The organism is Arthrobacter sp. SAFR-023 (assembly GCF_051965295.1).
Classification (GTDB): domain Bacteria; phylum Actinomycetota; class Actinomycetes; order Actinomycetales; family Micrococcaceae; genus Arthrobacter.
This window is the reverse complement of the sequence record NZ_JBQCMF010000014.1, coordinates 1-169,132: the sequence shown is the minus strand read 5'-3', so window position 1 is coordinate 169,132 and position 169,132 is coordinate 1. Positions and strand designations below refer to the sequence as shown.

At 67.1% G+C, this 169,132-nt stretch carries 148 protein-coding genes, 5 tRNA genes, 1 pseudogene and 1 riboswitch; of the genes and pseudogenes, 74 read left to right on the top strand and 80 right to left on the bottom strand.

Translation table 11 applies throughout. The annotated features are described in order from the left end of the window. Positions 1-83: 83 nt before the first annotated feature. Genes ACTHQX_RS16000 through ACTHQX_RS15990 form a run of 3 tightly spaced genes read right to left on the bottom strand, consistent with a single transcriptional unit; the run spans position 84 to position 3,188 of the window. A complete protein-coding gene (locus tag ACTHQX_RS16000) occupies positions 84-1,295 on the bottom strand; it encodes a Gfo/Idh/MocA family protein (RefSeq protein ID WP_236806592.1) in 1,212 nt (403 codons plus the stop codon). A 10-nt stretch (positions 1,296-1,305) separates the two neighbouring features. Beyond that, positions 1,306-2,433, bottom strand: coding sequence for a Gfo/Idh/MocA family protein (locus tag ACTHQX_RS15995; protein ID WP_236806593.1), 1,128 nt, complete (start codon positions 2,431-2,433; stop codon positions 1,306-1,308). Further along, on the bottom strand, positions 2,430-3,188 hold the full coding sequence (locus ACTHQX_RS15990; protein ID WP_236806595.1) for a sugar phosphate isomerase/epimerase family protein: 759 nt from the start codon (positions 3,186-3,188) through the stop codon (positions 2,430-2,432). Before ACTHQX_RS15990 ends, ACTHQX_RS15995 begins: the two co-directional genes overlap by 4 nt. Before the next feature lie 158 nt (positions 3,189-3,346). On the opposite strand from ACTHQX_RS15990, the gene ACTHQX_RS15985 reads away from it, so the two are divergent. The 4 genes from ACTHQX_RS15985 to ACTHQX_RS15970 all read left to right on the top strand — a co-directional run bounded on the left by ACTHQX_RS15985 (position 3,347) and on the right by ACTHQX_RS15970 (position 7,779). Continuing rightward, positions 3,347-4,567: an ROK family protein gene (locus ACTHQX_RS15985; protein WP_236806596.1), complete on the top strand. Its 1,221-nt coding sequence runs from the start codon at positions 3,347-3,349 to the stop codon at positions 4,565-4,567. A gap of 35 nt (positions 4,568-4,602) precedes the next feature. Continuing rightward, the gene (locus tag ACTHQX_RS15980) at positions 4,603-5,712 is read left to right on the top strand and encodes a Gfo/Idh/MocA family protein (protein ID WP_236806597.1); all 1,110 of its coding nucleotides are present in this window, start codon (positions 4,603-4,605) and stop codon (positions 5,710-5,712) included. A 1-nt stretch (position 5,713) separates the two neighbouring features. Then, on the top strand, positions 5,714-6,463 hold the full coding sequence (locus ACTHQX_RS15975) for a ThuA domain-containing protein (protein ID WP_236806598.1): 750 nt from the start codon (positions 5,714-5,716) through the stop codon (positions 6,461-6,463). Between the two features lie 122 nt (positions 6,464-6,585). Next, positions 6,586-7,779: an MFS transporter gene (locus tag ACTHQX_RS15970; protein ID WP_236806599.1), complete on the top strand. Its 1,194-nt coding sequence runs from the start codon at positions 6,586-6,588 to the stop codon at positions 7,777-7,779. A 210-nt stretch (positions 7,780-7,989) separates the two neighbouring features. Here ACTHQX_RS15970 and aceB read toward each other — a convergent pair whose 3' ends face one another. Both aceB and aceA read right to left on the bottom strand, forming a co-directional pair. Next, complete coding sequence (aceB, locus tag ACTHQX_RS15965) at positions 7,990-9,660, bottom strand: malate synthase A (protein WP_440158055.1); 1,671 nt, start codon at positions 9,658-9,660, stop codon at positions 7,990-7,992. Positions 9,661-9,708: 48 nt separating this feature from the next. Further along, a complete protein-coding gene (gene aceA, locus ACTHQX_RS15960; protein ID WP_236806603.1) occupies positions 9,709-11,040 on the bottom strand; it encodes an isocitrate lyase in 1,332 nt (443 codons plus the stop codon). A gap of 165 nt (positions 11,041-11,205) precedes the next feature. Here aceA and ACTHQX_RS15955 point away from each other — a divergent pair, with 165 nt between their 5' ends. Then, complete coding sequence (locus ACTHQX_RS15955; RefSeq protein ID WP_236806606.1) at positions 11,206-12,720, top strand: XRE family transcriptional regulator; 1,515 nt, start codon at positions 11,206-11,208, stop codon at positions 12,718-12,720. 90 nt (positions 12,721-12,810) lie between these two features. Here ACTHQX_RS15955 and ACTHQX_RS15950 read toward each other — a convergent pair whose 3' ends face one another. Further along, a complete protein-coding gene (locus tag ACTHQX_RS15950) occupies positions 12,811-13,269 on the bottom strand; it encodes a hypothetical protein (RefSeq protein ID WP_236806613.1) in 459 nt (152 codons plus the stop codon). A gap of 234 nt (positions 13,270-13,503) precedes the next feature. Between ACTHQX_RS15950 and ACTHQX_RS15945 the strand changes: the two genes are divergently transcribed. Next, positions 13,504-15,252 carry a pyruvate dehydrogenase gene (locus ACTHQX_RS15945; RefSeq protein ID WP_440158056.1) on the top strand — a complete coding sequence of 583 codons (1,749 nt, stop codon included), beginning with the start codon at positions 13,504-13,506 and terminating at the stop codon, positions 15,250-15,252. A 19-nt stretch (positions 15,253-15,271) separates the two neighbouring features. Here ACTHQX_RS15945 and ACTHQX_RS15940 read toward each other — a convergent pair whose 3' ends face one another. Next, entirely contained in the window at positions 15,272-15,628 is a 357-nt protein-coding gene (locus tag ACTHQX_RS15940; RefSeq protein WP_440158057.1) for an iron chaperone, read from the bottom strand. A gap of 209 nt (positions 15,629-15,837) precedes the next feature. On the opposite strand from ACTHQX_RS15940, the gene ACTHQX_RS15935 reads away from it, so the two are divergent. After that, on the top strand, positions 15,838-17,115 hold the full coding sequence (locus tag ACTHQX_RS15935) for a serpin family protein (RefSeq protein WP_440158058.1): 1,278 nt from the start codon (positions 15,838-15,840) through the stop codon (positions 17,113-17,115). A gap of 12 nt (positions 17,116-17,127) precedes the next feature. Here the strand turns inward: ACTHQX_RS15935 and ACTHQX_RS15930 are convergent, their stop codons facing one another. Beyond that, positions 17,128-18,009 (bottom strand): hydroxymethylpyrimidine/phosphomethylpyrimidine kinase, encoded by an 882-nt coding sequence (locus ACTHQX_RS15930; RefSeq protein ID WP_440158059.1) that lies wholly within the window; start codon positions 18,007-18,009, stop codon positions 17,128-17,130. A gap of 143 nt (positions 18,010-18,152) precedes the next feature. On the opposite strand from ACTHQX_RS15930, the gene ACTHQX_RS15925 reads away from it, so the two are divergent. Then, positions 18,153-19,544, top strand: a complete 1,392-nt coding sequence (locus ACTHQX_RS15925) for an MFS transporter (RefSeq protein ID WP_440158060.1) — start codon at positions 18,153-18,155, stop codon at positions 19,542-19,544. Positions 19,545-19,820: 276 nt separating this feature from the next. Then, positions 19,821-20,513 (top strand): queuosine precursor transporter, encoded by a 693-nt coding sequence (locus ACTHQX_RS15920; protein ID WP_440158061.1) that lies wholly within the window; start codon positions 19,821-19,823, stop codon positions 20,511-20,513. A gap of 51 nt (positions 20,514-20,564) precedes the next feature. Here ACTHQX_RS15920 and ACTHQX_RS15915 read toward each other — a convergent pair whose 3' ends face one another. The 6 genes from ACTHQX_RS15915 to ACTHQX_RS15890 all read right to left on the bottom strand — a co-directional run bounded on the left by ACTHQX_RS15915 (position 20,565) and on the right by ACTHQX_RS15890 (position 26,447). Next, the gene (locus tag ACTHQX_RS15915) at positions 20,565-21,539 is read right to left on the bottom strand and encodes a type IV toxin-antitoxin system AbiEi family antitoxin domain-containing protein (RefSeq protein WP_440158062.1); all 975 of its coding nucleotides are present in this window, start codon (positions 21,537-21,539) and stop codon (positions 20,565-20,567) included. Between the two features lie 146 nt (positions 21,540-21,685). Then, on the bottom strand, positions 21,686-22,999 hold the full coding sequence (gene tgt, locus ACTHQX_RS15910) for a tRNA guanosine(34) transglycosylase Tgt (RefSeq protein WP_236806623.1): 1,314 nt from the start codon (positions 22,997-22,999) through the stop codon (positions 21,686-21,688). A 34-nt stretch (positions 23,000-23,033) separates the two neighbouring features. Then, positions 23,034-23,759 (bottom strand): SRPBCC domain-containing protein, encoded by a 726-nt coding sequence (locus ACTHQX_RS15905; RefSeq protein ID WP_236806624.1) that lies wholly within the window; start codon positions 23,757-23,759, stop codon positions 23,034-23,036. A 79-nt stretch (positions 23,760-23,838) separates the two neighbouring features. Continuing rightward, positions 23,839-24,957, bottom strand: a complete 1,119-nt coding sequence (locus ACTHQX_RS15900) for a DUF6707 family protein (protein ID WP_440158063.1) — start codon at positions 24,955-24,957, stop codon at positions 23,839-23,841. Between the two features lie 85 nt (positions 24,958-25,042). Continuing rightward, positions 25,043-25,582 carry an NUDIX hydrolase family protein gene (locus tag ACTHQX_RS15895; protein WP_236806627.1) on the bottom strand — a complete coding sequence of 180 codons (540 nt, stop codon included), beginning with the start codon at positions 25,580-25,582 and terminating at the stop codon, positions 25,043-25,045. Between the two features lie 136 nt (positions 25,583-25,718). Beyond that, on the bottom strand, positions 25,719-26,447 hold the full coding sequence (locus tag ACTHQX_RS15890; protein WP_440158064.1) for a VOC family protein: 729 nt from the start codon (positions 26,445-26,447) through the stop codon (positions 25,719-25,721). A 142-nt stretch (positions 26,448-26,589) separates the two neighbouring features. Here ACTHQX_RS15890 and ACTHQX_RS15885 point away from each other — a divergent pair, with 142 nt between their 5' ends. Beyond that, positions 26,590-27,198 (top strand): YdeI/OmpD-associated family protein, encoded by a 609-nt coding sequence (locus tag ACTHQX_RS15885; protein ID WP_440158065.1) that lies wholly within the window; start codon positions 26,590-26,592, stop codon positions 27,196-27,198. Between the two features lie 94 nt (positions 27,199-27,292). Next, the gene (locus ACTHQX_RS15880) at positions 27,293-28,966 is read left to right on the top strand and encodes a glycoside hydrolase family 32 protein (protein WP_440158066.1); all 1,674 of its coding nucleotides are present in this window, start codon (positions 27,293-27,295) and stop codon (positions 28,964-28,966) included. Positions 28,967-29,052: 86 nt separating this feature from the next. On the opposite strand, the gene ACTHQX_RS15875 is transcribed toward ACTHQX_RS15880, so the two are convergent. The 4 genes from ACTHQX_RS15875 to ACTHQX_RS15860 form a co-directional block, all read right to left on the bottom strand. Further along, entirely contained in the window at positions 29,053-30,216 is a 1,164-nt protein-coding gene (locus ACTHQX_RS15875) for an ABC transporter ATP-binding protein (protein WP_236806635.1), read from the bottom strand. Then, the gene (locus ACTHQX_RS15870; protein WP_440158067.1) at positions 30,213-31,805 is read right to left on the bottom strand and encodes an ABC transporter permease; all 1,593 of its coding nucleotides are present in this window, start codon (positions 31,803-31,805) and stop codon (positions 30,213-30,215) included. Before ACTHQX_RS15870 ends, ACTHQX_RS15875 begins: the two co-directional genes overlap by 4 nt. 4 nt (positions 31,806-31,809) lie before the next feature. Then, complete coding sequence (locus ACTHQX_RS15865) at positions 31,810-32,856, bottom strand: iron ABC transporter substrate-binding protein (RefSeq protein ID WP_440158068.1); 1,047 nt, start codon at positions 32,854-32,856, stop codon at positions 31,810-31,812. A 163-nt stretch (positions 32,857-33,019) separates the two neighbouring features. Further along, positions 33,020-34,279: a glycoside hydrolase family 76 protein gene (locus ACTHQX_RS15860; RefSeq protein WP_440158069.1), complete on the bottom strand. Its 1,260-nt coding sequence runs from the start codon at positions 34,277-34,279 to the stop codon at positions 33,020-33,022. 201 nt (positions 34,280-34,480) lie between these two features. Here ACTHQX_RS15860 and ACTHQX_RS15855 point away from each other — a divergent pair, with 201 nt between their 5' ends. Both ACTHQX_RS15855 and ACTHQX_RS15850 read left to right on the top strand, forming a co-directional pair. After that, complete coding sequence (locus tag ACTHQX_RS15855; protein WP_440158070.1) at positions 34,481-35,311, top strand: SDR family NAD(P)-dependent oxidoreductase; 831 nt, start codon at positions 34,481-34,483, stop codon at positions 35,309-35,311. Between the two features lie 62 nt (positions 35,312-35,373). Then, the gene (locus ACTHQX_RS15850) at positions 35,374-36,606 is read left to right on the top strand and encodes an acyl-CoA dehydrogenase family protein (RefSeq protein WP_440158152.1); all 1,233 of its coding nucleotides are present in this window, start codon (positions 35,374-35,376) and stop codon (positions 36,604-36,606) included. A 60-nt stretch (positions 36,607-36,666) separates the two neighbouring features. On the opposite strand, the gene ACTHQX_RS15845 is transcribed toward ACTHQX_RS15850, so the two are convergent. Then, positions 36,667-37,485 (bottom strand): DUF1684 domain-containing protein, encoded by an 819-nt coding sequence (locus ACTHQX_RS15845; protein ID WP_440158071.1) that lies wholly within the window; start codon positions 37,483-37,485, stop codon positions 36,667-36,669. A 76-nt stretch (positions 37,486-37,561) separates the two neighbouring features. On the opposite strand from ACTHQX_RS15845, the gene ACTHQX_RS15840 reads away from it, so the two are divergent. Then, complete coding sequence (locus ACTHQX_RS15840) at positions 37,562-37,894, top strand: hypothetical protein (protein ID WP_440158072.1); 333 nt, start codon at positions 37,562-37,564, stop codon at positions 37,892-37,894. A 115-nt stretch (positions 37,895-38,009) separates the two neighbouring features. Continuing rightward, a complete protein-coding gene (ppc, locus tag ACTHQX_RS15835; RefSeq protein ID WP_440158073.1) occupies positions 38,010-40,820 on the top strand; it encodes a phosphoenolpyruvate carboxylase in 2,811 nt (936 codons plus the stop codon). Positions 40,821-40,957: 137 nt separating this feature from the next. Here ppc and ACTHQX_RS15830 read toward each other — a convergent pair whose 3' ends face one another. The 3 genes from ACTHQX_RS15830 to ACTHQX_RS15820 are packed head-to-tail and all read right to left on the bottom strand — an operon-like array spanning position 40,958 to position 44,022. Further along, the gene (locus ACTHQX_RS15830) at positions 40,958-41,716 is read right to left on the bottom strand and encodes an ABC transporter ATP-binding protein (protein ID WP_440158074.1); all 759 of its coding nucleotides are present in this window, start codon (positions 41,714-41,716) and stop codon (positions 40,958-40,960) included. After that, positions 41,709-42,896, bottom strand: a complete 1,188-nt coding sequence (locus ACTHQX_RS15825; RefSeq protein ID WP_236806647.1) for a FecCD family ABC transporter permease — start codon at positions 42,894-42,896, stop codon at positions 41,709-41,711. Before ACTHQX_RS15825 ends, ACTHQX_RS15830 begins: the two co-directional genes overlap by 8 nt. Next, positions 42,889-44,022: an ABC transporter substrate-binding protein gene (locus ACTHQX_RS15820; RefSeq protein ID WP_440158075.1), complete on the bottom strand. Its 1,134-nt coding sequence runs from the start codon at positions 44,020-44,022 to the stop codon at positions 42,889-42,891. Before ACTHQX_RS15820 ends, ACTHQX_RS15825 begins: the two co-directional genes overlap by 8 nt. 201 nt (positions 44,023-44,223) lie before the next feature. Here ACTHQX_RS15820 and ACTHQX_RS15815 point away from each other — a divergent pair, with 201 nt between their 5' ends. Beyond that, the gene (locus tag ACTHQX_RS15815) at positions 44,224-44,997 is read left to right on the top strand and encodes a DUF6390 family protein (RefSeq protein ID WP_236806651.1); all 774 of its coding nucleotides are present in this window, start codon (positions 44,224-44,226) and stop codon (positions 44,995-44,997) included. A 65-nt stretch (positions 44,998-45,062) separates the two neighbouring features. Here ACTHQX_RS15815 and ACTHQX_RS15810 read toward each other — a convergent pair whose 3' ends face one another. From ACTHQX_RS15810 to ACTHQX_RS15755, 12 genes are all read right to left on the bottom strand, one after another. Then, positions 45,063-45,449, bottom strand: a complete 387-nt coding sequence (locus tag ACTHQX_RS15810; protein WP_440158077.1) for a hypothetical protein — start codon at positions 45,447-45,449, stop codon at positions 45,063-45,065. Then, positions 45,427-45,732: a HypC/HybG/HupF family hydrogenase formation chaperone gene (locus ACTHQX_RS15805; RefSeq protein WP_440158078.1), complete on the bottom strand. Its 306-nt coding sequence runs from the start codon at positions 45,730-45,732 to the stop codon at positions 45,427-45,429. The genes ACTHQX_RS15810 and ACTHQX_RS15805 overlap by 23 nt, the downstream gene beginning before the upstream one ends. Before the next feature lie 14 nt (positions 45,733-45,746). Further along, positions 45,747-46,256, bottom strand: a complete 510-nt coding sequence (locus ACTHQX_RS15800) for a hydrogenase maturation protease (protein ID WP_440158079.1) — start codon at positions 46,254-46,256, stop codon at positions 45,747-45,749. After that, positions 46,253-46,357 (bottom strand): DUF6893 family small protein, encoded by a 105-nt coding sequence (locus ACTHQX_RS15795; protein WP_374754650.1) that lies wholly within the window; start codon positions 46,355-46,357, stop codon positions 46,253-46,255. The genes ACTHQX_RS15800 and ACTHQX_RS15795 overlap by 4 nt, the downstream gene beginning before the upstream one ends. A gap of 11 nt (positions 46,358-46,368) precedes the next feature. After that, a complete protein-coding gene (locus ACTHQX_RS15790; RefSeq protein ID WP_440158080.1) occupies positions 46,369-47,769 on the bottom strand; it encodes a hypothetical protein in 1,401 nt (466 codons plus the stop codon). Beyond that, positions 47,766-48,419: a DUF6084 family protein gene (locus ACTHQX_RS15785; RefSeq protein WP_440158081.1), complete on the bottom strand. Its 654-nt coding sequence runs from the start codon at positions 48,417-48,419 to the stop codon at positions 47,766-47,768. The genes ACTHQX_RS15790 and ACTHQX_RS15785 overlap by 4 nt, the downstream gene beginning before the upstream one ends. Next, positions 48,416-48,997: a DUF5947 family protein gene (locus ACTHQX_RS15780; RefSeq protein ID WP_440158082.1), complete on the bottom strand. Its 582-nt coding sequence runs from the start codon at positions 48,995-48,997 to the stop codon at positions 48,416-48,418. The genes ACTHQX_RS15785 and ACTHQX_RS15780 overlap by 4 nt, the downstream gene beginning before the upstream one ends. Positions 48,998-49,130: 133 nt before the next feature. Continuing rightward, positions 49,131-50,390 (bottom strand): NifU family protein, encoded by a 1,260-nt coding sequence (locus ACTHQX_RS15775; RefSeq protein WP_440158083.1) that lies wholly within the window; start codon positions 50,388-50,390, stop codon positions 49,131-49,133. A gap of 3 nt (positions 50,391-50,393) precedes the next feature. Next, complete coding sequence (locus tag ACTHQX_RS15770) at positions 50,394-52,187, bottom strand: nickel-dependent hydrogenase large subunit (RefSeq protein WP_440158084.1); 1,794 nt, start codon at positions 52,185-52,187, stop codon at positions 50,394-50,396. A gap of 30 nt (positions 52,188-52,217) precedes the next feature. After that, the gene (locus tag ACTHQX_RS15765; RefSeq protein WP_190604541.1) at positions 52,218-53,276 is read right to left on the bottom strand and encodes a hydrogenase expression protein HypE; all 1,059 of its coding nucleotides are present in this window, start codon (positions 53,274-53,276) and stop codon (positions 52,218-52,220) included. Positions 53,277-53,306: 30 nt separating this feature from the next. Further along, positions 53,307-54,203 (bottom strand): hydrogenase nickel incorporation protein HypB, encoded by an 897-nt coding sequence (hypB, locus tag ACTHQX_RS15760; RefSeq protein WP_440158085.1) that lies wholly within the window; start codon positions 54,201-54,203, stop codon positions 53,307-53,309. Positions 54,204-54,206: 3 nt separating this feature from the next. Next, entirely contained in the window at positions 54,207-54,536 is a 330-nt protein-coding gene (locus tag ACTHQX_RS15755) for a hydrogenase maturation nickel metallochaperone HypA/HybF (protein WP_440158086.1), read from the bottom strand. Between the two features lie 174 nt (positions 54,537-54,710). Between ACTHQX_RS15755 and ACTHQX_RS15750 the strand changes: the two genes are divergently transcribed. Next, positions 54,711-55,016 carry a hypothetical protein gene (locus ACTHQX_RS15750; protein ID WP_236806664.1) on the top strand — a complete coding sequence of 102 codons (306 nt, stop codon included), beginning with the start codon at positions 54,711-54,713 and terminating at the stop codon, positions 55,014-55,016. A gap of 18 nt (positions 55,017-55,034) precedes the next feature. On the opposite strand, the gene ACTHQX_RS15745 is transcribed toward ACTHQX_RS15750, so the two are convergent. Then, the gene (locus tag ACTHQX_RS15745; protein ID WP_236806666.1) at positions 55,035-55,679 is read right to left on the bottom strand and encodes a DedA family protein; all 645 of its coding nucleotides are present in this window, start codon (positions 55,677-55,679) and stop codon (positions 55,035-55,037) included. A gap of 147 nt (positions 55,680-55,826) precedes the next feature. Here ACTHQX_RS15745 and ACTHQX_RS15740 point away from each other — a divergent pair, with 147 nt between their 5' ends. Then, on the top strand, positions 55,827-56,366 hold the full coding sequence (locus ACTHQX_RS15740; RefSeq protein WP_440158087.1) for an O-acetyl-ADP-ribose deacetylase: 540 nt from the start codon (positions 55,827-55,829) through the stop codon (positions 56,364-56,366). A 31-nt stretch (positions 56,367-56,397) separates the two neighbouring features. Here ACTHQX_RS15740 and ACTHQX_RS15735 read toward each other — a convergent pair whose 3' ends face one another. After that, positions 56,398-57,351 (bottom strand): RluA family pseudouridine synthase, encoded by a 954-nt coding sequence (locus tag ACTHQX_RS15735; RefSeq protein WP_440158153.1) that lies wholly within the window; start codon positions 57,349-57,351, stop codon positions 56,398-56,400. Positions 57,352-57,521: 170 nt separating this feature from the next. Between ACTHQX_RS15735 and ACTHQX_RS15730 the strand changes: the two genes are divergently transcribed. Together ACTHQX_RS15730 and ACTHQX_RS15725 are read left to right on the top strand one after the other, a co-directional pair. Continuing rightward, on the top strand, positions 57,522-58,151 hold the full coding sequence (locus ACTHQX_RS15730; RefSeq protein ID WP_111902486.1) for a winged helix-turn-helix domain-containing protein: 630 nt from the start codon (positions 57,522-57,524) through the stop codon (positions 58,149-58,151). Beyond that, on the top strand, positions 58,144-58,836 hold the full coding sequence (locus ACTHQX_RS15725; protein WP_440158088.1) for an SRPBCC family protein: 693 nt from the start codon (positions 58,144-58,146) through the stop codon (positions 58,834-58,836). Before ACTHQX_RS15730 ends, ACTHQX_RS15725 begins: the two co-directional genes overlap by 8 nt. A gap of 18 nt (positions 58,837-58,854) precedes the next feature. Here the strand turns inward: ACTHQX_RS15725 and yczR are convergent, their stop codons facing one another. Next, on the bottom strand, positions 58,855-60,336 hold the full coding sequence (gene yczR, locus ACTHQX_RS15720) for a MocR-like transcription factor YczR (RefSeq protein WP_440158089.1): 1,482 nt from the start codon (positions 60,334-60,336) through the stop codon (positions 58,855-58,857). Between the two features lie 60 nt (positions 60,337-60,396). Between yczR and yczE the strand changes: the two genes are divergently transcribed. Further along, positions 60,397-61,059 (top strand): membrane protein YczE, encoded by a 663-nt coding sequence (gene yczE, locus ACTHQX_RS15715; RefSeq protein WP_440158090.1) that lies wholly within the window; start codon positions 60,397-60,399, stop codon positions 61,057-61,059. On the opposite strand, the gene ACTHQX_RS15710 is transcribed toward yczE, so the two are convergent. The 4 genes from ACTHQX_RS15710 to ACTHQX_RS15695 all read right to left on the bottom strand — a co-directional run bounded on the left by ACTHQX_RS15710 (position 61,029) and on the right by ACTHQX_RS15695 (position 69,455). Beyond that, on the bottom strand, positions 61,029-61,961 hold the full coding sequence (locus ACTHQX_RS15710; RefSeq protein WP_440158091.1) for an Fpg/Nei family DNA glycosylase: 933 nt from the start codon (positions 61,959-61,961) through the stop codon (positions 61,029-61,031). The genes yczE and ACTHQX_RS15710 overlap by 31 nt on opposite strands. Further along, the gene (locus ACTHQX_RS15705; RefSeq protein ID WP_440174617.1) at positions 61,954-67,071 is read right to left on the bottom strand and encodes an Lhr family ATP-dependent helicase; all 5,118 of its coding nucleotides are present in this window, start codon (positions 67,069-67,071) and stop codon (positions 61,954-61,956) included. Before ACTHQX_RS15705 ends, ACTHQX_RS15710 begins: the two co-directional genes overlap by 8 nt. Before the next feature lie 51 nt (positions 67,072-67,122). Next, a complete protein-coding gene (locus ACTHQX_RS15700; RefSeq protein WP_236806689.1) occupies positions 67,123-68,613 on the bottom strand; it encodes an FAD-dependent oxidoreductase in 1,491 nt (496 codons plus the stop codon). Positions 68,614-68,771: 158 nt separating this feature from the next. Next, positions 68,772-69,455 (bottom strand): DUF4232 domain-containing protein, encoded by a 684-nt coding sequence (locus tag ACTHQX_RS15695; protein ID WP_440158093.1) that lies wholly within the window; start codon positions 69,453-69,455, stop codon positions 68,772-68,774. A gap of 467 nt (positions 69,456-69,922) precedes the next feature. Here ACTHQX_RS15695 and ACTHQX_RS15690 point away from each other — a divergent pair, with 467 nt between their 5' ends. Genes ACTHQX_RS15690 through ACTHQX_RS15680 form a run of 3 tightly spaced genes read left to right on the top strand, consistent with a single transcriptional unit; the run spans position 69,923 to position 76,684 of the window. Further along, positions 69,923-73,096, top strand: coding sequence for an efflux RND transporter permease subunit (locus ACTHQX_RS15690; protein WP_440174615.1), 3,174 nt, complete (start codon positions 69,923-69,925; stop codon positions 73,094-73,096). Next, positions 73,093-73,545 carry a hypothetical protein gene (locus ACTHQX_RS15685; RefSeq protein ID WP_236806695.1) on the top strand — a complete coding sequence of 151 codons (453 nt, stop codon included), beginning with the start codon at positions 73,093-73,095 and terminating at the stop codon, positions 73,543-73,545. The genes ACTHQX_RS15690 and ACTHQX_RS15685 overlap by 4 nt, the downstream gene beginning before the upstream one ends. 1 nt (position 73,546) lies before the next feature. After that, complete coding sequence (locus ACTHQX_RS15680; protein ID WP_440158095.1) at positions 73,547-76,684, top strand: efflux RND transporter permease subunit; 3,138 nt, start codon at positions 73,547-73,549, stop codon at positions 76,682-76,684. Here the strand turns inward: ACTHQX_RS15680 and ACTHQX_RS15675 are convergent. After that, complete coding sequence (locus tag ACTHQX_RS15675) at positions 76,681-77,262, bottom strand: SRPBCC family protein (RefSeq protein ID WP_440158096.1); 582 nt, start codon at positions 77,260-77,262, stop codon at positions 76,681-76,683. The two genes, ACTHQX_RS15680 and ACTHQX_RS15675, sit on opposite strands and share 4 nt — an antisense overlap. A gap of 105 nt (positions 77,263-77,367) precedes the next feature. Here ACTHQX_RS15675 and ACTHQX_RS15670 point away from each other — a divergent pair, with 105 nt between their 5' ends. Continuing rightward, the gene (locus tag ACTHQX_RS15670) at positions 77,368-77,721 is read left to right on the top strand and encodes a hypothetical protein (RefSeq protein ID WP_236806700.1); all 354 of its coding nucleotides are present in this window, start codon (positions 77,368-77,370) and stop codon (positions 77,719-77,721) included. 259 nt (positions 77,722-77,980) lie between these two features. Next, positions 77,981-78,364, top strand: coding sequence for a hypothetical protein (locus ACTHQX_RS15665; protein WP_440158098.1), 384 nt, complete (start codon positions 77,981-77,983; stop codon positions 78,362-78,364). A gap of 99 nt (positions 78,365-78,463) precedes the next feature. Here the strand turns inward: ACTHQX_RS15665 and ACTHQX_RS15660 are convergent, their stop codons facing one another. Both ACTHQX_RS15660 and ACTHQX_RS15655 read right to left on the bottom strand, forming a co-directional pair. Further along, complete coding sequence (locus ACTHQX_RS15660; protein WP_440158100.1) at positions 78,464-79,069, bottom strand: dihydrofolate reductase family protein; 606 nt, start codon at positions 79,067-79,069, stop codon at positions 78,464-78,466. Between the two features lie 172 nt (positions 79,070-79,241). Beyond that, positions 79,242-79,331, bottom strand: a tRNA-Ser gene (locus ACTHQX_RS15655). A 137-nt stretch (positions 79,332-79,468) separates the two neighbouring features. Here ACTHQX_RS15655 and ACTHQX_RS15650 point away from each other — a divergent pair. From ACTHQX_RS15650 to ACTHQX_RS15635, 4 genes are read left to right on the top strand one after another with little or no spacing between them, the layout of a single operon-like run. Then, the gene (locus ACTHQX_RS15650) at positions 79,469-80,521 is read left to right on the top strand and encodes a zinc-dependent alcohol dehydrogenase (RefSeq protein WP_440158101.1); all 1,053 of its coding nucleotides are present in this window, start codon (positions 79,469-79,471) and stop codon (positions 80,519-80,521) included. A 3-nt stretch (positions 80,522-80,524) separates the two neighbouring features. Continuing rightward, positions 80,525-80,923: a 6-pyruvoyl trahydropterin synthase family protein gene (locus ACTHQX_RS15645; protein WP_440158102.1), complete on the top strand. Its 399-nt coding sequence runs from the start codon at positions 80,525-80,527 to the stop codon at positions 80,921-80,923. A 7-nt stretch (positions 80,924-80,930) separates the two neighbouring features. Then, on the top strand, positions 80,931-82,100 hold the full coding sequence (locus tag ACTHQX_RS15640; protein ID WP_440158103.1) for a glycosyltransferase family 4 protein: 1,170 nt from the start codon (positions 80,931-80,933) through the stop codon (positions 82,098-82,100). 3 nt (positions 82,101-82,103) lie between these two features. After that, positions 82,104-83,327: a DNA glycosylase AlkZ-like family protein gene (locus ACTHQX_RS15635; protein ID WP_236806710.1), complete on the top strand. Its 1,224-nt coding sequence runs from the start codon at positions 82,104-82,106 to the stop codon at positions 83,325-83,327. Positions 83,328-83,354: 27 nt separating this feature from the next. Here the strand turns inward: ACTHQX_RS15635 and ACTHQX_RS15630 are convergent, their stop codons facing one another. Further along, positions 83,355-83,861, bottom strand: a complete 507-nt coding sequence (locus ACTHQX_RS15630; protein ID WP_236806711.1) for a nucleoside deaminase — start codon at positions 83,859-83,861, stop codon at positions 83,355-83,357. A gap of 60 nt (positions 83,862-83,921) precedes the next feature. Here ACTHQX_RS15630 and ACTHQX_RS15625 point away from each other — a divergent pair, with 60 nt between their 5' ends. From ACTHQX_RS15625 to ACTHQX_RS15610, 4 genes are all read left to right on the top strand, one after another. Next, positions 83,922-84,755, top strand: a complete 834-nt coding sequence (locus ACTHQX_RS15625; protein WP_236806713.1) for a phosphatase PAP2 family protein — start codon at positions 83,922-83,924, stop codon at positions 84,753-84,755. Positions 84,756-84,767: 12 nt separating this feature from the next. After that, positions 84,768-85,403, top strand: coding sequence for a uracil phosphoribosyltransferase (gene upp / locus ACTHQX_RS15620; protein WP_236806715.1), 636 nt, complete (start codon positions 84,768-84,770; stop codon positions 85,401-85,403). A gap of 89 nt (positions 85,404-85,492) precedes the next feature. Continuing rightward, entirely contained in the window at positions 85,493-85,870 is a 378-nt protein-coding gene (locus ACTHQX_RS15615) for a VOC family protein (RefSeq protein WP_236806717.1), read from the top strand. A 46-nt stretch (positions 85,871-85,916) separates the two neighbouring features. Continuing rightward, complete coding sequence (locus ACTHQX_RS15610) at positions 85,917-86,597, top strand: HAD-IA family hydrolase (RefSeq protein WP_236806719.1); 681 nt, start codon at positions 85,917-85,919, stop codon at positions 86,595-86,597. 69 nt (positions 86,598-86,666) lie between these two features. Here the strand turns inward: ACTHQX_RS15610 and ACTHQX_RS15605 are convergent, their stop codons facing one another. The 5 genes from ACTHQX_RS15605 to ACTHQX_RS15585 all read right to left on the bottom strand — a co-directional run bounded on the left by ACTHQX_RS15605 (position 86,667) and on the right by ACTHQX_RS15585 (position 93,979). Continuing rightward, positions 86,667-88,721 carry an ArnT family glycosyltransferase gene (locus tag ACTHQX_RS15605; RefSeq protein WP_440158104.1) on the bottom strand — a complete coding sequence of 685 codons (2,055 nt, stop codon included), beginning with the start codon at positions 88,719-88,721 and terminating at the stop codon, positions 86,667-86,669. Continuing rightward, positions 88,718-90,214, bottom strand: a complete 1,497-nt coding sequence (locus ACTHQX_RS15600) for a glycosyltransferase (RefSeq protein WP_440158105.1) — start codon at positions 90,212-90,214, stop codon at positions 88,718-88,720. The genes ACTHQX_RS15605 and ACTHQX_RS15600 overlap by 4 nt, the downstream gene beginning before the upstream one ends. Before the next feature lie 274 nt (positions 90,215-90,488). After that, entirely contained in the window at positions 90,489-91,358 is an 870-nt protein-coding gene (locus tag ACTHQX_RS15595) for a hypothetical protein (RefSeq protein ID WP_236806724.1), read from the bottom strand. Positions 91,359-91,361: 3 nt separating this feature from the next. Then, a riboswitch (cyclic di-AMP (ydaO/yuaA leader) is annotated at positions 91,362-91,517 on the bottom strand. Between the two features lie 104 nt (positions 91,518-91,621). Then, on the bottom strand, positions 91,622-93,235 hold the full coding sequence (locus ACTHQX_RS15590) for a HAMP domain-containing sensor histidine kinase (protein WP_440158106.1): 1,614 nt from the start codon (positions 93,233-93,235) through the stop codon (positions 91,622-91,624). Between the two features lie 3 nt (positions 93,236-93,238). Next, on the bottom strand, positions 93,239-93,979 hold the full coding sequence (locus tag ACTHQX_RS15585) for a response regulator transcription factor (RefSeq protein WP_102972689.1): 741 nt from the start codon (positions 93,977-93,979) through the stop codon (positions 93,239-93,241). Positions 93,980-94,176: 197 nt separating this feature from the next. Between ACTHQX_RS15585 and ACTHQX_RS15580 the strand changes: the two genes are divergently transcribed. The 3 genes from ACTHQX_RS15580 to ACTHQX_RS15570 all read left to right on the top strand — a co-directional run bounded on the left by ACTHQX_RS15580 (position 94,177) and on the right by ACTHQX_RS15570 (position 97,068). Continuing rightward, entirely contained in the window at positions 94,177-95,025 is an 849-nt protein-coding gene (locus tag ACTHQX_RS15580) for a hypothetical protein (RefSeq protein ID WP_440174613.1), read from the top strand. 598 nt (positions 95,026-95,623) lie between these two features. Further along, complete coding sequence (locus tag ACTHQX_RS15575; protein ID WP_236806730.1) at positions 95,624-96,499, top strand: winged helix-turn-helix domain-containing protein; 876 nt, start codon at positions 95,624-95,626, stop codon at positions 96,497-96,499. A 41-nt stretch (positions 96,500-96,540) separates the two neighbouring features. After that, complete coding sequence (locus tag ACTHQX_RS15570; protein WP_236806732.1) at positions 96,541-97,068, top strand: SixA phosphatase family protein; 528 nt, start codon at positions 96,541-96,543, stop codon at positions 97,066-97,068. A gap of 64 nt (positions 97,069-97,132) precedes the next feature. On the opposite strand, the gene ACTHQX_RS15565 is transcribed toward ACTHQX_RS15570, so the two are convergent. From ACTHQX_RS15565 to ACTHQX_RS15545, 5 genes are all read right to left on the bottom strand, one after another. Further along, the gene (locus ACTHQX_RS15565) at positions 97,133-97,786 is read right to left on the bottom strand and encodes a hypothetical protein (protein ID WP_440158108.1); all 654 of its coding nucleotides are present in this window, start codon (positions 97,784-97,786) and stop codon (positions 97,133-97,135) included. Between the two features lie 17 nt (positions 97,787-97,803). Then, positions 97,804-98,454, bottom strand: a complete 651-nt coding sequence (locus ACTHQX_RS15560) for a TetR/AcrR family transcriptional regulator (RefSeq protein ID WP_236806742.1) — start codon at positions 98,452-98,454, stop codon at positions 97,804-97,806. Then, a complete protein-coding gene (locus tag ACTHQX_RS15555) occupies positions 98,451-100,487 on the bottom strand; it encodes a YhgE/Pip family protein (RefSeq protein WP_236806744.1) in 2,037 nt (678 codons plus the stop codon). The genes ACTHQX_RS15560 and ACTHQX_RS15555 overlap by 4 nt, the downstream gene beginning before the upstream one ends. Continuing rightward, positions 100,484-101,230 carry an ABC transporter ATP-binding protein gene (locus ACTHQX_RS15550; RefSeq protein ID WP_440158109.1) on the bottom strand — a complete coding sequence of 249 codons (747 nt, stop codon included), beginning with the start codon at positions 101,228-101,230 and terminating at the stop codon, positions 100,484-100,486. Before ACTHQX_RS15550 ends, ACTHQX_RS15555 begins: the two co-directional genes overlap by 4 nt. A 67-nt stretch (positions 101,231-101,297) precedes the next feature. Then, on the bottom strand, positions 101,298-102,755 hold the full coding sequence (locus tag ACTHQX_RS15545) for a dihydrolipoyl dehydrogenase family protein (RefSeq protein ID WP_440158110.1): 1,458 nt from the start codon (positions 102,753-102,755) through the stop codon (positions 101,298-101,300). Positions 102,756-102,885: 130 nt separating this feature from the next. On the opposite strand from ACTHQX_RS15545, the gene ACTHQX_RS15540 reads away from it, so the two are divergent. Then, positions 102,886-103,614 carry a FadR/GntR family transcriptional regulator gene (locus ACTHQX_RS15540; RefSeq protein WP_440158111.1) on the top strand — a complete coding sequence of 243 codons (729 nt, stop codon included), beginning with the start codon at positions 102,886-102,888 and terminating at the stop codon, positions 103,612-103,614. Between the two features lie 75 nt (positions 103,615-103,689). On the opposite strand, the gene ACTHQX_RS15535 is transcribed toward ACTHQX_RS15540, so the two are convergent. Further along, positions 103,690-103,763: transfer RNA gene (locus ACTHQX_RS15535), tRNA-Arg, on the bottom strand. 278 nt (positions 103,764-104,041) lie between these two features. Between ACTHQX_RS15535 and ACTHQX_RS15530 the strand changes: the two genes are divergently transcribed. Further along, positions 104,042-105,868, top strand: a complete 1,827-nt coding sequence (locus ACTHQX_RS15530; protein WP_440158112.1) for a phosphoenolpyruvate carboxykinase (GTP) — start codon at positions 104,042-104,044, stop codon at positions 105,866-105,868. A 141-nt stretch (positions 105,869-106,009) separates the two neighbouring features. Here the strand turns inward: ACTHQX_RS15530 and ACTHQX_RS15525 are convergent, their stop codons facing one another. The 4 genes from ACTHQX_RS15525 to ACTHQX_RS15510 all read right to left on the bottom strand — a co-directional run bounded on the left by ACTHQX_RS15525 (position 106,010) and on the right by ACTHQX_RS15510 (position 109,803). Beyond that, complete coding sequence (locus ACTHQX_RS15525; protein WP_440158113.1) at positions 106,010-107,170, bottom strand: globin domain-containing protein; 1,161 nt, start codon at positions 107,168-107,170, stop codon at positions 106,010-106,012. Positions 107,171-107,345: 175 nt separating this feature from the next. Beyond that, complete coding sequence (locus tag ACTHQX_RS15520) at positions 107,346-107,795, bottom strand: RrF2 family transcriptional regulator (protein WP_440158114.1); 450 nt, start codon at positions 107,793-107,795, stop codon at positions 107,346-107,348. A gap of 101 nt (positions 107,796-107,896) precedes the next feature. Continuing rightward, on the bottom strand, positions 107,897-108,376 hold the full coding sequence (locus tag ACTHQX_RS15515; RefSeq protein ID WP_236806758.1) for a hypothetical protein: 480 nt from the start codon (positions 108,374-108,376) through the stop codon (positions 107,897-107,899). An 8-nt stretch (positions 108,377-108,384) separates the two neighbouring features. After that, positions 108,385-109,803, bottom strand: a complete 1,419-nt coding sequence (locus ACTHQX_RS15510) for a phosphomannomutase/phosphoglucomutase (protein WP_236806760.1) — start codon at positions 109,801-109,803, stop codon at positions 108,385-108,387. 128 nt (positions 109,804-109,931) lie between these two features. On the opposite strand from ACTHQX_RS15510, the gene ACTHQX_RS15505 reads away from it, so the two are divergent. After that, positions 109,932-112,145 (top strand): RecQ family ATP-dependent DNA helicase, encoded by a 2,214-nt coding sequence (locus ACTHQX_RS15505; RefSeq protein ID WP_440158115.1) that lies wholly within the window; start codon positions 109,932-109,934, stop codon positions 112,143-112,145. Here ACTHQX_RS15505 and ACTHQX_RS15500 read toward each other — a convergent pair. From ACTHQX_RS15500 to ACTHQX_RS15490, 3 genes are all read right to left on the bottom strand, one after another. Continuing rightward, positions 112,090-113,565, bottom strand: a complete 1,476-nt coding sequence (locus ACTHQX_RS15500) for an MFS transporter (RefSeq protein ID WP_440158116.1) — start codon at positions 113,563-113,565, stop codon at positions 112,090-112,092. The genes ACTHQX_RS15505 and ACTHQX_RS15500 overlap by 56 nt on opposite strands. Before the next feature lie 142 nt (positions 113,566-113,707). Continuing rightward, a tRNA-Ser gene (locus tag ACTHQX_RS15495) sits at positions 113,708-113,795 on the bottom strand. 95 nt (positions 113,796-113,890) lie between these two features. Beyond that, positions 113,891-116,158 (bottom strand): prolyl oligopeptidase family serine peptidase, encoded by a 2,268-nt coding sequence (locus tag ACTHQX_RS15490; RefSeq protein WP_440158117.1) that lies wholly within the window; start codon positions 116,156-116,158, stop codon positions 113,891-113,893. 61 nt (positions 116,159-116,219) lie between these two features. On the opposite strand from ACTHQX_RS15490, the gene ACTHQX_RS15485 reads away from it, so the two are divergent. Then, a complete protein-coding gene (locus ACTHQX_RS15485; RefSeq protein WP_440158119.1) occupies positions 116,220-118,211 on the top strand; it encodes an FAD/NAD(P)-binding protein in 1,992 nt (663 codons plus the stop codon). A gap of 174 nt (positions 118,212-118,385) precedes the next feature. Here the strand turns inward: ACTHQX_RS15485 and ACTHQX_RS15480 are convergent, their stop codons facing one another. The 3 genes from ACTHQX_RS15480 to ACTHQX_RS15470 form a co-directional block, all read right to left on the bottom strand. Then, positions 118,386-119,207, bottom strand: coding sequence for a VOC family protein (locus ACTHQX_RS15480; RefSeq protein WP_440158120.1), 822 nt, complete (start codon positions 119,205-119,207; stop codon positions 118,386-118,388). A 115-nt stretch (positions 119,208-119,322) separates the two neighbouring features. Further along, complete coding sequence (locus tag ACTHQX_RS15475) at positions 119,323-119,454, bottom strand: hypothetical protein (protein ID WP_272912741.1); 132 nt, start codon at positions 119,452-119,454, stop codon at positions 119,323-119,325. Between the two features lie 303 nt (positions 119,455-119,757). Then, positions 119,758-119,845 (bottom strand) — tRNA-Ser (locus tag ACTHQX_RS15470). A 113-nt stretch (positions 119,846-119,958) separates the two neighbouring features. Here ACTHQX_RS15470 and ACTHQX_RS15465 point away from each other — a divergent pair. The 9 genes from ACTHQX_RS15465 to ACTHQX_RS15425 all read left to right on the top strand — a co-directional run bounded on the left by ACTHQX_RS15465 (position 119,959) and on the right by ACTHQX_RS15425 (position 130,348). Next, complete coding sequence (locus tag ACTHQX_RS15465; protein ID WP_440158121.1) at positions 119,959-120,942, top strand: NAD(P)H-quinone oxidoreductase; 984 nt, start codon at positions 119,959-119,961, stop codon at positions 120,940-120,942. Between the two features lie 129 nt (positions 120,943-121,071). After that, positions 121,072-121,686, top strand: coding sequence for a PadR family transcriptional regulator (locus tag ACTHQX_RS15460; protein ID WP_440158122.1), 615 nt, complete (start codon positions 121,072-121,074; stop codon positions 121,684-121,686). Next, complete coding sequence (locus ACTHQX_RS15455) at positions 121,683-122,417, top strand: ABC transporter ATP-binding protein (RefSeq protein ID WP_440158123.1); 735 nt, start codon at positions 121,683-121,685, stop codon at positions 122,415-122,417. Before ACTHQX_RS15460 ends, ACTHQX_RS15455 begins: the two co-directional genes overlap by 4 nt. A 64-nt stretch (positions 122,418-122,481) precedes the next feature. Next, positions 122,482-125,286 carry an FtsX-like permease family protein gene (locus tag ACTHQX_RS15450; RefSeq protein WP_440158125.1) on the top strand — a complete coding sequence of 935 codons (2,805 nt, stop codon included), beginning with the start codon at positions 122,482-122,484 and terminating at the stop codon, positions 125,284-125,286. A 228-nt stretch (positions 125,287-125,514) separates the two neighbouring features. Then, complete coding sequence (locus ACTHQX_RS15445) at positions 125,515-127,815, top strand: carbon starvation CstA family protein (protein WP_440158126.1); 2,301 nt, start codon at positions 125,515-125,517, stop codon at positions 127,813-127,815. Next, positions 127,815-128,036 carry a YbdD/YjiX family protein gene (locus tag ACTHQX_RS15440; RefSeq protein WP_236806783.1) on the top strand — a complete coding sequence of 74 codons (222 nt, stop codon included), beginning with the start codon at positions 127,815-127,817 and terminating at the stop codon, positions 128,034-128,036. The genes ACTHQX_RS15445 and ACTHQX_RS15440 overlap by 1 nt, the downstream gene beginning before the upstream one ends. Before the next feature lie 232 nt (positions 128,037-128,268). Continuing rightward, on the top strand, positions 128,269-128,919 hold the full coding sequence (locus ACTHQX_RS15435) for a bacterial proteasome activator family protein (protein ID WP_440158127.1): 651 nt from the start codon (positions 128,269-128,271) through the stop codon (positions 128,917-128,919). A 6-nt stretch (positions 128,920-128,925) separates the two neighbouring features. Continuing rightward, on the top strand, positions 128,926-129,369 hold the full coding sequence (locus ACTHQX_RS15430) for a hypothetical protein (RefSeq protein WP_440158128.1): 444 nt from the start codon (positions 128,926-128,928) through the stop codon (positions 129,367-129,369). Between the two features lie 133 nt (positions 129,370-129,502). Next, positions 129,503-130,348 (top strand): aldo/keto reductase, encoded by an 846-nt coding sequence (locus tag ACTHQX_RS15425; protein ID WP_440158129.1) that lies wholly within the window; start codon positions 129,503-129,505, stop codon positions 130,346-130,348. Between the two features lie 115 nt (positions 130,349-130,463). Here the strand turns inward: ACTHQX_RS15425 and ACTHQX_RS15420 are convergent, their stop codons facing one another. The 3 genes from ACTHQX_RS15420 to ACTHQX_RS15410 form a co-directional block, all read right to left on the bottom strand. Beyond that, a complete protein-coding gene (locus tag ACTHQX_RS15420; protein WP_236806796.1) occupies positions 130,464-130,643 on the bottom strand; it encodes a hypothetical protein in 180 nt (59 codons plus the stop codon). A gap of 39 nt (positions 130,644-130,682) precedes the next feature. After that, complete coding sequence (locus ACTHQX_RS15415) at positions 130,683-131,729, bottom strand: hypothetical protein (protein WP_440158130.1); 1,047 nt, start codon at positions 131,727-131,729, stop codon at positions 130,683-130,685. A 90-nt stretch (positions 131,730-131,819) separates the two neighbouring features. Continuing rightward, complete coding sequence (locus ACTHQX_RS15410) at positions 131,820-132,065, bottom strand: hypothetical protein (RefSeq protein ID WP_236806800.1); 246 nt, start codon at positions 132,063-132,065, stop codon at positions 131,820-131,822. Between the two features lie 434 nt (positions 132,066-132,499). Between ACTHQX_RS15410 and ACTHQX_RS15405 the strand changes: the two genes are divergently transcribed. Then, entirely contained in the window at positions 132,500-132,763 is a 264-nt protein-coding gene (locus tag ACTHQX_RS15405) for a GlsB/YeaQ/YmgE family stress response membrane protein (RefSeq protein WP_003801204.1), read from the top strand. 178 nt (positions 132,764-132,941) lie between these two features. Beyond that, positions 132,942-133,136, top strand: a complete 195-nt coding sequence (locus ACTHQX_RS15400; RefSeq protein ID WP_236806802.1) for a hypothetical protein — start codon at positions 132,942-132,944, stop codon at positions 133,134-133,136. Positions 133,137-133,179: 43 nt separating this feature from the next. Here the strand turns inward: ACTHQX_RS15400 and ACTHQX_RS15395 are convergent, their stop codons facing one another. Beyond that, a complete protein-coding gene (locus ACTHQX_RS15395) occupies positions 133,180-133,500 on the bottom strand; it encodes a hypothetical protein (protein ID WP_440158131.1) in 321 nt (106 codons plus the stop codon). A gap of 16 nt (positions 133,501-133,516) precedes the next feature. Beyond that, positions 133,517-133,909: a nuclear transport factor 2 family protein gene (locus ACTHQX_RS15390; RefSeq protein WP_440158132.1), complete on the bottom strand. Its 393-nt coding sequence runs from the start codon at positions 133,907-133,909 to the stop codon at positions 133,517-133,519. Positions 133,910-134,155: 246 nt separating this feature from the next. Here ACTHQX_RS15390 and ACTHQX_RS15385 point away from each other — a divergent pair, with 246 nt between their 5' ends. From ACTHQX_RS15385 to ACTHQX_RS15370, 4 genes and pseudogenes are all read left to right on the top strand, one after another. Further along, positions 134,156-134,749 carry a hypothetical protein gene (locus tag ACTHQX_RS15385; RefSeq protein ID WP_440174619.1) on the top strand — a complete coding sequence of 198 codons (594 nt, stop codon included), beginning with the start codon at positions 134,156-134,158 and terminating at the stop codon, positions 134,747-134,749. Beyond that, the gene (locus ACTHQX_RS15380) at positions 134,749-134,988 is read left to right on the top strand and encodes a helix-turn-helix domain-containing protein (RefSeq protein WP_440158134.1); all 240 of its coding nucleotides are present in this window, start codon (positions 134,749-134,751) and stop codon (positions 134,986-134,988) included. The genes ACTHQX_RS15385 and ACTHQX_RS15380 overlap by 1 nt, the downstream gene beginning before the upstream one ends. 130 nt (positions 134,989-135,118) lie before the next feature. Further along, positions 135,119-135,592: pseudogene (locus ACTHQX_RS15375) on the top strand (SRPBCC family protein). 14 nt (positions 135,593-135,606) lie between these two features. Then, complete coding sequence (locus ACTHQX_RS15370) at positions 135,607-136,605, top strand: hypothetical protein (RefSeq protein WP_440158136.1); 999 nt, start codon at positions 135,607-135,609, stop codon at positions 136,603-136,605. Between the two features lie 413 nt (positions 136,606-137,018). Here the strand turns inward: ACTHQX_RS15370 and ACTHQX_RS15365 are convergent. After that, positions 137,019-137,091: transfer RNA gene (locus ACTHQX_RS15365), tRNA-Thr, on the bottom strand. A 222-nt stretch (positions 137,092-137,313) separates the two neighbouring features. Between ACTHQX_RS15365 and ACTHQX_RS15360 the strand changes: the two genes are divergently transcribed. Beyond that, positions 137,314-138,081 carry an HAD family hydrolase gene (locus ACTHQX_RS15360; RefSeq protein ID WP_440158137.1) on the top strand — a complete coding sequence of 256 codons (768 nt, stop codon included), beginning with the start codon at positions 137,314-137,316 and terminating at the stop codon, positions 138,079-138,081. An 8-nt stretch (positions 138,082-138,089) separates the two neighbouring features. Here the strand turns inward: ACTHQX_RS15360 and ACTHQX_RS15355 are convergent, their stop codons facing one another. The 3 genes from ACTHQX_RS15355 to tmk all read right to left on the bottom strand — a co-directional run bounded on the left by ACTHQX_RS15355 (position 138,090) and on the right by tmk (position 141,532). Next, positions 138,090-139,664: an alpha/beta hydrolase gene (locus ACTHQX_RS15355; RefSeq protein WP_440158154.1), complete on the bottom strand. Its 1,575-nt coding sequence runs from the start codon at positions 139,662-139,664 to the stop codon at positions 138,090-138,092. 63 nt (positions 139,665-139,727) lie between these two features. Then, positions 139,728-140,870: a DNA polymerase III subunit delta' gene (locus tag ACTHQX_RS15350; RefSeq protein ID WP_440158138.1), complete on the bottom strand. Its 1,143-nt coding sequence runs from the start codon at positions 140,868-140,870 to the stop codon at positions 139,728-139,730. Beyond that, on the bottom strand, positions 140,867-141,532 hold the full coding sequence (tmk, locus tag ACTHQX_RS15345; protein ID WP_440158139.1) for a dTMP kinase: 666 nt from the start codon (positions 141,530-141,532) through the stop codon (positions 140,867-140,869). The genes ACTHQX_RS15350 and tmk overlap by 4 nt, the downstream gene beginning before the upstream one ends. Before the next feature lie 108 nt (positions 141,533-141,640). On the opposite strand from tmk, the gene ACTHQX_RS15340 reads away from it, so the two are divergent. Together ACTHQX_RS15340 and ACTHQX_RS15335 are read left to right on the top strand one after the other, a co-directional pair. After that, entirely contained in the window at positions 141,641-142,825 is a 1,185-nt protein-coding gene (locus ACTHQX_RS15340) for a trans-sulfuration enzyme family protein (protein ID WP_440158140.1), read from the top strand. A gap of 9 nt (positions 142,826-142,834) precedes the next feature. Next, a complete protein-coding gene (locus tag ACTHQX_RS15335) occupies positions 142,835-143,191 on the top strand; it encodes a DUF2516 family protein (RefSeq protein ID WP_102972649.1) in 357 nt (118 codons plus the stop codon). Between the two features lie 3 nt (positions 143,192-143,194). Here the strand turns inward: ACTHQX_RS15335 and ACTHQX_RS15330 are convergent, their stop codons facing one another. Further along, the gene (locus tag ACTHQX_RS15330) at positions 143,195-144,016 is read right to left on the bottom strand and encodes a class I SAM-dependent methyltransferase (RefSeq protein ID WP_440158141.1); all 822 of its coding nucleotides are present in this window, start codon (positions 144,014-144,016) and stop codon (positions 143,195-143,197) included. Between the two features lie 102 nt (positions 144,017-144,118). Between ACTHQX_RS15330 and ACTHQX_RS15325 the strand changes: the two genes are divergently transcribed. After that, positions 144,119-144,865, top strand: a complete 747-nt coding sequence (locus tag ACTHQX_RS15325) for a phosphoglyceromutase (RefSeq protein WP_440158142.1) — start codon at positions 144,119-144,121, stop codon at positions 144,863-144,865. A gap of 100 nt (positions 144,866-144,965) precedes the next feature. On the opposite strand, the gene phoU is transcribed toward ACTHQX_RS15325, so the two are convergent. After that, positions 144,966-145,628, bottom strand: coding sequence for a phosphate signaling complex protein PhoU (gene phoU, locus ACTHQX_RS15320; protein ID WP_236806833.1), 663 nt, complete (start codon positions 145,626-145,628; stop codon positions 144,966-144,968). Between the two features lie 203 nt (positions 145,629-145,831). Between phoU and ACTHQX_RS15315 the strand changes: the two genes are divergently transcribed. Both ACTHQX_RS15315 and ACTHQX_RS15310 read left to right on the top strand, forming a co-directional pair. Continuing rightward, positions 145,832-147,103 (top strand): ATP-binding protein, encoded by a 1,272-nt coding sequence (locus tag ACTHQX_RS15315; protein ID WP_440158155.1) that lies wholly within the window; start codon positions 145,832-145,834, stop codon positions 147,101-147,103. Beyond that, positions 147,100-147,780: a response regulator transcription factor gene (locus ACTHQX_RS15310; protein WP_111901965.1), complete on the top strand. Its 681-nt coding sequence runs from the start codon at positions 147,100-147,102 to the stop codon at positions 147,778-147,780. The genes ACTHQX_RS15315 and ACTHQX_RS15310 overlap by 4 nt, the downstream gene beginning before the upstream one ends. A 173-nt stretch (positions 147,781-147,953) precedes the next feature. Here ACTHQX_RS15310 and ACTHQX_RS15305 read toward each other — a convergent pair whose 3' ends face one another. Further along, on the bottom strand, positions 147,954-148,598 hold the full coding sequence (locus ACTHQX_RS15305; protein WP_440158143.1) for a hypothetical protein: 645 nt from the start codon (positions 148,596-148,598) through the stop codon (positions 147,954-147,956). Positions 148,599-148,922: 324 nt separating this feature from the next. Between ACTHQX_RS15305 and ACTHQX_RS15300 the strand changes: the two genes are divergently transcribed. The 6 genes from ACTHQX_RS15300 (at position 148,923) to rlmB (ending at position 153,903) form a co-directional block, all read left to right on the top strand. Then, positions 148,923-149,405, top strand: a complete 483-nt coding sequence (locus ACTHQX_RS15300; protein ID WP_003801164.1) for a CarD family transcriptional regulator — start codon at positions 148,923-148,925, stop codon at positions 149,403-149,405. A 171-nt stretch (positions 149,406-149,576) separates the two neighbouring features. Further along, positions 149,577-150,359, top strand: coding sequence for a 2-C-methyl-D-erythritol 4-phosphate cytidylyltransferase (gene ispD / locus ACTHQX_RS15295; protein ID WP_236806835.1), 783 nt, complete (start codon positions 149,577-149,579; stop codon positions 150,357-150,359). Between the two features lie 23 nt (positions 150,360-150,382). Next, a complete protein-coding gene (gene ispF, locus ACTHQX_RS15290) occupies positions 150,383-150,895 on the top strand; it encodes a 2-C-methyl-D-erythritol 2,4-cyclodiphosphate synthase (protein ID WP_236806845.1) in 513 nt (170 codons plus the stop codon). Between the two features lie 100 nt (positions 150,896-150,995). Continuing rightward, on the top strand, positions 150,996-151,322 hold the full coding sequence (locus ACTHQX_RS15285) for a hypothetical protein (RefSeq protein WP_111901962.1): 327 nt from the start codon (positions 150,996-150,998) through the stop codon (positions 151,320-151,322). 32 nt (positions 151,323-151,354) lie between these two features. Next, on the top strand, positions 151,355-152,809 hold the full coding sequence (cysS, locus tag ACTHQX_RS15280; protein WP_440158144.1) for a cysteine--tRNA ligase: 1,455 nt from the start codon (positions 151,355-151,357) through the stop codon (positions 152,807-152,809). A gap of 92 nt (positions 152,810-152,901) precedes the next feature. Beyond that, a complete protein-coding gene (gene rlmB / locus ACTHQX_RS15275) occupies positions 152,902-153,903 on the top strand; it encodes a 23S rRNA (guanosine(2251)-2'-O)-methyltransferase RlmB (RefSeq protein WP_111902023.1) in 1,002 nt (333 codons plus the stop codon). Positions 153,904-154,079: 176 nt separating this feature from the next. Here rlmB and ACTHQX_RS15270 read toward each other — a convergent pair whose 3' ends face one another. Continuing rightward, positions 154,080-154,889, bottom strand: a complete 810-nt coding sequence (locus tag ACTHQX_RS15270; protein ID WP_440158145.1) for a carbon-nitrogen hydrolase family protein — start codon at positions 154,887-154,889, stop codon at positions 154,080-154,082. Positions 154,890-155,003: 114 nt separating this feature from the next. On the opposite strand from ACTHQX_RS15270, the gene glgX reads away from it, so the two are divergent. The 3 genes from glgX to ACTHQX_RS15255 are packed head-to-tail and all read left to right on the top strand — an operon-like array spanning position 155,004 to position 158,029. Continuing rightward, a complete protein-coding gene (gene glgX, locus ACTHQX_RS15265; protein ID WP_440158146.1) occupies positions 155,004-157,121 on the top strand; it encodes a glycogen debranching protein GlgX in 2,118 nt (705 codons plus the stop codon). A gap of 16 nt (positions 157,122-157,137) precedes the next feature. Further along, a complete protein-coding gene (locus tag ACTHQX_RS15260) occupies positions 157,138-157,668 on the top strand; it encodes a ribonuclease domain-containing protein (protein WP_440158147.1) in 531 nt (176 codons plus the stop codon). A 4-nt stretch (positions 157,669-157,672) separates the two neighbouring features. Continuing rightward, positions 157,673-158,029, top strand: coding sequence for a barstar family protein (locus ACTHQX_RS15255; protein WP_440158148.1), 357 nt, complete (start codon positions 157,673-157,675; stop codon positions 158,027-158,029). A gap of 172 nt (positions 158,030-158,201) precedes the next feature. Here ACTHQX_RS15255 and glgP read toward each other — a convergent pair whose 3' ends face one another. Then, positions 158,202-160,820 carry an alpha-glucan family phosphorylase gene (gene glgP / locus ACTHQX_RS15250; RefSeq protein WP_440158149.1) on the bottom strand — a complete coding sequence of 873 codons (2,619 nt, stop codon included), beginning with the start codon at positions 160,818-160,820 and terminating at the stop codon, positions 158,202-158,204. Between the two features lie 131 nt (positions 160,821-160,951). Between glgP and ACTHQX_RS15245 the strand changes: the two genes are divergently transcribed. From ACTHQX_RS15245 to ACTHQX_RS15235, 3 genes are read left to right on the top strand one after another with little or no spacing between them, the layout of a single operon-like run. Further along, positions 160,952-163,024 (top strand): alpha-1,4-glucan--maltose-1-phosphate maltosyltransferase, encoded by a 2,073-nt coding sequence (locus ACTHQX_RS15245; protein WP_440158150.1) that lies wholly within the window; start codon positions 160,952-160,954, stop codon positions 163,022-163,024. A 6-nt stretch (positions 163,025-163,030) separates the two neighbouring features. After that, positions 163,031-164,827 carry a maltose alpha-D-glucosyltransferase gene (treS, locus tag ACTHQX_RS15240; RefSeq protein ID WP_236806861.1) on the top strand — a complete coding sequence of 599 codons (1,797 nt, stop codon included), beginning with the start codon at positions 163,031-163,033 and terminating at the stop codon, positions 164,825-164,827. Between the two features lies 1 nt (position 164,828). Continuing rightward, positions 164,829-168,698: a 1,4-alpha-glucan branching enzyme gene (locus ACTHQX_RS15235; RefSeq protein WP_440158151.1), complete on the top strand. Its 3,870-nt coding sequence runs from the start codon at positions 164,829-164,831 to the stop codon at positions 168,696-168,698. Positions 168,699-169,132: the final 434 nt, after the last annotated feature.

Here is a 169,132-nt window from a genome sequence, read left to right as displayed (position 1 = left end):
CCAGCCGGACGCGAGCTTGGCGACTTCCTCGAAGGGCAGGTCGGCCCACTGGCCGGTGAACAGGGTGTACGGGCGGGGCATGGTCAGGCTCCTTCAGTGGCGGGGACGGTGACTGGTGCGGTGAGCTGGATGATGGAGGATTTGGACTTGGCGGATTCTTCGACGGCGGCCAGCACCCGTTGCACGGCAAGGCCCTCTTCGAACGACGGCGAGGGCGCCTCGCCGGTGCTGATGGCAGTGAGGAAGTCGCGGATCTGGTGCGTGAACGTGTGTTCCCACCCGATGATGTGGCCCTGCGGCCACCACGCTTCAAGGTAGGGGTGTTCGGGTTCATTGACTAGAATCCGCCGGAATCCCTGCTCGCGGGCCGGGACGGTGGCGTCCAGGAAACCGAGTTCGTTCAGGTTCTCCAGGTCGAAGAGCAGGGAGCCCTTGTCTCCGTAGATCTCCAGTTTGAGCGAGTTTTTCTGGCCGGTGGCCATGCGGGAGACCTCCACCGAGGCGATGGTCCCGGAGTCCAGGGTCAGCGTCGCCCAGGCGGCGTCGTCGACCGTCACGTCCTCCAGCCCGCCTGCGGGACCACTAGTGCCGGGGCGGCTGCCTACGAAGGTGTGCAGCCGGCCCGTGACTTCGGTGACGGTTCCGCCAAGGAGGGACAGAACCTGATCGATGGCGTGCGAGGCGATGTCTCCCAGCGCTCCGGACCCGGCGGTTTCCTTGCGCAGCCGCCACGACATGGGCGATTCGGGGTCGGAAAGCCAGTCCTGCAAATATGCCGCACGGACGTGCCGCACGGTCCCGAGCCGGCCCTCGGCGATCAGCTCCTTCGCCAGGGCCAAGGCGGGCACGCGGCGGTAGTTGAACCCGATCATGGACTGCAGGCCGCGTGCCCGGGCCGCCGAGGCCGCTGCGGTCATCGCCTCGGCCTCGGCGACGGTGTTGGCCAGCGGCTTTTCGACCAGGACGTGCTTGCCCGCTTCGAGGGCGGCGACAGCGATTTCGGCGTGCATCCACCCCGGGGCGCAGATGTCCACGATGTGAATATCGTCCCGAGCGATCACGGACCGCCAGTCGGTGGCGGACTCGGCCCAGCCATACTTTGCTGCCGCGGCGGCCACCTGGCCGGCGTCCCGGCCCACGAGCACTTTCTGCTCGAAGGCCGGGACATCGAAGTAGGACGCGACGTTCCGCCAGGCGTTTGAGTGGGCCTTGCCCATAAACGCGTAGCCGATCATCGCCACACCCAGTGTCCTGGTGTCCAGGTCGGCGCCGTCCTTGCTGTCTGCGGAGTTCATGGTGTGTTTCCTAGAGCGTGGATGCGGTGGGGTCCCAGTCCTCGGGGAGGGCCGGGGACTCGGACGCGGAGCTTTCGACGTCAACGAACGTGCCGGATTCCATGGATTCGGTGATCGAGACCATGGTGTCCAGGACGTGGTACGCGAGGTAGCCGGTTGCGCGGTGCGGGACGCCGGCCCGGAGGGAGCGGGCCATGTCCAGCACACCCATGCCGCGGCCGTTGGACGGACCGGTGGCGGGGATGACCGTCCAGTCCTCATCGCCCGCGCGCCAGAGCCGCACGTCGCCGTCGAAATAGTTGGGGTCGGGGAGCGAGATGGTGGCCTCGGTGCCGGTGATCTCCACGAAGCCCATCCGCTGCCGGGGTGACTCGAAGGAAAAGACGCTGTGCGAGGACTGGCCACCCTCGAACTGGGCCATGGCAGAGACATGGGTGGGGACTTCCACCGTGAACTCTTCGCCGAGCTTGGGGCCGGAACCGATGACGCGGACTTCCTTGGCCTTGGACCCGACGGCCGCCACCTTGCGGACCGACCCGAAGGTCTGGACCAGGGCCGTGAGGTAGTACGGGCCCATGTCGAACAGTGGTCCGGCTCCGTACTGGAAGAGGAATGCCGGGTTCGGATGCCAGGACTCGGGCCCGGGGGTCTGGAACGTGGTCATGGCGGTGAGTGGCGTCCCGATGTCGCCGCGTTCGATCAGCCTGCGCGCGGTCTGAAGCCCCGCACCGAGGAACGTGTCCGGGGCCGTGCCGAGGCGGATTCCGGCGGCGTCGGCCGTCTTCAGAAGCCCGAGGCCCGATTCGCGGTCCAGCGAGAACGGCTTCTCGGTCCAGACGTGCTTTCCAGCGTTGACGGCGGCGGTGGCCACCTCGACGTGTGCGGCCGGAATGGTCAGGTTGACGATGATCTCGACGTCGGGATAGTTGAGTGCGGCGTCAACGCCGCCCCACTCGGGGACGCCGTACTCCTTGGCCCGTGCCTGGGCCGCGTCTTCGAACAGGTCCGCGATGACGTGCACCTTCAAATCGGGGAAGGCCGTCAGGTTGTCCAGGTATTGCTTGCTGATGTTGCCGGCGCCGATGACGCCGACGCCCACCGGCCCCCGGCGGGAAGACGGCGTGAACGCGCCGCTCATGCCTGGGCCCCTTCGGTGGACTTCGCGGAGGCGGGATTCAGGAAGGCCAGGGACTGGGTGATGCCGTCAAAGATGTCGCCGGAGTAGTCGTCGAACTCCACCACGCCCACTTCCAGGGACTTGGCTGCCCCGATGACATCCCACACCGGGATCTTGCCCTGCCCGGCCGGCTGCTGCGCCTTAGTATCGGTGTTGAGCGGGCCGTCCTTGATGTGGATGAACTTCACCCGGTGACCGAGTTTGGTCAGGATGTCCACCGGGTCCTGGCCGCCGACGGCCACCCAGTAGGTGTCCACCTCCAGGGCCAGTTCGGGGTCCAGCAGCCCTTCGAAGTACTCCAGGGCGGTCTGCCCCTCGATGGTGGAATCGAGCTCCCAGGCGTGGTTGTGGTAGCCGACGCGGATGCCGTACTCGGCGCCCTTCCTGGCGGCGGCGTTGAGCTTGGCGGCGGTGGACTGGATGTCCTCGGCCTTCTGCCAGTGCTCGGCCGTGATGTAGGGCTCGATGACCGTGCCGATCCCCAACTCCCTTGCAGCGGCGAAGATCTCGTCCTGGTTCTGGCTAAGCAGCGGCGCATGGCCGGACGGAGCCGTAAGGCCGTTCTCCTTCAGTGCGGCGCCGAGCTCCTTGGCGGTGGACACGAAGTTGTAAGGCTCAACCTGCGTGAAGCCGATTTCAGCGACCTTTCGGATGGTGCCCGGAAGATCCTCCTGGATGGCGTTGCGGAGGGTGTACAGCTGGAGCGAATACGACATTTGGTTTCCTCACCTCGTTGCTGACCGTCCGGGCATCCACCTTTGGCGCCTCTGCGGAGTAGGCCTTTTTTGAAGCTACGGTTACTTTTGCCGCAAGTCAATCAAAAGTTTCGAAAAGTTCGGGCATAAGTCCCTGACTTTGTGCTATTCCTTTAACCATGCAGACATCCCCCGCCGTGGAGCGGTCCTTCGGGGACACCGGGCTTTTTGCCCGCGCAGGCGACCTCTTCCAGTTGCTTCGCGACGGAAAGGCAAGGACGCGTTCTGAGCTCATTGCGGTCACGGGCCTGGCCCGCACCACGCTGGCGGCAAGGATCGACGCGCTGGCCGCGCTGGGTTACATAGGTCCGGCCGGTGAGGCAGCATCTTCGGGGGGCCGGCCGCCGTCGCGGTTTATTTTCAATGCCAGCAGGAAGGTGGTGCTCGCAGCAGACGTCGGTGCTTCCCATGCCTCGGTTGCCGTCACGGATCTGGACGGAGCCATTCTGGCCCGCAATTCAGGTCCACTGGACATTTCCAACGGTCCCGAGGACGTCCTTGCGTGGGTACTGCGGAACTGCAGATCACTGCTGGAGAGCATCGGGCGGGCGGAGCGGGACGTCGCGGGCGTGGGACTGGGGCTGCCGGGGCCGGTGGAGCACCATACTGGCAAGCCCGTCAAGCCGCCCATCATGCCCGGATGGGACGGGTTCGACGTGGCCGGTTACATCCGCGGCGAGCTCGGATGCGAGGTCCTTGTGGATAACGACGTGAACATCATGGCCGTCGGCGAGCGTCACGCCTTCTGGCAGGACCACCAAAACCTGCTATTCGTTAAGGCCGCCACCGGCATCGGGGCGGGGATCATCAGCAGCGGCCAGCTCCAGCGGGGCGCGGAGGGTGCCTCTGGCGACCTGGGGCATATCCGCGTCCCCAGCGGCGAGGACGTCCTGTGCCGGTGCGGCAACCACGGCTGCCTTGAGGCGCTGGCCTCGGGACCTGCGCTGGCGGCAAAACTGCGTGCGCACGGGATCGACGCCGCCTCGGGTACCGCGGTGGTGGACCTTGCAGCGCTGGGGGACGTTCAGGCCATTCGCATGCTCCGCCAGGCGGGAAGGGACATGGGGGAGGTGTTGGCCATGTGCGTGAACCTCCTGAACCCGTCAGTGATTGTGGTTGGCGGCAGCCTCTCCCGGGCGGGCGACCAGCTCCTGGCCGGTATCCGCGAGACCGTGTACCGCCGGTCGCAGCCGCTCGCCACATCGAAGCTGCGCATCGAGCAATCCAAGGCGCCCGTGGATGCCGCCATCTGGGGTGCGAGCCGGATGGTCATTGACCACGTACTTTCGCCGGAGGCAGTCGAATCAGCCATCCGGGACGCCGCCCTCCAAAATGCCTAGCGTTTCAAGACAACGAGAAACAGAGGAACCATTTCGTGAGTGATCATCAGCCATCAGCCCGGCCGGCCACGCCCCTGAGAGTCGGCGTCGTCGGCATCGGCTGGGCCGGCCAGCAGCACATCGATGCCTACAAGAAGATCGACGGTGTGGAACTCGTCGCGGTCGCCGCGATGGAAGAGGACCTGCTGAGGAAGATCAAGGACGAGCACAGCGTCCCCCACACCTTTGCCCGCTGGGAGGACCTGATCGAACTCGACGGGCTCGACGCCGTCAGCGTGGCAGTACCGACCTTCCTGCACGCCCCGATTGCCATCGCCGCCCTGGAACGCGGGCTGCACGTCCTGAGCGAGAAGCCCCTCGCGCGCAACGGTGAGGAAGGGCTCCAGATGGTGGAGGCCGCACGGAAGGCCGGCCGCGTCCTGGACGTGGCCTTCAACCACCGCCGCCGAGGCGACATCCAGAAGCTGAAAGGCATCATCGACGACGGCGAACTCGGCCGGCCGTACTACGCCAAGGCTTCGTGGCTGCGCCGGCAGGGCATCCCGATGCTGGGCAGCTGGTTCACCAACCCCGCGCTGGCCGGCGGCGGCCCGCTGGCCGACATCGGCGTCCATGTCCTGGATTATGCCCTGCACCTGCTGGGCGAACCGCGGGTTCTCTCCGTCTCGGCGTCGACGCATTCCGAGCTGGGACCCCGCGGACTGGGCGGCAATGCCCGCTATACCGCCATGAAGTCCTCCCACAAGTTTGAGGTGGAGGACTTCGCCTCGGCGTTCATCCGGCTTGAAGGCGGCGGCACGCTGATTCTCGAAGTCGGCTGGGCCGCATACCGGGACGAGGAGGACCTGATGGACTTCACCGTTTACGGCACCGACGGCGGAGCGGAACTCCGCGCCGTCGGGGCATCCAACGTCCCCGTTGCGGATGTCCGGATCTTCAAGGAACAGGACGGCGAGAACGCCGACTACGTGGTGGTGGCGGAGCCGGGCCGCGCGCACCAGGCCGTGGTGGAGGACTTTGTGGACGCCGTCCGCGGCGGCGAGACCGTGTGGGGAGCCCACGACGGCTCACTCGCCCTGACCCGTGCCCTTGTCCTCGATGCCTGCTACCGGTCCGCCCTCGAACAGCGCGAAGTGAGGCTCTGACATGACCGAAAAACTCAACATCCTGGTCTGGAACGAAGGCGTCCACGAGGCGAACAACCAGCCGGAAACCATGGCCGAGATGTACCCCAACGGCATGCACGGCGCCATCGCGGACGGGCTCAGGGGCTTTTACCCGGATTCCGGCATCACCACCGCCACGCTCGCCGACCCGGAGCACGGGCTCTCCGAGGAGACTCTCGCCGCCACGGACGTGCTCCTGTGGTGGGGACACGTTGCCCACGGCGACGTCAGCGACGAGGTGGTGGAGCGGGTGCAGCGGCACGTCCTGGGCGGCATGGGGCTGATCGTGCTCCACTCGGGGCACTTCGCGAAGATCTTCACCAGGCTGCTCGGCACCACGTGCTCGCTGAAGTGGCGGAACGAGGGCGAACGGGAGCTCGTGTGGACCGTGAAGCCGTCGCATCCGATTGCCGCCGGCGTGGAAAGCCCCATCGTGATCCCGAAGCAGGAGATGTACGGCGAACTCTTCGACATTCCCGAGCCGGACGACCTCATCTTCATCAGCTCGTTCGAAGGCGGCGAGGTGTTCCGCTCGGGCGTGACGTTCACGCGCGGGAAGGGCCGGATCTTCTACTTCAGCCCGGGGGACCAGGAGTACCCCGTGTACCACCAGCCGCAGATCCGGCAGGTGATCGCCAACGGCGTGGGCTGGGTGGCGCAGCCGGGCCGGTTCCGCGAAGCGCCGGGCGTCAGCAACGCTCCGCGGAACTGGTTCCTGAACACCGCCTGAGCGCGAGCGGGCACCTGTGGCCCCTGTCGAGCCGTGCTTTTGAGCCGATAGGGTCGCCGCGTGATAGCAATGAGGGTGATGAAACCCTTTGCCCGCTTCCAGCACCCTGACCTCCGCGCCCCATGAGGGACACCATCGGGACGAAGGTTCCCCGCAGCTGGATCCTGCTCGCGTGCATCGGCCTCATCGCGCTCAATATGCGGGGCCCTTTCGTGGCGGTGGCACCGGTGCTGGGGCCGATGCAGCAGGAGCTGGGGTTCTCGCCTGTTGAGCTGGGCCTGCTGACCGGCATCCCCGTGCTCTGCTTCTCGCTAGCGGCGCCCCTTGCTTCATTCGCAGGCCGCCGGCTTGGTGCCGAGCTGGCCATCACCCTCACGCTTGCGGGCGTCCTGGCCGGAGTGGCGGTCCGTTCGGCCGGCGGCGGAGCGATGGTGATGGCGGGTACGGTCATCCTGGGCTTGGCCATCACCGTGGGGAACATTGCGGTACCGCTGATCATTCGGCGGGATTTCTCGCCGCGGCGCCAGGGGACCGCCATGGGCATCTATACGGCTGCCCTGAACATCGGCTCGTTTACCACTTCCGTGGTTACGGCGCCCTTGGCCGAACTGGCCGGCTGGCGGGCCGCCATCGCTGGCTCTGCGGCCTTCGCCATCGCGGCCGTCAGCGTCTGGATTTTCGCGACAGGCCGCGGGGCCTTCCACCCTGCGGCCGACGACGGTACGGGCGGCCCGCCGCCAGCCGGCCGACCGGCATCGCGGTGGATAACGGTGGGACTGACTGTCGGTTTCGCCGGGCAGGCCATCTCCTACTACGGTGTGACCGCCTGGCTGCCCACGCTGCTTGCGGACGAACTCGGCATGACACCGGCCGCCGCAGGAGCAGGCTCCTCCCTGTTCCAGATCATGGCCATCGCGGGCGGCCTGGGAGTGCCGCTTGCGGCCCGGTTCATGAGTACGACGGCGGTTGCGGTCACCTTGGGTGCCATGTGGCTGACCGTTCCGCTGGGGCTGCTGTTCGTTCCCCAGCTGTGGTGGCTGTGGTCCTCGCTCGGGGGAGTGGCACAGGGCGGGGGCATCACCCTCATCTTCATCGCCATCATCAAGCTCGCCCGCGACCAGGCGTCCGCAGGCCGGATGTCGGCGATCGTCCAGGGCGTGGGCTACGGCGTCGCCGCCGCTGCGCCCACTGTTGTTGGCTACGTTCACGACGCCACACGGACCTGGTCCACCCCGCTGCTGGTGATCCTTGGTTCTGTGCTTGCGTTCGTCATTTCAACCACGCTGTCCGTACGGAAGGTGCCCCGCCAGCGCTAAGGCGGGGTCCCGCCGTCGTACTTTCCCTCAACCTCCAAGCGCGAACTGGCAGCTAACGCCCTCAAAACTTGGTTTTGGGGTCATTAGCTGCCGGTTCGCTCCGTGGGTGCTTCCGCTGCCGGGCCGCCTCCCCGGCCTTCGGGGGTGCCTGTTGCGAAGGGCATGGCGGCCCGGCGGGCGGAAATCTGTGCCCTGTTGTGCCGGTGGGGACTACGCGGCGACGAGCTCGTCCTCAATGGCCTCGGCCGTGTCGTCGATGCCCTCGCGCGCCTCGTGCAGGTACCGGGCATAGGCGGGAACCGTGAGAAAGCTGGGGAACTTTTCGCTCAGCGTGACCTCCTCGAAGATGTCGCGGGCATCGGTAAAGCGGTCGCCGTCGAAGCGCTCCAGCCGGGCGAACTCCTCGTCCAGCATCTCCTCCACCCATTCCCGGCTGATGATCTCGCCGTGGTCCGTGATGGCGCGGGAGTAAATCCACTGCCACAGCTGCGAGCGGGAGATCTCCGCGGTGGCGGCGTCCTCCATCAGGTTGTGGATGGCGACCGCACCGTTTCCGCGCAACCAGGACTCGATGTAGCGGATGCCTACCTCGATGTTGTTCCGGATGCCCTGCTCGGTGATGGTGCCCTGCGTCGCAGCCACGTTGATCAGGGCACGGTCGTCCGGGGTGACGTCTTCGCGCAGGCGGTCCAACTGGTTCGGACGGCCGCCGAGAACCCCGTCGAACACCTCGCGGCACACGGGAACCAGGTCGGGGTGCGCCACCCAAGAGCCGTCGAAGCCGTCGGCTGCCTCACGGGTCTTGTCCGCGCGGACCTTCTCGAAGGCGTTGGCGTTGGCGGCCTCATCCTTGCGGTTGGGAACGGCGGCGGCCATGCCCCCAATAGCCATGGCGCCGCGCTTGTGGCACGCGCGCACCAGCTGTTCGGTGTAGGCCCGCATGAACGGGGCGGTCATGGTCACCTGGCCGCGGTCCGGCAGGACGAAGCGCGGGCCGCGGGTGCGGAAGTTCTTGATCAGGGAGAAGATGTAGTCCCAGCGGCCGGCATTCAGCCCCGCGGCGTGGTCCCGCAGCTCGTACAGGATCTCCTCCATTTCGAACGCGGCGGTGATGGTTTCGATCAGCACCGTGGCGCGGATGGTGCCCTGCGGAATGCCGAGCAGGTCCTGGGCGATGATGAAGATATCGTTCCAGAGCCGGGCCTCGAGGTGGTTTTCGATCTTGGGCAGGTAGAAGTACGGGCCCTTGCCCTGGGCCAGGAGGCGGCGGGCGTTGTGGAAGAAGAACAGGCCGAAGTCCACGATGCCGCCGGCGATGGGTTCGCCGTTGATGAGCATGTGCTTTTCGGGCAGGTGCCAGCCGCGGGGACGTACCACGATGGTGGGCAGGTCCTCGGCGGCCCTGAGCTTGTATTCCTTGCCCTCCGGCGACGTGAAGTCGATCCGGCGCTCCAGCGCGTCCGTGAGGTTCAGCTGGCCCTGGATCACATTCCGCCATGACGGCGTGGAGGCGTCCTCCATGTCCGCGAGCCAGACCTTGGCGCCCGAGTTCAGAGCGTTGATGGTCATCTTCTTGTCCACCGGGCCGGTGATCTCCACGCGGCGGTCCTCCAGACCGGGTGCCGGGGGAGCCACGCGCCAGTGCGGATCGTTCCGGACGGACTCGGTTTCCCGCAGGAAGCGCGGATCCTGGCCCCGGGCGATGTCGTCACGCCGTGCCCGCCGGGCCCGGAGCAATTCCTCGCGCCGCCCGGCCGTGGCCCTGTGCAGCTTTGCAATGAAGGCCAGAGCGTCCGGCGTCAGCACCTCGCCCTGCCGGCAAATGGGCTGCGCCGTCAAAGTGATGCCGTTAATCGTGAAGTTATCGGTGAAGCTGTTCATGGGAGTTCTCCTTGAAAGGTCCCTACTGCTACTTACTTGGGGAATTGATTAGTGGAACTGGCCTTCTTCTGTGGATCCCACGAGAGCCAGAGTGGATGCGTTCGGGTTGAGCGCAGTGGAGATGTCGTCGAAGTAGCCGGTGCCGACTTCGCGCTGGTGCTTGGTTGCGGTGTAGCCGCGGGACTCGGAGGCGAATTCCTTTTCCTGGAGTTCGACGTAGGCGCTCATGCCTTCGCGGGCGTAGCCGTGGGCGAGGTCGAACATCGAGTAGTTCAGGGCGTGGAATCCGGCCAGGGTGATGAACTGGAAGGTGAAGCCCATGGCGCCGAGTTCGCGCTGGAACTTGGCGATGGTGGCGTCGTCCAGGTGCTTGCGCCAGTTGAACGACGGCGAGCAGTTGTAGGAGAGCATCTGGTCCGGGAAGTCGGTCTTGACGGCTTCGGCGAACTTGCGGGCCAGCTCCAGGTCCGGGGTGCCGGTTTCCATCCAGATGAGGTCGGAGTACGGGGCGTAGGCCTTGGCGCGGGCGATGCAGGGTTCGATGCCGTTGCGGACCTTGTAGAAGCCCTCCGGCGTGCGGACGGGCTGTCCCCCTTCGCGGAGGATGAATTCCTGGTCGCGCTCGTCGACGTCGGAGGTGATCAGGGTGGCTGCCTCGGCGTCGGTGCGGGCGATGACAACGGACGGGGTGCCGGCGACGTCCGCGGCCAAGCGGGCGGCGTTCAGGGTCCGGACGTGCTGCTGGGTGGGGATCAGGACCTTGCCGCCGAGGTGGCCGCACTTCTTTTCCGAGGCGAGCTGGTCTTCCCAGTGAACGCCCGCGGCGCCGGCCTGGATCATGGACTTCATCAGCTCGTAGGCGTTGAGCGGGCCGCCGAAGCCGGCCTCGGCGTCGGCGACGATCGGGACCAGCCAGTCCTCGACGGTCTGGATGCCTTCGGAGAATTCGATCTGGTCTGCGCGGAGGAGGGCGTTGTTGATGCGCCGGACCACCGTGGGGACAGAGTTGGCCGGGTACAGGGACTGGTCCGGGTAGGTGTGGCCGGAGTTGTTGGCGTCAGCGGCGACCTGCCAGCCGGAAAGGTAGATGGCGCGCAGGCCTGCCTTGACCTGCTGCACGGCCTGGTTTCCGGTCAGGGCGCCCAGGGCGTTGGTGTACTTGCCTTCCTTGTGCTCCTCGGTGAGCTGCTTCCACAGTTTCTCCGAGCCGCGCTTTGCCAGGGTGTGCTCTTCGGAGACCCGGCCGCGGAGGCGGACGACATCCGTTGCCTTGTAGTCACGGGTCACACCTTCCCAGCGCGGGTTGGCAGCCCACTCGAGCTCCAGTGCGGCGGCCTGCTGTTCGGGCGTCTGCTGGGTGGGCTCAAATGCTGCAGTCATCTTTGTCTCCTTGTTAGCTCCCGGGCCATTCCGGGGTTCTTGGTTCCGGCCCGACCTTCGCTGCGCCTTTGCAGCTCCGGCCGGCTTTTCCGGTGGTGTTTCTTTCCGTGACACCTACTTTTCTGCACTTTCCAACACCTTTCTAGGGGAGAATGCTGGAAAGAAATGCACTTCTTCACGTATTCTTCAGAAATGTCGCCTTCAAGCTGGAACAGGGAAGTTTCACAGCCGTCGTCACCACAGCCCACGGCTGAAGTGGACGTTATCTCGCTCGGCCGCCGCGTCCGCCACCTGCGCAAGCAGGCGGGGCTGACGCTGGATGATCTGAGCGTGGCCGTCGGCACCGCACCCAGCCAGTTGAGCCTCATTGAGAATGGCAAGCGGGAACCCAAACTCGGCCTGCTGCAGCACCTGGCAACGGCGCTCAATGTCAGCATCGACCAGTTGCTCGGAGCCGAACCGCCCAGCCGCCGCGCAGGCCTGGAAATCGAGCTCGAACGCTACCAGCGGGGCCCGCTCTACGAGTCGCTGAACCTGCCCAAAATCCGCATCAGTTCGCGGTTGCCGATGGATGTCCTGGAGGCGCAGGTCGGCTTGCTGCACGAGCTCGAACGCAAGATGAACGAGCAGGTGGCGACGCCCGAGGAGGCCCGCCGCGCGAACGGCGAGCTGCGTGCAATGATGCGCGAGCGCGGCAACTATTTCCCGGAGTACGAGGCGGAGGCGCAGAAGGTCCTCAAGGGGGTCGGCTATACCACTGGTCCGCTCAGCCAGCACGTCATTGCCGACATCGCCGAGAACCTCGGTTTCAGCCTTCACCACGTGGGCGACCTGCCGCATTCCACGCGTTCGGTGACTGATTTGAAGAACCGCAAAATTTATCTGACGCAGAGCCAGCGGCAGGACCACGACCCCCGCTCTGTGCTGCTCCAGGCCCTGGGCCACTACGTCCTGGGCCATGAAACGCCCCGCAACTACGGCGATTTCCTCGCGCAGCGGGTGGCCACGAACTATTTCGCCGCAGCCCTCCTGCTGCCGGAGCAGGCCACCGTGGAATTTCTGCAAAAAGCCAAGGCGGCGAAGGAAATCGCGGTCGAGGACATCCGGGACGCCTTCGCCGTGTCCTACGAGACAGCAGCTCACCGTTTCACCAACCTGGCCACCAAGCACCTGGGCATCACCACGCATTTCCAGAAGACGCACCAGAGCGGGATCATCTACAAGGCCTACGAGAACGACGGCGTGAACTTCCCGCAGGACCATACGGGAGCGATCGAGGGGCAGCCGTCCTGCAAGGCCTGGACCTCCCGTGCCGTGTTCGATGTGCCGGACAAGTTCAGTGCCTACAGCCAGTACACGGACACGACGTCGGGCACGTACTGGTGCACCGCCCGCACGGACCGGTCGGCGAGCGGGCAGTTCTCGCTGAGCATCGGGGTCCCGTACCAGCACGTGAAGTGGTTCCGTGGACGGGAAACCACTGCCCGTGCAACGTCCAACTGCCCCGACCCCACCTGCTGCAAACGGCCGCCGGCCGCGCTGACATCGGAGTGGGCGGGCAATGCCTGGCCGTCCGCCCGGGCGCACTCCCACCTGCTCGCGGCGATGCCCCCGGGTGCCTTCCCCGGCGTGGACGAGACCGAGGTATACACGTTCCTTCAGGCTCACTCGGGGAGCTAGGCCCGGCGCTCTCGCCAAGTCATTGGCTTTCCCGGTGCGCTCATGCACTCTTGCGGGCGGACTGACGGCTGCTTCCGGTCGCGGGCGCGGTCACCCTGCCGGGGAAAAATCCTCGTTCAGAATCCCGTGATAAAGCACGTCATGCAATACCTGGTGACATTCCTCGGTGCCGGACCAGCGGCCCGTGTGCCTCAGAAAGTGCATGTATTCAAACAGGACGGCACAGAAAAAGGATGCATAATCGGGATCGCGCTCTTCGAGTAGCTCCACATGTTCAGCGATAAGTCCCGGATCCATTGAGGTCACCGCAGCCCCGCCCGAGAGCTCGGCGTAAAGCGGAAAGAACGCTTGCAGTTGGGCGAGGACGAAAAGAAGGTCTGGCAATACCCCGTGCTCCCGGTGCCAATCCACGAAAGCAAACAGGGAACCCAACTCCTGGTCACGTTGGGTCGAGGCAATGGAAACTGGTCTGGGGGCGGGGTTTCCGGCAGGGTGCCCGCTGCGTGGCTTCCGTTTTTTCTGCCGACGGCGGCGGGATTTGTTGGCCAAGATCGATCCTCACTGTAGTTACTGGAGAGGCTGAATGCCTTTCCAACAACGCTATGAGCGCGGACCCCAGGGCCTCAATGGCGGGCCGGCTGCATGTGGATAAACGGGCCGGTGGCCACCCCCAAACGGCGCCCGCCCGCCGTCGTCGTTTTTACAAGCCTGAGATCCGCGCGGGGGTGGGCGGTCTATATTGGCCCTTGTCAGCCCACCAACCTGATTGCGGAGCGTGCACCCATGGCCAAGGAACTTGCCACCCAGCTCATCGAACAACTGCAGGCTGCAGGTGTGCAGCGGATCTACGGAATCGTCGGTGACAGCCTCAACCCAATCGTGGACGCCGTCCGCCAGACCGGCGGCTCGCAGCAGGGCGGCATTGACTGGATCCATGTCCGGCACGAGGAAGCCGCAGCCTTCGCCGCCGCGGCCGAAGCCCAGCTGACAGGAAAGCTAGCCGTGTGCGCCGGCTCATGCGGCCCCGGCAACCTGCACCTGATCAACGGCCTATACGACGCAAACCGTTCAGGCGCGCCGGTTCTGGCCATCGCCTCGCACATCCCCAGCAAGCAGATCGGCAGCGGTTTCTTCCAGGAAACCCACCCGGACCGGATCTTCAACGAATGCTCCGTCTATTCGGAGCTCATCAGCACCGCGGAACAGGCACCGCGGGTGATGCACAGCGCCATCCAGCACGCCATCGCACTGGAAGGCGTCGCCGTCGTTACCCTTCCCGGGGATATCGCCGGGCTGGAGGCCACCGGCCAAACCCCGCTGCCCGCAAACTTCCGGCCCGCAACCCTGACCCCGGCCGCCGAAAGCGTCCGGGAGCTGGCCGATGCCATCAATGCAGCCGGGAAGGTTGCCATCTTCGCTGGGGCGGGTACGCAGGGAGCCCATGACGAGGTGATCGCGCTCGCGGAACTGATAAGTGCGCCGATCGGGCACACCCTGCGGGGCAAGGACTTTCTGCAGTACGACAACCCGTACGACATCGGCATGACCGGGCTGCTGGGCTATGGCGCCGCGGCGGAGGGGATCGAGGACGCGGACCTGCTGATCCTGCTGGGCACGGACTTCCCGTACGACCAGTTCCTGCCAGGAACCCGAACCGCGCAGATAGACCGTGCCGCCCAGAGGCTGGGCCGGCGGACCGACGTCGACATCGCCGTCCACGGCGACCTGCTGCCTACCCTCGACGCGCTGATGCCCCTGCTGGCTCCGAAGAAGAGCCGCCGCTTCCTCAACCAGATGCTCAAGAAACACGACCGGCTCATGAACAGGGCCGTGGGCGCCTACACACGCAAGGTGGAAAAGAAGCAGCCGATCCACCCGGAGTACGCCGCCTCCCTGCTGGATCAGGTTGCGGCGGAAGACGCCGTTTTCACCGCCGACACCGGCATGTGCAACGTCTGGACCGCCCGCTATATCAACCCGCTCGGCACGCGCCGGCTGATCGGATCATACCTGCACGGCTCGATGGCCAACGCGCTGCCGCACGCGATCGGCGCGCAGGTGGCCTACCCCGGGCGCCAGGTCATTTCGGTGTCGGGCGACGGCGGGCTGTCCATGCTGCTCGGCGAGCTCATCACCGTTGCCGCCCACCGGCTGCCGGTCAACGTGGTGGTCTTCAATAACTCCACCCTGGGCATGGTCAAGCTCGAAATGCTGGTGGACGGCCTGCCGGACTTCGGTGTGGATGTGCCCGACGCCGACTACGCCGCCGTGGCCCGCGCCCTCGGCTTCCATGCCGTGCGCGTCACGGACCCGGCCCGCATTGAGGACGCGTACCGTGAGGCCTTCGCCCATCCGGGGCCGTCGCTGGTGGAGCTCATCACGGATCCGAAGGCACTGTCGATCCCGCCTAAAATCACCGGCTCGCAGGTCCTCGGGTTCGCCACCGCCATGTCCAAGGTGGTCCTGAACCGTGGCGCCGGCGAGGCCGTGAGCATGGCGCGCAGCAACCTCCGGAACATTCCGCGGCGGTAGCAGGAGGTACTTACGGCGGTTATCGTCTTTGGCGCTCGGCGGCGAGAAGCGCCGCCGTCCTTTCGATGAGCCCGTAGGGGATGGGCTTGTCGAGGGGGAACGTGAGCGTGCCCTTGGCAGACCTGAAGGGCGCGATCTCAGCCTGGAACGCGTCGTCGCCAGCCGGCACGGGATACACCGAAATATGGTGCGCCCAGCCCGCGAAATAGACCACATACTTGCCGCCGAGGGTGACCGTGGGGATGCCGTAGCTGATCATTTCGCCGGAACCCGGTACGGCAGCGCGGCATCTGCGTCGGACCTCCTGGAGGACTTCCCGCACGTCGACGGGAAACTGTGCGATGTACTCGTCGACGCTGTCGAAATGCTGGGCCATGCCGTGCTCCTTCGCGCTCCGCGGGATGCCTCGAGAATACGCCAGCGCAGGAATGAGAGCGCGTTGCCGGAAACGTTGCGGAAACTGAGAGCGCGCCGAGGGGTGAGACCAAAGCGACGGCAAACCGTGACCGGGAAGGCATCGTTACTGTCGGACCCCGCTGGTTGACTGATCACATACGGTGTTCTGCGGATGAGCCGAGGACTGCAATGAACAGGATTCGAATGGCCAGGATGATGGCGGCCACGGCCGCAGTGGCGCTTGCAACGGCGTGTTCTGCGCCGGTGCCGGAAATGCTAACGGCCGACGCCGTGGAGCGGGTTTCGGCGGACGGCGCGGCTTACGCCGCCGAACTCCGTGCTTTCCGGGACGCCGCCCTGGGGCTCGGCCAGGCACTGCTCGCAGACGGCGGCGACGGTTCAAGCGGGAACGTGGTGTCCTCGCCCGGAAGCCTGCTGGTTGCGCTCGCTATGCTCCGAGCCGGCGCATCCGGGGAAACAGCCGCCGAGCTGGACAGTGTTGTGGGGTTCCCTGTGGAGAAGCGCGATGAGGCGATGAACGCCCTGCTCGTGTCCCTGGGGACGTTCGACGGCGACCCCGGCGCCGTGGACGAGGACAACCCGCCGCGGCAGCCTGTCATGCATGCCGCAAACGGACTGTTCGTGGACAAGGACGTGCCAACCGGCGAGACATTCCTCAGTACGCTGGCCAGGCACTACGGGACCGGCGTGTATCCGGTGGACTTCAGCGATGAGGGCGCCACCAGGCCCGCGATCGATGCCTGGGTGGACAGGAACACGGGCGGCCGGATCAAGCAAGCGCCGGCGAAGTACGATCCCCGGATCACCTTCAGCCTGCTCAACGCCCTGTACTTCGCGGCGGCCTGGCAGGCCCCGTTTGACCCCGGCTCCACATCGGACTTGCCCTTCACCCCGGGCGGCGGAGAGGAAATCGACGTCCCCGCGATGCACAACCTGCTGGACATGAAGTACGCGGAAGGCATTGGCTGGCGGGCCGTGGACCTGCCGTATGCAGAGGGATTCGTGATGCGTCTGGTCCTGCCGCAAGCCATCGGCTCCGACGCATCATTCGGAGCGCCCCAATTCATGGAGATCGCGGATGCCATGGACGCCGCGCCTCTGCAGACGGTGCAGATCCAGCTGCCCCGCTGGGACCACAAATGCAGCTTCGACCTACGTCAGGTCCTGGAAGCCGCCGGGCTGCACAAGACCCTGACCACCACTGAGGACTTCAACCCGATCCAGCCGGGGATGACCATCACGCAAGCTGCGCAGGCCGCCAACATCACGGTGGCCGAGAAGGGAACCGTGGCCGCCGCGGTCACCCAGATCAACGGCATGGTCACCGGCGCGCCACCCCAGCCCGAGCGCACCATCCATTTCGACCGGCCGTTCCACTACCAGATCGTGCACGTTGAAACCGGGCTGCCACTGTTCATGGGAACAGTGGCCGACCCCCGCTCCTGACCCGACCCACGCTTAGCGCGGGCCGCCCTGCCAGAGGGCTTCGAACGGTGCACCCGAGGCCACGCGGTTGCGGATGCCGGCGGTCACGAACTCCTTGGCCGTGCGCGCTGCCTCCAGCGGCGATGCGCCCTTGGCCAGCTCGGCCGTCACTGCCGCTGCGAGCGAGCAGCCGGCGCCGGAGACGGCCACCTCGCCCACCTTCGGAGCGGTGAGGACCTCGAGGGTTTCGCCGTCGTAGAAGACGTCGACGGCGTCGGGCCCGGACAGTCGCACGCCGCCCTTGGCCAGCACCGCGGCTCCGCTCAGCTCGTGGATCCGGATGGCCGCAGCCTTGAGGGAGTCGACGTCGGTAATCTCCAGGCCGGACAGCGATTCCGCCTCGAAATGGTTGGGCGTGACGAACGTGGCGAGCGGCAGGATCTGCGCCTTGAGTGCCTGGTCCGTGTCCAGCGCGTGGCCCGGTTCCTGGCCCTTGCAGATCAGCACCGGGTCCAGGACAACATTGCTGAACACACCGGCAGCCAGCGCGGAGGCCACGGTCGAAATGGTGGCCGGGCTGCCCAGCATGCCGATCTTCACCGTATCCAGCACGGAAGATGCGCCGGAAGCGGCACCGTAGGCCGCCGTCGTCGCCTCCAGTTGGTGCGCGATGACTTCCTGGTCCACGGGCACGAAGCGGTGGTTCCACTCATTCTTCGGGTCGAACGAGACGATGCACGTGAGGTTGGCGATGCCGAAGACGCCCAGTTCCTGGAAGGTCTTCAGGTCGGCCTGGGCTCCGGCGCCGCCCGTCGCCTCCGAACCGGCGATGGTCAGGACGACGGCAGGAGCGGCGGCGGTGCCCGAAACGTCGTCGGACGCCAGGGCAGAAGAGTCGAACGCGGTAGAAGTCATGCCCCCATCCTGCCACCGGCCACGCAGCGCCCGCATTGTGCTCATGAACAGTATGACCAAAACGGGCGGTGGGCCCTGTCACAGGCCATAGGGTGGCGGGCGGCGTTGCTTTCTTTCCGCGCCGAATCCAGGAAGGTTCACTGATGAGCACCCAACTGTCAGAAGCAGCACAAACCCGCCGGGCGGTCGGCAACATCCTCAAAGGCTCCGCCGGCAACCTCGTGGAGTGGTACGACCTCTACGTCTACACCGTCTTCGCGGCGTACTTCCAGGCACACTTCTTCAATTCCAAGGACGAGCTCCAGGCCGGCCTCGAAGCGATGGCCGTTTTCTCGACGTCGTTCCTCATGCGCCCCATCGGCAGTTGGTTCTTCGGACGGTACGCTGACCGCAACGGTCGCAAGGCGGCCCTGACCCTCAGCGTGACCCTGATGTCCGCGGGGTCCTTCGCGATCGCGATCCTCCCGACGAAGGATGTCATCGGGATCTGGGCCTTGGTCCTGCTGATCCTCATCCGTGTGCTGCAGGGCTTCTCCGTGGGCGGCGAGTACGGCACCAGCGCCACGTACATGTCCGAGGCTGCCACGTCCAAGCGACGCGGCTTCTTCTCCAGCTTCCAGTACGTGACCCTGGTCGGCGGCCAGATGCTGGCCCTGCTGGTTCTGGTGATCCTGCAGAACTCCCTGGGCGACGGCCAGCTGAAGGAATGGGGCTGGCGCATCCCGTTCGCCATCGGCGGCGTTGCGGCCCTGGTGGTCCTGTGGTTGCGGCGTTCAATGGAGGAGACAGTTTCGGCGGAGCAGGTTCAGGCGGCCAAGGCTCCTGCCGCACCCGGACAGGCCCAGCCGGGCACCCTGCGGCTGCTGTTCACCGAGCACTGGAAGCCGCTGCTGATCTGCATCGGCGTGACCCTGGGCGGCACCGTGGCCTTCTACACCTACACCAACTTCATCCTGAAGTTCATGAACGATACGTCCGGCATCGCCAAGACCGACACGTCCGTGATTAACTTCTGGGCGCTGTTCATCTTCATGCTGCTCCAGCCCGTGTACGGCATCATTTCCGACAAGGTGGGCCGCAAGCCGCTGCTCCTCTGGTTCGGCATCACCGGAGTACTCTTCACCTGGCCGTTGCTCTCCACCTTGGCCGGCACCAAGGATCCCTTCACCGCGTTCCTGCTGATGATGGGCGGCCTGGTGATCGTGGGCGGCTACACCTCCATCAACGCCCTCGTGAAGGCCGAGCTCTTCCCGGCATCCATCCGCGCGCTCGGCGTCGGGCTGGGCTACGCCATCGCCAACTCTCTCTTCGGCGGCACCGTCCCGCTGATCGGCGCGGCGCTGCAGAAATCGGACCAGGTGGATCTGTTCTTCACCTACGTCACCGTTGCGATTGGTGTGTCCCTGCTGGTCTACATCTTCGCGCTGAAGAACAAGAAGACCACGCACCTGGACCGCGAACAGGGCCACGCCTGGTCCGGCACGTCTGCGGGGGCGGTGCGCAAGGATGACGACGAGGAATTCGTCAACGCCTGACTTCCGGTAGCACTCAACACAACAACGCACGACGGCGGGTGGCCGGCTACGGGACTTCGGTTCACGAAGCCGGCCGCCCGCCGTCGGCGTTCCCGGGGTTTCCCGTACGTGAATGCGGCCCTCCGGGCCGGCCCTCACGGTGCTGACATTGGTGGGAGAATGGAGGGCGGTTTCGGCGGCCACCCGGCGGGACCCGGCCAGTGCTAATACAGCCGGCTGCCAAACCCCTTCGTCGGGACGCAGGCTGCCGAGCGAACCACTACGAATGGAACTGCCATGACCACCGCCCAGTCCTCCGTGCCGAAAGCAGCGCCGAAATTCGCCTCGGTCGGCTCCCCCTACTTCGGGATCATGCTCGCCGTCATGGCCGTGGTGCTGATCCTGTCCAACATCGGTGCCTCCAAGGGCGTGACATTCGGCCCAATCGTCACGGACGGCGGCTTTTTCCTGTTCCCGCTGGCGTACATCCTCGGCGACGTCATCAGTGAGGTCTACGGCTTCAAGGTGGCCCGGAAAGCCATTGTCACCACGTTCGCCCTGTCCGTCTTCGCCTCGCTTTGCTACTGGGTGATCATTGCGCTGCCCGGTTTCGACGACGATTTCGGCGCCGCCAAGCAGGCCGCCCTCGAAGGTGCCATCGGCCCGGTTCCGCAGATCGTGCTGGCCTCGCTCCTGGCGTTCTTCGCCGGGCAGACCATCAACTCGTGGATCCTCGTCCGGATGAAGGCGCGCACCGGGGAGAAGTCCCTGTGGGCGCGCATCATGAGCTCATCGGTGGCAGGCGAATTCGTGGACACGCTGATCTTCTGCAGCATCGCGGCCTCGGTGATCGGCATCAGTGACTTCGGCATGTTCGTGAACTACGTGCTGGTGGGCTTCCTCTACAAGACCCTCGTGGAGTTCCTCTTCGTTCCCGTGACCACCCTCGCCATCGGCTGGGTCAAGAAGCGCGAACCGAGCTACGGGTAGTCCTGCAGCGCCGTTTCGACGGTTCCGTGCCCACTCGACAACCCGCAACGTCTAGCCCGCAGGGAACCGTCGAGACGGGCCCAGCTGCGGACCCTCCGAACCTTGGGCCAGCGCACGCAGCAGCCGGAACTTGAACTCCTGTTCCCGGAACAAGTCCTTCCATTCGACCCGGACGAAAATCCATCCCTGTTCCATGAGCGCCTTTTCTCGACGGCGCTCCTGAAACACGACCTCGCCTGTGGGCCGGTAGTCGAAGTACTTTGTCTTGCCGTCGAATTCCAGTGCCACCCTTTGAGCGGGCCATGCAAAGTCCAGACGGTGTTCGCCCAGCGGTGTCCGCACCACGTATTGCAGCTCGGGAGCGGGGATCCTAAGTCTGTGGATGAGTTCCCGAGTCAGGCTCTCACCGGCAGATTCGGAGCGGGGATCCACCAACTCCAATGCCCGGCGCAGTGCCACCACTCCATTGCGGCCTACCAATGCGGTGCAGTAGTCCCGCAGCAGGTGTAGGTCGGCACCCTGGCGGGCGGCGTGGTCCACCAGAATCACGGACTGCCGTACGTTGAACATCAGGCAGCAGTCCACAACGGTGCGCTCCAGTGACGTGCAGGGCAGGTCGTCCACGAAAGTAACCTCACGGCTGCTCAGGCGCCGGGTATGGGCCACCACGCCGTGCCCGTGTGAGACTCCTGACGGGTTACCAGCCTGAGTCAGATGGGCCGCATGGTCGACTCCCCACAGGTGGAGGCGCTGCAGGCTGGCGCCAGAGGTGTGGCTGTAGACGAAGCCGCCTGCCGACGTCGTGCGGGTTCCGTGTGCGTGGGCATGGATCAGCTGCCGCCGGCGGGCACCGGCGCTGAGTCCCGTCCACCAGCCGCCGCGCGCATAGCAGCCACGGCGCACGCGGACCAAGGTCCCGTCCCGAACGAGTTGCGCAATGGCCCGGGAGTTCAGCCCGCACTGCAGGAGTTGGTCGGTGCGCCAGAGGTCTTCAGCGACGGGCAGCCCGGGAACGGAGTATCTCATGCGTCCACCATGGCGGCTCCGGAAGGGGAGGCCCAGCGGTCTTCGTGGCTATGTGGAAACCGCCCGGTTCGACGGTTCCGTGCGCGCTCGACGTTCCGCGACGTCTACTGCGCAGGGAACCGTCGAAACGGCGGCCGACGACGCCCCTAGGAGTAGTAGCGCCCCAGGGACTCGGCCTTGAACTCGAAGAAGTCCCCGGACTCGATGGCGAGCCGCGCGTCGTCCACCATCTTCACCACGAAGCGCTCGTTGTGGATCGAGATGAGCGTGGCGGAAAGCATCTCCTTGGCCTTAAACAGGTGGTGGATGTAGGCGCGCGAATAGTTCAGGCACGCGTAGCAGTCGCAGCCCTCCTGCAGCGGGCCAAAGTCGCGTTTGTACTTGGCGCCGGAGAGATTGAACCGGCCGTCGGGGGTGTAGAACGCGGAGTTGCGGGCGACTCGGGTGGGGGAGACGCAGTCGAAGGTGTCGGCGCCGTTCTCGATGGCCGTGAAGATGTCGTCCGGCTCGGAGATGCCCAGCAGGTGCCGTGGCTTGTTCTCCGGCAGTTCCTCGTTGCACCAGCGCACGATGGTGCCCAGGTTCTCCTTCTCGAGGGCGCCGCCGATCCCGTAGCCGTCGAAGGCCATGGCACCGAGGTCGCGGCAGGCCTTGCGGCGCAGGTCCTCGTACTGGGCGCCCTGGATCACGCCGAAGAGGGCCTGGTAGGGCTTCCCCGCCCGGGAAGCAGTGAGCCGGAAGTGCTCCTCGATGCACCGCAAAGCCCAGCGCCGGGTGCGCTCCAGCGATTCCTCCTGGTATCCCCGGGAGTTCTGCAGCGTGGTGAGCTCGTCGAACGCGAACATGATGTCTGCGCCGATCTGATGCTGGACCTGCATGGAGATCTCGGGCGAGAAGCGGTGGCGGTCCCCGTTGAGGTGGCTCTTGAACCACACGCCGTCCTCGTCCACATGGGCCAGCCGCTCTTTGCCCGGCGCCACAGCGTCGTCAGGGAGGGCGGTATCTGCCACCGGCACTGTCTTCATGTCGATAACCTTCTTGAACCCCGACCCGAGGCTCATCACCTGGAAACCACCCGAATCGGTGAAGGTGGGCCCCGGCCAGTTCATGAAGGCGCCCAGGCCGCCGGCTTCGTCCAGGACCTCGGGGCCGGGCTGCAGGTACAGGTGGTAGGCGTTGGCCAGCAGGGCCTGGGCGCCGAGTTCGGCCATGGATTCGGGAAGCACGGACTTCACCGTGGCTTTGGTGCCGACGGCGATGAAGGCCGGCGTCTGGATCTCGCCGTGGGGGGTGGTGATGGTGCCGGTCCGGCCCAGGAACCCGCCGCCGTTGGCGCTCTCCTGCTCGGGAGTGGGGCTGCATGTTTCCGTGAGCCGTTTGCCCACTCGGAAGGAAAACTCGGACTGCGCGGCGGCCGAGGCCGGGGCAGAAGGGGAAGACGGTTCAGGATTGGCTGGCACGGTTTCAAGTGTGCCAGCTAACAGTCGCGGACCCTTACTGGAGGGGTTCTGATGTGGGGTAGTTCTCAGAGCGCCAGTCGTCCCACAGTGAACGGATCGTTTCCATGCTGTTCGCGCCGAGATCGTACAGCGAGAGGATCACCATGGAACCGCCGTCGGGCCGGGCGTCCGGGACCACGGGCTGGTCCGCCACGATCAGCAGGCCGTCGCCGTGCTCCGCGTAGCTTTGCACGGTGAGCCCGACTTGGTGGTTCGTCCTGTACCAGACCCTGCCCGAGACCTCCTCGCCGGTGCCCAGGGTGAGCGAATATTCTTCGCCGGGGGCGGGGACATCGTTGAGCCCCAGCTTCTCGATGGCGGAACCGCCGGTGCCGGGGACGGAGAAGTAGCAGGTCCGCCGTGTGCTATGCGGATGCCGCTCCAGGGCGAACCTCAGCTGCTGCAGGAAAGTGAGCCAGCCCTGGGTGATGTCCTCGTCCCAAGCCGCCCATTCGGAGTTGTGGTCCATCGCGGCGCGCGTGACGCTGACCTCTGTACCGGTGGGCACCGGCTTCAGCGTAAAGATGTCTCCGCCGTTGACCGTCAATGTGGTGTGGTCAGGTCCTTCAACAACGTTGCTGCTGAAGTAGATCTGATTGATTTCCGCCGCCAGTTCGTCGGTTTCCCAGCCATGCCATTGCGCGACTTTCGACGGTTCACGCAGCATGGTCCAAACCTGTGGAGCGTCCGAATTGATCACGACGCTGAGTTTGTTCGTCATGGCCTGAATCTACAACTTAGGGCGCAACCCGGGCTAGAGGAATTTCCAGCGGAAACAGGCCGACGTACCGCAGCGCCGCTTAGCCGCGAACGGACTCCAGTTCGTTCGCGATCCGCCGCTCCAGTTCTGATCCGCTGATGGTCTGCGATCCGCCGTGGGCGCGCAGGAACAGCAGCGATTCCAGACGCAGCAGGCGCCACTCGCGCTCCGCCTCATGGTTGGAGTTGTCGATGGAGCGGAAGATTTCTTTGTCGTACAGGTTCGGCTCGTTGAGTGAGCGCTGGCGCACCCTGGCCTGCATCCGCGCCTTGAACGGATCCGTCTCCTGGTTGTCCGGAGCCCGGAGCAGCTTCTCATATACGGCGGCCCGGTCTTTGTGCCCTGTCTGGCGGCACACGTAGCTGGACAGGGCGAGCGACGCCTCCACCGACCCCCAGCGCCCCGGGTTGCCGTCGAAGGGCAGCACGTTCAGCAGGTCGGCGACCGCCAGTGCTGCCTCGGCGTCCTTGAGCATGACGAACAGCTCATGCGCGAGATCGCTCAGGTCCTTCAGGCAGCTGCCCGACTTGGTGTTGATGCCCTTGACCAGCTTGTCGGCCAGCAGCTGCACCCCGACGGAGTCCGGATGGGCCTCCGCCACGGCTTCCACCACGGATTCAGGGGTTCCGGAGGGCTCGGGGATGAGGGCAAGATCGTCGGCGCTGGGGCCGATCACCACCGGGGTGGTGGCCGGCAGGGGAGGCACGACGACGGCGGCAGGCGCCGTCCGCGCAGGCTCCACAGGTGCCTGGTTTCCCACTGCGGAGTTCCCCACGACGGATAGGGGAGTGCCGGCGTCGGACGCCTGGGCGTCCGGCGCTTGGCCGGCACCGTCCGCCGTTCCGGCACCGTCTGCGGTGGCAGCACCTTCGACGACGGCAGCGGTCTTCACAGCGTCATGGCCGGCGTCTTGCGGGGCGGGGAAACCGTCAACCGCGGGTTCGGGGATCCGCACGGACGAGCCGGCAGCGATGCGCAGCGTGCCGCCGCCGGTGAGGGTAGCAAGGATGATCGCGGGACTGCCGAAATCATCGGTTTCGACTTCCACGGAGTGGATTTCCGCGGACCGCTCCCCATCCGGCAGGAGCAGGTGGTCGCCCGCCCGCAGAGAGCCCGCCTGCTGTTCACGGAAGGTCTTGGCAGCTGCAGGGTGGTTCATCGGGAGTCCTTAAGTTCTCTTGCGGTCCGCCCAACAGTCTACAAAGGAGAGGGTGCGAAGTCGGGGAGGCGCGGGCGCCCGGGCGTCAGCTGCCGACGCCGGCGTAGGCCAGGGCCTGCTTCACCAGGGCGCCGCGGCCGCCGGTGAACTCGAGCTGCACGCCGTCGCTGAGCACTTCCTGGGGTGTCATCCAGGTCAGCTCCAGCGCGTCCTGGCGGGGGTCGCATTCCCCGGTCACGGGGATGATGTAGGCCAGCGATACGGCGTGCTGGCGGTCGTCGGTGAAGCCAGTGTGGGACGGTGCGGGGAAGTATTCTGCCACGGTGAAAGGCACCGGGCTAATGGGAAGCTGGGGGAATGCCAGCGGGCCGAGGTCCTTTTCCATGTGGCGCAGCAGGGCGGCGCGGATGGTCTCGCGGTAGAGCACCCGGCCGGAGACGAGCGACCGGACCATGGTGCCGTCCTCGTCCGCCTGCAGGAGCGTGCCCACCTCATTCACGAACCCGAGTGGATCCAGCCGGACCGGCACCGCCTCCACGTAGACCATCGGAAGCCTGCCTCGGGCTTCGAAGAGATCTTCGTCCGAGAGCCAGCCGGGGTTGGGGTCAGGGGTGCGCACGTTCATGAGTCATTTTTACCCCATCGCCACAGGTCCGGCCGCCGAGGCGTGAGATTTCACCGCTTAGGGGCGGGCAAAGCGGCGAGATATCACTCCTCGATTTGCAGCCGTACGACGGGCGCCGCGGGTAGGGGACCGGGGGCTACGACGGGCGCCGGGCGGAGATCCAGAGCGGTGCCCGCTGGGCTGCCGCACCGTCGTTGTCCGGATGGGGCACATGCAGGGTGCGTCCGAAGGCCTCCTCGGTCAGCGTGACGTCGTGTCCCGCGGCAGTGAGCCGGTCCTGCAGGGCGCTCAGGTCGCCGGTGTACTCGAACCCCAGTCCTGCGTGTGCCGCGCCGGTACCGGGCCGGGCCATCAGGACACCGCCGTTCTTGGCCGTGAAGTCGGCGGTTTCATCGTCGTCCGGGACCGGCCGGAAACGCGCGCCGATGTCCCGCAGCGCCTGGGCGGCGGCGGTCACATCCTTGCTGAACCAGACCTCCACCACGGCCAGCGCCGGATCCGCATCAGCGCAGAGGGCCCCGTGGGCGGCTTTGTCGGCGAAAAAGCTGAAACCGTCCGCGCCCGTGATCCGGCAGGAATCACCGTGGTCCGCGCGGACGAGTTCCGCGGAGGAAGTATCCGATTCCGCGCCGGACTGGTTGGTGCGCCGGGCAAACTCCTCAAGGTCGCCGACCTCCACGCCGAAATGCGTGACGCCGTCCTCCTCCGCGCCCGGCTCGGCCTGATGCAGCGCCAGACGGCCCGCCCCGGCATCGTACTCCCGCCAGGAGCCCTCGTCGGTGGACTTGATCATCCCCAGGTCGGTGAGGAGCCGCTCCCAGGGTTCGACCCGGGACGTGAAGTGGATGGGGCGGACACGCAGCATGCTCTCTCCTCGAACTCGAAACACCAGGATCTTCGAAAACGGCGCCGACATGGCCATGATGCCACGTCTTGAATCGCGTGGCACCGGGTTGAATCCGGAGGCGCCGGGTTGAATCCAGGGGCAGTGAAGGCAGAATAGGCGCATGGCTGTGGAACTCGAGGAACTGCTGGTGCCCGACGCCGCCGCGTGGCGGACGTGGCTGGAATCCCACCACGGCGACAGCCCCGGCGTCTGGCTGGTCCTGCACAAGAAGGGCGGCAACGTCACCGAACTCGACTACGACGCCGCCCTGGACGAGGCGCTGTGCTTCGGCTGGATCGACGGCCAGGTCAAGAAGCGCGACGGCGACAGCTACCTCCAGCGCATGACCCGGCGGGGTGCCAAGAGCCCCTGGTCGGCGCGGAACGTGGGCCACGTGGCCCGCCTTGAGGCGGAAGGGAAGATGACAGATCCGGGCCGTGCCGCCGTCGACGCCGCCAAGGCGGACGGCCGCTGGGAGGCCGCTTATTCCGGACAGGCGACGGCGGAGGTCCCGGCGGATCTGGCCGCCGCCATCGCCGCCGTGCCCGAGGCGCAGGCCATGTTCGATGTGCTGACCTCGGTGAACCGGTACGCGCTGATCTACCGGACCAATTCGGTCAAGCAGGCCTCCACCCGGGAGCGCAAGATCGCCGGATTTGTCGAGATGCTGGCCCGCGGCGAGACGCCGTATCCGCAGAAGAAACGCCCGGTCCAGAATCCCGCTGGGTGAGCCCGCCGAAACCCGGACGGCTTGATCTCGACAAGCTCGATCAGCGGGGCGCCCGCGCTAAAATTGGTGCCAACTCCCAACACGAACGGCGGACATGCAGCGGTATTCCCTACGCACGCTAAGCCCACGCGGACGGTGGATTGCGGCGGCAGTGGTCCTGGCTCTGGTGCTGGCCGCGGCTGCGGTGATCGGCCTGGCGGGGCGTTCGGGCGACGGCGGAACGCAGGGCGGCGCCGGGCCCCAACGCAGCGGGACCCAGCCAGCCCAAAGCGACGCCCCGAAGTCGTTCAGCAGGCCGGAGGGCGCCTCGCAGTTCCGGCCTTCCTACCACCTCACGCCCGCCAAGGAGTGGATGAACGATCCGCAGCGTCCGTTCCTGCTGGACGGGGTGTGGCACTACTACTACCTCTACAACGCGGACCACCCCGAGGGGAACGGCACCGAATGGTTCCACGTCACCAGCACCGACCTGGTGCACTGGAAGGACGAGGGTGTCGCCATCGAGAAGTTCAAGAACGGGCTCGGGGACATTGAGACCGGCAGCGCCGTGGTGGACCAGGACAACACCGCTGGCTTCGGCAAGGGTGCCGTCGTCGCCGTCATGACCCAGCAGGACAAAGGCGTGCAGCGGCAGTCCCTGTTCTACTCCACGGACAAGGGCTACACGTTCAAGGCCGCGGACGGGAACCCGGTCATGGAGAACCCCGGCGTTCAGCACTGGCGCGACCCCAAAATCATCCGTGACGAGGCCCGCGGACAGTGGGTCATGGCGTTGGCCGAGGGGGAGAAGATCGGCCTCTACACCTCACAGGACCTCAAGGACTGGCGCCACGTGTCCGGGTTCGAGCGGAAGGGCCTCGGAATCCTCGAATGCCCCGACCTCTTCCAGTTGGACCTCGACGGCGACCCCGCCGAACGCATCTGGGTCCTGGCCGCCAGCGCGAACGGCACCGCGGAAGGCCGGACCACCGGCGTGACCTACTGGACCGGGACCTTTGACGGAACCCGGTTCATACCGTCCAATGACAAACACCAGTGGCTCGACGCCGGCGCCGACTTCTATGCCGCCGTCACCTGGGACGATCCCCGCCTCCCGGAGAACGATCGCATGGCGTCCCGCCACGCGATCGGCTGGATGAACAACTGGACGTATGCCCGGCAGTTGCCCACTACCGACTGGCAGGGCGGCGCCGACTCGATCGTGCGGGACATCCGGCTGAAGACTGTGCAGGGCCGGCCTACGCTGGTCTCCACCCCCACTCCGGCCCTGTCCGCGCTGGACGGCGAAGCCAAGACGGCAGGCAGCCAGGCGCTCACCCCGGGGGGCGCCGGCGAGCTTCCCGCGCCCGCAGGCGGCGCCTACCGGCTGGATTTGACCCTGGAACGTGCACCGGGCGACGACGGCACGGAAGCCCTGCTGAAACTGGGCAGCGGCGGCGCGGACTACGCCACGGTGGGCTACAACTTCGAGGAAAGCACGGCATGGGTGAGCCGGGCGGCGGTGGTGCCCGGCGCGGAGGCCCTGGGCCCGCTCTTTACCGAGCGGAGGAGCGCCCAGAGTCCGCCCCACAGTGGCAGCGTGAACCTGACCGTCTTCGTGGACTACTCCTCAGTGGAGGTCTTCGTGAACGGCGGCGAGCAGACCCTGACGTCGGTGGTGCTGCCGCGGTCCGGGCAGCCGGCGGTCAGCGCCGCCAGTGCCGGCGGGAAGCTGACGCTGAAGTCGTTCAGGTACACCCCGCTGGCCACGGTGCTGGCGGCCCGCTAGACACGCCGGGACGGACGAATTCAGGCGCGGCGGCGCGCCAGACTGGGCGGCGCGCCAAGTGGCGCAGGTCCAGACTAAGCCCAACGTCAGGCGGACTCGAGCGGGAACGCCACGGCTTCGCCCACCACGCGCAGGCAGAGTTCGGTGCCGGGCTGGGCGATGGACGCGTTCCAGTGCCGGATGGTGATCACCTCACCGCCGCCGGGATAGCGGTGGTCGGGCATGGCGCCGGCCAGCTTGGGCGGCACGGCGAGCTTGAGCCGCACGGTGGTCTCGGGGCCGAAGTAGTCGGTATCCACCACCACGCCGCGGATGGGCCCGTCCTCGGCAATGCGAATCTGCTCCGGACGCAGCATGAGCTGGACGCGGCCCTGCGCCGGCGGTCGGCGGACGGGGATCCCGCCCAGCGAGCAGGTGGCCAGTGAGCCCTCCATCCACGCATCGAGGATCACGGCGTCGCCCAGGAATTCGGCCGTGGCACGGTCCGCCGGCCGGGTGTAGACCACGAACGGGTTGCCGATCTGCGCCAGCTTGCCGCCCCGCATGACGGCCACCTGGTCCGCGAAGGACAGCGCCTCGGCCTGGTCGTGGGTGACCAGGATGGTGGTCACCCCGGCCTCGTTGAGAACCTTGGCCACCGCCCGCCTGGTGGCCACCCGGAGTCCGGCGTCCAGGGCGGAGAACGGCTCGTCCAGCAGCATGAGCTCGGGTTCCCGGGCCAGCGCCCGCGCCAGGGCGACTCGCTGCTGCTGCCCGCCGGAGAGCTGGTGCGGGCGGCGCTTGGCCATGGCCGTGTCCAGCGACACCATCTCGAGGAGTTCGTTGACCCGCGTGTTAACCGCGCGCCGGCCGCCGTCGAGCTTTGCCGCACTGAGCCCGAACGCGATGTTCTGCCCCACGGTCAGGTGCGGGAACAGGGCGCCGTCCTGGGCCACGTAGCCGACGTGGCGCTTGTGCGCCGGCTTCCACACGCCGTCGCCCGCCACCGGGGAACCGTTCAGCGAGATGCTGCCGGTGCCCGGGTGTTCAAAGCCGGCTATCAGCCGGAGCAGGGTGGTCTTGCCCGAACCCGAGGGGCCCACGATCGCGGTGGTTCCGCCCTTGGCGACGGACAGGTTCACGCCCTTGAGGACGGCCTGCGAGCCGAAGTTCTTGGTGACGGCCTCGATCTCCAGGTGGCTGTTGGTGCTTGGCGCCACGGACCGTGAGATCCGCGGTTCCGGAAGCCTGGACGGGGATTGTTCGGTCACTGTCCCGCTACTTTCTTGGACTGCTGGAAGAGCAAATAGGTCATGGGCGCCGAAATCACGATCATGAGCAGGGCGTACGGCGCGGCGCCGGCGTAGTCGATTTCGCTGCTCTTGCTCCAGAACTCGGTGGCCAGGGTCCGGGTCCCGTTGGGGGAGAGCAGCAGCGTGGCGGTCAGCTCGTTCGCGATGCCGAGGAAGACGAGCGCCGCCCCGCCGGCCGCAGCGGGGGCGGTGAGCCGGAGCGTCACGCGGATGAAGGACAGCAGCGGAGGCGTGCCCAGGGCCTGGGCCGCCTCATCCAGCTCCTTGGGTGCCTGGGCCAGGCCGGCGCGGATGTTGACCAGCGCGCGCGGCAGGAACAGGAGGATGTAGGCGGCCACCAGGACGCCGGCCGTCTGGTAGACGCCGGGGACCAGCCGGATGCTGACGGTGACGAAGGCCAGGGCCACCACGATGCCCGGCATGGAGCTGGTGACGTAGTTGGACAGTTCGAGGGCCTTGCTGAACCAGCTGGCATGCCGGACGGCCAGGTACGCCATGGGGAAGGCGACAACGGTGGTGGCCGCGGCGCCGGCCAGCCCGTACAGCAGGGTCTGCCACAGCGCCGGAACGAATTCGTCAGCCGCCCAGATGTCAGCACCGCCGGCGATGATCCAGCGCAGCACGAACAGCAGCGGCAGCCCGAAGGCAAGCAGGGTCAGGCCGAGCAGGGCCAGCTGGGCCGGTACCTGGTAGGTGTGCAGGGGCAGGCGCAGGGCCTTGGCCTGCGCGCCGGAGCCCACGCGGGCGTACCGGGCGGTGCCGCGGCTGCGCACCTCCACCAGCAGCAGGAGGAGGCAAAAGAACACGAGCACGCTGGCCAGCATGGTGCCTGCGGCGCCGTTGAACGTGGACTGGTACTGCACCATGATGGCCGTGGTGAACGTGTCGAAGCGGATCATCGCGAAGGCGCCGTACTCGGCCAGCAGGTGGAGCGCCACCAGCAGCCCGCCGCCAGTCATCGCGATTCGGAGCTGCGGCAGGACCACACGGAAAAACGCCCGCCAGGCCCCCAGGCCGAGGGACGCAGCCGACTGCTCCACGGCGGGATCCAGCCGGCTCAGCGTCGCAGCGGCGGGAATGTAGACCAGCGGGAAGTAGGAGAGCGTGGCGATGAGCACGCCGGAAAACAGCCCGTGCAGGGACGGCACAGCGGAAACCCACGCATAGCTGTTGACGAAGGCAGGGATGGCCAGCGGCGCGGCGAGCAGCACGGCCCACACCTTCTGGCCCCGCAGCGTGGTGCGTTCCACGAGCCACGCACCGCCCACGCCCAGGATGAGGCAGAGCGGCACGGTGAGCACAATCAGGAGCACGGTGTTGAGCAGCAGTTCGCCGACGCGCGGGCGAACGATCAGTTCAAGGGCGGTGTCCCAGCCCGTGGCCACGGTCATTACCGCGACGTAGCCGAGGGGGACGAGTGCGAACAGGGCGATCAGCACCGCCATGACGCCTACCGCGGAAACGCCGAAAGGCGGGCGGGGGCGCTTGCCCCGGCCCGCCGTCGTCGTGCTTCCGGATGTCTCCGGCGCCGATACTTGCGTGGTCACAGAATTAGAGCAGTCCTGCCTTGGTCATCAGCTCCGTGACCTTCTCGGAGTTCAGCTTGGCGGGGTCCACGGTGGGAGCCTGAAGTTCCTTGATGGGAACCAGCTTCTCGCTGGCGGGGACGCCCGAGGCGATGGCGTATTCGAAGGACGTGCCCTTCTGCAGGACTTCCTGGCCCTTCTTGCCAGTGATGAACTTCAGGAAGGCCTGGGCGTTCTCGGCGTTCTTCGAGGACTTCAGCACGCCGCCTCCGGAGACGGACAGGAACGCGCCCGGGTCCTGGTTCTTGAAGTAGTACGGCGTGACGTTCTTGGAGTTCTCACCGGTCTTCGCCTGGTCGCCGTAGTAGTAGTAGTGGTAGATCAGCGCGGCATCAACCTCGCCGGCGTTCACTGCCTTCATGGCGGTGCTGTTGCCCTTGTAGGCGGTGAAGTTTTCCTTCATGCCCTTCAGCCAAGCCTCGGCAGCGGCCTCGCCCTTGAGCTCAACGAGGGCGGAGACGATGGCCTGGAAGTCGGCGCCGCTCGGGGAGGCTGCCCATTTGCCCTTCCACTCCGGCTTTGCCAGGTCCAGCATGGACTTCGGCAGCTTGTCCTCGGAGATCTTGTTCTTGTCGTAAACCAGGACGGTGGAGCGGGCGGCAATGCCGGTCCACTTGTTGGTGCTGGGGCGGAACTCCGCCGGAACCTGGGCAACCGTGTCCTTGGCAACGTCGGCGAACAGGCCGGCGTTCTCCACCTGCGCCATTGCGGGGGAGTTCTCGGTGAGGAAGACGTCCGCCGGCGAGGCTGCGCCTTCCTGGACGATCTGGTTGGACATCTCGGTGTCGTCGCCCTGGCGGAGCGTCACCTTGATGCCGGTTTCCGCGGTGAAAGCGTCCGCCCATTCCTTGGTGAGGCTTTCGTGCTGGGCGTTGTAGACCGTGATCTCGCCCTTGGAGGCGTCAGCCGAGGACGTGGCGGCGGGGGAGGTGCTGGAGCCGCAGGCCGAGAGGCCGAGGGCTGCGGTGGCGGCGATCGCGATGCCGGCCAGCGCGTTAATGCGGATCTTCATCGGGGTGCTTCTTTCTGCAAAAGTCTCGTGGGCCAGGCCCTTTGTGAGCTGGGGAAGTTAGGTGAAGCTCACTCGAAAAACTGTAGGTTAGCCAAACCTAAGCACCAAGCGACAAAGGCCTTAAGTGATGAGGATCACATCAATTACGACACTGTTGCGTGCCCTAATTGGCACCTAACCCGGAGTCCGCTGTTGCTGACGCCGCTGCCACTGACGCCGCCGCCTCCAGGGCCATCCAGGCCTGCAGCTGGGTGGAAAGTTCGACGGCGGCGCCCGGCGGATATGTGTCGCCCGCCGGCCGTCGGGGTTCGAAGGAGAACACCGGTTCACCGGCCCGGCCGTGCCGGGCGAGCCGTTCGCCTGCAGCGATCGGCCGGCGGCCGGCCCAGAGCGCCATGGCAGTGTCGGTGACCATCCCTGCTGCGCTGGTCCGGACGTCCTGCGGCAGCCGCCGATCGTTGGCGGCCAGCGTCAGGTAGCGGGTGAGGATGCCGGTGAACAGTCCGCCATCGCCGGTGCCGTCGCACCCGAGGACCAGGCTTGGCGCGGGACTGCCGGTGGCGTTGCCGGTGGTGCCTGGCAGGGTCAGGTGCGCGGCCACGGCGCGGACCACGGTGGAAGCGCGTTCCAGATTGGCGGCGCCGCCGAGTTCCAGCAGGGCGCCGAGGACGGGCCCCTGGTTGTAGGTGTAGATCGCCTCCTCCAGCGTGGTCTCCCCGGTGCTGCGAATTCGGATGCCGTCCAGGTAGAGCCCGCGCGTGGGGTCGAACAGCCGCGCGTCCAGCCAGTCGAGCAGCGCCTGCGCCTTGGCGGTGTTGCCCGTGCGGGCATAGTAGAGCGCCACCGGTGCCGTGGCCGGGGTGTTCTTGAAGTCCCGCTTGGTGCTCCAGAACGTGCCGCCGCCCAGGTCGTCGGTGGAGGCCGAGTCGAACTGCAGCGTCAGGCTCTTGCGGATCTTTTCCTGCCGCCGGGTGCTGGGCCGGCGGCTCTCCTCGGCGAGCCGCTCCAGGCGGAGTGTGGACAGGGCCAGCCAGGCCATGTCGTCGTAGTAATGGTTGACGAACGTCAGGAAATTCCGCAGCCGGATGCCGGTGACCAGCCGCGAGGCGAGCTGGCCGGCGCTGGGCCGGGTGCCGCCGTCGAACTTTTCCGGCGGCCGCCCTGCCCTCCCGAGTTCGCGAAAACCCGCGTCCACGAGGCAGTCCAAGTAATGCGCCTGCCACCAGTAGTGCCACGGGCGGCGGAGGTTTTCGATGCGGCCGGAGGGGCGGACGGTGGCTGCGATGTGCGTCCCAGGCAGGAAGAACAGCCGCTGGCCGAACAGATGGGTCACCGACCGTGCGGCCTCGTCGGCCCGCTCTGCCCAGGCCATTGCGGGGGCGGGGGTGGCATTCGGGGTGGCGTCGGCATCTGGCTGGATCATTCGGCCAGCCTAGCGAACCGCCCTCCTGGCAATCCGCCAGTGTGGCAATCGGCCAGTGCGGCAAGCTGGGGGGACGAACCGGGCGGCGCGGGGTTGGTGGTGCGGGGTGCATACGGCGCCCATTTCAGTTAACATTCACTAACTAACGTTCGCGGCCGGGATCCGGACCCGCATCGACCGGTTCCGCATCAAGGAGGATGTATGGAAATCGAGGGTTCCGTCGCGCTCATCACGGGCGGTGCATCCGGCCTGGGCGCCGCCACGGCCCGGCGGCTGTTCGACGCCGGCGCCTCTGTGGTTCTCGCCGACCTCGGCACCTCGGCCGGCGCCGCATACGCCGACGAGCTGAATGCTGCCGGCCCGCAGAACCCTGCAGGCACCGTTTCAGGCCGCGACGTGGCAGCCCCCAAAGCGGTTTTCGTTCCGGCGGATGTGACCAGCGAGGACCAGGTGCAGGCCGCTGTGGACGCCGCCGTCGGGCTGGGGCCACTGCGGATCGTGGTGAACTGCGCCGGCATCGCCACGCCGGGCAAGGTCCTGGGGCGCGACGGCGTGCTGCCGCTGGAGACCTTCCACCGTGTCATCCAGATCAACCTGGTGGGGACCTTCAACGTGGTCCGGCTGGCCGCCGCTGCGATGGCCGCCACCGAGCCTGCTGTCACCGAGCTCGGCGGAGAGGAACGCGGCGTGATCATCAACACCGCCTCGGTGGCCGCGTTCGACGGGCAGATCGGCCAGCCTGCCTACGCTGCATCCAAGGGCGGAGTGGCCGCCATGACCCTGCCCCTGGCCCGCGAACTCGCCCGGTCCCTCATCCGCGTGGTGACCATTGCGCCCGGAATTTTCGAGACCCCGATGATGGCCGGACTGCCGCAGGAGGCGCAGGAGTCACTGGGCCGGCAGGTGCCGCACCCGTCCCGGCTGGGGCGGCCCGCCGAGTATGCAAACCTCGCCGCGCACATCGTAGAGAACGCCATGCTCAACGGCGAAACAATCCGCCTCGACGGCGCCATCCGGATGGGCCCGAAGTGACCGGAACTGGACTTCCCTCCACCGAAGTGACCGGAACCAAACCGGGCGGGGCCACCCGGGCGATATCCGCCGTCGACACCCTGCCCACCGCCGACTTTTTCGGCTACGAGTCCCTGCTCAGCGCCTCCGAACAGCGCAAGCTGGGCGAACTGCGGGAGTTCCTGGCCGCGGAGATCGCGCCGTTCGCGGGGGACTGGTGGAACAAGGCCGAATTTCCGGCGCACATCCTGCCCAAGCTGGCCGCCCTGGAGCTGAGCACCCCCGCCCAGCGCGGCTACAGCCACCTGTTCGCCGGGCTGGTGATCGCGGAGATGACGCGCGTGGACACGTCGATCGCCACGTTTTTCCTGGTCCACCACGACCTCTTCGTCGAGTCGCTCTACCGGTTTGGCTCCGAGGACCAGCGGAACCGGTACCTCAACGACGCCTCGAACCTGAGGACCACGGGCGCGTTTGCCCTGACCGAACCGGACCACGGCTCGGACGTCGCCGGCGGCATGGAGACGCGGGCGCGCCGGGTATCGGGCCGTACCGGCGAGGCCGACGGCGGCGGGGACTGTTGGGTGCTCAACGGCGCCAAGCGGTGGATCGGCAACGGGACGTTCTGCGACTACATGCTGGTGTGGGCGCGGGACGAGGCTGACGGCGCGGTCCGTGGCTTCATCGTGGACGCCAGCCTGCCCGGAGTGGGCCGCAGCCGGATTGAGAACAAAATCGCGCTGCGCACCGTGCAGAACGCCGACATCGTTTTCGATAACGTGCGGGTTGCCGAGGCGGACCGATTTGCGGGCATCAGCAGTTTCGACGACACAAACGAACTGCTCCGCGGATCACGCATTATGGTCGCGTGGCAGGCCGTGGGGCAGCAGCTGGCGGCGTTCGACGTCGCCCGGCAATACGCCGTCGAACGCCAGCAGTTCGGCCGGCCGCTGGCGAGGTTCCAGCTCATCCAGCAGCAGCTGGTGTCCATGCTGGGCAATGCCGTGGCGAGTATGGGCATGATGGCCCGGATCGCGCAGCTGCAGGAGGCCGGGCAGCTGCATGAGAGCGGGCAGCTGCATGAGCAGGGCGTCGGCATGGCGCAGGTGGCGCTGGCTAAGTCGTACACCTCGGCGAGGATGCGCGAAACAGTGGCGATGGGACGGTCCATTTTGGGCGGGAACGGCATCGTCACGGACTACGGGATGGCCAAGATCTTCGCCGACGCCGAGGCCATCTACACCTACGAGGGCTCGTACGAGATCAACACGCTGATCGTGGGCCGTGCAGTCACAGGGGTCTCCGCGATCGTCTAGGTGGCTTCATTCCCCGGCGCGCTGGACGGGCGAGTTGAAGGTTCGCGCTAAAGAGGAGCCTCAGGAGGTGGGCTGCTTCTCCCCGGCCTCGATGCGGGCGTCCAGGCTGTTGTTTTTCACCGGCATGGGGCACGTTCCGTAGGGCGTGAAGGCGCTGGGGTAGTTGATGGCGCGGTTGAAGTCCAAAACCACGGAGCCGTCCGGCCGCGGGCGCGCCGTGGACACCTTGCGCCATTCGTCAGTCGTGTCGCCGTTCGTCTCGTCGTGGAACGTGATTGTCAGGGCGCCGAGCTTCTCCTCCTCGGCATGGAGCCGGTACTCGTGGTCCTTGCCCGGCAGCCGGAACACCAGTTCGCCGACGGTGCGGTGCACCCCGTCCACCAGCGGATTGGCCGTGGAAATGGGCACGTCCACAGGTTCCGGGTAGGCCTCGAACCTGGCCTCCACCGCAAGGTCGGGCCGGTAATCGAAGGTGGGCACGCCGTCGAACTCGGTGAACACCGGCGACGCGGAGTCCCGGGTGCGGACCGCATACCTGTCCGCACGCATCGCCAGCTCCACCACAACCTGCCGACCGTCCGCGCCGCCGAACTGCACCCACATGAGCGACTCCTCATTGGCGAGCCGCGCACTGACTGCCCCGTCCACCGGCTTCCCGGTCTCCACGAGCGTCAGCCCGTCGGACGCCGCGGCGGTGAGCGTCGCCGTCGTGCCGTCCGCTGACCACAGCCCGGGGACGAGGTCCACGGCGGCGGGCTGGCTTTCCAGCCACTGGAACGACGTGAGCGTGAGCCAGCCGTGTTCGGCAGCGAGTGCGGTGTTGCGGCCTTTGCGGAAGCGGAGCCAGCGCTCCAGCTGGGCGTCTGCTGCGGTGCTCATGTGTCCTCCAACGGTGTATGCCAATCTGGCCAGCTTAGGGGTCAACCCCGGGCGGCGGCAGGCGTAGCCTTGGGGTATGGCCTTGGACATTGTTCTGACGGTGCTGGTTTGCGTTGCCATCGTGTCGACGCTGACCCTCGCGGGGATGGCCGTACAGAAGCGCGGCGTCGATCCGAAAGGCGCTGCGGGAACGCTGGGAAGCGCCCTGGCGGGGTTCGATCCGGCCACCGGCACCCCGACGCATTCGGAGGCGCTGGCGGCGCGGGAGGAACAGAAACGAAAGCGGCATGAAGCGCCCAGCGCCGGTCCCGGACCGGAGGCGAACGGTCCGTATTCGGGCCGGATCCGGTTGCCCGCGGCCCCTCTACAGGCACCGGCCGTTCCAGTTCAAGGTCCTGACAGCATCTGAGACATATTCCCGGGCTCCGGCCGGCTGCGGGTAACATCCCATAGGAACAGTAACCGGGCTCACAGTATCCAGCGCAGTGTACGAGCCAAAGTCGAACACTCGAAAGATAGTTTCCATGGCTGACACTGCAATGAATTCAGAAACAGATCTCGCCGCCGAACTCCGCGCCGACGTACGCCGGGTCTCCACCCTGCTGGGCGAATCCCTGGTCCGCCAGCACGGCCCCGAGCTCCTCGACCTGGTGGAGCAGGTGCGCCTGCTGACCAAAGAATCCAAGGAGGCCGCCCGGGGCGGGGCGGAGGCCACCGGCCCGTGGAGCGCGCACGACGTCGTTGCCCAGGTCCGTGAGCTGCTCGCCTCCCTGCCGCTCGAGCAGGCGACCGACCTGGTCCGCGCCTTCGCCTTCTACTTCCACCTCGCCAACGCCGCCGAACAGGTCCACCGCGTCCGCGGGCTGCGCACCCGGCAGGAGAAGGACGGCTGGCTGGCCAAGGCCGTCGAGGACATTGCGCGGCAGGCCGGTCCGGCGGTGCTGCAGGAAGTGGTCAACGAGCTGGACGTGCGGCCCATCTTCACCGCGCACCCCACCGAGGCGTCCCGCCGCTCCGTGCTGGACAAGATCCGCAAGCTCTCGGACGTGCTGGCCCAGCCCACCGAGGAGGGCACCAGCGCCCGGCGCCGGCAGGACCGGCAGCTGTCGGAGATGATCGACCAGATGTGGCAGACGGACGAGCTGCGCCAGGTCCGGCCCACGCCGGTGGACGAGGCCCGCAACGCCATCTACTACCTCGACAGCATCCTGACGGATGCGCTGCCGGAGATGCTGACGGATTTCTCGGAACTCCTCGGCGAGCACGGCGTCGCGTTGCCGGCCCAGAACGCCCCGATCCGGTTCGGCTCCTGGATCGGCGGTGACCGTGACGGCAACCCCAACGTCACTGCCGCCGTCACGCACGAGATTTTGCAGCTGCAGAACCAGCATGCGGTCCGGATCAGCATTGCCATGATCGACGAGCTCATCTCCGTCCTGTCCAACTCCACGGCCCTCGCCGGCGCCGACCAGGCGCTCCTCGATTCGATCGACGCCGACCTCGCGAAGCTGCCGGGCCTGGACCGCCGCATCCTGGAACTCAATGCCCAGGAGCCCTACCGGCTGAAACTGACCTGCATCAAGGCCAAGCTCATCAACACCGGCAAGCGGGTGGCTGCGGGGTCCAAGCACCAGCCGGGGCGTAACTACACCTCCACGGAGGAGCTCATCGCCGAACTCGAACTGCTGGAACTGTCCCTGCGCAACCACTCGGCGTCCCTTGCCGCGGACGGCGCGCTGGCACGTGTCCGCCGCGCCATCGCCTCCTTCGGCCTCCACCTGGCCACCCTCGACATCCGCGAGCACGCCGACCACCACCACGACGCGGTCGGCCAGCTCATGGACCGCCTCGGCGGTCCCGGCATCCGGTACGCCGAACTGACCCGGGACGAGCGCCTCGAGGTCCTGAGCGCCGAGCTCGCGTCCCGCCGTCCGCTGTCCGGCCACCCGATCAAGCTCGACGGCGCCGCTGACGGCACGTATGACGTCTTCCGGGAGATCCGCCGCGCCCTGCGCACGTACGGCCCGGACGTGATCGAAACCTACATCATCTCCATGACCCGCGGCGCTGACGATGTCCTGGCTGCCGCGGTGCTGGCGCGCGAGGCCGGCCTGGTCAGTATCTTCGGCGACGCTCCGTACGCCAAGATCGGCTTCGCGCCGCTACTGGAGACCGTCGAGGAGCTGCGCGCCTCGGCGGAGATCGTTGACCAGCTGCTGTCCGACCCGTCCTACCGCGAGCTGGTCCGGCTGCGCGGGGATGTCCAGGAAGTCATGCTCGGCTACTCGGACTCCAACAAGGAATCCGGCGTGATGACGAGCCAGTGGGAAATCCACAAGACGCAGAGGAAGCTTCGCGACATCGCCTCCAAGCATGGCGTCCGCGTGCGGCTGTTCCACGGCCGCGGCGGTTCCGTGGGCCGCGGCGGCGGACCCACCTACGACGCCATCATGGCGCAGCCTAACGGTGTCCTCGAGGGCGAAATCAAGTTCACCGAACAGGGCGAGGTCATCTCGGACAAGTACTCCCTGCCGGAACTTGCCCGGGAAAACCTGGAGCTGTCCCTCGCGGCCGTGCTGCAGGGATCTGCGCTGCACCGCACGCCGCGCACCTCGGACGACCAGCGCGAGCGGTTCGGGCACGTCATGGAGACCATCTCCGACGCCGCCTTCGCCCGCTACCGCAGCCTCATCGACCACCCGGACCTGCCGGCGTACTTCCTGGCCTCGACGCCGGTGGAGCAGCTCGGATCGCTGAACATCGGTTCCCGCCCGTCAAAGCGCCCGGATTCCGGCGCCGGGCTTGGTGGCCTGCGTGCCATCCCGTGGGTGTTCGGCTGGACCCAGTCACGGCAGATCGTTCCCGGCTGGTTCGGCGTCGGCTCCGGGCTGAAGGCGGCACGGGAAGCCGGGAACTCCGCCCAGCTCGTGGAGATGATGCACGGCTGGCACTTCTTCCGCTCCGTGCTGTCCAACGTGGAAATGACCCTCGCCAAGACGGACATGGAGATCGCCGGATACTACGTGGACACCCTGGTCCCGGCGGAACTGCACCATCTTTTCCGCGCCATCCGCGAAGAGTACGAACTCACCGTCTCCGAGATCCAGAACCTCACCGGCGAGAACCTGCTGCTGGACGCACAGCCCACGCTCAAGCGGTCCCTCGAAATCCGCGACCAGTACCTCGACCCGATCAGCTACCTCCAGGTGGAACTGCTCCGCCGCGTGCGGGCAGAAGGTGCCAGCATTTCCGCAGGGGAGATCGACGAGCGCCTGCAGCGGGCCATGCTCATCACCGTCAACGGTGTGGCAGCCGGCCTCCGCAACACCGGGTAGCCCCTACCGCCCCGGACGCTTCCTCACCTTTCGTCGGTTCCTTCCTAACGCGTCCTCACCCGGTGCGGGAGGGTTTGGCCTGAAGCGACGGGAACTGAGGAAGGGTTGATGGAATTGTTGCGAAAGGTGAGGACGCGTCAGTTGCCGTAGTGCACCACGATGGTCCGGCGGGGCGTCGTGCTGGGGACGCCGTCGCCGACGTCGGAGTACGCGACGGTGCTCACGCGCACGCCGTAGAGGGCGGACAGCTCGGCGTCGGTCAGGAGTTCCGCAGCGTGTCCGGTCCGGACGCCCGAGCGGCCCAGCAGGACCACCCGGTCGGCAAGGTGCAGGGCGTGGTCGGGATGGTGCGTGCTGAGGAGCAGTGCCATGCCGTCGGCCATCAGTTCGCGCAGCAGCGTCAGGACGCGTGCCTGGTTCTTCAGGTCCAGGCCGGTGGCGGGCTCGTCCAGCACCAGGATGGGCGAGCCGGCGGCGATCGCCCGGGCGATGAGGATGAGCTGCTGCTCGCCCCCGCTGAGGGTGGGGAAACGCCGGTCCCGCAGCCCGGCCGCGCCCACCCGCTCCATCGCCTCCAGGGCTGCGTTGTGGTCGGATGGCCCGGGTGTCCGGAACACGCCAACGTGCCGCGCCCGCCCCATCAGGACCATGTCCAGCGCCCGGTAGGCGAAGGCGCTGCCGAGGGCCTGCGGGACGTAGCCGGCGCTCTCACTCCGCCGGACCGTTCCCTCCTGCGGGTCCAGCAACCCGGCGGCACAGCGCACCAGCGTGGTCTTGCCGCTGCCGTTGGGACCCAGCACGGCGGTGGCGGTCCCCGGCGGCACGCGGAAGCTGACGCCGCGGAACACCCAGTCCCGGGGCGAGTAGCCGAAGCCCACGGCGTCGAGTTCAAGCACTGTCCCAGACCTTCTCGCGGTTCCGGCGCAGGAGCAGGAAGAACACGGGCGCGCCGATCAGGGCCGTGAGGACGCCGAGTGGGATCTCCCCGGCGGTGGCCGTGCGGGCGATGGTGTCCACCAGAACGATGTAGGCGCCGCCAAGCAGGAAAGAGACGGGCAGGAGGACACGGTGGTCCGGCCCCACCCACATCCGGGCCAGGTGCGGGATCACCAGGCCCACCCAGCTGACGGCCCCGCTGACTGCCACCGCGCCGGCCACGATGAGCGCCACCGCCACGAGCACCACCCAGCGGAGCGGGCGCGGGCGCACGCCCAGGGCGGCCGCGTCCTCGTCGCCGAGGGACAGCACGTTGATCCGCCAGCGCAGGGCCACGAGGACCGCGGCCCCGCCAAGGACGGGGATCAGGGCCACCGCCACTTTGGCAAAGGTTGCCGTGGATACGCTGCCCAGGAGCCAGAAGACGATAGCGGGCAGCGTGGTGTTGGGGTCCGCAATGTAGGTCACCAGGGCCACCAGGGCTGAAAAGAAGGACCCGGTGACCACGCCGCCGAGCACGATCATGAGCATCGGCGTCCCGGCACGGCCCGAGGTGATCAGGAACAGGGTCCCGAGTGCCAGCAGCCCGCACACGAAGGAGCCGCCCACCAGGAGGAGCGGACCCAGCCCGAGCAGCAGCGCCAGGGCTCCGCCGAAGGATGCGCCGGCAGACACACCGATGATCTCGGGGCTGACGAGGGGATTGCGGAAAATGGCCTGCAGCGCTGCGCCGCCAATCGCCAGGCCGCCGCCCACCAGCAAGGCGAGCAGGATCCGCGGCAGCCGGACCAGCAGCACCACGTTCTGTTCGGTGCCGCTGGCCTGAACCGGGACCGGGGCGAGCTGTGCGGCCAGGATCTGGACCACGTGGTCCAGCGGCACGCTGTAGCGACCCACCGCCAGCGCCAGCACCGCCACGGCGATAAGGAAGCAGGCACTGAGGGCAACGGGAACGACGACGGCGGGTTCCCGCCGTCGTTCTCCCGCCTCCCGTTTCCCAAGCCTGTGTTCCAGTGCCTGCCGCTCTTCAGCGCCGCCCGGGCCGGCAGCCGGGCCCGCCCGTGGCAGTGCCGGCTGCGCCGGTGGCAGTGCCGGGCGCAGCCGCCTGCCCAGCCGCGGGGAGCCCGCCTCATCAAGCATTGAACTGCCGGTAGTTGGCGGACTGCCCGTTCTCTGCGGTCCGGAGAATCTTGTCCAGCTCATCGCCGGTGAGTTCGTGGTTGTACAGGAACCTGAAGTATTCGGACGCCTTGCTCCGCACCGCCGACCTTTGCTGCGGGAAGGCGATGTCGCCCAGCCAGTGCCACATCAGCGCCGACTCCTGCCCGGGTGGATCCCAGCGGTAGCCGCCCAGCGGTACCTTGTACACGCGCTTCGAGCGGACCGCAGCAACGTTCTGCCACACCGGGTCCGAGTAGATGTCCTGCGGCATGGCGGCGTCGAAGTTACCCAGCAGGATGACCTCGGGGTCCCAGCGCAGGACCTGCTCGATGTCCACGCCCACCATCCCGGAACCGGTCAGCGGGTCCTTGCCCGTTGGCGGGTTGGAGCCGCCCACCAGCTTGATGTAGAAGTCGTTGTAGCTGTTGGCACCGGCCACCTTGAGCCCGCCGGTGAAGCGGTTGAAGTACAGGATGCTCGGGCCCTTGGACGCGCGCCCGGCGGCGAGGGACTTGACCTCGGCAAGCTCCCGGTCGCTCCGGGTCTTGAGCTCGGCGGCACGCTCCGGCTTGCCGAGCATCGCGGCGAACATGGCAACCCAGGCGTCCACATCCTCCTGCGTGCCGGAGTTCTTCAGCCCCAGAACCTGAAGCCCCGCCTTCTCCAGGGGCTCGATGAGCTGCGCGTCCGACCATTGGACCACCACGTCCGGGTTGAGGGCCCGGATACTTTCAACGTTGGCGGTGAAGTCCTGGGTGGCGATATCGTGCGGGAGGTCCAGGGCGGCGGGAAACATGGAGCTCATGATGCCGTCGTGCATGGCCACCCAGGAGGCGTTGTGCATGGCCGCGAGATGGTCGGCGCTGCGGTCGACGGCGACCAGCAGGGACGCCGAGGGCATCGGGATGGTCACCACCCGGGCCACCGGCCGGTCAAAGGACAGGGTCTTGCCGCGCTGGTCCGTGAGGCTGATGCTGTTGGTGCTGCCGGGAGGGGACGACGGCGGGGCGTTGCCGGATGCGCCGCATCCGGCCAGCAGGGCGGCGGAACCGCCCGCAACAAACACCTGTAGGGCGGCGCGGCGGTTTAGGTCTGCAGCTGTCATCGTTGACTCCCTGCGCGTGGGTCTTCACAGCATCCGCTTCAAGGGCAGGGCTGTCAACGCTTTCTCCTGCGTTCGAGGACGGGCCGGTCCAGCTGCCCGGACCTGCCGGCCCGCGCCGTTCCCTTGTCCGCGCCTCGTTCCCTTGTCGGCGTCAGGGCCCGGTGCTACTTTCAGAGGACCCTTGCAGAAGGTGGCCACGGGATGGTTATCGATGGTGCCCAGTTGTTCGTCCGCTATGCCTATCCGCCCAATTCACGTGGCAGCTGCGGCCCGCCGGACAGCGACGCCCTGCTGCACTACGGGCAGTCCGGCGTCACGGACCAGGGGCTCCGCGAACTTGCCAAGGGCTTTGCCGGCGCCTGGCCCTACCTCGAACTGATCGCCGGATCGCATGGCATCGCCGATCCGCTGGACGCCCGCGTGGTGGAGGCCTACTGGGTGGGCAACAGCCTCCTGGATACCGTCGGCATCACCAACCTCGGCAATTCCATGGAGGACAGGTTCCGGGCGCGCACCGGGCGGCAGTTCCCGCATCTGGTGGAAGGGGTGCTGGCGGGCGGGGTCCCACACCACAGTTTCCACGTGTTCGAAATCTACCCGTGGCTGGGCCTTCTCCGCGACGAACGCCGGCACGCCACCGCGCTGAACGTGCTGGACAGGTGCAGGATCCGCTGGGGGCAGGTGCTCGCGATCTCCGGGGACGACGCCGTCGTGCGGTCCCGGCCCCTGGTGTGGGACGGGACAGCCCTGGACATCGGCGAGCCCGTGGTGGAATCAGCCAAGTTCGCCGTGAACGGGACCGGCTTCGTGGCCGGGCTGGCCGTGGGCGACGTCGTCTCACTGCACTGGGACTGGGTGTGCGACCGACTCTCCACCCACCAGCTGCAGCAGCTCAAGCACTTTACGGCGCGGCACCTCCGGATTGCCAACAGCGGCGTCGCACACCGCGGCGCAGCCATAGCGCTCGAACACTAGCGCCGGGCAGCAGCGCCGGGCAGCAGCGCCCGGCCACAAACACTGCGAACAGCGACGGCGGCCGGTTACGGTGACTGCGGCGCCGCACCGTCGGGATGCTCGGGGGTCTTGACGGCCGTCGCATCGCGGGCGGACGACTCTCCGGTTGGCCGGCTGGCAGGCGAATCATCGGTTCCCGTGTGCTCGCGTCCCGGTTCGGTGCCCTCCTCCTTGATGACGTCCTCGCCCCGGCGGGTGGTGCTGACACCGACGTCAACCGGAGCCGGTGCCGCGTCTTCAGGGGTTTCGTCCGCTCCGGGCTGGGCGGGTTCCTTCAGCGGCGGTTCGCTGCCGAAGGCCCGGGCGGTCCCTGGTGCGGTGCCCTCTGCGGCGCCCGACGCGGTGCCCTGTTCTTCGCCCTTCCCGGCGACCGTTTCCTCGTCGGCGGGGTCAGGCTGGTTCGTGGGTGACATGCTGCTCTCCTTGTGGTGGTTGTGCCGGCTGGGATCCGGGACCGGTGTCCGCAGGGCGGCCCATCAGCTCCAGTCCTTCCATGGCCTGTTCCGCGCCCGCGGCGTCCACGCGTTCCAGCGCGAAGCCCATGTGGATCAGGACCCAGGTGCCGGTTTCCAGGGGCCCCTCATCCAGCAGCCCGATGTTGATCTTCCGCTGCACTCCGGCCACATCGACGAGTGCCAGTTGGCCGCCGTACCCCTCGAGGAGTTCAACGACCCTGCCGGGTATTCCGAGGCACATGTACGGACACCGCCTTACTTTGAAGTGGAAAACCGGCTTGGAGTGGAGGAGGCCCGGCCGAGTAGGGACCCGACGGCGGCGGCGGCCTTGGGCACCGCAGCGGCCACCGCCGGCGAAAGGCCGATGCCTTCGGACAGGTCTGCGGGGACACAGCCCACCACGTACGTGACCGGCAGGCTGCCGCCCATGGACCGAAGCCGGCCCAGCACAGCCGCCGGGTCCATGCCGTGGGGATCGAGCATGGCCCTGCCGTCCAGGTCCGCCGCGCTGACCCGCAGCACGCGGATGCTGCCGGGGGACGAGTTCCCGTCCGCAGGGACCGTGTCCACGAGGACCAGGGTGTCCACGCCGGCCAGGAGATCGTAGGCCAGATGCATGCCGCGGATGCCGTAGTCCACCACGCGGACGCCGGGGGCCAGCGGCTGCGGACGGTCGGCGAGGTGCCGTGCCACCTCGGGGCCGAAGCCGTCGTCGTGCAGGAAGATGTTCCCAACGCCGGCCACGAGGACGCCGCCGGCGGTCACATTCGCCGCACTTTCATGTACCGCCGGATGTCCGGAACTGCGCGGATCCCGACGTAGATGCCCCAAAGGGCCATCGCTGCCAGCACGGAAACAGTGGCCATTCCTATTGCCTTCATTGCGGGTTTTCCTTTCCCTCCAGCGGCTCCAGTTCGTCGGGCGCGTAGTAGAAGGACCGGCCGTAACCCTCGTGGACATCGGCCGCCGGATCCTGTTCGAGGACGAGCCCGACGTGCGTGCTGCCGTCGACGTCGAAATGCACGCTGGTGACCCGCCCGGTCTGTCCGCCGAAGAACAGGTCCTGGGCGTCGGCGCGCCGGTTCGGGTGCACGCGCACCCGGCTGCCGCGGGCCACCGCGACGCCGTTGATCACGACGGCGTCCTGGTCCGGCCGGACACGGGCCTCCGCCTCCGGATTCCACCACGGAACGTCCTGGCTGGCCGTGCTCCACGATTCCGCCGGGGCATAGTCACCGGGATCCGCGGCGAACGCGCGCGGGTTCCGCAGGGCGCCGTGCAGCTGCTGCAGGTCCTCCGGAGACATCGCCTCACAGCGGTCGATGACGGCGGCGGCCCGCGAGTCCGTCGCCCGCGCCTCGGCCTTTTCCTCGTCGGTCAGCGTCAGTACCCGCAGCGTGAGGATCTCGTCGATCTCGGTGGAGTCATACAGCGCCACCGAACTTTCCGGGGCGACCGCGGGATGATCGTAAAGAATGATGGGCGAGATCAGCAGCACGTCGGTCTGGCCTTCGGGGCCGGCCAGCACGGGCCAGCAGCGGTGCTGGGAACACAGCCCGGCTGCAGGCTGTGCCCACCCGGGCGGGTCCAGCAGCGAGACGAAATCCCCGTCCCGCACGCCGAGCAGCACGTGGGCGCCGATGAAGGAGGCCGCGGCCGCGTCCTGCCGGTTCCCGGCCGGCAGGGGACCGGCCGGCAGGGGACCGGCCGTGTTGGCCGCGGTGATGCTGAGCCGCAGCAGCCCGCCGGAATCTTCCGCGGCATGCAGCCGCAGTTCTCCGCGGAGAGCACGACGGCGGCGCACCAGCCGGCCGGCCGGCCTCCCGGCGTCGTCCTTGAGTTCCTCGACGTCGAGTCCCTCCGGTACCTCCACCGGCAGGACTTGTCCGGCCCGGAGCTGGGCCACGGAGAACGGCCCGAACCCTACTTCCTGTTCGACGGCCTCGTCCCAGCTCAGCCAGTTCGCAGCGCCCACGGCGAGGCTGTCCACGGGAGTGAACCTGCCGCCGTCGTCCGCTTTTTCTGCCGTGCGCGTCTGCAGCTGCAGGAAGCGGAAATGGATTTCAAGCCCGGCCTCGGCGCCGGGGGCAAGCAGGCAGTCGGCGGACATGGACGGTTCCTCCCCGCTGCCGTCCTCCGCGGCGCCGGGCGGACCCAGGATCCCGAACTGCCAGCGGACCTGGTTCTTCTGGGCGGAGGCCCGGTAGGGGTAGAGCAGGTAGCCCTCGTAGAGGACGGCGTCCGCGACGGCCCGGGCAAGGGCCAGACTGGTGTTCATGGCCGTTCCCCGGAAACATCCGCGGTGGCCTGCGCGAGGAGTTTCTCCACCGCCGATTCCCACGACGTGAGGCCCTCGGCGGACTTGTACCGGGCGAGTGCTGCCAGGACGTCGCGGTCCAGGCGGATCCATCCGGCGTTCGGGAAGTACTGGTCCATGAGGCTGCGCCAAGCGGCGACGGGCAGTTTGTAGGACGCCTCGAGGTCCCACGGCACCTGTTCCACCGTGAACCCGGTCTGCCCTTTGGTGAACACGGTGCCGGAGAACAGCAGCTCCAGCGGTATCTCGCCGTCGCGCAGCGCATGCAGGTATTTGGCGGCGGCCACGTCGAAATCAAACGTGCAGGGCAGCGGGAGGTCCGCCTCGGTACTGCCCGTGAAACCCTGCACCATGGTGCTGCACTGCAGCCAGACGAACGACTTGAGCGTGCTGGGCCAGCGTCCGCGGTCGCCGAACAGGTCCAGCAGGCCAATCTCCTCCTCGGGCGCGTAGCCACGGCGCTGGGGCAGGATCCGGACCTGGCAGCGCAGCGCCACGGCGTGCACCACGGCCCCGGTGCCTTCCGTCAGCTGCAGCCTGGCCGTCAGCTGCGGGGCGGCGGCGTACGGTTCGGGCCGGATCTCCAGCACGGCGAAGGAAAGCTCGGTCACCGGAAGCCTCCCGTGCCGGCGGAATCTGCCGGCGCCGGAACGCTGCGGCGGTTGATCCGGTCGAAGAAGGAGGCGAGCTCATCGCGTGCCTCCTGGCCGCCGTCGAACCCGCGCCAGAGGCGGCGCAGCCGGCCCACAAGCTCGTAGCAGGCGTCCACCGGAACGAGGTGGCAGTCCGCGGCGGCCCTGCCCGGGCCCGGGCCGCGGATCAGCAGCGCCTCCGTGTCCGGCGCCGCGAGGCCGAGGGCCGGGTTGCGGGCCAGCACGCTGTCCCAGGCGGCGAGCGGCAGTTCCGATTCGGTGGCCCCGGCCGGGCCCGGGTAGAACGCCACCGTGCGGCCGAGCTTGGAACTGCGGAAGAAGAACGCCAGGCCCACTGGAATTTCCAGTTCGTCCCACTGCCCAGGGCCGAGATCGAAGCCGGGGAAGGAGAGGTATCTGTCCGGCACCGAGCGGTAGCGCAGATGGGCGGTCGCATCGGTGAAGAGGAGGTAGCAGGGCCGGCAGGTGCACATCATGGCGTGGCTCCCCAAGTCCACCACGTGCTGGTGTGCCTCGGAAATCGGTTCGCCGCACATTTCGCAGCATTCCCCGGCGGCAGGAGCGGGCCGGTTCGCGGAAATCCGCCGCAGCAAGGCCACCGGCAAGGTGCCGTTAGCCTGACCCGTTCCCGGGCCGCGCCCTGTACCTCCTCCGTTCCCCATGTTCATTTCAGCGGTCCTGTCCGCCGGCTGCCTGCAGTTCCGGGGCAATGCCGGGCGCCGGCGTCGCGATGGGCACGGACACGCCGGCCGCAGGTGCCGGTCCAGGTGCCGCCTGAACGGACACCGCCGCAGACACCGGGGCCGGCTCCGCCCGTTCCGGTCCAGTCGCCGCCGGCACAGTCGCCATCGGCACCGGCACAGGCGCTGCCGGTCCAGTCGCCGCCGGGACGAGTTCCAGCCCGGCCGGTGTCACGAGCGGGATTGCCTGCACCGGCGTCACGGCTGCCGGGGCTGCCGGTACCGGGGCAACCGCCAACGGCGCGGACTGCACGGACACCGTCGGGACCGCCACGGACATCACTCCGCTCCGGACCAGCAGCGGGAGCGGCTCCAGGTGCAGGTCCTTGTCCTCGAGGCAGGTGCCCGCCCGCCGCACATCAAAGTGGCCGCGGCAGGTGGGGCAGGTGAGCAGGCCGCCGCCCACCGGTGCCGCGAGGGCGCGCTGCAGCACGGCGCCGGCCATCGAACCTGTGCAGCGGGGGCAGTAGTCGCGGTACGCGTAGATGTCCTGCCCGGTGCGGCAGGCCAGCACCGCGTAGCCGCCGACCAGGAAGCCTGCCACCTCGCCGGGTTCGAGCCCGGCGATCTCCGGAACCGGTTCCCACGTGCCGCCGGACATGTCGTGCCAGGATTCTGCGGGCGTGCCGCCCGCCGGATTGTTCACCCGGACCAGCAACGAGTCCACCGGAATCAGCGCCGGGGCGCCTGGCTGCTTTTCCGCTTCGACGACGTCGATGGCGGCCACCTCGGGGGCGGCGTTCTGGATGGCCTCCTCGACGGCGTACTTGAGAGTGACGGACGACGACGGGCACCCCTGGCAGGTGCCGAGCAGCTTGAGCCGCACCACGCCGTCGGGACTGATGCCTTCGAGCTCCACGTCGCCGCCGTGGGAGCCAAGGTAGGGCCGGACACTGTCCAGCGCCGCGGCCACCCGTGCCTCCAGTGAATGGGGGTGCAGCCCGTGGATCACCAGGAGGCCGGCCACCAGGCTGTCAGCGGTCAGCGCTTCCAGAGTGACGTCGTCGAGCTTTCCATGGGCCTGCAGGATCTCCATGATCCGCTGCAGTCCGGCGCCGTAAAGGTCTGTCACCTGCCGGACCAGGTCCTCGGCACGGCCGCGGGCCACCGCCCCGCCGGCGCCGAGGGCGTCAAGGAGTGTGCCTATTTGGTCGCCGCTCTGCAGCGCCGGCCGGTCCCCGCCGAGCATGGCCTACTCGCCGGTCAGGGTCTGGGTGGGGGAGTGGAGCATGTCCAGCGTCTGCCCGTTGCCCAGGTACATGTGGACACCGCAGGGCAGGCAGGGATCGAAGCTGCGGACGGTCCGCATGATGTCGATGCCCTTGAAGTGCTCGCGGTCGTTCTCCTCGAAGATCGGCTGCCCCTGGACCGCGTCCTCATAGGGGCCGGCCACGCCGTTGGAGTCGGTGGGGCTGGCATTCCATGGAGTGGGCGGGTAGGGGTGGTAGTTGGCGATCTTGCCGTCGCGGATCACCATGTGGTGGGACAGGACTCCGCGGACCGCCTCGGTGAAGCCGCAGCCGATGCCTTCATCCGGGACCTCGAAGGTTTCCCACGTCTTGGTGCGTCCGGCCCGGATCTCCTCGAGGGCCTTTTCCGCGAAGTGCAGCGCCGCAGCCGCGGCGTAGGCCTGGAAGTAGGTGCGGGCGCGGTTGCGTTCGAGCGTGTTGCTCCACTGCGGGATGTTCCACTCGAACGTGACGGGCCCCTTCAGAGCGGTCTTGGGCAGGTTGATCTGGACGCTCCTGCCGGTGGCCTTGAGGTAGCCGATGTCCACGAGTCCGGCGAGCGCCGTGGCCCAAAGCCGTGCGAGCGGGCCGCCGCCGGTGTCCAGGGCGAGGTTGTCCTGGCCGTCGAACCAGCGCGGGGACATGACCCAGCTGTACTTGTCCGAGAGGTCGCGCTTCTGCGGCCGCGGGTTGGTGTGCTGGTTCCACGGATGCCTGCGGTCCACTGGGTTGCCCAGCGGATCGTGGGTAACGAACATTTCCTGGTCTTCCCAGTCCTCGTAGTACGAAGAGCCGAGCATGATTCGCAGGCCCAGGTTGATGCGCACCAGGTCGGTGGTGACCAGTTTGCCGTCCACCACCACGCCCGGGGTGACGAACATCTTCCGGCCCCACTCGGTCATGTCCTTGTATTCGAAGTTGCAGTAGTCCGGGTCCTGCAGCGACCCCCAGCAGCCCAGCAGCGTCCGCCGCAGCCCCACCTGCTCATAGCCCGGCAGTGCCTCGTAGAAGAAATCGAACAGGTCGTCGTGCATCGGGACGACCTTCTTCATGAACTCCACGTAGCGCATGAGCCGCGTGAGGTAGTCCGTCATCAGCTGGATGGTGGCCACCGTCCCCACGCCGCCCGGATAAAGCGTGGAGGGGTGCACATGGCGGCCCTCCATGAGGCAGAACATCTCGCGGGTGGCGCGGCTGACCTGCAGGGCCTCCCGGTAGAACTCGCCGGTGAAGGGGTTCAGCGAGCGCATGATGTCGGCGATGGTCCGGTAACCGTGGTCCGCCTCATGCGGTGCCCGGGTGCTTTCGGCCTTGGCGAGGACGCCGGGGTTCGTTTCGGAGACCATCTTTTCGCAGTAGTCCACGCCAACGAGGTTTTCCTGGAAGATGTTGTGGTCGAACATGTACTCGGCGGCTTCGCCCAGGTTGACGATCCATTCGCCCAGGTTCGGGGGCTTGACGCCGTAAGCCATGTTTTGCGTATAGCAGGAGCAGGTGGCATGGTTGTCGCCGCAGATCCCGCAGATGCGGCTGGTGATGAAGTGGGCGTCCCTTGGGTCCTTGCCTTTCATGAAGAGGGAGTAGCCGCGGAAGATCGAGGAAGTGCTCTTGCATTCCACGACCTGGTTGTTCTCGAAGTCGATCTTTGTGTAGATGCCGAGGCTGCCGACGATCCTGGTGATGGGATCCCAGTTCATTTCCACCAGGTTGCTGTTGCCCGTTCCGCTTCCGGAACCCGTGGGAATTGTTGACGTCATTGTCTTCTTCGCCTGTCTGGAATGGGGTGGTTACCAGGTGCGCCGGGCCCCGGTCAGGAGCTCGGGTCCGGGCCGGCGCCACTTGGGCTCCTGGTCCAAGGTGTGCGTCGTGATGCCCCTGAGCGTCCGGATGGCGGAGCCGTAGGGCCGGATGGTGCTGGTGGAAAGCTTGCCGCCGGGAGGCTCATCCATGAAGGGCATGAACTTGTCCGGGAAGCCCGGCATGGTGCAGCCGATGCAGATGCCGCCGACGTTGGGGCAGCCGCCGATGCCGTTCATCCACCCGCGCTTAGGCACGTTGCACTTCACCACGGGGCCCCAGCAGCCGAGCTTGACGATGCACTTGGGGGAGCCGTACTCGGTGGCGAAGTCGCCCTGCTCGTAGTAGCCGGCCCGGTCGCAGCCCTCGTGGACCGTCTTGCCGAACAGCCAGGTGGGTCGCAGTGCCTCATCCAGCGGAATCATCGGTGCCTGGCCGGTGGCCTGATAGAGCAGGTACGTCATGGTTTCGGAGAGGTTGTCAGGCTGGATCGGGCATCCGGGCACGCACACGATGGGGATGCCGGCCTTGGACTTCCAGTCGTAGCCGAGGTAGTCCGGCACACCCATGGCGCCGGTTGGGTTGCCGGCCATGGCGTGGATGCCGCCGTAGGTTGCGCAGGTTCCGGCGGCAATGATCGCGGTGGCCTTGGGTGCCAGGCGGTCCAGCCACTCACTGGTGGTGATGGGCTGGCCGGTCTCGAGGTCGTTGCCGAACCCGCACCAGTAGCCGCCGGGGTCATGGAGCTTCTCGTTGGGAATGGATCCCTCGACCACCAGCACGAACGGTTCAAGTTCGCCCCGGTCCGCCTTGCGGAACCATTCCAGGAAGTCGTCGGCCCCTTCCTGCGGGCCGCATTCAAAGTCGATCAGTGGCCAGTGCATGGCGATCTTCGGCAGGCCGGGCAGCGCCCCGAGGGCGATTTCCTCGACGCTCGGCTGGGTGGCCGCGGTCAGGGCCACCGAGTCGCCGTCACAACTGAGCCCTGCGTTGATCCACAGCACGTGGATAAGGGCTTCTTCGGCCTTGAGGGAAGTTTCCGTAGGCATCGTTGCCTCTTTCAGTGCCCCTGCTGGGGTTCAGTGTGCTTGTGTCAGGGTGCCGGTCAAGGGTTCTGACGCGGCTGTCCCGGAGGTTGGCGCCGCCGCTTGGGAGGTGGCGCCGTCGAGCCAGTCGTACCAGGCGGCGAGGCCTTCGCCGGTGGCGGCGGACAGCGTGAGGAATTCGGCCTGCGGATTGATCTGCCGGATGCGGCGCAGGCATTCGTCGACGTCGAAGTCGACGTAGGGGAGCAGGTCCGACTTGTTGACGATCACGAGGTCGGCTGCCATGAACATGTGCGGGTATTTCTGGGGTTTGTCATCACCTTCCGTTACCGAGACGATCACCACCTTGGCCGTTTCGCCGAGGTCAAAAAGAGCGGGGCAGACCAGGTTGCCTACATTTTCAATGAAAACCGTGGAGCCCGGCGCGGGCGACAGCGCGTCGAGGCCGCGCCGCAGCATGTCGGCGTCGAGATGGCAGCCGGCTCCGGTATTGATCTGGATGACGGGGCGCCCGGTGGCGCGGATGCGGTCGGCGTCGAGGGACGTCTCCTGGTCCCCTTCGATGACTCGCGCGTCCAGGCGCTCGCCGAGTTCGGTCAGCGTGCGGACCAGGAGGGTGGTCTTGCCGGCACCGGGTGAACTCATGACGTTCAAAGCCCGCACCCCCCGGCCGGCAAGCCAGCCGCGGTTCGTGGCGGCCAGCAGGTTGTTCTTGGCCAGCAGATTCTGCTCGAGCACGATGGTTTCTGGGCCCGCTGCCGCGTGGTGGTGCGCGTCCGCGTGCCCTTGGGGGGAGTGGTCATGGGTGTACGTGCGCCCGTGCTCATCGGTGTGGCTGTGCGGGTGCCCCTGCCCGGGTGTGTGCAGTTCTCCTGCGAGGTTTGAAATGCGGGTGCCGGCCTCGTCGCCGCAACCGCATGTTGTACACATGCCCTATGCCACCTCCACGGACATCAGCATCAGCTCGCGGCCGCTGAGGACTTCGACGTCCGCGCTTCCGCAAGGGCACAGCAGAATGAGATCGCTCAGGGTGAATTCGTCCTGGCAGCTCCGGCACCGTCCGCGGCCCCGCGGTTCGTCGATCTGCAGCCGCGCGCCAGCCAGCGGGGTGCCGGCCGCTGCCACGTCAAAACAAAAACGCACGGCATCAGCCAGTACGCCGGAAAGGGGACCGATCCTAAGGTTGACCGCAGTGACCGTCCGTTCACCTGTGCGGTCCAGAACGGCGGCGACAAGGCCCTGCGTGATGGAGAGTTCGTGCATGATCGCGCCCCTTTTTGCCAAGATAGGCTCGCGCCAGAGAAAACGCAACCGTCCGGATTTCCGCCCGCCGTTCGCCGGTTCGAACGGACAGCTACGGCCCTGCCGGAGCCGGATTTTGGGGCCACAGGTGTCCGTTCGCGCTGTGTCCTTCCCACCCTTCGCTAGGGTTGGAGGATGCCGTCCTTTCAGACCAGACTCAAGATCACCGGGCTGAAGCCGGGCAACCCTCCCGAAGCCGTAATGGACACCGCCGTGGAGGCGCTGGGGTCGCGGCATCATGTGGAGTCGCACCAGCTGGAACTGGCCGGGGGCGTGCCGCAGCTTAACCTGCGCTTCCTCGTGGAGCCCACCGAATACAACGGTGAGAACAGCGCGGCGCGGGAATCGGCAGCAGTGATGCGCGACGCCGTCGAACGCGTTGCGCTGACAGGCTCGCTTTCGGTGCTCCGCCGCAGCCGCGGCCGCTGGGCGCCCGTCTAACGCCTAGGTGTTGAAAGCTTAGGCGCCCGGGGCCTGGGTGCCCGGCTCGGGCGCACCGCCCGGCTCGTCCACCGGGGAGCGGTCGCCCTGCCGGCGCGTGACGATCAGACCCACGACGGCGCCAATCACCAGGCCAACGGCCACACCGATCAGCGAACTCGCCCAAAAGGGCAGCCCCGTTGCGGAGCCCGTGAAGAAGCCGAGGCCCACGAGCCACGTCGCCCACAGCACCGCTCCCAGCCCGGCGCACAGGCTGAAGCCCCGGGTGGAGACGTCGGCGATGCCTGCGGCGGCCGATGTCGCGAGCCGCCCTCCCGGGATAAACCGGGCCCCGATGATGGTGCCGTAAGCGGAGGACCGGCCCGCCTTGGCGATGGCCTCGTGGATGCCGCGGTGGATCTTCCGGCCCCACGTCCAACGGTCCAGGATGTGGCTCAGCCGGCGCTTGAACAGCTGGAACACCACAACGTCGCCTAGCCACGACGCGGAGGCGGACAGGAAGCCCACCAGGAACAGGTTTGCCCGTCCCTCGGCAGACAGGGCACCGCCCGTGATCAGGACCATCTCGGACGGGATGGGCGGAAAAATGGCATCGCCCAGGACGGCCGGAATGATCCAGAAGTAGATCGCCGTGCTCCACGTGTCCGGATTGCCGAAGTCCATTTGCACAACGTACCGCACACGGAGCGGGAACGCGCCGGGCGGACAGTTGGCGGAACTCCGGCACCTAGCGGAACTCCTACACCCGCCGAACTCCTATGCGTGGCGGAGCCCTACTCCCTGGACGGTTCGCAATGCCACACTGGCTCCATGCGGATAGAGATCGTTGAGGGTGACATCACCGGACGGCCGGTGGATGCGGTGGTAAATGCCGCGAACTCTTCGCTGCTGGGCGGCGGGGGCGTGGACGGGGCGATCCACCGGGCGGCCGGGCCGGAACTGCTGGCGGCCTGCCGCGAGCTGCGGGCAACGACCCTCCAAGACGGTCTGCCGGTGGGCGCTGCCGTGGCCACCCCGGGGTTCGGGCTGCCGGCGCGCTGGGTCATCCACACCGTAGGGCCCAACCGCCACGCCGGGCAGACCAACCCCGCTCTGCTAGCGTCCTGTTTTACCGAGAGCCTGCGGGTTGCCGAGGGCCTGGGTGTCCGGTCGCTGGCCTTTCCTGCGGTAGGCGCGGGAGCCTACGGCTGGGACGCCCGACAGGTGGCGCAGGTGGCGTTTGACGCCGTCCGATCCTATGTCGCACGCTCTGAAGAAGGCGGAGAGCAGGGCGTGGAGTTGGTGGAGTTCGTGCTTTTTGGCCCGGAAACCGTGGCGGACTTTCGGTATGTCCTTGAACGTGCTCCCTAGCGGATTAGGTTCGGCTGGGACGTCGAACCGGCTAGCGGACTTCGCTGAGTTGGAGGCGGCTGCGGTACTCGACGGGTTCCTTCGTGATGGGGTCCACGAACCGGATGCCGCGTGCCAGCAGCTGGAGCGGCTTGGTGTAGTCGTCGGGCGCCTTGTCCAGCAGTTCGGGGTAGAACGAATCGTGCAGGATGCCCAGCCCCAGAGAAGCCATGTGCACGCGTAGCTGGTGGGTTTTCCCGGAGTGCGGTTCGAGCCGGTAGAGGCCGCGGCGTCTTGCCCCGGCTGTCGGATGGCCAGCGCCATCAGCGCCGTCGAACGTCCGCAGCAGGTCAATTCGGGTCTCCGCGTTCGGCTCGCCGTCGATGACCTCCGCCAGAAGGTAGCTGCGGGACTTCGTCATGCGGTTGCGGACCACCACCGGGAAGTCGACGGCGGGATGTCCGGCAGCCGGCTCAGCCGCGGACACGCACTCGTACTCCTTCTGGACCTGGCGCTTCTCGAAGAGAACCTGGTACTTACCCCGTGTCTCAGGGTTGGTGGAGAGCAGGAGGATGCCTGCCGTCATGCGGTCCAGGCGGTGCATCGGGATCAGGTCCGGGAGGTCCAGCTGGTTGCGGAGGCGGACCAGCGCCGATTCCTGGATGTACGTGCCGCCGGGGGTGGTGGGCAGGAAGTGCGGTTTGTCCACCACCAGGATGTGCTCGTCCTGGTGCAGGATGTTCAGCTCCACAGGCAGCCGGGTTTCCGGCGGGAGCGTGCGGTAGTACCAGATGAAGGTGTGGTCCTCGAGCCTGGTGCCGCGGTGCAGGGGAATGCCGCCCTCGCCCACGATCTCGCCGGCGTCGAACCGGTCCTCGATGCCCTGGGGGTCGATGTGCCCCCAGCGGTGCATCATGTAGTCCATTGCGGTGTCCCAAGGGCCCCCGTCCGGGAGGCGCAGGCGGGTCGCGTTCACGCCGTCGCGCACGGGAAGGGGGGATTGCATCACCGCTCCATTCTACTTTGCACGCGGTTCCTGCTCATTGCAGCCCCGTCTCGACGGTTCCCCGCGCACACGACGACCCCCGCCGTCGAACCTGCAGGGAACCGTCGAAACGGCGACGGACGAGAAAAAAGTTCTTGACAAATAAATTTGTCGGTCACGATACTTGAACCATGTTGGACATCGAAGTGATCGAGGACCCGGCGGCGGCGGAGGCTTCGCTGGACCCCATCCGGACCCGCATCCTCCAGGAGCTGGCCGAGCCCGGCTCGGCCACGCAGCTCGCCGCGAAGGTTGGGCTGCCGCGGCAAAAGGTGAACTACCACCTCAAGGCACTCGAGCGGCACGGCCTCGTGGAGCTGGTGGAGGAGCGCCGCAAGGGCAACGTCACCGAGCGCGTACTGCGGGCAACCGCAGCCTCCTACCTCATCTCCCCGGTGGCGCTGCAGTCGGTGGCGCCGGACCCGCGCCGTTTCGCGGACCGGTTCTCGGCCTTCTGGCTGCTGGCGCTCGCCGGCCGCATGGTCCAGGAAATGGGGAAGCTCATTGCCGGTGCTGCCGCCGCGCGGCAGACACTGGCCACGTTCGCTATCGACGGCGAAGTCACCTTCCGCAGCGCGGCCGACCGGGCTGCGTTCGCCGAGGATCTGGGCGTGGCGGTCACCCGGCTCGTGGACAAGTACCACCACGCCGGCGCCGGCGGACGGAAGCACAGGCTCGTCGTCGCACTTCACCCGGCACTCAAGCCGGAAACACAGGACTCAACCAAAACCATTCCAGCTAAGGGGCAGGACAATGACTGACGACCGGAAATTCGAAATTGTTTTTGACACCGAGCTGCCCGGCACCCCGGAGCGGGTCTGGGAAGCCGTCACCAAGGGCACGCCGGGCTGGATGTTCCCGACTGACCAGTGGCCGGACGTGAAGACCGTGGAGGAGTATCCGCACCACCTGGTGTCGCGCATGGACGGTCCGGACGGCTGGTTCAACCAGCTCGAGCATGTACTGGAGCCGGTCGACGGCGGCCGGGCCAGGCTCCACTACGTCCACAGCGGCATCTTCGCGGACGACTGGGACCAGCAGTACGACGGCGCCAGCAAGCACACGGAGTTCTACCTCCACACCCTGGGCCAGTACCTGAAGCACTTCGACGGCCAGCCCGTGGTTTTCACGGATGTCCAGGCGCCCGCCGCTTCGCAGACGCCTGACGGCTTTGCGCAGCTCAAGAAGGCGCTCGGCGTGGACAGTGCGTCGCAGGGCGACAGTTTTGATGTGGAGGTCGACGGCGTTGGGCGGCTCACCGGGCAGGTGGACTTCTCCAACGCGAACTTCCTAGGCCTCCGGACCGGGGACGCTCTCTACCGCTTCTTCGGCCGCAATGCGTTCGGCGCGCCGGTGGGCATGACCGTGCACGACTTCAGCGGCAGCGGCGATTCCGCAGCGACTGCCGAAGCCTGGGGCGGGTTCCTCGGGAAGGTCTACGCGTAGGCCGTTAGCCGCCCGAGGTTAGGCGATGGCGGCGGCGGGGGAGTCCCGGAGTGAGCGCCTCAGCTGCGGGGCGGCCTCGAGCCTGTCCTGGGCCGCACGCAGCGCGAGGACTGCAGTCTCCAGCTGCTCCGGCGGCAGCGTGAACGGAATGCGAAGGAAGTTCTCGAACACCCCGCCCACGCCGAAGCGCGGACCGGCAGCGAGGCGGATGCCGAGTTCCGGGGCGATGACGGTCAGGGCCGTGCTGCTGGGCGACGGCAGCCGGCACCAGACGGCCAGGCCGCCGTCGGGCCTCTCCGCCTCCCACCGCGGCAGGTGGACCTTGAGCAGGTCCAGCAGAGCGGAGCGGTTGTCCCGGAGTGCGGACAGTCGGGCCGGCAGCGGAGCGGCCAGGTTGCGCACCAGATGGGCCGCCGCAAGCTGCTCCACCACCGGGCCGCCCAGATCCATCGTGGTCCGGACGGCCGCGAACCGCTGTATCAGGCTCTCCGATGCGCGGATCCAGCCTGTGCGCATGCCAGCCCAATGCGATTTGCTCAGCGATCCTATCGACACCACGGATGAACTGAAGGAAGCGAGCGGCGCCGTTGTACCGCCGTCGAGATTCAGCTCACGGAGCGTCTCGTCCACCACCAGGACGGTGCCTGAGGCCGCGGCGGCGCGGACCAGCCGCCGGCGCTGTCCGTCGGGCATCAGCCGGCCGGTGGGGTTGTGGAAATCCGGAACCGTGTAGAACATGCGGGGCCGCTGCAGCGTCAGGGCGGACTCGACCGAGTCCAGGTCCCAGCCCCGCTCAGAGGCGGGCGGAAGGGGCACGGGCACGATGCGGCAGCCCGTGGCACGGATGGCGTCGAGCGCGTTCGGGTAGGTCGGCTGCTCCACGAGGACCTTGTCCTGCTTGCCGACCAGCGCCCGCAGCACGATGTTCAGCGCATGCTGCGCCCCGGACGTGACCAGGATCTGCCCGGCCGTGGTGGACACGCCGGCGTCGGCATAGTGGCCGGCAATCGCCTCCCGAAGCGCCGGCACGCCCAAGGCGTCGTAGCCGAAGCCGGGCAGCAGGGCAGGCAGTTCCGTGAGGGCGGCAGCGAAGGCCTGGTGGACCGCCTCGCCGCTGGCCGGGAGCGATGCGTACGCGAGGTCGATGACGCCGTCGGGAACGGCCAGGCCCGGCGCCCCCGACAGGCCCGCGCGGGAGTCCCGCTGCTGCCCTGCCCTGTAGACCGTCGGCGGCAGGCAGGTGCGCCCGCGCGTGCCCTGGCCGCTGCTCAGGAACCCCTGGTCACGCAGGCTCGCGTACGCTGCCGTTACCGTGGTGCGGCTGACGGAAAGGGTGGCGGACAATGTCCGTTCGCTGGGCAGCGCGGTGCCCAGCGGGATGCGGCCGTCCAGGACCAAAAGACGCACGACGTCGGCCAGTTCCCGGTACGCGGGTGCGTTGCCGCGGTGCCACTGGCCCAGGAGACGGGCGAGGGCGGTGGGTGTGAGTGATCCGGACATGAGGCCAGTATTTCAAACTGGCCATGGAAAACAAGGCCAGTTGTGCCTCAGGATGGTTCAATGATGATCCGCAGACTTGTACAGCTCTTCACCGGCCTCGCCATGTACGGCATTTCGCTGGCCCTGTTCATCCGGGCCGGGCTCGGACTGGACCCCTGGGACGTGTTCCACCAGGGCGTTGCCGGCAAAACGGGCCTGAGCATCGGCGTGGTGGTCATCATCGTCAGCTTCCTGGTGCTGCTGCTGTGGATCCCGCTGCGGCAGCGGCCGGGCTTCGGCACGCTCTGCAACGCCGTCCTCGTGGGGGTCTTCGCCGATGTTGGGCTCGCCCTGATCCCGGCGTTCTCCCACCTCGGCGGACAGATCGCGATGCTTGGCGGTGCGGTGGTGCTCAACGGCATCGCCTCCGCGTGCTACATCGGAGCCCGCTTCGGCCCCGGCGCCCGGGACGGGCTCATGACGGGCCTGGCCAAACGCACCGGCTGGTCCGTGCGTTGGTCCCGGACGCTGATCGAGGTGGTGGTGCTCGCCGCGGGCTGGCTTCTCGGCGGCTCGGTCGGAGTGGGCACTGTGGTTTACGCGCTGGCGATCGGCCCGCTGGTGCAGCTCCTGCTGCCGTACTTCCTGGTTCCGGCCTGGGAACCGGCCGACCGCGGCAAACCCATCAAGGCAAAGTCCGGGGACCGCGAAGATCAGCCGGAGGAACCGGTCGCTGCTTCCTGACGCGCGTCGGGGCCGCCCAATAACGGCTGGCACTTGGGGCAGAAGTAGATGTCACGTTCTTCCGTGACGGCCGTGGCAGCGCTGGCGGGACTGCCCGCCACCCCAGTTCCTGAACCACTTCTGCCCGGCACGCTCTTCCCCAGCACGGCGTGGCGGATGGGCGTCCGGCAGCGCAGACACGGCTGGTGCTCACGCCGGTACACCCAGTAGCCGGGCCGGCCGGCGGCACGGCCCACCGGAGTTCCGCGGGCGTTGAGTACGGTGGTCCGGCGGCCCGGCCCGAGGTTGGCCTCGAGCAGCTGCTTGGCGTCGGCAAACATCGCGGGCCAGTCCTTCACCGCGGCCGCCGGTGATGCCGGGTGGATGCCGGCCAGGAAGCACACCTCGCAGCGGTAGATGTTTCCGATGCCCGCGAGGTTGCTCTGGTCAAGCAGCGCCACCCCCACCGGCACGTCGGGCCTGGCCGCCACACGGCGCTCGGCCTCGGCCGGGTCCCAGTCCGGGCCCAGCAGGTCCGGGCCGAGGAAACCCACGGCCTTGTCTTCTTCGCCGGTCTTGATCACCTCAAGCAGGCCCAGGGAAAATCCGACGGCGTCGGCTGCGGCCGTGCGCAGCACGCACCGGGCCGTGAATCCCGGCTTCCGCCACCTGCCCCCGGGCGGGTAGACCTGCCAGCTGCCCTCCATCTTCAGGTGCGAGTGGATGGTCAGCCGCTCCTCGGCCGGTCCCACCAGCCGCATCAGCAGGTGTTTGCCGCGGGGGATAACCTCCTCCATGGTCCAGCCGGCCAGGTTCAGCGTGGCGAAGCGGGGCACCCGGAAGTCGGACGCGAGAAGCTTCTGGCCGGCGAGGGCAGCGTGCAGCTGGTCGGCGGCGCGCCAGACGGAGTCGCCTTCAGGCACGGATCCTCAGTCCCTTCGGTGTGGAATAGGCCCCGGCGGCCGTCAGCGCCGATGCCGCAGGGGTGTCGAGGATACCGTGGCCGTTGACCTTTTCCATGACAAGCTTGTCCACGGCACCGCGTTTCACCACGTCCACGAGGGCGCCGGCGGCGGCTGCGAGGACCGATTCGTCCTCCGTGAACACCAGCAGCGTCTTGCCTCCGCGTTCGACGTACAGCACCAGCGCGCCGTCGACCAGTACGACGAGCGCACCGGCTTTCCGCCCGGGGCGGTGCCCGCTGCCGGCTTCAACGTTGCCGGCAGGCCACGACAGGGCCGCGCCGTAGGGGTTGGCCGGATCTGTTGCCGCCAGGGCCAGTGCCACGGGTTCCGGCTTGGCCAGCTGGGCGTCCTCGGTGTACGAACGCAGCCGGTCGACGGTAGCGGGCACGGCGAATTGGGCGGCCCCCAAATGTTCGATGAAGTACCCCCGCCTGCACCGTCCGGCCTCCTCCAGCCGGGCCAGCACCTTGTACATGAGCCCGAAGCCGCCCAGGATATTCTCGGCCATGACGGATCCACGGGTGACCACGCCGTACCTGTCCAGCAGCAGCTCGGCGGTGGCGCGGGCGTGGACCGTGGGGTCGAGCTCGGGCGTCGGAAGCGCCGACCAGCGCCCGGCCGCGAGCGGCGGGGTGGGGACCGCGCCGCCGGCCGAGCCGTAGCGTCCGCCGGACAGCCCCGGGGCGCCGAGCAGCCCGGTCCCGTGCGACCGTCCAAGCCGGCTGAGGCGGGGCGCCCTGGCCCGCGGTGCGCGCGCAACCTGCCGGTGGGCCGTGTGGCCGCCGGCGATCAGGGACCGGACCGGGGCGAACGTGTCCCCGGTGACCCGGCCGGCCCAGGCGAGATCCCAGATCGCGGACACGACGTCCTGGTCGCCCAGCACAGCATCCATGCCGCCGGCAATGTCCGTGAGCTGCCGGAAAAAGTAGCCGCCTCCGTTGGCCTGCAGGTGGTCCAGCAGCCGCCGCTGGGCGTCGCCCGGTTCAAACTCCAGGGCAGGGTTCAGCGTGAGTTCCACCGAATCCGCGAGGTGCAGGCTGATCCAGCCGTCGTTGCCCGGAAGCGAGCCGGCACCTGACCAGAGGACCTCCCCGGCGGCCATGAGTTCGTCCAGCATGGCGGGCTGGTAGTTGGATACGCGGCTGGCGAGCACCAGCGGTTCCCAGGCGGAGGCCGGTATGGGCACGCCGGAGAGCTGGTCCACCGCGGTGATGATGCCGTCGAGTCCGCGCAGCGCCGGCTGCCCCCGTCCCGTGCCCGGGGTGCGGACGTGCTGCCAGGCCGGCAGGAACCGGCCGTAGGCGGTGATGTCCACTGGCTCCACCTCGGCCCGCAGCGCGGCCAGCGAGCGGCGGCGGAGCTTGCGGAGGACCTCCGCGTCACACCATTCGCTGCCGGCCAGGGCCACGGCGGCAGAGGCAACGGCCGACGCCGCCGCCGCTTCCGCCACCGCGTCAAGGCCGGCGTCGGTATCAGAAGCGGCGGCTGCCGGGCGTTCACTGGCGGGGGCATCGGCGTGCGGCCGGAACTCGCCTTCCACCACGCGGCCGTCGGCGGCCAACCGTTTCAGGGCAGTTCCGACGACGGCGGCACCAAGTCCCAGCCTGGCCGCAGCTTCGGTGGCGGTGAACGGACCGTGGGTGCGGGCATAGCGCGAGACGAGGTCGCCCAGGGGGTCCGCCACCGGCTCGATAAAGGCAAGGGGAACGCCCATGGGCAGCGGGACACCGATGGCGTCGCGAAGCCGGGCCGCGTCTTCCACCGCAGCGAAGCGTTCGACGCCGGCGACAGTCACCTTGATGGCCCGGTTGGCCCGCTGGAGGGCCGCGAGGTGGGCGGCGGCTTCGGCAACTGTGGCTTCCGCGGGTCTGGTTTCGACGGGCTCAACCAGCGGGGCTGTGGTTTCGGCGGGTCTGGTTTCGGCGGGCTCAACCAGCGGGGCTTCGGTTTCGGCCGGCTCAACCGGCGGGGTGAGCCGCGCTGCAACTTCCTCGGGGTTCAGGGGGCCCAGCAGGCGGAGCAGATCGGCCACGCCCTCGACGCCGCGGACTTTGCGGTCGGGGGCAAGACGCTGCAGCTCGCGTTCGGTCTGGTCGATGACCTTGGCGTCCAGGAGCTCGCGCAATTCCACGCGCCCCAGGAGTTCGTTGAGCAGCGTGGAGTCGAGCGCCAGTGCGGCCGCCCGCCGTTCGGCGAGCGGGGAATCGCCCTCGTAGAGGAACTGTGCCACGTAGCCGAACAGCAGGGACTTGGCGAACGGGGACGGCTGCTGGGTGGTGGTCTGGACGATCCGGAGCTCGCGCCGTTCAACGGAGGCGGCGATATCCTTCAGCGCCGGCAGGTCGTACACATCCTGCAGGCATTCGCGGACGGTTTCCAGCACGATCGGGAACGACGGGTATTTCCGGGCGACGTCCAGCAGTTGGGCGGACCGCTGGCGCTGCTGCCACAGCGGCTGCCGCTTCCCGGGTGTCTGCCGGGGCAGCAGCAGGGCACGCGCGGCACACTCGCGGAACCGGGAGGCGAACAGGGCACTGCCGCCCACCTCGGCGGTGACAATCTGTTCCAGCTCCTCGGGGTCAAACAGGAACAGCTCGGCCCCCGGAGGCTCGTCCTCCATCATGGGCACGCGGAGCACGATGCCGTCGTCGGCGGCCATGGCCGACCCGTCCAGGCCGTACCGCTGGTGCAGCCGCTGGCCCACGGCCAGGGCCCACGGGGCATGGACCGGCATGCCGAACGGGCTGTGCAGGATGACCCGCCAGTCGCCGAGTTCGTCGTGGAAGCGTTCCACCACGAGCGTCGTGTCGCTCGGGACCACCTCCGTGGCCAGCTTCTGTTCGGAAAGGTACTGCAGGAGGTTGTTCGCGGCGAAGTCGTCAAGGCCGCTGGCCTTGCAGCGGTCGGTGGCAGGGCCGACGTCGGACGCTGACAGTTCGCGGACGAACGCGCCAAGGGCGCGGCCCAGGTCCACCGGGCGTCCCAGCGAGTCGCCCTTCCAGAAGGGCAGCTTGCCGGGCTGGCCGAAGGCCGGCGAGACGAGCACGCGGTCGTGGGTGATGTCCTCGATCTTCCAGCTGGTGGCGCCCAGTGCAAAGATGTCGCCCACGCGGGATTCGTAGACCATTTCCTCGTCGAGCTCGCCGACCCGCCGGCCTCCCTTGGCCGGGGCCGTGCCCGAGCCCTTGCCGTCACCGGCGCCGGCGGGGGAGGCCGACCCCTCCGTCTCCGTGCCGATGATGTAGACGCCGAACAGCCCGCGGTCCGGGATGGTGCCGCCGGACGTGACGGCCAGCCGCTGGGCTCCCGGCCTGCCCTCGATGGTCCCGGCGTTGCGGTCCCAGACGATGCGGGGCCGGAGCTCGGCGAATTCGTCCGAGGGGTAGCGCCCTGCGAGCAGGTCCAGGGTGGCCTCGAAGGCGGACCGGGGGAGGGTGGCGAACGGCGCCGAGCGGCGGACGGTGGAGAACCATTCCTCCACGTCGATGCTGCCCAGCGCGGTGGCCGCGACGGTCTGCTGGGCCAGGATGTCGAGGGGATTCGCTGGCACGCTCAGCCGCTCGATCTTGCCGTCCAGCATGCGTTCAACGGTGATGGCGGTGTGCACCAGGTCCGCCCGGTGCTTGGGGAACAGGTAGCCCTGGGAGATTTCGCCCACCTGGTGCCCGGCGCGGCCCACGCGCTGCAGCCCGCTGGCCACCGAAGGCGGGGACTCGACCTGCACCACGAGGTCCACGGCACCCATGTCGATGCCGAGCTCCAGTGAGGACGTGGCCACGACGCAGCGCAGCCGGCCTGATTTGAGGTCGTCCTCGATCAGGGCACGCTGGTCCTTGGACACTGAGCCGTGGTGGGCCCGGGCCAGCAGCGGCTCTGCCCCCGCTGTGCTTCCTGCCTGCGCCATCACGTGGGCAGGCGTGGCGGTCGACGCCGGCACGCCTCCGGGTGCGGACGGGGCGGGATCCTCCCAGCCTCCGCCCACTGTCATGAGCTGGCGTTCAGCGTGGATTTCGTTGAGCCGCGCGGTCAGGCGTTCCGCCAGCCGGCGCGAGTTGGCGAAGACGATGGTGGACTGGTTGGCCAGCACCAGGTCCACGATCTTTTCCTCCACATGGGGCCAGATCGAGGCCTGCGGCTGCAGCCCGGAGGCCGGCCCGGAATCGAAGGCTCCCGCCGCGCCCTGCAGATCGGACATGTCCTCGACGGGGACAGACACCGTGAGGTCCCAGTTCTTCCGCGAGGGCGGGGCCACGATCTCCACCGGGGCGGAACCGGCCAGGAACTGGGCCACCAGCTCCCTCGGTTCGACCGTGGCGGACAGCCCGATCCGCTGCGCCGGCGCGGGGAGCAGGGCGTCCAGCCGCTCCAACGACACGGCAAGATGCGCCCCGCGCTTGGTGCCGGCCACGGCGTGGACCTCGTCCACAATGACGGTGTCCACCTCGCTGAGTGTTTCCCGGGCCTTGGACGTGAGCATCAGGAAGAGGGACTCGGGGGTGGTGATCAGAATGTCCGGCGGGGTGCTGAGCAGGGCGCGGCGGTCCGAGGCGGGGGTGTCGCCGGACCGGACCCCGACGGTGATCAGGGGAGCCGGCAGGTCCAGCCGCTTGGCGGTCTGCGTGATGCCGATCAGCGGGGCGCGGAGATTGCGTTCGACGTCGACGCCAAGCGCCTTGAGCGGGGAGATATACAGTACGCGGGTTTTCCGCTTGGGCTTCCGTGCCCTGGACTGCTTGGTCTTGGCGCCGGCTGGCGGTTCTTCGAGTCCCGGCAGCACCGCAGCATCAGGCACGGCAGCATCAGGCACGGCAGCGTCGGGTGCAGCCGGCCCGGACACCAGGAGCCGGTCCAGGGCCCAGAGGAATGCGGCCAAGGTTTTACCTGAGCCGGTGGGCGCAACAACAAGGGCGTGCGAACCGGACGAAATCGCGTTCCAAGCCCCCTGCTGGGCGGGGGTGGGCTCGGAAAACGCGCCGAGGAACCACTCCCTGGTGGGCCGGCTGAACTGGCCCATCGAGTCCCCGGCGGCTGTGCCGGTGGCTGTGCCGGCGGGCTCCTGCGACTGCATGCCTCCATCATGCCTCACGGCACCGACACCAACAGAAGCATCAGGGATGCCCTACCCGGCCGGAGGAAGGTCGCGGGTGGCCGGCCCCTCCAGGACCTGGCCGTCGCTGCTGAACCGGGAGCCGTGCAGCGGGCAGTCCCAGGACTTTTCGTTGTCGTTCCAGTGCAGGATTCCGCCCAGGTGCGTGCAGACCGCGGACAGGCTGCACGTCGTTCCGTTGACGGTGGACGTTGCCACGGGCTTCCGTTCGCGCATCGCCACGGTGCCGGTGCCCTCTTCGGGCACGGTGCCGTTCGAGGGAGGCAGCTTTTGCAGCCTGCCCCAGTCCTTGGCCAGTGTGGCGGCCACCCCCGCGTTGAGGGTCACGGCCGAGGCCGCGCCCGGAGGTGATGTGACCCGGCGGTGGATGGTGTTGGCCCATGGCAGTTGGCCTCCGAGGATGTCCGCGGCGATGCCCAGGGACGCGGCCACCGCGTTGGTCATGCCCCACTTGTTGTAGCCGGTGCCGAAGAAGATGCGCCCGCGGCCGCGGGGGAGCTTGCCGAAGAACGGCATGAGGTTGGTGGCCTGGTAATCCTGCGCGGACCACGTGTGGGTGACAGTGGCACCGGGGAAGTGCTGCTGTGCCCATGACAGGACGTTCTCCAGGTGTTCCTTCTCCGAGCCGGCCTTTCCGACGGGGTGCCCGTTGCCGCCCACCAGCAGAAGATTCTTGCCGTCCGCCGGGTAGTCCCTGATGGAGCGCACGGGCTGTTCCACGGAGATGTACATGCCCTCCGGCGGCGTCGCGTTTCCTGCGAGCTCCAGGGCTGCGGCATAGGAGCGGTTCGGTTTGAGCTTGGCGAAATACAGGCCGCGGTTCAGGATGGGGGTGCCCGTGGCCAGCACCACCGAGTCGGCCTGGACCGATCCGCGGTCAGCATGGACGGTTGACGGCCCCGTGCCGGTGACGTTCCGCACCCGCACACCGGTGACGATCCTGCCGCCGTGGCCCCGGACGTCTTCTGCCAGCGCGGTGAGCACATCCATGGGGTTGATCTGGGCCTGCCCGCGGAGGAGTACGGCTCCCCGGATAGGGAACGGCAGGCCCGCATCCCGGACGTAGTCCACCTCCAGGTCGGCGGCGAGGGCCGCTGTGAGCTCCGCCCGGACTGCTTCCGTGCCCTGCTGGGTGGCGGCGTACGTGTATGCGTCGCGCACCTGGAACGGCACGCCGCGCTGCTCCAGGTACCGCAGCAGCCATGCCTGCCCCTCCCGGTTGCCGGCCACGTAGGCGTCCACCAGTTTCTGGGGGTACTGCTGCCGGAGGGATGAGAGCACGGTGCCCTGCAGCAGCGTGACCTTGGCCGTGGTGTTGCCGGTGGCCACGGCGCCCAGGCCGCGCGCTTCCAGGACAAGCACGTTCTGTCCCGAGCGGGCCAGTAACAGGGCCGTGGTCAGGCCGGTCAGGCCGGCGCCCACCACCACGGTGTCATAGGACTCGCCGGGTGTGAACGGGTCGCCAGTGAAAGTGTCGGTGCGGTCCAACCAGAGTGACGTCACGTGTCTCAACCTGCCTTTGGCCTGCGTCTTTGTCGCGGGGCGTTCCCGGAACAGGTCCGGCGCTAGCAGCGGGGACCCCGACGTATCGTAAGTGTACTTACGAAGTTGGGGCCGGAACAGGCTTGGACCAGGACAGGTTGCTTGGGGCAAACTTTGCCTTAGCGTGCCTGGAATGCACCGATGGTCAGGAGCTCGATGGAGGCGTTACTGCAGGCATCCGAGGGCCGGGCCACGAACAACGATGCCGTGTCCTCCGGCGGGTAGATGCGGAATCCGGCGGCAGGGGTCTTGGTGCAGTCCGGGTAATTCCCCGCCTGCGTGTAGCGGAGCACCGCGGTGCCTGCTTTCCCGGGGGCGAGTAGAACGTCCCCGACAGCGGCGGTGGTGTCGCGTTGGGCCGGGGCCCCGATCGGCTGCCCGTTCGGTCCGGTGGTCAGGGACACGCCCGCGAACCCTTTCAGGTGGCATGAAGCGTTGCCGGTGTTGGTGAGGATCAGCTCCATGTAGACGCTGCCGGCGGCACCCCCGCCCGTGGCATCCGTGGTGGCTTTCAGTCCTGAGACCTTGCACAGCTGGGCGCCGGCGGCGGTGGACTGCGGTGCCTCTGGACTCGAAGAAGTTGCAGTTGGCGAAGCAGGGTGCGATTGGGAGGCCGAAGAAGAGGACGACGGCGGTGCCGACGTTTCGGGGGCTGCCTGCGTGCTAGGGGTGGTTGAGCCGGTTGCCGGTTCCGTGGTGCCCTGGGGGGCGGGCTGGCTTGGTCCGCAGGCGGTGAGCAGCAGCGCCAGTGCGGCAGCCGCCGTCGTGCATATCAGTCCGTTGGTGATTCGCTGAGGCCTCATGGCTCTAACCTTGCGGGCGTACCTGCCGGAGTCAACGAAGGCGCGGCGGGGACTCTGATTTGATGCCCGGATTGTGACATCTTCGGAACAGGCTTCGTTTATTCGGTCCAGGTGGGCTCCCGCCGATGCTGATGCAACGATAAAGCCGCTCGGTAGCGCAAAATAACCTGATTCCGCGGCCGAGGTTGCGTTGATCTGCAGTTTTCGGTGTGCCAAAATGATCTTGGTCTCGCTTGTCTTTTTCCCTTGCAGGAATCCTCCCCCGCAAGGAATGCCGACAAGGAAACACCGCTCGCAGTCTGGCCCCGGTCCATCATCACTCCCGTGCCAGAAGTGTCCCCGGCAACGGGGTTGCGCAGGGTTGCGGGGAGACAGCTCGGCACTCGTCCGCGGCAACGCCGCTACGGACGTTCCTGAAGAGGCGCATCAGTCATTGGTTTCCGGCAAGGCCGCCGAAGCCAATAACGATGGGGGCTGAGGTTATGACCGGTTGGCTTGTCCGCTGGAGTCTTAAGTTTCGATTGATTGTTTTAGCCGCTGCTGCCGGCATTCTGGGGTTCGGATTAACAACCCTGCCGTCAATGCCAGTGGATAATCTTCCAGAATTCTCTCCGCCACATGTGGAGATCCAAACCGAGGCACTGGGCCTGTCCGCCGTGGAGGTCGAACAGCTCATTACCTCGCCCATGGAGGCCGACCTGCTGAACGGGGTGGCCTGGCTCGACGAAATTCGTTCGAAGTCAGTCCCGGGCCTCTCTTCGATTGAGATGGTTTTTGAGCCGGGCACCGATATCCTCCGTGCCCGGCAGCTCGTTGCAGAGCGGCTGACGCAGGCCTTCGCTCTGCCCAACGTGTCAGCTCCGCCGGTGCTGATGCAGCCTCTCTCCTCGACGAGCCGCGTCATGATGGTGCAGATGTCCTCCCAGGATGTGTCGCCAATCGACATGTCCGTTCTGGCCCGCTGGGATATCAAGCCAGCGCTCATGGGTGTCCCGGGCGTGGCGAACGTCTCCATCTACGGCCAGCGCGAACAGCAGCTGCAGGTGCAGGTGGACCCGAAGCAGCTCAGCGCGAAGAACGTTACCCTCAGCCAGGTGGTTGAAACCGCCGGCAATGCGGTGTGGGTGTCCCCGCTGAGCTTCCTGGAAGCATCAACTCCTGGCACAGGAGGCTTCCTCGAGTCCGCCAACCAGCGCATCGGCATCCAGCACGTGCTTCCGATCCGGACACCGGCAGACCTCGGCAAGGTCAGCGTTGAAGGCGCATCGGACAAGACGCTAACTCTGTCCGACGTGACCACCCTGAGCGAAGACCACCAGCCCCTGATCGGCGACGCTGTAACCGGCAAGACACCCGGCCTGCTGCTGGTCATCGAAAAGTTCCCCGACACGAGTGTGGCGGACGTGACGCAGGGCGTTGAAGCGGTGCTGGACGGCCTGCGCCCGGGCCTGTCCGGCATCACCGTCGACTCCACCGTATTCCGCCCGGCGTCCTTCGTTGAGTCCGCTGTTGGCAGCCTGGGTCTGGCCCTGCTGGTCAGCCTCCTGGTGGTTACGGCGCTGATCGGCATCGCATTCAGGTCCTGGCGGTACGCCCTGCTGGCCTTCGTTGCCATTTCCGTGGCGGCCATGGCTGCGGCGCTGGTGCTGCAGTTCCAGGGAGCGGTCCTGAACGTGATGGCGTTCGCGGGCCTGGTCCTTGCCCTCCTCGTCGTCATCGGCGATGTCATCACCGACCTGCACAGCTTCCGGCGGGAATCGGCCAATGATCGGGTGTCCCGCGAAGCCCTGCTGGCCCACGGGCTGCAGCGGTCCCGGGTGCCTGTCCTGTTCGCCGGACTTACCGCTCTGCTTGCCCTCGCGCCGGCACTGTTTGTCCCGGGTGTGGAGGGTGCGTTCCTGAAGCCCCTGGTGCTGTCCTACCTGTTGGCCACAGCTGTGGCGATGCTCGTTGCCCTGACGGTGACGCCGGCACTGGCGAGCCTGCTGCTGCGGGGCCACAGGCGGCCGCGGCGCGGCCTCTCGGTGGTCCGCAAGGCCCGGCTCGGCTACGAGCGCGCGGCGCGGGCCTTTACCGGAGTGGTGGCTACAGTGTTCGCACTCGCGGCGGCTGCACTGGCCATCGCCGCACTGGCCATCGTTCCGGCCGCTACGAAGGATCTTCCTGTTGTGGCCGCTGTTCCGGACCGCACCCTCCTCGTCGAATGGGAGGCGGCGGCGAGTACAGGGGCCGGCGTGATGAACAGGGTGATGACCAACGCCAGTGAAGAGCTGAGCGGAATCCGCGGAGTTTCCTCCGTGGGCGGCCACGTTGGACGTGCCATCACCTCAGATACCTCCTCTGACGTCAATGCCGGCGAGCTCTGGGTGACCATGGAGGACGGCGCTGACATCAGCAGCGTGCGCTCCGACGTGCGCGAGATTGTTGAGGGCTACCCGGGCCTGACGGCGAAGGTGACCACCTACCCGGAACAGCAGGTTGCTGCTGCCAGCGAAATCGACAACCGCCAGTTCAGGGTGCGCGTTTTCGGCGTGGACCTGGACATCCTCCGCCAGAAAGCGGACGAAATCCGCGGGATCCTTTCGCGTACGGACGGCGTGGTTGAGCCGCAGGTGGATGCCACGGTGGACCAGCCTGTTGCCGAAATCGAGGTGGACCTCGCCAAGGCGCAGAAGCAGGGCATCAAGCCCGGCGACGTCCGGCGGGCGGCTGCCACCGTCCTGCAGGGCATCGAGGTGGGGTACCTGTTCGAGCAGCAAAAGGTGTTCCAGGTGATCGTCAAGGGCACGGAATCCACCCGGAGCAGCCTGACAAGCGTTACCGACATGATGGTTGACAAGCCTGAAGGCGGGCAGGTCCGGCTGGGTGACGTGGCCACAGTCACGCTCCGCCCGAACCAGACCGTGATCCATCATGACGACACCTCCAGGCGCATCGACGTCGTGGCCAACATCCAAGGCCGCAGCCTCGGCGACGTCACGCAGGATATCCAGACGGCCATCAAGGGCATGCAGTTCCCCGTGGAGTACCACGCTGAGATCCCGCCGCAGTACGCCGAAAAGCAGGCCGCCGGCGCGTTCATCTGGTGGCTCGCCCTGGCAGCGGCAGCCGGCATCCTGGTCCTGCTGCTGACGGTCCTCGGCAACTGGCGCCTCGCAGGGCTCGTCTTCCTGCTGCTTCCGGTGGCACTGTCCGGCGGAATACTCGCCGCCGACCTGACCGGCGGTTTCGGCTCCGTGTACGTGCTGGTGGCCCTGGCGGCGGTGCTCGCCCTGGCAATCAGGGACGTGGTCATGCTGATGGGAACGTATCAGTCACTGCAGTCCCGTGCCCCGTCGGATTCTCCGGCGCATCTCATGCGGCAGGCGGCCGGGGAGCGGCTGCTGCCAACTGTTCTGACCACCGTGATCACCGGACTGGCGCTGGTGCCGCTGGTGGTGCTCGGCGGACCGGTTGGCGGAGCCATGCTTCTTCCGCTGGCGCTGGTTGTGTGGGGCGGGCTTATCACCACGGCCCTGCTGACCCTATTTATTCTGCCGATCCTCTTCCTCCGCGTTGGTCCACGCACCAACACGGACTGGGGGAGCTCATTGGTGATTAGCAACGGACCGGTTCTGGCAGAGAGGTCGGAATTGTCATGAAAAGCAATAGTGATCTTGGCGGCTGGCGTTCTGTTCTGGTGCTGGTTTGCGCAGCATCGATCGGCCTCTCCGGATGTGCCACAGTGAAAACCGCCGCGGCGCCCGCGGGGCAGGCAGCGTCCACCATGGAGAAGGCCGGCCCGGACCTGAACAAACTGACGCTGACAGACAAGGCAGTGGAAAGGCTGGGAGTGACCACGGTCAAGGTGACCAAAGGTGAAGGCAGTCCGCTGCAGGTGCCCTACGGCGCACTGGTCTATGACGCCAACGGGAAGACCTGGGTCTACACCAATCCCGGGCCGCGGACCTACATCCGGGCCGCAGTGACGGTGGAGAAGATCGCTGACAACAAGGTGCAGCTCCAGTCCGGTCCCCCCGTGGGAACCGATGTTGTCACCGTTGGTGCCGCGGAACTTTTCGGCGCCGAATTCGGCACAAAGGGTCACTGACATGCGCCGGATTGTCGGGTTCAGCCTGAAATTCCGCGCCTTGGTGGTGGCCATCGCGGTGGCAATGATGGCGTTCGGCGGCGTCCAGCTCAGCACGGCCTCTGTGGACGTCTTTCCCGAATTTGCGCCGCCGAAGGTGGAGATTCAGACCATCTGCATCGGCCTGACCGCTGCCGAGGTGGAGCAGTTGGTTTCCGTTCCCCTCGAAGACGCCCTCAACGGCGTTGAGAGCCTGGATGAGATCCGCTCCAAGTCCGTGGAGCAGTTGTCCTCGATCGTGCTGATTTTCGCCCCGGGAGCGGACCTGCTTAAGGCCCGCCAGCTGGTCTCGGAGCGGATCGCCAACGTCATTCCGTCGCTGCCCACCTGGGCGGCGCCGCCGGTGATCCTGCAGCCGCTGTCGTCCACCAGCCGGGTCATGAAGATCGGACTGACTTCGGACCAGCGCTCGCTCATGGAAATGTCCATGATCACGTACTGGAAGATCCGCGCCCACCTGCTGCGGGTCCCGGGCGTGGCCAATGTGGCCATCTGGGGCGAGCGGCTGCAGATGCTGCAGGTGCAAGCGATTCCGGACAAGCTGAAGGCCCATGACGTCAGCCTGAACCAGGTCATGGAAGTCACCGCCAACGCCCTCGACGCCGGCCTGCTGCAGTATTCGCCGGGTTCCGTCATTGGTACCGGCGGCCACATCGAGACGCCCAACCAGCGGGTCGGAATCCAGCACGTGCTGCCAATCACCACTCCGAAGGACCTCGCCGAGATCACCATCGAGGAGAGGAACGGGAAGCCGCTCCGCCTGGGTGATGTGGCCAACGTCGTGGAAGACCACCAGCCGCTCATTGGCGACGCCGTGATCAACCAGGGCCAAGGGCTGATGCTCATCGTCGAGAAACTTCCCTGGGGCAACACCCTGGAAGTCACCCGGGGCGTTGAGGCCGCCCTGCAGCAGATGGAGCCGGGACTCAGCGGCATCACCGTTGATACGGAGATCTTCCGGCCCGCAACGTTCATCGAGGAGTCCCTCAACAACCTCAGCCGCGCGCTGATGCTGGGCTGCATCCTCGTGGTGCTGGTGCTGGGCGCGTTCCTCTTCCAGTGGCGCACCGCGCTGATCAGCCTGATCGCCATCCCGCTGTCACTGGTGACGGCGGCATCCGTCCTCTACCTCACAGGAGCATCGGTTAACACCATGGTCCTGGCGGGGCTGGTGATTGCCGTCGGGGTGGTGGTGGATGATGCGATCATCGACATCGAGAACATCATCCGAAGACTCCGGCAGCACCGGGCGGAGGGCGGGACACGGTCCACCGCCTCGGTGGTCCTGGAGGCCTCACTGGAGGTCCGCGGGCCCATCGTCTACGCCACGCTGATCATCATCGCTGCAGCGGTGCCGATCTTCTTCCTGCAGGGACTGACCGGGGCCTTCTTCAGGCCGCTGGCCATCTCCTACACCCTGGCGGTGCTGGCGTCGATGCTCGTGGCGCTGACCGTCACACCGGCGCTGGCACTGATCTTCATGCGGAAAGTTCCGCTGAAGGAACAGGAACCGCCCTTGGTGAGGGTGCTCAAACGCGGCTACCGCGCGGTCCTGAACCGAATGGTACGGCGGCCGGTAGCGGGGTACGCGACCTTCGGTGCCATGGCCGCCATCGGTGCCATCACGGCGCCACTGCTGGGGCAGTCGCTGCTGCCTGACTTCAAGGAGCGCGACTTCCTGATGCACTGGCTGACCCAGCCGGGCACGTCGGTGTCGGAGGAGTACCGCGTCAGCCAGAAGGCCTGCGAGGAACTGCTGACCATCCCGGGGGTCCGGAACTGCGGCTCGCACATCGGGCAGGCCTTCAACGCGGACGAGGTCGTGGGGGTGTACTTCGGCGAGAACTGGATCAGCATCGATCCGGCGGTTGACTATGACAAGACGCTGAAGTCGATCCATGAAGTGGTGGACGGCTATCCCGGTATTGTGCGCGACGTCCAGACCTACCTGAAGGAGAGAATCCGTGAGGTTCTCACCGGAGCCAGCAACGCCGTCGTCGTCCGGCTTTACGGGGACGACCTGGCGCTCCTGCGCTCCAAGGCGGCGGAGATCCATTCCATCTTTGACGCCACCGAAGGAGCGGTTGACGTCCAGACGGCGCTGCAGAAGGACATCCCACAGGTCAACATCGAGGTGGATCTGGCCAAGGCCCAGAGCTACGGGCTGAAGCCAGGCGACGTCCGCCGGGCCGCAGCCTGGCTGGTTGCCGGCGAGGAAGTCGGCGACGTGTACCGGGGCGGTAAGGCCTACGACGTCCAGGTCTGGAGCCCGCCGGAGGTCCGTTCTGATATCACCAGCATCAGGAACCTCCCGATTGACACACCGAACGGGCAGAAGATCCTGCTGTCCGATGTGGCAAGCGTCCAGGTCAAGCCGACCCCGAACGTCATCCAGCGCGATGCGCACTCACGGCGCATCGACATCCAGGCCAACGTGAAGGAAGGCACGCTGGGCACCGTGGTTGCGGCCATGGAGGAAGGGCTTAAGAAGTTGGAGCTGCCCCCGGGCTTCCGCACGCAGATCCTGGGCGAGTTCCAGGAACGCCAGGCGGCCACTAACACCCTGCTGACGCTCGCCATCGGGGCGCTGGCCGTGATCTACCTGCTCCTGCAGGTGGCCTTCGGAAGCTGGCGGCTGGCGACGCTGGTGATCCTCACCCTGCCGATTGCCCTGGTGGGCGGCGTGTTCGCCGCCTTCATGGGGGGAGGGGTGCTCTCGCTCGGGTCCATTGTGGGCTTCCTGACGGTCATGGGCATCGCGGCCAGGAACGGCATCCTGCTCATCAACCACTGCCAGCACCTGGAGAAGTATGAGGGTGAAAAGTTCGGTCCGGAACTGGTGCTGCGGGGCGCCGGGGAACGCCTGTCACCGATCCTGATGACCACCCTGGCCACGGGGCTTGCCCTGGTGCCGCTGGTGGTCCTGGGGAACATCCCCGGCCACGAGATTGAACATCCCATGGCCCTGGTGATCCTCGGCGGGCTGGTGACGTCCACGCTGCTCAACCTGTTCGTGGTCCCGTCGCTGTACCTGAGGTTCGCCAAGCCGAAGGCCGAGCGGTACCAGGCACCCCCGGAGCCCGTCCTGGCTAACGCCTAGCCACGAACCCGCCGGTCCATCCGCCGCCCACGCCCCGCCACCCGCGGGAACGTGGGCGGCGGCGGTGCGGGGACGGAGTGCGTGCCGGTTCCCGCCCGCCGGCGCCGCAATTCCAACGCCAGGCTTTCCTGCCCTCGGGCCATCGCCCACCGGTGGTTGGCGGAGAACCCGGGTTTCAGCAGCCAGCTGAGCCGCCGCAGCAGCGGCTTGGTGGCGCTGACCCGCCAGTCATACGTGATCAGGACTTCCGGCCCATCCGGCTCGAACGTCCAGCGCCCGGTCCCGTCGAGGTCGCCCGTTGCGCGGATCGCGAAGCCCTTGCTCGTGATCGGTTCCGTGACGGTCAGGGTCCAGCGGAGGGTATAGGGGAGCCAGCCCTTGGTGTGCAGCCTGGCCATCCGCCCCACGCCGTTCGCTTTGCCTGCATGGATGGGGTCCACACTGAGGTACACGGACGGCCACCACCGGGCCAGCCCGGCGGGGTCACCCAGAACGGCTGCCACCTCCTCAGCCCTCCCCGCCACCCGCCACTCCGTGACGAAGGCGTAGTCCGTGCTCCTGGTGCCTTTGGCGTGCATGTCTGCCTCCTGCCAGCGGAAAGACCTGGACACCATTCAAGCGCGTGTGGTCCTTCCGCCATAGACTGCTGGCGTAAGTCACCACGCCCAAATAGAGGAGTAGCGATGAACTACAGCGGAAGCCAGTATGAGAAGGCCGTGACGGCCGGGGAGCTTGACCGCAGCCACATCGGCCAGACGGTGAGCTTTCAGCCGAACGATTTCACCGTGGTGTTCGGCAAGATCGCCGGAATCGCCCGCACCGACGCCCAGGTGTATCTGACCCTGGACGGCGTCGGCGGCGGCACGCACCTGAAGGATGAGTACGACCTGCCTGTGGCGCACCAGGTGTACGTGCAGCTGGATCCGCTGAGCAGCGCCGGGAAGACCATCTCGGACGCGGAGCGGGTCATCAAGGAGAAGCTGGACGAGATCAGGAAGAACCTCCTTGACCGGGAACAGAAATCCGGAACGGAGTAACAGGCCCGGGATAACCGCACCGCTTCTGGCCTACACAGCGAAGAACCCCGCTGCACGAGTGCGGCGGGGTTCTTCTAGGCAACCGCTCCGTGTATGGGGGAACACGGAACGTTCCCGTCAAAACTAATGGACAGCCTGCTTAGGTTCCAAATCGTCGCCACTTTTTTCCAACCCGGTGGCGGTAATATCTGGCTACCGTCGCCGTAACGGGTCTCCTGATCTACGGCTTCGGTAGGCGGCCCGCTCTACGAACCGGGGAATGAGCGGGCCGCCGCCCCGGACGGACGCGGCGGATTTCGCCACCGTCGACGAGAGCGTCCACGCCCAATGCCCTGAAGTAGGAACCGGCCGGTGGGTGGACGAAGCCGGCCGCGTCGTTGACGGACCCACGGAGACTGATCCGAACCCGCCAGCCAACCTCAGAGGAACGCCGCGGAAATACGGCGTTTCCAGATACCAGCCGAACCCGAAGGCGGACCGCGCATGGCGTCTCGGCTTTGGAGTAGTCTGTCTTGGCTTTGGCCTCTACCTCGTGACCGGGCCGGTCAGTGATGGGTTCGGCGGTTTCGTGGGAGCGCTGTGCTCCATCTTCGGTCTGCCATCACTCGCGGGCTTGGTCCCCAAGAAATACCGATGGTGGTGAATTGCTCTTTACGGCGACAGGCTGAACCAATGACGCGGGGGATGCCCAATCCAGGGCAGAGAGCCGGGGCCAGCACATTCGACCTCCGCGCCGACGAATCTAGCTGACGCGGCGATAGCGGATGTGGGTGGCCAGCGGTGAGTGAAGCACCTCGGCGGGTTCGAAGCCGAAGGATTCAACCCCGTCGAAGATGCGCTCGCCCGAACCGAGCAGGACCGGTGCGATGTCGAGGGTGAGCTCGTCGATCACACCGGCGATCAGTGCCTGTCGAACGGTCGAGGCCCCACCGGCGATGTCCACGCCTTTGTCCCCAGCGGCCTGGCACGCCGCCGAGTAAGCAGCGTCGAAGCCCTCGGTGACGAAGTGAAAGGTGGTCCCGCCGTCCATCTGGATCGGGTCATGCCTGTGGTGAGTCATCACGAACACCGGCGCGTGGTAAGGCGGTTCGGCTCCCCACCACCCGGTCCAATCCTCATCCCAGTCCCCGCGAATCGGGCCGAACATGTTCCGGCCCATCACATACGCGCCCCGCGGGCGCATGAGCCACTCGTTCGCGGCCTTGTCGGCATCATTGGCTCGCGGGTCGCCGATATGCCAGCCGTGCAGCTCCCGCCCCCGTTTGCCCAAGGGGTCCTCGCGGCTCTGGTCCGGCCCGGCGACGAAGCCGTCAAGCGAGATCGACATGTGGCAGGTGGTGTCCGGCATCGCGAACCTCCTGAGTGATTGCGACTGGCATGCGGTCGTGAGGCGATTCTGGGGATCCTAGCACGTGATAGCGTCCTCGCCGAGACCAAATGAAGGCCTAAAACCGGTGTGCACGGGCAAAGCAAAGGCCCCTGCTTTCCTTGTGGTCAAGGGAAGCAGGGGCCTTGCTTATTGGCGGTGACGGTGGGATTTGAACCCACGTTGGCTTTTACACCAAACAACATTTCGAGTGTTGCACCTTCGGCCGCTCGGACACGTCACCAACCTCAATAGGGTACCGGAGCAAGGCCCGCATCCCCAAAACGGCATGTCTTTGCACCGCGGTTCGGGCTGCGCGAGCGGCCACGCCGGGACGCGTCTTCGCGGAAATCGGGACCGGGCACTAGATTCATAAGCAAGATGACTACTTTCCAGCAGCAGACCGAAGCAACCGCATATTGGACCGTGGGCCCCGGCCAGGGTGAACTCCGCACCGAGGAGCTGCCCGTCCCCGGCCCTGAGGAGGCACTGGTGCGCTCGCTGTACTCCGGCATCAGCAAGGGCACCGAACTCGTGGTCCACCAGGCCGCCGTTCCGCCCTGCGTCGCCGAGGAAATGCGTGCCCCCCACCAGGAAGGCTCCTTCCCGTCGCCGGTGAAATTCGGCTACCTGTCCGTGGGGGTGGTGGAGCAGGGCCCTGCGGACTGGGTGGGGCAAACCGTGTTCTGCCTCCACCCGCACCAGGACCGCTACGTGGTTCCGGTGTCCTCGCTCACCCGCGTTCCGGACGCCGTTCCTCCCCGCCGCGCGGTCCTCACCGGGACGGTGGAAACGGCGGTGAACGCCCTTTGGGAGGCGGGGCCACGGCTGGGCGACCGCGTCGCCGTGATCGGCGCCGGGCTGGTGGGCGGCATGGTGGCCTCGCTGCTGCGCACGTTTCCCCTCGCGCGGCTCCAGCTCGTGGACCTCGACCCCTCCCGCAAGGACCTCGCAGACGCGCTGGGCGTGGACTTCGCCCTTCCGGATGATGCCCTGGCTGACTGCGACATTGTGTTCCATTGCTCCGCGTCCGAAGGCGGGCTGGAACGCAGCCTGAAGCTGGTGGGGGACGAGGGCGACATCATCGAAATGTCCTGGTACGCCGACCGGAAAATCACGCTCCCGCTCGGCGAGGACTTCCACGCCCGCAGGCTGTCCATCCGGGCCAGCCAGGTGGGCGCCGTGGCGCGGGCCCGCCGGCACCGCCGGACCAACGCCGACAGGCTGGAGCTCGCGGTGTCCCTGCTGGCGGACCCGGTGTTCGATGCCTTCCTTACCGGCACCTCGGACTTCACCGGGCTGCCCGGCGTAGTCCAGGACCTGGCCGAGGGCCGGCTCGAAGCGCTGTGCCACGTCATTGCATACCCGACCACTGAAGCGCCCGGCGCCGAAGACCCAGTCCGTAAGACCGCCACCACAGAAAGCGCGAGGTAACCATTGTTCAGCCTGACCGTACGCCGCCACTTCATGATCGCCCACAGCCTTCCCCGGGAGGCGTTCGGGCCTGCCCAGGGCCTGCACGGGGCGACCTTCGTCGTGGAGGTGACGTTCCGCCGTCGCGCTCTCAACGACGACGCCATCGTCCTGGACATCGGCGCGGCCGGCACCATGATCGAGGAGGTGCTGGCCGGGCTCAACTACCGCAACCTGGACGATCACCCGGACTTCGCCGGCAAACTGAGCACCACTGAGGCACTGGCGCAGTACATTGCCGAGGCCGTCGCGGAGCGTCTGCGGGAGGACACGGACGGCCGGGAACTCGCAGGCCTGGACGTCACCCTGCGGGAAAACCCCGACGCCTGGGCGAGCTACGCCCTCGAGCTCGGGGGGAGCTGACCCGGCCATGCCGCCCCCGCCGCAAGCCATCCGGCTCCTGGTTCCCGGGAACATCCGCCACAACTCCGGCGGCAACGTCTATAACGCCGCGCTGGCGCAGGGCCTCGAGCAGCTGGGAGCCAAGGTGACCATCCAGCCGGTCGGCGGCGACTGGCCGGTGGGCAGCAAGGAAGAACGACGGCGGCTGGCCGGCTTGCTCATGGCTGGAACCGGTGAGGGGGCACGGGCAGGCGCCCCGGCGGGGGTGCCCGCCAACACCGTCACGATGGTTGACGGCCTGGTGGCCTCCGGCGCCCCCGAAGCGATGGAGGCTGCCGCCGCCGCCGGCCACGCGCCGTGGGTCCTGCTGCACATGCCCCTGGACGAGCACCCGGACCTGGAAGCCCGGGCACTCCGGGCGGCTGCCGGCGTGATCTGCACCAGTGGCTCCGCCGCCGCCGAAATTACCCGGCGGCATGGACTGGCGGGCGTCGGCGCGGCGCTGCCCGGAACGGGGCGCGCCCGGGTGGCGGGCGGATCCGAGCCGCCGCGGCTGCTGGCCGTGGCGGCACTGCTGCCCAACAAGGACCAGCTGACCCTCCTCGGCGCGCTGGCGCGGCTGCAGGATCTGGAGTGGACGGCTGCCCTCGTCGGTTCTGCCACGGCGGACCCCGACTACGCCCGCCAGGTCACGGCGGCAGTAGACCGCTACGGCCTCGGCGGCCGGGTGGAGCTTGCGGGCGAACTGACCGGCGAGACGCTGGAGCAGCAGTGGGACGCCGCCGACCTGAGCCTGCTGGTCTCCAAGGTGGAGGCCTTCGGCATGGCGGTCACCGAGTCCGTCGCCCGCGGGGTGCCGGTCATCGTCCGGGCCGGCACCGGGGCCGTCGAGGCGCTGGGGCTGGGTGCGGAAACTGCCCCAGGGTACCCGGACGGTGCTGGACCCGCGCTGCCCGGCGCCGCCGTCGAACTGGGCAGTGACGGTGATCCTGCCGAGGCGGACCCCGGGCCGCTGGCGGCCCTGGTGCGCAGCTGGCTCACAGACCCCGGGCTGCGCGCCGAATGGCGCCGGCGGGCCCTCGCCGGCAGGGAACTCCTGCCGGGCTGGGACGCCACTGCGCGCCAGGTGCTCGGCTACGTGGCGCCGAAAGCATCGCCGGGCCGCCATTCCTCGCAACCGCCTGCTGATGGAGAATGAGGCATGACCAGCCACGTCCCGTCCGCCGCCACCCTGCCAGCCGTTGAAGCCCTCACCCCGGAGTTGCTCCGCGCCTGGGCCTGGCACCGGCAGGGGCTGGACGGCACACTCGAAGGCCGCACGCCGCAGGAGGTGCTCGCCGCGGCGGGATGGGCGAGGTCCGTGGGCGGTGCCAACCCATACCTGACCCTCTTCGCCCGCGCCGGAATCCGGCGTGAGCAGGTGGACACGGACGTCCGCGAGCTCAGGATCCACGAACTGCCCACCGCCCGCGGCTGCACCTACGTGCTGGGCCGGGAGGACTTCGACTGGGCACTGAGCCTGGGCAAAAGCGCTGAGGAGGCCTTCCGGGTGCTGGCGCGGCTCGGCGTCGACCGCGGCGAAATCACGCTGCTGGAGGAACAGATCGTGCATGTCCTCGGCGAAGCCGGCGGTCCCCTGGACCCCAGGCAGCTCAAGGAGGAGCTGGGGGAGTCGGTGCGGAGCCTGGGCGAGGAAGGCAAGAAAAAGGGCGCCGCCACCACGCTGCCCACGGCGCTGGGGCTGCTGCAGGCAGACGGCCGGATCCGCCGCGTTCCGGTCAACGGCCGCCTGGACCAGCAGCGCTATGCCTACACGCTGTGGGGCCTGCCGCCCAGCCGGCTCGGCCCCGAAGGCGCCCGGGAGGAACTGATCCGCCGCTACCTCGGCTGGACTGGCGGCGCCACCATTAAGCAGTCCCAGTGGTTCTCCGGCTTCACCCTCACCGACAGCAAGGCGGCGCTTGCCGCCGTCGGGGCCGTGGAGGTGCCCACCGCCGCCGGCGACGTGCTCTGGATGCTGCCGGCCGACGTCGAACGCCTCGCGGACTTCAGCCCGCCTGACGGGGAACAGATCCAGCTGCTGGCCGGCACCGATTCGCTGGTGCTGCACCGGCGGAACGCGGCGGACCTGTTTGCGGACGAGGACCGGGGCCGGAAGCTGCTGAACGCCACCCTGGCGCTGCAGGCGGACCTCCCGGACCACCCCATCTTTGACCGCGGCAGGATCATCGGGCTCTGGCAGTACGATCCCGGCAGGGAAAGGATCGCGGCCTGGCTCTTTGCCGGCCGGACGCCCGCTGTGGAGCAGCGCATCGCCGAGGTTGAGGCGTGGATCCGGGAGGACCTGGGCGACTTCCGCTCCTTCAGCCTGGATTCGCCTGCGTCCCGGCAGGAGCGGATTGACGCGCTGGACGCCGCCAGTTAGCCAACCTGTTAACTGGCGGTGCGGTGCTTAACTGGCGGTGCGGTGCGTCGCGAAAAACTCGCGCAGCAGCATGCCGCATTCCTCCTCCTGCACGCCGGCGTAAACCTCCACCCAGTGGTTCAGTCGGCGCTCGCGCAGAATGTCGAACACCGAGCCCGCCGCCCCGGCCTTCTCATCCCAGGCCCCGAACACCACGCGGTGGATCCGGGCCAGGACGATCGCGCCGGCACACATGGCGCACGGTTCCAGGGTCACCACCAGTGTGCAGTCCTCCAGCCGCCAGCCGTCGCCGCTGCCGCCGTCGAGAGCCGCACGTTCCCGCAGCCGCGCTGCGGCCTTCCGGATGGCCACCACCTCGGCGTGCGCAGTGGGGTCCCCGAGTGCCTCGCGCTCGTTGCGCCCGGTCCCCAGCACCGTTCCGTCCGGACCGATCACGACGGCGCCGATGGGCACATCCTCCGTAGCCAGGGCCCGCCGGGCTTCTTCGAGGGCAAGGCCCATCCATTCCAGGTGTTGCAGATCTGCCGGGGCCATGGGTCAATGATAGTTTCGAAGGATACTTAGCATCGGACAACGCAAGCGCCGGGAGTAACCATGAAGTCCCTGACTGAGAGGTACGGCAGGTGGCTCGGGCCTTACGCAGCCCTGTGGATCACCCTGGTCGTCGGCGGCTTCCTGGTGGTGGTCCTGACCCTCCTCAGCGCTGAGGTGTACAACAGCGTCGTGGACCAGGACGGCGTCTCGGGTCTGGACAAACCCGCCCTCCAGCTGGCCAAGGAGTACAGGAGCCCCGGGCTCGACTCGGCCGTTACGGCCTTCACGAACATCGGCGGCGGCATCGGCATGCCCATCCTGGCAAGCATCCTCGTGGCCTGGCTGATCTATGTCAGCCGCAGCTGGCGGCCGCTCATCCTGGTGGGCGGTGCGGCTGCAGTCTCCGTCACCGCCACCAGCGTGGGCAAGACCCTGCTGGGCCGCACCCGTCCCGACCATCTCGACGCCGTTCCGCCGTTCGAGTTCTCGCCGTCGTTTCCGAGCGGGCACACGCTGAACACCACCGTAGTGATCAGCATCGTGGTGTACCTGGTGTGCCTGCAGTTCCGGAAGACCTCGGCACGGACGTGGGTGATCATCGCGGGAGCGGCGTTCATCATCGCCATGGGACTGAGCCGGGTGTTCCTCGGCCACCACTGGCTGACGGATGTGATGGCCGCCTGGCTGATCGGGGCGGCCTGGGTTGCCGTGGTCATCCTGGCCCACCGGCTGTTCCATGTAATCCGCCGGCGGGAGCATGCGGGCCCCGCCCCCACATTCGAGCACCCGGCCCACCTCAAGGACAGCAAAGCCGAGCGGGCCGAGCGCCTCCAGGGGACCCCCGATGCCGGGGAAGCAGCCGGAAACCGGGGCGGGGAGCCAGGCCCCGGGTGATAGTTTTGACCCATGCGCACACTCCTCGTGGACCATCCGCTGGTCGCCCACAAGCTCACCGTCCTGCGGGATAAGAACACCCCCTCGCCGGTCTTCCGCCAGCTCACGGAGGAGCTGGTCACGCTCCTCGCCTACGAGGCAACACGCGACGTCCGCACCCAGCCGGTCACCATCGAAACCCCGGTCGCCACCACGGTTGGCACGGCGTTCACCAAGCCCACTCCGCTGGTGGTTCCCATCCTGCGCGCCGGGCTGGGCATGCTCGAGGGCATGACCAAGCTCGTCCCCACCGCCGAAGTGGGATTCCTGGGCATGGCCCGCGACGAGGAAACCCTGGACATCATCACCTACGCGGAGCGGCTGCCGGATGACCTTTCCGGCCGCCAGATCTTCGTCCTCGACCCCATGCTCGCCACCGGCGGCACCCTGCGCGAGGCCATCAAGTTCCTGTTCAAGCGCGGCGCCGCCGACGTCACCTGCATCTGCCTGCTCGCCGCTCCCGAAGGCCTCGCAAAGCTGGAGGAGGAACTCAAGGACGCCAACGTCACCATCGTCCTCGCCTCCATCGACGAGAAGCTGAACGAGAAGGCCTACATCGTGCCGGGCCTGGGCGACGCCGGCGACCGGCTCTACGGCATCGCCGGGTAAACCCGCCCGCGTGAACCGGCCGGCCCCGAACCCCAGTCCACCGCCGGAGGTCTTCCGGAGCGCAGGGCGCCCCGGCTAGCCTGTGCACCATGGACTGGAAACTTGAACTCGTCTTCGTACCCGTGTCCGATGTCGACCGCGCCAAGGACTTCTACGTACACAAGGTCGGCTTCAACGCGGATTATGACGAACGGCCCATGGACGGGCTCCGCTTCGTCCAGCTGACCCCACCCGGTTCGGGCTGCTCCATTGCCATCGGGGAGGGGCTGAACGATGCTCCTCCGGGCACGGCGCCCAGCCTTCAGCTGGTGGTCAGCGACATCAATGAAGCGCACAGCCAGCTCAAGGCCAACGGCGTGGACGTCAGCGACGTGGACGTCCAGGACTGGGGGCACTTCGTTTACTTCGCCGACCCGGACGGCAACAAATGGGCGGTGCAGTACCTTCCGAACCGGCCGAACGGCTGAGCTTCGAAGGGCGCGTCATCGCACCGGATGAGGCAGGATGGAAGCCATGAGCCTTCCTGCCGAGTCCGCCACCACCACGCTGTCAGCCCGCGCCGTCCTGTTCGACATGGACGGCACCCTGGTAGATTCCACGGCCATCGTGGAGCGGGTGTGGACCGAGTTCGCCGGACGCTACGGCCTTGATATTGCGGAAATCCTCCGCACGTCCCACGGAGTCCAGGCGCTGGATACTGTCCGCCGCTTCGCTCCGGAGGGGTCCGACGTCCATGCCCTGGCGGCCGAGCTGGGACGCATGGAACTGACCGAGACAGCCGGCATCGTCGCCGTGCCGGGTGCGCTGCAGCTGCTCGAGTCCCTGCCGGCCGACGCCGTGGCCCTGGTGACGTCTGCGTCGCGCGACCTCGCCACCGTCCGGATGGCGGCGGCAGGGGTGGAGATGCCGGCAGCGGTTGTCACGTCCGAGGACGTGTCCCGCGGCAAACCGCACCCCGAAGGCTACCTGCTCGGCGCGTCCCTGCTCGGGGCAGACCCCACGGAGGCGGTGGTGTTCGAGGACGCTCCCGCTGGCATCGCGGCGGGAGTCGCCGCCGGTATCCGGACCGTCGCGGTGGGCCCGAACACCGGCGTCCTTCCCGACGGCGTGCTGCACATCCCGGACTACAGCGCCGTTTCCGCCTCGGTGGAAACCGGCCAGGACGGGCGCCCGGCGATCTCCCTGCGGCTGTAGCCTTCGCTTGTCAGGACAGATCATAGACCGTGGCACCGCAGATGTTTCGGGCTGGAAGTTCATGATTGCCTAGTCGGTCAGCTTGTAGACAGTGGAGTTGCCCACGGTCTGGGCCTCAAAGTTGGCGGCAACCCAAGTGGCCACCTCGGAGCTTCCGCCGCGTCCGCCGCCTCCGCCCATTCCGCCGCCGGAGATGAAGTAGCCAATCTCGCCGTTGGCCACCATCTCCTGGAACTGCACAAGCGTGGGGTAGGGGTCGCCGCCGTTCCAGCCGCCCAGGGCAATCACGCTGGTGCCCGTGGCGAGTTCCAGGCTGGCCGCCTGGCTGGCGCCGGAAACAATTCCGGACCATTTGGCGGTGCTGGCCTTGAGCAGCGCGGTGAGTTCGGAGTTCGCCGTGCCGGAACCGTCTGCCAGCCCCGAGCCGTCTGCCAGGCCCGAGCCGGAGCCACCCGGTCCGGCAAAGCCGGCGCGTCCGCCCTGCCCGCCCGGTGCGCCCATCGCAGAGGCGGTGGGACCCGACGTCGGAATTGATCCGGAATGGGGCTGCGCCGTCGTGGCGAAGGTCCACGCAGTACTGCCGAGCCCGCCGGCCAGCAGCGAAACCGCCACGACGGTAGCCGTTGCCGCCTTGCGGAACCGGGCGGGAACAGCCCGGAGCGAATCGAGCCGGAGCAGCAGTGCGACAGCGGCCAGCACGCCGAGGATCACCACGGCCACCCTGATCCAGGGCAGCCAGGTGGCGTCGCGTCCCAGCAGCACCGCGGACCAGACCGACGACGCCAGGACCGTGCCGGCCAGCGTGATCCGTGCCGGCACGTAAGCGCGGCCGCGCCACAGTTCCACGGAGCCGATGCCCACCAGTGTGGCGATCGCCGGGGCCAGCGCAACGGCGTAGTACGGGTGGACAGTTCCGCTCATGAAGCTCAGGATGCCGGCGGTGACCAGCAGCCAGCCGCCCCAGAGGACCAGGGCCGCGCGGGTACGGGATGTGCGTGCTTCACGGCGGGTGAACCACAGGCCCGCAACCAGCAGGATCAGGGCCGAGGGAAGCAGCCAGGACACCTCGCCGCCGAAGCTGGCCCCGAACATCCGGGCGATCCCGGCGGCACCGCCGAAACCGACATTCCCGCCCATGCCGCCGGCACCGCCGACGGGCATGCCGCCACCGCCGCCTTCGACGCCGGTGATGCGGCCCAGGCCGTTGTAGCCGAAGGTCAGTTCCAGGAAGCTGTTGGCTTCGGATCCGGCCATGTAGGGCCTGCCCGTGACCGGCGTCAGCTGGAACAGGGAGATGTAGCTGCCGGCCACCAGCAGGATGCCGCTTGCAGCGGCGAGGAGGTGCAGGAATCGCTTGCCGAGGTTCGTCGGGGCGGCCCAGAGGTAGGCCAGTGCGAGGCCGGGAACGATCAGGAAGCCCTGGAGCATCTTGGTCAGGAACGCCAGGCCGATCACGGCGCCGGCTGCGGCCAGCCACTTCCAGCCTGCCTTTTCAATGGCACGGGTGGTCAGGTAGGCGGCCAGCACCAGGCACAAGGTGAGCATCGCGTCAGGGTTGTTGAACCGGAACATCAGCGCTGCCACCGGAGTCAGCGCCAGCACGCCGCCGGCGAGCAGTCCCGCCGCGGGTCCGGAGATGCGCTTGACCGTCAGGTAAAGGAGCCCGACGGCCGCCACCCCCATGAGTGCCTGCGGCACCAGCATGCTCAGGGGCGAAAAACCAAAGACCCGGCCTACGAGGGCGGGAATCCACAGGGCCGCCGGGGGCTTGTCCACGGTGATCGCATTGCCGGCGTCGAGGGAGCCGAACAGCAGCGCTGTCCAGTCTTTGGTACCAGCCTGGATGGCTGCGGCATAGAAGGAGTTGGCGTATCCCGTGGCTTCGAGGTTCCACAGGTAGAGCACGGCGGTGAATGCCAGCAGCGCTGCCGCGGAGGGCCGGATCCAGCGCGGCTGGTTTCCTACGAGCAGCCGGGATGCCCTGCCGGTCCGGCGGGTTCGTTCCGGGTTGGAACCTGTGCTGGCACGGGGCGGCGCGGGGTCCGCCGTGCTTGCCGATGGATCTGTTGTCGGGTCGATCGTCTGATCTGTCGTCCGATCTGGGGGAGTGACGGTGGTGCTCATGAGTGCGTCATTTCTGTGGTCGGGGCGGATGACTGCGGGAGGGATGGCTCGGAGGCGGCAGGATCTGCTGGAGCGTTGGTGGAAGATGCGGCAGGATCTGATGGAGCCTTGGTGGAAGATGCGGCGAAATCTGCGGGAGCGTTGGTGGCGACGGGCCGCCGTCGGAAGACCCACAGCCGGAACAGGAGGAACTTCACGGCGGTGGCGGCGAGGTTCGCGGCGGTGACGGTCACCAGCTCAACCCAGCGGTCCGGCGTCGTGCCTCCTGGAAGCGCGCCGCTGTGGACCAGGGCAAGCGCCCCGGCGGTGAGGGCGAGCCCGATCCCAAAAACGAGCAACCCTTCAAAGTGGTGGCGGGCAACATCACTGTTGCCGGCGATGCCGAACGTGAAGCGCCGGTTTGCCGCGGTGTTGGCCACGGCCGTGGTGAGCAAGGCCAGCAGATTGGCCAGCTGCGGGTCCATCAGGTTGCGGCAGAGGTAGAAGAGGACCAGATAGGCCAGAGTGGAGGCCACGCCGATGGTGCCGAACCGGACCAGCTGGCCGAACAGGCTGCCGCCCGGACTCTGTTCCTGACCGCGTGAAGCGGCGGGGAGGGGGCCGCGGGCCAGGGCCGCCCGGAGTTCGGTAACGGGGATGCGGCCGGTCACCATGTCCTTGCTGAGCCGGGCCATGCCGCGGACATCCGCGAGCGCAGTCTGGACGATGTCCACGCTGGAGCTGGGGTCGTCGGTCCAGTCCACCGGCACCTCGTGGACCCTGAGGCCGCACCGTTCGGCGAGGACCAGGAGTTCAGTGTCGAAAAACCAGGCGGTGTCCACGGTATGCGGCAGGATCTGCTGGGCGATGTCGGCCCGGATGGCCTTGAAGCCGCACTGCGCATCGCTGAAGTGGGCGCCCATCAGGGACTGCAGCATGAAGTTGTAGCTGCGGGAGATGAATTCACGCTTCTGCCCGCGGACCACCCGGGAGTTGCGGGCCAGCCGCGTGCCGATGGCCAGGTCCGAGTGGCCAGAGAGCAGCGGGGCCAGCAGTGGGCCGAGCGCAGCCAGGTCGGTGGAGAGGTCCACGTCCATGTAAGCCAGAACGGGCGAGGGCGAAGCCAACCAGACTTTCCGCAGGGCGTTGCCGCGGCCCTTTTCCTCAAGGTGCACCACGGTCACCTCCCGGAGTTCCCGGGCCACCCGTTCGGCCGCCTTGAGCGTTCCGTCGGTGCTGGCGTTGTCCGCGACGGTGATGCGGAACGAGTGCGGGAACGTGCCACGCAGGTAGGCGTGGAGCCGGCGCAGGCACTCCTCCAGGTCGCGTTCCTCGTTGTAGACCGGGATGGTCACGTCCAGAACCGGTACCGCGGTGGCGGTGTCGATGGGCGACCGCCGGCTGTGCCCGCCGAGGGAATGCGCGGGCTCGTGCCCCGCGGTGCGGGCATGAGGGTGCGCGGTGCGCAGCGGAGAGTGCGGCGGGGTTCCGGAGGCCTGGTCTGTGATGGTCATGCCTCAACAGTGGCCGCTAGGGTTATGAGGGTTTTAGGGCCGAGCTGTGCGGGGGCTGTGGACGTGACATCGGCGCTCGCCGGCTGCCAGCATCGGCTGTGGTTGCCGCGTTCGCTGCACCGCGCTGCATTTGTGCACCACTTTGCCTGCGGCAGGAAGAGGGGGGACGCAGAAGGGCCCCGAATCCTTGCGGATCCGGGGCCCTTCGCACTCAGGCGTTCAGCCTAAAGCGGTGCAAAAGTGCTCGTCATCGGCTGGCTTGGCCGGGGAACTCTCAGTACCAGTTGTGGGCGAGGTGCCAGTTCAGCGCACCGCACGGGGAGCCGTAGCGCTCCTGGATGTAGTCCAGGCCCCAGTTGATCTGGGTGCGGTAGTTGGTGCGGTAGTCCGCCCCGGCGGTCGCCATCTTCTCGGCGGGCAGGGACTGGACGATGCCGTAGGCGCCGCTGCTCGCGTTGGTGGCCGTCGTGCGCCATTCCGATTCCTTGGTCCAGAGCCGTTTCAGGCACTGCATCTGGTCTGCGGCCCAGCCGTATGACCCCAGCTTGGTGGCCGCGTAGGCCTGTGCGCCGGCCGGATCATTCAGGGCAACAGGCGCAGCGGCCTTCGCCTTGGCAACGGCGGCAGCCTTCGCGGCGGCAGCCTTGGCAGCGGCCGCCTGGGCAGCGTTGGCCTTGGCAACCGCGGCGGCGTTGGCAGCGGCGGCGGTCTTGGCAGCCGCTGCGTTGGCGGCGGCAGTCTTTGCGGCGGCCGCCTTGGCAGCGGCAGCCTTCGCAGTGGCGGCCTTGGCGGCGGCAGCCTGGGACGAGGACTGCGGAGCGATGGACGCCGCGGACGGGGCAGGAAGCGCGGAGATTAGCGTCTTGTCGAAGTTCAGGGTCTGCCCGGCGTCGGCGGTGGCCGCTGCCGTTGGGGCGGCGGAAGGCGCAGCCTGGTCGGCCGCCTGGCCTGCGGCGCCGACGCCAACGAGCACGGCTGCGGCAGTGGTAAGGACGGCTGCCCGGCGCCCGAAGGACGGAAGGCTTCCGGTCAGGCGGCCCCAAGCCGTCGCAGGCCGAACCGGCTCTGCACGGTGACGGGAAATATTGCGGTCGGACTGCTGGGAGGCGCGATCAGGGCGCGCCTGTGCCTTGAATTCAGACATGGTTGATTGCCTCTCAACACCTGCGGAGTTAGCTGTCGGGTTCGGATGAGGTCATCCGGCCGCACGGAAAATTCACGTGTCGGCTTCACCCCAAGGGCTGATGCGGAAAGCCCGGGACTCTGGTTCCCCCGCCTCTGCCTGAACTAGCGGAATCCGGGAAGCGGCAGAGCTGGGCGTCAATCCGGAGATGCGGCTCTAGTGGCGGCCGCACTCTATCGACCGTACAGGAGGCTTCTGATTAAGTCACATTTAGGTAACGGACATCACGACGACGGCGCGGCGCCTTGCATGGGCAGCCGGACGGCAAATTCCGTCCGGCCAGGCCGGGATGTGACCTCCACTGTCCCGCCGTGTGCCTCCACGATGGACTGCACGATGGACAGGCCAAGGCCGCTGGTTCCCTCGGCCGACAGAACCCCGGCTTCCCCCCGCGATTCGGGGGTGCGGAGGGTTGTTTGGGCGCTAGCGGCACCGGCAATGGAACCCGTCGCCGTTGCGGATGCAGGTGCCGGGGGCGCCTGCGCCGGGGTCACACGTGACGCGTCTGCGCGGGCAAAGCGAGCGAAGACCTTGTCCACGAATTCAGGCGGGATGCCGGCGCCGTCGTCCGTGACCGTAATCACAGCGCTGCCGTCAGCCGACCGCATCACGCCGGTGGTCACCGTGGTGCCGGGCGGCGTGTGCTTGCGGGCATTCGAGAGCAGGTTGACCAGCACCTGGTGCAGCTGCGATGCATCGCCCCGAACGGACACAGGTTCTTCGGGAAGGTCGAGGTGCCACGCCCGGTCCGGTGCCATGACCTTTTCGTCGCTGACGGTCTCGATCACGAGCTGTGTGAGGTCCACGTCGCTGAGCTTGAGCGGCTGCCCGTCGTCGAGCCGCGCCAGCAGCAGAAGATCCTCCACCAGGGCGGTCATGCGTTCTGACTGGCTCTGCACGCGTGCCAGGGACCGCTGGCCGTCCGGAGTGAATTTTTCGGTCATGCGCATCAGCTCGGTGTAGCCGCGGATGGCCGTGAGCGGCGTCCGGAGCTCATGGGAGGCGTCTGCCACGAATTGCCGCACCTTCATTTCGCTTTCCTGCCGCGCCTCCAAAGCATTGGACACGTTGTCCAGCATCTGGTTCAGGGCGTGGCCCACGCTGCCCACTTCAGTTCCGGGATGGGCGTTCGACGGCGGGACGCGGACAGCGAGTGCCACCTCACCGGCGTCCAGCGGCAGGCGCGAGACCTGGGTGGCCACCTCGGAGAGCTGCTCCAGCGGTTTCATGGTGCGGCGGATGAGGACCGTCCCGGCCAGGCCGATCAGCACGAGGCCGCCCAGCGAGACGATGGTAATCGTCCACACGAGGGACGTCAGGGTGTTCTGCTTTTCCGCGAGGGGGAGCCCGGTGACGATGACGTCCCCGTACGGCGCCTGCGCGGCGACCAGGCGGTAGGTGCCTGAGGACAGTGTGCGCTCGACGGGCACGCCGTTGCGGCGGAGCTCCAGGAGGACCTGGTTGTCTGAAGGTGACAGCGAGGCGCGGGTGGAGTCGGCGGCTATGAGACCGGCACTGATGACGGCGCCGTTCTCGATTCGCGCCGTGACCGTGCCGACCCTCTGGCCGCGGGCATCCAATGGATCGGGCCTGGTCCCTTGATTGCCGAGCGGCGGACGGCCGAAGTCGCTGGAGCGGTGGGCCGCATCCGAGAGCTGCTTGTCCAATTGCTGGGTCAGATAGGAGTCCATCGAGGCGTAGCTGAACAGGCCGATCGCGCCGCAGATGGCCACGAGGAGAGCCATCGCGACGAGGACCAGGCGTGTGCGGAGGTGCCAGGTGTCCGGCTTTAGCCAGCGTCGGCGCTGAGTGCGCGCGGCTCCGGAAAGTTTTGCCACGGCCTACTCTGCCGGTTTGATGACGTAGCCCGCGCCGCGGACCGTGTGGATCATGGGCGGGTGCACGGCATCCACCTTCTTGCGCAGGTAGGAGATGTACAGTTCGACGATGTTGGCCTGGCCGCCAAAATCGTAGTTCCATACCCGGTCCAGGATCTGGGCCTTGCTGACCACGCGCTTGGGGTTCTCCATGAGGTAGCGCAGCAGCTCGAACTGGGTGGCTGTCAGCTGCAGCTCGTCGCCGGCGCGGGTGACTTCGCGCGTGTCGAGGTTCAGGACGAGGTCGCCCACCACCAGCTCGGCGGAGTCCATGGCGGCGACGCCGGAGCGCTGGACCAGCCGGTGCAGGCGCAGCAGGACTTCCTCCATGCTGAACGGCTTGGTTACATAGTCGTCGCCGCCCGCGGCGAGGCCCACGATCCGGTCCTGTACCGCGTCCTTGGCGGTGAGGAACAGCGCCGGGACCTCCGGCGCGAAGGCGCGGATCCTGCCCAGGAGCTCAACGCCGTCGAATCCGGGAAGCATCACATCAAGCACCAGCACATCCGGGCGGAACTCCTTGGCGAGCTTCACGGCCTCGGGGCCGTCGGCAGCGATGGCCACCGACCAGCCGGCCATGCGCAGGCCCATGCTCATTAGTTCTGAGAGGCTCGGCTCGTCGTCGACCACGAGCGCACGGATGGGGGATCCGTCAGGGTGGGTCAGCTGGGGAAGGTTGTTGGTCATGGAGTGCGAAGTGGCCATGTGACAACTCTCCGTTCTGGTGTTTAGCCGCCGCTTTGGCAATCCTGTGCGCCAGCTGTGAATCCCAGCGTAGCGAGCTGAAAGGCGCCGCGTACGGATTTTCAGGTCACAGGCATGGCTCTTGCGCCGCACAGGCCAAACACAGGAAGGCTTTCCAGTCTGGAACGGACACTTCCGCAACCCCTAAGGAGATCGCAATGAGCGGACAGCAGCCTGTACCTGTTCCAGAAACCACACCCCTGCCTCCGGCGCCGCAGCCGGATGGGTACCCATACCGGCCAGGCTGGGGAGGGCCGCCGTCGGCAGGAAAAGTGGGAGGTTGGGCGGCCGGCGGCAAGCACTGGACCATGAAGCGCGGGCTGGTCGTGGCCGGTGCGGCCACGGTTCTGGCCGCTGGCGCAGGAGGCGCCGCTTACGGTTTGGGCAGCAACGCTGCCGCTGCCGGTGGAACGGCCGCAGGGGCCCAGGGCGGGTTGGCGCAAGGTGGAACGCAGGGCGGTTTGAGCCAGGGCGGCACGCAGGGAGGGGTGCCGCAGGATGGCGGGTCTTTGGGCGGTCCGGGCATGCAGGCGCCGGGAGGCGGAACGGTGCCGGGCCAGGGAGACGACTTCGCGCCCAACGGCCTGGGCGGCATGGGCAGCGGCGTTTCGGCGGCCGTCCATTCGGAGTACGTCGTCGAGGAGAACGGGGCGTACGTCACCAAGGTGGCGCAGCTCGGCAGCGTTTCCACCGTAGCCTCCGGTTCGGTCACGGTGAAGAGCGCCGACGGGTTCACCCGCACGTACACGCTCAGCGACGACACGGTGGTGAGCAACATGCTGCAGCGGCGCCAGGAGTCGGCAACCGGCGACCTGACAGTGGCCGACATCGTTGCCGGAGCCGCTGTGCGGATTGTGGCCGGCAAAGACGGCTCGGCGTTTCCGGCGGAGAGCGTGCAACTGAGCGGCACCACACAGTCTGGCGGGAGCACACTGTCTGGCGGGAGCACCGGATCAGGCGGAGCCACGCAGCTAGGAGGAACCAGCGGCACCGGCCAGTCCAGCTGATGCAAGGACGACGGCGCGGCGCCCCGGGCGAACCGGGCGCTGCCGCCGTCGGTATGAGGAACTTGACTACAGCCCCAACCGCACCCGGAGGAAAAATTTTCCTCCGGAGCGCGTCATAGCTGGACAACCGGCTAACGGCGGCTGCGGGTTTTCGGTAACTGAAACGTCATTGAATATTCAGCGACTTCGACTGCAAAAATCGAAGAAGATTCTGTAGACCTGGCTTTCCGACCGTCCGGTCAAGAAAATAAATCGAAAAATCGGTCAACGGCAAAACTGTGAGTTATCACACAATCAGGCGGTTCGTCTCAGCATCCGGACACTTCCGTCCATTGTTACTTGCAAGTTTTCATTGTTACGTTGCACACTTTCAAATGTGAACAAGAACTCAACAGCACCTGCAGCCGCAGAACATTGGCCCAGCACACCAGCTGCTGCCGACATGCGCTGTTGTCGAATGCACGCCTAACTTTCACCACCCCACGAAGTTTTTAGGCATTCGCCCCCAGCCCAGCGTAGGGCGCCCCTCCCCAGAACCATTGCGGGGACCCAAGCATTCGAGCCGCGATGACGGCCATTCACATTGAGGTAAGCAAACATGTCAGTTGCATCCGGATACGTCCACATCTCAGTCCGTAACGCCAACAAGGCAGGCCAGCCATCTGGCCTGCGGCAGGGATTCGGCGCCCGCCCCGCCTTCGCCCCGGGTGGCCAGGCAAACAGTGTTCCCGCCGCTCCGGGTTACGCACCCCAGGGCTATAATCCGAACTCCTACGGCCAGTTGCGCGCCGTCCAGGCAGACGAAGCCGCGCCAATCACCGCGCCCACGCCGCTTGTGGCCCCGGCCGCCGCCGCACCGGTCCGCGCCGTACCCAATGAAAACGTTGCCCGCGGGTTCGTCCTGTACATGGGCATTGACGAGGAAACCGCGGCTGCCGCCGGCACCTCGATCGCCAAGCTTGCCCAGGAGATCCGGGCCTATGCCCAGTCGCTGGTTACCGGAGCCGAGAGCTACGCGGCCGTCGCTGTGGCGCCGTCCAGCGCCCCCGGTTCGGCGCTCGACGTCGTCCGTTCCACCTTCGGCGACCCCACCGTCAACGCCCGGCAGCGCACCGAGACCGCCCGCGTGCAGCCGGCCCAGGATCCCCGCCCGTCGGGTGTCCTGATCGACCTCGCCCGCCGCGAAGTGCACCTCGACGGTGAGTCCCTGAACCTGACGTTCAAGGAATTCGAACTGCTCAACTACCTCGTGGAGAACGGCACCCGCACCGTGGGCCGCGACGAACTGCTCGAGGGCCTGTGGCGGAACGCCGAAGAGGTGCCGAACGAGCGCACCATCGACGTCCACATCCGCCGCCTGCGCTCCAAGCTCGGCCGCCTTGCCAACACGGTGCGTACCGTCCGTGGCCAGGGCTACCGCTTCTACGAGCACCCGGAGGTCGTTGTCTGGGCCGCTCCGGAGTACTCGATCTAGTACCTCCGCCCACCGGCCTCCGCGGCTAGTAGGGTGAGTCCATGAGTGCTCACCACAAGAAGCGGCTGGTCCTTATGCGCCACGCCAAAGCCGACTGGCCGGGCGGGGTGGCGGACCACGAGCGTCCCCTGGAGGAGCGTGGCCACCGCGAGGCCCCCCTCGCGGGCAAATGGCTGCTCAAGCACAACATCGTCCCGGATTTCATCCTGTGCTCCAGCGCTCTGCGAACTCGGCAGACGTGCACGTGGGTGTGCAGCGAACTCGGTGAGAAGGCTCCGACGCCGAAACTTGAGGACGGCCTCTACGGCGCCTCCGCACTGCGCATGCTTGCGGTCATCAACCACGTGCCGGACACGGTGACCACTCTGATGGTGATCTCCCACATGCCCGGCGTGCAGGATCTGGCCATGCACCTCGCCTCGCGGGATTCCAACCACGATGCCTACATGGATGCCGCAACGCGGTTTCCCACGAGCGGGCTGACCGTGCTGGAGACCGAGAAGCCCTGGGCGGAGCTTGATGGCCAGGATGCCAAGATCACGCACTTCAAGGTCCCGCGCGCACACTAGCCTCACGCCCCGGCGCCCGGAACGGGCTTGGATGTGCCGGTCCGGCCCCATGGTTGCCGCTGAATTATCGGCCGGGCGTCCGTCCGCCGGACCGCTGGGCGGGCGTTCTCTGGCCCGGCGTTCGCTGGGCAGGTTTCCGCGGGGCTGCCTGCTGGACAGGTTGAACAGATTTTTGCTGAACCGGTCGCTGCGCGGGCTGCCGGGCACCCGCCGGAAGCCTCGCCGCAGGACGGGCCGGTGCTCCGGCAGCCCGGGCAGAACCCACACCCCGGGCGGGACCCGCACCCCGGGGCCTGGCTGGACCGGTGGGTCGCGTGGGTTCTTTCCGCTGGGGCCGCCTCCGGGGCGGCCAGACCGCCGCGCAGAACAGCACCAGCAGCGTCAGGCATCCCGAGGCTGCCGCCAGATAGAAATAGATGTCCGAATCCCGGGTGGTTACCGCCCGGCCCAGAGCGGCAGCATCCTGGTTGAAGGCGAGTCCCCACGTGCGCATGAAGGCGATGCTGCACCCGATGAACAGGCTGGTTCCCACCCCGCCCGCCAGGAGGGCAAGGTAACGGTGGCGGGCAAAGGCTTCCGCCACGGACGCCACGTACCCCACGGCCACCGCGCCGAGGAATGCAACCAGCGCCGCCTCTTCGAGCGTGATGGACGTCAGCACCAGCAGGCCTGCCGCTGCGGCAAACGCACCGATCGCTGTCTTTCCGCTGTTACCCATGTGACGCATGGGACTAATCATCCCTGAGGATCGGGCCCCTTCAGCACGTAGCCGCGCATGATTGTCATGATGGCTGCAACGCTTTGGTCACGGCTCCGTTCGGGGTTGTATGTCTGGCGGTCCAGCCCCACCACAAAGCAGGCGCCAAACACGGCCGCTTCCAGGCTTCCCCGGGAAATGGTGGCGTCCACCGGGTACTGCGCAGCAACGTTTTCGATTGCCGTGCCGATCACGCGCAGGAGCCTGGTCCGGAGCTCGGCGAAAGTGTCCTGCCATTCGCTCGGAGTGCGCCACTGTTCGCCCACCCACAGCCTCGCGAAGGACGGATACTCGGCCATGAAATCCATGGCCTGGCCGATCATCGCCTCCATGCCGGCCAGGGGGTCCGCCGTTCCGCCGTTGACGCTGAGCAGCCTGGCCTCGAGGATGTCGACGCCGTGCCGCAGGAGCTGGGCGATCAGGTCGGACTTGCTGCCGAAGTTGTAGTAGACGGTCCCCTTGGACACCCCGGCCGCAGCGGCGATCTCATCCACCGTCACACCTGCTGCGCCGCGTTCCCCAATCAGGTCCATGGATGCCTCGAACAGCTTCTGCTTCGTGGCGTTGGTCCGGCCGGGGCGGAGCTTCCTCGGTGCAGCGGGTTCCTGGTCCGCCTCCAGCGTGCTCATACAGCGATCTCCGGTTTCAGGGTCTTAAGGGTCCACAACTTGTTCTTTCTGACGGCCAGTGTCGAAAGTGCCATCCCCAGCAAAGTGTAGCCAAACAGCCCCGCCACCGTGGCCGGGATCAGGGACAGGTCCGCCCCGTAGACCAGGTGCCGCATGCCATCCACCACGTAACCCATGGGCAGGACCCGGTGGACGGCGTGCAGTGGTTCCGGTGTTGTCTGCCACGGGAAAGTGCCACCGGAGGAGACCAGCTGCAGCACGAGCAGGATCAGCACCACCAGCTTTCCCGGCGAACCGAGCAGCGCCACCACGCCCTGGATGATGGCGCTGAACGCCATGGCGGCGGCAAGCAGGAAGAGCCACATCAGCCACGGATGGGCAGGATGCAGCCCAAGGCCGACGTTCACGACGACGGTGAGCAGGCTCGCCTGCACGGCGGACACCGCCAGGAACGGTAGCCAGCCCCCGACGGCGATCTTCCAGGCCGGCGCGTTGGAAGCCAGGGCGCGCTGGGTGATGGGCCGCATGGCCTGGACCAGCATGAAGATGCCGATCCACAGGGCCAGGGTCATGAAGAAGGGAGCCAGGCCAGCACCATAGGAGCCGGCCTTTGCCTGCGAGACGTTGCTGACCGCAACGGGATCGGACATCACGGCCGAGAGGCTGCTCTTCTGCGAGTCATCGGGGTGGGGGACCTTGCCGGCTCCCCGGGACAAACCGTCAGCCAATTTCCCGGCACCGGCCGCGGCGGTGCCCGCTCCGCTTTCCAGTTGCGCCGCACCGTCGTCGAGCTTCCGGGCGCCCGCCGAGAGGGCGGCGGAACCGTCCACGGCCATCTGCTCTCCGGTTGCCAGCGTTGCGGCCCCGGCTGCCAGCCGCTCTGCCCCGTCAGACGCCGTCGAGATGCCGCCGGTCAGCGCTGGGGCGGCGGCGGCCAGGCGCGCCGCGCCGGCACTGACCGCAGCTGATCCCTCGGAAAGCTGCTGGATCTGCGCGGCGTCTGCCTGGATCTTCGCTTTGGCGTCGCTGACCGGGCCGGAGGCAGCTGCGGAATCAACTTCCGCGAGCACCTTTTCTGCCTGTTCCTGGGTCAGGACGCCGGCGGCCACCAGCTTGCTGCTGGACTCCTGCAGCCGGCCGCGGAGGTCATTTTCTGCTGCCCCGAGCTGCCCGACGGCGTCCTGCACCTTGCTGTTGAGCGCTGCGTTTCCTGCCGCAACTTGCGCGGCACCGTCAGCGAGGCGCTGCGCGTCCGCCGGAAGCCCGGCCGTCTTGTCGCGCAGCTCCGCCAGCCCTCCGCTCAGCTGTCCGGCACCGGCCGAGAGTTCGTTGGCCCCGTCACGCAGCCTGACCTGGCCGTTGTAAAGGTCGGCGGCCCCGGTTTCCAGCTTCCCGGTTCCCTCATGCAGAGTCACGGTGCCCTTGTGCACCCGGGTGGCGCCGTCGGCCAGTTGGGTGGCGCCGTCGGCCGCCTTCACCATCTGAGTGTGGATGGTGCCGAACCCTGTGAGGAGCTGGTTGGCTGTCTCCGCGCCGACTTCCTTGGCCACCGACGCATGGACGGCAGTGGTCAGCTTGTCCACGATGGTGCTCAGCAGGTAATTGTTGGCGTCGTTGGTGGTGACGTTGAGCATGGCCTGGGCCGCCGAATCGAAGCTGCCGGGCGAGGCCAGGTTGGCGGAGAAGTCCTTCGGGATCCTGAGGGCGAAGGCGTACTTTCCGTCGCTGACGCCTTGGTCCGCCTCTGCCGCGGACGGGACCGTCTGCCAGTTGAACACGTGCCCGTCGAGGAGGCTGTCCGCCACCTTCCGCCCGGCCTCCAGCCGGGTTCCACTGCCGGTGGCCGCCCCGGTGTCCTCAACCACGAGCGCGGCGTCGATCCGGTCGAGGTTGCCGTACGGATTCCAGTTGGCGTAGAGGTACACCGCGCCGTAGAGCAGCGGCACCAGGGCCAGGGCCAAGATGGTCAGCTTGGGCAGCAGCCCGCCGGTCATGCGCTTGAGTTCGGAGCGCGCCAGCCGCAAGACAGTCACTTGACCGCCCCACCGCTCACGCTGGAGGCGCCGGTCACGCTGGAGTTTTTGTCCACATATTCGGACTTCGGGGGCGTTTTGGGGCCATTATCTGGACAAAAACTCCCTGCGGAAGGATTGGTGGCGGCGTTGCCGATTTCCGCAGTCGGACCGGTCCAGCCGTCCGGGAGGGACATGACGGTTGCGACGACTGCGAGGGGCCGGCCGCCGTCGTACGCCAACTCCGTAAGACGCGGCAGCCAGTGGGCAGAATCGGAACCGTGCCGGTCAGGGGAGTCCACCACCAGGAGGTCCGTCCCGGGGTTGGCGAGGGCCAGCGCCGTGAGGAGCTCGGTGTGGCGCGCCGGCGGCAGCTGCTCCGTCCACAGGCCGGCGACGTCCTCGAAGCGGTTGACCTTCAGCCACGGCTTGCTGAGCAGGGCGCCGCGGTAGCGCCGGGGGATCAGGGCCAGATCCTCCGTCACCAGGTCCGCGACGCTCAGGTGCTGTTCGGGTTCGTTGACGCCGGGGGAGTCCACCAGTGCGCTGGCGCGGCGCAGCGGCCGGACCCCTGCCGAGCCGTCCCAACTGGCGGTGCCGCCGTCGGGCTTCATCCTGCCGCTGAGCACCAGGGCGAGGGCCGTGCGCCGGTCCTGGCGGTCACCGGCAACCAGCAGCAGTTCGCCGCGGGCCACCTGCAGGGACGTCGGCGGCAGGAGGTCGAGCCGCCGGCCTTTGACGCTGAGCTGTCGTGCGCAGAGCAAAGCGAGCCTTTCGCAGAAGTTGTCTGCTTCAAGCCTAACTGAACTGACTAGTCAGTTCAAATAGAAATCAGAGGCCGTACTTTTCCAGCAGCCGCAGCCAGACCTCGCTGATGGTGGGGTAGGCGGGAACCGCGTGCCAGAGTCGGTCCAGCGGAACTTCGCCGACGACGGCGATGGTCGCCGCGTGCAAGAGTTCGGCAACGTCGGGCCCCGCGAACGTTGCGCCGAGGAGCACCTTGCGGTCCTCGTCCACCACCAGCTGCGCCCAGCCCTTGTAGTTCCGGGCGTGCAGGGAGGAGCCGGCGACTTCGATGGGCAACTCCACCGATGATGCGCTGTAGCCGTCCTTGCGGGCCTGCTCCAGCGACCTGCCGACGTTGGCCAGCTCAGGGTCGGTGAACACCACGTTGGGAATGGCATGTTCGTCGGCTGTCTGCGCGTACCGGCTCCACGGCCCAGGCTCCCCGCGCAGCTCGCCCTTGGCCCTGGCGGCAATGGCTGCGCCGGTGGCCCGGGCCTCGTACTTGCCCTGGTGGGTCAGCAGCACCTTGCCTGCTGCATCGCCCACCGCGTACAGCCAGGGAGCATCGTCATTGCCCGATGCTTCCGCTACGAGACCGGTCGAATCGGTGCTGACGGTCAGCGGCTTGCCGTCGGCGGCGGTCAGCCCCACACTGTCCAGCCCCAGCCCTTCAAGCGCGGGCCGCCGGCCGGTCGACACCAGCAGCCTGTCCACCGAAACGGTGTCGCCGCCGTCGAGCGTGAGCGTCAGGGAACCGTCCGAGTTCCTGCGGACGCTGCGGGTCTTGGTGTCGAGCCGGAGCTCCACGCCGTCGGCCCGCAGGCCGGCGGCCACCAGTTCCGCGGCCTCATTGGGAAAATTGCGCAGCAGCCCGCTGCGCGCCACCAGCGTGACCGTGGACCCGAGGCGGGCAAACGCCTGGGCAAGCTCGGTTCCGGCGACGCCCCCGCCCAACACGCCAAGCCGTCCGGGGACTTCCTTTGCCGAAGTTGCCTCCCGCGTGCCCCAGTACTCAACGTCGGACAGCCCGTCGACGGGCGGCCGGTTGGGCGTGGAGCCGTTGGCAAGCACGACGGCGTGACGCGCCGTGAGTGCGTAATCGTCGCCGTCCAGCCCGGCTACCCCCACTGTCCGCTCGCCGGTGATGCGTGCCCGGCCGCGGATCAGCTCGATGCCTGCGCCCTCCACCCATTCCACCTGGCTGGCATCCTGCCAGTGGGACGTGAAGGAGTCGCGCCGCTTGAGGACCGCGGCCGCGTCAAGGGTTCGTGTCACGGCCTCGCTGGCGCCTGGAACTGACTGGGCCCCGTGCAGTGCGGTGCCCGGGCGCAGCAGTGCCTTGGACGGCATGCACGCCCAGTAGGAGCATTCGCCACCCACCAGCTCGGCTTCCACCAGGACCGCCGTGAGGCCGCCCTGCACCACCCGGTCCGCGGCATTTTCCCCTGCCGCGCCTGCGCCGATCACAATGACATCGAATTCCCGTTCAACAAGACGTGGCATGGCAAAAGCCTACGCCCAGGCCTGCCGCGGACTTCGGCACGCGCTGCCGTAACAATGAACCCCGCCGTTCTGGGGACATGGGACATCCGCTACGGTGAGGAAAAGTACGGACAGTGCAAAGGAGCCTTCCATGCAGCCCTCCAACGTGGTTCCGCCGGCCCGCTTCGGTGCCCAGGCCCGCCTGCGCGCCCTGCAGTCGGACATTATGGAGCTGATCCTCGACCGTGGACTGGAGCCCGGCGACGCCCTTCCCACCGAAAACGAGCTGTGCCTCGCCCTCGGCGTGGGCCGGAACACCCTGCGGGAGTCACTGAAGGTCCTGCAGGCGCTGGGGGTCATCGAGATCCGGCACGGCTTCGGCATGTTCGTTGCACCCAGCAATTTCGAATCCCTCGCCGACGGTCTGATTTTCCGCGGGCGGCTCTCGCTGCGCCACCATGGCCTGGAAGCGCGGCAGCTCGTGGACGTCCGGCACGCGCTGGAGGTGGGGCTCATTGGAAGTGCAATGGATGAGATGACGGCCGAACAGCTGGCCGCCATCGAGGAGTCCGTGAACCGCATGGAGGAGAGCGCGGAAGCGGGGGATGCCTTTGTGGAAGCCGATGCCGAGTTCCACCGCAGGCTCTTTGAACCCCTTAACAATGAACTCCTGCTGAACCTGCTCGGCGTCTTCTGGAAGGTTTACCGCAAGATCTATGCCGAAGTCGGACCCGGAGTGGAGGATCTGCCGGCACTGGCTGCAGTGCACCGGAACATCTATTCGGCAGTGGCTGCCGGGGACAGGGCCCGGGCAGCCCGCGAGCTGACGCACCACTTCGAGGGGTTCCGCCAGCGGATACGTGAGGCGGTTGCCGAATAGGAAGCCCGGTTGCGGACTAACCCATGCTTAAAGCAGAAGGTCCGCACCGGTTTCCCGGTGCGGACCTTCTCTTTGTGCGCCCAAAGGGATTCGAACCCCTGACCTTCTGTTCCGTAGACAGACGCTCTATCCAGCTGAGCTATGGGCGCATCTCCGGTTTCCGGCGAGTTTTTCGCTCGCCCCGAACCTCGAATAACTTTACGCGAGGACGGCCTTAGTTCCAAATCGAGAACCGTGTAATTTACGCGACTAGACCGGTCTACGTGACCTTCGTCACTAATTTCGACTTTTCTAAATCGAAATTCCTTGAATTTCCGCGGAAGTTGAGTCCCGGCGGGCAGGACATCCGATGTCTGACCGCTAATTGGTCCAGATCATCAGAAATAGCATTTAGCACACACCACTGAACCCGAGGAAGGGAACTGCAATGGCCCACTTGGCGCGACTGCCGCTGCTTGAGAAAGCACCCACCACCCATGCCGGTCTGCTGGCATGGGTTGAAGAGGTCGCTGGGCTCACCCAGCCTGACCGGATTCACTGGGTCGACGGATCCGAGGAAGAAAACACCCGCCTCACCGGCGAACTCGTCGCGGCCGGCACCCTGAAGCGGCTGAACCAGGACCTGTTCCCCAACTCCTTCGCTGCCTTCTCGGACCCCGCTGACGTGGCCCGCGTCGAAGAGCAGACGTTCATCTGCTCTGAAAAGGAGCACGATGCAGGCTTCACCAACAACTGGATGGCCCCGGCGGAGATGAAGGAGAAGCTGCGCGGGCTGTTCTCCGGCTCCATGCGCGGCCGCACCATGTACGTCATCCCGTTCGTCATGGGCCACCTCGACGCCGAGGACCCCAAGTTCGGCGTCGAGATCACCGACTCCGCCTACGTTGTCGCCTCCATGCGCATCATGGCCCGCATCGGCACGGACGTCCTGAACCGGATCACCGAAACCAACGCCTTCTTCGTTCCGGCCCTGCACTCCCTGGGTGCTCCGCTGGAGGCCGGCCAGGCAGACGTCCCGTGGCCCTGCAACCCGGACAAGTGGATTGTGCACTTCCCCGAAGAGCGCTCCATCTGGTCCTTCGGCTCCGGCTACGGCGGAAACGCGCTGCTCGGCAAGAAGTGCTACGCCCTGCGCATCGCTTCGGTCATGGCCCACGACGAGGGCTGGCTCGCCGAGCACATGCTCATCCTCAAGCTCACTTCGCCGGAACAGAAGACCTACTACGTCTCGGCTGCCTTCCCGTCCGCCTGCGGCAAGACGAACCTTGCTCTCCTGGACCCCACCATCAAGGGCTGGAAGGTCGAGACCCTGGGTGACGACATCACCTGGATGCGGTTCGGCAAGGAAGGCGAGCTCCGGGCCGTTAACCCCGAGGCCGGCCTCTTTGGTGTGGCTCCCGGCACCGGCTGGGGCACAAACCCCAACGCCATGCGCGCCATCGCCAAGGGCAACAGCATCTTCACCAACGTTGCGCTGACCGACGACGGCGGCGTCTGGTGGGAGGGCATGACCGAGGAAACCCCGGCGCACCTTACCGACTGGCAGGGCAACTCCTGGACGCCCGAGTCCGGCAAGCCGGCAGCCCACCCGAACTCGCGCTTCTGCACCCCGATCGACCAGATCGACATGCTGGCCGAGGAGTACCACAGCCCCAACGGTGTGGAACTGTCCGCCATCCTGTTCGGCGGCCGCCGCAAGACCACCATCCCGCTGGTCACCGAGGCCCGCGACTGGACCAACGGCATCTTCATGGGCTCCACCCTGTCGTCCGAAACCACCGCTGCTGCGGCCGGTGCCGTGGGCGTGGTCCGCCGTGACCCCATGGCCATGCTCCCGTTCATCGGCTACGACGCCGGCGACTACCTGAACCACTGGGTCAACCTGTCCGCCAAGGCCAACCCGGAGCGCCTGCCCAAGATCTTCCTGGTCAACTGGTTCCGCCGCACGGCAGAGGGTGGCTTCGCCTGGCCCGGCTTCGGGGACAACGCCCGCGTCCTGAAGTGGGCCATCGAGCGGCTCGAAGGCAAGGCCGACGCCGTGGAGACCCCCATCGGCTTCGTCCCGACCGGCGACGCCATTGACCTCGACGGACTCGACATGACCCCCGCCCAGGTGGAGGACGCCGTCCGCGTCGACGCCGACGAGTGGAAGACCGAGCTCGCCTCGATCGAGGAGTGGTTCGCCAACTTCGGCGATTCGCTGCCCGCCGCGCTCCAGCAGGAGCTGGAAGGCCTGAAGGCCCGCCTGGCCTAGACCAGTACGACGGCGGCCCCGCACCTTTTTCTTCAAAGGTGCGGGGCCGCCGTCGTCCGTTCTGGAGTTTTTGTCCAGGTATTGGGCGCTACACGCGCCTAAAGTCGTGACAAGTGGACAAAAACTCCCCGGCCGGAGGGGCTACGCCGCCAGCCAGATGTCCGGGCCGAAGACCTCGTAGTGGATGCGTGTTGCGGGGATGCCTGCCTCGATGGCCTCGTTGCGGATGTTTTTCATGAATGGAAGCGGGCCGCACAGATACAGGGAGGCGTTGGCGGGCAGGTGCACCTCACGCAGGGACATGAAGCCGGACTTCGTGCCCGCCTGCGGTTCCTCCAGCCAGAGCTGGAGATCGGCGCCGCCGAGCCGCTCGACGTCGTCCGTCATCTGGGAGCGCAGTGCCCAGTTGTCCATGGTGCTCTCGGCGTGCAGGACCAGCACCTGGCGGTCGGAGCCGGTTTCGGCTAGGGAACGCAGGATCGAGGCGGTGGGCGTGCAGCCAATACCGGCGGAGGCGAGAACCACAGGGCCGTCGCCGTCCTTCAGGGTGATTTCGCCGTAAGGGTTGGAGATTTCGATGGCGTCCCCGACCTCCACGCTGTTGTGGAGCACGGGGGAGACCTCCCCGCCGTCGTCGATCTTGGTGGTGAAGCTGCGGCTGGTGCCGGCGTCGCCGGAGAGCGAGTACTGGCGGACCTGGCGAAGGCCGTCCGGCAGGGTGACTTTGACGCTGATGTACTGGCCCGGAAGTGCGGCGGTGACCGGGGTGTCATCCGCAGGCGCCAGGGTGAATGTCATCGATCCCGTGCCGGCGGGGGTCTTTTCGACGACGGTCCAGGGCATCCACATCTTCGTGTTCGCCTGGGCCGCGTAGAGGCCCTTCTCCAGCTTGATCAGGGCATCGGCCATGAGCCAATACACCTCGGTCCAGGCTTCGGCGATTTCCGGGGTGATGACCTCGGCCAGGTCCTCGGCGATGGCTGCGAACAGGTGCTCATAGACCACCTGGTACTGCGGCTCGGTGATGCCCAAGGAGGCGTGGCGGTGCGCGATGCGGGACAGCACGGTTTCCGGGACGGTATCCGGGTTGTTGACCAGGTGGGTGGCGAACGCGGCGATGCTTCCGGCCAGGGCCTGCTGCTGGTTGCCGTTGCGCTGGTTGGAGCGGCTGAACAGCCCGTCCAGGAGTTCCGGGTGCGCGGCAAACAGGCGGCTATAGAACTTGGGGGTGATTTCGCCGATTCGCGAGCCCACCAGCGGCAGTGTGGCCTCAATAACGGGACGGGACTTGTCCGAGAGCATCGATACTCCTGAGCTAGTGGTCCGGGGTCTTTGGCCGGACCGGAAACTGTAGATATTGGTATTTGAAATACGAGTTTCTACATGTCTATTTCTACACCCCGTAGAAGTGATACTCCAAAACGAAGCAGGGAACGCCAGCGAGGCGGGGGAGGGGGTGCCTGAAGCGGTGGGGCGGCTAGGCGCCGGGGCGCAGTCCGATGGCCTCGAAGACGGGTGTCATCTGCCGTGAGGTGGGCAGTTCGGCCACCACGACGTCGTCGAGCTCGCGGTAAAAGGCCTCGCGGGCGCGGGCCATGGCGCCGCGGAGCCGGCATTCGTTGATGAGCGGGCAGCTGCCGGCCGGGCCAATGCACTCGGCGGCGTCCCCGCGGGTGTCCAACTGGCGCAGGACCTGGCCCACGGTGACACGGCGGCCGGCCGCGCTGAGTCGTGAGCCTCCCTTCCGGCCACGCTCCACGTCAATGAGCCCGAGCATGCGCAGCTTCGCCACGGCCTTGCTGACGTGGTTGTAAGGGGTTCCGACGGCGTCCGCGACGTTCTGGGTGGTGAGCAGGCCGCCCTCGGGCGCTGCAGCGAGCACCATGAGGGCGCGCAGGCTGACGTCCGCGAAGGCGTTGATTTTCATGCTTCTAGCCTAAATGACCTGGGCAAATCGACGTTCCGACCGGCGCCTAGCGGGTGGCTGTGCGCACCCGGTGACCGGCGGAATTCGCCGTTGCGCCCGGTCTAGTCCGCCCAAATGACAGGCTCGTTGGAGTCGGCGGCAAGGTCGCCGAACTCCCACTCGCTGCCCTCGGTGGGGGAGTACGGCAGGACGGCCGCGAACACCGCGCCGTCCCGGTGCTCGGTGGCCACGTGGATGGCGTCCGAGTCCTCCTCGACCAGGGTGATGTCGCAGACGATGGCGGCGGCGCGGAATTCGTCCCGGTGCTGGCGCAAAAGTTCCGTGATGTCGCGGATCATCGCGTCGGCGTCGAACTCGCTGTCCCCGTCGGCATCCGGATCTTCCGGTGAAACGGCGACGAGGCGGACGTCGCCGTCGTTCTCCACCACGAGGGCGAACGGCAGGAACCCGCCGCTGCGCTCAAGCTGCTCCTGGGCCGCCGCCATTCCGGTGCCCAGAAGGTTTTCCAGATCCGTGGCCGTGGCCTCCGGCACGGATGCGCGCCACGATGGCTGGGCCGGGGTCGGGTCGGGTGATGCCATGAGGACCCCTAGCTGCGGACCAGGGCCAGCACGCGGTCGCGCACCCGCTCCATCGTGGCCCGGTCCGTGGCTTCGGCGTTCAGCCGCAGGTACGGTTCGGTGTTGGAGGGGCGCAGGTTGAACCAGAAGCTGCCGTCTGCGGCGGTGAAGGTGCTGCCGTCCAGGTGGTCCACGGCCACGTCCTCGGCCTCGAAATCTACCCGGACACGCTCCACGGCGCCGGCCTTGTCCTCGATTTCCGAGTTGATTTCCCCGGAGGACACGTAGGGTTCGTACTCGCGGCCGAGCTCCGACAGCGGGCCGTCCTGTTCGCCGAGGGCGGCCAGCACGTGCATGGCGGCAAGCATTCCGGTGTCCGCGTTCCAGAAGTCACGGAAGTAGAAGTGGGCGGAGTGCTCCCCGCCGAAGATGGCGCCTTCCTCTGCCATGACGGCCTTGATGAAGGAGTGGCCCACCCGGGTGCGAACCGCCCGGCCGCCGTCTTCGGTGACGAGTTCCGGCACCGCGCGGGAGGTCAGGAGGTTGTGGATGATGGTGGGATTGGTCTCGCCCTGCGCCTTGGCGCGGGCGATTTCGCGGCGGGCCACCATGCCGGTGATGGCCGACGGCGAGACCGGCTCACCCTTTTCGTCGATGACGAAGCAGCGGTCGGCGTCGCCGTCGAACGCCAGGCCGATGTCCGCGCCGTGTTCGACGACGGCGGCCTGCAGGTCGCGCAGGTTTTCCGGCTCGAGGGGGTTGGCCGGGTGGTTCGGGAAGGAGCCGTCCAGTTCGAAGTAGAGCGGAACAATGTCGAAGGGCAGCTTGGGCAGCAGAGTGTCCCCCAGGACGGCGGGCGTAGTGAGTCCGGCCATGCCGTTTCCGGCGTCCACCACCACCTTGAGGGGGCGCGATCCGGAGAGGTCAACCAGCGTGCGCAGGTACTCGGCGTAGTCCTTCAGCACGTCCCGGACACCGATCTGGCCCTGCGTTTCGGCAGCGGGGATGGAACCGGTGTTCAGGTACTGCTCGGCGAGTGCCTGGATCTCCTTGAGGCCGGTTTCGGAGGAGATGGGGACGGCGCCCGCCTTGGCCATCTTGATGCCGTTGTATGCGGCGGGGTTGTGGCTAGCGGTGAACGTGGCGCCTGCGGCGTTCAAGGCTCCGCACGCGTAGTACAGCTCGTCCGTGGAGATCAGGTCCAGCAGCTGGACGTTGGCTCCGCGGGTGGCGGCGCCGCTGGCGAACGCCTTGCTGAACTCGGGGGAGGAGGGGCGCATGTCACCGCCGACCAGGACCGTCTGTCCCTCAAGGCCAAGCACGTCAACGAACGCTGCGCCTACGGCTTCGACGATTTCAGCGGTGATGGATTCGCCCACGATGCCGCGGACGTCATACGCCTTGAACGAGGCCGAAAGGTCAAAAGTACGGGTCTGGTCGCTAGTCACGGCACTTATCTTACGGGCACGCGCGCGGCGGCCCGTGAAGTGGATGTCACAGAAGCGTGGGCCGGCTGTTGTCCACATGGCGGGTGCGCTGGGTTTGGCGTGTCAGAGGCGGCTGGGATACTGAATCAATGGCAAATAACCAGCACGCTCCTGTCCTTGCTTCTGCCCCCGGCCCCTCCGGTACCGGCGCCGGACGGGACCAGGAAGCGGTCACTGGGACCCGGGGCCAGGCCCTGTCCGTGCTGCGCGAGCTGGTCGGCCGGCCGGATGCCGACTTCCATGACGGCCAGTTCGAGGCCATCGAGGCGCTGGTTGACGGCGGCCGCCGGACGCTCGTGGTGCAGCGGACGGGATGGGGAAAGTCCGCCGTTTACTTCGTGGCGTCCCTGCTGCTGCGGCGGCGCGGGGCGGGACCCACCCTGATTGTCTCGCCGCTGCTGGCCCTGATGCGGGACCAGGTGGCTGCCGCCGCGCGGGCAGGTGTCCGGGCCGTGGCCATCAACTCCGCCAACCAGCTGGAGTGGGATACGGTGCGGGAGCAGCTTGCTGCCGACCAGGTGGATGTCCTGCTGGTGTCCCCCGAGCGGCTCACCAACCCTTCGTTCCGCGAAAACCAGCTGCCGGAACTCATCCGGCGCACGGGGCTGCTGGTTATCGACGAGGCCCACTGCATCTCAGACTGGGGCCACGACTTCCGGCCTGACTACCGTCGCATTGCCGACCTCATCGCCGAGCTGCCGGACACCGTGCCCGTACTGGCCACCACAGCCACCGCCAACTCCAGGGTGGTCCACGACATCGAGGAACAGCTGGGCGACGGCGTGCTGACCATCCGCGGCGCACTGGGCAGGGAGTCGCTGCGGCTCGGGGTCCTGGCCCTGCCCGACTCGCGCGAGCGTCTGGGCTGGCTGCTGACGCACCTGGCCGATCTGCAGGGCAGCGGAATCATTTACACCCTGACGGTCTCCGCCGCCGAGGACACCGCCAGGCTGCTCGCGGAGGCGGGCCACGAGGTGCTGGCCTATACAGGCCGCACCGACCCTGCAGACCGGGAGAGGGCGGAGCAGCTCCTCAAGGACAACCAGGTCAAGGCACTGGTAGCTACGTCCGCGCTGGGGATGGGCTTCGACAAGCCGGACCTCGGTTTCGTGGTGCACCTCGGCGCACCGTCGTCCCCGGTCGCCTACTACCAGCAGGTGGGCAGGGCAGGCCGTGGCGCCGCCAATGCGGACGTCCTGCTCCTGCCAGGGTCCGAGGACCGCGAAATCTGGCAGTACTTTGCCACCGCCTCCATGCCCTCCGAGGAGAAGGCCACGGCTGTGCTGACCGCGCTGACGGAGGCGGGCTCGGCCGTGTCCACCGTGGCTTTGGAAGCCAGGGTGGACCTGCGCCGCACGCCGCTGGAACTCCTGCTGAAGGTCCTCGCCGTGGACGGCGCCGTGGAACGGGTGGGCGGCGGCTGGCGCTCCACCGGAATGCCCTGGACGTACGACGCCGAGCGGTACCGCCGCATCGCGGAGGCCCGGGTGGACGAGCAGGACTCCATGGTCATCTACCAGGACACCGCCGGGTGCCGGATGGAGTACATCACCTCCGTCCTGGATGACGAGACCGCTGCCGCCTGCGGCCGCTGCGACAACTGCGCAGGGAGGTGGTTCCCCTCGGAGGTGGCCTCCACCGCCACGGAGGCTGCCGGGCAGACCCTCAGCCGTGCGGGCATCGTGCTCGAGTCCCGGCTCCAGTGGCCCAGCGGAATGGACCGCCTCGGGGTTCCGGTGAAGGGGAAGATCAAACCTGACGAGAACGTTGCGGACGGCCGGGTCCTCGCCAGGCTGACGGACCTCGGCTGGGGCGGGGCGCTGCGGGAACTTTTCGCGGCCGGGGCTCCGGACCGCGCTGTCGATCCCGGCATGCTGCAGGCCTGTGTCCAGGTGCTCCGCGAATGGGGCACCGGTGATTCCCGGATCCCGGGCTGGAGCGGCGCAGGCAGGCCTGCGGCGATCGTCAGCATCCCCTCGCGCAGCAGGCCCGAACTCGTGGATTCCCTGGCCCGTGGCATCTCCCAGGTCGGCCGCATCCCGTACATCGGCCAACTGCAGCTCGAGCACGGCGGGCCCACCGGCGGACGCGGCGGCAACAGCGCCTACCGGCTAGCCGGTGTGTGGGACCGTCTCGCGGTGGGGGAGTCGCTGGCGGCAGAGCTCGCTGGCCTCGGCGGCGGCAGCGTAATGCTCATCGACGACCTCGTGGACAGCCGGTGGACCGTCACCGTGGCGGGACGCGCACTCAGGCGGGCCGGTGCGGGCGCGGTGCTTCCGCTGGCACTGGCCCAGGCCGGCTGACCTCGGCCCCCGCGTTCCGGTGCAGCATAAGGCTGTCGGCGGTGCTGAGGAGCATCAGCACCGCAATCGACAGGAACGCGCCACGGTATGCGGCCACGCCGCTGCCGTCCGGTCCGGCTGACAAGATGGCGCCAAGCCCGGACGAGACCAGGGAGTCCGGCTCGAAGAGGCGCAGCAGCAGGGCGCCTACCGCGATGCCGGCCCCCGTGGCCAGCTGCACAAGCGTCGCCGAGACAGCATTGGCCGACGTCAGCTGCCCCGGCACGATGTCTGCGTACTGGACAGATGCGTACGCGGAGAAGCCGATGGACCGGAACGCCCCGCTAAACACCAGGAGCGCGAACACCAGTGGTTCCGGTGTGGCCGGGGTCAGCATCGCGCAAAGGGCGAAGGTGGCAGCCGACGCCAGGGAAGCGAACACCAGCACCGGCTTGAACCCGAAGCGCCTGATGAGCGGCGTCGTGGCGGGTTTGATGCCGATGTTCCCGATGAACACGGCGGCCACCATGATGCCCGCGTGCAGGGGGCTCCATCCGAATCCGTTCTGGAACATCAGCGGCAAGAGGAACGGCACGGCACTGATGGTCAGCCGGTAGATGAAGCCGCCCGAGTTGGTGGCCCGGAAGGTGCGGGTGGCGAACACCGTCAGGTCAAACAACGGGTGGGCCGCGCGTCGCATCCAGAAGACCGCCGCTGCCAGCGCGAGAACCCCGGCCAGAATGCTGGGCCAGGTCCAAAAGCCGCCGGGGTGGCCGCTGGCCAGTTCAAGGCCCGCCACCAGCGCGCCCACGCCGGCCGTGGTGAGGGCAAGCCCAAGCCAGTCCAGCCGGCGGGTCCGGTCGCCGGCAACGGCGGGAACCAGGCGCAGGGCGGCGAGGAAGGCCGCGGCGCCGAGCGGCAGGTTGATCAGGAAGATCCAGTGCCAGGACAGGTAGGTGGTGAGGGCGCCGCCCACGAGTGGTGCGAGGACCGGCGCCAGCAGCCCCGGCCAGACGAGGTAGGCGGTGGCGCGCAGCAGATCCGATTTCGGCGTTCCGCGAAGCACCAGCAGCGTACCCACCGGCACCATCATCGCCCCGCCCAGGCCCTGCAGGACGCGGCTGACGGTCAGCATCGTAAGGTCCTGGCTGGCGGCGCACAGCAGCGACGCCAGGGTAAAGACAGCGATGGCCAGGCAAAAAATCCGCCGGGCCCCGAGGCGCTCCGCCAGCCAGCCGCTCAGCGGGATGCCCATGGCCACCGTCATCAGGTAGGCGGTCATGGTGATGTTCACGCTGGCCGACGGCACCCCGAAGTCCCCGGCGATGCTTGGGATGGCGGTGGTCAGGACCGTCCCGTCGAGGAACTCCATGAAGAACGTGGCCGCCACCAGCAGGGCCAGCCTGGGGCTCCAGGCCTCGCTGGCAGAAAGCTTGTTCATGCAATCATCCTGACACCGGCATGCGGTTTTGTGCCTTGCTGGTCCGGCACTCGGACGGCCGCGGCCGCAGGTCTGGCGGCCACGCGGCAGGGAAGGGGCCCGGAAACGCAAACGGCCCCGGTCCAAGGACCGGGGCCAAACGCGGAGACGGGGGGATTTGAACCCCCGGTGGAGTTGTGCCCCACACTTCATTAGCAGTGAAGCCCATTCGGCCGCTCTGGCACGTCTCCAATTGCTATTCCTAGCCCACCAAGGATACGCAGAACCGGCCATCCAGTGCAAAACGGCCGGGGAGGGTCACTGCAGAGCCCCGAAGGAGCCGCGGTCAGGCGGTGCCTTCTGCCAGCGCCTTCCACAGGAAGTGCTGGCTGCGGCCCTGGAGCGCGGCAGCCTGCCGGTTGTCCGAAGCGCCGGCATGCCCGCCCTCCAGCGCTTCGTGGAACCAGACGTTGGGGATGCCCATGGCCAGCATGCGCGCGGCCATCTTCCTGGCCTGCACCGGACCCACCCTGTCGTCGGATGTTGCGGTCCAGATGAAGGTTTCCGGGTACTCCACACCGTCCTTCAGCTGGTGGTACGGGGAGAAGGTCCTGATGAATTCCCAGTGCTCGGGCAGGTCGGGGTCGCCGTACTCGGCAATCCATGAGTGACCCGCCGACAGCTTGGTGTACCGGCGCATGTCCAGCAGCGGCACCCCGCAGGACACTGCGCCGAACAGTTCGGGATACCGTGTCAGCATGTTGCCCACGAGCAGGCCGCCGTTGGAGCCCCCGACGCAGCCGAGACGCTCGCGGCTGGTGACGCCCCGGGAGACCAGGTCCCTGGCTACCGCCGCAAAGTCCTCGTAGGCGCGGTGCCGGTTTTCCTGCAGTGCCGCCCGGTGCCAGGAGGGGCCGTATTCCCCGCCGCCGCGGATGTTGGCCACAACGTACACACCGCCCCGGCTGTGCCCCTCCGCAAGGCCGTCACCCGGAACTGCTGCCGTGCGCCGCTCCAGCCACGCGCGGCCGATGGTGCCGCTGTACGCCGGCGTACGTGAGACCTCGAAGCCGCCGTAGCCGGAGAGCTGGGTGGGGTTCTGCCCGTCCAGGACCAGGCCGCGGGCCGCCACCTGGAAGTACGGTACCTTCGTGCCGTCCGCGGAGACGGCGAAGTGCTGCTCTACCTCGTAGTCCGCTTCGTTGAAGAACGACGGCGACGCCTTCACCTCCGCATGGCTGCTCACCACGCCTGCCGCTGGCGCTTCGCCGGAAGTCCCGCCGGGAGCCCCGCCGCCGACGCCGCTGTTCGGTGTGCCGCGGGTCAGGGTGCCGCGGGTCAGGGTGCTGGGCGTCGTGAAGCCGGTGGCCACGAGCCAGAAGTCGTCCCCGCACCCTGCTCCGTCGGATTCGCCGTCAGCCTCGTCCTCGTCATCCACGGCGAAGGCGTTGACATCGTGCAGCGGCGGGCAGGCGTCGAGCTGCGAGGACCGCCACGAGTCGGCAGGATCGAGAACACGGATTTCCGAGGATACGTCCTTCAGCAGGTTCAGCAGCAGGAAGTTCCGGGTCCAGCTCCAGGACTGCAGGGACGTGTGCGCGTCCGGGGCGAAGAGAACCGTCAGCTCGCGCTCGCCGGCGAGGTACGCCTGGAAATCGGCGGCGATCAGGGAACCGGCCGGGTAGGTGGTGCCGTTCACCGTCCAGTCACGCTGCGGCCTGAACAGCAGCCACTCCCGGTGCACGCCCGTGTTCACGTCGGTGGGCACGTCCACCTGCACCCAGCCACCGTCCTGCAGCACCGAAGTGCGGCGGTTGAAGAAGTCGATCCAGTCCACCGCGAACGTCCGCTCAAAGCCGGGTGTGGAGTCGTGGGCCACGATCGCCATCATGTGGTCCTCGGGGATCTCGAAGATGCGCGGCGCATCGCTCAGGGACTGGCCCCGGCGCAAGCGCACGGCGGTGCGGGCGTACGAGGACGCCGTGCGGGGGAGATCCTCTGCGGTGCTGGCGACCAGCAGCGTGTCCGCATCGAGCCACGAGACGTTCCCCTTCGCCGTCGGGACATCAAAACCGCCGGCGGCGGGATCAACGAAGGCGCGGGTCTCGACGTCGAACTCACGGTAGCGGTTGGCGTCGCCGCCGTCGGGGGAGAGCGCCACCAGGGCACGCCGGTAGGGCTGCCCCGGTTCCGGCCGGAGCAGGTTTGCGCCATGGAAGACCCATTCCACGCCGTCGGCAGCCGCCAAGGCATCCACGTCGAGGAGGACGTCCCACTCCGGCGCGTCGCTGCAGTAGCTGTCCCAGCTGGTCCGGCGCCACAGGCCCTTGGGGTTCTGCCGGTCCTTCCAGAAGTTGTAGTACCACTCGCCGTGCTTGCTCACCATGGCGATCTTGTCCGTCGAATCCAGCACCTCGAGGATCTCGCCCTCGAGCCGGGCGTAGTCGGCATCCTCGAGCAGGTCCTCCGTGCGGGCATTCTGCTCGCGCACCCAGGCCAGCTGTTCCTCGCCGTAGATGTCCTCCAGCCAGATGTTCTCGTCGGTGGGCGCGGGGGCGGTCCCGGTGGGAGCGGCGCCGGACGCGGGGGCAGAATCAGCTGCAGTGGTGGTCATGCGCCCATCCAAACAACATCCCCGCTCAGCTAGCAAGTCACATGCCGATACTCTGGAAGGCGTGGTTATTTCGCAGAGCATCCGGACCGCGCTCATCGGCGCCGGTCCGAGGGGTACCAGCGTGCTGGAGCGGCTGCTCGCCAACTGGTCCGCCGGCCGCCCTGCCGGCGCCCGCCTGCACATCGACGTCATCGATCCGTTTCCGGCCGGCCCGGGGCACGTCTGGCAGCCCGGCCAGTCCCGCCTTTACCTGATGAACACGCAGTCCTTTTACCCCACGCTGGTCCCCGAGGACACGGGGCTGGCCGGGCCCGTGGCCGGCACCACCTTCGACCGCTGGCGGACAGCCCAGCAGCGCAGCCCCCTGCCGGAGCTCACCGACGACGAGCGGGCGGAACTCGCCGTCCTGGGATCCGGCGACTTCCCCAGCCGCGCCATCTACGGCCGCTACCTGCGGTCCACGGTCGAGGAGTTGCTCGCCGCGCTGCCCGACGGCGTCACCATCGAGATGCACCAGGCGACGGCTACCGCTGTGCGCCGGCAGCCGGACGGAAGGTTCGAGGTCGACCTGGACGCCGTTGAAACGAACGACGGCGGACTGGACGGGGGCGCGACGCTGACCGTCGATTCGGTGGTGCTCGCGCTGGGCCACCTCGCCTCTAGACTCAGCCCGGAACAGCGCGAGCTGCAGGCTGCGGCCGCCCAATTCGGCCTGCGCTACTTGCCGCCCGCCGTCCCGGCCGACGTCGACTGGAGCGTGGTTCCGGCCCAGGAGCCGGTGCTGGTCCGCGGGATGGGCCTGAACTTCTTCGACGTGATGGGCCAGCTCACGGAGGGGCGGGGCGGGAAGTTCGTGGAGGCAGGGGACGCCCTCGAGTACCTGCCCTCGGGCCAGGAGCCGATCATCTTCGCCGCGTCCCGCCGCGGCACGCCGTACCGGACCAAGGCCACCCTCGCGGGCTACTACCCGGCGTCGGTCACGCTCCGCTACTTCACCGGGAAAGCACTGCAGAGGTTCGCCGCCGCCGGAATTGTTCCGGCATTCGACCACGACCTCTGGCCGCTGCTGCACCGGGACGCGCTCTGGGCCTACTACACAACCCTCGTGCGCTCGCAGCCGGACGCCGTGCAGGACCACGACGAGTTCCTCAAGGAGCTGGACGAGGCCCTGCACCCGCATGCCCACAGCACTGGCCGGTGGGAAGAGGACTTCAACGCCGTCATCGGCCGGCATGTCCGTCCGGGCAGCAGGCTGGACCTGCGCGGCCTGGCCGCCCCGCTGTCCGGGCGGAGCTTTGCTTCGCGTGCCGAGCTGGACGCCGCGGTGGTCGAGTACCTCGACGACGATGCCCGGCGCTCAGCGCTCGGCGAGGATGATCCTGTCAAGATGGCCATCGGCGCGCTGCACCACGGACGCGCCGTGCTGAAATCGGTGGTGGCCGACGGCGGGATCACCGATGAGTCGTGGGTCGCCGGCCTACGGGGCTGGTTTGAGTCGCTGGTGGAAGGGCTGGCCAGCGGTCCTCCGGCGCTGCGCGCCGAGCAGCTGTCGGCTCTGGCGCGCGCCGGAATTGTCAGCTTCGTGGGCCCGGACCCCAAGTTCGGCGTGGCCCGCGGGAAGCGCGCCTTCACCGCTGCCTCGCCGTGGGTGCGAGGTGGTGCCGCCGAAGCACACACGCTGGTGGAGGCACTGGCGCCGGCCAACCGCGTGGCACTCAACGAGTCCCCGCTGCTGGAACAGCTCCTTGCCGACGGGCTGGTCCGGCCGCGAACCATGATGACGGTGGAGGGAATCCCGGTGCAGTCCTCCGGGCTCGACGTCCGCCCGCACCCGTACCGGCCGGTTGCCGCGAACGGCGAGGTTACGGACCGGATGTACGTGCTGGGGCTGCAGCTCTCGGCCACGCAGTGGGGAACCGCCATTGCTGCCGAAGCGGCGCAGCAGGCCGGTCCTGTGTACCCCAGCGGGCAGCGCACGCTCCGCGACGCCGATGAGATCGCCCGTGCCATCCTCGGCCTGGCCCCACACGCTTCCTCAGATCCTGCCGTTTGACCCCACACGCTTCCTCAGCTCCTGCCGTTTGACCCCACACGCTTCCTCAGCTCCTGCCGTTTGAGCGCGGACGCTTCCTCAGTGACCGGCGGAGCACCACCCGGGCGAGCACAAAGAATGCCGGCTGGCAGCTTCCTTCGAAACTGCCAGCCGGCATCCCTTCAACGAACGTGGCTACAGGGCGCCCTGTCCGCCCGTTTCGGCGTCGCCCGCGTTCCCCTGGCCGGTGTCGGCCACGAGCTTGAACCGCGCCCCGGTGGGGTCTGTCAGCGTGGCCAGCCGGCCGTGGGGCGTGTCATCCGGTCCGTCAAGAACTGTCGCACCCAAGCTGACGGCCTTGTCGATCGAAGCGTCAGCGTCCGCCACCGCGAAATAGACGACCCAGTTGGAGGGGACTTCGGCGGGAAGGTCGGCCGACGCGTCATATATCCCTGCTTTTGCCTCCCGGCCGGCGCCCAGGGTTGTGTACCGGAACTCCGGGGTGTCGCTCATGACGTCGGTGTCCCAGCCGAACACGTCCTGATAGAACTTCACCGCGGCGGAGTAGTCCTTGGTGTGAAGCTCGTGCCAGGCCGGGGCGCCCGGCTCGCCAACAAGCTCGTAACCGCGCATCTCCCGTGGCTGCCACACACCTATCGTGGCACCGGAGGCGTCACCAAAGAACGCCATGTGGCCCTGTTCCGGGACGTCCATGGGTTCCATGAACACCTGGCCACCGTTTGCGGCAACCGCCGCAGCTGTGGCGGCAGCGTCGTCGGACCACAGGTAGGTGGACCACATGTCCGGCATGCCCTCCTGGCCCTCCTGCTTCTGCATGATGCCGGCGACGGTCTTGCCGTCCTTCTGGGCGGTGATGTAGCCGCCGTACTTTTCCTGGTCTCCGGTCTGGAAGTCCCAGCCGAACAGTTCGCCATAGAACTGTTTCGCCTGGTTCGCGTCGGTGGTCATGAGGTCGACCCAGCAGGGGGCGCCGGGCGTGGGTTCGGGCGTAGGCATGGTCTGCTCCTGGTGTGGTCAGCGGGATGTTCCCGCAGGTCATGGAGGTGCTACGGACAGAACCGAGACTATGCCGGGGGTATGACAGTTTCAATGGGGGTCAGGCGGGGTGCGCTCAGCGCTGGTCCGAGTATGACGTGCCCGGCTCCTGGTCGTCGTCGGCCTCTACCCACTCGGTGAAGTCCTTCAGGGACATGCACCAGTAGTAATCGGAGTAGTGCAGGCTCTGTTTTTCAGCCTTGCCCATGACCTCGACCCCCACATGCAACGGTGGATGCGGAATCCCCTCCCGCGGTCGCGGGATAGAGCGGTGCTGTTACAAGTGAACGCCTTCCGGCGGGGGGCGCGCACCAGTGGCGCGTACTCGAATTCTGTCGGGCAGGTACTCGGACTACCTGTTTTCCTGGCCCCCGTCCGCACCCCTACTTGCTGGTGGAAAGAACCACTACTTGCCCACGCAAAAGGCCGGCCAAACCAACCTTTCGATTGGCCCGGCCGGCCTTCAAAATGGCCGTCATCGCGTGCTTATTGCACGGTGCCGGCCCCTGCGCGGAAGGTAAGAGATTCGAACTCTTGGTACGGGGTTACCGCACACTGGTTTTCAAGACCAGCTCCTTCGGCCGCTCGGACAACCTTCCCTAGCTAGTAGTGTTTCATAGGCAGTTGGCTGCAACAAAAACCGCCGCGTGGCAGTTGTCGCCGCCGCACAGTATTTTTGGGGCAGGAATCAGCTAGAAATCGGGAGTTCGCCATGAAAGCCGTCTTTATCTCGGAGCCCGGCGGGCCGGAAGTGCTGGAAGTCCGCGAGGTGCCGGCTCCCCAGCCGGGCCACGGTGAGGTGCTGATCGATGTTGTGGCGGCCGGCCTGAACCGCGCCGACGTCCAGCAGCGGAGGGGCTACTACCCGCCCCCGCCGGGTGCTTCGGAGATCCCCGGGCTGGAGGTGTCAGGCAGGATTGCGGGCTTCGGACCCGGCGTCACCAAGCCGTTTTCCGTCGGGGACAAGGTAGTGGCGCTGCTGTCCGGCGGGGGCTATGCGCAGCAGGTCGCGGTGCCGTCGGAACAGGTGCTGAGGGTTCCCGACGGCGTGGACCTGGTTACCGCTGCCGCCCTGCCTGAGGTTGCCGCCACCGTCTACTCAAACCTGGTGATGACCGCGCAACTGCAGTCGGGTGAGACGGTCCTGATCCACGGCGCCACGGGGGGTATCGGCACCATGGCCATCCAGCTGGCCAAGGCCCTGGGAGCCACGGTGGCCGCCACCGCGGGAACCGACGAAAAAGTCAGCACCGCAAAGGCGTTCCTTGGCGCCGACATCGCCATCAACTATGCGGAGGAAGACTTCGCCGAGAGCCTGCGTTCCCAAAACGGGGGCAAGGGCGCCGACGTGATCCTGGACGTCGTGGGCGCCAAGTACCTGCAGAAGAACATTGACGCCCTGGCCGATTACGGCCGACTCGTCGTCATTGGGCTGCAGGGAGGTGCCAAGGGGGAACTGGACCTGGGGCAGCTGCTGCGTAAGCGCGCGGCCATCGTGGCCACGGCGCTGCGCCCCCGTCCGACAGCCGAGAAAGGGGTCATCATGACGGCCGTCAGGGACTCCGTGTGGCCCCTCGTCTCTGACGGGCGGATTCACCCGCTGGTGGCAAAGACCTTCCCGCTGGATCAGGCCAGGGCGGCGCACAAATACTTCGACTCCGGCGAGCATGTGGGCAAGGTCCTGCTGGTCATGTAGCGGCCCCGGCGCCGACGATAGATACTCAGTATTGCCATGCTGAAGAACAAAGGCTAGGCTCGGGGAATACGCAGTATGCACGCGTCTTGGGGGCGCGTGCATACTGCCGACTTCCAGCCAAGGAGCCAGATGTCCATCCGCCATAGCCTCCTCGCCCTCTTGCAAGACCAGCCGCGTTACGGCTACCAGCTCAGGGTCGAATTCGAAGACCGCACGGGCTCCACCTGGCCACTGAACATCGGGCAGGTCTACACCACCCTCGACCGGCTGGAACGTGACGGCCTCGTCAGCAACGACGGCGGCGACGGCGAGGGCCACGTCGTGTACAGCATCACCGAAGCCGGCAAGGCGGAGGTCCAGGGCTGGTTTGCGACACCGGTGGAACGCAGCAACCCGCCGCGGAACGAGCTCGCCATCAAGCTGGCGCTGGCCGTCACCCTGCCCGGGGTGGACGTCGCGGCGATCATCCAGTCCCAGCGAACCGCTTCCATGCGTGCCCTGCAGGACTATACGAAGTCGCGGCGGGACACCGCGGTCAACCAGCGGGCGGCGGACACGGCCTGGCTACTGGTGCTGGATTCGCTGATCTTCCAGACCGAGGCCGAGATCCGCTGGCTGGATCTGTGCGAGGCCCGGATGCTGCAGCTCGCGCAGGCCTCCGGGTCGCGCAGCCACGTACGCAAACCGTCCAACGGGGTCACTGTGGAAGAGGCTGCCCCGCTCAAAGCGGACAACCGCCGGTGAGCGTGCAGGGACCGCAGCAGGTCCTCGAACTCGCGAAGGTCAGCAGGACGTTCGGGCAGGGGTCCACGGCTGTTGCCGCGCTCCGGGATGTAGACCTCACCGTCAATGCCGGGGAATTCGTTGCGGTGATGGGGCCGTCCGGCTCGGGAAAATCATCCCTGCTGGCGCTGGCCGGCGGACTGGACCGGCCGACGTCGGGCGGTGTCTTTGTGGAGTCAACACCCCTGGCGGGGCTGGGACTGAACGCGCTGGCGCGGCTCCGGCGCCGTGCGGTGGGCTATGTCTTCCAGGACTTCAACCTGGTCCCGACGCTGTCGGCGGCGGAAAATGTTGCCCTGCCGCTCGAGCTCGACGGCGTGCCGGCCAGGAAAGCGCACCGGCAGGCAGTGGACGCCCTGCGGCAGGTGGGGATCCCGGAGCTGGCGCACCGGTTCATGGATGAAATGTCCGGCGGGCAGCAGCAGCGCGTGGCCATCGCCCGTGCCATCGTGGGAAACCGCCGGCTGATCCTTGCGGACGAACCCACCGGCGCCCTTGACTCCACCACGGGCCACGGCGTCATGGAGGTGCTCCGCTCCCGGGCTGACGCCGGCGCCGCCGTCATGCTGGTCACGCACGAGGCGCGCCATGCCGCGTGGGCGGACCGCGTGGTGTTTATCCGTGACGGCCGGATTGTGGATGAGGCAACGGCCATGCGCGATCCCGCAGTTCTCCTGGCACCGGCCGGCTGAGATGGCCCTGGACGTAGCGCCCGCGCCCCATGGCCGCTGGCACAGTTTTCGTCTTGCCCTCCGGATGGCACGCCGGGACATCAGCAGGCACCGCGTCCGCTCCCTGCTGATCATCCTGCTGATCCTGCTGCCGGTGGCCGGCATGACCGGCGCCGCGGCCCTGGCGCAAAGCATGCAGGAAACACCGGCGGAACGGGTGCAGTACCAGCTGGGCAGTACGCAGGCACGGTTCCGCGGCATGCCCGCTTCCAACGCCGAGACCGTGCAGGATCCTGTGTTTGAGACAGCAACCATGACGCGGAATTTCACTGTCGATCCGGACTTCGAACCGCGGAATCCGCGGGACGCGGTCCCCGCCGGCTACGAAGTCCTGACCGAAACGCAGCTGACGCTCACGGTCAGGGCCGGCGCGTCCGACGCCGGTGCGTCCGACGCCGCCGGGTACGACGTCCCCGTGATGGCCAAGGCCGTCGACGTACTGAATCCCGCCTTCACCGGAAAATACACGCTTCTGGAGGGGCGGCCCGCCGCTGCCCCTGACGAAATCCTCGCCTCGCCCGGAGCGCTGAAGCGCTTCGGCATCCGCCTCGGAGACAGGCTGACGACGGCGGACGGCACCTTCGCCGTCGTCGGCACCTTACGGGATGCTACCTCCTCGGACGGCAACCCCATCCTGTTCCTCAAACCGGGCCAGGCAGCCATGGATGGCCCGCCCGCCCGGGGCAACCCGCTCGGCGAAACGATGTACTACCTCGTCGGTTCAAACCCCGTGACGTGGGACCAGATCCGTGACCTGAACAGGTCCGGCATCGCCGTGCTTTCCCGTGCCGTAGCACTTGACCCGCCGGTCCCGTCAGGCGCTGCCGGAGGCCCCGGGACCATGCCCGCCGCTGGCTACGTTGCCGCTGTGCTGATCGCGGCACTTGCCCTGCTCGAAGTGGGACTCCTGGCCGGGGCGGCGTTTGCGGTGGGCGCTAAGCGCCAGGTCCGCGAACTAGCCCTGCTCGCCGCAAGCGGAGCGGAAGCACCTACGGTCCGGGCGGTGGTAACCGCCGCCGGGCTGTGGCTTGGGTCCATCGCAGTGGTTGCGGGTGCCGTGCTGGGGGCAGGCGGGGCTGCCGTGGCGGTGGCGGTTGCCAGGCACTTGGGCTCTGTCCGCTTTCCCGGCTTCCATCTGGACATCCTGCCCACTGTGGCGGCCATGGCCATGGGCCTGCTGGCGTGTTTCCTGGCCGCGGTGGTTCCTGCCCGTCAGGTTGCGCGGCAGGCGGTGCTCGGCGCCTTGAAGTCCGGCCGCGCACCGGCAGTCTCTGGGCCGTGGCCGGCGCGGGCGGGGGGCCTCCTGCTGGTTCTGGCCATCAGCTGCCTCGCGGCGGGGCAAACCCTGGGCCTGACCGGTGACCTGGACGTCGTCGCTGCGCGGACCCCGCTGGTCGCGGCGCTGGTCACCGGCGGCGCAGTCCTGGCGGTGACCGCCCTTGTCCTGCTCACCGGGACGTTCGTGAAAGTCCTGACTGCACGCACCGCCTGGATGCCGCTCCCGCTGCGCATGGCCGCCCGTGACTCGGCCAGGAACCGAAGCCGTACGGTGCCTGCCGTGGCGGCAATCCTCGCCGCCGCGACGCTGGCCAGTGCCGCGATGGTCCTTTCCGCGAGCCAGATGGAGGAGGCGAAGCGCACCCACATGTGGGGCGCGCAGGAAAACCAGGTTTCGCTGCCGCTGGAAACCGCGCCGGTCCAGGCCCAGGGAACGGCCTCCGGCAGGACTATCGACCCGGCTGCAGTGGCTGCGGCACTGCGGCGGGAACTCAGTACCGTGCAGTGGACGCAGGTCCTCAGGGGTCCGGTGACGAGCAAATGCCACATGCGGGCGTCAGCCGATGGATCCCTTCCTGCCACTGGTGACGCTGTGGACTGCCGGCAATACAAGCTCGCCGTGCCGGCCGGCCACGAATGCCCTGTCTCGCCGCAGGGCCGGGTCCTCGACGGGAGCGACTGGCGGTGCGGCGGATCGATGTTCCCCGTCGGCGTCAGCAGCCAGCTTCCACCTCTGGTAGTCGGCGGCGTCGATGAGCTGCGGGCGCTCCTCGGCCGGGAACCCAGCCCTGCCGCGGTGCACGCACTCAGGAGCGGCGGAATGGTGGTCAGCAACCCTGTCTTCGAAAAGGACGGGAAGGCCACGCTCCAGTCCTACGACGTTCGCGAGCCGGTTGCGGGTCCCGGTTCCGCCGTTGGCTACAAGCCCCTGAGCAACACAGGGCTGCCGGCGGCCGTGGACGCTCCGGACGTTCCGATACCGTTCTACGGCGTGATCACCCCGGACACCGCCGTCAGGCTAGGCATCCACTTCGACAACTCCGTGCTGCTGGCCCAGCTGTCCGCATACCCGGAGGCCGCCGAACAGGACCGGGCATGGGCGGCACTGGCGAATGTCTACCGGATCCAAGCCATGGGCTTCTACGTTGAGCCCGGGGCGGACCGTACCGGATCCGAACTGCTGTGGCTGATCGTCGGCATCAGCGCCTTCATTACCCTTAGCGCAGCCGGCATCACCACGGGCCTGGCGCTCGCCGACGCCAGGGCAGACCACATGACGCTGGCTGGAGTCGGGGCGCCGCCGCGGCTGCGGAAAGCCCTGGCAGGCGCGCAGTCGCTCATGACCGCGTCCCTCGGAACCTCGCTGGGAGTGGCCGCCGGGGTGGTGCCCGCAGTCCTGCTCATCGGGGCCACCCGGATGTTCGCGGAGTCGGTGGTGCCGTGGATGCCCTTGCTGGCCCTGCTCGTTGCCGTGCCGCTGACCGGAAGTGCACTGGCCTGGGTCTTCGCGCGTGCCCGCCTGCCGGTGTCCCGGCGAAGCGCCGGCACCTGAAAGCCGCTCCTGCCAGCGGCGCTGGACCCTGGCAGCCGCACCGGACCCCTGAAGTGGACGACTGGAGCGGACGACGGCGGTAAGCCGGGGCCGTCCGCTCGCCGCGGCGCTGCGACCGCTCGGCGATTCCTCCGGCAGCGCTCGGCAAATGGCCACGGTTGCAGCCCTACCCGTTGGTAGGGTGCCGGTGGCACACTCCGTGCCAACTGGGAATCTCAAGGAGGAGACATGGGCACCATGCCTGAGGACGTGACCCGAACGGCGGACGGGGAACTCAATCCCGCGGCCACCGGGTCGCTGCCGCCGACGTCGGTGGAGGACGCGGTCCGCGACGCCGAGGAGCGCAGATGGACCCCTGCGAAGATCGCCACGTGGGTAGCCATCGCGCTCCTGGGCGGCGTGGCCTGGTTCATGCTGGCCGTCGTCAGGGGCGAGACGGTCAACGCCATCTGGTTCGTGTTCGCCTCGGTGTGCACGTACCTGATCGGCTACCGCTTTTATTCGAAGGTCATCGAGCGCTATCTGCTCAAGCCGGACGACCGCCGCGCCACGCCGGCAGAGTACAAGGCTGACGGCAAGGACTACGTCCGCACGGACCGCAATGTCCTCTTCGGGCACCACTTCGCCGCCATCGCCGGAGCCGGCCCGCTCGTGGGGCCCGTCATCGCGGCCCAGATGGGTTACCTCCCGGGCACTATCTGGATCATTCTCGGCGTCGTCCTCGCAGGCGCCGTGCAGGACTACCTGGTCATGTTCTTCTCCATGCGCCGCGGCGGCCGTTCCCTCGGCCAGATGGCGCGTGAGGAGCTCGGCGTCATCGGCGGCACCGCCGCCCTCGTGGCCACGCTGCTGATCATGGTGATCATCGTCGCGATCCTGGCGCTCGTCGTCGTCAATGCTTTGGGGGAGAGCCCCTGGGGCGTCTTCTCGGTGGGCATGACCATCCCGATCGCGCTCTTCATGGGCGTGTACCTGAGGTATCTGCGTCCGGGCAAGGTCATGGAGGTTTCCATCATCGGCTTCGTGCTGCTCATGGCCGCCATCATCGGCGGCGGCGCCGTGGCCGGCACCGAGTGGGGCGCGGCGTTCTTCCACCTGGACAAGGTCACCATCGCGTGGGGCCTCATCATCTACGGCTTCATCGCGGCCATTCTGCCGGTGTGGCTCCTGCTCGCACCGCGGGACTACCTCTCGACCTTCATGAAGATCGGCGTGATCGCGATGCTCGCCGTGGCCATCATCGTGGTGCGCCCCGAAATTACTGTTCCCGCGTTCAGCGAGTTCGCCGGCCGCGAGAACGGTCCGGTCTTCTCCGGCGCCCTGTTCCCGTTCCTGTTCGTCACCATCGCCTGCGGCGCGCTTTCCGGCTTCCACGCCCTGATTTCCTCCGGCACCACGCCAAAGCTCATCGAGAAGGAACGTCAGACCCGGTTCATCGGCTACGGCGGCATGCTGATGGAGTCCTTCGTCGCCATCATGGCGCTGGTCGCGGCCATCTCCATCGACCGCGGGATCTACTTCGCCATGAACGCCCCCGCGGCGCTGACCGGGGGAACGGTGGAGACGGCGGCGCAGTGGGTCAACAGCCTTGGCCTGGCCGGCGTCAACATCACCCCTGACGTCCTGGCGCAGACTGCGTCGAACGTGGGCGAGGAAAGCATCGTCTCGCGCTCAGGCGGCGCGCCAACGCTCGCCGTGGGCCTGGCCCACATCATGCAGCAGTTCATCGGCGGCACCGGCATGATGGCCTTCTGGTACCACTTCGCCATCATGTTCGAGGCCCTGTTCATCCTCACCGCAGTCGACGCCGGAACGCGCGTTGCGCGGTTCATGCTGCAGGATTCGATCGGGAACTTTGCCCCGAAGTTCAAGGAGGCGTCCTGGCGTCCCGGCGCGTGGCTCTGCACGGCCATCATGGTGGGCGCCTGGGGCGCCGTGCTGCTGATGGGCGTCACCGACCCGCTGGGCGGCATCAACACCCTCTTCCCGCTGTTCGGCATCGCCAACCAGCTGCTGGCTGCGATCGCCCTGGCGGTGTGCATGGCCATCGCGGCGAAGCGCGGCTCGTTCAGATACATGTGGATCGTTGCCGTGCCGCTGGCCTTCACCGCCGTCGTCACCATCACGGCAAGCATCCACAAGATCTTCTCTTCCCTCCCGGCGGTGGGGTACTTCGCCAACAACGCCGCCTTCAGCAAGGCGCTGGCCGACGGGAAGACCTCGTTCGGCACGGCCAAGACCACGGCGGCCATGGAGGCCGTGGTCCGCAACACCATGATCCAAGGCTGGCTGTCCGTCATCTTCGTGGTCCTGAGCATCATCGTCATCATCACCGCGGTGCTTGCCACGGTGAAGGCCTTCCGGAACACCGCGGCCGGCGTCCCCAACGTCAACAACGAGGACCGGCCACATCCCTCACGCGTCTACGCGCCCGCCGGGCTGATCCCCACGCCCGCCGAACGCGAGCTCATGGCCGAATGGAACAAGCTGCCCGCCGACATGCGTGTTGAGCGGGCGGGGCACCACTGATGAGTGCTGCACCCGGACCGGCCGGCCTGCTTCATCCGGTGGCGGGAGCCTTCCGCGGCTTCGCACGGTACGTGCAGGGTGTCATGGGCGCCGACGCGTACCGGAAGTACCTGGAGCACCACGCGGCGGCCGGCCACGGCACGCCGCCCCTGGACGAACGGGCGTTCTGGCGGGACCGGACTGACCGCCAGGACACCAACCCGCAGGGAAGGTGCTGCTGACCATGCCAGTTCCGCCGGCCCGATTCGCTGTTCGCAGGATCGGGCCGGCGGATGCCGGCGAGATGGGGGCCTGGATGAGGGGCCGTGGAGCGGCGGAAGTGTGGGTTTGGCCAACACCTAAGCCGTCGGCTTCTACCGCGAATGCGGTTTCGCTACGGACGAAGGCGAAATCCTGGTCAAGGGAGCTTCATTGACTGGACTCCGCGTTCCGGGCCCGTGAGAGTATGAACGCATGAGCGATCCCGAAGACACTCAACCCACCCGGACTGCAGAGGACGAGGAACCAGTGGAGGGCACCACCCTGGATGATGAGGGCACCCCCCTGGATGCGGGGGCCGCTGGGCGCCCCGCCGAGGCGGAAAAGCCGAAGGCCGCCAACCTGCAGGACCTCGTGGATGAGCCCGCGAAGGTGATGCGGATCGGGACCATGATCCGGCAGCTGCTGGAAGAAGTGAAGTCTGCGCCTTTGGACGACGCCGCCCGGGGCCGCCTGGCGGAGATCCACGAGCGCTCCATCAAGGAGCTTGAGGACGGTCTGGCACCGGAACTGGTGCAGGAGCTGGAACGGATCAGCCTGCCATTCCCGGACGACGCCACTCCCTCTGACGCCGAGCTGCGGATCGCCCAGGCCCAGCTGGTGGGCTGGCTGGAAGGCCTGTTCCACGGGATCCAGACGGCGATAGCCGCCCAGCACGCCGCCCGGGAACACACCCTGGCCCAGATGCAGCTAAAGCAGCTGCCGCCAGGCACAGTCATCGCGCCCGGTGTGATCATCGGTGAGAACGGTGAGCCGCAGCGTGCCAAGGCGCCCCAGCCCGGTTCAGATCCGCTGCACCCGGGCCGGAAGGAAGACCCCGACCACGGCCCCGGCCAGTATTTGTAGGCCTCTTTGGGATTTTTCACGGCCGCCCGGCAAGGGCGGAAAGACGACGCCGAACTTGGCAAGGGCCTGTGGCGCCGTGCCCATGACCGGTTCCACCGCGGCCTCGACCGCTACCACCAGGTGCTCGAAGGTGTGGAGGACGAGCAGCTCTATGGAGAGCTGGTGGAGATCGCCAACCGGCTGGCCGGCCTCTCCAGCCGCGTCCGGGAGATTTGCGTTGAGGCGCAGCGGCGGTCGCCCAGCGACGGGCTGGACATTCCGCATGCACTGTCCGGTGTTCACCGCTCGCTCTCCAAGGCGGGCAACTCGCTCGCGGCCACCGCCGAGGCGGCGGCGATGCTGCGGCTTGCCGTGGGACCCGTGCCGGTTGGCGCGGCCTCCGTATGGCGCCGGGCGGAGACTGTTTTTGAGCAGGTGGCCGACGCCGAGCGGCTCCTCTTGGAGTCCTGACAGAGTCCCGGGAGAGTCCGGACGGCGGTACCCGCCGGCCGTCGAAATATTCCCCGTGACGGGCCGTTACGCGGCTAGCTTAGCTTCGTCATATTCCGTGTCCTCCCGGTTTGTTTGTTGGCAGGATGGACAAATGACTTCTTCACCAACACTGACATTCAATGACGGCAACACCATTCCGCAGCTTGGCTACGGGGTTTGGCAGGTTGAAGACGACGTAGCCGAGAAGGTTGTCTTCCAGGCGTTCCAGGCCGGGTTCCGCCACATCGACACCGCCAAGATCTACGGCAACGAGTCCGGCGTCGGCCGGGCGATCGCCAGCTCCGGGCTGTCGCCGGAGGAAATCTTCATCACCACCAAGCTGTGGAACGCCGACCAGGGGTACGAATCAACGCTTGCCGCGTTCGAGGAGTCCCTGGAGCGGTTGGGCCTTGAAACACTGGATCTGTACCTGATCCACTGGCTCCAGCCCATGCAGGACAAGTACGTAGACACCTGGAAGGCGCTGATCGAACTCCAGAAGCGCGGCAAGGTCAAGTCCATCGGCGTGTCCAACTTCACCGTCGAAGGTCTGCAGCGGATCATCGACGAGACCGGCGTGGTTCCGGCCATCAACCAGGTGGAACTGCACCCGTACTTCAGCCAGTCGGAACTGCGGGAGTTCAATGCCTCCCAGGGCATCCTGACCCAGGCCTGGTCGCCGCTGGGCCAGGGCGGCGAACTCCTGGAGGACCCGGTCATTGCGGGCATCGCACAGAAGCACAACGCCACCCCGGCGCAGGTGGTCATCGCATGGCACCTCGCGGTCGGAAACGTCGTCATCCCCAAGTCCGTCACCGAATCCAGGATCCGTGAGAACTTCGACGCGCTGAACGTCACGCTGGACGCCGAGGACGTTGCAGCCATCAACGGGCTGGACCGCACCGCGGAAGGAAGCGGCAGGATCGGTCCAGACCCGGCCGTCTCTGACTTCGCCTAATTCCTAGGCTGCCCACGGACAGGCCCCGCCACGTTCGCTTACGCGGACGGGGCGGGGCCTGTCCGCGTTGATCGGCCTCGGCTGTTCAGGCCTGACTGGTCAGGCTTAAGCGCGGTCAGGCGGCGAGCTGTTCCTGGTGGACGGCAACGGCGTCGACGACGGCCCAGCTGTCCTCGCCGGTGATGCTGCGGCTCGCGAAAAGCTCTGCCGCCTTCACGGTGTCGAAGACCTCGGTGCGGATCCGGCCGCAGTCGGCGTCGAAGTAAGTTACGTGGAACTCCTGATTATTTTCCATGGCTCCATCGTGCAACCGGGGTCTGACATTTTTGGCAGTTCAGTCCGGCGTGTTGCGGAGACGGAGCACACGTTCCTTGGCCAGCACGGCCGACCGCTCGCTTTTCTCCGCTGCCCGAGCGTACTGCTTCGCCTCGGCGGCAGCGGTATCGCGCTGCTTGCGCGCGGCATCGAGTGAGAGTTCCAGGGCCCGGAGCCGCTGCCGCGCCTCGTTGACGCCAGCTGTGAGCTGGACAAAGGCTGCCGCGGCGTCCTCCTGGGCCTGGGCGCGTCGTGCGGCCTCGCCGGCGGCATTGGCGGCAGCCTCCTCCGCTTCCGCCAGTGCCGCCTGCGCCTTCTCCAGCAGGGACGGCGGAACAGGGCGGGGAGCGCTGCGGACGGCCCGCAGCCGCGGCTTTTGCTGCTCTTCAGCGTCGGTCTTGTCCGCGGCCTTCGGCGGCTGTGTTCGTGCGCGCCTGCCTGCCGGAGCCGCTGTGGCGGAGGGTTCCTCCGGACGGCTTTTCGGCCCCCCACCGATCGGGCGCCGTGCTCCACCGGGCCGCTGCGGTGGGAGCGGCCGAGGCGGCAGCTTGCCAAGGGCGGACGGAACCGCCACGGCGTCGGTGACATCAACCTGGTCAACGCCGTCGGCGGACAGACCGCGGAGTAGCAGCCCGCTTTCGACGGCGGCGGCAGCCGCCAGGTCTGCGGTGGCGGCCCGCAGTGTTTCTTCCACTTCGGTGGCCACGGGACCGCTGATCTTCCGGCCTTGTTCCTCAGCGGCGAGCCGTGCTTCACCCACAGCGGTGCCGAGGAGCTTCCGGCGTTCCTTGGCGAGTTCCCTCAGTGCTGCGGCGTCGAGGGAAGCCTGTGCCTCCTGCATGGTCTGTCCGAGGACCCTGAGCTGCTGAACGGCCTCGGGGCGATGGTGCGCCAGCATGTTGACGGTCCAAGCGGCCACGGATGGTTTCGGCAAGGTCCGGATCGCCTGGGCAAGGGGCTTGTCGGATGTGGCGGCTTCCTTGGAAGCCGCAGTGCGGGCGGCAATGAAGTCGTCGAAGGGAAGCGCGTACAGGGCCTGGGCGGCGCGCTGCAGTTCCTCCTCCATGACAGCATCATATGTTTTGGCACGTAGGTTTCAGCATGCCGCATGTGGGCAGAGTTCCGGCCGGACCACCTCGGCCGGGCGCGCTCCGCTCTAGTGGGCGGCCAATCTGCCGCCGTGACCGCTCTGCCATCTGTCCAGGAGGCGGTGATACAACCTGAGGGCAGCTCTGTAGAGGCCAACGGCCAGTGCATTGATGAGTAGAAGGAGGACTTGCACGGCGCCGACCCCGAGCAGAAGCAGGCCGAAAACAGCGAGCGCCGGCAGGAACATAAGAAAAACGGCTATAGCGACGCCGATATAGCCGAGGGCATAGCTGACGATTGTCGCCTGGTCCACTGGAATCCCACCACAGCCAGCTCAGTAATTCCGGATGCTGCATTCCCCTCTGCAGCTAGGGTGATGTGGTCCCCGGCTGCTACTGCAGCCGGGGACCACTTAGCGGGAATAGGATCCGCACGCTGATGATGCTGCACCTGCACACTTTGCGCTGTGGCGTTCTCTATTAGCTCGCCGCCCAATTAGCAGCTTTTGCGTGTACCGGTATCCCGTCCCGGTCTATGAGGCGTTGACTTGCTGCCGGGGACCCCCTCCTTGACCTCAGTTTCCGATGGTGGCTGATACCGATTTTTATAGCACCGCTCCAACGGGCCTGACAAGAGAATTTTCGGGGCACGGGCAACGGATGCTTGCCAGCTACTAAGCATGCTGATTAACTCTTTATAGCTGGTGCCACACCCGCGGTGCCTGTCTGGTGGAAAGGAAAGTGCGTCATGGGAATTCTTGGATTTCTCCTGCTCGGTCTGATTGCGGGGGCCATTGCAAAAGCCATTCTTCCCGGGAGGCAGGGCGGCGGTTGGATAGTCACCCTCGTCTTGGGCGTTGTCGGGGCTATCCTCGGCGGCTGGATCGGTTCGCTGATCTTCGGCGGTGGCCTGGGTGACTTCTTCGACCTCAGGACTTGGCTGTTGTCCATCCTCGGGGCCGTCATTGTGTTGCTGATCTACGGCGCCGTCACTCGCAGAAGCCGGGTCTGACCTGATTTCATAGCACCACGATCTGCAAGTGGGGTCGGCCCAAGCGAGGGCCGGCCCCACTGGTGCCATGGTCCCCTCGCCAAGCGGGGACCATGGAAGCGGCGATACCGCTCGAGAGAGAAGTATCGGCCGAAAGTACAGTCGGGGGAAAGGGCTCGCGGCCGGACGGGAGGTGGGCATGACGTACGCTTCGGAGGATTGGACGATGCGCCGTCAGGTCATGGACGTCATTATCGATGTTCTTTCGGCTGTTGCCACAGGCCCTGAGGTTCGCGTCAGCCTGTTGCGCCACCTTGAAGAGAACCCTGGCAATCCGGAAAAGGCCCTGCTGGCCCACCTGTCGGACCGGAACATCCCCGACGACGTTGCGTAGCGGCTTCCGGTCGCGCCTAACTTTCAGTGGGAATCTGGGGAGGCTAGCGCCGCGCCCGGAGTGCGCCGCGCAGCGCAAAGCCGACGGCACACACGAGCGGTACTAGGCAAGCGGTCAGCGACAGGGGATTTGGACGGAAAGTTAGCCTGCCGCCGTCGTCGTGCGCGTACACCCCCAGCGGGAAGACGAACCCGCCTCCTCCGCCGCCGGAGCCCGCTGCGTCCGGATCGCCGCCTTCGGTGCCGCCGCCAAAGCCGAAGGAGACCAGCGCGACGGGAACGAGTTCCTTTCCGTCGAGCCGGATAGGCTCCCCATAAGCTTTGGACACGCCCACCTCTTTGAAGGTTTCAGTGAGGGACTTCATCGCATCTGCCATGGCATCAGGACCAGAATTCGGCGGCCTTGGCGGTGTCTTCGGGGAATTCATAAACCTCGCTGACTTTCCCGTCCTTGAGCGCGAAGACGATGACGGTCCGTTGGTCGATGGCCGCCCCGTTGCGTTGTGCGTGCACCCTCTGGAAGCCAACGGTGTGATTTTCCCCGCCGATCAGATCGTCCAGCTCAACTCTGATGGTGCCGTCGGACCGCGTGAACAGTTCGCCGAAGTAGGCGAGGATTGCGTCCAGGCCCTGCTTGTCACCGGACAGCCCGCCGCTGCCTCCCAGATGCCAGACGGCGTCCTCCGCGAACAGGTTTCGAAGAGTTTCCATGTCACCTGCACCGAACGCTTCGTAGCCCCGTCGCACCACACCGGCATCTTCCTGGGTTCCCATCTCGCCACCTCACTGTCGTCGTTGTCGGATCCCAGCGAGGAAAGGTTAAGCCCGCGCGAGGACCGTGTCGATGATCAGTTTTTGTCGCCGGCGTCGAAGCGCCCGTGGAGGGCAGAGGGCCCCCGAGGAGTGATTGACTCCGGCCTCGGCAAGCCTTAGGTTATCGACTGTCGTTATTAATGAGTTTCATAACTGGGGGATTGAATGAAAGTTACCACGGGTGCCGTTCCCGCTTCAGGCCGGAAAATGATCGTGTCCAGAACAGATGCGCTTCTTCTGATGATTGCCTCGTCAGCGGCAGCAGTCACGACGACGGCGCTTACGGTGTGGGGCATCGTCGATTCCGCTGCAGGTCCGGTGACACTCACGCTGCCTGTGGCTACGACCCGCCAAGCGGCATCCGGACTGTCACTCGGGACTACTGGACACTACACCGCACTCGATGCGACCATCCCGGTGCTTCCTTCCGGCCCGGCCTCCCTGCTGGGGTGGGCCGGGGCCCTGAACCAGCTCGGCATTCTTGCCGTTCTGGCGCTGATCTTCTTGCTGGCCTACCGGCTCCGGAGTGAAATTCTTTTCACACGTGGTTCTGCGTGGCTCGTTGGCGCCGGGGGAATTGTCCTGGCACTGTCCGGGACGGTGGGGCAGATCCTCGATTCCATCGCGCGGAGCCGGTTGGCGGACCTGATCGGAGCGCACGGGCGCGTGCCGGGGGAGTATTACCTCTTCTCTGTGGACTTCAACGTCGGTCCTCTGGTGCTGGGCATCGCCTTGCTTCTTGTCGCCGGGGTCTTCGAGTTTGGCCGAAGGCTGCAGAAGGACACCGAGGGCCTGGTCTGATGCCGGCGGACGAAACCACAGGAATCCATTGCCGGCTTCACGAGCTGCTGGCAGACCGCGGGATGACCCTGACCGAACTGAGCAAGCGGGTCGGCGTCAGCCTGGTGAACCTGTCGGTGCTGAAAAACGACAGGGCAAAGGCGATCAGGTTCTCCACCCTGACGGCCATCTGCGACGCCCTGGAGTGCCAGGTCGGGGACCTCCTGGTCACCGCGGGCAGCACAGCCGGCAGTCGCTGATCCCGATCATCTGCGGGGGCTGGACACCAGAAGGTGCCGGACCTACGGTTCAGGTGGCGGTTGCAGTGAAGGACGACGGCGGCTGCCGAGGGCCCGAAATCGGGCCGCCCGTTATGACAGGAGGAAGCAGATGGAAACTGTTGAAGAGACCGTTGATGTCGCAGTTCCGGTCCGTACGGCCTACAACCAGTGGACGCAGTTCGAATCATTTCCGCAGTTCATGTCCGGCGTGGAATCCGTAACCCAGCTGAGTAACACCACCAATCATTGGGTCACGAAGGTCGGCGGTGTGAAGCGGGAATTTGATACGGAGATAGTTGACCAGGAGCCTGATGACCGGATCGCCTAGCGCAGCACCGACGGCAAGTCCCATGCCGGCATCATCAGGTTCACGCCCCTGGATGCCAACCACACGAAAGTGAAGGTCCACTTCGAATGGGCGCCGGAAACCGTCACGGAGAAAGCAGGCGCGGCCCTGAAGATTGACGAAATGCAGGTCAAGGCCGACATGCGGAAATTCAAGGACTTCATCGAGTCACGCGGCGCGGAAACCGGCGGCTGGCGCGGAGAGGTCGAAGACAGCGGCCCCACCGGGCAGTTCTAGAAAAACCCGGGGCCGTGGGCCTGTTGGATGAACAACAGGTCCTCGGCCCGTGCCCTGCCGCGCACGGGTCCCCTCCGCGGAAGTCGCCTGCGCACGGGTCCTGGGCGCCCGCCCGCCGCCGGCTGACTGTTCTGGCGGCGGTTGCCATGGCGACGGCGGTCCCCGCGCTGGCGGCCTGCACGGTGCCGGAGCCGCAGGAGTCTGCTGGACCGCTGCCGATAACGGTGGAGGTTAACCAGTCACGCGACCAGTACGGCAAACAGGCCATCCAGCTCCTGCTCACCAACGTGTCCGGCAGGCCCCTGACAGTAGCCGCGGCGCAACTGGCGTCGCCACTGTTTCAGCGGGACATCCTGTGGGAGCCGTCGGGCGGAAGCCTCGAGCTGCCTCCCGGCCAGCCCAAGAGCCTTCCCGCCCGGCTGCCGGCCCCGGTCTGCGGCCGGGACCTATCAACCGCGCAGCAATCATTCATTCAGCAGCCAGTCGCCACCATCAGGTATTCGGAGCCCGGGCGGCCCGGTCTCCGGGAGGTGGCGTCGGGCGCCGGCGACCCCTTCGGGGTCCTGGAGCGGAACAACAGGGAGCTGTGCCTGGCGGCGGAGGCGGCCGCCGTGGCGGACATCGTGCTGGACCGCAGGCTTGAGGTTGCGCCGGACTCCCGCACCGCCGTCGTCCGGCTGGTCATCACCCCGAAAAAAGCGGAAGGCGCCGGCATGGACATAGGGTCAGTGACGATTGCCAGCATCGACGGGACCACCCTGATTGCCGAGCCGGCGGACGAGCCGTGGCCGCGGAACATCCGCATCGCGCAGGGCGCCCCACGCTCTGAACTGCGCCTGCGGATCCGTCCTGCCCGATGCGATACGCATGCCATCGCCGAGGACAAAGTGGGCACGCTGCTGCCCCTGCATGTGACTGTGGGAGGCCGCGAGGGGCAGCTGAAGATCGCCGCCGGCACGGCACTGCGTGGGCAGATCTACGAGTTTGTGACGGCGGCGTGCGGCCCCACCTAGTCGTCGAGCTTGCCCGCGTTGCTACCGCTGTCATGTGCTGCCTTACGGGTGGGCCCCCTCCGCCGCGGTTCTGGGGCCAGACGACGGAGGGGACGTGTGTGGGTTATTTTTTTGCCCGTGAAGTGGCGCCTGCGGGCTTCGTATGGCCGGTCTTCCGTGCCGGTAACGAACACTCTGCCTTCGCTGACTCAAGGTCTCCCCGGATGCCCATCAATACTGGCTCAAGAAAACCCGCCCTACTGCTGGCGACGCCAGATTGGCGCAAGTCTCAGGCGACGCGCGTGGGTGCGGGTGAAGCGGATGTGTGCGCCGAAGTGCGCTGAAGATATGTCCCGGGCGAATGGCGACTCGGGCGAAACCAGCAAAAAACCCCGTACCGCCGCCGAACTAGCGACAATACGGGGTTCTTCCCGAGCTTCCTATCAGAATCGAACTGATGACCTTTTCATTACGAGTGAAACGCTCTACCGACTGAGCTAAGGAAGCACCGCACCAATCAGCCGGGAAACCGGCCGGTTCATGCAAGAGACAACTGTAATAGAGTCCCTGCGTCCGGGTCAAAATGAGCGCCCCGCAGGCTGCGCTTGACGTTGGCGGGACGTTCATTCCGCCGTCGGATCCGGTTCAGACCCGCAACAGCAACAGCCGCGATGCTGGAACGAAAAGCGTGGCGCAGCATGCCTGCGCACCCGGCAAAGGAGCTCAACCATGACACCAGACAGCGCAATCTCCACCGGCAGCGCGGTCCGCACCGCCATCTCCGCAGCTGCGGACGCGGCGGAGCAGGGCCAGCCCGTCCGGCTGGCGGTGCTGGCCATGGTGGGAACAACCGTGTACGACGGCGGCCTCACGGACCGCGCGATGTGCCGCACGCTGGTGGAGCAGGGAGTCCCGGCCGGTTCCGCCCGTTTTGAAGGCATGCTGCGCTATGCGAGGGAGCGCTCCGGCATCTCCCGGATGACGGTTTTCGCCGAACTGCTCGACGACCCCCAGGCGGCCACAAGTGCCAACAAAAGGTTTGAGCTGAACTGCGACGAACTCATCGCCGACGGCGGAGTCCGGGCCGTGCCGGGGGCCGAGGACACCATCAGCTGGCTCCGGGACGCCGGCATCAAGGTCTGCCTGGCTACCGGCTTCGGGCGCCACACGCAGAACATGGTGCTCGAATCGCTGGGCTGGATGGGCCTGGCGGACCTCAGCCTGTGCCCGGCGGACGCCGGCAGGGGCAGGCCGTTCCCGGACATGGTGCTGACAGCGGTCCTGGCCCTCGACATCGACGACGTCCGGAAGGTGGCCGTGGTGGGGGACTCCGCCTCGGACATCCATTCCGGACTCCGCGCCGGGGCTTCCGTGGCTGCCGGGGTGCTGACCGGGTCGCACTCCGAGGCGGCGCTTCGCGGCGCCGGTGCCACCGACGTCGTGCCCTCGATCAAGGATTTCCCGGCACTACTGGAGCGGCGCGCTGCCCGGCTTTGAGGCTCGGGTCAGCAGACGGTGTTGTCCGCCGGCTCCTTGCCGTCCACGAGGTACTTGTCCACAGCGCTGGTGATGCAGGTGTTGGACCGGCCGTAGGCGGTGTGGCCCTCACCCTTGAAGGTCAACAGAGACGCGTTGCCCAGCTGCTTCCGCAGTTCGCTCGCCCACTCCACCGGCGTAGCCGGGTCGCCGGTGGTACCGACGACGACGATCGGCGCTGAGCCGCTGTACTTGACGGCGGCGGGGGTCCGGACGTTCTTGTATGGCCAGTCCGCGCAGTTCGCCCCGCCGTAGGCGAAGAAGTAGCCCAGCGTGGGGGAGGCTTCACGAAGCCGCTGCTCCTCGGCGCGCATGACCGCGGGATCGCTGCTCGTGGGGTAGTCCAGGCAGTTGATGGCGCTGAAGGCCAGAGCCGTGTTGGACGTGTATTTGCCGTTGGGGGACCGGTTCGCGCCCAGGTCGGCCAGGCGAAGCATGGGGCTGACGTCGCCCTTCATGGCCGCGTCCAGTGCCTGCGTCAGAGCCGGCCAGCTTTCGTTGGCGTACAGCGGAACGACGATGCCGCTGACGAAGGTATTGCCGGCCACCAGCCGGCCGTCCTTGGCCGTACGCGGAGTCTGGATCACGGAGTTGATGAGGTCGCGGATCTGCTGGAGGCCGTCGTCGGCCGTTCCGGTCAGGGGGCACCCCTCCTCCCCGAGGCAATGTTCCACGTAGGCACGCAGCGCCTTCTCGAAGGCCCGGGCCTGGCCCAGAGTCAGCTCCTCAGCGCTGAGGGACGGATCGATGGCGCCATCAAGGACCATGCGCCCCACATTGTCCGGGAAGAGCGACGCGTAGGTGGAGCCCAGGAAAGTGCCGTACGAAAAACCCATGTAGTTGAGTTTGGAGTCGTTGAGCACGGCGCGCAGGACGTCCAGGTCCTTGGCCGCGCTGACCGTGTCAATGTGGCCAAGCACCGCGCCCGTTTGCTCAGCGCATTTGGCGGCGATGACCTTGTTATCGGCGCGGAGCACTGCCAGCCCGGCGTCAGTTTCCGGGGTGTAGACCTTTGCCCTTGCCTCATCCCGTTCCTTGTCGGTGAGGCAGGTGACGGGTGCCGACCGCTTGACGCCGCGGGGATCGAAACCGATGAGGTCGTAGTTCGCGCGCACCGCCTCGGAGAAATTACTGTTACCGGCGTCCCTGACGAAGTCATAGCCGGATGCGCCCGGTCCGCCGGGGTTGACCAGCAGGCTGCCCTGCTTCTTGTCCCCGGTGCTGGCGATCTTCACGGCAGACAGTTCAATCGTGTCGCCGTCTGGTTTCGCGTAGTCCACCGGCACCTTGACCTTGGCGCACTGCAGCTTGTCCTCGCAGGGCTTCCAGACAATCGTCTGGGAGTAGAAGTCCTTCAGCCCCTCGGGCGCGGCCGCCGCTATTGCAGGGTCGGCCTGCCCGGTGGAGCCGCCCTGGGAGGACTCGTCCTTGGAGAGGCCAAGGGCACTGCATGATGCCAGCAGCAGGGCCAGCGCCATGGCGCCGGCAGCCCGCATCCCACCCGCAAGGATCCGGGGTCGCGAGGACAGGGGCGGTGCAGACATCATGCGGTGTTCTCCTTGTAGGCGGCGTCAGCTTGGTCAGTCAGAGGGCGGGCGGTGCGGGGCTTAGATCAGGCTCGCGGCCATTGACTCCACGGCCAACAGGGGTGCGACGTTGGTAGTGGTGATGCGCTTGCGGGCGTTGTTGATGGCGTCCATCCGGGCGAGTGTCACTTCGGGCCCGGACCGTTGGGCAAACTCCTCAAGTTCGCTCCTGAGTTCAACGTTCACGAGTTCGACGGCGTTCCCCAGCTGGATGATCAGAACGTCCCGGTAGAACGAGAGAAGGTCCGTCAGCGTCCGGTCGAGCGAATCGGTGATGGAACGCTTTGCCCGCCTCTTTTGATCGTCTTCGAGCTGCTTCACCTGGCTGCGCATGGCAGGCGGCAGGGTCCCGGTCTCGGGGGCGCCCAGCGTTGCCAGCAGGGCGGCCTTCTCGGCGGCGTCGCGCTCCTCGTTGGAGCTGGTGGCCTCCTCAGTGGCGATCTTCACGAGTTTATCAGCCATCATCACGGCGGCCGTAATGCCGCGCAGGCCCAGCGGGAACCGGACGGTCTCCAGGCGCCGTTCCCGGGCCTCGCTATCCCGGGCCAAACGCCGGGCGATGCCCACGTGGCTCTGGGCCGCCCGCGCCGCCCGCTCAGCAAGGGCCAGGTCCACACCGTCGCGCTTCACCAGCAGGGCCGCCACGTCTGCCGCGGGCGGAAGCCGCAGCGCCACTGCCCGGCACCTCGAGCGGATGGTCACCAGGACGTCCGCGGGGGAGGGGGCGCAGAGCATCCAGATGGTGCGGGGGGTGGGCTCCTCGATGGCCTTGAGCAGCACATTGGTGGTGCGCTCGGCCATACGGTCGGCGTCCTCCACCACGATGATCCGCCAGCGGGCCGAGGACGGCCGGTTGCCCGCGGTGGACACGAGTTCGCGGGCCTCGTCGATGGTGATGGTCACCTTTTCGGTGCGCACGAATGAGACGTCGGCATGGGTTTCACCCAGGATGGTCAGGCACGCCGGGCAGGTGCCGCAGCCGCGCATGGTGACGTCGTCCTGGTCGCAGTTCAGTGCCGCAGCGAAGGCCTTGGCGGCATTGGAACGGCCGGAGCCGGGGGGCCCGGTGAACAGCCAGGCGTGCGTTAGCCCTTCACCCATGGCGGCCTGCCGCAGCTGGGCGACGACGGCTGGCTGGCCCTGCAGGTCATCCCAGACGGTCATGGCTGTCCCTGCCGTTCGGCGCCGGTTCGGGTGAGGAGCTGCTCTACGCGGGTCAGGATCAGTCCTGCGATGTCCTCGACGGGCCGCCCTGCCTCCAGCACCAGGTAGCTATCCGGCCTGGCTGCGGCGAGGTCCAGGAACGCCTGGCGGATTCGGGCGTGGAACTCGTCGGCTTCCGATTCCAGCCGGTCCTCGGCAGCATTCCCGGCGGTGCGGCGGCTGCGGCCCTCGGCCGGGTGGACATCCAAGAGCACCGTCAGGTCCGGCTGCAGACCGGACGTGGCCCACTCATTGACGCTCCGCACGGCGTCTGTGCCGAGGGCGCGGCCGGCGCCCTGGTATGCCACCGAGGAGTCGATGTAGCGGTCTGTGAGCACCACCTCGCCGCGGGCCAGGGCCGGTCTGATGATCTGGCTGGCGTGCGCGGCCCGGGAGGCGGCGAAGATCAGGGCTTCGGTGTGGGCGTCGATGTGGCCGTGGCCGTGGTCCAGCACCAGGGAACGGAGCTTCTCGCCGATGGGCGTCCCGCCGGGTTCCCGGGTGCGCAGGACGGTGAGGCCGCGCGATTCCAGTGAGCCGGCCAGCCGGGCCGCCTGGGTTGACTTGCCGGCACCGTCACCGCCCTCGAAGGCGATGAAAAGTCCGGAGCTCTGCGTATTCACCTATCCAGCCTACCGATCCACCGACGAAAAATGCCCGGCGCCCGCTTCCGCATCCGGCCGGAAGCAGCCGCTTTCGCAGCGGGCAGGCACCCAACGTACCCTTTGACCATGAGTCTTTCCGATCAGCATGCCGCATCCCTGTCTGCCGAAACGGTGGTTGTGGCCGCCGGCCGTCCGCCCCGTGAACACGATGCGCCCGTCAACCCGCCCATCGTGCTCTCCTCTACCTATTTCGGCACTGGTGCGCTCGACGACGGCGACCGGGGCTACGGCCGCTACTCCAACCCCACGTGGGATCCGTTTGAAGAGGCCCTCGGCCAGCTCGAAGGCGCCTCGCTGCCGGGCCTGCTGTACTCCTCGGGCCTGGCCGCGGTCAGTTCGGCGCTCTCCCTGATCCCCAACGGGGGCGTCCTGGTGATGCCGTCCCACAGCTATTCCGGTTCGCTGGTCATGGCCGCCGAACTGGCCGAAAAAGGCCTTCTCGAGCTCCGCACCGTGGATATCGCGGACACCGAAGCGGTCCGGGCCCAGATAGCGCCGCAGGACGGCAAACCGGCAGACATGCTGTGGCTGGAAAGCCCCACCAACCCGATGCTCGGCATCGCGGACATCCGGGCCCTGACCCAGGCCGCCCACGAGGCCGGCGCCGTCGTCGTCACCGACAACACCTTCTCCACCCCTCTGGTGCAGCAGCCGCTCAGCCTGGGGTCCGACGTCGTGCTTCACTCGGTGACCAAGTACCTGGCCGGCCACTCCGACGTGGTGCTGGGCGCCCTGGTGACCTCTGACGCGGAACTGCGCGAAACACTTCTTCACCACCGCATCATCCATGGTGGAATCGCCGGTCCCTTCGAAGCATGGCTAGCGTTGCGCGGCCTGCGGACGCTGGCCCTGCGGATTGAGCGTTCCCAGGCGTCGGCAGCGCTGCTGGCCGAACGTCTCAGCGCACACCCGGCCCTGGAGAATGTGCGCTACCCGGGCCTGGTGTCGGATCCCGGCCACGATCTGGCCAAGTCCCAGATGACAGGCTTTGGCTCCATCCTCTGCGTCCAGGTGGCCGCCGCCGGCGGGCTCAGCGCTTCCGAAACCGCGGACAAGCTGGTGCGTGCCCTGAACCTGTGGCTGCCGGCCACCTCCCTTGGCGGCGTTGAGTCGCTCATCGAGCGGCGGCGCCGGCACGCCGCGGAACCGGCCAGCGTCCCCGAGAACCTGGTGCGCCTGAGCGTCGGCATCGAAAACGTCGAGGACCTCTGGGCCGATTTGAAGCAGGCGCTCGACGCCCTGGACCGATAGGCTGGGCTGGTGGACGGACGACTACTGATTTTTTACGTTGAGAGCACGGTCTACTACATCCTGGGGCTGATAGCACTGGCCCTCGAGGTGTGGGCCTTCTTTGACTGCGTCCGCCACCGGCCAAACGCCTTTGAAGCTGTTGGCAAGCGCACCAAAACGTTCTGGCTGGCATTGACCGGCGGCAGCCTGGCCGTCGGCGCACTGTCTGTGCTCGGCGGCGGATCTGGCGGTCTCCTCGGCCCGCTTGGCCTGTTTGGCCTCGGAGCCGTGGTTGCGGCCTCCGTCTACCTGGCTGACGTCCGCCCGGCCGTAAAGGACGCCGGCCGTGGCGGCAGCCGGAACATGGGCCCTTACGGCCCCTGGTGACCGTTAGTCTGGCGCCACAGCCCCCCAACCGACGGTAAGTTCCCCCAGCCGCCAACGCGAGGGGCCATCCTGCACCGGCCAGCCGCCGTCGAGCAGTGCCCGGCACATGGCCGTCCACCGCTGCCTGTTCCCAAAGGGTGCCAGCGGCGCCGCCTCGAGCCATGCCCGGTCCATCGCCTGCAGCAGCGTGTGGATGCGTTCGCCGGGGACATTGCGGTGGATGAGCGCCTTGGGCAGGCGTTCCGCGATCTCGGACGGCAGCCCGAAACTGCCGAACCGCACTGACATGGTGAGGCTCAGCGGACGCTCAACATCAAGGGCAATCCAGGCGGAGCGGCGGCCTATCTCGTCGCACGTCCCGTCGATGAACAGGCCATCCGGAGCCAGCCGGCCCTGCACCAGTTCCCAGATGCCGCGGACATCCGCTTCCTCGTACTGCCGCAGGACGTTGAACGCGCGCACGAACACCGGATTCCCGGGCACCGGAAGCTCGAATCCGCCGTTGTGGAAACTCAGGCCGGGGCGCTCCAGGGCCTTGGCTGCGCGCACCCGCTCCGGTTCAATCTCGATCCCGCAGACCCGCACGTCCGGCCGTACCGCCCGGAGCCGTTCAAAGAGTTCGACGGCGGTGGCCGGCGAAGCGCCGTAGCCGAGGTCCACCACGAGCGGGTCGGATGCCCTCCGAAGCCGCCAGGCCTGCGGCCCGGCCAGCCACCTGTCCAGCCGGCGCATGCGGTTCGGGTTGGTGGTGCCGCGGGTCACGTTGCCCACCGGCCTGCCGCGGCTGTTCCGGTTGGTCACCACGCGCTCTGCTTTCTGCACCACGGCACCAGCTTAACGGGGAGGCCTGCCCACGGGCTGCGGGCAATCCTGCCGCGTGATGTAACTCTCGGCACCCATGGGCCGCGCTCGGCTAGGATGAAAATCATGACTTACAAGCTGATTCTGCTGCGCCACGGCCACAGCGAATGGAACGCCAAGAACCTGTTCACCGGCTGGGTGGATGTAGACCTGAACGACCAGGGCCGCGAGGAAGCAGCACGCGGTGGGGAACTGCTGGTTGAGAACAACATTCTCCCGGACATCCTCTACACCTCGCTCCTGAAGCGGGCCATCAACACGGCCAACATCTCCCTTGATAAGGCCGACCGTGGCTGGATCCCCGTCAAGCGCGACTGGCGCCTCAACGAGCGCCACTACGGTGCCCTGCAGGGCAAGGACAAGGCCCAGACCCTGGCTGAATTCGGTGAGGACCAGTTCATGCTGTGGCGTCGTTCCTACGACACCCCGCCGCCCGTACTGGACGACAGCAGCGAGTTTTCCCAGGCCCGCGATCCCCGCTACGCGGACCTCGGCGACGAAATGCCCCGCACCGAGTGCCTCAAGGACGTCCTTATCCGCCTGCTCCCGTACTGGGAATCGGACATCAAGGAAGACCTGAAGGCCGGCAAGACCGTCCTGGTCACCGCCCACGGCAACTCCCTGCGCGCCCTGGTCAAGCACCTGGACGGCATCAGCGACGACGCCATCGCCAGCCTGAACATCCCCACCGGCATTCCGCTGGTCTACGACCTGGACGAGAACTTCGAGCCGATCACCCCGGGCGGGACCTACCTCGACCCCGAGGCAGCCGAGCAGGCCATCCTCGCCGTCGCGAACCAGGGCAAGAAGTAAACTTCGCTGGTTGAGCCTGTCGAAACCACAACGGACGACGCCGGCCGGTCACCTCAGGTGACCAGCCGGCGTCGTCCGTTTAATGCACTGGAGTTTTTGGTTAGCCGTGCTCGATGCTGTTCGGGTGCCAGGCGCCCGTCACGAGGTAGGTGACCTTCTGCGCCACGGACACGCCGTGATCCGCGAACCGCTCGAAGTAGCGGCTGGCCAGTGCGACGTCCACGGTGGTGGCCGGGGATTCCTGCCAGTCGGGGCGGGCGATCGCCTTGAAGACACTGAGGTGGAGGTCGTTCACCGCTGAGTTGGCCTTGAGGATGTCGCGGGCCACCTCGAGGTCGCGGGTTTCCAGCAACTGGGTGAGCTTGTTCGCGATCTCGATGTCCTGCTCGGCAAAGCTCTTGAACGTTCCGGTCAGGGACTCCGGGATCACCATGGAGGGGAAGCGCAGCCGGGCCAGCTGGGCAATGTGGCGGGCAAGATCGCCCATCCGCTCCAGGGATGCGCTCATCCGGAGCGACCCGACGATCATGCGCAGGTCGCTGGCCACGGGGCCCTGCAGGGCCAGGATGTCGATGGCGCGCTCGTCGAGGCTGTTCTGCAGGAAGTCGATCCTGGCGTCCGCGGCGATGACGTCCTGCGCCAGATCGACGTCGGCACTCTCGAACGACGTCGTTGCCTTGCCGATCGCTTCACTGACCAGCTTTGAAATCTCGATGAGGTCCTCGCCCACATGGGCCAGCTCCTCCTGAAAAACCTTGCGCACGTAGGCGTCCTTTCCTTGGAAACTCCGCCCCGCCGCGGCGGTCAGAATTTCGTGTCACCGTTCCGGCAGTCCAACCGCACACTCTTCCAGTGTTCGGTGAACTGTTACACACCTCAAGATGAACGTTAGCTGAATCCCCACCGCGTGGGCCGTTTATCGGATGTCCGGGGTTCCCGGAAGCATAAGCTGGAGGCGTGGATCCAATGCTCTTAGGTGTCATCGCCGGCCTGCTGGGCCTGTCGTTCGGCGTCTTTGGCGTGCTCGCCTTCCGGGCCAGCGAGAAACAGCGCGAGCTCGTGGACATTGAGTACGACGAACCGGCGCTGCCCCAGGGGTCCGCGGAAGTCCTCGCCGTCGTCGGGCAGGCGTTCGTGGTGGTGGACGCGATCGACGGCGTCGTCCGGGCCAGCCCCGCGGCCTACGCCTACGGCCTGGTGCGCGGCCACACGGTGGTGCACCGCGAGCTGCTGGACATGACGGCGAACGTCCGGCGGGACGGCGTGATCCTGGAGCGGCAGCTTGAACTGCCCCGCGGACCGCTCGGCCAGGGAACCATCATCGTGCAGGTCCGGGCAGCAATGCTTGGTGAGGAATATATTGTCCTGCTGGCCGATGACCGCACCGAGATCACCCGGACCGAGGAGATCCGCAACGACTTCGTGGCCAACGTGTCGCACGAACTGAAGACGCCGGTGGGTGCCATCTCGCTGCTGGCTGAAGCGCTGGAATCGTCGGCGGACGACGAGGACGCCGTCCGCCGCTTCGCCAAACGCATGCACAAGGAGTCGGCCCGCCTCGCCGCGCTGGTGCAGGACATCATCGAGCTGTCACGGCTGCAGGGCGCGAACGTGGCGCAGCAGGGGCACCCCGTGGACATCAACGACGTCATCTCCGAAGCCGTGGACCGGTCGCAGCTGCCCGCCGAGAGCAAGAACATCCAGATCGTTATTGGCGGCCGCGCGGAGGCGAAGGTCTACGGCGACCGGGACCTGCTGGTCACGGCGCTGCGCAACCTCATTGACAACGCCATCCGGTATTCGCCGGAGAACACCCGCGTAGGCATCGGAGTTCGGTCCAGGGAAGGACTGGTTTCCGTCTCCGTCACGGACCAGGGAGAGGGCCTGTCACCCGAGGACCAGGAACGCGTGTTCGAGCGTTTCTACCGGGTGGATGCGGCCCGGTCCCGCCACACCGGCGGAACCGGCCTGGGCCTGAGCATTGTCAAGCACGTTGTTTCCAACCACGGCGGGGAAGTCACGCTCTGGTCCCAGCCCGGCCAGGGCTCCACCTTCACCCTCCGGCTGCCGGAGATGGAAGGGCAGGAAGACTCGTCCGCGCCGGAACCGCGCGCCCGTACTGCCCATCAAGCCAACACCCCGGCCCCCGGCTCACCGCAGGGCCAGCCCGACCGGCCGCAACAGGCCACCGAACCACACGACGCCGCCGGCGTCCACGAACGAGGAGCTAACGCTTGAGCAGGATTCTTATTGTCGAGGATGAGGAGTCGTTCAGCGATCCCCTGTCCTATCTACTGGGCAAGGAAGGATTCGAGGTGGAGGTCGTGGACAACGGCCTCGATGCCATCACGGAATTCGACCGCAACGGGGCAGACCTCGTGCTGCTCGACCTGCAGCTGCCGGGACAGTCCGGCACGGAGGTCTGCCGGCAGCTGCGCCAGCGCTCCACCGTCCCGGTCATCATGTTGACTGCCAAGGACACCGAGATCGACAAGGTGGTCGGGCTGGAGCTGGGCGCGGACGACTACGTCACCAAGCCCTACTCCTCCCGCGAGCTGGTGGCCCGCGTCCGCGCGGTGCTGCGGCGCCAGGGCGAACCGGAGGAACTCATCGCCTCCACCGTGCACGCCGGTCCGGTGCGGATGGACATCGAGCGGCACGTGGTGAGTGTCGGCGGCGAGCAGGTGTCGCTGCCGCTGAAGGAGTTCGAACTGCTGGAGATGCTCCTGCGCAACTCCGGCCGCGTGCTGACGCGGGGCCAGCTGATCGACAGGGTCTGGGGCTCCGACTACGTGGGCGACACGAAAACGCTTGATGTCCACGTGAAGCGCCTGCGCAGCAAGATCGAGCCTGACCCGTCCCTGCCGCGGTATCTGGTCACCGTGCGCGGGCTCGGCTACAAGTTCGAGCCGTAGGAATTGGTGCCGGCCCCGGCGAAGGTGCCCGGGTTAGGTGCCGGGGCACGATTCCGGCGCGGGGCCGGCACCACAAAGCACCGATAATACGAAGAAAGGAGGGGTTCCCGGCCGGGAACCCCTCCTTTGTTCGTATTGCTGCCCTAGTATGCGGCCGTCAGCGGCCAGCGCTGCTAGTGGCTTTCTGTGGGCGCGGCCGAGGCAGTGTCGCTCGGCGCTGCAGTCTCGCCCGGCGCTGCAGTCTGGCCAGGCGTTGCGGTTCCGCCCGGCGCCGCAGTCTGGCTAGGCGTTGCAGACCCGCCCGGCGTGGCAGTTCCGCTGGGCGTGCCGCCCGGAAGGTAGGCGGCGTATTCCTTCAGCGTGCCGTCCACCACCGGAATCTTCACGGTCTTGTTGACGTTGGTGCCATCCTCGGTGACCTGGACGTCCACGAGGGATCCGGGCTTGCCGCCGGTGGTGCTGAGGATGGCTTCGTCCGCGGATTCGTTCAGCAGGGTGTAGGCGTTCTGCTTGACGGAAACTTCAGTCTGCGCACCTTCGGCTCCCTTGAGGGTGACCTTGACGTCCTTCGAAGAGGAGTTGTAGACGGCACCGATGACGCGGCCCGGCTGGTTCTCGCCCGCGGAAACGATCAGCATGTTGCGCAGCTGCACCGGTCCGACCTCGGCGCGGGTTCCGTCGGAGGCGGCGTACTGGTGAGAGGTCTGCTGGGCGTTGACGTAGCCGCAGCCCGTCAGGGCCAGCAGGCCGACGCTCAGGGCGGCTGCCGCCATTGCCATTTTGCCGCTCTGGCCCCGGTTCATCGCAGTGAAACGCACGTCACGCACTCCTTGAAAAGTCTTGAAACAGTTTTCAGGCCTAGCCTATCGGCAAAGAGGGCCAAACACGGATTCGGCCCCTCCACATGACCGGCCCCTCCGACGCGACTCAAGGCACCCTTGGGACCGTCGAGGGGACCCGCAACTACCCGCGCGTAACGCTTGTGGGCCCGCATACGATGCACTATTGTTCGCATCCGTCAAGGGGTCTGAGCGGCTGATTTCGGCTATTTTCCGCGGATTGACGGGGTTCCGGGGCCGTATCCATGCCAGTCATATGCCTTAATCGTGATAAACTGGTCTGCGGGAAAGGGGAAAGTCCACATGGTTTTTGAGGTCGGCGAGACAGTAGTTTACCCTCACCACGGTGCAGCAAAAATTGAAGAAATCAAGATGCGCACTGTCAAGGGCGAAGAGAAGATGTATCTCAAGCTCAAAGTGGCTCAGGGTGATCTGACCATTGAAGTTCCAGCAGAGAACGTTGACCTTGTTGGGGTTCGCGACGTAGTGGGCAAAGACGGTTTGGAGCACGTGTTTGACGTGCTCCGTGCCGAGTTCACTGAGGAGCCCACCAACTGGTCGCGTCGTTACAAGGCAAATCTGGAGAAGCTTGCTTCCGGTGACGTCATCAAGGTTGCAGAGGTCGTCCGAGACCTGTGGCGCCGGGATCACGATCGGGGCCTTTCCGCAGGCGAGAAGCGAATGCTGGCCAAGGCCCGGCAGATTCTGATCTCAGAATTGGCCCTGGCTGAAAAGACCGACGAAGAGAAGGCTGCAAGCGTTCTCGACGAGGTCTTGGCTTCCTAAAAAGAATTGAACCCCGGTGGCAAAGTGCCGCCGGGGTTTCTTCTTGCCCAAAAACACCCATCCAGGTAGCAGCTGAGGGCGTTCCCAGCGGTGAGAAGGCCCTCAGCTGCGACTCAGTTCTCATCCGGCGGTTCATGGAGGGGAGTGCGGCTGGGACGTAGGCTAGAGCGCATGAACACTGCACCCAAGCGCCCCGTGACCGCCGTGATCCTCGTCGCCGCCGGTTCCGGGCAGAGGCTGGGGTATGGCATGCCGAAGGCCGCCGTGCCCTTGGGCGGTGAACCGATCCTGATGCACGCGCTCCGCGGGATCGTCGCGGCAGGCATTGCCAGCCAGGTCTGCATCGCGCTGCCGGCCGGTGATGAGGAACTCCGCCGGCTCTGCGAAGACTTCCGGGTGGAGCTGGTCGACGGCGGCCCGCTCCTCACAATGGTCGACGGCGGGGCGTCCCGGGCGGATTCCGTCCGTTCCGCTCTGGCCGCCGTCGAGGACGGCACCGAAGCGGTGCTGGTCCATGACGCCGCCCGCGCCCTGGCGCCGGAGCAGGTTTTCCACCGGGTGGCCCAGGCACTGGCTGCCGGCGCCGATGCGGTAATTCCGGTGATTCCGGTGGTGGATACGGTCAAGACGGTCGCCGCCACCGAGGGGCCGGCCACGGACATTGCACCTGAACTCGTCACCGGCACCGCCCCCCGCGAGGAGCTGCGGGCAGTCCAGACCCCGCAGGGCTTCAAGACATCCGTGCTGCGGCAGGCACACGAAGCGGCCTCGGGCTTCGATGACCACCAGGCCGCCGCGGTGACCGACGACGCCATGCTGGTGGAGCTTCTGGGCGTGCCGGTGCACGCCGTCCGGGGAGCCAGCCAGTCCCTGAAAATCACCACACCGCTGGACCTCATCATCGCCGAGGGCCTGCTCGAGGGACCCCTCGGCGCCCGCTGGGTGGAGGGCTGACCAAGCACATGACGGAAGGCACCATGACCCACAACGCTTCGCGGACCCCGGTACTCCTGCCCCGGACAGGCATCGGCATCGACGTGCACGCCTTTGCCCCGGACAGCGACCCGCAGCCGCTCTGGCTGGGCGGGCTTTTCTGGGAGGGGGAGCGGGGCCTCGCCGGCCATTCCGACGGCGATCCCGTGGCGCACGCCGCCGCCGATGCACTGTTCTCCGCCTGCGGGATCGGCGATCTGGGCACTCACTTCGGCACAGACCGGCCCGAATTCGCAGGGGCCTCCGGAGTCACGCTCCTGGCCGAAGCAGCCCGGATCGTTAGGGCAGCAGGATTCGAGATCGGCAATATTGCGGTGCAGTTCGTGGGCAACCGGCCCAAGTTCGGCCCGCGCCGGGAAGAGTCCCAGCGCGTCCTCACCGAGGCGGCAGGCGCCCCGGTCAGCGTTACCGCCACCACCAGTGACGGCCTCGGCTTCACCGGCCGCGGCGAAGGCATTTCCGCTGTGGCGACGGCCCTGGTCTACCCCGCGGCGTAGCGGTCCCGCGGTAACCGGCCCGCAGGGCGGCTGTCCGCACCTGCAGCCAAATCACCTACGCTGGAATAAGCACCAGTACCGCAATCCCAGGAGACCCGCCGTGAAAAAGCTGCTTCCCGCCGTCGTGATCGCAGGGATGCTTCTGGCCGGCTGTGCCGGCAGCCCCCGCATGAGCGTGGAGGAGAGCTGCAAGTTCCTACAGGGCGACACTTTCAAGCCCACGGGCAACCAGCAGCAGCAAGCCGACCAGATCGCCAAGCACTACCAGGAAGTCGCCGACAAGGTGGCCCAGAACGTCGCCGACCCCATCCAGAAGATGGCCGACATCATGAAGCAGGTGGCCGGCACTTCCCTGGGAAACAAGAGTTCGGAGCAGACGGCTGAACTCGCCAGGCAGAACAACCGGATCGGCGAGGTCTGCAAGTAAGCGGGGACAAAGGCATCGGCTAATCTGGAGCGGTGACCCTGCGCTTTTACGACACTGCATCCGCCGAAGTCCGCGACTTCGTTCCCCTGGTACCGGGCAAGGTAAGCCTTTATTACTGCGGCGCCACGGTGCAGGGCATGCCGCATGTGGGGCACATCCGCTCCGCCATCGCCTTCGACCAGCTCACCCGCTGGCTTGAATACCGCGGCTTCCGCGTCACAGTGGTCCGGAACGTCACCGACATCGACGACAAGATCCTTGCCAAGTCCGAGGCCTCCTTCCATCCTGACTTCGAGCAGGAGCCCGGCGCTGTGCCGGAGGAAGAATGGTGGGCGCTGGCCTACCGCTACGAGCAGGAGTTCCTCAAGGCCTACGACACCCTCGGCGTGTCGCGGCCGACGTACGAGCCGCGGGCAACTGGCCACATCCCGGAGATGCATGCACTGATCCAGCAGCTGATCGACCGCGGTCACGCGTACCCCGCCCTCGATGGCTCCGGGGACGTCTACTTCGACGTGCGCTCCTGGAACAAGTACGGCGCGCTGACGCGGCAGAGGATCGATGACATGCAGGGTGCCGCGGACGCGGACCCGCGCGGCAAGAAGGACCCCCGCGACTTTGCCCTCTGGAAGGGCTACAAGGAGGGGGAGCCGACGACGGCGAGCTGGGTTTCGCCGTGGGGCACGGGCCGTCCGGGCTGGCACCTGGAATGCTCGGCGATGGTCACGAAATATCTCGGCACCGAATTCGACATCCACGGCGGCGGCCTCGACCTGCGCTTCCCGCACCACGAAAACGAGATGGCCCAGTCCCAGGCGGCCGGCCACGGCTTTGCCAACTTCTGGATGCACAACGGCATGGTCACGTACCAGGGCGAGAAGATGTCGAAGTCGGTCGGCAACACCGTCAGTCCGGCCGAGATGCTGGAGCTCGCGCCGCCGCGCGTGGTCCGTTACTACCTGGGCCAGGCACAGTACCGCTCGGTGCTGGACTACCAGCCGACGTCGCTGCAGGAGGCCACGGCCGCCGTCGAACGCATCGACGGGTTCATCAGCCGCGCCGTCCGCGCGCTGTCCTCGGACGGCGCAGCCGGCCTCTTCAGCCACGGCACCGTTCCGGAGGCGTTCGCCGCTGCCATGGACGACGACCTCAATGTTCCGCAGGCCCTCGCGGTGCTGCACGACACGGTCCGCGCCGGAAACTCAGCCCTGACCGATGGCGACCTGGCTGCGACGCGGCAGGCCCTGGCCAGCGTGACCGACATGCTCAGGGTCCTGGGCATCAGCGACGCCGCGCAGCCCGCCGTCGACGACCAGGCCACCAGCGCGCTCGGCACGCTGATTGAAGCGCAGCTTGCCGCCCGTGCGGAAGCCCGTTCCAAGAAGGACTGGGCCGCCTCCGACGCCATCCGGGACACCCTGGCCGCGGCCGGCGTCCTGGTCGAAGACAACGCCGACGGCGCCACATGGAGCCTGCAGCGCGGCTAGCCTCCGGGGCTCGGCGCCCGCCCGGTCAACGATTTGAGGCCAGTCAGTAGACTGGAGAACAGACTTACTCAATACAACCAAGGGTGGAATTCATGGCCAACAAAGGTCGCCCGGGCGCAGTCCGCAAGCTCAAGAAGGGCCCCACCACCGGAACCGGTGGCCACGGCCGCAAGGCTCTCGAAGGCAAGGGGCCAACCCCCAAGGCCGAGGACCGCCCGTACCACAAGGCGCACAAGAACAAGCAGCTCGCGGATCGCTCCGCAGCCAAGCGGCCCGCCGGCGCCGGCGGCACCCGCAGTGCCGGTGCCCGCTCGGGCCCGAAGGGTCGTGCCACGGAAGAGGTCGTCACCGGCCGCAACTCCGTCGTCGAGGCCCTGCGCGCCGGCATCCCGGCCAAGGCGCTGCACGTGGCCATCCGCATCGAGATGGACGACCGCGTCAAGGAGTCGCTGAAGATCGCCGCCGAACGGGGCATCCCGCTGCTGGAGACCGGCAAGCCCGAGCTGGACCGGATGACCGACGACGCCGTGCACCAGGGGCTCGTCCTGCAGATCCCGCCGTACGAGTACCAGGATGCCTACGACCTGGCCGAAGAGACGGTTGAAGGCTGGAAGAAGGGGCACATCGCGAACGCACCCCTCTTCGTCGCCCTGGACGGCATCACAGACCCCCGCAACCTTGGCGCGATCATCCGCTCGGTCTCGGCGTTCAGCGGCCACGGTGTCATCGTCCCTGAGCGCCGCTCTGTAGGCGTCACCGCCGCCGCGTGGAAGACCAGCGCCGGCGCGGCTGTCCGCGTTCCCGTGGCCCGCGCCTCCAACCTGAACAACGCCATCAAGCAGTTCAAGGACATGGGCGTCTTCGTGCTGGGGCTCGACGGCGACGGCGACGTCTCGCTGCCGGACCTCACCGTTGCGACCGAGCCCGTCTGCATCGTGGTCGGCTCCGAGGGCAAGGGCCTTAGCCGCCTCGTCAGGGAGAACTGCGACCAGATCGTTTCCATCCCGATCGACTCCGCGATGGAATCCCTGAACGCCTCCATGGCCGTCGGCATCTCCCTCTACGAAGTCTCCCGCCAGCGCTCCGCCAAGTAACCCCGGACAAACGCTCCCTCAGCTTCCGGAAGGAAACACGAAACGCGTCCTCAGCTTTCGCAGGGAAACACGAAACGCTTCCGCACCTGGGTGCGGAAGCGTTTCGTGTTAAGGGGCAGGATCTGCAGGAGGGTTTGGGGTTTTCCTGCAGAATCTGATCGGGCGTTTTTTCTAGCCTAGAACTCGCGGCGGTTGGCCAGGACCGGGAGCTTGGCGCGGGCTTCCTTGACCAAATCGGGGTCCAGCTCGGCGAAGATCAGGCCGGGGGCGCCGTCGAGTTCTTCGAGGACCGCGCCGAACGGCGAGACGACCGCGCTGTGCCCCACGCCCGTGGGCGCCGCGCCCCGGGATTCGATGCCCTGGGTGGCGGGATCGCCCTGGCCGCAGGCGAGGACGTAGGTGGTGGTGTCCACGGCGCGGGCACGGGCGAGGAGTTGCCACTGGTCGACCTTGCCGGGGCCGGAACCCCAGGACGCGCAGACGATGTTGGCCACGGCTCCGCGGTCAGCGTTGGCCGTGAAGAGGGCCGGGAAGCGGATGTCGTAGCAGGTGGCCAAGCCAAAGGTGAGGCCGCCGACGTCGAACGTTACGGGGCCGGTCCCGGCGTCCACGGTGTCCGATTCCAGGAACCCGAAGGCGTCGAAGAGGTGCACCTTGTCGTAACTGGCGTCGACGCCCGGCCCGGCCACCAGCAGCGTGTTGCGCACTTTCGTCTGGCCTTCGGACGGCGATGAACCTGGGGTGAACATGCCGGCAACGATTACTATCCCCAGGTCGTCAGCGATCGAGCGGACGCGGCTGGCCCAGGGGCCGTCCAGAGGCTCGGCGATGTCCAGCAGGGAATTGCCGAAGGCCCGCATCGTGGCCTCGGGGAAAACGACGATTTCCGCGCCGCCGTCCTTGGCGCGGCGGGCATATTCCTCGACCACGGTGAGGTTACCGGCCACATCCCTGCCGGTGATGATTTGAGCCAATGCAATCTTCACGAAAACCTCCACGTCGGTGCGTCATTACAGCCTTAATCGTGCCGCCACGTCCCCAGCAGGCGTAACATGCCGGAATAGATCAGCTATTTCGATGTGACAGCTAAGCTTTAATTGATGGTAATGCCCCTCTTAGACACAACCTCGATGGTGGACGACCCCCAGGCCTTTCCCCTCGGGGTCAGCGAACCGCGCCAAGTTCCCGGCGCGGACGGGGTATCAGGCGGGCGCGCCCGCGTTGCGGTTTATGCGCCCGGCATCGCCAAGCTGGAGGTGGCTTACCAGGCGCCAGGCCAAAGCTGGCGCCTTCAGACCCTCTCCGGCCTTCCGAACGGCGTCCACCACGGTGTGGTGGACGGATTCCCCGTAGGCTCGCGGTACGGCTTCCGCGCCGTCCCCCAAGGCGAAGAGCTCCTGCCGCTTGCCGTTCCCTCGGTTGATTTTGACGACGACGGCCGCCGGCAGCCGCTGTTGCTGGACCCCTACGGCCGGGCCGTCGACGAACGCGACGGATTCCTGACCAGCGTCAGGATGTCTTCCGGCTTCGACTGGGCCGCTGACGAGAAGCCGAATACACCGTGGCGCAACACCATCATCTACGAGGCACACGTCCGCGGACAGAGCATGCTCCATCCGGACATCCCGGAGGCCCTGCGGGGTACGTACGCCGGAATGGCCCACCCCGCCATGATCGAGCACCTCACCGGTCTCGGCATCACAGCCCTGCAGCTGCTGCCGGTGCATTTCCACCTGGACGAGCCTCACCTCCAGAACCTCGGCCTCACCAACTACTGGGGTTACAACACGGCCGCGTTCTTTGCACCGTCCCCCGCGTACGCGACCAAATCGGCCCAGGAAGCCGGGCCGCAGGCCGTCCAGGACGAGTTCAAGGGAATGGTCAAGCTGCTGCATGCGGCCGGCATCGAGGTCATCCTTGACGTCGTCTACAACCACACAGCCGAAGGCGGGCCGGAGGGCCACACCCTGAGCTTCCGGGGCCTCGGCGAGCAGAAGTATTACCGCACGGACGGCAACGGAAAATACGTTGACACCACAGGCTGCGGCAACAGCCTGAACTTCGGCGAACCCCGCGTGATCCAGATGGTGCTGGACTCCCTGCGGTACTGGGTGGACGAGTTCCACATCGACGGCTTCCGCTTCGACCTGGCCGTCACGCTCTGCAGGAACGGAGCCAACGAGTTCGATCCCCACCACCCCTTCCTTGTAGCCGTCGCCGCGGATCCGGTGCTCTCCCGCGTTAAACTGATCGCCGAACCGTGGGACGTGGGCTACGGCGGCTGGCAGACCGGCCGGTTCCCCATCGGCTGGGTGGACTGGAACGACCACTACCGCGACGCCGTCCGCTCCTTCTGGGTGGCGGACCGTGCGGCCCTCGACAACGGAGGCCGGGGTGCGTCCGTGGCCCGACTGGCTGATGCTCTGTCCGGCTCGGCGAGCCTGTTCGAACCGTCGGGCCGTTCGCGGCTGGCCTCGCTGAACTACATCACCTCCCACGACGGCTTCACCATGACCGACCTCGTGTCCTACGACCGCAAGCACAACGAGGCGAACGGTGAACAGAACCGGGACGGGCATGGCGACAACCGAAGCTACAACCACGGCTTCGAAGGACGCACGGAGGACGAGGGCATCCTGGCGCGCCGCGACCAGAGCAAGCGCAACCTCATGGCCTCGCTCATGATCTCCCTCGGCGTTCCCATGATCACGGCGGGCGACGAGCTCGGCCGCACCCAGCAGGGCAACAACAACGCGTACTGCCAGGACAATCCCCTTACATGGGTCGACTGGACCAGCACGCCGGAGTCCCATGCCATGTTGCGGAGCACCAAGCGCGTCATCCGGCTCCGCCGGGAGTTCCTGACCTCGCAGCCGCCCGACTACCCCGTCCGCGACGCCCGCTCGTACCTCTACTGGTACGACCAGAACGGGCAGCCCATGACCATGGAACGGTGGAACGATTCCGGGAACCGCGTGGTCCAGCTGCTGCTCGGCTCGGACGACGGGCACGTGGCCGGGCTCATCGTGGTCAACGGCGGTCCCGAGGACATCGAGGTGACCCTTCCGCAGGTGACCAACGACGACGGCACCGGCAGGCGGGTCTTCGATCTGCGCCTCACCACGTCCGAGCTTCACGACCGGCGCCAGGGCTCACTGGTCACTTCCGGCGAGCCTGACGAGGTGCAGGCCTACACCATCAACATCTACCGGACATAACTTAGAGGGAATGGGCATGCGCAGGCGTTGGACTGTCGGAACGCTGCTGCTGGGGCTTGCCGTGGCTGCCCTCGCGGTCTTCAACCTTTTCATCGCGCCGGGCGGCACGCCGCCCGCTGGGGTCCAGCCCAGTGGGGTCCAGGGAACGGCGACGTCGGCACCCACTTTTGCGACGTCGGCACCCTCAGCGCCGCCGACGTCGGCACCCGCCGCAGCGCCGCCGTCGTCGGCCGGCAAGGTCACCGGCGTCCCGAACGTGTCCGGACTCCCCGCCATCCGGGAGTCTCAGCTGCCGGCGGAAGGCCGGCGGACACTGACGCTGATCCGGCAGGGCGGACCCTACCCGTACACCCGCGACGGGGTGACGTTCGGCAACTTCGAGAGGATCCTGCCCCGCAAGGCCGGCGGGTACTACAAGGAGTACACGGTGCCAACGCCCGGCGAGTCGGACCGGGGCGCCCGCAGGATCGTGGCAGGACAGGCCGGCGACAAGTACTACACGGCGGACCACTACGAATCGTTCAAGTTCATAGCAGAAGGCAAATAGCACCATGAAGATCTATTCCGGGGACACCTGGACCCTCGAGGAACTCCGGGAGCAGGTGGCCGACGCCGGCCGCCGGAGCCTGCTGGTCCCGGCTGCCGACTCCAGGAAGTCCGTGCTCGCAGCGTTCGGCGAGGCCCTGGACTTCCCGGAGCACTTCGGCGTGAACCTCGATGCGCTCAACGACTCACTGCATGACTTCGCCGACGCCATTTCCGACGACGGCGCGAAGCCCCTGACCGTGATCTGGCAGGTGCCCGCAGCCTTCCGAGGCGACCGCTCCTTCGGCGTCATCTGCGAAATCCTCCAGGACGCCGAGAGCTACGCCGGCAAGGACCTCGCCGTCATAGCCGTCTTCCTCTAGACAACGGCAACGTGGAGAGCCCGCGCCGCAACTGCCGGCGTCCGGAAGCGTGCGTCAAAAGCTGGGCCCACGCCGTCAGGGCTCCCTGGCCGAGCTTGCGAGGCTAGGGGGACGGTGGGGCGGAACGAGCTAGCACGCGGAGGACGTCGGAGTTGCGGCGCAACCCGGCTGGCTACGCGTTGACGATCAGCCCCAGCTCGGCCTTGGAAGCGAGGGCGTCGTGCGTGGGGAGGACCCGTACGGTGTAGCCGAAGGACCCGGAGCGGTCGATGACGATGGACCCGGCGAAGAGGTAGCGGCCGTTGCCGAGCTCCTCCTTGGCCTCCAGTTCCACCATGGTCACGTTGGCCAGTTCATCGCTTTCGGCTGCCTGCCCGTACGCCACCTCCACGGCAACATCCTGCGGGGACAGGTTGTGCAGTCCCACGTAGGCGTGGACCTGGAGGGTGTCACCGATCTGCGGGTCCTCGGACACGCCGAGTGAGTCCACGTGCTCCACGTGCAGCTGCGGCCAGGCCGCCCGGACCTTGGCGACCCATGCCGCCAGCGCCTTGGCCTGCGCGTAGGAGCCTGCCACCGCTTCGCGTCCCGCAACCGCCGCGGGCCGGTACAGGACGTTGACGTAGTCCTGCAACATCCGCTCGGCCGAGACCGCCGGGCCGAGGTGGGCCAGCGTGTGCTTGATCATGGAGACCCAGTGCGTGGGGATCTTCTCGTGGCCGGACTCTGACGGCCCTGCGGCGCCGGCCGCCTCGGAGACGGTGTTGCCGTAGAACCGGGGCGCCACCTGCGTCTCGAGAAGCTCGTACAGTGCCGCGGCCTCGATGTCGTCACGCTCATCGGCGGACGCGCCGTTGTTGGCCGTGGGGATCGCCCAGCCGTTTTCGCCGTCGTACATCTCGTCCCACCAGCCGTCCAGGACCGACAGGTTCAGGGACCCGTTGATGGCGGCCTTCATGCCGGAGGTGCCGCAGGCTTCGAGCGGCCGCAGCGGGTTGTTCAGCCAGACGTCGCAGCCCGGGAACAGCGTGCGGGCCATGGCGATGTCGTAGTTCGGCAGGAAGACGATGCGGTGCCGGACGGCGGGATCGTCCGTGAAGCGGACCAGGTCCTGGATCATCTTCTTGCCGGCGTCGTCCGCCGGATGGGACTTGCCGGCGATGACCAGCTGGATGGGGTGTTCCTTGTGCAGCAGCAGCGCCTTCAGGCGCTCCGGGTCCCGCAGCATGAGGGTCAGCCGCTTGTATGTGGGCACGCGCCGGGCGAATCCGATGGTCAGGACGTCCGGGTCCAGCACCGAGTCGGTCCACGCCAGCTCGGCGTCGGCAGCGCCGCGCTTCTTCCACGCCGCCCGCAGCCGGCGCCGCACATCCTCCACGAGGGACACACGCATCTCGCGCCGGAGCGCCCAGACCTCGGCGTCGGAGACGTTGTACGCGAGGTCCCAGCGGCCCATCACCTCCGCTTCCGGTCCGAACCGCTCCCGGGCGAGTTTCGCGATGCGGGGATCAACCCAGGTCGGCACGTGCACGCCGTTGGTCACGGAGGTGATGGGCACCTCCGAATGGTCAAATCCCGGCCACAGCGCCGAGAACATGCCACGCGAGACTTCGCCGTGGAGCTTGGCAACACCGTTGGCGCGCTGTGCGAGGCGCAGGCCCATCACGGCCATGTTGAACACGAAGGGGTTGCCCTCGCTGAAGTTTTCCCGGCCCAGATCGAGGATCCGCGACGTGGGAACGTCCGGCGCAAGCCCGGCTTCGAAGAAATGCTGGATCTGTGCGGCTTCGAAGCGGTCGATGCCGGCCGGAACCGGTGTGTGCGTTGTAAACACCGTGGACGAGCGCCCGGCGGCGAGGGCCTCGTCGAAAGTGAGGGCCTGCTCGCCGGCCATCAGCTCCTGGATCCGTTCGATGCCGAGGAAACCGGCATGGCCCTCATTCGTATGGAACACCTCGGGCGCGGGCGTGCCGGTGAGCTTCTGGTAGGCGCGCAGCGCCTTGACCCCGCCCATGCCGAGCAGCAGTTCCTGCTGCAGCCGGTGGTCGCCGCCGCCGCCGTACAGGCGGTCGGTGATGCCGCGGGCGGCGTCGTCGTTTCCGGGAACGTTGGAATCCAGCAGCAGGAGGGGGACGCGTCCGACGTCGGCACGCCAGATGTGTGCCAGAAGGCACCGTCCGTTGGGCAAAGGCAGTGAGATCTCCAGCGGCTTGCCGTTCCCGTCCGGGGCGGGCTCCCGCAGCAGCGTCAGGGGCAGGCCGTCGGGATCAATGACCGGGTAGGTCTCCTGCTGCCACGCGTCCCGGGAGAGTGACTGCTTGAAGTAGCCCGCTTGGTAGAGCAGGCCGACGCCGATCAGCGGCACGCCGAGGTCGGAGGCGGCCTTGAGGTGGTCGCCGGCCAGGATGCCGAGGCCGCCGGAATACTGCGGCAGGACCTCGGTGATGCCGAATTCGGGGGAGAAGTAGGCGATTGAGGCGGGGGCGTCGCTGCCCAGGCCCTGGTACCAGCGGGGTTCCGTCAGGTACCGGTCCAGGTCTGCTGCTGCCGCCTGGACGCGGGCCACCACGTCCTGGTCGATCGCGAGCCGGTGCATCTCCTCACGGCCCACCAGGCCCAGGAAGCTGACCGGGTCGTTGCCGCACTGGGCCCAGACGCGCGGGCTCAAGCTTTCGAACAGCTCCCGGGTGGGCCGGTGCCAGGACCAGCGGAGGTTGGTCGCCAACCGGGCCAGTGGCCGGATCGGCTCGGGAAGAACGGTACGGACGGTAAATCTGCGGATTGCCTTCACCTGCGCCACACTAACCGACTGGGTGAACGGCAGGAACCGCTTTTGATTACTTTCCGGTAAATGACGGATCGCTTCATTAATTAAGTTCGCAGGCTTAGCAATTCGCCCCATTTCTCGCTAACGTCGAGCCTGTGACGACTAACACGCGAACCAGTGCCCCAGCAAAGCAAACGCCGAAAGTTTCGATCACGGAAGGCCTTCGGTTTGGCCGTTTCCCTATCACGGACGTTCAGCCTGTTGTCGAAGGGGGGAAGTTCCCGGCCAAGGCGCTGCCCGGTGAAGGAATCGTGGTCAGCGCCAGGTCCTTCCGCGAAGGCCACGACCAATTGGGGGTCAGCGCGGTCCTCCTGGATCCCAAGGGCAACGAGCGCCAGCGGGTCCGGCTCCAGCCCCCGGCCGGGGAACGCGGCCAGGGAACCGACCTCTGGGAAGGCCTTATCACCCCGGAATCCACCGGGAACTGGTCGTTCGTCATTGAGGCGTGGCACGACCGCTACGGCACGTGGCACCACAACGCCGAGGTCAAGGTGGACGCGGGCATCGACGTCGAGCTGATGCTTGCCGAGGGCGCCGCCCTGCTGTCCGAGGCGGCCGAGGAACCCGCCCGCAACGATGCGGACCGGCAGACGCTGCGCTCGGCAGCCACCATCCTTTCGGACACTTCCCTTTCCCCGGAGGACCGCCTGGCCGCAGGTTTCAGCCGGGACGTCGCCGGCGTAGTGGAGCGCGAGCCGATCCGCGAGCTTGTCACCGTCTCCGAGCAGTTCCCCCTGCTCGTAGAGCGGGACCGCGCCGGCCGCGGATCCTGGTACGAATTCTTCCCGCGCTCTGAAGGCGCCGTGCGCAACCACGACACGGGCGAGTGGACGTCGGGCAATTTCCGGACCGCCGCGAACCGGCTGGAGGCCGTGGCCGGCATGGGCTTTGACGTCATCTACATGCCGCCGATCCACCCGATCGGCGTCCAGCACCGCAAGGGCCCCAACAACACCCTGATCGCCGGCCCGAACGATCCCGGATCGCCGTGGGCCATCGGCGCCAAGGAAGGCGGGCACGACGCCATCCACCCCGACCTCGGAACCTTCGAGGACTTCGACGCCTTCGTGGCGCGGGCTAAGGAGCTCAACCTGGAAGTGGCGCTGGACCTGGCACTCCAGGCCGCCCCGGACCACCCCTGGGTCACCGAGCACCCGGAATGGTTCACTACCCGCGTGGACGGCAGCATCGCCTATGCCGAGAATCCGCCGAAGAAGTACCAGGACATCTTCCCGCTCAACTTCGACAACGACCCCGAGGGCCTGTCCAAGGAAATCCTGCGGATCGTCGAGCTGTGGGTCAGCCACGGCGTGAAGATCTTCCGGGTGGACAACCCGCACACCAAGCCGGTGTGGTTCTGGGAGTGGCTCATCGGCACGGTGAACAAAAAGGACCCGGACGTCGTCTTCCTGGCCGAGGCCTTCACCCGCCCCGCCATGATGCACGCGCTGGGCAGGGCAGGCTTCCAGCAGTCCTACACCTACTTCACGTGGCGCAACACCAAGAAGGAACTCGAGGAGTACTTCCACCACGTGAGCCGCGAGTCGGCTGCCTTCTTCCGGCCCAACTTCTTCGTCAACACCCCGGACATCCTCACCGAGTACCTGCAGTACGGCGGGCCGGCAGCGTTCAAGATCCGTGCTGCCCTGGCAGCCACCGCCAGCCCGCTGTGGGGCGTGTACGCCGGCTACGAACTGTACGAGCACGTGGCCCGGCCCGGCGCCGAGGAGTACATCGACAACGAGAAGTTCGAGTACAAGGCCCGCGACTGGGAAGCGGCCTCCGCCTCCGGCCGGACCCTCGCGCCGTACCTGACCAGGCTCAACGAAATCCGCAAGGCCCACCCCGCGCTGGGCGACCTGCAGAACCTCACCGTGCACCAGTCCACTGACGACGCCACGGTGGTCTACTCCAAGCACAAGACCCTCCCGGACGGCACGAGGGACACCATCATCGTGGTGGCCAACGTGGACCCGCACAGTGCCAGGGAAGGCATGGTCTCGCTGGATCTGTCCGCGCTGGGGCTCGACCCCGCAGACCTCACTCCGAACGGCGGATTCTGGGTGGATGACCTCATCTCCGGCGAGTCTTGGGAGTGGGGCGAGTACAACTACGTGCGGCTGGATGCACATGTTGAACCTGCACACATCCTGAACATCCGGAGGTAGCCGCCCGTGAGTTTCAGTCCGCAGGGCTCCACCCAACACTTCACCCCCAAGAGCACGTTTGAACTCAATGCACCGGGTTTGCAGCATGATCCGCTGTGGTACCGGAAAGCGGTGTTCTATGAAGTGCTGGTCCGGGGCTTTGCGGACGCCAACGGCGACGGTTCCGGTGACTTCCACGGGCTGATCGAGAAGCTGGACTACCTGCAGTGGCTGGGCGTGGACTGCCTGTGGCTGCCACCGTTCTTCCAGTCACCCCTGCGGGACGGCGGGTATGACATCTCGGACTACAACTCCGTCTTGGACGAGTTTGGCACCATCAGCGACTTCAAGCGGCTGGTTGCCGAGGCGCATGCACGAGGCGTCCGGGTCATCATCGACCTCCCGCTGAACCACACCTCGGACCAGCACCCCTGGTTCCAGGAATCCAGGAAGGACCCCGAAGGTCCCTTCGGCGACTTCTACGTGTGGAGCGACACGGACGAGAAATACCAGGACGCGCGCATCATCTTCGTGGACACGGAGGAATCCAACTGGACCTTCGACCCCATCCGGCGGCAGTTCTTCTGGCACCGGTTCTTCAGCCACCAGCCCGACCTGAACTTCGAGAACCCGAAGGTCATCGACGCCGTGTTCGACGTCGTGCGGTTCTGGCTGGACCAGGGGATCGACGGGTTCCGGGCGGACGCCATCCCGTACCTGTTCGAAGAGGAGGGGACGAACTGCGAAAACCTGCCGGCCACGCACGAGTTCCTGCGCAAGCTGCGGAAGATGGTGGACGAGAGCTACCCCGGCCGGGTCATCATCGCCGAGGCCAACCAGCCGCCCAACGAGGTGGTGGAGTACTTCGGAACCGAGGAGGAACCGGAATGCCACATGGCCTTCCACTTCCCGATCATGCCGCGGCTCTACTACGCGCTGCGTGACCAGAAGGCCGCCCCCATCATCGAGACGATGCACGACACCCCGGCCATCCCGGAAGGCGCGCAGTGGGGAACATTCCTGCGCAACCACGACGAACTGACGCTGGAAATGGTCACCGCCGATGAGCGGGCAGCCATGCTCGGCTGGTACGCGCCGGATCCGCGCATGCGGGCCAACATCGGCATCCGGCGCAGGCTGGCGCCGCTGCTGGACAACTCCAGGGCGGAAATCGAGCTCATCAACGCCCTGTTGCTGTCCCTGCCGGGCAGCCCGTTCCTGTACTACGGGGACGAGATCGGGATGGGCGACAACATCTGGCTCGAGGACCGTGACGCCGTCCGCACCCCCATGCAGTGGAACCCCGACCGCAACGCCGGGTTCTCCAACGCCGATCCCGGCAAGCTGTACCTCCCCGTGATCCAGTCGCTGGTCTACAACTACGCCATGGCGAACGTGGAGGCCGAGGCCGCCCATTCCGGATCGCTGCTGCGATGGACCCGGCAGATCCTCAGCGTCCGGAAGAACCACCCGGCGTTCGGCCTCGGGGCGTTCAAGCATGTGGAGGCCGACCACGAGGTGGTGCTGGCCTACCTCCGCGAACTGCCCGAGGGCAACGCAGCGGGAGAGCCGGCCGAATCCATTCTGTGCGTCTTCAACCTTTCCCAGCACCCGGTGTCCTCCACCCTGAGGCTTCCGGACTTTTCCGGCCGGGGCCTGCGGGACGTCTTCGGAGGGCAGCCGTTCCCCGGCATCAGCGACGACGGCCAGCTAACGCTGACGCTGGGCAGCCATGACTTCTTCTGGCTGCGCGTGCGGGCCACTGCTTCCAACCCCGCTTCACCCTTTACGCAAGCGATGCCGATACTGTCGATTGAGGGATGAGATGATCCAAACAACACTGACACCCACACTCGAACACCTGCTCCGCGACTGGCTTCCGGCCCAGAGGTGGTTCCCCGTGAAGTCCCCGGACTTCACCCTGGCGCCGGTGGGCGGCCTGGTCCTGGAGGACCCCACCGGCCAGGCCGGCCTGGAGGTGTTCCTCGCCTCCGTCGAGTCCAAAACGTCCGACGGCGTCTCCCGCACCGACGTCGTCCAGATCCCGCTCAGCTACCGCAGCCAGCCGCTGCCGGGCGCCGAACGGGCCCTGATCGGCGAAAGCGACGACCCCGAGCTGGGGCACCGCTGGGTCTACGACGCCGTCCACGACCCCGCCTTCATTGCCGCATGGCTGGATCTGATCCGGACGGAGGAAGCCGCCGGCACCGCCAGCGGCCACCTTTCCGGGGGCGGCCAGCCGCTGCCGCAGGCTTCCGGGACGGTCCGTGTCCTGTCCGGCGAACAGTCCAACACCTCGGTGATAGTGGACGACGGCGACTCCGCCGCCATCGTGAAGTTCTTCCGCGTGCTTTCGGCCGGGCGGAACCCGGAGGTGGAGGTCGGCGCCGCACTGTCCGCGGCCCGCACCCCGGAGGTCCCCGCCACGCTGGGCTGGGTCACCGGCGAATGGTACCCGCAGGGCCTACTTCGCCAGGATGAGACCGCTTCGGGCGGCCCTGCCGAGGGCGAACTCGCAGTGGCCCACGAATTCCTGGCCGGCGGCCGGGACGCGTGGCGCCTCGCCGTTGACGCGGCGGCCGGGGGAGTGGACTTTACGGCCGAGGCGTATGCCCTTGGCCATGCAACCGCCACTGTCCACCGCCGGCTGGCCGAAACACTGGGTGTTTCGGCCGAAACGGTTCCGGGCGGGGAAATAGCCCCCGGAGTAGCCCAGCGCGTGCGTCAGATGTGGGCGGAGGCGGGACCCGCCGTCGGGCCTTACGAAGAAGGGCTGGAAAGCCTGCTCAGCCGGCTGGAAGGAACCCCCGCGGGAGCGCTTCAGCGCATCCACGGCGATTTGCACCTGGGCCAGATCCTCCAGGTTCCCGGCGGCGAAGGCGGCCATGACCGGTGGGCCATCCTCGACTTCGAGGGGGAGCCGCTCCGGCCAATCTCCGAGCGCAACTTCCCCGACGCCCCGCTCCGGGACGTGACGGGCATGCTGCGCTCCTTTGACTACGCGGCGGGCGCCGCCGAACGGGAACAGCCGGGCGTCCGTGTCCCGGACTCCTGGGTGGACGAGTGCACCGAGGCCTTCCTGGCAGGCTACGCGGAAGTAACTCCCGGAACGGTGGACCGCAATTCGCCGCTCTTTGTGGCATTGTGGCTGGACAAGGCGCTCTACGAAGTCGTGTACGAGTTGCGCAACCGGCCGGGCTGGCTGGCCATTCCGGTGAATGCGGCCAGGCGGCTCCTCAGCACTAAAAGCTCCGGCGAACCGGCCGGAGCAGCAGCGGAAGGTAATAACATGACAGGCTCTGCACACACCGACAGCCCCCACGCACCGTTGCACGTGGACGCGCACACGCTCTCACGCGTCGCGGCCGGTGAACACCACGCCCCGCACTCGGTGCTTGGTGCCCATTTGGACGACTACGGTCACGTGACCATCCGCACCGTCAAGCACCTCGCGGAGGCGGTCAACGTGGTGACCCAGGCCGGAACAGTGCCCATGACCCACGAGGCCGAGGGCGTCTGGGTGGCGGTGCTCGAGCCGCTGCAGCACGGCCACGTGCCGGACTACCGCCTTGAAGTGACGTACGAGGGCGCCCAGCCGGTGACCACGGACGATCCGTACCGCTACCTTCCCACGGTCGGCGAAGTGGACCTGCACCTGATCGGTGAAGGACGCCACGAAAAGCTCTGGACCGTGCTGGGCGCGCACGTGCAGCACTACAAGTCCTCGATGGGCGACATCAACGGCGTGTCCTTTGCCGTGTGGGCGCCGAACGCCGAAGCGGTCCGGGTGAAGGGCGATTTCAACGCCTGGGACGGGCGGGAAAACTCGCTGCGCTCCCTCGGCTCCTCGGGCGTCTGGGAACTGTTCATCCCGGGTGTCCCGGCCGGCGCCTGCTACAAGTACGAAATCAAAACCAAGGGCGGCTACTGGGTAGAGAAGGCCGACCCGCTGGCCTTCGGCACCGAGGTTCCGCCGCTCACGGCGTCGAGGGTTGTCGAGTCCCACTACCGGTTCCAGGACGCGGACTGGATGAAGGAACGCGCCGCCCGGGATCCGCACAACTCGCCCATGAGCGTCTACGAGGTCCACCTCGGATCCTGGCGCCTGGGCCTGAACTACCGTGAGCTGGCCACGGAACTCGTCGAATACGTCAAGTGGCTCGGCTTCAGCCACGTCGAGTTCATGCCCGTGGCCGAGCACCCCTTCGGCGGCTCCTGGGGCTACCAGGTCACCTCCTACTACGCGCCCACGTCGCGTTTCGGTCATCCCGATGAGTTCCGGTTCCTGGTGGACTCGCTCCACCAGGCAGGCATTGGCGTGATCCTGGACTGGGTGCCGGCGCACTTCCCGAAGGACAACTGGGCCCTGGCGCAGTTTGACGGGCAGCCGCTCTACGAACACGCCGACCCGAACCTTGGTGAGCACCCGGACTGGGGCACCCTCATCTTCGACTTCGGCCGCACCGAGGTCCGGAACTTCCTCGTGGCCAACGCGCTGTACTGGCTCGAGGAGTTCCACATTGACGGCCTGCGCGTGGACGCGGTCGCGTCCATGCTGTACCTGGACTACTCGCGGGAAGACGGCCAGTGGCAGCCCAACCGCTTCGGCGGCCGCGAAAACCTGGAGGCCATCTCGTTCCTCCAGGAGACCAATGCCACGGTGTACAAGACCCACCCCGGCGCCGTGATGATCGCGGAGGAATCCACTGCCTTCCCCGGCGTCACAGCGCCCACCAGCCAGGGGGGCCTCGGCTTCGGCCTCAAGTGGAACATGGGCTGGATGCATGACTCGCTCAAGTACACCTCCGAGGACCCGGTCAACCGGAAGTGGCACCACGGGACGGTCACGTTCTCGCTGGTGTATGCCTTCACCGAGAACTTCCTGCTGCCCATTAGCCACGATGAGGTAGTCCACGGCAAGGGGTCCATGCTCCGCAAGATGCCGGGCGACCGCTGGCAGCAGCTGGCGAACCTCCGCGCCTTCCTCGGCTACCAGTGGGCACACCCGGGCAAGCAGCTGATCTTCATGGGCACGGAATTCGGCCAGGAAGCCGAGTGGTCAGAACAGCATGGCCTTGACTGGTGGCTCGCCGACATCCCGGCCCATAAGGGCATTCAGCTGCTGCTCAAGGAGCTGAACGAGCTCTACAGGTCCACGCCGGCACTGTACTCCCGGGACAACGAGCCCGGCGGGTTCCAGTGGATCAACGGGGCTGACGCCGACCGCAACGTTCTGACCTTTGTCCGGTGGGACACGGAGGGCAACCCGCTGGTGTGTGCCGTCAACTTCTCCGGCGGCCCGCACAAGGAGTTCGCCCTGGGCGTGCCCTCGACCGGAGCTTGGACCGAGGTCCTGAACACAGACTCCGAGGACTACGGCGGATCGGGTGTCCTCAACGGCGGAACGCTGACCGCGGAGGACGAGGGCATCGACGGCCAGCCGGCGACTCTAACGGTTACGTTGCCGCCGCTGGGCGCCGCGTACTTCAAGCCGGCTGAGTCCAGCGTGATCACCACGGCGGCCGCGGCCAAGGCCAAAGTTACCGACGCTGACTCCGTCTTTGCCGGGCCCACGGCAGCTGAAATTCGGGCTGCTGAGACTCGGTCTGCTGAACCGAACAGTGCTGCGCCGAAGGGTGCTGCACCGAAGGGCGGCACGGGAAAGGCGGCTCTGCCCGGCGGGCCCCGCGCCTGAGTCGCGACGTACCGCCAGGAACGGTCCGGTAAGTCCTGGCGGACCGCCGGTTTAAGACCCGGCGGCGGCCGGCCAACCGGGTAGTTGTTTCCCAGTGGTTTGTTTCTCTGGGAGGAGGGTCCGGAATCCCGTGGGATTCCGGGCCCTCCTCCGCGTTGCCCCGGTGCAGTTGGCATTCCGCCAAGGTAGTGGTAGAGTTTATTTCCGCGCCGCTCCCCGGAGCGAGTCGGCAAGGAGATCCGGAAGCCAACAGGCTGGGCCGGATGGAAACCGCCGATTTGACTCGGATGAAACGAGCGGGTAGGTTTGAAAAGTTGCTCCGGAGCGATCCTGAACGTTGGTTTGGGTGGTGCCGGGTGTGTCTGTTGTTTGAGAACTCAATAGTGTGCCAAGTTTGTTGATACCGATTTTTTATGAATTGGTTGATTGTGCCG

Excerpts from the sequence above, each read along its gene's own strand:
- ACTHQX_RS15350 (WP_440158138.1), bottom strand. The coding sequence starts at position 140,870 with ATGACCGTCTGGGATGACCTGCAGGGCCAGCCAGCCGTCGTCGCCCAG.
- ACTHQX_RS15895 (WP_236806627.1), bottom strand. The coding sequence starts at position 25,582 with ATGAACGTGCGCACCCCTGACCCCAACCCCGGCTGGCTCTCGGACGAA.
- ACTHQX_RS15505 (WP_440158115.1), top strand. The coding sequence starts at position 109,932 with ATGGCAAATAACCAGCACGCTCCTGTCCTTGCTTCTGCCCCCGGCCCC.
- ispD (WP_236806835.1), top strand. The coding sequence starts at position 149,577 with ATGAACACTGCACCCAAGCGCCCCGTGACCGCCGTGATCCTCGTCGCC.
- ACTHQX_RS15440 (WP_236806783.1), top strand. The coding sequence starts at position 127,815 with ATGAGTGCTGCACCCGGACCGGCCGGCCTGCTTCATCCGGTGGCGGGA.
- ACTHQX_RS15605 (WP_440158104.1), bottom strand. The coding sequence starts at position 88,721 with ATGAGCACCACCGTCACTCCCCCAGATCGGACGACAGATCAGACGATC.
- ACTHQX_RS15775 (WP_440158083.1), bottom strand. The coding sequence starts at position 50,390 with ATGCTCGGCGGGGACCGGCCGGCGCTGCAGAGCGGCGACCAAATAGGC.
- ACTHQX_RS15780 (WP_440158082.1), bottom strand. The coding sequence starts at position 48,997 with ATGTGCGGCGAACCGATTTCCGAGGCACACCAGCACGTGGTGGACTTG.
- ACTHQX_RS15235 (WP_440158151.1), top strand. The coding sequence starts at position 164,829 with ATGATCCAAACAACACTGACACCCACACTCGAACACCTGCTCCGCGAC.
- ACTHQX_RS15945 (WP_440158056.1), top strand. The coding sequence starts at position 13,504 with ATGGCCAAGGAACTTGCCACCCAGCTCATCGAACAACTGCAGGCTGCA.
- ACTHQX_RS15670 (WP_236806700.1), top strand. The coding sequence starts at position 77,368 with ATGAACTACAGCGGAAGCCAGTATGAGAAGGCCGTGACGGCCGGGGAG.
- ACTHQX_RS15665 (WP_440158098.1), top strand. The coding sequence starts at position 77,981 with ATGAGCGGGCCGCCGCCCCGGACGGACGCGGCGGATTTCGCCACCGTC.
- ACTHQX_RS15735 (WP_440158153.1), bottom strand. The coding sequence starts at position 57,351 with ATGCAATCCCCCCTTCCCGTGCGCGACGGCGTGAACGCGACCCGCCTG.
- ACTHQX_RS15595 (WP_236806724.1), bottom strand. The coding sequence starts at position 91,358 with ATGTCTGAATTCAAGGCACAGGCGCGCCCTGATCGCGCCTCCCAGCAG.
- ACTHQX_RS15860 (WP_440158069.1), bottom strand. The coding sequence starts at position 34,279 with ATGATCCAGCCAGATGCCGACGCCACCCCGAATGCCACCCCCGCCCCC.
- ACTHQX_RS15390 (WP_440158132.1), bottom strand. The coding sequence starts at position 133,909 with ATGGGAACCCAGGAAGATGCCGGTGTGGTGCGACGGGGCTACGAAGCG.
- ACTHQX_RS15360 (WP_440158137.1), top strand. The coding sequence starts at position 137,314 with ATGACACCAGACAGCGCAATCTCCACCGGCAGCGCGGTCCGCACCGCC.
- ACTHQX_RS15385 (WP_440174619.1), top strand. The coding sequence starts at position 134,156 with ATGATCGTGTCCAGAACAGATGCGCTTCTTCTGATGATTGCCTCGTCA.
- rlmB (WP_111902023.1), top strand. The coding sequence starts at position 152,902 with ATGGCCAACAAAGGTCGCCCGGGCGCAGTCCGCAAGCTCAAGAAGGGC.
- ACTHQX_RS15260 (WP_440158147.1), top strand. The coding sequence starts at position 157,138 with ATGCGCAGGCGTTGGACTGTCGGAACGCTGCTGCTGGGGCTTGCCGTG.
- ACTHQX_RS15730 (WP_111902486.1), top strand. The coding sequence starts at position 57,522 with ATGTTGGACATCGAAGTGATCGAGGACCCGGCGGCGGCGGAGGCTTCG.
- ACTHQX_RS15845 (WP_440158071.1), bottom strand. The coding sequence starts at position 37,485 with ATGAGCACCGCAGCAGACGCCCAGCTGGAGCGCTGGCTCCGCTTCCGC.
- ACTHQX_RS15415 (WP_440158130.1), bottom strand. The coding sequence starts at position 131,729 with ATGGAGGAGGAACTGCAGCGCGCCGCCCAGGCCCTGTACGCGCTTCCC.
- ACTHQX_RS15435 (WP_440158127.1), top strand. The coding sequence starts at position 128,269 with ATGAGCGATCCCGAAGACACTCAACCCACCCGGACTGCAGAGGACGAG.
- ACTHQX_RS15300 (WP_003801164.1), top strand. The coding sequence starts at position 148,923 with ATGGTTTTTGAGGTCGGCGAGACAGTAGTTTACCCTCACCACGGTGCA.
- ACTHQX_RS15990 (WP_236806595.1), bottom strand. The coding sequence starts at position 3,188 with ATGTCGTATTCGCTCCAGCTGTACACCCTCCGCAACGCCATCCAGGAG.
- ACTHQX_RS15865 (WP_440158068.1), bottom strand. The coding sequence starts at position 32,856 with ATGAAGATCCGCATTAACGCGCTGGCCGGCATCGCGATCGCCGCCACC.
- ACTHQX_RS15600 (WP_440158105.1), bottom strand. The coding sequence starts at position 90,214 with ATGACCATCACAGACCAGGCCTCCGGAACCCCGCCGCACTCTCCGCTG.
- ACTHQX_RS15750 (WP_236806664.1), top strand. The coding sequence starts at position 54,711 with ATGCCGTCCTTTCAGACCAGACTCAAGATCACCGGGCTGAAGCCGGGC.
- ACTHQX_RS15885 (WP_440158065.1), top strand. The coding sequence starts at position 26,590 with ATGGCTGTGGAACTCGAGGAACTGCTGGTGCCCGACGCCGCCGCGTGG.
- ACTHQX_RS15445 (WP_440158126.1), top strand. The coding sequence starts at position 125,515 with ATGGGCACCATGCCTGAGGACGTGACCCGAACGGCGGACGGGGAACTC.
- ACTHQX_RS15615 (WP_236806717.1), top strand. The coding sequence starts at position 85,493 with ATGGACTGGAAACTTGAACTCGTCTTCGTACCCGTGTCCGATGTCGAC.
- ACTHQX_RS15575 (WP_236806730.1), top strand. The coding sequence starts at position 95,624 with ATGTCAGTTGCATCCGGATACGTCCACATCTCAGTCCGTAACGCCAAC.
- ACTHQX_RS15855 (WP_440158070.1), top strand. The coding sequence starts at position 34,481 with ATGGAAATCGAGGGTTCCGTCGCGCTCATCACGGGCGGTGCATCCGGC.
- ACTHQX_RS15490 (WP_440158117.1), bottom strand. The coding sequence starts at position 116,158 with ATGACCACCACTGCAGCTGATTCTGCCCCCGCGTCCGGCGCCGCTCCC.
- aceB (WP_440158055.1), bottom strand. The coding sequence starts at position 9,660 with ATGAACAGCTTCACCGATAACTTCACGATTAACGGCATCACTTTGACG.
- ACTHQX_RS15395 (WP_440158131.1), bottom strand. The coding sequence starts at position 133,500 with ATGAAGTCCCTCACTGAAACCTTCAAAGAGGTGGGCGTGTCCAAAGCT.
- ACTHQX_RS15740 (WP_440158087.1), top strand. The coding sequence starts at position 55,827 with ATGCGGATAGAGATCGTTGAGGGTGACATCACCGGACGGCCGGTGGAT.
- ACTHQX_RS15315 (WP_440158155.1), top strand. The coding sequence starts at position 145,832 with ATGCTCTTAGGTGTCATCGCCGGCCTGCTGGGCCTGTCGTTCGGCGTC.
- ACTHQX_RS15680 (WP_440158095.1), top strand. The coding sequence starts at position 73,547 with ATGCGCCGGATTGTCGGGTTCAGCCTGAAATTCCGCGCCTTGGTGGTG.
- ACTHQX_RS15890 (WP_440158064.1), bottom strand. The coding sequence starts at position 26,447 with ATGCTGCGTGTCCGCCCCATCCACTTCACGTCCCGGGTCGAACCCTGG.
- hypB (WP_440158085.1), bottom strand. The coding sequence starts at position 54,203 with ATGTGTACAACATGCGGTTGCGGCGACGAGGCCGGCACCCGCATTTCA.
- ACTHQX_RS15515 (WP_236806758.1), bottom strand. The coding sequence starts at position 108,376 with ATGGCATCACCCGACCCGACCCCGGCCCAGCCATCGTGGCGCGCATCC.
- ACTHQX_RS15425 (WP_440158129.1), top strand. The coding sequence starts at position 129,503 with ATGACTTCTTCACCAACACTGACATTCAATGACGGCAACACCATTCCG.
- ACTHQX_RS15565 (WP_440158108.1), bottom strand. The coding sequence starts at position 97,786 with ATGGGTAACAGCGGAAAGACAGCGATCGGTGCGTTTGCCGCAGCGGCA.
- ACTHQX_RS15325 (WP_440158142.1), top strand. The coding sequence starts at position 144,119 with ATGACTTACAAGCTGATTCTGCTGCGCCACGGCCACAGCGAATGGAAC.
- ACTHQX_RS15970 (WP_236806599.1), top strand. The coding sequence starts at position 6,586 with ATGAGGGACACCATCGGGACGAAGGTTCCCCGCAGCTGGATCCTGCTC.
- ACTHQX_RS15795 (WP_374754650.1), bottom strand. The coding sequence starts at position 46,357 with ATGGCCACTGTTTCCGTGCTGGCAGCGATGGCCCTTTGGGGCATCTAC.
- ACTHQX_RS15420 (WP_236806796.1), bottom strand. The coding sequence starts at position 130,643 with ATGGAAAATAATCAGGAGTTCCACGTAACTTACTTCGACGCCGACTGC.
- ACTHQX_RS15975 (WP_236806598.1), top strand. The coding sequence starts at position 5,714 with ATGACCGAAAAACTCAACATCCTGGTCTGGAACGAAGGCGTCCACGAG.
- ACTHQX_RS16000 (WP_236806592.1), bottom strand. The coding sequence starts at position 1,295 with ATGAACTCCGCAGACAGCAAGGACGGCGCCGACCTGGACACCAGGACA.
- ACTHQX_RS15690 (WP_440174615.1), top strand. The coding sequence starts at position 69,923 with ATGGGGGCTGAGGTTATGACCGGTTGGCTTGTCCGCTGGAGTCTTAAG.
- ACTHQX_RS15465 (WP_440158121.1), top strand. The coding sequence starts at position 119,959 with ATGAAAGCCGTCTTTATCTCGGAGCCCGGCGGGCCGGAAGTGCTGGAA.
- ACTHQX_RS15530 (WP_440158112.1), top strand. The coding sequence starts at position 104,042 with ATGGCCCACTTGGCGCGACTGCCGCTGCTTGAGAAAGCACCCACCACC.
- ACTHQX_RS15570 (WP_236806732.1), top strand. The coding sequence starts at position 96,541 with ATGAGTGCTCACCACAAGAAGCGGCTGGTCCTTATGCGCCACGCCAAA.
- ACTHQX_RS15450 (WP_440158125.1), top strand. The coding sequence starts at position 122,482 with ATGGCACGCCGGGACATCAGCAGGCACCGCGTCCGCTCCCTGCTGATC.
- ACTHQX_RS15640 (WP_440158103.1), top strand. The coding sequence starts at position 80,931 with ATGCCGCCCCCGCCGCAAGCCATCCGGCTCCTGGTTCCCGGGAACATC.
- ACTHQX_RS15685 (WP_236806695.1), top strand. The coding sequence starts at position 73,093 with ATGAAAAGCAATAGTGATCTTGGCGGCTGGCGTTCTGTTCTGGTGCTG.
- ACTHQX_RS15475 (WP_272912741.1), bottom strand. The coding sequence starts at position 119,454 with ATGGGCAAGGCTGAAAAACAGAGCCTGCACTACTCCGATTACTACTGG.
- ACTHQX_RS15810 (WP_440158077.1), bottom strand. The coding sequence starts at position 45,449 with ATGTCACCCACGAACCAGCCTGACCCCGCCGACGAGGAAACGGTCGCC.
- ACTHQX_RS15610 (WP_236806719.1), top strand. The coding sequence starts at position 85,917 with ATGAGCCTTCCTGCCGAGTCCGCCACCACCACGCTGTCAGCCCGCGCC.
- ACTHQX_RS15755 (WP_440158086.1), bottom strand. The coding sequence starts at position 54,536 with ATGCACGAACTCTCCATCACGCAGGGCCTTGTCGCCGCCGTTCTGGAC.
- ACTHQX_RS15765 (WP_190604541.1), bottom strand. The coding sequence starts at position 53,276 with ATGCCTACGGAAACTTCCCTCAAGGCCGAAGAAGCCCTTATCCACGTG.
- ACTHQX_RS15585 (WP_102972689.1), bottom strand. The coding sequence starts at position 93,979 with ATGGCCACTTCGCACTCCATGACCAACAACCTTCCCCAGCTGACCCAC.
- ACTHQX_RS15650 (WP_440158101.1), top strand. The coding sequence starts at position 79,469 with ATGACTACTTTCCAGCAGCAGACCGAAGCAACCGCATATTGGACCGTG.
- ACTHQX_RS15525 (WP_440158113.1), bottom strand. The coding sequence starts at position 107,170 with ATGCTCTCGGACAAGTCCCGTCCCGTTATTGAGGCCACACTGCCGCTG.
- ACTHQX_RS15940 (WP_440158057.1), bottom strand. The coding sequence starts at position 15,628 with ATGGCCCAGCATTTCGACAGCGTCGACGAGTACATCGCACAGTTTCCC.
- ACTHQX_RS15745 (WP_236806666.1), bottom strand. The coding sequence starts at position 55,679 with ATGGACTTCGGCAATCCGGACACGTGGAGCACGGCGATCTACTTCTGG.
- ACTHQX_RS15840 (WP_440158072.1), top strand. The coding sequence starts at position 37,562 with ATGGCCTTGGACATTGTTCTGACGGTGCTGGTTTGCGTTGCCATCGTG.
- ACTHQX_RS15900 (WP_440158063.1), bottom strand. The coding sequence starts at position 24,957 with ATGAACCACCCTGCAGCTGCCAAGACCTTCCGTGAACAGCAGGCGGGC.
- ACTHQX_RS15955 (WP_236806606.1), top strand. The coding sequence starts at position 11,206 with ATGCACTTCTTCACGTATTCTTCAGAAATGTCGCCTTCAAGCTGGAAC.
- ACTHQX_RS15255 (WP_440158148.1), top strand. The coding sequence starts at position 157,673 with ATGAAGATCTATTCCGGGGACACCTGGACCCTCGAGGAACTCCGGGAG.
- aceA (WP_236806603.1), bottom strand. The coding sequence starts at position 11,040 with ATGACTGCAGCATTTGAGCCCACCCAGCAGACGCCCGAACAGCAGGCC.
- ACTHQX_RS15340 (WP_440158140.1), top strand. The coding sequence starts at position 141,641 with ATGAGTCTTTCCGATCAGCATGCCGCATCCCTGTCTGCCGAAACGGTG.
- ACTHQX_RS15905 (WP_236806624.1), bottom strand. The coding sequence starts at position 23,759 with ATGACGAACAAACTCAGCGTCGTGATCAATTCGGACGCTCCACAGGTT.
- glgX (WP_440158146.1), top strand. The coding sequence starts at position 155,004 with ATGGTAATGCCCCTCTTAGACACAACCTCGATGGTGGACGACCCCCAG.
- ACTHQX_RS15915 (WP_440158062.1), bottom strand. The coding sequence starts at position 21,539 with ATGAGATACTCCGTTCCCGGGCTGCCCGTCGCTGAAGACCTCTGGCGC.
- ACTHQX_RS15790 (WP_440158080.1), bottom strand. The coding sequence starts at position 47,769 with ATGAACACCAGTCTGGCCCTTGCCCGGGCCGTCGCGGACGCCGTCCTC.
- ACTHQX_RS15500 (WP_440158116.1), bottom strand. The coding sequence starts at position 113,565 with ATGAACAAGCTTTCTGCCAGCGAGGCCTGGAGCCCCAGGCTGGCCCTG.
- ACTHQX_RS15920 (WP_440158061.1), top strand. The coding sequence starts at position 19,821 with ATGACCACCGCCCAGTCCTCCGTGCCGAAAGCAGCGCCGAAATTCGCC.
- ACTHQX_RS15985 (WP_236806596.1), top strand. The coding sequence starts at position 3,347 with ATGCAGACATCCCCCGCCGTGGAGCGGTCCTTCGGGGACACCGGGCTT.
- ACTHQX_RS15815 (WP_236806651.1), top strand. The coding sequence starts at position 44,224 with ATGGTTATCGATGGTGCCCAGTTGTTCGTCCGCTATGCCTATCCGCCC.
- ACTHQX_RS15480 (WP_440158120.1), bottom strand. The coding sequence starts at position 119,207 with ATGCCTACGCCCGAACCCACGCCCGGCGCCCCCTGCTGGGTCGACCTC.
- ACTHQX_RS15675 (WP_440158096.1), bottom strand. The coding sequence starts at position 77,262 with ATGCACGCCAAAGGCACCAGGAGCACGGACTACGCCTTCGTCACGGAG.
- yczE (WP_440158090.1), top strand. The coding sequence starts at position 60,397 with ATGATGATCCGCAGACTTGTACAGCTCTTCACCGGCCTCGCCATGTAC.
- ACTHQX_RS15635 (WP_236806710.1), top strand. The coding sequence starts at position 82,104 with ATGACCAGCCACGTCCCGTCCGCCGCCACCCTGCCAGCCGTTGAAGCC.
- ACTHQX_RS15660 (WP_440158100.1), bottom strand. The coding sequence starts at position 79,069 with ATGCCGGACACCACCTGCCACATGTCGATCTCGCTTGACGGCTTCGTC.
- ACTHQX_RS15380 (WP_440158134.1), top strand. The coding sequence starts at position 134,749 with ATGCCGGCGGACGAAACCACAGGAATCCATTGCCGGCTTCACGAGCTG.
- ACTHQX_RS15405 (WP_003801204.1), top strand. The coding sequence starts at position 132,500 with ATGGGAATTCTTGGATTTCTCCTGCTCGGTCTGATTGCGGGGGCCATT.
- ppc (WP_440158073.1), top strand. The coding sequence starts at position 38,010 with ATGGCTGACACTGCAATGAATTCAGAAACAGATCTCGCCGCCGAACTC.
- ACTHQX_RS15540 (WP_440158111.1), top strand. The coding sequence starts at position 102,886 with ATGCAGCCCTCCAACGTGGTTCCGCCGGCCCGCTTCGGTGCCCAGGCC.
- ACTHQX_RS15770 (WP_440158084.1), bottom strand. The coding sequence starts at position 52,187 with ATGACGTCAACAATTCCCACGGGTTCCGGAAGCGGAACGGGCAACAGC.
- ACTHQX_RS15725 (WP_440158088.1), top strand. The coding sequence starts at position 58,144 with ATGACTGACGACCGGAAATTCGAAATTGTTTTTGACACCGAGCTGCCC.
- ACTHQX_RS15705 (WP_440174617.1), bottom strand. The coding sequence starts at position 67,071 with ATGCAGTCGCAGGAGCCCGCCGGCACAGCCACCGGCACAGCCGCCGGG.
- ACTHQX_RS15560 (WP_236806742.1), bottom strand. The coding sequence starts at position 98,454 with ATGAGCACGCTGGAGGCGGACCAGGAACCCGCTGCACCGAGGAAGCTC.
- ACTHQX_RS15925 (WP_440158060.1), top strand. The coding sequence starts at position 18,153 with ATGAGCACCCAACTGTCAGAAGCAGCACAAACCCGCCGGGCGGTCGGC.
- ACTHQX_RS15930 (WP_440158059.1), bottom strand. The coding sequence starts at position 18,009 with ATGACTTCTACCGCGTTCGACTCTTCTGCCCTGGCGTCCGACGACGTT.
- ACTHQX_RS15695 (WP_440158093.1), bottom strand. The coding sequence starts at position 69,455 with ATGAGGCCTCAGCGAATCACCAACGGACTGATATGCACGACGGCGGCT.
- upp (WP_236806715.1), top strand. The coding sequence starts at position 84,768 with ATGCGCACACTCCTCGTGGACCATCCGCTGGTCGCCCACAAGCTCACC.
- ACTHQX_RS15880 (WP_440158066.1), top strand. The coding sequence starts at position 27,293 with ATGCAGCGGTATTCCCTACGCACGCTAAGCCCACGCGGACGGTGGATT.
- ACTHQX_RS15995 (WP_236806593.1), bottom strand. The coding sequence starts at position 2,433 with ATGAGCGGCGCGTTCACGCCGTCTTCCCGCCGGGGGCCGGTGGGCGTC.
- ACTHQX_RS15820 (WP_440158075.1), bottom strand. The coding sequence starts at position 44,022 with ATGACAGCTGCAGACCTAAACCGCCGCGCCGCCCTACAGGTGTTTGTT.
- ACTHQX_RS15625 (WP_236806713.1), top strand. The coding sequence starts at position 83,922 with ATGAAGTCCCTGACTGAGAGGTACGGCAGGTGGCTCGGGCCTTACGCA.
- ispF (WP_236806845.1), top strand. The coding sequence starts at position 150,383 with ATGACCCACAACGCTTCGCGGACCCCGGTACTCCTGCCCCGGACAGGC.
- ACTHQX_RS15520 (WP_440158114.1), bottom strand. The coding sequence starts at position 107,795 with ATGAAAATCAACGCCTTCGCGGACGTCAGCCTGCGCGCCCTCATGGTG.
- ACTHQX_RS15545 (WP_440158110.1), bottom strand. The coding sequence starts at position 102,755 with ATGCCACGTCTTGTTGAACGGGAATTCGATGTCATTGTGATCGGCGCA.
- ACTHQX_RS15355 (WP_440158154.1), bottom strand. The coding sequence starts at position 139,664 with ATGTCTGCACCGCCCCTGTCCTCGCGACCCCGGATCCTTGCGGGTGGG.
- ACTHQX_RS15935 (WP_440158058.1), top strand. The coding sequence starts at position 15,838 with ATGAACAGGATTCGAATGGCCAGGATGATGGCGGCCACGGCCGCAGTG.
- yczR (WP_440158089.1), bottom strand. The coding sequence starts at position 60,336 with ATGTCCGGATCACTCACACCCACCGCCCTCGCCCGTCTCCTGGGCCAG.
- ACTHQX_RS15580 (WP_440174613.1), top strand. The coding sequence starts at position 94,177 with ATGAGCGGACAGCAGCCTGTACCTGTTCCAGAAACCACACCCCTGCCT.
- ACTHQX_RS15825 (WP_236806647.1), bottom strand. The coding sequence starts at position 42,896 with ATGCTTGATGAGGCGGGCTCCCCGCGGCTGGGCAGGCGGCTGCGCCCG.
- ACTHQX_RS15805 (WP_440158078.1), bottom strand. The coding sequence starts at position 45,732 with ATGTGCCTCGGAATACCCGGCAGGGTCGTTGAACTCCTCGAGGGGTAC.
- ACTHQX_RS15460 (WP_440158122.1), top strand. The coding sequence starts at position 121,072 with ATGTCCATCCGCCATAGCCTCCTCGCCCTCTTGCAAGACCAGCCGCGT.
- ACTHQX_RS15630 (WP_236806711.1), bottom strand. The coding sequence starts at position 83,861 with ATGGCCCCGGCAGATCTGCAACACCTGGAATGGATGGGCCTTGCCCTC.
- ACTHQX_RS15400 (WP_236806802.1), top strand. The coding sequence starts at position 132,942 with ATGACGTACGCTTCGGAGGATTGGACGATGCGCCGTCAGGTCATGGAC.